Here is a 230,686-nt window from a genome sequence, read left to right as displayed (position 1 = left end):
CTTTCGAAGACCTCCCCGATATGAAAAGCGACCCTGAATTGCTTGAGATCGCGGAACTGATCATTGCCAAAAAGAAGGGCAGTTTCGATGCCAGCACCTTCGATGACCGTTACGAGGCCGCAGTGGCCGAATTGGTGACAGCGAAAATTGAAGGTCGGTCCCTTCCGAAGAAGAGGGCGGAACCGGAGTCGAAGGTTGTCGATCTGATGCAGGCGTTGCGCGAGAGTGCAGGCATGGACAGCAAATCGAAGTCGAAGCAGAAGTCCGCCAAAGCCGGCAGCGCGAAGACCAAAAAGACGGCTGCTAAAGCGAAGCCCAAAGCAGCGCCCACCCGCCGCGCCGGTTAAGAGGAGACCACAATGGCTGTTCGTCCCTATTGGAAAGGCTACTTGAAGCTCTCGCTCGTCAACTGTGCGGTTCAACTCACACCTGCGACATCGGAAAGTGAGAAGGTGCGGTTTCACACGCTCAACCGTGCGACGAACAACCGTGTGGTGAGCCATTACGTGGATTCTGTGACAGGTAAGGACGTCAAAGAAGAAAACGAGGTAAAGGGTTACCCGCGCGGCGAGGATGATTATGTCATCCTTGAAAATGAGGAACTCGAAAATGTTGCGCTCGACAGCACCCGGACCATCGATATCTCGACCTTTACCAAACGCGATACCATCGAATGGATTTGGCTGGATACGCCTTACTATCTCTCGCCGAATGAGAAGGTCGCCCAGGAAGCTTTTTCGGTGATCCGTGACGCCATGGCCTCGCAGGACATGGTCGGGATTTCGAGGCTTGTCATTTCTAGACGCGAACGCGCCGTCATGCTGGAGCCACGCGGTAAGGGCATCGTTTTGTGGACTTTGCGCTACGGTGATGAGGTGAGGGACGAGGACGACTATTTTGACAGCATTGGCGATGAGAAACCCGACAGCGACCTGATGGCGCTCGTCCAGAAACTCATCAAAAAACAGACCCAGCCGTGGGATGCCAAGATGGTTGTCGACCCTGTGCAAGACCGCTTGCTCGATATCATCAAGACGAAGAAGAAGGCTCAAACAAAGCAGGCGAAGAGCAAAACGAAAAAGCCTTCCTCGTCGCTGGGTCCGAGTAATGTCATCAACATCATGGACGCGCTGAAAAAGTCTGTCGCGAAGGAAACGCGCAGCCGGAAATGAGGGCTGTCAAGAGGAGGCTTTCCTGACTTTGTTCAAGCGCTTGATAGCCTGCTCCAGCGGTCTTTGGCCCTCACAATAGTCCTCCCACGCCGTGCTCTTCTTTAAGAGATTGGGAACGGTTCTGACGTTGAAGCGCGTTGGATCGAGATCGGCTTTAACCTGTGTCCAGTTAAGCGGCATCGAGACGGTTGCGCCGGGTCTTGCGCGCGGCGACAGGGGGGCGACTGCCGTTGCCATCCGGTCGTTTCGCAAATAATCGAGAAAAATCCGCCCCTCGCGCTGATTCTTGGCCATTTTGATCAAATAGAGATCTGGATTGTCTCGCGCCATCTCTTCGCAGACGTCATGTGCGAAAGCCTTGGCTTCGTCCCAACTCACTTTTTTGTTTTTTGGAACGGCGAGAGGGGTAACGACGTGCAGGCCTTTGCCTCCAGTCGTCTTGCAGAAGCTGACGAGACCCAATTCCTCGAGGCGGTCACGGATTTCGCGGGCAGCCTCAACGACAGTTGAAAATTCCACATCCGGACCTGGGTCTAGGTCGAAAACCAGTCGGCCGGGCACTTCGGGCTCGCCGGGTTCGCAGTTCCAGGGATGAAGCTCGATACCGCCGATCTGGGCGATGGCGACGAGAGCCTCGACGCGGTCGATCTGGAGATAGGACTTTTTATCGCCAGAAACTTTTACGAGTTCGAGAAGGTTGGAGGCTCCGGGCATCGCGTGGCGCTGAAAGAACTGCGTGCCGCCGATGCCATCCGGGCTTCTTATGATCGAGCATGGGCGACCTTTGATATGATCGATCAGCCAGTCGCCAACGGCTTCGTGATAACGGGCGAGATCTGCCTTGGTGACGGGTTTTCCGTCACCCGCGTCCGGCCAGAGCGCCTTTTCAGGGCTGGAGATCATGACGCCCATGACCTCTTCCTTCGCGCCTTTGCGGAGGCGTTTGGCGGGTGGCTTCTTGGTTTCGGGGTCAGGAACATCTGCGTCTTGAGGCGATACCGGCTCTTCGGCTTCCACTTCCGAGGCAGGCTTGTCTTCGCGCAGACCTTTGAATGCTCCCTGCCGAACTTGCCCATCGGCAGTCCACCCTGCGAACTCTATTTCGGCCACGAGTTCGGGCTTCAACCAGACGATATCGTCCGTCTTCTTTGGCGCGCCTATGCCGGTAAACGGAGATTTGGACGTTTCCATCTCCTGAAGCTTTGGCAGCAGTTTTGCGACTGTTGTTGCGCTGTAACCCGTCCCCACTCGCCCCACATGGACGAAATGCTTGCCGCTGAAAACACCGACAAGAAGTGAGCGGAATTTGCCATTGGTTTTGGCATAGGCCCCGATCACCACCTCATGGCCGGAACGGCATTTGGATTTGGCCCAGGTGTCGCTCCGACCTGACCGATAGGGCGCATCTGCCTCCTTGGAAACGATGCCCTCCAGCGACAAGCGGCATGCCGATTTCAGGACGGCATCACCGCCCGTCTCGAAATGCTCCACGAACCTCACGCGAGGGTCCTCACCCGCATCCGACAACAGGGCCTGCAAGCGATCCTTGCGGTCCGTCACGGCCAGTTCTCTCAGGTCGTCGTCACCATCGAACAGAAGATCGAATGCGAAATAGACAAGATCATCGGTTTCACCTTCCGATAACGCGGCCTGTAGTGCGGCAAAATCTGGCGCGCCCTGTTCATCCAGCGCACAAATCTCACCGTCGATGATGCAATCCGGCAGCGCCGAGGCTGCCTTCGCGATAGCAGGCCATTTCGACGTCCAGTCCAGTCCTTTTCGGGTCTTTAGCGTTACCTTGCCTCCCGACACGCGCATTTGGACCCGGTAGCCGTCGAATTTGATCTCGTGGATCCAGCCTTTGCCTGCCGGAGGACGCGTCAGGCTCTGGCAGAGTTGCGGCGCGACAAAGCTTGGCATCGCCGACTTCAAGGCTGTGGATTTGGTTGGCTTCGTTCGCGTGGTCTTCGCCTTCGCGGACGTTTTCGTGCCAGCCTTGCGCTCCTCGGCAGCCAGACCTTCACTGCTGTCCCATACCGCATCAGCTTCGACCCTCCCGCTTCGGGTCATGAACGGCTTCGGCTTTTTTCCCTTGCCAGCGGCGATGGCATCCATGGTTCGGCCAGACGCGACGGATATCGTGTTATCGTCCAACACGGCTGCGCCATTTTTATCGACGGCATCGTCGTCGCGGTGTTTGATCAGCAGCCAGTTCGTCCGTTTGCCGCCATCACGGTCATTGCGCATCCGCACCAGAACAAAGCTTCCATGCAGTCGGTCACCGTCCAGCTTGAACTTGAAATCACCCTTCGCCAATGCCTCCTCGGGCGTCTTATCGCCTTCGGGTTCCCAATAGCCGCGATCCCACAGCATCACAGTGCCACCGCCATATTGACCCTTAGGTATCGTGCCTTCGAAATCGCCGTAATCAAGCGGGTGGTCTTCAACCTCGACGGCGAGCCGCTTGTCGTTGGGGTCGAGAGACGGGCCTCTGGTCACGGCCCAGGATTTGAACACGCCATCGAGTTCCAGCCGCAGATCGTAGTGCAACCGCGTTGCGTCATGCTTCTGGATGACGAAGCGGCGGCGGTTGGACACTTGTGATTTTTTCAGGCCACTGGGCTCTTCGGTCAGCCGGAAATTGCGTTTTTTCTTATAGGTAGAGAGTTTATCTGCATCAGCGACCATGCCTATCCACCCCTCTCATCTTACGCCAATTTTTACGCACACAGAAGAAGACGTATGAGTGGCGTCTTATGTTCCGCTTACCGCATGCTCAAAGCAATACGAGCGACCGTGGCTCAGGCATTGATCGGCAAGCTGCGATGAAACGCAGAATCGTCCACGTTACGCAGAACGCTCGGGAACTTACTGCACCTTGTCCGGTTCGGCAGGTACAACCCACCAACTGAGGACATCACCATGGCTGATAAAACACTCGACGATCTGTTTCTTGATACACTCAAGGATATCTATTTTGCTGAAAAGCAAGTGCTGAAGGCACTGCCGAAGATGGCACGCGCTGCCCAGTCCGAAGAGGGCAAGGCTGCTTTCCTCCAGCATAAGGAAGAAACGGAAGGACAGATCGAACGCCTTCAGCAGATTTTCGAATTGTTGGGTAAACCTGCTCGCGGCAAGACCTGCGAAGCCATTCAGGGCATCCTTGCTGAAGGTGAAGAGATCATCGAAGAATACAAGGGCAGCGCTGCCCTCGATGCTGGTCTTATCTCGTCTGCTCAAGCAGTCGAACACTATGAAATTGCCCGTTACGGCACGCTGAAAAGCTGGGCCGAGCAGCTTGGCCACACAGAAGCCGCGAAATTGCTGGAAGCAACCCTTCAGGAAGAAATTGCGACCGACGCAAAGCTGACACAGCTCGGCGAAGGCTCAGCAAACACCAAGGCGTCAAAGAAGAAAGCTTCGTAAAGCCCCATTCTAACGACAAAAAAGCCCGCATCTGCGGGCTTTTTTGTGCGTGCTATTTTACGCTGAAACAGTGAAAGCGTGCTGCACAGCTTCTAGCGGTATGTCTACGACCTGGTGAATGCCTTCACCGGCTCCTCCTTGGCCACATCATCCATCTCGTTGTCGTTGACGATTGCCCTAGCAAGCTGTCTGAAGCTCACTGTGCCCACAATATTACCGTTCAAATCAATGACGGCTGCGTCGTCTTCTCCGCTTCGCGACAGCATGCGCATCGCCCCTTCAACACTGGTTCCGACCAATATCTTTGGACCGCCGGGACGCAGGTTGGAATTGATGGGAGACATCACCGCTTCGACGTTGATGACACGGCCTCGGTTCACCTCCTTGACGAAATTGGCGATGTAGTCGTCTGCCGGGCGCAGGACGATGTCCTGGCTGGTACCTTGCTGGATGACTTCTCCGTCTCTGAGGATAGCAATCTGATCTCCCAGCCGCAGCGCCTCATCGAGATCGTGGGTAATGAAGACGATCGTCTTTTTGATTTCCTTTTGAATATCCAGAAGCACGCTTTGCATATCGGTGCGGATCAATGGATCGAGTGCGGAATAGGCTTCGTCCATCAGCAGAACCGTGGCGTCGTTGGACAGGGCCCGCGCCAGACCCACGCGTTGTTGCATGCCGCCGGAAAGCTGGTTGGGAAAGCGCGTTTCGAAACCTTTGAGGCCGACGCGCTCCAGCCAACGCATCGCAATATCGACGCTTTGCGCGCGCGCCATGCCCTGCACCTCGAGGCCGTAGAGTGTGTTGTCCAGCACGTTTCGATGCGGCAGCAGGGCAAATTTCTGGAACACCATTGCCGTTTGGTGGCGGCGGAAGGTGCGTAAATCCTGCGTGTTCATCTTCACGACGTCGACGCCGTCCACAAGCACCTCACCGGCTGTCGGGTCGATCAGCCGGTTGATATGCCGTATCAGCGTGGACTTGCCGGAGCCGGACAAGCCCATGATGACCTGAATGCAGCCGGAGGGAATGTCGATGTTGATATCCCGCAGGCCCAGAACATGCCCATGTCGCTCGTTCAGCTCAGTCTTCGATAGGCCGCCTTTGACGGCATCGACATAGGCGTGCGGGTTGACGCCGAATATTTTGTAGAGATTGCTGATTTTAATGCCGCCAAAGGTATCAGCCATGCGCAATCTCCTGATGTTTCTGGAGCCGCTTGCCGTAGGCCTGGCTGATGCGGTCGAAGATGATGGCAATGCCGACGATGGCCATGCCATTGAAAATTCCCAGCGTGAAATACTGGTTGGCGATAGCTTTCAGCACCGGTTGTCCCAGCCCTTGCACCCCGATCATGGAAGCGATGACCACCATGGCAAGTGCCATCATGATCGTCTGGTTGATTCCGGCCATGATCGTTGGCAGCGCCAGGGGCAATTGCACCTTAAACAGCTTTTGCCAATTGGAGGAGCCGAAAGCATCTGCTGCCTCCAGCACATCGCGGTCCACCAGACGGATGCCGAGATTGGTGAGGCGGATCATGGGTGGAATGGCGTAGATGACGACGGCGATCAGTCCCGGCACGCGACCGATGCCCAGCAGCATCACGACGGGAATGAGGTAGACGAAACTCGGCATCGTCTGCATGACGTCAAGGACCGGGTTGATGATGCGCTGGAAACGGTTCGAGTAGGACATGGCGATGCCGATGGGCAGCCCGATTGCGATGGACAAAACGGTGCACACGAAGATCATCGAGATCGTGCGCATTGTGTCCATCCACATGTCGAAATAGCCGATGGCAAGCAGCGTCAGCAGACAGCCGACGACGATCTTGAGGCTGCGGCTGGCAAACCACGCGATGGCCAGGATGATCAGGATGATGATCGGCCAGGGCGTTTGCGTCGTGAAGCGTTCTGCGGCCAGCAGAAACTGTTGCAATGGCGAGAAGAAGCCTTCGATCGTGCCGCCCCAGGCACGCGTAAAGCCTCGAAAGCCGTCGTCGATCATCTTCTTGAGATTGCGAAGCGTATCGTCGTTCATGTGTGGAAACGAGTAAAACCAGTCCATGCGTCATCCCCTACGGCGCTGTCGTCTCGCAGAGGTCATCGGGCCGTCGATAGCCCGTCGCGACATGCTGGTCGATGCTGGCGCAATATCGTTTGGTGACGGCATGCGGGGGAGCTTCCAGCCGCATGCCGCCTTCGCATTGTGCCTGACCACGTGTCAGGCCAGTGGTTGGTGTCAGAGCGAAGCCTTGACCTTGGTTGCCGCGTCGGCAGAAACCCACTTGGTCCAGATATCTGGGTTTTCCTTGAGGAAGTGCTTGGCGCCGTCCTCACCGCTTGCCTGATTGTCTGTCATCCAAGCCATCAGCTTGCCGATGACCTCGTTGCTCCACGAGCGTTTTTCCAGATAGGACATGACGTCAGGTCCGGCCTTTTCAGAAAATGGCTTAGCAACGAGAGTGACGATGGTGTCGACAGGCCAGGCGTTCGGCTTCGGATCAGGGCAATCGGCAACGGTGTTGCAGCGCTTCCATTCGGCTGCATCATTCGCCACACCGGCTTCTAATTTCACCATCGGATATTTTCCGAGCAGCGCCGTCGGGGCCCAGTAATAGGTTACGAAGTTTGCTTTTTGCTCGTAGGCCTTTGCGATAGCGCCGTCGAGGCCAGCGGCAGAGCCTGTATCGGTGAGCGTGAAGTTCGCCTTCTCACCGCCATAGGCTTTGAACAGCTGCGTCGTAACGACCGTGCCACCCCAACCTTGCGGGCCGTTCAGGATTGCGCCTTTGCTCGGATCGTCAGTGGAGGGAAACAGTTCGGGGTGCTTGAGAAGGTCGGGTATCGTCTTGATGTCAGGATGTGCGTCGGCCACATATTTCGGAATCCACCAGCCCTGATTTCCGCCATCGGGCAGAGGTGATCCAACCTTTATGATGCGGCCTTCCTTCGTTCCGGTCGCGACGACATCGGGCAGAAGATCGACCCAGGCTTCGGGTGCAATATCGGGCTGGCCCTTTTCAGACATAGACGTGATGGTCGGCACCGTGTCGCCGACGGTGATTTCGGCCTGACAGCCATAGCCTTCGTTCAGAATCAACTTGTCCAGATTGGAGATGACTTCGGCGCTTTGCCAATTCATGCTCGCAATGGTGACGGTGCCGCAGTCGGCGGCTGCCGAGGAGGCGCCGGCGAACAATCCCATTAATATGCAGGTCGAAGCCAATAGCTTATTCATTTCGCTGTTCCCTTTTTTTAGCGGCTAGACGTCAAAAGCGGGTTGCCGCGTATGCCCACTCAAGGATTCTGAAGCGGATCTCCCAGTTTTGCCGCAGCTTTTGATGCCGCGGTCAATCCGTTGGCAATCGCGGCATCGAAGCCACCATCGCGCATAACAGTTATCGCGGCGGCGGTGGTGCCGCGATATTCAAGAAACGTCTGTGTCGTCTCTGATGGCGACACGTCGCGTTTCTCCAGCAAACGTCCAGCGCCGATCAACAGGGTGTTCACGGCCCGTTGAGCGATGTCCGCTGGAATGCCCTGCGAGATCGCGTCTTGCATCATGGCGCTGGCAAGAAGTGCAGGAAATGCCGGGCCGGAGCCAGAAAGGCCGGTGAAATAGTCGATATAGCTTTCCTCGAAAACCTCATCCTGCGCACCGCAGGCTTCAAACAATTCCGTGACGACCGAACGGTCTTCGTCACTGACTGCGCTTGAGGCGATCCATGGCGTATAGGACCGGTGGACTTCGGCAGCGGCATTTGGCAATGCGCGAACGACGCGATCTGTCTCGTGGCGTTCACTCAGGGCATCTGACGTAATCCCGGCCATCACGGAAATGAGGAGCTTGCCTTTGAGATCGACTTTGATCGTGGGCCAGTCGGCGGGCCGCACGCAAAGGAGAACAACGTCGGAGCGGTCCGCGACGGACTGATTGTGGGTTGTCCAGTAGGCGCCCGAAAGCCGGTCGGGTCGGTGACTGCGGAAAGAAAGCGAGAGGTGTTCCGGCTTGACGATGCCTGCTTGCAGCGCGGCATCAATGATGGCGCCGCCTAGCCAACCCGCGCCGCCTATCACGCCAATCCTCATGCCTTGGTCCGCTTCCACCTTTCCTACCCCTCCCTGAAGTCGTGCCGCGCATGGAAGCGGTCGAGTTCTCTCTGTTGCGGGAATTGGCCAGTGTAAATGGCAATATATTCAGGAATTCTCTTCATGCGCAACGCGACATCCTCCGTGGATTGCATCGAAATATAACCGATCTGCACGAGGTAAGTGGTTCTGGCACGGACATCCGCAGCCGTTTCGTCAAACCCGAAGCGGACGAACATCCGGGTCAGGGCCTCCATTCTGGCCTTATCCGCCTGATGGACTTCGGTCTGAATGTCTGGCGACTGCAAGGCCCAGCTGCGAACTGCAAACTCGAACTGGGAGTCAAAAAGATCCTTGTTCAGCCAGCAATCGAAAACGTTCAGCATGGCCTCTGCCAGGGACTCTGCGTAGGCTTCGGACTGCTTCACGAGGTTGCCGGTGTTCTTCTCTCTCCATCGTGAGATCAGGAGGTCCAGCAATTCCTCGCGGTCCTTGAAGAACCAGTAGAAGCTGGTGCGCGAGAGGCCGAGCTTCTTGGCAAGCGGGAGTATTTTGACGGAATCGACGCCGGATTCCAGCAGGGCGTCGTAGGCTGCTTCAAGCCAGCCATCTTGAGATCCACGCCAACCACTGTCAATGACTGCCTGTTCCATAATAAATTGCTAACGAAGTTTTACCCGCACATCAAGCAAAATGTACATTTATGTCCATTACAAGTCCTGCCATGTTTTCTGAATTGACACTTATGTACATTTATCGATAGCGTCTCGATGTGCAGCGTTCAATCGGAGCCAGTCGCATGTCGAACGATCCCCTTCTTCAGCCTTACACACTCAAGCATCTGACACTTCGCAACCGGATCATGGTGACCTCGCATGAGCCTGCTTACCCCGAAGATGGCATGCCGAAGAAACGCTATCGTGCCTACACGGTCGAGCGCGCGAGAGGTGGGGTCGCGTTGACCATGACGGCGGGATCGGCGGCTGTTTCCCGCGACAGCCCGCCTGTCTTCAACAATCTACTCGCCTATAAAGACGAGATCGTTCCCTGGGTCCGGCAAATGACCGATGCCGTGCACGAAGAGGGCGCCGCGATCATGATCCAGTTGACCCATTTGGGTCGACGTACCCGCTGGGATAAAGGCGACTGGCTACCGGTCATCGCACCCTCGTATCAGAGGGAAGCTGCGCATCGCGCCTTTCCCAAGAAAATGGAAGATTGGGACATAGAGCGCGTCATCAAGGATTTCGCCGACGCTACCGAGCGGATGAAAGAGGGCGGCATGGATGGGGTCGAGCTGGAGGCTTACGGCCACTTGATCGACCAGTTCACGTCGCCCCTGACGAATGAGCTGGATGGCCCCTATGGCGGCTCTCTTGATAATCGCATGCGCTTCTGTTTTGACGTGTTCAAAGCAATGCGCAAACGGGTCGGCAATGATTTCATTCTCGGCGTGCGTTACACCGCCGATGAATGTCTGGATGGGGGAACGGGCAAAGCCGATGGCATCGAAATATCCCGCCGCCTTCGCGACAGTGGCCTGATCGATTATTTGAACGTCATTCGTGGTCACATCGATACGGACCCGGGACTAACAGATGTCATTCCCATCCAAGGCATGGCCAACTCTCCGCACCTTGATTTTGCCGGAGAAATCCGCGCTGCAACCCAGTTTCCGGTGTTCCATGCGGCAAAAATTCCCGACGTCGCAACTGCGCGACACGCCATCGCAACAGGGAAGGTCGATATGGTGGGGATGACACGGGCCCACATGACGGACCCGCATATCGTTCGCAAGATTACTGAAAAGCGCGAAGACGACATCCGCCCGTGTGTCGGGGCCAATTACTGTCTCGACCGCATCTATCAAGGGGGAATGGCCTTCTGTATCCACAACGCCGCTACCGGTCGTGAGGAAACCATGCCGCATGCCATCCCCAAAGCGGACATCCGCAAGAAGGTGGTGATCGTCGGTGCCGGGCCAGCGGGTCTCGAGGCGGCGAGGGTTGCTGGCGAGCGCGGCCACGACGTCGTGGTTTTCGAGGCGGCGAACAAACCCGGTGGGCAAATCCGCCTGACTGCGCAGAGCGAGCGCCGACGTGAAATGATCAGCATCATCGAGTGGCGCATGAGCCAGTGCGAGAAACTCGGCGTCACCTTCCATTTCGACAGCTGGGCGGATGCTCAGATGATTGGTGCGCAGGAACCGGATGTGGTGATCATCGCAACCGGTGGCCTGCCGCACACGGAGGTTTTGTCCAAGGGCAACGATCTGGTCGTGTCGTCCTGGGACATCATATCGGGCGATGTAAAGCCGGGTACCAACGTGTTGATTTTCGATGATGCCGGTGATCATGCCGCCTTGCAGGCTGCGGAGTTCATTGCCCGAAGCGGCGCTAAGGTCGAGATCATGACGCCTGATCGCTCGTTTGCCCCGGAGGTCATGGCGATGAACCTCGTGCCCTATATGCGCTCATTACAGAAACTGGACGTCACCTTCACGGTCACCTACCGTCTTCAGGCTGCGGAGAAAAGCGGCAATCAGATCATCGCCCATGTCGGCAGCGATTATGGCGGCGTTGCAAAACAGCGGACGGTGGACCAGATCGTCGTCAATCATGGCACCATTCCGCTGGATGAGCTCTATTTCGAGTTGAAGCCGCAGTCTAAAAATCTGGGGGAGGTCGACTACGATCAGTTGCTGTCGGGGCATCCGCAAATCGTCGAGACAAACCCTGCTGGAACCTATCAATTGTTCAGGATCGGTGATGCGGTCGCCGCCCGCAACACGCATGCGGCTATCTATGACGCCCTGCGGCTGACCAAGGATATTTGACGGCAGAGCACTGATAACGCTTCGAGCACACAAAATTACTTTACCACCGGTGCGTTCATTCCGTCTTGTTAATTCGGCGTGCGGTGATAGCCTGCTCTCCAGGTCCTCACCCTTGGAGGAGGATGGGGGCCTGGAGAACAGGGATCTTTCCAGGGAGGTGGAAAGTGACTGCATGTGCCGGACCAAACATTGATATTGGCATTTTCGCTTTCCGTCTGGAGGTGAGATGCTGCTGAGCGATTTGCAGACGCAGATCAGGGACATGGCGCGCGCTTTTGCGCAGGAGCAGCTGCTGCCTGGTGCCGCGCAACGTGATCGAGACAGCCGCTTTCCCCGTGAAGAATTGAGCGCCATGGGCGAACTCGGCTTTCTCGGCATGCTGGTTCCCGAGGGCTATAGCGGTTCCGATACCGGCGCTGTGGCCTATGCGTTGGCGATCGAGGAAATCGCGGCTGGCGATGGTGCCTGTTCAACCATCATGAGCGTTCACAATTCCGTCGGCTGTGTCCCGATCCTGACATTCGGGACTGAAAAGCAGAAGCAACGCTTCCTGCCGAAACTCAGCAGCGGCGAATGGATCGGCGGGTTTGCGTTGACCGAACCGCAGGCCGGTTCCGATGCCTCCAATCTCAAGACCCGCGCGCGGCGTGATGGCGACAGCTACATCATAGACGGCACCAAGCAATTCATCACCTCCGGCAAGAACGGCAATGTCATCATCGTCTTTGCGGTAACGGACCCAGATGCCGGCAAGAAGGGCATCACCGCCTTCATCGTGCCAACGGATACGCCGGGCTATGATGTCATCCGGGTGGAGGAGAAGCTGGGCCTTCATTCCTCCGACACCTGCCAGATTGCGTTTACGGAAATGCGTCTCTCGGCCGATCTGAGGCTCGGGCAGGAGGGCGAGGGCTACCGCATCGCGCTCGCCAATCTGGAAGGGGGCCGGATCGGTATCGCCGCACAGGCCGTCGGCATGGCGAGGGCGGCGTTCGATGCGGCGAAGGCCTATGCAGGCGAGCGGATGTCTTTTGGAAAGCCTATCGGTGAACATCAGGCCGTCGCTTTTCGGCTCGCCGATATGGCCACGCAAATCGAGGCGGCGCGTCAGCTTGTTCTGCATGCTGCAGCGCTGAAGGAAGCGGGAGAGCCGTGCCTCACCGAGGCATCGATGGCAAAGCTCTTCGCGTCCGAAATGGCCGAACGGGTCTGCTCCGATGCGATCCAGATACACGGCGGCTACGGTTATATGGCCGATTATCCGGTGGAGCGGATTTATCGGGATGTCCGCATCTGCCAGATTTACGAGGGAACGAGCGACGTGCAGCGCATGGTGATAGCGCGCAATTTGTAAGACACACCTGCCGCTTGAGGAGGCGGTATTTTTGCGGAGGAGCGGATAGCGATGACGGAAACCACGCCTTTGAGCCTGCATGTGCCGGAGCCTGCCGTTCGCCCCGGCGGACAGCCGGACTTTTCCAACGTCAACATACCGGCGGCGGGTGCCGTTCCCAGACCGGATGTGGATGCGGCACCGGAAACCATCCGCGATCTGGCTTACTCCATCATCCGCGTTCTCAACCGGCATGGCGAGGCTGTTGGACCATGGGCGGGAAGTCTGTCAGACGAAGAACTGCTGATCGGGCTTCGCAACATGATGCGGCTGCGCGCCTTCGATGCGCGCATGATGATGGCGCAGCGTCAGGGAAAAACCTCGTTCTACATGCAGCACCTTGGCGAAGAGGCAGTGAGTTGCGCCTTTCGCAAAGCGCTGTCGAAGGGCGACATGAATTTTCCGACCTATCGACAGGCCGGTCTGCTGATTGCAGACGATTATCCACTCGTCACGATGATGAACCAGATTTTCTCCAACGAAATGGACCCCTTGCATGGGCGGCAGATGCCGGTGCTTCAATCCTCTCGAGAGCACGGCTTCTTCACTATTTCAGGCAATCTGGCCACGCAATATGTGCAGGCTGTGGGCTGGGCGATGGCCTCTGCCATCAAGGGCGACACGAAGATTGCGGCCGCATGGATCGGTGACGGCGCAACCGCCGAATCCGATTTTCATTCTGCATTGGTCTTCGCCTCGACCTACAAGGCACCGATCGTCCTCAACATTGTCAACAATCAGTGGGCCATTTCCACCTTCCAGGGCATTGCGCGTGGCGGGTCCGGCACTTTTGCCGCGCGTGGGCTTGGTTTCGGCATTCCGGCCCTTCGTGTCGATGGCAACGACTATCTGGCCGTTCACGCTGTTGGACAATGGGCGGTGGAGCGCGCCCGCCGCAATCTCGGGCCGACACTGGTGGAGTATGTCACGTACCGTGCAGGTGCCCATTCGACGTCGGATGATCCGAGCGCCTATCGCCCCAAGGCGGAGTCGGAGGCATGGCCGCTTGGCGATCCTGTTTTGCGGTTGAAAAACCACTTGATCCTTCGCGAGGTCTGGTCCGACGAACGCCATGAGCAGGCGCAGGCCGAGATTATGGACGAGGTTATCGAAGCGCAGCGCGAAGCTGAGAGCTACGGCACGTTGCAGGCAGGCGGCAAGCCTTCGGTTCGCGACATCTTTGAAGGTGTCTACGCAGAAATGCCGCCGCATATTCGCCGCCAGCGCGAAAAGGCAGGATATTGATATGGCCAGAATGACGATGATCGAGGCGGTCCGCAGTGCCATGGATATCTCGATGGCACGCAGTGAGGATGTCGTCGTGTTCGGCGAGGATGTGGGTTACTTCGGCGGCGTGTTTCGCGCGACGCAGGGTTTACAGGCTAAATATGGACGGACACGCTGCTTCGATGCGCCGATCAGCGAGTCGGGCATTGTCGGGACAGCCATCGGCATGGCGGCCTATGGCCTGCGCCCCTGCATCGAAATCCAGTTTGCGGACTATATGTACCCGGCTTACGATCAGATCACGCAAGAGGCGGCGCGTATCCGTTACCGCTCCAACGGCGATTTCACCTGCCCCATCGTGATCAGAATGCCGACGGGCGGTGGCATATTCGGCGGACAGACGCATAGCCAGAGCCCGGAGGCGCTGTTTACCCATGTCTGCGGCCTGAAAGTGGTGGTGCCGTCCAACCCCTATGATGCCAAGGGCTTGCTGATTTCTGCCATCGAAGACCCTGATCCTGTGATGTTTCTGGAGCCGAAGCGGCTCTATAACGGCCCTTTCGACGGGCACCATGATCGCCCGGTGACGCCGTGGTCGAAGCACGTTCTGGGAGAAGTGCCGGACGACCATTACGCCATTCCCATCGGTAAGGCTGCCATCCGCCGCGCTGGTGCAGCCGTCACCGTCATCGCCTATGGAACCATGGTCCATGTCGCGCTGGCCGCTGCCGAAGAAACGGGGATCGATGCCGAGGTGATAGACCTGCGCAGTCTCTTGCCACTCGATCTGGATACAATCGTAAAGTCGGTTTCGAAGACGGGGCGTTGCCTGATGGTGCATGAGGCGACGCTGACCTCCGGTTTTGGCGCGGAGGTCGTTTCGCTGGTGCAGGAGCATTGCTTCTATCATCTCGAAGCGCCGATCACCCGCGTCGCCGGTTGGGACACGCCCTATCCGCATGCGCAGGAGTGGGACTATTTCCCCGGCCCCGCCCGTGTCGGGCGCGCAATGACCGAACTGATGGAGGTGTGACCCATGGCAGATTATGTGCTGACGATGCCGGATGTCGGCGAAGGCGTTGCCGAGGCAGAGGTCGTGGAATGGCACGTAAAGCCCGGCGACATCGTGCGTGAGGATATGATCCTAGCTGCCGTTATGACCGACAAGGCAACGATTGAAATACCATCGCCGGTTTCGGGAACGGTGACATGGATGGCAGTCGAGGTGGGCAATACCGTTGCCGTCAAGGCGCCGTTGGTTCGTATCGCGCTGGAGGGGAGCGATGCAGCCGATGTTGCGGTAGCTCCGGCAGCGGATGAACTTGTCCCCGAAGAGCCGGAAGTCGAGGTAACCGAGCCACTTTCAATTGCCAAAGATGACACGCCATCGCCCAACAAGCCATTGGCCTCGCCCGCCGTTCGTCATCGGGCGACGGAGGCGGGTATCGACCTGCGTCAGGTCTCTGGCACAGGCTCTGCCGGACAGATCACGCACGAGGACCTTGATACCTTCTCAGCCGCAAGCAAACCCGCAGGCTCTGTTGAGAAAGCGGGGGTCGAAGAGATCAAGATCAGCGGTCTGAGGCGTAAGATCGCCGAGAAAATGGCGCTGTCCGTGTCTCGCATTCCGCACATCACATACATCGAAGAGGTGGATGTGACAGACCTTGAGGACTTACGGAGTAAGATGAATCAGGGTCGCAGAGCGGATCAACTCAGGCTGACGATCCTGCCGTTTCTGATGCGTGCTTTGGTGAGGACGATTGCCGAACAGCCTGGAATGAATGCGACATTCGATGATGTCAATGGAACGATCAGCCGTTACGCTGCCGTCCATATCGGCATTGCCACACAGACGCCATCGGGGCTCACCGTGCCGGTGGTGAGGCATGCGGAGAGACGTACCATTTGGGATGCCGCCACTGAGCTTTCCCGTGTTGCCGATGCGGCGCGTGGTGGCAGCGCCAAGCGTGACGAGCTGTCCGGTTCTACCATCACCATCAGTTCGCTCGGCGCTCTGGGCGGAATCGCTTCCACGCCCGTCATCAATCACCCGGAGGTGGCGATCATCGGTGTGAACAAGATCGCGACGCGCCCGGTCTGGGACGGCAGCCAGTTCGTGCCACGGAAAATGATGAACCTCTCCTCCAGCTTCGATCATCGGATTGTCGATGGCTGGGATGCGGCGCGGTTCATCCAGCAGATCAAGGCGTTTCTTGAAACACCGGCGCTGATCTTTATCGAAAGCTAAGGCGATCATGGACGACATCAACAGCAAACATCTGACAATGGGCTTTATCGGGCTGGGCCACATGGGCGGCCCCATGGCCGCAAATCTCGTAAAAGCGGGCCACGTTGTGCGTGGCTTCGATCTGATGCCGGACCTGCTTCAGGCCGCGACGGGCGCGGGCGTGACGCCGTGTCGCTCCGTAGTTGAGGCTGTCGAAGGCTGCGGTGTCGTCATCACCATGCTGCCTGCGGGCAAACATGTCATCTCGGTCTGGACCGATCTGATGACGGCGGTATCAGAGAGAACGCTTTTGATAGACTGCTCCACCATCGATATCGAGAGCTCCCGACATGTGCATGGGATGGCGAAAGCACGCGGGTGCCTGTCTCTCGATGCGCCGGTTTCGGGCGGGACATCCGGAGCGATGGCAGGAACCTTGACCTTTATGGTTGGCGGAGAAAGCGAAGCATTTACAGCGGCTGAGCCGATCTTGCGGGCAATGGGTCAGAAAATCATTCATTGCGGCGGTGCCGCGATGGGGCAGGCGGCCAAGATTTGCAACAATATGATCCTCGGCATCTCCATGATTGCCGTCTCGGAAGCCTTTGTGCTGGCAGAAAAGCTCGGCCTCTCACAGCAATCTTTGTACGATGTCGCCTCGGTGTCGTCAGGCCAGTGCTGGTCGTTGACGACATACTGTCCGGTGCCGGGTCCGGTTCCCGCATCCCCGGCAAATCGCGATTACCAGCCCGGCTTTGTCACGGCCCTGATGTTGAAAGACCTGATGCTCTCGCAAGACGCCGCCGCGTTGACCGGCGCCAAGACCCAGCTTGGTCATGAGGCTGCTGCGCTCTATCAGCGCTTCAGTGATGCGGGAGGAACGGCAAAAGACTTTTCGGCCATCATTGAGATGATCCGCAGTGAAACGTGAAAACGCCAGGATGAGAGAGGCTCCCATCCTGGCGTTGGAAATTGTTTGGACCGTCTAACGGATCAGCAGTGGCCAGCGCGCACGGATGCGAGATTGACGATGTCGGCGTTGGTCATGTTGATCTCGATTTCACTCTGCAAGGCCGATTGCAAGGCTTGCTTGGCGACATCGATGTACCAGCTGGCGGAAGGCGCACCCAATGTTTCGGCCATGCCTTCTGCATAGGTTAGCATGTTGATGAGGGTGAGAAAATCTTCCTGGCGTTCATTCGTTTCTGCGTCAGTTTTGAAGGATGTCATCATAAGGCTCATCTGGAGGGGTTGCGGTGATTCACAATAGTCAGAGACGAGCCGTCGTGCGCGTTGCAAAACCGTTGCACACGCATTGCTTGATTTTGAGTTTTGAATATTCAGCTTATACGAAAATCACATATACATGCTGCGAAACAGCGGCGTTGCCTGAAACTGCCAGTCTGATGGTTGGCATTTCGGCAAATCGGTGTTGAACGCTTCGAGAAGAGCCATGGCGTCGAGTTTCTTCTGATCGACCCAACCGAGTTTGAGCGCGCTTGCAAGCATCGCGAATTCGACACCTGCCAGCTCAGCGATTGTTTTCCAGTCTCGGCGTTTGAAGAAGAGTTGGCTGGCTGCGCTGCGAAGTTTGTCGCAGTGGACTTCCTCCATCAGCCCAAGCTGGGCCATGTTGGCAATGGTTGCCTCTGCGTTCACCAGGGGAATGCTGAGGGGCGGGTAGCCGAGTTCGGCGGGGCCATAGATCAATGCCACGTCGGCGTCATCGACCCGCGCGCCGGAGGCATAGTCTTCGAATATTCTGCCGATGCCGGTCATGCCATAGGCTGTGCATTCTGCCGCCCGCAACGCACCCATGCTGGCTGCGCCATAGACAGGAATATCCTTGGAGAGCGCAAACAGCAGTTCCTTATGCCAGACGGGCGCCGCAGTCGCGAACTGGCCATCGATAAGCCCTATCGTTGTTGCTCCGTCCACCACGGCCTGCATGACGTCCCCCTGACAGGCAGGCGGACGGATATCGATGCCTTCAGCCGCTACGTCGCGTGCGTTTGGCAGGCTTGGACCGACGAAGACGGTCTTCATCACAATGCCCTCGAAAGCGCGCGCGGACCAAAGCGCCTGTGGCGCTCGCCATCAGGGTTTTCGAGTTGGGGCGCAAAGACTTTCACGACAGCGGCGGGGAGCCATTCCGGGGCCATATCAACCGCATAAAGCTTGTCGATCCCGGCAGTTTGCAGTCGGTCGAGAACGGTTTTGAGTGAATGTTCTGTGGACGTGGCATCTAGGGCCGGGAGGTCGCTGAGCGCCTTGGAGGGCTGCACATCCATCGCTTGCAGCATGAACGTATCGACGCTTTGCGAAAAAATGCCGGGTAAAAGATCGTCGCGCGCGCCCGCGATGAACGTCATGCGCGATTGAGCGGCCTCGGTTATCGCACGCATGGCCGCCACTGCCGGTGTCGTTGCCGCTCCCGCCCCATAGGTCAGGTCTACATGTCGAACAGTGCTGGCCATCTTTCGGTCTTGGGGTCCGAGAAGCGCGACGACGCATGGTATCGCGAGATCGGTCGTAATGTCGAACAGTGCGATCTCAAGGCCCGCTTGCGCAATCCGGCCCAAGGCGTCTTGAAGCGCAGGTTGGGTGATTGAAGCCGTATCGATTGCCGCCCTGTAACGCTTCGCGACTGGGGTCATCTGCCACAGAGTGAGTGCGTCACGCTCCACCCGTTCCAGCAACGCATGAAGAAGCGCTTCATCGCGGGTATTGCCAGAGGCGAGGCCATCGGAAGACTGCCAGTAACGCGGTGATGCGAGAGTGCGATCCAGGTGAACAGCGTCAAAGGGGAGCCAAATCGGTTTGCCCGTCAATAGGTTACCTGAGCGCACCCAGTCAATTTCTTCGGTGGTTGTGATGGGTGGTGCGTGGGGAGAGAGAAGAATGGTGAGCGTGTCGACAGCTTCTCCCGCATTCTCCACTGTCTGACGGGTGGTCATTCGGTGATGACAGCTCGGATTTGTGGCTATGGAGCGTTCTATCGCTTCCATGGCCGCCGATGTTCTGGCGGCTTCGTCATCGATGCCCTTGCCTTGAGCGATAACGATAGCCTTGGCATTGGGTGCAAACGCACACCACACAGTAATACCAATGTCATCCAGTCCCGTCTGCCGCGCCAGTCTGGTGATGCCGAGCCGGGCGAGAAAAGGCGAAACCCTTGTCAGGGTTTCGCCGGGAGAACAGGCTCGATAATTATCGAGCTGCAAGATCAGTGGGCACCTTCGTGAACGCTGCCAGCACCGACCTGTGTTGCGGAAACGGCAATCGCGAAGTCGACACCCTTCGTCGGTGTGACGCCGGATGCGCGCAAGGAAACGGCCTTCGCCAGTTCGTCGGAGAGCGGCTCTTCAATGGCTGTGATGGTTTTGGATTGCATATCGGCGAGCCAGAGGCCTTTTTCGCCGCTAATTCCAAGAATGACTGCTTTTGACATGGGGAAGATCCTGACTAAAAACCGGCCCTCTTCAGGCCTTCGCGATACATTTCGGTCTGCCATGGCTCCTTGTGAGGAATGACAGCCAACCAACGCTCCAAATCGAAACTTGGGTTGTCTTCAAATACTTTTACACGCAATGAGCGCGCTTTGTCAATATCCCCCATCATGCCGCAGCAGGCCGCAGCCAGGCGTGCTGCCGGGCGCTTGTTGCTCATCTGGCCGATGTAATCCAAAGCCTGTTGATATTGATGCAGGAAGTAGCTGGCGCCGGCGGCCGTCCAGAGATACATGTCCGGCACGATGGGGTTGAGAGAGATCGCCTGACGGATTTTGATCATGGCGCTGGCCGGATCGCTGCTGTGAATAAGGCTGTCGGCGTGGCTGCACAACACATCCGCATATTGCGGACTGAGGTTCTCCGCTTGCGACAACGCGTCAAGGCTCTCATCGATTCTGCCCATGAACAGGCGGCTGACGCCCAGTTCCTTGAAGCCGCTGGCCGAGACCTCACTATGTTTGATGGCGTCGCTTGCGAATTCCTCTGCCTTGGCAAGAAGATCGTCGTCACCACGCGCCGTCAATATCCATTCCATGCTAAGCGTGCGGGACATCCCTGCCTGCGCTTCGGCGAAATTCGTCCCGTGCTCCAGGGCTTCCTTGAAATATTTCCGGGCGCGCCGGATTGATGGCAGGCTGATGCTGGAGAGGGATTGCAGGCCCTTGAGATAGAGGAAATAGGCTTCCGGTCTGCTGGAAAAGTCACCGACCGCGCTCTGGTGCAGGCCGATCCGCGACATCAGAGCCCGCTGTACGGCAGTCCCGATTTCAACACGTTGTGCAGCGACCGATATGGGCGACAATTCGAACCGTTCCGCCCAGATGATTTCCTCGGTTGGCGTGAAAATCAGTTGCAGGAAAAGATGGGTGTCGGTTCTGCGGCTATCGAGAGCATAGACGACATTGTGCTTCTCCAGCACAGCGGCCTTATCTTTCGAGGCCTGGATACGTTCCGCAGTATAAGGCGCCACGACGGACAAGGTGCGGCTGCTGCAAAGACCAATCGTCAAATCTTCGATCAGTGCATTGGCAATCGAGCCGTCACGGTTTGCTTCCTTCGAGGTTAGTGGTGGCAGAAGGGCAATGCGAGGATGCGCTGACGATTTTTCCGGCAGGGCAAGCGGCCTTTGGAGGGCGCTGTCTGATTGCGTGGCGGGAAACGCGGCTACTGGTGGAGCCTTCTCAGAAGTAAGCCCCGCCGCCAGATGCCGTCGCACCTCGTGATCGTGCGGGTCTGCTTCCAGAAGAAGAACGGCGGCGCGTTTCAAATCCGCATTGCCCTGGGATTGCAGTTCGCGGGAGGCAAGCACGTCCATGAACTGGCTTCGCAAGATGCCGACCAGCCGCAGCCTGACATCACGCACCCAGGTATCGAATGCGGTCTTTCCATCGCCACAGGCCGGGAGGAACTGCATGGCCACCGCACCGCATGCCGCCCGCAGGCGCTCAAGCGGGGTGTGCAGGGCAAGGATGTCGAAATCGCATGTGACGACCGAGCGGTTCAGCGTGATACTGGTGGCGTCGATGGTCATGAGGGGCGCCGACGCCTGTGCCGTCGCAAGCGTAAACCGCCGCAGCGTCGAGCGCAGATTGGTCGACGCAATCTCCGTATTGCCGGGCCACAGGAGGTTGGCGACATCGCGACGCTGGACCGGTCTGTCCATGTCGAACAGATAGGCAGCCAGAAGAAGAGATTGAGCCGGAACGTTGATGACGTTGCCAACCTCATCTTCCAGATTGCATCGGCCTAATGTCGCAAGTCTGAAGACCATCTCGCTCAGTGTGCTGTTGTGGCAGACGTCTCTGTCGTCTTTTGCGTTTCAGCCGTGCTGGAGGTGCTGAGCGACTGAACGAGTTCAAGGACGCGGCGACGCACGCGGCTGTCTTCGATGCCACAGAAAGCCTTGGCAAGCGAAACGCCTTCCTTGGAATTCATGAACTGTGACAACAGGCTTGGAGCGGCCAGAGCACGGTCCTCGGTCGTTTCTGCTGCTCCCTCGAAAAAGTAGGAAATGTGCACGTCCAGCAATTCGGAAATATGCTGCAGGCGACTGGCGCCAACGCGGTTCGTGCCTTTTTCGTATTTCTGAACCTGCTGGAAGGTGATGCCGAGCCCATCGCCCAGCTTTTCCTGGCTCAGACCGAGCATGACACGGCGCAAACGAATGCGCGATCCTACATGTATGTCGGTTGCGTTCGGGGACTTTTTCATGGGATGTAGAACTCCAAATCGTAATACTTTTAATGAGAGTGCCGGAAACTTCACCTGATCGCAACGGGCGCACAGCGTAAATCCGGCATGTGTTGCATGCAGGTGGTGTATGAACTGGAAGATTACGGGCCAGACTGATTGGGAAGGCCCGGTATGCTGAGAGACAGGCCGCCATCGGCGGCCCTTTCTCACTGTGTTCTGGCAGGCGGCATGGGCTTGAGCGTATTCATCAGGGCGCCGTAAGGCAGCAGCATGATGATACCTACAGACACCTTTACTGAGAGATCACCCAGTGCCCATGAGACCCAACGCGGCGCTTCATAGCCGAGGATGCCGAGAACGGGCGCCTGCTCGATCGCGAACGCATCATTAGGTCCGACGAAGGCGAAGGAGGCGGCAAAGGCTATCGAGAAGAACAGAGCGGTATCCAGCACCGAGCCCAGCATGGACCCGGCGAGCGGAGCGCGCCACCAGCTTTGGCGACGTAGCCGATTGAAGACCGAAATATCCAGCAACTGACCAATGAGGTATGCCGTACCAGATGCAATCGCGATGCGCGGGATCGATGTCCAGAAGGACAGGGTGACGCCAACGACAAATCCCGCCAGAACGACGCGCCGTGCGACGGAAGGTCCAAACTGGCGATTGGTGAGATCGGTTATCAGAAACGCGATGGGGTAGGTGAATGCACCCCAGGTCAGCAGATCGGCAAGGTTGATGCCGAAGAGTGTGCCGGAGAGCGGATACTGAACGAGTATGTTCGATGCGACGACGATCAGTGTCATCAGTAGAACGTAGATGATGGTAGAGCGCAGGTAGGGCATTTTTTTATCCTGGGTGATGCCACCAGTTGGAGCCAATATGAAACGAACAAAAGGCTTGAGCGGCATAAGCCAGTCAAGCCTTTCGAGGGTCTGTGATGTTGAAGCCGCTATTAAGCAGCAGCAGCTTCGACAGTCTTCTTCGCGATCTGACGACGCAGCAGACGGGCGCGCATCGAGAGATCGTCTTCGCTAGCCTTCAGAAGGAACGCATCCAGACCGCCGCGGTGCTCAACAGAGCGCAGGGCAGCTGCGGAAACGCGCAAACGGAAGCGCTGACCAAGAGAATCAGAAATCAACGTAACCTGGCAGAGGTTCGGAAGGAACCGACGCTTGGTTCTGTTGTTGGCGTGGCTGACGTTATTGCCCGTCTGGACGCCCTTGCCGGTCAATTCGCATACACGGGACATGGGTACACCTATTTGTTATCGTCTGTTTCACCAACGGGCTGCTATCCGGCAAACTCCGGTAAGCAATCCAACTGGCAATGATTGGAAAGTTGCGGTTCTATAGTCAGGCACGAACTTCCAGTCAAGCCGCTCGCTCTTTTTTGTGAGCGATTTCACCGCATTTCCACGCGACTCTGCTTTTTTATTGCCATAACTGCGCGTATATCATCGCCATAGAGCGCGACTTTCCGGCTCGTCGAGGTATTACCTGAATGAATGTCCATGCACAAAGGGTTTTCGCAGCCGCAGCCATTGCGCTGGTGAGTCTCTCGCCGGCCAAGGCCGCAGAAACGAAGCACGACAGCGAATACAGCATCGCTCTGGGTGTCCTGCCGATTGCGCGGGCCAATTTCTCGACGCGCATGGATGGCTCGACCTATTCCATTTCCGGCTCGTTCAGCTCGGCGGGCATTGCCAGCGTGTTGAAGGACATTTCCGGGCGTACCGTCGTGTCAGGCGCCAAGCGCGGAAACCGGATGCAGGCGAACGAATATTCACTGGTCTACAAGGACGGCAAGCGCACGCGCACCTATGATGTGCAGTACCGCAATGGTAATGTGACCTCCACGACGGTCAAGCCGGAGCCCAAGGCGCGGCCGGACAACTGGGTCGATGTGAAGGACCGCGACCTCCGTTCGGTACTCGACCCCATATCGGGACTGATTTTCCCCGTGGGAGGCCGTATTTGCCCCGGTCGTCTGCCGATCTATGACGGTGAGTCGCGGCTGGATCTCGTCCTGAGCTCGGGCGGCACCAAGCCTTTTGCGACCAATGGCTTCAGCGGCGATGCAATCGTCTGCAATGCCCGTTACGTTCCCAAATCCGGTTTCCGCAAGGGACGAAAGGACATCGAGTATCTGAAGTCCATCTCCATGGAAATCTGGTTTGCCAAGGCAAGCAACATGGACGTTTACGCACCGGTCTATGCGCGTATACCCACCAAGGTCGGGCAGGTTTACATTACTGCGACCAAATACGGCGGCTAAAGTTCAACCCGGCGTCCAGCCGGGTTCCGCCATGACGAAGCTTTCGAAGGTAAAGCCGGGCGAGACCGTGCAGCCGACGAGCGTAAATTCTCCAAGGCTTTCAGCCGATTGCCAACCATTGACGGGAACGATGGCCTGCGGTCTCTCGCCGTTCAGAACCGATGGCCCCAGCCGAACGGTTTCGATAGTCTTGCCGTCCAAGCTCAGATGCAGCAACAGCGGTGCGCCCGCATAATAATGCCAGACTTCGGACGCATCCGTCACGCGGTGCCAATGCGAGCGTTGGCCTTTTTCCAGCAAGTAATAGATAGCGGTGGAGGCGCCGCGTTCGCTTGCATCACCATCTTTGAATGTCTGACGATAAAATCCGCCCTCCGGGTGCGGCTCAAGCTGCAATTCGCGGATAATGGCCGATGCCGAGACTGCGCCGTCGGCCATTAGACGTTGTCCTTGCGGGTTCTGATCTCCGCAAAGACTTCAGCATCGTTAGCGTCCTTCATGCCGAGATGCGCGCGAAGGGCTTCATCGGCAACCCGCATATAGGGGTTTGTCTGCTTCTCCGCACCAATCGTGGTCGGAATGGTGAATTTTCCATCGTTGCGCAGCGCCTCAACTTCGCTCGCGCGTTGCGCCAGTGCCGCGTTCTGCGGATCGACCGTCACGGCGAAACGAGCGTTGGACAGCGTATATTCATGGCCGAAATAGACTGTGACATTATCGGGCAGGGCCATCAATTTCTGGAAGGAGTGCCACATATCCGCAGCCGGACGTTCGAACAAGCGTCCGCAACCCATGGCAAACAACGTGTCGGCGGCAAAGAGCAGGGCGTCATCTGGAAAATAGTAGCAGATGTGTCCAGCTGTGTGACCGGGCGTCGATATGACCTGAACGCGATGACCGGCGAACTCGAACTCGTCCCCATCGGCAGCAGAGCGGTCCAGTCCGGGAATGGCGATGGCTTCATCGTGGGGCCCGCGAATCTCGCAGCCGTATTTTTCCTTGAGCGCCAGATTGGCCTCGACATGGTCCTGATGATGGTGAGTCGTGAAGATATCGGTGAGCGTCCATCCGCGCCGGTTGAGGGCATCGATGATGGGCGCTTCTTCCGGCGCATCGATCGAAACGGTGGCTCCGGTCTCGCTATCATGCAACAGAACCCCGAAATTATCGCTACGGCACAGAAAGACCTCTATTTCCAACGGCTTCATCTTTTCTCTCCATCTTTTCGGCGTGCACACCTTCTGGTTTTCCAATGTAGGCTACCATGCCTTGAAGTCCAACCGGGGACTGCTACATTCTGACGATGAACACCGATATTGTCGATCTGCGCGAATTCTACCATTCACCGCTCGGGCGGTCTGCCGAGCAGGCCATCACCATGGCGCTATCGACGCTATGGCCGCCTTTGCCGGATGAACGGCTGGTGGGTGTCGGCTACGCGGTGCCGTTCCTCGACCGCTTTCGCCACGATACGGAGCGGACATTTGCCTTCATGCCGCCTGGGCAGGGGGCGGTGAATTGGCCAGCGGGTGAACTATCATCAACAGCACTTGTTTTCGACGAGGAATTGCCGTTGCCGGATTCGTCGATAGACCGGGTTCTCATGGTGCATTCGCTGGAATTTGCGGAGAACCCGCGCGAAACGCTGAAAGAACTCTGGCGCGTTCTGGCGCCCGGCGGCAGGCTGGTGATTGTGGTGCCGAACCGTCGCGGCGTCTGGGCGCGTGTGGAGCACACGCCCTTCGGATCCGGTCGCCCCTACTCGCGCGGACAATTGACGGCGCTTCTGCGCGAAACGAATTTCACGCCGGGAGCCACGGCGGAAGCCTTGTTTTTTCCACCAACGAAGGTTCGATCCATCTTGCGGTTTCGTCGGTATCTGGAAAGCACCGGGCGCAAGCTCTGGCCGGTCTTTTCCGGTGTCATCATCGTAGAGGCACAGAAGCGGCTTTATCAGGGTCTGCCTGTCAGCCAGCGGGCTTCGCGGCGGGTTTTCGTCCCCGTCCTTGCGCCGCAGGGCATGCCAACGACCCGAACGTCGCCACCACCGCGAAAGCCAAGCTGACCCTCGACAAACCGCCTGTTCCGGTCTAATGCCTGCGGCATTGTCTTGCCGGTTACCCGGCGCTTTTCAAAGGTCGATGAAATGAGTGCAGAGCTTAACCAACCTGTTCCACGTCCGGGTATTCTGGATATCGCTGCCTATGTTCCCGGCAAGGAACATGCCGACGGCGTTGCGAAGGTCTATAAGCTCTCCTCCAACGAGACGCCGCTTGGCGCAAGCCCGAAAGCCATCGAGGCATTCAGGGCAGCGGCGGAAAATTTGCAGATATACCCGGATGGGCAGGCGATGGCCTTGCGTCAGGCAATTGCCGATGTGCACGGGCTGAACCCCGCCAATATCATGTGCGGAAACGGCTCCGACGAGTTGCTGGGTCTCCTGTGCCATGTCTACCTTGGTACGGGTGACGAGGCGATCATTACCGAGCATGGATTTCTGGTCTACAGGATTCAGATCATGGGCGCAGGTGCCGTTCCTGTCACCGTGAAGGAAAAGGATTGCACCGTCGATGTCGATGCGATCCTCGCTGCCGTTACGCCGAAAACCAAGATGGTCTTCATCGCCAATCCCGGCAATCCGACCGGCACCTATGTCCCGGTCTCGGAAATTCGCCGTCTTCAGACCGGCCTGCCGAAACATGTGGTGCTGGTGCTGGATGCTGCCTATGCGGAATATGTGCGCAAGAACGACTACGAAGCAGGGCTGGAGCTTGTTTCCGGCAACAGCAACGTGGTGATGACCCGTACCTTCTCCAAGGTCTATGGTTTGGCTGCGCTGCGTGTCGGCTGGATGTACGGACCCGCTGCCGTGATCGATGCCCTGAACCGGGTGCGTGGTCCATTCAACATGAACGCGCCAGCCATTGCAGCCGGTGCCGCCGCCATCCGCGATCAGGCCTTCATGCAGCAGGCCGTCACGCACAATCTCGAATGGATGGAAAAACTGACGCAGGCTTTCGGTCAGCTTGGTCTTGAAGTGACGCCGTCCGTTGCCAATTTCGTTCTCATCCACTTCCCCGATGCGGATGGCAAACGTGCAGCCGATGCCGATGAGTTCCTGACGCGACGGGGCTATATCCTGCGCGCCGTTCGCGGCTATGGGTTCCCTAATGCTCTGCGCATGACGGTGGGATCGGAAGAGGCCAATCTCGGCGTTATCGCGGCCCTGACAGACTTTATGGGGCAGGCGAAATGAGCGACATCCTGTTTGACCGCATAGCCCTGATCGGTATCGGCCTGATCGGCTCTTCCATTGCCCGTGATATTCGCGAGCTTGGTCTTGCTCGCGAAGTGGTGATTTCCACGCGCAGTGAAGTCACGTTGAAGCGCGCAGAAGAGCTGGAACTGGGAACCTCCTACACTATTTCTGCCGCAGAGGCAGTCAAGGATGCCGATCTGGTCATCGTCTCGGTGCCTGTCGGAGCGTCCGAAGCCGTTGCACAGCAGATCGCTGGGCACCTGAAGGCCGGTTCCATCGTGACGGATGTGGGTTCCACCAAGGCGTCGGTCATTGCACAAATGGCTCCGCATATGCCCGACAACGTTCATTTTATTCCCGGGCACCCATTGGCAGGGACGGAAAAATCAGGCCCGGATGCCGGTTTTGAAGGTCTGTTTCATGACCGTTGGTGCATCTTTACGCCGCTGCCGGGAACCGATGCGGTAGCGCTCAGCAAGCTCAAAGCGTTTTGGGAAAAGCTTGGTTCGCGTGTCGATGAAATGGAGCCGGAGCACCATGACAAGGTCCTGGCTATCGTTTCGCACCTGCCGCATATTATTGCCTACAATATCGTCGGCACCGCCGATGACCTTGGGACGGTAACGGAATCGGAAGTCATCAAATATTCTGCCTCAGGCTTCCGTGATTTCACCCGATTGGCCGCATCCGATCCGACCATGTGGCGAGATATCTGCCTGCACAACAAGGACGCCATTCTGGAAATGCTAGCCCGTTTTTCCGAGGATTTGGCGTACCTCCAGCGTGCGATACGCTGGGGTGAAGGTGAAAAACTGTTCGAGCTTTTCAGCCGAACCCGCACCATCCGCCGCTCCATCGTGCAGGCCGGGCAGGACGTCGATGCGCCTGACTTCGGACGCCACGCGATGGACCAGAAGAAGTAACGACATCAATGAAAGACCGAAGCCATCACCTGGCTTCGGTCTTTATATCTCGTGTCAGATTGGCGGAATTTTACCCAAGGGAATAAAACCGCTGACAGTGGCGCGGCCACGATCGACCACGAGATCGACCGACGCCTTGTCGCCGCCGCCTGCCAAGGCGCCCAGCAGTTTGCGGGCCGTGTCGATGGTCGATTGCAGTTGCGGAAATGCCTGCTTGGCATTGTTGGCCCAATCGCCGAGTTTTTCGATTTCAAGCTTGAACTGGCCGGTCAGATAGCCCTGATCGTCAAAGGAAAATGGTCCGCTGATGCGCATGGTGCGGCCATCGCCGATATCCAGCATCACCCGGCGCAATTCGCCGCTGGCACCGTAAAGCCCGGTGCGGTCACTGCCGTCGATCATGCCAGCCTTGCCCGCAAGGGTTACGTCGGCGATGGCGTTCAGGCGCGGCAGAACCTGCGGCCAGTCCTTGATGACAGTGGAGGCATCGGTCAGCGTGATGGCGCCATCGAGATCGGCTCCGTTCTGGCGAAGATGAACTTCGGTTTTTGCCGCATCGAAATCGATCGTCTGTGTCGTAACCGACGATACTGCGTTCGCTTTCAGGCCTTCGATGACCAGAGAGGTGCGATCGATCCCCTTCAGCTTTTTCACCAGACTGGATTGGAGGCTGGACCATTGCGCGGAGATGCTGAGCCCATGTGCGGTCTCGATCTTTGCTGGCGAATCCAGTTCCCAGACAACATGGCCGGGCGCGTAGATCTGGGCTGCGGAGCGCAAAGCCCCGAAAGAGCCTGAGACGCCATTGCGCGTATCCGTTACATCCACCTTCGAGCAGAACAGGCCAATGCGAAACGGATAACCCTTGAATGCCATATCTGCACATTCGGCGCTGACAGGTGCGGTGCCACCTGGAGACATGACCCGGATAACGGTTTCCTGAAGCCGGTTTGCGGCGTAGAACCAGCCAGCGGTGTAGATGGCAACGAAAACTATTATCCCAAGGCCAAGAAAAAGGAATTTTCTGCTGCTTCGGGATTGGCTTGACGCTGCCATGATGGTCTCCAATGGTAGACACAGGTGATTTGATTTGGCTTGCGATATGGACGATTTTTGGGTCTTTGGCTACGGTTCGTTGATGTGGAACCCCGGCTTCCCGTTTGAGGAACGCCAGCAGGCGCGTCTACACGGCTATCGACGCGCGCTCTGCATTCGCTCGAATGTGTACCGGGGGACGGATGAAAACCCCGGCTTGGTGCTGGGGCTAGAACGTGGCGGGTCGTGTCACGGCGTGGCATTTCGTGTTGCCAATGCCAACCGTGACGCGGTTCTCGATTATTTGCGTGAACGTGAACTCGTCAGCAACGTCTACAAGGAGCGGGTTATTCTGGTTGGTCTTGCCGATGGCAGACGGCAACCGGCGCTGACCTATGTGGCAGACCCACAGCATGCGCAATATGTCGGGGGTCTCGCGCTGGATGAGGCGGCAAAGATCGTCTGCCAAGCCTCTGGTCAGTCAGGACCGAATGTCGACTACGTCTTCAACACGGTCCGGCATCTTCAGGAGATGGGAATAAGAGACGTCGTGCTGGAGCGCGTCGCTGCCAATGTCGAGGCTCAGTCTGCTGCCTTGTTTTGAAGTTCGGCTAGCCGCTTGACAGCTGTCGGAGGTAGGGGGAGCGACGGATTGTTGCGCGCGGTTTCCAGCAGAAGCTCGTCGCTGGCCTTTTCCGTAACTTCAATCAACTGCTTGAAAAACACGTCCGGGTCCAGACCCGGCTGGATCGGCGGCAGAATGCGCACCTTGAAATGTCCAGGGTAACGCATGGTCGATCTGCGCGGCCAGAACAGGCCGGGATGCATGGCGACTGGCACCACAGGCACTTTCAGATCACGGTACAGGCGGGCAATGCCGTAACGATATTCCGGCTCGGCCCCCGGCGCGCGGCGCGTGCCTTCCGGGTAGATGATCAACTCACGACCATTTGCCATTTCTTCCTTTGCCCGCTCCATAACCTGCAGCATGGCTTTGCCACGCGCGGCTCGGTTGACCGGGATCATTCTCTGCTTGGCAACATACCAGCCGAAAAGCGGTATCCACGTCAGTTCGCGCTTGAGAATATAGACGGGGTCCTTGAGGTTCGGCAGCAGCGCATAGGTGTCCCAGAAAGATTGGTGCTTCGGCGCAAAAATGCAGCCGGATTCGGGAATGTTTTCCAGCCCCTCGATTTCGAACGTCGTGCCGACGATCTTTTCCATCAGCCAATGGTTCGAGCGCGCCCATGCCTTGGGAATTTCATAAGCCAGCTTTCGCGGTACGATGAAATAGATCGGCGTCAGCACGATCATCCGCAAGATGAGGTTCATATAGAAGGCTGTGTTGAACAGAATGGAACGCAGTCTGAGCATGAAAAAAGCTTCTCCAGGCGCGTCCGTATCGATAAAAGGAAGCAATCTTCGATGTCATCGCGCAGGGCTGAACGCCTACACGAAAACAGGGTATGTCAGCAAGACCCCAGGCAACAGCCGCCGGGACGGAATCAGGCGGCAGATGCGCCATTGCGCAGGCCGTTGCCTTTTCCAAGCCCGGTCAGATCACGGACGGCGACGGCGACGAATTTGATATATTCGTAAATCATGGTGCGGACCACGTCGGGGTTCGAAAACCAGTTGGTGCGCGCCAGATCGGAGTTGATGACGGGGTAAGCGATGAAATTCGTATCGGGGCTGGAGCTTCTCAACTCGTGGAGGCTGCGGTGCATATGGTAATTGTTGGTAACGACGACGACAGAGGCATAACCCTTGTCCCTGATCCACTTCGCCGCTTCATTCGCATTGCCGATCGTGTCGACGGCTTGATACCCCATATCCACACAGCAGGCGAAAAGATCCGACGAACTCTGCGTCATCTTGCGGATCTGCGCGCGGGTAGTGGCGGGATTGACGCCGGAAATCAGCAGCCGCTTGCCAACACCATCGCGCAAAAGGCCCACCGCCTGATCGATTCTAAGGTAACCGCCGGTCAGGACGATGATGGCGTCTGCCCTAGTGCCCGAGGGCGGGCGCATGGAGGCAACCGAATCCGCAAACCACAGGAAACCGCCGAAGACTGCGCCTAGCACCACAAGGCACATCAGCAGCGTCGCCCGCACGAACCGGCGCAAACGACCACGCCGCGAAAGCAGACCGTTGCGCGGCGTCTCTGTCGGTTGATCATCCGGGTCAGTGCGACTCATTATCATCAGTTATCGATAAGCTTGGATTAAGGCAAGGAACGGGCGGCTCCAACCGCGTGAGGGTGGAGAAAAACCGTCAAACGCCCTCGCTTTTTGAAGGATCGGACCGCACCCGATCAATGTCGTCAATGGTGCGAATGACGGTCAGTCGCGCGGTGATTGTCGTCAGCAATGCGATCACCATCATCGTTGCGAAAATGCCGAGATAGCCATCGACCCCAACGGAAAACGACCCGAACAGGGCGCTGGCCTGATCGCTCTGCGGTGTGGCGAGCGACCGGGATTGCCAGAAGCCTGCGGCAAGGAACACGCCTGCGGCCAAAGCACTTCCGGCCCCGGAGCCCTTGAGGCTTATTTTGAGAAAGTGTTTCTGGAATTCACGCGCGACGAAACTGCTTTCAGCGCCGACGAAGTGCAGGACTTCGACGATATGGCGATTGCCCGACAAAGCGCCGCGGGTGGCAAACACAACCGTCAGCACCATTGCGCTAAAGACGAGGATCAGGACGCCAAGACCGATCATGACGGTGGTGTGGGCCATGGACACCAGACGGTCGACCCAGGTGCGGTGGTCATCGAGAAACGCCTGCGGAATTTCAGCTTTCAGCATGGTGCGCATCGCCTCGAAATCAGGCGGGTTGCTCTCATCGATGGTGATGATCACAAGACGGGGAACGGGCAGCTCCGAGAGGTCGAGACCGGCACCGAGCCATGGTTCGAGCAGCCGCGCTGTGGCCGCATCGTCCATGATTGTGCCTTCTCTGGTGCCGACAAAGCTGAGTGCCAGATTGCGTGCCTTGTTGAGCGCGGCGTTCATGTCCAGACCCTCTTCAGGCTTTATCTGGATGGTGATTTCGCGGGAAATCTGGCTTTGCCATGTGGATGCGGTGGCCCGCACCATGCTGACGGCACCGAGCGTCAGGCAGGCCAGAAAGGCCATGATGGCGATGACCACGATCAAGGCGTTGCCCTGAATGTTCGACGGCGGCAGGATGGGCGCCATCGGGCGGATGCGCATCTGCGGCAACTTGGCCTGCTTCTGCTCCGGCTTGAGGGGCTTGCGGTTCATCTCATTCATAAACGTCGAGCCGCCCTTCCGTCAGGATCATGCGGCGCGCGTCCACCTGATCCATCAATCCGAAATCATGGGTCGCGATAACGACGGCGGTGCCCAGCCGGTTCAGTTCCAGAAACAGATTGAGCAAGCGCTTGGCCATCGGCGGATCGACGTTACCGGTGGGTTCGTCTGCCAGCAATATTTCTGGCTGGTCCATCAGCGCCCGCGCAATAGCGGCACGCTGTTTCTCACCGCCAGAGAGGATCGGTGGCAGCACATTGATCCGTTCGCCCAGACCCACCCACTTCAAAAGCTCGATCACATCGTTGCGATAGGCGCTTTCGTCCTTTCCGCGCACACGCAAGGGCAGGGCCACGTTCTCATAGGTCGTCAGATGGTCCAGCAGCCGGAAGTCCTGAAACACGATGCCGACGCGCCGGCGCAGCAGCGGTAATTCGCTGCGCGGAATGCGCGAGACATCACGGCTGAACATGCGGATATTGCCGCGCGTGGGCTGGAGCGACATCAAAAGCAGGCGCAGCAGCGTGGTTTTGCCTGCGCCTGATGGTCCGGTCAGAAACTGGAAAGAGCCCTTGGGAATGTCGAAGGTCATATCCCGCAAGATTTCCGGGCCCATGCCGTATCGCAACCCGACATTTTCGAAATGGATCAACGAACTTCCAGTCTTTTGTTTCTCATTGCGAATAGCGATTGCCATTTCTTAACATCGGGTGCCCGGTAAAATGCCCGTGGGCCGCGCTCATCCGGCGATCTTTGCGAAGCATTAACCAATTAAATTTACGACTAGGCAGGATTTCATTCAATGCCCAAGTTTTTTGGGGGCGTAACACCGAGGGAACTTCATGGGTATGTTCCGTTCATCCCGCCGTCACGCGACACCTGATTTGGACCTTTTGATGCCCGAAGCGCCTCTCCGCCAAACGTGGAGAACGCGCAATGGTGATGACATTCTAGATGCCGAGTTTGTCACGATAAAGGAAACGCCCTTTCGTGACTACGGCAACGACAATAGGCACGACGCTTTTCAACAGCCTAGGTCGCAGCCCGTATCGGCGCTGGCAGCACTGCGGTCGCTGATCGACTGGGTGGACAGAAAGCTGTCTGGCCTTTCCGTCGATGGCTACTCCGCCATTGTCGCGGCGGCAGTTGTCGGAGTTTTCTTCATTTCCGGCGGTTTCACGATGTTGCTGCACCAGAATACGGCCAGTGCTGCGCCGGTCGATCCGCTTGTCATTACACATATTTCCGTCACCCCGCAGGATGCCGGTGGTATGGATGTGCTTGTCATCAACGGCATCGTTGAGAACAATGGCAACGAACCGCAAACCGTTCCGGCCATCCGCGCCGATCTGTTCGCCGCCAAGGGTGAGAAGGTTGCCAGCATGCTGATCGAGCCGCCGGTGGCTGAAATGCAGCCCGGCGTGAGCCGCGGTTTCTCGGCGAAACTGTGCCATCCCGGTGGAAAAACGCCGGATATCAAGCTTTCTTTTGCCGGAGCGGGTGTTTCGCAGCGTTGATTGTGCTACCGGACGCCCTTTGTTTCGTTCTGGATGATTGTCTCACCTAGGCTGTTGTTCAGGAAAGCGCAGGAGAGATCATGCCCGTCGTTCGTGGAAAAAATATCGAGCCGCTCTACACCGCCGAGCAGATTGCCGAGAGAAATCGCGATCTCGCCAAGCGCATCGCCACGGGTCCGACCAACGACCTGCTTGTGATTGCGGTGCTGAAAGGCTCGTTCATTTTTGCCGCCGATCTCATCCGCGCATTGCATGACAGCGGTCTGGCGCCGGAAGTGGAGTTCATCACGCTTTCCAGTTACGGCACGGGCACGGTGTCCCAAGGCGTGCGGATCGTGAAGGATATCGATAGTGACGTGAAGGATCGCGACGTCCTGCTGATCGACGATATTCTCGAATCCGGTCGCACGCTTCTTTTCGCCAAGGAATTGCTCTATGAGCGCGGCGCCCGCAATGTTTCGATTGCTGTTCTGCTCGACAAGAAGGTCAAGCGCAAGGAGAAGCTGGAAGCCGATTATGTTGGCTTCGAGTGCCCCGATTACTTCGTCGTCGGCTATGGAATGGACGTCGCCTATGCGTTCCGCGAACTGCCATTTGTCGGCGTCGTCACGGGTGATGCGTAGTAAATTCCAACTGTCCCAATGTGGTACTTGTAGCAGAGATGCAAGCATGGATTGTTAACCATGCCACCGGGATGGCAGGTTTCATTTACTTCTTGCAAAGGGAAATCGCCGAGTTTGTTGCTCGCTGGAATGAATACCAGGAGCGATGGAAAATGGCAAAAATACTGATCACCGAAGACGAAGATGCGTTGCGCACATTTGTGGCGCGCGCCTTGCGCCTGGATGGACATGAGACCTATGAAGCCGCAGACGGCGAACAGGGGTTCGAGAAACTGAGCGAACACAAGTTCGACCTGCTGCTCTCGGATATCCGCATGCCCGTCATGGACGGAATTGAGCTCGCGCACCGCGCGTCATCGCACTTTCCCAACCTCAAAATTCTTTTGATGACGGGCTACGCTGAACAGCGCGAGCGCGCTGACGACCTGATGGAAAAGATCATCGACGTCGTTCCAAAGCCCTTCGCGCTGCCGGATATCCGCAAAGCCGTCGCCCGGGCGCTGGCTGCCGTGCCAGCCTAAGTCTAAGACCGTTTTGCGCGGCACTTTCTTCTTGATGATGTTTAGCGTGTTTTGAGGGATGGCAAGGGCCACCCTCACATTACCGTGGTCGCATCATTGGCTGGTTTTCGAAAGCGCATTCAGCCGTGTAACAATCGAAGAAAAGTCGTAGGGTTTTGAAAAGAACTCTGCTGAGGCGGGCAGGTCGATGTCATCCGGGGTCAGGCGGCCAGATGCGACGATGATCCCGGCTTTTGGAAAGCGTTCGGCAACGACGTGGGCGAGGTCGATACCCGTCAGTTCGCCCGGCATCTGAATGTCGGTGAAAAGAAGATGCACCGTATGCTCGGATATCAGGTCCATGGCTTCGTCGGCTGTTTCTGCCTCGATGACCTTGAAACCTGCATCTTCTAAAGCATCGATCAGGGTGAGCCTTATCAAAGGCTCGTCTTCCACCACAAGAACCGTAAGCACACGCCACCTCCATTGATGTAACGTGCGGAAACCCGTGGATCTGGAATGAGTTCCACAGTGTTCGTCAACATCTGGGGTGGTGGCGAGATTGCACTGGCAAGTGCAAGCTGCGCGCGAACGAGGCGTTGCCGCTTCAGCGCGGCGCGACGTTCATCCTGAGGGGATTATCGGGTCGCAAAGTCACCTTCATGAGAGGCTTCGGCGCCTGTTCCGAGACTGCCGAAAGCCTCAGTTTCTGCAAGAGAACGGCCAGGATGGCGACCGCCTCCATCACTGCGAACGCATTGCCGATGCAGACACGGGGTCCGGCACCAAACGGCATATAGGCGTAGCGATGCCGGGATTTGGTGGCGTCAGCGTTGAAACGGTCTGGGTCGAAGCGCTCTGCATCCGGCCAGATCGAAGCATGGCGATGGACGGCGTAGATCGGTATCAGCATGACGGTGCCTGCGGGGATCAGGTAGTCCCCAAGGCGGAAATCTTTCAGGGCCGTGCGGGTGATAACAGGTGCGGGCGGATAAAGGCGCATCGCTTCCGAAAAAACCTGACGTGTGTAGGTAAGTTGCGACACGTGTTCCGAGGTTACATTGCTACCGCCTGTCACCACATCGATCTCTGCCAACACCTTCGCTTCGATGTCGGGATGCCGTGCCAGGAGATCGAAGGTCCATGCGAGCCCAAGCGCCGTCGTTTCATGGCCAGCCGTGATGAAGGTCATCAGGTTGTCGACGATCTCGGCATCCGTCATCGTTCGGCCCGTCTCCGGGTCGGCTGCGGCCATCAGCATCGTGACCAGATCCTGCCGATCCTCTGGCGCTTTACGTCGTGTCTCGACAACCTGCATCAGACTGGACCGCAAAAAATCGACAGCAGCCGTTGCCTTGCCCCTACCGGGATAGGGTATCCATTCCGGTGCTTTTAAGAGGCCGAGTGCAAAGCTCCAGCCTGTCGGCTTTAGAAAATCGGAGATGCTTTGTTCCACGCGGTTCACGTCTATCCCGTGCCCGCCCGACATCATGGTTTCGACGATGATGTCGAACGTTGTGTGCATCATTTCGTGACCGATATCGATTGTTGAACCTGGTTTTGCGAGCCATTTGTCCCGTGTGCGCTCTGCGGCGGCAATCATCGTCGGCTGCAATTCAAGAAGCTTGTCGTGCCGGAAGGCACCGGCGACGGATTGGCGCTGCCACTTCCAGTGGGCACCGTCAGCCGTCAAGAGCCCTTCACCAAGCGCTGAACCCAACGCGCGACGAACCTGTTCGCCTTTTCCCAGGGCATCCGCATTTTTCACGAGTGCTTCGTGGATCAGTACGGGGTCTGCAATGTGAACGGTGATCTGCCGTGCCGTCTTGGAAAAGACCAGAGGTTCCGTAAAGACGGCTGGTGGAATGGCCAACAGCGGATTTCGGACGATGGCGACGAGAGCCTTGATCGTGGATTGAGGCGTAACGGGAAATGCCTTTTCGCCTTTTGCGTCCCGGTCGATTGTCGTGTCCATGGCATTCATCCTTGCTTCCACACGTTGATGGCGCTAGCTATTAAGGCAATCACCTTAGTCAAAATTAAGGTGGTGACCTTAACTTTACAAGAGCGTTTGATATGAATGAGATGCGGGGCGATAAAACGAGCGGGAAGAGAGTGTCCACGAAAGATCGAATTCTCGATGCAAGCCTCGTTCTCCTAAATGAAAAGGGTCCCGACCGGGTGACGACGGCGGAAATCGCACGCTGCGTCGGCATCAACGAAGGCAATCTTTATTATCACTTCAAAACCAAGGAAGCGCTTCTGGTCGCACTGTTCTCAAGGCTTGAGGCGGATGCGGCGACATTCATGCTGGATGTCGGTAGCAACGGGGCGAGGGAAGCGGGCGCCTATGCGACGTTCATGCGGCGTTGGTTTTTAATTGTCTGGGAGCACCGCTATATCTTCCGCGATTTGCCGGGATTGCTGGCAACGGCACCCTCGCTTGCAGAACCGATTGGCATCTTGAGCAAGGCCATGCGCCTCGCCGTGGAGGCAACATTGCAGCAAATGGCCGAGGCAGGGCTGATTAATGTTCCCGAGAGCGAAGCTTCGCAGTTGCTCGCCAATGTCTGGATCGTCTCGACCTACTGGGCCGTCTACCTCAACCTGCAAGAAGGCGTGGAGAACTTGCAGCCGCAGCATCTTGATTGGGGCCTCAATCAAGTAACGAGTCTGTTTCGGCCCTATCTTTCTGCCGAGGCGACCGCTGCTCTGCAAGACATGCTTGCGCATCCCTTTGCGCAAGCCGGGACACCGTGAGGTGTCAATGTCATCTGTCGTCTTACTTGAACACGCTCGGCAGCCACAGCGAGAGCGCCGGAATGTAGGTGACGAGGCCAAGCACGACGATACCTGCACCGTAGAAGGGCCAGATGGAGCGCATCGCTTCCCAGACGGTAATCTTGCCCACCGCGCAGGCAACGAACTGCACACCTCCCACCGGCGGTGTGTTGAGCCCGATGCCGTAATTCAGGATCATGATCACGCCGAAATGAACCGGATCGACACCATAGGCCGTGGCGATCGGCAGGAAGATGGGCGTCGTGATGATGATCGTCGGGCCCATGTCCATGAATGTGCCGAGCAACAACATGATGACGTTCAGCAGCAGAAGGATCATGATGGGGTTATCGGACAGCGTCTGCATCCACATCACCAGCGTTGCAGGAACCCTCAAAAACGCCATCAGCCATGAGAACGCGGCAGCGCAACCGATGATCAGAAGAACCATCGCGGTCGTGCGAACGGCACCCATGGTCGCATGGACGAAGTCTCTCCAGCTCAGTTGGCGGTAGATCAGCACCGTGACGAGAAGAGCGTAGATCACCGCGATGCAGGAGCTTTCGGTTGCCGTGAAGATGCCTGAGCGGACGCCACCGAAAATGATGGCGATGAGCAACAGGCCGGGAATGGCAACGGCGAAGAGATGCAGCGCAACCATGACGCCGGGAAACGGCTCTGTCGGATAACCGCGACGACTAGCGACGATATAGGCCGTCACCATCAGCACGGCTGCAAACAGCAGGCCGGGAATGACCCCAGCGGTAAACAGATCCGCAATAGAAATCTTGCCGCCAGCGGAAATCGAATAGATGATCATGTTGTGCGAAGGCGGTAGCAACAGTGCGATCAGGGCAGCCATCGAGGTCACGTTGACGGCATAGTCTGCACCGTAACCCCGGGCCTTCATCTGCGGAATCATCAAGCCACCGACCGCAGCAGCTTCTGCGACTGCCGAGCCCGAAATGCCGCCGAACAGCGTGGAGGTGACGATGTTGACCTGTCCCAGCCCGCCACGCAAATGCCCGACGATGGAGGCAGCAAAGGCGACGATACGCCCCGCAATACCGCCGCGCACCATGAGGTCGCCGGAATAGATGAAGAAGGGAATGGCAAGCATGGAAAACACGCTCATGCCGGAATTCATACGCTGAAAAACGACGAGCGGCGGCAGACCCATGTAGATGACCGTCGCCAGGCTGGAAATGCCCAGACAAAAGGCGATGGGCGTGCCGATCAACATCAGCAGCGTGAAGCTGCCGAACAGAATCCAGAGTTCCATCGTGTTATTCCCCCTTCACGATGTTGGATGGGCTTTTGGTGTTCAGGCTGGCCGCGTCCCGGCGGACATCCTCGATATTCTCAAGCTCGACGGCGATTTCAGTAGGTGCCATGTCATCCAGAGCGTCATCGATGGGCGCGCCTAGCGCGCGTGCGATGATGCGCTCTAGAGCAAAGAGCGTGATCAGAATGCCGCCTCCGACCAGCGGCACGTAATCCCAGGCGCCGGATATGCCCAGTGCCGGCATCGTCGTATTCGCCGTCAAGCCCACCAGATTGGTGCCGTACCAGATCATGCCGATCCCGAAGACGAAAATGACGAGATCGGAAATCATCCGCAGCCATTTCTTGCCGGATGGAGGCAGCACGTAAAGAAGGACGTCGAAGCCCATGTGGTTGTTTTCACGCACGCCGACGGCGGCACCCAGAAAGATGAACCAGCTCATCAAAATGACGGCGCCCGGCTCGGTCCAGCTGGGAGAGTCGTTGAGGATGTAGCGACAAAAGACCTGCCAGGCGACGATCGCCGTCATGGCCACGAGACCGACCCCGGCCACGTAGAGGACCGCCGTGTTGAGTTTCGTGAGAATAGGCAGACCCGTTTTCATTGGGATCGACATGGATTTTCGCCTCCTGACCTTCGACAAGCGGAAGGTCGGACCTAGAGCCTATGGTGTGGTTGAATGAAACGAAAACACCCCTCGGCTTTGCGAGCCGAGGGGTGGGGTAATTGCGATTATTGCGTGGCCTGCACGTCGGCAACGAGCTTTTTCAAGACCTCGTCTTTGATGTGCTTGTCGTAAACAGGTTTCATCGCGTCGATGAAGCCCTGCTTTTCGACCTCGTTGATGGTGGCCCCGGCCTTTTCGACAGCCGCACGTGACTGCGAGGTTCTGGCCGACCACAATTCGCGCTGCTTGGCGACGCTATCCTTGGCTGCCTGACGGAAAATCGCCTGATCTTCCGGGGTCAGCTTATCAAAGGCGACCTTGTTCATCACGAAGACTTCGGGAAGGATCGTGTGCTCGTCCAGCGAGTAATACTTGGCGACCTCGAAATGCTTGGCCGTATCGTAGCTTGGAAAGTTGTTTTCCGCGCCATCGATAACACCCGTCTCGACGGACGAGTAAACCTCACCGTAAGGCATCGGTGTCGCGTTCGCGCCCAGTGCGGAGGTCATGTCGACGAAAATATCCGACTGGATCACGCGAAATTTCATGCCCTTGATATCGGCGACCGTCTTGATCGGCTTTTTGGAATTGTAGAAGGAGCGCGAGCCAGCATCATAAAACGCGAGGGCTACGAGACCGGCAGGTTCGAACGCGGCCTTGATCTGATCTCCAATCGGACCGTCCATGACCTTATGCATGTGGTCTTCGGAACGGAAAATATAGGGCAAGGCGGGTATGACCGTTTCCTTGACGGTGCCATTGAACGGCGCCATGGAAACGCGGTTGAGTTCGATCACGCCGGAGCGAACCTGCTCAATGGTGTCTTTCTCTTCGCCCAATTGCGCCGAATGATAGATTTCGACGGCGTACCGACCAGCCGTGCGTTCCTTGACCAGTTCGCCGAAGTATTTGACACCCTCGACAGTCGGATATCCGTCTGGATGGGTGTCGGATGATTTGAGCACGGTCTGTGCCGATACAGCACCCACCGTCAGCATCGTGACGAAGGCGGCACCCGCCCATAATTTTGTGAGATACGACATGATTCTTCTCCCCAGAACGCGGATGTCCATCCGCTGTCGTTGCAACAGTCCAATAGGCGACGTCTCCACGGCGATCTCGCCGGAAGCGTTACTGTGATTGTGTAAAGATCAGCCGATCCTCCTTCGGCTAGATACTATTGGTATGGGCGAAATCAGCCTATGTCAACATATCTTAAAGTATAAGATGTATGATAACATCGGATTGTGTGGGCTGAACTCGGAAGGGTGGAAAAGTCCCGCGCATGTCTCTTTTCAGACCTATGCGCCTGTCGCATGGCGGCCCTGACGCCTTGTGTCTTATCGTCAAAGGACCTGTGCGCTATATATCAACCATCGAAACGACGTTGGAACCGAAGCAAGGTTGCTGGCGTCAAGAGACCTCACGAAAGGGGATCATCATGAACGTAGCACGCTCTTTCAACAATTGGCGCAAGTATCGTCAGACCGTAACCGAACTGGGTCGTATGAGCTCTCGCGAGTTGCAGGACCTCGGCATCTCCCGCTCTGAAATCCACACTGTCGCCCGCGCATCTGTCGGTCGCTAATCGCCCTATCTGACTGATTGACTTGTTTTACGCCCGCTGATGAAGCAGGCGTTTTCGTTTCTGCCTCTTTGATACGGTTGGTAATGCAGTGATATAACGTTTTTGCATGGCTGCGCTGCAATGTCGTCTGTTTATTGGGCGGTAAAAAAAGGTACATTGAACTCATCGAAGCGATGCACCTCCTCCCGCAGAGCTTCGAATTCAGACGGCCCACTCCTCCTCCCAGGGACGTCTGTCGGAACAGCAGCACTCCTCCTCCCAGCTGCTGTTCGGTTCTTTTCGAAAAGCCTGCCGCACCTCCTCCCGCGGCAGGCTTTTTCGTTTCTGGAGCCATAGCCAGGGGCGTTTAAGCCGTACCTAAGCTTCAAAGACGCGCTCGCCGCCAATCCATGTGCTTTTCATTTGAAAATCAGTATCGAGAACGACGAAGTCGGCGTCATATCCCGATGTCAGCAGGCCTTTGCGGCTTGCAATTCCCACTGCCTGCGCAGGGTAGAGGCTTGCCATCCTCACGGCCTCCTCGAAATCGAGTCTAAGTGTTCTGTGAACGAAAAGTACCGACGACAACATGTCGATATCGGCACCGGCAAGCGTACCGTCAGCCAGCGTCAGACGTCCGTCCTTACGGTAAATCTGCCTCCCGTTTAGCGTCAAGCCGTCCAGATCGGTTCCGATGGTCGACATGGCATCGGTGACGATGAAAATCCGGCCCGGTCCACGCTTGGCGCGGATGGCAGCGCCCATGGATGCGGGATGGACGTGAAAACCGTCCGCAATAATGCCGCTCGAGAGCTGGCCGAGATCAAGCGCTGTGCCAACCAGTCCGGGTGAGCGGTTTTCCAGCGGGCTCATGGCATTGAACAGGTGTGTGACGACCTTAGCGCCCGCCTCGGCATAGGCTCTTGCCGTTTCATAGGGCGCATCGGTATGGCCCAGGCTGACGACAAAGCCAGCCTCGGCAAGTGCTTTCACCTGTTCCAGCGTCGCGTTTTCGGGTGCAACCGTGATCATCAGCGTTTCGAACCGGTTGGCGACGGCGAGAAGTCGTTCAAGATCCACATTTTCCATGGGTCGGATCAACGCTGGATGGTGCGTGCCTTTGCGGGCGAGCGAGAGGTGAGGTCCTTCCAGATGCAGGCCGAGGAAGCCGGGAACGCGTGCCTGCTGCGCTTCAAGACCGGCTTCGATGGCGGCAGCGGTGATCTCCGGCGTATCGGTGATCAGCGTCGGCAACAAGCCTGTCGTGCCGAACCTGGCATGGGCTGCGCAAATCCTGGCGATGCCATCGACAGACCTGTCATCATTGAGCATGACCCCGCCGCCGCCATTTACTTGGAGATCGATGAAACCGGGGACGATGATCGCATTGGCGCAATCGACCAACTCTGTGCCGGGCGCGACGTCGTCTTTCGCCACGATGCCAGCAACCTTGGAGCCATCGATCAGCAGGGCGTTGTTGTCATGCCAGCGCTCGCCGTCGAATATTCTGGCATGGGTCAGTGCTGTCACCATTGTCAGTGTGTCTCCGTCACTTTCTTGAGGGCTGCGGGCGCATCCGGGTTGAAGCCTTTTGCACGCGACCAGCTCTCGACGAAACCATAGAAGGGGATGATCAGGGCAAGCGCATCGGTAAAGGGATGGCCGGTTTCCACGAAGGGCAGGCGGCGCGCATGGGCACCACCATCTGCCGTGATGAAAGCAAGCGCGCCCTGTTCGGCTAGACTGTCAGCCGTCGCAAGGACGGATGAGAGTGCTGCATCGCGTGCCGCGAAGGTAATGATGGGGAAGCGACGGTCCACCAGCGCAACGGGTCCGTGATGCACCTCGGCGCTGGAGTATGCTTCCGCGTGCATTTCCGATGTTTCCTTGAATTTCAGAGCAGCCTCGCTTGCTATGGCAAGCGACGGCCCGCGCCCCAGCATATAGAGCGATTCCGCCTCGCCAAGTTCCGACGCCAGATCGCTCCAATCGAGCGCAACCGCCTTCGTCAGCGTTTCCGGCAATTGCTGGATGGAGCGCTGCAAGCTCTCATCCGCCGTCCATTCGGCCAGAATGGCAAGGCCGGCGAGCACGGAGTTGAAGAAGGATTTCGTGGCAGCGACGGCCAGTTCAGGACCCGCATTGATATCGATAGCATAAGCGGATGCCCCAGAAAGCGGTGATGGCTGCGTGTTGGTGAGCGAAATCGTCAATGCCCCGGCGCTGGCGGCAGACTGCGCAAGCGCGACGATGTCAGGGCTTTTGCCAGACTGCGAAATCGAAATCGCGGCGGCTTGATCCAGCTTCAGCGTCTTGCCATAGATCGAGGCCAGCGACGGCCCGATCGAGGCGACGGCCCGGCCCGCCTGTTGCTCGATGGCATATTTGAGAAAATGCGCCGCGTGATCGGAAGAGCCGCGCGCGATGGTGATGAGAAACGCCGGGTCGCGCTCCCGCAGTGCTTTGCCCGCGGCTTTCAGCGATGCGTCCGATCTGCTGAGCAGTCGCGCAGCGGCCTCGGGAATTTCATCTATTTCTTGGCGCATATGCGTCGGCATGGCATTCTCTTTCAATGTCGTGTCAGGCGGCACATCAGCCACCCGTCAGGGTCATTTCAGCTACAAAATCATAGGCATCGCCGCGATAAAGCGAGCGCGTCAGTTCCACCACGCGCCCGGAAGCGAGATAGGAAATCCGCTCTATGGCCAGCCCTGCCGATCCCTCCGGGACCGCAAGCAGAGCGGCATCTTCGCGGGCAACATTACAGGCAGAGATACGCTGTACGGCGCGAACGGGCTTGAACCCCGTGCGGTGAAGTTCGGCGTAGAGCGAAGCGTCGACGGCATGTGGATCGGGCAGAATGTCGGAGGCGAGGCTGGCGCGTTCGATGGCGAGCGGTAATTCGTTGGCGATACGCAGCCGCTCCAGCCGCGCCACCATCATGTCCACCTTCAGGCCCAGCATCATCATCTCATCGGAGGACGGATGGAAAAGGCCGCGACCCAACCACTCGGAGCGCGTGACATAACCGCGACGGACCATATCTTCCGTAAACGAGGTCAGCCTGGACAGCGGTTGCTGAAGCTTCGACACCGGTTTCATGACGAATGTGCCGGAGCCATGACGACGGGACAACAACCCGTCTTTGACGAGATCATCCACCGCCTTGCGCACGGTGACGCGGCTGACATTGGCGAACTCTGCCAGATCGCGCTCCGGCGGCAGCGCTTGCCCGTGCCCCAGCTTACCGGAGAGAATGGCATCTTCCAGCGATTGACGCAGTCTGAGATAGAGCGGTCCTGATCCGCTTGTTTGCAGATCATCAGGGGACAGGAATTCCGAAAGTGCCGCTATCATGCTGCACCTCGCTGATGGTCGGCGAAGGCACTCTTTGCCAGTGCTATCGCACCTGACAGTGCGTCACTTGCGGGCGCGACCAAACGTTGCCGGTGCCGGGGGGAAAGATAGGTAGTATAGAGACCGGACAGGCCACCCAGCAGACAAAGCCTTCCGCCACCGGTTATCTCTGCCACGCGATCCAGCGCCACATCGATGGAGGCAGCGGATTGATGCAGTATCGAAAGTGCGGCCTCGTCACCATTTGTGGCAAATTCGAAGACGCGAGGCGCGTAACGACCGAAATCGCCCGGCTTCGCGGCCTGCGAGAATGCCACCATCTTTTGTGGGACGCCGTCGAACTCATCGAGAAGGGCGCGAGTCATCGGTGTGCTGGGACTAATACCATCATAAGCTAGCAGGCTGTGTTGCAAGGCCAATTGGCCCAACCGCGCGCCGCTTCCCAGATCGCCCAGATGATAACCCCAGCCGCCGATGGAGCGGATTTCCGTGCCCGTGCGGGCAATATAAATTGTTCCGGTGCCGAGGATGGCGATCGCGCCGTTGCCATCGCCAAGTGCGCCCTGAAGCGCAATCAGTCCGTCGGATTCGATGGTCGACTGTGCAAATGGCAGGCGTGGCAGGACATAAGCGACGGTGTTTTCGACATTGTTGCCGGCAAGGCCAAGATAGGCGGATGCATATCTCAAATGGTGTGGATCAAGGCCAGCGTCCACAAAGGCAGCCTGTGTCGCCTCGGTGATGTTGAGGATCGCCTGATCGGGCGCGCTCATGATGTTGGACGCACCGCTTTTGCCACGGCCCAGTATTTGGCCGTTCACATCTGCAACAGCTGCCCTGCAACTCGTGCCGCCGCCATCGACTCCCACCAGATATCGCTGCATGAAACTGTCTCCTGGAAAGAAGATACCAAAAAAATACCAATTTCCAAGGGGCAAAGTGAAAATTCAAAACCATTAAAAATTATCGAGCAAATTCATTGCATTGACGACGAGAAAGTGAATTTCAGCTGCCAGAAATAAACCTCTTGTTAAAAGTTGCTGGACAATTGGTATTTTTTTGGCATTAAATTCGCCCGAGGGAGTTTTTGAATGAACGCAGGCGGCACCGAAGGTTTGCATGAGAAGGCGAAGGGCCTCGACACGATGGTGCCGAGTGATGTCCTGGCGCTCCTCAGTGCCGGTCAGCAGGATGCCGCCAGGGCGGTCGATGCTTCGCTTGAGGCCATTGCCGTAGCTTCAAAGATCGCCGCCGATGCCATCGCTAGTGGACACCGTCTCGTCTATGCAGGCGCTGGAAGCTCCGGTCTGATGGCGATGGCTGATGCTCTCGAGTTGCCGGGAACCTACGGCATCGGGCGTAATCAGATCGCAATCCTATTTGCGGGTGGAACGAGCAATTTGTCCGATATGCCCGGCGGACCCGAAGACGATGTCGAGCAGGCGAGGCTCGACGCCGAATCTTCCATCGGTGAAGGCGATTGCGTCGTGGCCATCTCTGCCAGCGGCTCCACGCCCTATGCTTTGGCTGTTGCCGACGTCGCGCGGGCAAGGGGGGCCAAGGTCGTGGCCATCGCCAACAATCCGCAGGCGAAACTCTTTAACGGTGCAGATGTTTCGATCCTGCTGCAAACGCCGCCGGAATTTGTGTCCGGTTCAACACGCATGGGTGCCGGAACGGCGCAGAAGATCGCGCTCAACATGTTCTCGACTTTGATGGCTATCCACCTCGGGCATGTTCATGATGGCTATATGGTCAATCTGCGTGCCGATAATATCAAGCTCGTTGCGCGCGCGGCCCGTATCGTGTCCGGCATCGCCGGGATCAAGGTCGAAGAGGCCGGACGTTTGGTGGAAAAGGCGTCCGGTTCGGTCAAGGTCGCGATCCTGCTCGCCGCAGGTGCAAAAGACAAGAATTCAGCTGAAAGCATATTGAAGGAAAGCGGCCACAACGTCAGGCGCGCGCTTCAATCGATCGGCGGATAAACTGGGAAAATCACAAGTAATGCACGTCGTTGCGGCGTGACACCAAGAGGGAGAATAAGAAAATGACCCGTAATCTCACCAAGGCGCTGCTGCTGGGCGCAAGTCTTGTAAGCTATTCCGGCATCGCATCCGCCGCAGACGTGACGCTGACCATCGAAAGCTGGCGTAACGACGATCTGGCGATCTGGAAAGACAAGCTCATTCCGGCATTCGAAGCCAAGAACCCCGGCATCAAGCTGAACTTCCAGCCTATGGCGCCAACGGAGTATAATGCTGCGCTCAATGCCAAGCTGGAATCCGGTTCCGCTGGCGATCTCATCACTTGCCGCCCGTTCGACGCCTCGCTTGAGCTGTTCAAGAAGGGTTATCTCGGTGATCTGACCAAGAACCCCGGCATGGAAAACTTTTCGGATGTCGCGAAATCCGCATGGTCCACGGACGATGGCGCATCCACATTCTGCGTGCCGATGGCTTCGGTCATCCACGGCTTCATTTACAATAAGGACGCTTTCGACGCTCTGAAGATTGAGGTTCCGAAGACACAGGCCGAGTTCTTTGCCGCGCTCGACAAGATCAAGGCGGACGGCACCTATGTGCCGATGGCCATGGGCACCAAAGACCTCTGGGAAGCCGCCACCATGGGCTACCAGAACATCGGTCCCAACTATTGGAAGGGTGAAGAAGGCCGCTTGGCTCTGATCAAGGGCGAGCAGAAGCTGACGGATGCCGACTGGGTCAAGCCTTACGAAGTGCTGGCGAAGTGGAAGGACTACCTTGGCGACGGTTTTGAAGCGCAGACCTATCCTGATAGCCAGAACCTGTTCACGCTTGGTCGCGCTGCGATCTATCCGGCAGGTTCCTGGGAAATATCCGGCTTCAACACGCAGGCTCAGTTCAAGATGGGCGCTTTCCCGCCTCCGGTCGAAAAGGAAGGCGATGCTTGCTACATCTCCGACCACACCGACATCGGCATGGGCGTAAACGCGAAATCGAAACACGCCGCAGAAGCCGCCAAATTCCTGACATGGGTTTCGTCGGCAGAATTTGCCGATCTCTACGCCAACGCATTGCCGGGCTTCTTCAGCCTGAACAAGACGGCGGTAAAGATGGCCGATCCGCTTGCACAGGAATTCGTGTCGTGGCGCGAAAAGTGCAAACCGACGATCCGCTCGACCTACCAGATCCTGTCGCGCGGCACGCCCAATCTTGAAAACGATACCTGGGTCGAATCCGCAAACGTGATCAACGGAACGGACACGCCCAAAGTGGCAGCTGAAAAGCTGCAAAAGGGTCTCGACGGCTGGTACAAGCCTGCGAAGTAACGCATCGCGTAGAGCATGGCGGTCTAAACACCGCCATGCCACGCCTTGCGGACGTTTGCTATCTGACACGTGCGGCGTACCGTTTGCGCAGATCAGCGATCTTGTTTTTCCCAACACCCCGGACCGACCCCATGAACCCCGATGTGACTTCAAGCGACCAAAGATCGATCCGGCGGCCGTTTCGGTGGCACATCATCGTCTTCATGCTACCGGCGTTTCTGGTCTATACCGCCGTCATGATCCTGCCACTGGGCAGCACCCTGTGGCTCTCCTTCTTCCGCGAAATCGACGGACAGCGCGTTTTCGTCGGTCTCGATAATTTCAGGGCGTTGTTTCTGGAGGATCGATGGTCCGTCAGTTTCTGGAATGCGCTGGTCAACAACATCTACTTTTTCATCATCCATATGCTCGTGCAAAACCCGATCGGCGTTGCGCTGGCGGCGCTCTTGTCTTTGCCCAAGCTTCGTTTTTCGGCGTTTTACCGCACCGCCATCTTCCTGCCGACGCTGCTGTCCTTCGTTATCGTTGGCTTCATCTGGAAGCTGATCCTGTCGCCTCTGTGGGGCATCGCGCCGACGCTGCTCGATATGGTGCATCTCAAGTTTCTGTTTGCGCCGTGGCTGGGACGACCGAATTCCGCGTTGATTGCAGTGTCGCTGATTTCCGTGTGGCAATATGTCGGCATCCCGATGATGCTGATCTACGCAGCACTTCTCAACATTCCTGACGAGGTGATCGAGGCTGCCGAGATGGATGGCATCACCGGCTGGAGCCAGTTCTGGAAAATCAAACTTCCGCTGATCCTGCCCGCAATCGGCATCATCTCCATTCTGACATTCGTCGGCAATTTCAACGCCTTCGATTTGATCTACACCGTGCAAGGGGCACTCGCCGGGCCCGATGGCTCCACCGATATTTTGGGCACGCTGCTCTATCGCACCTTCTTCGGTTTCCAGCTCCAACTCGGTGATCGATCCATGGGGGCGGCCATCGCGGCCGTGATGTTCCTCATCATTCTGGCCGGTGTCAGCTTCTATCTCTTCACCATTCAGCGCCGTATGCGCCGTTATCAGTTCTGAGGAGAAAGAGATGTCGAACGCACGTTCCTCACTGGTCCGCACAGCGTCCGCGCACGCGGTCCTTCTGGCCTACACCGCAATTTCGCTGTTTCCGGTCGTGCTGACCATCATGAATTCGTTCAAGTCGCGAAATGCGATTTTCCGCGATCCGATGCAGCCGCCATTGCCCTCAACATTCGATGTTGTCGGCTATGTCACGGTTCTCGGGCAAAGCGATTTCGTGCACTACATGCAGAATTCGCTGATCGTGACGATCGTTTCCATTGCGCTGGTGTTGCTGTTCGGGGCAATGGCGGCATTTGCCTTGTCCGAATACCGCTTCAGGGGCAACACGCTGCTGGGGCTTTACATGGCGCTCGGCATCATGATCCCCATTCGCCTCGGCACGATCGGCATTCTCCAGGGCATGGTGGCGACGGGGCTCGTCAATACAAGGACTGCGCTGATACTGGTCTACACCGCGCAGGGCCTGCCGCTCGCGATTTTCATTCTGTCGGAATTCATGCGCACCGTGTCCGATGACCTCAAGAACGCCGGGCGTATCGATGGTCTCTCAGAATACAAGATATTCTTCCGGCTGGTTCTCCCGCTCATCCGTCCCTCCATGGCGACGGTAGCGGTTTTCACCATGATCCCGATCTGGAATGACCTGTGGTTTCCGCTCATTCTTGCACCCAGCGAAGCGACGAAAACCATCACGTTGGGCGCACAGATATTCATCGGCCAGTTCGTGACGAATTGGAACGCGGTGCTGGCGGCGCTTTCGCTGGCCATCGCTCCGGTGCTTGTTCTTTACACGATCTTCTCGCGACAATTGATCCGTGGCATCACGGCAGGAGCCGTCAAATGAGTGCGCCCCCCCTCAAGGTTCTGGTCGCCGGTCTGGGCAATATGGGGTTGAGCCATGCGCTGGCCTATGCCGCAAATCCGGGCTTCGAGATCGTCGGTCTCGTCAACCGCTCGACCCCTGACCTGCCAGCACCGCTTTCGAACCACAGCGTTTTGCCATCTTTCGATGACGCTCTGGCAGAGTTGAGGCCTGATCTCTGCTCGATCAATACCTATTCCGACAGCCATGCGGCCTTTGCGATCAAGGCTATGGAGGCCGGTTGCCATGTCTTTGTGGAAAAGCCGCTGGCAACGACGGTGGCAGATGCCGAACGCGTGGTGGCCTGCGCCCGCGCCAATGGCCGCAAGCTGGTCGTCGGCTATATCCTGCGCCATCATCCCTCATGGATGAAGCTGATCTCGCTTGCCCGTGAGCTGGGCGGTCCCTACGTCTTTCGCATGAACCTCAATCAGCAGTCTTCCGGCAAGACATGGGCAACGCACAAGGCGCTGATGCAAACCACGCCGCCGATTGTCGATTGCGGCGTCCATTACGTCGATGTCATGTGCCAGATCACCGATGCCAAGCCGGTGTCGGTCCGCGGCATGGGCCTGCGCCTGTCGGATGAGATCGCACCGGATATGTATAATTACGGTCATCTGCAGGTCATGTTCGACGATGGCTCCATCGGCTGGTACGAGGCCGGGTGGGGACCGATGATTTCGGAGACAGCGTTCTTCGTGAAGGATGTGATGTCACCCAAAGGCAGCGTCTCCATCGTCATGGACCCGAACGCGAAATCCGACGACATCGACACGCACACCAAGACCTCGACGATCCGTCTGCACAAGGCGCAGACGGGCGCGGATGGCCAGTTCCTCGAGCCGGACCAGTTTCTGCAAATGGCCGGTGAGCCCGGTCATCAGGAGCTGTGCGACCGTGAGCAGGCCTATGTGCTCAAAGCCATTCTTGAAGACATCGACCTCGACCGACACATGACCGATGCCGTGCAGTCCCTGCGCATTTGCCTTGCGGCAGACGAGAGTGCACGCACTGGCCGCATGGTCGATCTTTGATATTGGAGACTTCGTTTGGGTAATCTGACACTGAAATCCGTCGCTAAATCCTTCGGGACCGTCGATGTGCTGAAAGGCATCAATCTGGAGGTCAAGGACGGCGAGTTCGTGATTTTCGTTGGCCCTTCCGGCTGCGGAAAGTCAACGCTTCTGCGCACCATAGCCGGGCTTGAGGATATCAGCTCCGGCGAAATCATCATCGACGGTCGTGAAGTGTCGGCTGTCCCGCCCGCCAAGCGCGGCATCGCGATGGTGTTTCAGTCCTATGCGCTCTATCCGCATTTGACGGTCAAGGACAATATGGGGCTTGGCCTGAAGCAGGCAGGGACGCCCAAAGCTGAAATCGACACGCGGGTTGCGAAGGCCTCTTCGCTGCTGTCGCTCGAGCCCTACCTGCAACGCCGCCCGGCTGAGCTTTCCGGCGGTCAGCGCCAGCGCGTCGCCATCGGGCGTGCCATCGTTCGGGAACCAACCCTGTTCCTGTTCGATGAACCGCTATCCAATCTCGATGCGGCCCTTCGGGTGCAGACCCGCCTTGAAATCGCCCGGCTGCATCGCCGCCTGAAGGCGACGATGATCTACGTCACGCATGATCAGGTCGAAGCGATGACGCTGGCAGACAAGATCGTGGTTCTCAACGCAGGCCGTATCGAGCAGGTCGGCTCGCCGATGGAGCTTTACAACAAGCCGGCCAATCTGTTCGTCGCAGGTTTCATAGGCTCGCCGCAGATGAACTTCATCGATGCGGATCGCCTTGGTGAGAGCGGATACAAGACACTCGGCATCCGTCCCGAACATATTTCGCTGTCCCGCGACACCGGCACATGGGCGGGCAAGGTCGTGCATGTTGAGCATCTTGGCGCCGATACCATCGTTTATCTCGAAAGCGATACGGTCGGGCTTCTGACTGTGCGGTTGTTCGGCGAACATGCCTATGCGCCCGACGATGTCGTCTTTGCTTCTCACACTGGAACTGCCACGCACCGTTTCGACGCAGGCGGCAACGTTATCAAATGAGCCGTGCGGACATCTTGCTGGAAGTGTGTGTCGATGATGTCGAGGGCCTTCAGGCTGCCATTGAAGGCGGCGCTGATCGCATAGAACTGTGCAGCGCGCTCGCCGTTGGCGGCCTGACGCCGTCTCCCGGCCTGATGACCCTCGCGGGACGGTCTTCCGTTCCCTGCTATGCCATGATCAGGCCACGCGTCGGAGACTTCGTTTATAGTGCAGACGAACTTGCCGTCATGGAAGACGACATCCTCTTTGCCGCCTCCTGCGGTCTGTCAGGCGTCGTGTTCGGCGTAAGTCGGCCTGATGGGCAACTGGATGCCGAGGCTATGACGCGGTTGTCAGACGCTGTGGGTTCTGTGCCGAGAACCCTGCACCGCGCCTTCGATCTCGTGCCCGATCTGTCCGAAGCCATCGAGGTTGCCGTGGCCTGTGGTTTCGAGCGTATCTTGACATCGGGACGTGCGCGTTCTGCAATCGATGGCCTGGCCGACCTCAAGGCGTCGGTGAAAGTCGCGGCTGGGCGTATTTCCATCATGCCCGGGTCCGGCGTCAATCTCGATACGATCGATGCATTGCTGGCGCAGCTGGATGTGGGAGAGATTCACTCCTCCTGCTCCATCGGCATTCCAGACGGAAATACGGCTGTTAAGGACTACGGGTTTTCGATCTCGGGGATGAAGCGGACCAGCGTCGATATTGTTCTAGCCATGAAAGCCCGCCTGAATGGCTCAAACGGTTGATCTGCAAAACGCTCATTCTGTTTGACGAACAAATAAGGCCGCGAGATAGCTCGCGGCCTTATTTTTGGCAAGTTGCGGCTTGGGTTAGACTGCCTTTTCCATCTTGTAGTCTGTATTCGCAGGCTCTTCCTTGTGCTGGATCAACGGACGATTGCCGGAGAGTTTGCGCACCAGCACGTAGAACACCGGCGTCATGAAGATGCCGAAGATGGTGACACCAATCATGCCGGAGAACACTGCCACACCCATGGCCGAGCGCATTTCTGCACCTGCGCCGGTGGAGATCACCAGCGGCACCACGCCCATGATGAAGGCGAGCGATGTCATCAGGATCGGGCGCAGACGCAGACGGCTGGCTTCGATGGCGGCGGCAACGGGCGTTCGTCCCTCGAACTCCAACTCTCGGGCAAATTCCACGATCAGGATCGCGTTCTTCGCCGAGAGACCCACAAGGACGATGAGGCCGATCTGGGTGAAGATGTTGTTGTCACCTCCTGTCAACCAGACACCGGTCATGGCAGCCAGAACGCCCATCGGAACGATCATGATGATGGCAAGCGGAAGTGTCAGACTTTCATATTGCGCAGCCAGCACCAGATAGACCAGCAGCAAGGCCAGCGGGAAGACGAGGAAACCGGAGCTTCCAGCCAGGATTTGCTGATAGGTCAAATCCGTCCACTCGTAAGCAATGCCCGATGGTAGGGTTTCCGCCGCGATCCGTTCGATGGCGGCCTGTGCCTCGCCGGACGAGAAGCCCGGAGCCGGACCGCCATTGATATCGGCTGCTAAGAAGCCGTTGTAACGCGTGGTGCGCTCCGGGCCCGTCGTGGCATCCACCTTCAGAAGTGCCGAAAGCGGTATCATCTGGCCGTTCGCCGAGCGCACCTTCAACTGACCGATATCGTCTGCCTGCGAACGGAACTTCGCGTCCGCCTGCACTCGCACACTGTAGGTACGACCGAAGGCGTTGAAGTCATTGACGTAAAGAGAGCCGAGATAGATTTGTAGCGTCTCGAAGACATCAGTGACGGAAACACCGAGCTGTTCAGCCTTGGCGCGATCCAGATCGGCGTAGAGCTGCGGCACGTTGATCTGGAAGCTGGAGAACAGGCCCGCCAGTTCAGGCGTCTGATAGGCCTTTGCCAGGAAGGCCTTGGTCACTTCGTCCAGCTGTTGATAACCGAAACCAGCACGGTCTTCGATCTGCATCTTGAAGCCGCCCGTTGTGCCGAGACCGTTGACCGGTGGTGGCGGGAACATGGCGATGAAGGCATCCTGAACCGCACCGAATTTCTGGTTGAGCGCCATGGCAATGGCGCCGCCAGAGAGTTCGGGCGTCGTGCGTTCCTCGAACGGGCTGAGGCCAACGAAGACCACACCGGCGTTAGAACTGTTGGTGAAACCGTTGATGGACAGGCCCGGAAACGCAATCGCGTGTTCGACGCCGGGCTGCTTCATGGCAATATCGCTCATGCGCTTGATGACGTCTTCCGTGCGGTCAAGGCTGGCGGCATCCGGCAACTGCGCAAAGCCGATCAGGTACTGCTTGTCCTGTGCGGGCACGAAACCACCCGGTACGGAATTGAACATGCCGTAGGTCGCACCTGCGAGAACCACATAGACGATCATGACGATGCTCTTGCGGTTCAGCAATCCGCCGACACTTTTGCCATAACCGTTCGACGCTGCACCAAAAGCGCGGTTGAAGCCACGGAAGAAGCCGCCGAAAACCTTATCCATACCACGCGTCAGCCAATCCTTCGGCGCGTCATGGCCTTTCAGCAGCAGTGCTGCCAAGGCTGGAGACAGGGTCAACGAGTTGATGGCCGAGATGACCGTCGAGATGGCAATCGTCAGCGCGAACTGGCGGTAGAACTGGCCGGATAGTCCAGAGATGAAGGCAAGCGGCACGAACACGGCGACCAGCACCAGCGCGATGGCGATGATTGGGCCGGACACTTCCTTCATGGCGCGGTAGGTCGCATCACGCGGAGACAGTCCGTTTTCGATGTTTCTCTCGACGTTTTCCACCACCACGATGGCGTCATCCACGACGATACCGATGGCCAGCACCAGTCCGAAGAGGCTGAGCGCGTTGATCGAAAAGCCGAAAACATACATGACCGCGAATGTACCGATGATCGATACCGGAACGGCAATCAGCGGGATGATCGAGGCGCGCCATGTCTGAAGGAACAGGATGACGACGATGACGACAAGCGCGATGGCTTCCAGCAGCGTGTCGATGACCTTGTCGATGGAGGCACGCACGAACTGCGTCGTGTCATAGACGATTTCGTATTTCACGCCCTGCGGCATCGCCTTCTGCAAGTCCTGCATGGTGGCAGAAACCTGGTCGGAAATGGTGATGGCGTTTGATCCGGGGGCCTGGAAGACAGGAATGGCGACGGCAGATTCACCGTCCAGCAATGAGCGCAGCGCGTAATCCGCAGCACCGAGTTCGACGCGAGCAACGTCCCGCAGGCGTGTGATTTCGCCGTTCGAACCGCTCTTGACGATGATGTTGCCGAATTCCTCCGGTGTTGAGAGGCGGCCCTGGGCATTGACGTTGAGCTGAAGATCGACGCCCGTCAGGCTTGGCGAGGCGCCGATGGTGCCGGCTGCGGCCTGCACGTTCTGTTCACGGATGGCATTGCTGATATCGCTGGCCGCCAGATTGTGTTCGGCGGCTTTCTGCGGATCGATCCAGACGCGCATGGAGTAATCGCCCGCGCCGAAGATTTGCACCTGTCCCACGCCTTCGATGCGCGCCAGCCGGTCCTTGATGTTGAGGACGGCGTAATTGCGCAGGTATGTCAGGTCATATTGATTGCCGGGCGAAACCAGATGCACGACCATCATCAGGTCGGGCGAGCTTTTGACGGTTGAAACGCCAAGGCTTCTGACTTCTGCTGGCAAACGCGGCTCGGCCTGTGACACGCGGTTCTGCACCAATTGCTGGGCCTTGTCCGGGTCCGTGCCCAGCTTGAAGGTCACCGTCAGCGTCATGACGCCATCGGATGTTGCCTGACTGGACATATAAAGCATGTCTTCGACGCCGTTGATCTGCTCTTCCAGCGGTGTTGCCACCGTTTCGGCGATGACCTTGGGGTTCGCGCCGGGATAGGTGGCGCGAACGACGATGGATGGTGGCACGACGTCGGGATATTCCGAAATCGGCAGTGCGCGCATGCCGATGAGACCAGCGACGACGATAAGGACCGATAGCACGCCAGCAAAGACTGGCCGGTCCACAAAAAATCTGGAGATGTTCATGAGGTAAGCCCTCTCCGCGTGGAATTTGGATGCAGAAAACCGCTCCGGTGGCATTGGCCACCGGCAGTCGGGTTTTCCTGTTCTGATCATTGGAGTCGGCGGGCCTTAAGCGGTCCGCCGAGATACTTACTGAGAAGTCGCAACCTTGTCTTCGGTCTGCGGCGCAACGATTGCACCGGGGCGGATGCGCTGAAGGCCGTTGACGACGATCTTGTCTCCGGCGGCAAGTCCGCTTTCAACGATGCGCAGGCCATCGGTCGCAGAACCCGGCTTGATCTGCCGGTAGTTCACCTTGTTCTCACCATCGACGATGAAGACGAATTTCTTGTCCTGATCTGTGCCGATGGCGCGGTCACTGATGACGATCCGGTTTTCAGACTTCGGCTCACCCATGCGAACCCGCACGAACTGACCGGGGATCAAATGCCCATCCGTATTGGCAAAGACGGCGCGGACACCGATCGTGCCGCTTGCGCTATCGACCTGATTGTCGATCAGATGCAGCGTGCCTTTGATCGGCGTTCCCTCGTCAGCCAAGGTGCCGACTTCGACCGGTATTTGCTCCAGCGCCTGAAGCGCGCCGTCCGAGACCGGAAGCTGCGACAGTGCCTTTGCGACCATTTCTTCGCTGGCATTGAAGCTGGCATAGATCGGATCGACGGACACCAGTGTCGTCAGTGCAGGCGATGTCGAGCCTGCAGCCACGAGATTGCCGACGGTGATGTCCAGCTTGCCAACGCGGCCAGCAACCGGCGCACGCAGCACCGTGTAACCAAGATCGAGCTGTGCTGTTGTCAGCGAGGCACGTGCTGCCCGCAATTGTGCTTCGGCATCCGCCACAGTACTTTGGCGCTGGTCGAGATCGCTTTGCGAAATGGTGCGGTTATCGGACAATCTGCGTCCGCGCTCCAGTTCCGTTCGAGCAAGACCGACCTTGGCTTCGGCAGAAGCGACCTGCGCTTCCGCACCCGATACGATTGCCTGGTAGGGCGCTGGATCAATGGTGAAAAGCGCGTCTCCGGCCTTCACCAGCGCACCTTCACGGAAGTGAACAGACTGGATCTGACCCGCAACACGCGAGCGGATCTGTACCCGCTCGACCGCTTCCAATCGCCCGGAAAACTGCTCCCAATGGGTCACGTCACGGCTTTCCACGACGGCGACCGTGACCGGAATGGCAGGTGTTTCCGCAGGACCCGATGCCGCGACGGCACCTGTTGTCATGGGAAGATCGAACAGAAATGCTGCCGCAGCAACGGACACAGCAAGGCCTATACCGGCGCCCGCAAGGGCCCGGCGCTTTTTGTTCAGCGTCATGGGTTTCTCTCCTGGCTCTGATCAGAGCCGATTTTGGGCTTTAGGTCTTGAACAAAACCCGCAAACTCGGCGCAAACAGCTGACAGCCATTTGCCACCCTCGCCGCGATAAAGCCCTGTCCAGCCGGAACCGGCAGGGAAAACATGCTGCCGAACCTTCACCCCTGCGTCATTCAGACGACCGGCATAATTGACGGTCTCGTCGCGCAGAGGATCGTCCTCGGCAGTGAATATCAACGCCGGTGCCACAAGGTTGAGCCGTGTGCACAGGCAGGGCGCAGCGTAGGGGTGGGCGAACCCGCAGGCCTTTGCCAGATAATGGCTCCAGCCCTCCGCCCAGCGCTGGCGCATGCCGATCTTGTCTGCATCCCGGAAGGACGTGGACGCCATCAGCGGGTCGATCATCGGCGAGAGCAAGATTTGCCCCGCCAGTTTTCCCGGCATCCGGTCCCGTGCTTTCAGCGCCAGACCGGCGGCGACATTGCCACCTGCTTCTTCACCGGCCACAAACAGCAGCGATTTGGCGCCACCATAGTGTTTGCGGCTACGGCTCAGACAGTCCAGCGCTTCGAACGCACAATCGATGACGGCCGGAAACTCGTTGCAGGACGACGTGCTATAATCCGCTTCAATCACGACTGCGCCGCTGTCTGCCAACGCTTGCGCAACCGGCAATTCTGGGCACTCACCGCCCTGTTCCAGAAACGAGCCACCACGTAAGTAGAGCACAAGAGGCGGTGTCCGGTCTTCGCTTTCCTTCTTATAAACGCGCACCGAAAGCGGAGGGCGCGTTGCGCCGCTACATTCGATCGTGTGCCATTGGCTGGTCATCTCGTTTCCTTTGATGACCATTGATAGCCACCCCTTGCGGTGATTTCTAATGTAGATATTATTGTTCGGGATAGATTACACAAGTTGCTAAAATCGAAAACACTGTTCCAAAAATACGGACAATGACTCAAGAGGAGCCATGATGGACCAACTGGCTGCAATGCGCGTGTTTGCACGCGTGGTGGAAACGGGAAATTTCACGCGTGCTGCCAACGCGTTGGAAATGCCGAAGACCACCGTAACCAATATGGTGCAGGGGTTGGAAGCGCATTTGCGCACGACCCTGCTCAACCGTACGACACGCCGGGTCATGCTGACAACGGATGGCGCGCTCTATTACGAACGCGCCGTGCAGATACTATCGGAGATCGATGAGTTGGACGGCAGCCTGTCCAACACCAACACGCAGCCCTCGGGAAAATTGCGTGTGGAAATGGCCGGGGCGTTTGCCGATAATATCATCATCCCCAATCTCTGCGAATTCTATCAGCAATATCCGCAAATCCGTCTCGATCTCGGTGTCGGCGACCGGCTGGTGGACTACATCGTTGAGAACGTCGATTGCGCCCTGCGCGTCGGTACGCCGCGTGACCAGTCGCTCATCGCGCGCAAGGTTGCCGATCTGGAGTTCATCACCTGTGCGTCCCCTGAGTACATTGCGCGTTTCGGAATGCCGCAGCAGCCGGAAGATCTGGAAAAAGATCATTTTGCCGTTGGATATCTCAACGCCACGTCCGGCCAGATCATGACGATGCCTTTCGATAATGGCTTACGTTCGGTCGAGGTTGCGCCGCGCTACATCGTCTCCGCCAATGACAGCCGGACCTTTCAGAATGCGGCACTGGCTGGCATGGGCATCGCGCAGCTTGCACCCTTCATGATCAGGGAAGAAATGGCGAGGGGCGAGCTTGTGCGTGTGTTGCCGGAATGGAACCGCGAGCCGATGCCGGTCTACATCGTCTATCCGCAAACGAGGCACGTTACAAACAAGGTCCGCGTTTTCGTGGACTGGCTTGCCAAACTTCTACACAGGAGCGCGCTCGGAAAGCTGGAACTGCCGGTACGGACCGACGTGCCGCAGCGTCAGGAGGTCGCGTAGTCGTTTGAGTGTCGTAGCGGAGTTTGTGGAACGTTGCTCTGTCCCCACCGTTTGCTGCACACAACACAGGAGACGACGAATGGCCGATACGAACAACGATATTACCAAGGTGTGGGAACTTGCCGAGAAAATCGGGTTTTGCATGCTGACCACGCAAACGGGTGCAGATTTGCGCGCCCGCCCCATGTCGGCCTATGCCGAGCAGCTCGAAAACGCGTTTTATTTCCTCACCGATGTGGCAAGCCATAAGGATGAAGAGGTCTCGCGATACCCCAATGTCTGCCTCGCCTTTGCCGATTCAAAGGGCCAGAAATACGTATCGATATCAGGCGTTGCCGAAGTTCAAAACGACCGCGAAAAAATTCGCGATCTTTGGGCGACGCCTGCGAAAGCATGGTGGGATGATGCCGACGATCCGTCTATCCGCATCCTGAAGGTGACGCCGTCCTTTGCCGAATACTGGGATAGCCCCGGCACCGTCATCAGCTACATCAAGATGGCCGCTGCCGCCGTCAGCAACACCCGCCCGGACATGGGTGAGAATGCCAAGGTCGAGATGTGACGCCACGACGATCTAATGGTGAAACGAAGGGGAGCGCACGACATCCATCGTGCGCTCCCGTTTCTTATTTCATGCTGCGCAGCTGAAGGCGGGATACGCCAGCGGCGACGTTGAGGCCAGTACCGGCTTCAGCACTCAATGGCTGAAGGCCGAAATTCTTGGAGTTGCCGCCCACAAGAGCGTTTGCCCCGAGACCGATGCCAACCGAAGCGCCAGCGGAAGCGCCGACATAGGTGCCTGCGAGGCTACCTTCACCGACGGTCGTTGGCGCCGTATTGACCACGATCCAGCTGAGATACGACTTGCCGGTGATGCCAACGTCGATGCCGAGCTTGCCGATGGTGCCGGTGTAGCGTTCGACCTTGCCGGTGCGCTGCTTGAACTGGCAGGTCACAGCCTTGCTGGAGCCGATCAGCAGTCCGATGCCGCCTGCGACCTCACAGGACAGAGTTCCCAACCGTTCTTTCGGCTGAGTAGCGACCTGTTCTGGCGCGCGCTTTTTGCTGTGGTTTGCAGCAGAGGCGGCGGAAGTGAGCGCAAGGGTGCTGGCGATTGCGAGAATAAGCGTCTTTTTCATCTTGAATTCCTAACGTGTGTATTTCAACTCGATTGTCAGTTGCTCTCTCAAGAGCCTGACAAGGGGTCCATGATCACTTTGGTGCTTTAACCTGAATGCAGGAGTGCACCGGTCTCGATGTGAAGTCCGCGACAATATTCACCGCCGTCCTGACCGCCGCCTTGGAAGGTGCGCGGCCCGTGAGGATCACGCCGCAGTCTGAAAACTCGGCACTGATCCGGCAATCCTCAAGGCCAACGCCATAAGCGAGAAGGCACCTTAAAGTGGCATCGGTCGCACAGTGTGTGGGAGAAGCGACCGCAGGGGTGGATTGAAGCGAAAAGAACATCGTGGTTTTACCTTCGATGGGCTCTGGCCCGCGCTACCGCGAGCCCGAGCGCTGGGATCAAAGCTTATTTCAGGGCATCCCTGACGGCATCCTTGCCCTTGCCAACCGCGCTCTGGGTATTGCCCGCGACCTTGTCGGCCTTGCCTTCTGCTTCCAGCTTGCCGTTGCCTGTCAACTTGCCGGCGGCTTCCTTGATTGTGCCCTTGAGTTCCTTAGCGGCACCTTCGATCCGGTTCTTATCCATGATAAATCCTTTCGATACAAAGCGTTTGCTACGATGACGCCAGCGGATGCCAGTGTCATGTCATAGGAAATACGCCGTTTCGAGAAGCATTTGCAGATTGGGAAATACTAGTCAGCCTAGTAGGAAATAACCTTTTTCGCGCTTTTATGATTATTTCTTCGTTTTTGTGCGGCTTTTGGACTTGGCATCGTTGACGCCCGTGAAACCACGCTCTCGCGCCCAGATCACCGCCGCTGCTCGGCGATTGACACCGATTTTGCCATAGAGAGAAGCGATATGGTTTCGGATGGTGTTTTTGGACAGGTGCAATGTCTCGCCCATATCGGCATCGCTTTGGCCGTTGCAGATGAGCCCGAGGATTTCCCGTTCCCGGTCGCTTAATTCCATCAGTTGCGCGGTGGGTGCCGCAGTCGATGTCTGTTTCAGTGTGGCCAACCGGTCAACGATGGAGCGGCTGAACCAGGAGGTGTCGGCCATGACGCTTTCGATGGCCTCCACCAGCTGTGCCTCGCTGCGCTTGCGCTCCGTCACATCCTGCAGCGCCCAGATGACGCATAGCTCGTCGTTGATTTCCACACGCTCTGCGGAAACGAGGCAGTCGGCCATTCCCCCATCCTTCTGCTTCATCCGCATGGACTCGTTGCGGATGAACGTATTGTCACGCAGCTTTTGCTCCAGGGCACGGCGTGCCGGGATATCGTCCCACAAACGGAGGTCGCTCGCGGTCCTGCCGATGACTTCCGTCGATGCATATCCGGAAATCTGCAAAAACGCGTCGTTGGCTTCCGTGAAGACGAAGTCATCAAGGCGGGAAACGGCAGCGGGCGCAGGCGACAGCCGGAAGGATTTGGAGAAGCGTTCCTCACTCTGGCGCAGCGCATTTTGCGCTTTCCGGCGTGCATCGAGATCGGCAAATGTGAACAGCATGCAGGGCTCTTCCACGACCGAAATCGGTTCGCCCGCCACGATCACCAGCCGGTCTCCACCATCGGGCAGCGGAACCAGAGCTTCGCGGTGCCTGATAACCCGGCCATCCCCAAGCTTCAGCAAGGCATCCTCACCGGTGTCGCAGTTGGAAAACAGCCCCACGGCCTCGACGCTCTTTCCTATGATGTCCTCTTTCATGAAGCCGGTCATTTCCAGAAAGCCCTGATTGACGCGGATGAAGCGCTGGTCGTCTATCCGGCAAATCAGGCCCGGCGCCGGGTTGGCATTGAAGGAGCGCTCGAAGCGTTCTTCAGCCTCGAAACGGGGCGTCTCGTCCCGCAAAATAAGCGCCAGGACATCCGCCTTGTCGCTCGCATCCGAAATAATCATGCTGCGTACCGTGTGCACCCAGACGAGATCGAGATCATCGGCAGGCGATATCTCAACGGTGACATCGTCAATCGTCTCGCCCGCAAGCAGACGCTCTATCGGATATTGGCCTTCTTCGAGGGGATGGTTGTTGCGATAGCGGAGGGTGAAACCGCGCCGATATCCCTTTGCATCGCCACCCAGATCATCGACGCTGGATATACGATGCATGTCGAGGGCCGACTGGTTGGCCCAGGCAATGCTGCCGTTCTGCGCCACCAAAATGATGCCGTCGCTCAAGCCGCCGATCAGTTCTTGAAGACTACCGCGATTGATTTTCGGAGGCTGAGGCGCATCTGTCATGTCATTCTCTCTCATTCGATGACACGAACGTCGCATGCTTCCTTATGCTTTGAAAGAGGTCCTGATGTGGGCCAACACCTGAAAAGAGGAGGCACGGCGCCTATAGAACGTGCCCCCGGTGGTTACGCTATTGCGTCAGATCATGATCTCGCCGCCCGTCACCGGAACAACGGCGCCGGTCATGTAGCTGCCCAGATCGGAGGCGAGCAGGACATAGGCTCCTGCCAGCTCTGCCGGTTGTCCGGCACGCCCAATCAATGTGCCCTCGCCGAATTTCGCTGCCTTTTCTGCGGGCATGGTAGAGGGAATCAGCGGTGTCCAGATGGGGCCGGGCGCCACCGCATTCACGCGAATGCCCTTGTCGGCAACCATTTCTGCCAGACCCGCCGTGAAGTTGGAGATGGCACCCTTGGTGGACGCATATGCCAGCAAGGCGGGCGAAGGCTGTCTCGACTGGATCGATGTCGTGTTGATAATCGCGCTGCCGGGCTTCATCAACGGCACGGCAGCCTTGGACAGGAAAAACGGTGCGTAGATATTGGTGCGGAACGTCTCGTCCCACTCCTCTGCGCTGATGTCCTCGATCGCCGCATAGGTTCGCTGGAACGCAGCGTTGTTCACCAGAATATCGATGGCACCCAGCTTCTCAACGGTTTGGGACACGAGCGATTTGCAATGCGCCTCAGACTTGATGTCGCCGGGAACGAGAATTGCCTTGCGACCGGCTTCCTCGACCCACTTAGCCGTGTCCTGCGCATCCTCGTCTTCATTGAGATAGGAGATGAGAATGTTGGCGCCTTCGCGCGCAAAGGCGATGGCAACTGCCTTGCCGATGCCGGAGTCGGCACCGGTGATCAGCGCAACCTTGCCTTCCAGCCTGCCGTTTCCGCGATAGGATGTCTCCCCGTGGTCCGGTACCGGGCGCATCTGCGCGGTCTTACCCGGTGGCTCCTGCTGCTGTTCGGCGAAGGGTGGCATAGGGTGCTGTGTGTCGGACATGGTGGTTCCAATCGTGTTGAGGGCGGGGAATGGCTCCCCCCGCTAACAAGCGATCGTCCGATCAGTTCCCCTCGGCATCGAAGGTAAAGTGCCAGTGGGGCACCATGTCGTGCGCCTCAGACAGCCAGAAATCCGCCATCGACCGGCAGCACCGCGCCTGAAATCATCCGGCTGTCGTCGGACAGAAGAAGCGCAATGCTCTGGGCGACGTCCTCGGCTTCGGCAAAGCGATTGAGGGGATGGCGAACCATCATCGGCGCGCTTTTTTCAGCGTCACTCCACGCTTCGGCGGCAAGTTCTGTGAGCGTGATCGTAGGCGCGACGGCGTTGACGCGAATGCCGTGAGGGCCTAGCTCCTTGGCCAAAACACGGGTCGCTCCCTCAAGACCGGCCTTGGATGCCGCATAGCAGAGATGATCCTGAAATCCGCGATGACCGGCGATGGATGTGATGTTGACGATGGCGCCACCACCACCTGCGGCAATACGGGCGCGGGCAAATTCCAGGGAGGTAATCAGGGCTGCGCGGAGGTTAATGCCCATAACGGTTTCATAGCCGTCTTCCGTCATATCCAGCACGCTTTCAAGCACGTTCGTGCCAGCGCTGTTGATCAGAAAATCACAGGTGCCTGCCTCGCGCATCGCGGCGCGCGCATTGGCGGAATCCGAGAGGTCCACCCGGATCGAACGTCCACCGATTTCGGCTTTCAATGCATCGAGATCGGACTGGGTGCGGCTGAGCGCGATAACCTCAGCGCCGCGTTTCGCCATCAGAAGCGCGCAGGCGCGCCCGATGCCTTTGCCCGCACCGGTAATGATGACGGATTTTCCTGAGAACTGCATGATGACCTCGAAACTTTGGCACACCGGCCAGAAATGGAATGATGGTAGGTGACAGACGACGACTAGTGACGGGGCTGGTGCAAGACGTCGTCCATCGATTTGCGGATGTCACGGGCCGTGTTCTGCAAGGCGATAAAGGCGGCGTATCTTGTGTCGTGCAGCGCGCTCACCGCCCCATCAGGGTCGCAGCGCATCTCCACGCGCGACATGGTCGCCATGGCGCCTTGCAGGTTATCGTGCAGTTTCGCCGCAACGGCGCCCAGAATGGCAGAGCCGAGCAGAACCGGTTCTTCGCATTCCGTGACTTCGACGGGATAGCCCGTCGTATCTGCCAGCAACTGACGCGTCAGCGGATGCGCTCCGGCGCCACCACTGACGCTGATCGTTGAAATTGGCGCTCCGTGCTTGGCCTGCGTTTCGATGATCTGCCGCAGGCCGTAGCCAAGACTGCAAATCCCTGCGACATAGAGGGCGACGAGCGAGTCCGCTCCGCTCTCCATGCCCTGTCCCATGACGACTGCCCGGGCGTGCGGATCGGCAAATGGCGCGCGATTTCCGAGAAATTCCGGCACGACGTGAAGCTGGTCTGCGAGGCGAACGGCCTGTGCCGGTGTTCCGGCAAGTTCCAGTGCCCTGTTGGCCAGCCATTGCGGCAGGGATTTGCCGCTGCTGTCTGCAAGCTGGCTAACCTGTGCAGTGGATGGATGCAGTTGCACCAGCTGGTCTATGGCCGCACCGGCTGCCGATTGGCCGCCTTCGTTCAGCCATGCGCCCGGAACCATCGCCGAATAATATGGCCCCCAGACACCCGGCACGAAGACGGGCTTTTTCGTCGTGGTCATGGTGCAGGACGAGGTGCCGAAGACGTAACCGAGGCAGTTGCGCGCATCGCCCCCGGCGGCAACGGTGCCGACACCGCCTGCATGGGCATCGATGAGGCCTGCGGCAACGGCAATTCCCGCTGGCAGCCCCATGGCCTGTGCCGCCGCAGCGGTCAGACCGTTACCAAGCGAGGTTCCGGGCTCCACCACACTCTGGCCGATACGAGCAAAGCCCTGGTCGGCGAGGTCGCCAAGGCCGATCTGGCGGAAATAGTCGGCGTCCCATCGTGCTTCATGGGCAAGATAAGTCCATTTGCACGTCACCGTGCAGCTTGAGCGGTCCAGTGCGCCGCTTGCTTTCCATGTCAGGAAATCCGCCAGATCGAAGAAATGCTCGGCCTTCGCATAGGTTTCGGGCCTATTTTCCTTCAGCCAAAGTAATTTCGGGGTCTGCATTTCCGGTGAGATACGGCCACCGACATATTTCAGGACGTCGTGGTTTCCGGTATTGATGCGCTCGGCCTGTTCGACGGCGCGGTGGTCCATCCACACGATGATGTCCCGTTCGGGGTGGGCAGCGTCGCTCACCGCCAGCGTTTCATCGCCAGAACCGCGAACGACGAGGGAGCATGTCGCGTCAAAGCCGATGCCAGCGACCTCAGCGGGATCGATCTTCGCCTTTTCAACGCTTTCCTTCACCGCCTCGCATACTGCCTGCCAGACCTGCTCGCTCGACTGCTCGACGATGCCGCCGTCTTCGCGGTGAAGGGTTATCGCGCGTTTCGCAGTGGCCAAAAGCCCGCCCGACGTGTCGAAGACACCCGCCCGCGCAGAGCCGGTTCCTACGTCGACGCCGATCAGATATTTGGCCATTGCGATGATCTCCTGTTTGGCTGATTTAAACGCGGTCGAAGCTGGTCGGCAAGACCAGCATGTCGCGGATCGTGACCGTGCGCTTGCGGGTCAGCATATAGACGATGGCGTCAGCCACTTCGCTCGGGTCGATCAATGCGCCCGCTTCCTTGGCCTTGCGCAGGTTTTCCTCGGGCCAATCGGCCAGAAGTGCGGAGACGACCGGGCCAGGAGAAACCTGACCGACGCGCACGCCGTGCGGGATCATCTGGCGGCGCATGGTCTGCACGAAGCACGTCACGGCCCATTTCGAAGCGGCATAGACTGGCTCCCAGTAGGTCGGGTAATGGCCAGCAATGGAGCAGGTAACGATGATGTCGCCGGTTTTGCGTTCGCTCATATGCGGCACGACGGAGTGGACGTTCTTCATCACGGCGTTGACGTTGAGGTTCAGCATCTTGTCGATGGCCTCGGGCGTCGTTTCCGTCAGGTCGCCTCCGATATAGGTACCGGCGTTGCAGTAGAGAATGTCGATATGATCGACCTTTTGCAGGATTTCCGGCACCATTGCGTTGCAGCTGTCTGCATCCAAAAGGTTGGTGACCTGCGGTATCGCCTTGTCGCCCAGCTTTCCGGCAAGCTCGTTCAGAGCCTTCTCGTTCCAGTCCACCATGACGACGGTGGCACCCTGTTCCAGCAATGCTTCTGTCGTGGCGAGACCAATTCCTGAGGCCGCTCCGGTGATGACAGCGATTTTGCCTTGCAGTGATAAAGACATGATATTCTCCTGTTTCGAAAAGAGGTCGGGCCGGCTCAGCGCCATTCACGCCCGATATAGATGGCCAGCAGAATGATCGCGCCTTTGATCACATCCTGCAGATACGGATTGATGCCCATGAGGTTGAGGCCGTTGTTGAGGATGCCAAGCAGGATCGCTCCGATCAGCGTGCCCAGAATGAGGCCTCTGCCACCGGCGATGGCGGTGCCGCCGAGGACCACGGCGGCGATGGCATCCAGTTCGAAGCCGACACCGGCATTGGGCTGGCCACTCATCAACCGGCCAATCAGGATCACAGCCGCCAAGGCCGAGGTGAAACCGGCGATGCCGTAGACGGCAAGCTTCACCCGCTGCGTCTTGACACCGGAAAGGCGTGCCGCCGTCTCGTTTCCGCCGAGGGCATAGACGTGGCGCCCGAAGGCTGTGCGCTGAAGAAGAACCCAGGCAAGCGCGTAGGTGACGATCGTGATAATGACGGGGACCGGCACGAAGCCTAAGCGACCAACGCCGAACCAGGAAATCCAGCTCGGAATGCCGCTGATCGGGTAGCCGCCCGAATAGATAAGCCCGAGACCGCGCGCCATGCCCATGGTTGCCAGCGTGACGATGATGGCGGGCATCTTGCCCCAGGCCACCAGGGCGCCGTTCAACAGCCCGATGCCTATGCCGATGAAGAGGCCTATCCCAAGTGCGGCCACTGCGGGAATGCCCATCTTCACCATCATGCCCGCGCACAACGTGCCGACCAGTGCCATGACCGCGCCAACCGAAAGATCGATACCGCCCGTCAGGATCACGAAGGTCATGCCGACGGCCAGAATGCCGACGATGGACACCTGACGCAGCACATTCATGATGTTGTTCAAGGTGAAGAAATTGTCGCTCGCAAGGCCCATGATGATGGACACGACGATGAGGCCCACCAGCGGCAATGCCAGCGGTGTTTGCAGCAACCGGCCAAGGTTCAGGCCGTTGGATCTCGTTGCTGTGTCCGTGTTTGCATCAGGCAACATGTTCAACTCTCCCGGTGGTCGCGTGGGTCATTATTGTTTCGGAATTCACAAGGTCGCCTTCGACGGTCGCAACGATACCGCCGGAGCGGAAGACGCAGACCCGGTCGGACATGCCGATGACCTCGGGCAGTTCGGATGAAATCATGATGATCGAGTAGCCCTGCTCGGTGAACTGGCGCATCAAGGCGTAGATTTCCGCCTTGGCACCGACGTCGATGCCACGGGTGGGCTCATCGAATATCAGCACGCGCATATCGTGGTTCAGCCAACGGGCAATCACCACTTTCTGTTGGTTGCCGCCCGACAGCGTGTCGACACGGGCATGCGGTCCCGGCGCTTTCACGCGCACCTGATCCATCGCTTTCTGCGTGTGGGCAAGCTCTTTCTTGAGATCGATGAACCAGTGGTTCTTGCGATATTTGCGGTAATTGTTGAGAGACACGTTCTGCAAAATCGAGAAACTGGTGATCAGACCTTCGTCCTTGCGGCTTTCCGGCAGCAAACCAACGCCATTGATCAGTCCGTCATCCGGCCCGGAAAAACGTTTCTCGACGCCGTCCATTCTCACCTTGCGTCGGGCGGCTGGATGCGCGCCCAGCATGGCCAGAACGGTCTCCGTGCGGCCAGACCCGACCAGTCCGGCAAAGCCCAGTATCTCGCCTTTTCTAAGGGAGAAGCGTGAGATCGGTCCGCTCTTCTTGAGTTGCAGTTCATCCACCTCGATGACGAGCGGTGCGGCGCTATCAGGGGTTTTCTTGGGTGGAAAATTGTTTTCGATCCGGCGTCCGACCATCATCTCGACGAGCCGATCATTATCGACTTCGGAGACAAGGCAGGATGCGATGAACTCACCGTCCCGCAGAACGGTGATGCGGTCGCAAATCTCGAAGATTTCTTCCAGATGGTGCGAAATGAAGATGATCGCCACACCTTGCTTGCGCAACTGCCGCATGACGTTGAACAGATGCTCCGTCTCTGACGGGGTCAACGTCGCGGTCGGTTCATCCAGAACCAGAATACGGGCATTCAGCGACAGGGCCTTGGCAATTTCCACAAACTGCTGTTCGGCAACCGACAGCCGGTGAACCGGGACATCAAGCGGCACGTCGATGGCCAGCTGGCGCATGATCTCTGCGGCACGAAGGCGCATGGTCTTCCTGTTCAGTAGCCCGAAAGATCCGCGTATCTCTCTGGCCAGAAACATGTTCTCGACGGCATCGAGGTAGGGTATCAGGCTGAATTCTTGGAAAACGATGCCGATACCGGCGGCGATGGCCTCATCGTAATTGGCAAAGCGATGTTCTTTTCCATCGATCAGGATTTCCCCATCCGTCGGCTTGATGATGCCGCACAGGATTTTCATCAGGGTCGACTTGCCTGCACCATTTTCCCCCAGGAGCGCGTGAACCTCTCCCGGGCGCGCTTGCAGATCGACGCCTTGCAGGACTTCGATCTGGCCAAAGCTCTTTCTGATCTTTTTCAGCTCAAGCATCTTGCCCTCCTTTTAAGGTTGGAAAGGTCCCACACCCACATTGCTGTGGGCGCGGGCTTGGGAGGTGTGGATTACCAGCTAAAGTCAGCGGCGTTCTTGCTGTCGACGACACGCACGTCGATCGGAACTTCCTTCGGCACGACAACGGCGCCCCACTTCTGGGCAAGGGCCATCGCAAGACCGACGCGAACCTGATCGCGCGGGAACTGCGCTGTCGTTTCGATGAAGTTGGTGCCGTCGGCAATCGCCTTCACCGCTTCCGGTGCACCATCGACGGACGTCAGCTTGATGTCGCGGCCCGAACCCTGAATGGCAGCGAGTGCTCCCATCGCACCGCCGTCATTGACAGAGAAGATGCCCGCTAGGTTGGGGTGCGACTGGATCATGTTTTCAACGACACCCAGCGCCACGGAGCGGTCCTGACGACCATTCTGCGTGTCGACGAGTTTGATCTCGGAGAATTCACCGAGGGCAGCCTTGCAACCTTCGACACGTTGCAGGATCGGAACGACAGGAATGCCGTCGAGAATGGCGACTTCACCCTTGCCGCCCAGCGCATCGCCCAGGTGTTTGCAGGACTGGTAACCGGCATCCCGGTTCTTGGAGCCGACGAACGTATCGACCGGGCCATTGGCATTGGCGTCGATGGCAACGACGATGACGCCAGCCGCTTTCGCTGCATGTACGGCAGCTTCGATACCGGCGGAGTCGGTCGGGTTCAGAAGCAGAATATCGATCTTCTGCTGCAACATGTCCTCGACGTCGGAAACCTGCTTTGCGACGTCATGCGCAGCATCGGTCACGATCACTTCTGCACCGATGGAGGCTGCGGCTTCTTTCAAAGCTTCCTGCATGGACACGAAGTAGGGATTGTTCAGTTCCTGAAACGTCATGCCGATCTTGAGCTTTTCCTGCGCAAGTGCTGGCGTGACGAACAGAGCGAGTGCGGCGGTGGCCGAAAGAAGCATCTTTTTCATCTAGGTTCCTCCCTTATGGATGAATGCAGGCAATACCTGCTCGTTTCCGGACAGCATCTCGCCGCCCGAATGGGGTTGATTTCGTCTGGTAGGCTCGATCAGTCCGCCATCATGAACGCCTTCTGCGCCGTGAATTTCGAGCGGAACTGGGATGGAGACATTCCCTTAAGCTTAAGGAAATGCCGGTTGAAATTGGACAGGTTCGAAAAGCCGACGTCGTAGCAAACTTCTGCGACATTGACCTCCAGATCGGCCAGCAGCATCTTGCAGGCAAGGTCGATGCGCAGCTGGTTGCGGTAACGAACAAGCGTCGTGCCCGTGTGTCGTTTGAATGCACGTGAGAACGCGCTCGGGCTCTGACCCACCATCGCAGCCAGTTCGCTCTCTTCGACCTGATCGGTCAGGTTCTCACGCAGATGAGACAGGGCGCGATTGATGCCGCTATCCTCGGTGCCACTCAGGTCGAGTTGGAAGCTGAGGCTGGCCAGCACCTCGTAATCGGCATCCACGAGAAGGGCGAGAATGTCCCAGAACAGTGCCAGTCTCTTAAGACCCTGCGCTTCGAGTAGTTTTTCGATGAGCGGTCGCACCGCCATACTCGTCGCGTCATCGAAGAGCAGCCCGCGACGGCTGCGGTCCAGCAGGGGACGCACGGCATCCATTTCCGGCATGGACGCGCTGGCATCCTCGATGAAGGCTTCGGGAAACTGGATGACGAGCGAGCGGGCCGGAACGATCTCACCGACCTCGATATCGCTGATCCAGTTCTGCGGGAGGTTCGGTCCCGTCATGATCAACTGACCGGGGCTGAACGTACCGACAAAGTCGCCGAGGTAAAATGTGCCAGAGGTCGCGACGACGAGATGAATTTCATATTCGGGATGATAATGCCAGCGGACCGTACGGAAAGGGTAGCCATGCGTCCACGCTGCGAACGATTCGCCCTTGCGGATATGGACCAGTTCCAGATCGGGTTGCATGAATATCCTCTCCCTGACGCGACAGCCATTTGATGGCTCGCAATTGGCTCCTCCCAACTGCCTGCGCGTCGGAGGAAGCATCGGGACTTCAGCAGTTGCATTCCACATCACGGCGGAGAAATTGCTGATACTTTTTTGACCATACCACTGATGGAAAGGTGTCAGTGCCACTTTGTTTCATCAGCAAGCGGGCGTTGGAGGCACGAGATTTATCCTGCAATGCAGCAAAACAATGCAAATTCTGCTGCATTGCATTGAGATCGGCTGTAACTGACACAAACGTGCTGAGCCATATCTGGCGTTCAGTATTATACTTTTCCGGCGCTTCGATGCGGTTTTGGTATCGGTCACATTGTGTTGATTGTCATCGTCAAGGAGTATTGGAAAACACCAGCTCCATGCGATCTGCAAGAAAACGGGTCACGATGCTCTGGATCGGATTGAGCTCGACATCAGTGTCGATTGCCTTGCTGACCAGAACGATGCTGTCGGGTGCGCAATTCAGCAGTTCCGTATCGCGAGAGGACACCCGTTCCGCCGTCAGCCGCGTTTCTTTACGGCGATAATCTTCCAGACCCTCGCGTTGCAATGCCCTAGTGATGGACCCGGTGTCGGCATAGGCCGTGATGATGCCGGGAAAGCGGGTGGCGGAAAACAGCGAGACGGAGCGTGAGACGGGGACGCCATCAGCCACTGCCAGATGTTCCAGCCTGTGCAGGGGCGAGCCCGTTGCGCAGGACAAAAGCTTTGCTTGCGACGTGTCGGCGGCCACGATTTCCGCGTGAATGAGACGCCCGGATGGTTCGAGAGACTGGCGGGCGATGTTTTCGGAAAACCGTGCACGCGCGCCGATGGGGTACACAATCCGTGTCTGAACCGCATTGACGAAAGTGCCGCGACCACGCTCCGCGCGCAGTAACCCATCAGCGGAGAGCACTGAGATCGCGCGTCTTACCGTGTGTCTGTTGACTCCGAATTCCACTGCCAACTCGGTTTCTGGGGGCAAGCGATCAGTGATCGCGCCCTCTGCGATGGCGCTTCGGATACCATCTGCCACTCGCCGCCACAGGGAAATCCCGTCCTCATGTGCATTCATTTTTTGCCCTGTCGTCCCATTGTCATTCTAGCGTCACTTATTCCGGTGTATAAGTCAGATAAGAACGGTTGTCTATACAAGTAGACAAATAACGAAGCGAAGACGATATGACGACTTACACATTCGACAGGAAGCAGGCGCTGGACATTCTGAGTGGCGCTCCAGCAGAGTTTCTGACGCAGCATTACTCCACGATCAGTCAGAGCGCGGCCCCCGCCACACCCGTTCGCGGCCCGGAGATCGGCACCGTCATGGTCCGGGGAAGGGTGGGTGGCGGCGGTGGCGCCTTCAATCTCGGCGAAGCCAGCGTTACCCGCGCAACGGTGAAACTGGACACAGGGGAGGTCGGGCACTCCGTCGTTCTGGGGCGCGACAAGCAAAAAGCCAGCATCGTCGCGCATCTTGATGCCCTGCGCCAGCAACCGGACTGGGCTGCCCGCATCGATGCCGACATCGTCGGTCCCGCACTCGTTTTGAAGGAGGCTGAAAGACGCCGCCTCGCCGAGGAAACGGAAGCAACGAAGGTCGACTTCTTTACCGTTGCGAGAGGAGAAGATTGATGAGCGCAGTCAATTTCGACGGTGGCTTTGCCGATCCGGTCTTTGCATCGCAGGATGTTTTCCATGCGATCATGCACGCTTTCTCGACGCCCGGCACCGTGGCGAATCTGGGTGAGCGGGCAAGCGGCCCAGCTCCCCTTTGCGCCGCCGCCTCGTCCATCCTTCTGACGCTGTGCGATTACGACACGCCGGTGTGTTTCGAAGCTGCTGAAGACATGCGCCCGGCTGCGACATGGCTGACCTTTCACAGCGGCGCGCCGATCTGCGAAAAGCCGGAGACGGCCACTTTCCTCGTGCTTTCCGAAACGACCGAGACTGCGCAATGGCAAGCCTTCGCACGTGGCACATCGGAATATCCCGATCGTTCTGCCACGCTCATCTTGACGGTTGCATCGCTCACCGGTGGGGCCCCGCTTGAGCTGACCGGACCGGGTATCGAGACAACCTGCACTGTGTGCCCCACAGGTCTGCCGGACGGATTTGCCGCTGCAATGCAGGCCAATACCGCGACCTATCCGCTCGGCTTCGATGTCATTCTCGTCTGTGCCAGCGAGGCGATTGCCTTGCCACGCACGACCCGTATCAGGGAGATGTAACCCATGTATGTTGCGGTAAAAGGTGGCGAAGCGGCTATCGACAAGGCACACAAGCTGTTGGCAGACCGGCGGCGTGGAGATCGCGATGTTCCTGCGCTGACATTGGACCAGATTGCCGGTCAATTGTCGCTCGCTGTCGACAGGGTCATGGCGGAAGGGTCGCTTTACGATCCGCAACTGGCGGCGATGTGCGTGCGCCAGTCTCGCGGCGACCTCATCGAAGCGATATTCCTGCTGCGCGCCTACAGAACGACATTGCCGCGTTTTGGATATTCGAGACCGGTTGCCACCGACGTGATGCAGGTGGAGCGGCGTGTTTCGGCCACCTATAAGGATATTCCCGGCGGCCAGTTGCTGGGTCCGACATTCGATTATACCCACAGGCTGATCGACCCCGACATGGCCGGTGATGCGCCTGTGGAGCCACCCGCCCGACGCCCGATTGATGGCAACAGTGTCTTCCCGAGAGTGACCGATATTCTCGATGACGAGGGCCTGATCGAGCCTGACTGCCCCTCGGACAAGGAACCCGGTGATCTGACGCGAGACCCGACGGCGTTTCCTGTCGAGCGGGATCGCAGATTGCAGGCGCTGGCGCGCGGCGATGAGGGATTTCTGCTGTCGCTGGCCTATTCCACCCAGCGTGGTTATGGCCGAACCCACCCCTTCGTTGGCGAAGTCCGCATCGGCATGGTGGAGCTGGAAATCGATATCCCGGAACTTGGTTTTGCCGTCTCGGTCGGCTCCATCAGGGTCACCGAATGCCAGATGGTGTCGCAGTTTAAGGGCCAGGGCGAGGACGGTCCACGGTTTACGCGCGGCTACGGACTGGTGTTCGGGCAGTCCGAACGAAAGGCGATGGCGATGAGCCTTGTCGACCGTGCACTGCGCGCCGATGAATTTCAAGAGCAGCGCAATGCGCCCGCGCAGGACGAGGAATTCGTGCTCGCACACTGCGACAACGTCGAGGCGACCGGCTTCGTCGAGCACCTGAAACTACCGCATTATGTGGACTTCCAGGCCGAACTCGGTCTGCTGCGCATGCTTCGCCGTGAAAACGAAGACGCCATGCAAAACAAGGAGGCTGCGGAATGAACCTGCCAGCTTACAATTTTGCCTATCTGGACGAACAGACCAAGCGCATGATCCGCCGTGCCATTCTCAAGGCGATCTGCATTCCCGGTTATCAGGTGCCTTTCGCCTCGCGTGAAATGCCGATGCCCTATGGCTGGGGCACCGGGGGTGTGCAGGTCACTGCCGCCATTCTGGGGCCAGACGATGTGCTGAAGGTTATCGATCAGGGCGCCGACGACACCACCAATGCCGTGTCCATTCGCGCCTTCTTCGCAAAGACGGCGGGTGTTGCCACCACGACGAAGACGACGGAAGCGACGGTCATCCAAACCCGTCACCGCATTCCCGAAACACCGCTGAAGGCCGGGCAGACTATTGTCTATCAGGTCCCTATTCCAGAGCCGCTGCGGTTTCTGGAGCCGCGGGAAACGGAAACGCGGGTGATGCACGGGCTGGAGGAATATGGCCTCATTCACGTGAAGCTGTATGAAGACATCGCCCAGCACGGGCATATCGCCACCACCTATGCTTATCCGGTCAAGGTCGAGGGTCGCTATGTCATGGACCCATCGCCCATTCCCAAATTCGATAATCCCAAGATGAACAACTCTCCCGCGCTGCAACTCTTCGGTGCCGGTCGCGAAAAGCGCATTTATGCCCTGCCGCCGTTCACCGAAGTCGTCAGTCTGGACTTCGAGGATCATCCTTTCGCTGTTCAGAGGTTCACCTCGTCCTGCGCGCTCTGCAATGCCAAGGGCGTCTATCTGGACGAAGTCGTGACGGATGATCGCGGCGGGCGGATGTTTGTCTGCTCCGATACTGACCATTGTGAAACGCGCCAGATGGACGGCCATCGCGGTCCAGGCGTGCCCCAGGTGGCTTCGGGAGATCATCCATGACAGACCCGATCCTTTCCATCCGCGATCTCGAGCGGCGTTACGGCAATTTCATTGGCTGCACGGACATTTCCTTCGATGTCTGGCCGGGCGAAGTCGTTGCGATCGTCGGCGAATCCGGCTCCGGTAAAACCACGTTGCTGAACTGCATTTCGGCCAGATTGGAACGCTCCTCCGGCAGCATCCGGTACCGCATGCGTGACGGGCGCTTTCCCGATCTGCAAGACCTGTCCGAGGCCGAACGTCGTTTTCTGGCACGGACCGATTGGGGCTTTGTCCATCAGAACCCAGCCGATGGCCTGCGGATGCGGGTGTCAGCAGGCGCCAATGTCGGTGAACGGCTGATGGCAGTGGGTGAGCGCCACTACGGCGATATTCGCCGCACCGCCACCGAGTGGCTGTCACGCGTCGAAATCGCCGCAGACCGCATCGACGACCAGCCGGTGGCGTTTTCCGGCGGCATGCGTCAGCGCCTGCAGATCGCCCGCAATCTGGTCACCCATCCCCGGCTGATTTTCATGGACGAACCGACGGGCGGTCTGGATGTTTCCGTTCAGGCCCGCGTGCTGGATCTTCTGCGCGGTCTCGTCAACGACCTCGGACTTTCGGTCGTTATCGTCACCCACGATCTGGCGGTCGCCCGGCTGCTGTCGCAACGCATGATCGTCATGAAGAGCGGTCGCATCGTGGAGCAGGGACTGACGGACCGGGTTCTGGACGATCCGCAACATGCCTACACCCAGCTTCTTGTCGCATCGATCCCGGAGAGCTGACATGACATCTCATCACGCAACCGCAACACAGGTGCAAGACGTCGTTCTGTCTGTTGGCAACGTCGCCAAATCCTTCACCATGCACCTGCGCGATGGCATCTTGCTGCCTGTCGTGCGCAATGTGAATTTCGAGCTTCAGCGCGGCGAATGTGTCGTGCTTGGCGGCCCCTCGGGGGTCGGTAAATCGTCTATCTTGCGGATGGTCTACGGAAATTATGCCATCGACCAGGGCCACATTCTGGTTCGCGAACGGTCCACCGGCACGATGCAGGATTTGGGTAGCGGCGATCCCCGGCTGGTGCTGGAACTGCGCCGCACCAGCATTGGTTATGTCAGCCAGTTTCTGCGGGCCGTCCCGCGTGTATCCGCTCTGGAAATCGTCGCTGAACCGCTGACGGCGCGGGGTGTTACGCGGGAAGAGGCGATTGAACGGGCCAGGGCGCTGCTTTCCCGTCTCAATCTGCCGCAGACCTTGTTCGGTCTGCCACCGGCTACTTTTTCTGGCGGCGAGAAGCAGCGCGTCAACATCGCTCGTGGCTTCATTACCGATCATCCAATCCTTCTGCTGGACGAGCCGACAGCATCTCTCGACGCAGAGAACCGCGATGTGGTCGTTTCCATGATCCAGGAAAAACTCGCGGGCGGCACGGCAATTCTTGGCATTTTCCACGATCTGCCGGTGCGGGATGCGGTGGCGACACGCATTCTCGATGTCTCGGACTTTTCAGCACGAAGGGCGGCAGCATGACCAAACTGTCTTTGGCGCCACTCATCGATCCAACTGCGCAGGTCAAGGACTGCGTGCTGGGCCGCTACACGGAAATCGCTGCGGGCTGCCATATCTCTGAGACAGAGATGGGCGATTATTCCTACATCGAGCGCGGCGGGCAGGTGTGGTGCACGACCATCGGCAAGTTTGCGAATATCGCGGCCAGCGTGCGCATCAACGCCACCAACCACCCCATGGACCGCGCCAGCATGCACCACTTCACCTACCGCGCCGGTGACTATTGGGAAGGTGTTGAAGATGAGGCCGAATTTTTCGCGGCCCGTCGCGCCCGCCGTGTCGTGATCGGGCACGATGTCTGGATCGGCCACGGTGCAACGCTGCTGCCGGGTGTGCAGGTTGGCAACGGCGCTGTCATCGGTGCCGGTGCCGTGGTCTCTCGTGATGTCGCGCCCTACACGGTTGTCGGTGGTGTGCCTGCGCGCCTCATTCGGCAACGTTTTGAAGGCTCCATCGGTGAGCGCATGGATAGGCTTGCCTGGTGGGATTGGTCGCATGACGCGCTGTTTGAAGCACTTCACGACTTCCGCGCACTCTCTGCCGCAGATTTTCTCGGTCGCTACGGCGGCTGACATAAAAACTTCATGCAACTGTCACCGTACGATCATCGAAAGCCGTCCAATGTCCTTCGAAATGACCGGCACAAGGAGCAAGCAATGACTGCGATCACCGTGTCAAATCTGTCGAAAAAATACGGCAATACACGCGCACTCGACAATGTGAGCATGACGCTCGAGCGCGGCGAGATGGTGGCGCTGATCGGCGCATCAGGCTCCGGCAAGAGCACGCTGATCCGCCACATTGCGGGCCTTGAGACCGGCGACGGGCAGAACGGACGGGTCGAAATTCTTGATACCGTCTCGCAAAAAGGCGGTCGCCTCACCGGTTACGTAAAGCGCGGGGCGGTCTCCGTGCTGTTCCAGCAGTTCAACCTCGTCGGTCGTCTGTCTGTTTTGACCAATGTCCTGATCGGGCTTCTCGGTCGTGTGCCCCGCTGGCGTGGAACGCTTGGTCTGTTCAATGCAGGCGAAAAGGCTGCAGCGCGGGCTGCCCTTGCGCGTGTCGGCATTCCGCAGGTCGCGGTGCAGCGCTCCTCCACGCTATCGGGTGGCCAGCAGCAGCGCGCTGCCATTGCCCGCACGCTGGTTCAGGGCGCTGAAATACTGATCGCGGACGAGCCCATTTCTGCGCTCGACCCATCGTCTGCGCGCCGGGTGATGGATGTGCTGGCCGATATCAATGCGCAGGACAGGATCACTGTTCTCGTCTCGCTGCATCAGGTCGAATACGCCCGTCGCTACTGCAAGCGCACCATTGCGATGCGCAACGGTGCCATCGTCTTCGATGGCCCTTCGACATCGCTCTCCAACGCATTCCTCGCCGAGCTCTATGGCTCTGCATCGGAAGAACTGGTCCTGCCGGATGCCCCGGCGGAGCAATCTGGTCCCGTGGTGACCACGGGACTGCCCAACCGTCAGCCGGTCCTCACGACCGCCTGACTTCCCCTTTGATATCGGAGACTTCCATGAACGCGATACTGAAAAGCATGGCGGCGATGTCTGTCGCCTTGACGATGACGACTGCCGCACTGGCACAGGACACACTGAACTTCGGCATCATTTCCACAGAGTCCCAGCAGAACCTGAAGACCAACTGGGAACCGCTTTTGGCCGACATGACGAAAAAGACAGGTCTGGATGTGAAGGCGTTCTTCGCGTCCGATTATGCCGGCATCATCGAAGGCATGCGCTTCAACAAGGTGCAGCTTGCCTGGTACGGCAACAAATCAGCCATGGAAGCCGTCGATCGTGCCGATGGCGAAGTCTTCGTGCAGAGCGTGCCTGTTGCTGGCGAGCCGGGCTACTGGTCCGTCATCATCGTCCCCAAGGACTCGCCGATCCAGACCGTCGATGACGTTCTGAAGTGCGACAAGTCGATCAACTTCGGCCTCGGTGATCCGAATTCCACATCCGGCTATCTCGTGCCGATGACATTCGTGTTCGGTGCCCGTGGTATCGATCCGAAGACCTGCTTCAAGAACGTTACCAACGCCAACCATGAGACCAATGCCATGGGCGTGGCGAACAAGCAGCTCGATGCTGCCGCCAACAACACCGAGAACATGGCGCTGATCAAGCAGAACAAGCCCGATGCCTTCGCCAACATCCGTGAAGTCTGGCGTTCGCCGCTCATTCCGTCCGACCCTATCGTCTGGCGAAAGGATTTGCCGGATGCGACGAAAGAGAAGCTGCGCGAATTCTTCCTGACCTACGGCACAGACAAGTCCACGGGTGATATCGCAGCAGAAAAGAAAATCCTTGCCGGTCTGAAATGGGCACCGTTCCGTGCATCGACCGACAAGCAGCTTCTGCCGATCCGGGTCATGGAACTGTCGAAGTCCATCGCGCAGGCGCAGGCGGATACCAAGCTGTCCGCTGAAGAAAAGACCGCCAAGATCAAGGATTTGACCGAGCAGAAGAGCAAGTTCGAAGCCGAACTCGCAACCGCTTCCAAGACCTGATCCTCACCTGCAATCTCTCTGGGGGTGGGCCCTGTCGGCCCACCTGCTTCAGCACGGAACGATGACCATGAGCGACACATCTCTGCACCATAAGGCGATCCCGCCCGCCGCTTTCAAACGGCCCGGCGGTTTGCGCAACGGCCTGCTTCTGCTCGCCCTTCTGCGCTTGCCGTCAGTTGGGGACCTGCGGAGATGGAACGCTGGACCTATCTGTTCAGCGACAGTGGCAACATGGCCACCTACGCCAAGGATTTCCTGAAGCCCGATTTCACCACGTGGCAATATTATCTCGAAGAGATGGTCGTCACGGTGCAGATCGCGGTCTGGGGCACCTTTCTCTCTGTTCTTCTGTCGATCCCGTTCGGCATTTTGTCGGCGCATAACATGGCGCCATGGTGGGTCAATCAGCCGGTGCGTCGACTGATGGACATGTTTCGCGCCATCCATGAAGTCGTCTTTGCGGTGCTGTTCGTCGTTGCCGTTGGGCTAGGCCCTTTTGCGGGTGTGATGGCGCTGTTCATCCACACCACGGGCATTCTGGCCAAGTTGTTTTCCGAAGCCGTGGAAGCTATCGATCCGCGTCCCGTCGAGGCCATCAAAACCACCGGCGCATCGCGCATACAGCAGGTCGTGTTCGGCGTCATACCGCAGGTCCTGCCGCTGTGGATTTCATTCTCGCTCTACCGGTTGGAATCGAACGTTCGCTCGGCCACGGTGCTTGGATTGATCGGCGCTGGCGGTATCGGTCAGGTTCTGTTCGAAACGATCCGCGGCTTTTATTACCCGCAGGCGTCGGCCATCATCATCATCATCGTTCTCACGGTTACAGTTATGGACCTTATTTCCCAGCAATTGCGCCGGATCGTGATCTGACGCGCGACGCTTAAATTTCTCCCAAGTTTTCACGCGCGCCAGCGCACCAGCCCGAATGAAATCGCCATGCAAAAAGAACTCGTTTTCACCAATTGCGCCATCGTAACAGCTGATGAGATCATCCACGGCACATTGCTTGTCCGTGACGGCAAGATTGTCGATATCTCACGGGGACACTCGCCATCCGGCGCTGATCTCGACGGCGATTATGTCATTCCCGGCTGTGTCGAGTTGCACACGGACCATTTGGAAACGCATGTGCAGCCGCGCCCGAAAGTGCGCTGGAACCTCGATGCCGCTCTTCAGGCGCATGACGGACAGATTGCCACCGCAGGCATCACCACCGTTTTCGATGCTCTTCGCGTCGGCATGGATGGCGATACCGAACTCGGCTCCGATGACATGTCGGCGATGGCGCAGACCATTTCTGCGGCAACGGAGGCAAACAGATTGAGGGCCGAACATTTCATCCACCTGCGTTGTGAAGTTTCCATGCCCGATGCCGTGGAGCATTTCGACCAGATGAAGGGCAATGACCGTGTACGCTTGGCATCGCTGATGGACCACGCGCCCGGCCAGCGTCAGTTTGTCAGCCTTGAGGCATATCGCATCTATTATCAGGGCAAGAAGAAGCTGTCCGACGCGGATTTTGCCGCTTTTAGCGAAAGACGCATAGCGCAATCGGATGCCTATTCGGCAAAGCATCGCCGGGAGATCGCGCAGCGCTGCCACGACGCCAACATATCCATCGCATCCCATGACGATGCCACGGCAGAGCATGTTGCGGAAGGCCTGGAACTTGGAATTTCGCTGGCTGAGTTCCCAACGACCGTATCGGCAGCCCAGCTCTCGCGCGATGCCGGATTGCAGGTGCTGATGGGTGCGCCGAATGTGGTGCGTGGGGGTTCTCATTCCGGCAATGTTTCGGCGCTCGAACTGCTGGAAAAGGGTGCGCTGGATATCCTGTCATCCGACTACGTGCCGTTCAGCCTCGTTCAGGCAGCGTTTCTGTTGTGGGAGAAGCAAATCATCGATCTGCCCCACGCGATCAGGCTGATCTCCGCCAACCCTGCGGATGCTGCTAAGCTTTCCGACCGGGGCCGCATCGAAGTGGGGCGGCGGGCGGATATCGTCAGAGTGCGGGCAACGGCGGGATTGCCGCCCTTTATCGCGGGCGTCTGGCGCGAGGGTATGCGCGTGGCGTGAGGCTACAGTCGTGCTCTCGTTGAGCGTGACGTGGACAGAAGCAGACTGGTTTCGCTGCCGGTGATGCCCGGAACCAGCCGGATGCGGCGCAGGATGGAATCGAAATCGCTCAGCGTCGCGGCGCTGAGTTCGACGATTAGGTCCCATCGACCGTTGGTGGAATGGACCTCCGATATCTCGGGAAAGCCGCCCAGTGTCCTGATGACCCTGTCGGTCACATGGCCCTCGATCTCGATCATCATGATCCCCCGCACCGCTTCCTCGACCGCGTCGGCGCGCAGGATCACCGTATAGCCGATGATAGTGCCGGTGGCCTCCAGCCGCTCGATGCGCGCACGCACGGTAGCGCGAGAGGTCTCTGTTTCCAGCGCAAGGTCGGAAATGCTTCGCCGCCCATTGTGGCGCAGCAGCGTCACCAGCTTTTTGTCAAGATTATCCATATCGACCACTTTGCTTATCGTATCAGCCAAAATGGTAGAATGTTTCGCCTATATTGCCAATATATATCGTTCATTTCGCCATCGTCAGATGTTTGAATTTCCTTAAATCGAAGGGAGATTTGGATGGAATGCAGGCTGATCGGAGTTCCGCTGCAAATAGGTGCCGGGCAACTGGGATGTGAAATGGGGCCGAGTGCCCTGCGCGTTGCCGGGTTAAAGACCTCGCTTGAGGATTTGGGGCATGTCGTCGTCGATATCGGCAATGTGACGCCAGCCCCCATGCGCGAATTTTCTCACCCCAATCATGCCGTCCATCACCTTTCGGAAACTGTCGCCTGGACGGAAGCGCTGGCAGACGTAGCCTATCGCGAGAGCGAGAATGCGATGCCGATCTTTCTGGGTGGAGACCATGCTATTTCAGCGGGCAGCGTGACCGGTGTGGCAAGGCGCGCCGCGGAACGCAACCGGCCCCTTTTCGTCCTTTGGCTGGATGCGCACACCGATTATCACACGCTAGACACGACGCGCAGCGGCAATCTGCACGGCACGCCGGTGGCTTATTATAGTGGACGGCAGGGCTTCGATGGCTATTTCCCACCAGTGACGAACCCGGTCGATCCTGCCAATATCTGCATGATCGGCATCCGCAGTGTCGATCCCGCAGAAAGCGCCGCCTTGAGCGAGACCGGCGTCACCATCTACGACATGCGAATGATAGATGAACATGGCGTCGGCGTTTTGCTGCGCGCCTTTCTGGAGAGGGTCGTTGCCGCCAACGGGCTGCTGCATGTCAGCCTTGATGTTGATTTCCTCGATCCGGCCATTGCGCCCGCTGTCGGCACCACGGTCCCGGGCGGGGCCACCTTCCGTGAAGCGCATCTCGTGATGGAAATGCTCTGCGATAGCGGCCTCGTTTCCAGCCTCGATCTCGTTGAACTCAACCCGTTTCTCGATGAACGCGGAAAAACCGCACGCCTGATGGTGGACCTCACTGCAAGCCTGATGGGCAAGCGCGTGTTGGACAGACCGACGAGAGCCGGTTGAGGGAGGATGCCGATGACAGCAATACCCAATCTAAACATCGTCCCCTTCATCAGTGTCGACAATATGATGAAGCTCGTTCTCAACGTCGGCATCGACACGTTTCTGCGGGAGCTTGCCCAAACAATCGAGGACGACTTTCGGCGCTGGGAACATTTCGACAAGACGCCGCGCATCGCTTCTCACTCGCTGGACGGTGTGATCGAATTGATGCCCACGAGTGATGGGCAACTCTACGGCTTCAAATATGTGAATGGTCATCCAAAAAACACCAGAGAGGGGCGCCAGACCGTCACGGCATTTGGCGTTCTGTCGGATGTCGGCAATGGCTATCCGATGTTGCTCTCGGAGATGACGATCCTTACCGCGCTCAGAACCGCTGCGACATCGGCACTCGCGGCGAAATACCTCGCGCGCCCAAATGCAAAATCCATGGCCATCATTGGCAATGGCGCGCAAAGCGAATTTCAGGCGCGCGCCTTCAAGGCCATTCTCGCCGTCGATCATGTGCGGCTCTATGATGTGGACAGAAGTGCCAGCCTGAAGTGCCAGCGAAATCTCGAAGGCCTCGGCTTCACGATCACTGTTTGCAACACGGCGGAAGATGCGATCGAGGGCGCGGATATCATCACCACCGTGACCGCCGACAAGCAATATGCGACCATCCTGAGTGACAACATGGTCGGCCCCGGCGTTCACGTCAACGCCATCGGCGGGGATTGCCCCGGCAAGACGGAATTGCACAAGGACATCCTGCTGCGCTCCGATATCTTCGTGGAATATCCGCCGCAGACCCGCATCGAAGGTGAGATCCAGCAGTTGCCCGCAGATCATCCGGTGACTGAACTCTGGGAGGTGATCGCGGGTCACGCCGTGGGGCGCAAAGACGAGCGGCAGATCACGCTGTTCGATAGCGTTGGTTTTGCCATCGAGGACTTTTCCGCGCTCCGCTATGTCCGGTCCAAATTGGCTTCCACCGGTCTCTATGCAGAACTCGATCTGCTGGCGGACCCCGACGAGCCGCGCGATCTCTATGGCATGCTGTTGCGCTCGGCAGCACAGTCCAAGATCGAGACTGTTACGGCGTAGAGAGCCTCTCCTTGCGGGCGGCCCTCCGCTCACGCCAGATCGTGAAGAGACCGGCTGCAATGACGATGGCAGCACCGACGACCATGTGCACGCTCAACACCTCTCCGTAGATCGTGACGCCGACTATGGAGACCAGAACCAGCTGGTAATAGGAAAATGGCTGCACGGAGGCCGCATCCGCAAGCTCGAAGGCGCGTATCAACAGGTAGTGGCCGCTCATGCCAGTGATGCACAGAGCCAACATCCAGCCCCAGTCGGCAGGCGCCATATTCACCCAGTAAAACGGGCCTATGAGCGTCAAAACCACTGCGCCGGGAACGCCGGTGTAGAAGAAGCTGGTCATGGCTGGGTCGGTCCGACTGGCAAGTCGCGTCATCACACTATAAATCGCCGATAGGAGTGCCGCGGCGAATGTGATTATCAGCGTCATGTCAAAGCCGCTGTCATCGGGCTTGAGAATGATCAGCACGCCTACGAAGCCTACGAGAATGGCGGACCAGCGTCGCCATCCTACCTGTTCTCCGAGGATCGGAACGGACAGTGCCGCAACCAGCAGCGGTGCCGAGGCGAAAATGGAATGCGTGTGCGCAAGGCCGACAATGGAAAAGGAGATGATCGACATAACGATCTGAACGGCGAGAAGCGCGCCTCGGCCTGCCTGGAGAAAGAAGCGGCGCGTCGAGGCGGCCTGCCGGATGCCGCCCTGCGATCTCATCGCCAGAATGATGACGAAAATCGCGAAAGCCCAATAGCGCACCATCGCCACGAAGACGGGTGGATAGGCCGAGCCCAGATGCTTGGAAATGCCGTCCTGCGCCGCAAAAATGGTGAAGGCCGCTAACGCGTAGAGATAACCGACAGATTGGGGAGGCATGGGAAGGCTCTGTGTTCGCGCAGATCGCTGCTGGGGATTGTGCGTCTTTTCTAAACGATTGACGCCGGATACAAAACCGCAGAAATCCCAATTCGATCCTTTTGACGAATATAAATGCCGAAGTCTGGCTGGCGTGCTTAAAACAACATGTCATACATGTTTGACAATAATGGAGATATCTGTCTAATAGGATGCATTACAGATTGTTGGCCGCCGGGCTGCTTGGGAGGACATATGATTATTACCGACGTCGATGTGCGGGTGTTCAAGACGACGACGCGCCGCCACTCCGACAGTGCCGGACACGCTCACCCAGGCCCGGCGCATCAGGTCGAGCAGGCCATTTTGACGATCCGCACCGAAGACGGAAAAGAGGGGCATTCCTTTACGGCACCGGAGATCGTGCGTCCCCATGTCATCGAGAAATTCGTCAAGAAGGTTCTGATAGGGCAGGACCACCGCGACCGCGAACGCCTGTGGCAGGATCTGGCCCATTGGCAGCGGGGCTCTGCGGCGCAATTGACCGACCGCACACTTGCAGTCGTTGACTGTGCGCTGTGGGATCTGGCCGGACGGACGCTCAACCAACCTGTATACAAGTTGATTGGTGGTTACCGTGACAAGGTGTTGGCCTATGGCTCCATCATGTGCGGTGACGAGCTGGAAAACGGCCTCGCGACCCCTGACGACTACGGACGTTTTGCGCAAACGCTGGTAAAGCGCGGTTACAAGGGTATCAAGCTCCATACGTGGATGCCGCCTGTCAGTTGGGCGCCTGACGTCAAGATGGACCTTAAGGCCTGCGCGGCGGTGCGCGAAGCTGTCGGTCCCGATATTCATCTGATGATCGATGCATTCCACTGGTATTCCCGCACGGACGCGCTTGCGCTCGGTCGCGGCCTCGAAAAGCTCGATTTTGACTGGATCGAAGAGCCGATGGACGAGCAATCCATGTCCTCCTACAAGTGGCTGGCGGATAACCTCGATATTCCGGTCGTCGGTCCCGAAAGTGCTGCGGGCAAGCACTGGCATCGCGCCGAATGGCTGAAGGCTGGCGCCTGCGATATTCTCAGAACCGGGGTCAATGATGTCGGCGGCATAACCCCCGCGCTGAAGACGATGCATCTGGCCGAAGCGTTCGGTGTGGAATGTGAAGTCCATGGCAACACGGCCATGAACCTGCATGTCGTGGCCGCCACCAAGAATTGCCGCTGGTACGAACGCGGCCTGTTGCATCCATTCCTAGAATATGATGACGGCTTCGATTACCTGAAGTCGCTTTCCGACCCGATGGACGCGGATGGTTTTGTGCATGTTCCCGATCGTCCGGGTCTGGGTGAGGACATCGACTTCACCTTCATCGACAACAACCGCGTAAGATGAGGCGGCAATGAAGACGATCCTCGCTTTCGGCGACAGCCTCACCTGGGGTGCCGATCCTGCCACCGGGTTGCGCCATCCCGCGCAGTTTCGCTGGCCGGATGTGCTGAAGGCCGGTCTGGGCGGCAAGGTCGAGGTCATCGCCGAGGGTCTCGGCGGTCGCACCACGTGCTATGACGACCACGCCGGTCCCGCCTGCCGCAACGGTGCGAAAGCGCTGGAGGTGGCGCTGGCCAGCCACATGCCGCTCGATCTCGTCATCATCATGCTGGGGACCAACGATCTCAAGCCGGTTCACGGTGGGCAAGCGGAAACAGCAGTGTCCGGCATGAAGCGTCTTGCACAAATCGTGGAGACCTTCCCCTACAAACCACGCTCTGCACAGCCGAAACTGCTGATCGTGGCCCCGCCGTCCTGTGTGGCCGGGCCTGCGGGCGCGCCTGCAGCCGGGCGCAGGATCGCCGAGTCACAACGTCTCGCGCCCCTCTATGAGAAGGTTGCGCGCGAAGCCGATGTTGCATTTTTCGACGCGGGCACGGTCGCCACGGCATCGCCGGTCGATGGTGTTCATCTGGAGGCCGAGGCGACAGCGCAGATCGGGCGGGCACTCGTTGCGCCCGTTCACAGACTTCTTTTCTGACAAGCGCCGCGCAGAGGAGCGCGGCCTAGTCTCAAATTAAATGCCGCGATGCATGAGCGGCTCATGGGAGGAAAACATGAAACAGTTCTTTGCAACAGTGGCGCTCGGCGCTTTGCTGATCGGCGCCGTGCCGCTTAACGCTTTTGCCGAAACGCCGAAAGACCAATTGGTCGTCGCAACGACCATGAGCAACATTCTGACGCTCGACCCCGCAGCCATCACGGGCCGCGAGACGGTGCAGGTGCTGAACAATGTCTACGACACACTGGTCGTCCTGTCCGATAAGGACCGCAGCATCCAGCCGCGTCTGGCCGAGCGCTGGGAAGTCTCGCAAGACCGTAATTCGATCACCTTCTTCCTGCGCACGGATGCAAAATTCGCCTCCGGCAACGTGGTTACGGCAAATGATGTCGTGTGGAGCCTGAAGCGTGTTCTGTCTCGCAACCTTGCTCAGTCATCTTTCCTCAAGACCCGTGGTTACAAGGTCGAGGATGCCGACAAGCTGTTCGTTGCCAAGGACGAGTATACCTTCGTTATCAACCTACCAAAGCCCGATGACACGAACCTGCTTTTGATGATCCTCGGGCAAAACGGTCCGGGCTCGATCATCGACAGCAAGACGGCGCTTGAGCATGAGAAGGATGGCGACCTCGGCGCCGCGTGGCTGACGCTGAATTCGGCGGGATCAGGCCCCTTCAAGCTTGGTCAGTGGAAGTCCAACGAATTCATCATTCTGACCCGCAATGACGATTACTGGGGCGAAAAGCCTGCCATGAAGCGCGTGCTCATGCGTCACCTGCCGGAATCGCAGTCGCAGCGGCTGATGCTGGAAAAGGGCGATATCGATGTCGCCTATTCCCTGCAGGCGCCCGATCTGAAATCGCTGGAGGCAGACAAGGAAATCACTATCGAGTCGACGCCCGGCTCCGGTTTCTATTACCTCGGCGTATCGATGAAGGACGAGCGCTTCGCCAACAGGAAAGTTCGCGAAGCCCTGCGTTACCTGATCGATTACGAGGGTCTGGACAAGGCTGTGATGCCTTATTACGGCAAGCTGCACCAGCGCCCGCTCAGCACCGGTGTCCTCGGCTCCCTTCCGGATCAGGGTTTCAAGCTCGATGTTTCCAAGGCTAAGGCGCTTTTGGCGGAAGCCGGTTACCCGGATGGGTTCAAGACAACATTGCGCGTGCTGTCCGAAGACCCGTTCATGAAAGCGGCGACCGCGATCCAGAACACGCTGGCGCAGGCCGGTATTCAGGCCGAACTGATCAGTGGTTCCGGTGACCAGATTTACGGTGCGATGCGCGAACGCAAGTTCGAACTCCTCGTCGGTCGCGGCGGCGGTGGCCAGCAGCCACACCCGGACAACAACCTGCGCGCGATGGCCTATAATCCCAACAATGCGGACGAAGCGAAGCTCACCAATTATCAGGGCTGGCGCACGAGTTTCTTCGATGAAAAGCTCAACAAGATGATCGAGGATGCGCTGGTCGAGCGTGATGCCGCCAAGCAGGCAAAGGCCTATGAGGATATTCAGGCCTATATGGATGAGATCGTTCTATCGATCCAGCCCTTCTCCGAAGTTGTCGACACAGCCGCATTCCGCAGTGACGTCAAGGGCATGATCGTCAGCCCTTGGTATTCGCGCTTCGACGTGGTGACCAAGGAGCGGTAATCGTTCGACTGGCAGTCCAAAAACACAAAGGGCGCGTCGAGTACGCGCCCTTTGCATTTGAACCGTGTGGTCAAGCATTGAGCATTTTATAGCGCTCCACGACCGTTGAGAGCACCTCATCGATGGGCCGTCCATTCCAGTCATGGGAAAAAATCTCCACTTCCTGCGGCCCAAAGAAACCTGCCTTTTCGATCATCCGGCGGAAGCCTTTCAGGTCAATAACGCCGTCGCCCATCATGCCGCGATCATTGAGTGGGTCCTTCGTCGGCACCAGCCAGTCGCAAATGTGATGCGCCAGAATCTGGCCGTTTCGCCCAGCCCTTGCAACCTGCTCTTCCAGGTCCGGGTCCCACCACACATGGTAGACGTCGATGGCGACACCAGTGCCTGCACCAAGCCTGTCGCACAGGTCGAGCGATTGTTTCAGCGTGTTGAAGCAGGCACGATCTGCCGCGTAAAAAGGGTGGAGTGGTTCAATCGCCAGTGGCACGCCCATCTGCCGCGCATAGGGCAGCAGTTCGGCCATGCCGTCCTCCACCATCTGCCGCGCACCAGCTATGTCTTTCGAGCCAGCCGGCAAGCCACCCACAACTAGTACCAGACAATCGGCCCTCATGGCGGCTGCTTCATCTACCGCACGCTTGTTGTCTTCGATAGCGTTGCGGCGCCCCTGTTCATCGCTTGCCGGGAAGAAGCCGCCACGGCAATGACCACTCAGGCGTATGCCGTTCTGCTCGACAATGCGCGCTGCTTCGGACAGGCCGACACCATGCACCTGGTCGCGCCAGGGAGAGATCGTCGTGATGCCGTGAGCAAGACAGGCGTCCACCAGCGTTGCAAACGATCCACCCTGTTTGATGGTGGCGAAATTGATCGAGAGACCGTCAAGGCTCATGTCTTCTCCCCTTGTCGAAGTGTCTGAAACGTGGCGCGCGCTGCGCTTTCTTCAACCCCCAATCCTTTGGCGGCGAGAACGGTGAGCAGCGACAATTGACCATTCTTGATACTCAGGCGGGCACGACCCTGATGGTTGGCATAGAGATCGCCGTGGGTGGACATCCACTCGGCATTCTCAGGCCCTGATGCGCCGTGCATGCCGTCCACATAGTGGTGGCCGTTGCGCTCGATGTGATCGAGACCGAGAATGGCGGCGAGTGCGAGATCCTGTTGCAAGGCAATACCAGCCTGCGTCGTCAAATCTTCGGCAGACATGAAGTAACCGCCGCTGAAATGATTATTCCATTTTTCAACACGCATTCTATTCAGTACGGATCGATAGAACCCTTTGCAGGATTTGGATGAAACGCCCAGATATCCCTGCTCTTTCGCCCGCAAGAAGGCATCCTGCGTGCCATCGGACTCATCAATTTCGAGCGCGATACGCTTTGCCAGTCTGTTGACGGGTTTCGACAGCGCCACGGTGCGAGTGATCGGCTGTTCCACAAAAAGCAGCTTCTGCCGCAGGCGTGTGAGGGATGGATCGGTTTCAATACGGTCCATCAGATCGACGACCGCATCCTCGTCGGCAAATTGCTCGTTGCCATCCAGCGTCACCCGGTAATCCGGCAGGGGCGAAATGACAGCCGCAATCTGCGTCAGCCGATGGGCATCTTCCTGCGGCCTGCCGGAGAGTTTCAGCTTGAAATGGCGGATGCCGTATGCCTGAATTTCCTCACTCAGGCATTCCGGCAAGCCGTCATCCCGGCGCGGCCCCTTTATCTCGTCAGGGGTCAAGGGATCGATGTAACCGACCGTATGGCGCAGATGAATGGTCGGCTGCGGCTTCAGGTCACGCAGAAAGCCTGTGATATCGAAGCCATCGAGATCCCGCGTGGTGGAGGCATCGATTGCGGGAAGATTGGCATTGACGGCTTGGGTGATGGTCAGGTCGTGCAATCGACACAGTGCATCCAGAATAGCGCGATCCACCAGCGCCAGACCGAAGGAGGCGATCAGCCCGTTCAAGCCATCGCTGGCTGCCTGCGCATGGTGTTGCGGCTCCAGTGTGGCGTGCAGACCAAACGCCGTCGCGGGCTTGGCCTGTCTGGCAAGTGCAGCCGCCATATGGATCGAGCGGCGCAACTGATCCTCGTTGTCAGCATTGCTGAGCGCCGGGTTCTTGTCGAACCATTTCGGTACCATCAGTTCGGCGGCATAGCCATCGGCGGTTCGTCCTTGGGTATCCTCGATCACCAGATGGACGAAGATTTGCGAGGCTTCCGTGACGGTCGCTGCACCGAAGCGAAACGGCATGCGCATGGACAAGCGGCGCTCGAATATAGCGGCGTCTTTCACGCTCACAATGGGCGCGCCTGTCATGTCAGTGCACGCCTCTGACGCTGAGAAACGCCTTCATGCGCCGGGTGGCGTCATCCGGGTTTGCAAGCACATTCGCCTTGTCTGCAAGCCGGAACAGCTCTGCGAAATGCAGAGTCGAGCGCGTGCTTTCCTGTCCGCCGACCATCGTAAAATGGTCCTGTAAGCCGTTGAGATAGGCAAGGAAGACCACGCCGGTCTTGTAAAAGCGCGTGGGTGCTTTGAAGATATGGCGGGAAAGCGCAACGGTCGGCTCAAGAATATCGAAGAATTCGGTATTGCGACCCTGTTTCAAGCTGTCCAGCGCTTTGGAGGCGGCTGGTGCGATTGCGTCGAAGATGCCAAGCAGGGCATCGGAATGACCGTGTTCGTCACCAGCAATCAGCTCCGCATAGTTGAAGTCGTCACCCGTATACATGCGCACACCTGGCGGAAGGCAGCGACGCATCGCGATTTCCTTTTCTTTCGACAAAAGAGAAATCTTGATGCCGTCGATCTTGTCGGCATTCCCGGCAATCATCTCCAGGCAGGTGTCCATCGCCGCCATATGGTCGCGCGCGCCCCAATACCCCTCCAGTGCGGGATCGAACATTTCGCCCAGCCAGTGGATGACCACTTTTTGATCGGCCTGCGACAGTACGCGGGCATAGGTTTCAAGATAATCATCCGGTGACCTGGCGCTTGCCGCCAAAGCACGACTGGCCATTAAAATGACCCGCCCACCCTGACCCTGCACGAAATCCAATTGTTCCTGATAGGCATCGACGATTTGCTCGAGACTATAGCCGGTGCAGGTTAGATGATCCGTGCCGACGCCGCAGGCGATCAGCGCATCCTTTCGGGTCGCCGCTTCTTTCAAGGCCCTCGTGATCAGTTCCTGCGCTTGCGGCCAGCCCAGCCCCATGCCGCGCTGTGCCGTATCCATCGCCTCGGCGACACCCAGACCCAAATCCCATAGACGGTGTCGGAAGCGAAGGGTGCCGTCCCAGTCGATAGCAGGTGTCAGCCACGGGTCATTGTCGGCGAAAGGATCGGCTACCACATGGGCTGCGGCAAAGGCTATGCGGTTGAAATCGCTCGCTGCCCGCTTCTCCAATGGAATGGGTGTTCCAATCAATGTGTAGCGTTCCATCGAGCGGTCAGCGCCGGGCAGGTGGAGTTCGGTCATTCCAGCCTCCTCAGACGATGGCGGGAACGTCGAGCCAGCGGCGCTCCTTCCACGATTGCAGACCGAGCTCTGCCAGTTGCACGCCCTTTACGCCCTCCATCAACCCATAGGGCCATGGCTCGTCGTTGGCGAGGTGCCGGACGAACATTTCCCACTGCGCCTTGAAGCCATTGTCGTAGACGACATTGTCTGGCACTTCCTGCCAGGTCTTGTAGAAATCGATGGTCTGCGGCTGGTCAGGGTTCCACACGGGCTTTGGCGTGTTGGTGCGGTGTTGCGTGAAGCATTTCGTCAGGCCGGCGACGGCAGACCCGTGGGTGCCATCCACCTGAAACGTCACCAGATCGTCGCGACGAACACGCACCGCCCAGGATGAGTTGATGTGCGCGATGACGCCGTCTGCAAGCTCAAATGTCGCATAAGCGGCGTCATCGGCGTCGGCCTCATAGGGCTCGCCCTGTTCGTCGAACCGTTTGGGAATATGCGTTGTGCCGAGGCAGCTGACCGCTTTGACCTCACCGAACAGATTGTCGAGAACATAGCGCCAGTGGCAGAGCATATCGAGAATGATGCCGCCGCCGTCTTTGTGGCGGTAGTTCCAAGACGGGCGCTGCGCCGCCTGCCAGTCACCCTCGAACACCCAGTAGCCGAACTCGCCACGCACAGAGAGAATCTTGCCGAAAAAGCCGCTGTCGCGCAGCATGGCAAGCTTGCGAAGACCGGGCAAGAATAGCTTGTCCTGCACCACGCCATGTTTGACTCCTGAACTTTCCGCAAGCCGCGCGACCGCAAGGGCCTCTTCCATGTTGTCGGAAATCGGCTTTTCGCAATAGACGTTCTTCCCGGCCTTGATGGCCTTGGTCAGAAGGCTACCGCGCATCTGCGTGGTGCCGGCGTCGAAAAACAGCGTGTCATCGGGGTTTGCCAGAGCAGCATCGATATCGGTGGTCCAGCGCTCCACGTTGTGTTTACGGGCAATTTCTTCGATTTTTGCGCCGTTTCGGCCAACCAGAATGGGGTCGAGCATGACCTTTTCGCCCGTCTTGAGGGTCACGCCGCCTTGATCGCGAATGGCCAGAACAGAGCGCATAAGGTGCTGGTTGTATCCCATGCGGCCAGTGATGCCGTGCATGATGACGCCGATGCGTTGCATGAAACTTCCTCCCACAGGCGCCCGACTCCCGGCAGACGCAATCCTCCAGCTACAAAATTTGTAACCGTTTGGTTATTTGTGAAGTCGAAGCGCGGTTTCTGTCAAGAAGTTTTTGATCTCAGAAATCGCTGGCTAATTCACGGCAAGGCATCTGTGTGAGCAATGATAGCGCGTTTACATTTCCGTTCTTTCGCATATGCGAAGACGCGCAGGATTGATCTTGTTCAGCAAATTGGATCAGGCGTTCAAAATGGCCGCAATGCAGCAATCACCGTGTTGACGATATGCTGGCCCCAACGTTCCAATTCAGCCGGTGCCGCAAGGTCGCGCTGAAAGATCGTCGATAGCGTGAAACGGTTTGAGAGATAGAAGAAGCCGAGCGAGGCGATCGTCAGATAAACGTCCACGGGATCGAGCCCAGCGCGAAAGTCACCCGTAGCTTCGCCGCGCTTCAGCACATCCTTCAGCTCTGAAATGAAATTGGAATGCATTTCAGGAATGCTGGTGGATTGACGCAAGTATCTGGCTTGATTGATATTTTCTGTTGCGAGGATGCTGAGAAATTCAGGATGGTCGAGAAAATAGTGCCACGTGAACAGCGCCAGTTCCCGCAGTCCCTCGACCGGTGGTTTACGGGTCAGGTCCAGCCGGTGTTCGGCTTGGCGAATATGACGATAGGCATCTTCCAGCACCGCGAGGTAGAGCGCATCCTTGTCGCCGAAGTAGTGATAGATCATGCGCTTGTTGGTGCCCGCGCGTCTTGCCACGACATCGATACGCGCACCGGCCAGACCCTTGGCCGCGACCTCGCGACGGGCGGCTTCCAGAATCGCGGCGCGGGTTCGCTCCGGGTTGCGAGACTGGCTCGCAGGTTTCCTGACGGTCCGCTTGGTCTTTTTTTCGGCCGTATCGTCCGTTTTATCGGAAACGGTTTTGCCGGTGTCATCCATCGTTATTGGCCGCTTGACAATAGTGTTGATCAGTGTTCCCATGTAACCAGATAGTTATAAAACAGCAAGCGCTGTTCACTACATCATTCAATTTGGCATTCAATTAGGGAGGAGTTGCCAATGTCCATGATGCTTCAGAGACGTGCCGTGCTTTCGGCAGGTCTGGCGGCTTTATCTTTGGCGACAGTGGGTGGAGGACCCGCTTTCGCACAGGCAGCACGCATTCGCCTGCTCTGGTGGGGTTCGCAGGAAAGAGCGGATCGTACCAATAAGGCCATTGCGGCTTTCAAACAGGTCAAGCCTGATCTCGATATTGCCGGGGAATTTGCCGGCTGGTCGGATTACTGGCCGCGTCTGGCAACGCAGGTCGCGGGCCGCAATGCCCCTGATCTCATCCAGATGGATTATCGCTACATCTTTGAATATGCCCGCCGCGGCGCTCTGGCGCCATTGGACGATTATCTCGGAAAATCATTGAAAATCGATGATTTCGGCACGCCGAATATCGACTCCGGTCGAGTGGACGGTAAACTTTACGGTATCAATCTCGGCGTGAATTCCAGTGCCGTGTTTTACGACGCCAAGGCTTGGGAAAAAACCGGCGCCAAGGCGCCATCGGCGGGCCAGAGCTGGGAAGAGTTCGCCAAGAACGCAGCCGAGTTTGGCAAGAACAAGCCAAAGCCCGGTTACTATGCAACAGCCGATGCCAGCGGTGTCGAGCCGAGCTTTGAGAACTGGCTGCGCCAGAAGAACAAATCGCTGTTCGCCGAAGGCGGCGGCCTCGGTTATGACGCCAAGGATGCGGGTGAGTGGTTTGCCATGTGGGCGGCCATGCGCGAGGCCGGGGCCTGTGTGCCCGCCGACGTTCAAGCTCTCGATCAGCTCAATATTGAAAGCAACGCGCTAACTACGGGCAAGGCCGCGACCGCATTTGCCCACTCCAATCAGTTCGTCGGCTATCAGGCCATCAACAAAGCCAAACTTTCGATCACGTCCTATCCGAAGGTGTCGGCAGACAGTCCGTCCGGTCATTATCTCAAGCCATCCATGCTTATGAGTGTGGCCAATGGCAGCGCGGGCATCGAGGCGGCGGTGGATTTCATCAACTTCCTCGTGGCCGTGCCTGAAGGCGTTGACATTCTGGGCGTCGAGCGCGGCGTTCCGGCGTCTGAATCGATGCGCGATCAACTCAGCCCCAAGCTCAACGAGGTCAGCAAGGCGATGGTCGATTACATCGCCGAAATCACGCCCAAGGTTGGTGCGTTGCCGCCGTCGCCACCGCCAGGTGCTGGCGAGTTTGCCTTCGTGCTCAAGCGGACCTCGGAAGAGGTTGGTTTCGGCAGGATGACGCCGGAGCAGGGTGGCAAGCAGTTGGTGACCGAAGCGGAAACAGTTATCAAGCGGAAGTAACGAACCATGGCGTTTCGATCCGACACGATGACGGGGGAGGGCCGCTCGGCGGCTCCTCCTCCGCAGGGTGCACTGCGCAAGATGTTCGACCGGAACGTCCACGCCTATGTCTTTCTTCTGCCCTGGCTGATCGGCTTTTTCGGGCTGACGCTCGGTCCTGCCCTGGCATCGCTCTATCTATCCTTCACCAATTACGATTTGCTGCAATCACCAGACTGGGTCGGCGCATCCAACTATGTCCGCATCGCCACTGCTGATCCCAAGTTTGCAGCGGCGATGAAGGTGACGTTTACCTATGTCATCCTGTCCGTGCCGCTGAAGCTGATCTTTGCGCTGATGGTAGCGATGGCGTTCAATCGCGGTATCAAGGGGCTGACGCTCTACCGCGCGGTGTTTTACCTTCCGTCGCTGCTTGGATCGAGCGTCGCCATCGCCGTTCTGTGGCGCCAGCTATTCGCCTCGGATGGTCTCGTCAACATGGTGCTCTGGCAGGCCTTCGGCTATGAAGGGCCGAGCTGGATTTCGAACCCGAACTATTCCATCTACACGTTGGTCATCCTGTCCGTCTGGCAGTTCGGCTCGCCGATGATCATCTTCCTTGCCGGTCTGCGACAGATCCCGCAGGACATGTATGAGGCAGCCGAAATGGACGGCGCTGGCAAGATGCGGCAGTTCTTCCGCATCACCCTACCGCTGCTGACACCGGTCATTTTCTTCAATGCCGTCATTCAGACCATCGATGCCTTCAAGGCTTTCACGCCTGCCTTCATTATCTCGGAAGGCTCCGGTGGGCCGATCAACTCGACACTGTTCTACACGCTCTACCTCTATCAGGAGGCGTTCGGCTTCTTCCGCATGGGATATGCCTCGGCGCTGGCGTGGATACTGGTCGTCATCATCTCGCTATTCACGGCCTTTTCCTTCCTGAGCGCACGCTATTGGGTGCATTACGATGACTAACGCCGTCACCTCACTTCGCCCCAGTCAGGCCGTTCAGCGCCCTCTATGGAAATCCATCCTGCTGCATGCGGCGCTAATCGCTGCCTCCATCGCCATGATGTATCCGATCCTCTGGATGATCTCCGGCTCCTTCAGGCCGCAGGACGAGTTGTTCGGTTCATCGTCTCTCATCCCCTCGTCGGTCGATCTTGGCGGCTATATCAGAGGCTGGACGGGGCTTCAGGTCTCGTTTGGAAAGTTCTTCTGGAACTCGTTCTTCATCGCGGTTCTCGCAACCATCGGCAATGTGGTCGGGTGTTCGCTGGCAGCATTTGCCTTTGCACGGCTTCGCTTCGGGGGTCGCAATTTCTGGTTCGCGCTGATGCTGGGCACCTTGATGCTGCCCTACCATGTGGTGCTGATCCCACAATATATCCTGTTTCTGGAGCTGGGCTGGGTGAACACCTCGCTGCCGCTCATCGTGCCCAAATATCTGGCCACCGACGCGTTCTTCATCTTCCTGATGGTGCAGTTCTTCCGTGGCATTCCCCGCGAACTGGATGAGGCGGCGGTGATGGACGGGTGCAGCCCCTTCCGCATTTACTGGAAAATCATGCTGCCGTTGTCATCGCCGGTGCTGGCGACGGCTGCGATTTTCTCCTTCATCTGGACTTGGGACGATTTCTTCGGGCCGCTGATTTACCTCAACGATATCAACACCTACACCGTGCAGCTGGGTCTCCGCTCTTTCGTGGACAGTACCGGCAGCTCGGACTGGACGGCGCTGTTTGCCATGTCCAACCTGTCCCTCATTCCCGTTTTTCTTTTCTTCCTCTTCTTCCAGCGTCTTCTCATCGAAGGCATCGCCACCACAGGCATGAAGCGCTGAAACATCAAGGCATGGATATGACACCCGTTCGCTTCGCAACAATCGGTATCAACCACAATCACATCTACGGACAGACGACCTGCCTTTTGAATGCGGGCGCAGAGTTCGTCGGTTTCCATGCGGTGGAGGATGATCTCTCCAAAGCCTATGGCGAGACATTCCCCTCTGCCCCGCGTGTGGATGACAAGCGCCGCTTTCTGGAAGACGACAGCATCGATCTCATTATCACCGCGGCTGTCCCCGGAGATCGTTCAGCCATTGCAATCGAGGCAATGCGCGCCGGAAAAGACGTCATGACCGACAAGCCGGGCGTGATCAGCCTTGAACAGCTTGCCGAAGTAAAGCAGGTGCAGGCCGAGACAGGCCGCATTTTCTCTATCATGTATTCGGAGCATTTCGAGACCCGATCCACCGTCAAGGCGGGAGAACTCATTGCGGCAGGCGCTATCGGAACAGTGGTGTCAACGGTGGGTCTCGGACCGCATCGCCTGCGCGCGCCGACACGGGCCGAGTGGTTCTTCAAACGTGAGCGATACGGCGGCATTCTCACGGATATTGCTTCGCATCAATGCGAACAGTTCCTGTTCTTCACCGGGGCGGAGGAGGCAACGATCCGTTCTGCCACCGTGTCCAATCGCGCGCATCCTCAATGGCCCGGCCTACAGGACAGTGGCGATATTCACCTCTCCACCCAGAATGCGGATGGTTACATCCGCGTCGACTGGTTCACGCCGGATGGCCTGCCCACCTGGGGCGACGGACGCTTGTTCATCACCGGCACGGAAGGCACGATAGAGCTTCGGAAATACGTCGATATCGCAGGCCGCGAAGGGAAAGATCATCTGTTCCTGACCGATAAGACCGGTGTGCACTATATTGATTGCACCGATGTCACGCTGCCCTATGGACCGCAGCTTCTGGACGATATCCGCAACCGCACCGAGACGGCCATGCCGCAGGCGCGCTGCTTTGCGGCCATGGAGATTGCACTGAAAGCCCAACAGTTTGCGGAGGGTCACCGGCATGGCTAAACGCTACAGGGTCGGCCTCATCGGTTGCGGCATCGGCAGCTCGCATATCTCAGAAGGCTATGCGATGCATCCAGACAAATACGAGGTCGTGGCCCTTTGCGATCTTGATGAGGCGCGGCTAAAGGCGGTGGCGGATGAGTTCAACGTCGAGCGGCGTCTAACCTCAACTGACGAGCTGATGGCGATGGAGGATATCGACATCATCGATATCTGCACGCCACCCGCCATTCACACCAGACTCATTCTTCAGGGGCTAGCGACCGGCAAGCATGTGGTCTGCGAAAAGCCGCTGACGGGTTCGCTGTCGGAGCTTGACGAGGTGGTCGCAGCCGAAAAGGTCGCCAAGGGCAAATTGATGCCGATCTACCAGTACCGCTACGGCGATGGTGTTCAAAAGGCGCGCCGCATCATCGAAAGTGGTCTGGCTGGCAAGCCTTACGTGGCGACCGCAGAGACGCTCTGGAAGCGCGATGCGGTTTATTATGACAATCCGTGGCGCGGTCGTTGGGCAACCGAGCTCGGCGGTGTGCTGATGACCCATGCGATCCATCTGCACGACATGCTGACCTATCTGATGGGACCGATCGACCGCGTCTTTGCTCGTACCGCAACGCGCGTGAACCCTATCGAGGTGGAAGACTGCGTCTCGGCTAGTCTTCTGATGAAGAACGGCGCGCTGGTCGCGGTATCGACGACGCTGGGGTCTCAGGAGGAGATCAGCCGTCTGCGGCTGTCGTTCGAAAATGTGACGATGGAGAGCAACCATTCGGCCTATTCACCGGGTGATGGCCCCTGGCGTTTCATTCCCGCCAGCGAGGAGATCGGCAGGAAGATCGACGCGCTGCTGGGCGATATGCCAACTGTTGGCCGCAGGTTTAACGGGCAGATGGAGGCGTTCTACCACGCATTGGAGAACGGCGATGCGCCACCGGTGACCACGGCCGATGCGCGGGGTTCGCTGGAGCTTCTCGCGGCAATCTATCATTCCAACGATATCAATGCGGACGTTGCCCTGCCGATCACCCAGGGGCATCCGAAATATATCAGCTGGCGTCCCTGAGACCGTCGGAGGAACCTATGGCAAGCAGCATTACCCTTCAAAAGATCGTCAAGCGTTTCGGCGCCTTTCCCGTGGTTCACGGTATCGACTTGCAGATAGAGCCGGGCGAATTCACCGTCTTCGTCGGCCCCTCCGGCTGTGGCAAATCCACCCTGCTGCGGATGATTGCCGGGCTGGAAGAAATATCGGATGGTGATCTGATTATCGATGGCGCGCGCGTCAATGAAATGGCGGCTTCCAAGCGCGGCATCGCCATGGTGTTCCAGTCCTACGCATTGTATCCGCATATGAGCGTCTACAAGAACCTCGCATTTGGGCTGGAAACGGCAGGCTACAAGAAGTCGGAAATAGAGACGCGTGTGGCCAAAGCCGCCGATGTGCTGCAAATCGGCCCGCTTCTGCAACGCAAGCCGAAGGCGTTGTCGGGCGGGCAGCGTCAGCGCGTGGCCATCGGGCGTGCCATCGTTCGCGAGCCGAAAATCTTCCTGTTCGATGAGCCGCTATCCAACCTCGATGCCGAGCTGCGTGTCCAGATGCGCGTGGAAATCGCCAAGCTTCATCAGACACTTGGCAGCACCATGATCTATGTTACGCATGATCAAGTGGAAGCCATGACCATGGCCGACAAGATCGTCGTGCTGCGCGAAGGTCGCATCATGCAGGTTGGTCGTCCGCTCGATCTGTACAACCACCCTGCCAACCAGTTCGTCGCCGGGTTCATCGGCTCACCGAAAATGAATTTTCTGGCAGCAAAACTCGTGGTGTCCGACACGTCCCGCCGCACCATCGAGATTGCCGGACAGCAGATCGTTCTCGAAAGGCCGCTGGAGGCCGAGAATGGTGAGGCGCTGACCTTCGGCATTCGCCCCGAGCATATTCAGCCGCATGTGCAATCCGCCAGCCTGGGGGAGGGCAATATCCAGCTGGTGGAACATCTTGGTGGATCGACGGTCATCTACACCAATACAGCCGACGGCCAACCCGTGACCGTCGTGCTGGAAGGGCAGAAACAGTTGCGCATGGGCGAAAAGGTGTCGCTGTCCTTCGATCTGGCCAACGCGCATATTTTCGGCGCGGATGGCCGTCGTGTCTGAGATTGAAGAGTCGCTCCACCGGCCGTCCGTATCAGGATAATCCGGCTATGCCGAGATCTCTAAACTCGCCGCTATCGATGAACGTTTCGAGCATGGCACGATAGGGCGCGATGTCGATGCCGTTCTTGGCCAGCCAGTCGGGATTGTAATAGGTTGCGGCGTAACGGTCTCCGCTGTCGCAGATCAGCGAGACCAGAGAGCCCTCTTTGCCCTCCTTCATCATCGCCGCGGCAATCCAGCATAGGCCGAAGAAATTCGTGCCGGTCGATCCGCCGACGCGGCGAAACAGTCTTTCGGAGAGAACGTGCATCGCCGCGATGGAGGCTGCGTCCGGTATCTTGATCATGTGGTCGATGACGCCGGGAATGAAGGATGGCTCCACCCGTGGTCGTCCAACACCTTCGATGCGCGATGGTGTCGGGCAGGTCACGTTGCGGTCGCCGGACATATAGGACGCGTAAAAGGCGGAATGTTCTACATCCACGACGCACAGTCGTGTGCGCAGGTTTCTGTACCGGATGAAGCGGCCAATGGTGGCGGAGGTGCCGCCGGTGCCGGCATTCATCACCACCCATTCGGGTTCGGGATGTTCTTCGCTCTTCATCTGCTCGAAGATGGAATCGGCGATATTGTTGTTGCCGCGCCAGTCTGTTGCGCGTTCGGCATAGGTGAACTGATCGAGATAATGACCGCCAGCTTCCGCCGCCAGCCGTTCCGCCACGGTGTAGACCTCTGAAGGCTTGTCCACGAAATGGCATTTTCCACCAAAGCGTTCGATAGCCTCCACCTTCTGCGGGCTGGTGGAATGCGGCATGACCGCAATGAACGGCAGATCGAGAAGATGGGCGAAGTAGGCCTCGCTGACGGCGGTCGAGCCGGACGATGCCTCGACCAGGGTCGTGCCCTGGGCAATCTTGCCGTTGCAAATCCCGTACAAAAACAGGGAGCGCGCCAGCCTGTGCTTGAGGCTGCCGGTAGGATGTGTCGACTCGTCCTTCAGATAGATCGAGATGCCACGCAGGCCTTTGAACACCGGTTTGACCAGATGTGTGTCCGCCGACCTGCGTCCATCGCCTTGGAGAATACCGATTGCGCGCCTTGCCCAGTCACGGTTTGTGCATTCCGGCAGGGGTGTCAGCGGTGGGGTAGCGAGACATTCCGACGTCATACCACGCTCCTCCTGATCACAAGCGAAGTCCACAGGGGTCTGTAACAGATGTGACTAAAGCGGATCACGACGTTTTATCTCTTTCTGGGCGACTTGATGGAATATCCTTCTATAATTTTGTCATATATTGGAAAGTATTGGTCGCCAAGTCAAATTTTCTTCGAAAATCTGTTTCTACAGCTGGCCGCCTAGTTCATCTTCGATATGCGCCTGAATGATCTCATCGAAGGATGTCTCGGCGGTGAAGCCTAGCGCCTTAGCGCGTGTCGCTTCAAAGCCGGGTGCCCAGCCAGCCACCATGTTCATGATCATCTCATCCGGCTCCCTGCGGATCAGGGCTACGGCCTTTTCGCCTCCTACGCGGCGCAATGCTTCGATTTGCTCGCCCACAGTGGCGCTGAGGCCCGGCATGGAAAGCGCCCGGCGTGGTCCGACCCTGTCGAGATCGATGGTCGCGCCGTGCAGCAAAAAGCCGACGGCGGAGCGTGGCGATGTGTGCCAATGGCGCACGTCTTCAGACACGGGCAGAACGGCTTCCTGACCGACCAGAGGTTCACGCAAAATGTTGGAGAAGAAACCGGAGGCGGCCTTGTTCGGCTTGCCGGGGCGGATGCAGATGGTTGGCAGGCGGATGGCGATGCCATCGAAAAAGCCGCGACGGCTGTAGTCGGATAGAAGCAGTTCGCAGATGGCCTTTTGCGTCCCGTAACTGGTCAGCGGTGTCGTGTGGTAATCGTCCGCGATGGGATAGGGCAGCGGCGCACCGAAGACGGCAATGGAAGAGGTGAAGACGACGCGGGGCTTGTAGCCATCCTCACCATGGGCAAGGCGAATGGCGTCGAACAGGTAGCGGGTGCCATCCAGATTGATGCGGTAACCCTTGTCGAAATCCTGCTCCGCTTCGCCCGAGACGATGGCCGCCAGATGAAAGATAACGTCGGGCCGTGTCGCAATCAGCGCTTCGGCCTCGCCCGGTGCGGAAAGATCGGCCTCTCTTGCATCGACAGCGCCTGTGAAACCCTGCGGTCCCTCTGGCGCAACGACGTCAACCAGTGTCATCCGCTCAACGGCTTTGCCGCCCAGTTGCCCGTCGCTGGAGAGCTTCGCCGCCAGTTTTCTGCCGACCATACCCGCCGCACCAATGATGAGAATATTCATCGCGTTTTCTCCTCCGCACCATAGCCGTGACGCGCTTATAGGCATCGCCACCCGGCTTAAAATTGCTATTGTAAGGTTGTCTGATAACCTTATATTGGCATTTTGAAAACAGGGATTTGATCCATCAAGGCAAAAAATGAGCCGGTGGATTGCGCGAAAGGCGGGACGATGAGTGCTGGTGTCATGGATAAAACGGCGCATTTGCAAACATCTCTCATCGCAGCTCTCGGCAACGATGTCGTTTTGACCGATCCGGCACACATGGAGCGTTTCTGCCGTGACTGGCATGGCGATGTGACGAGCAATGCCCTTGCCGTTCTGCGCCCACGCTCGACTCAGGGTGTCAGTGATGCCATCCGCACCTGCGGGGCGCTGGGGCTTTCGATCATTCCGCAGGGCGGCAATACCGGCCTCGTGCTGGGCGCTATTCCCGATCAACCCGAAATGCAAATCGTGCTTAGCCTTGAGCGTATGAACACGATCAGAAATATCGATGCCGACGATTTTTCGGCGGTGGTCGAGGCGGGCTGCGTCCTCTCCGAGGTCAAGGACCGGATTGCTGAAATGGGCATGTTCTTCCCGCTGGCTCTCGGTGCACAAGGGTCGTGCCGTATCGGCGGCAACGTCGCCACCAATGCTGGCGGCATCAATGTTCTGCGCTACGGCATGACACGGGAGCTGGTGCTGGGTCTGGAAGTCGTTTTGCCGGATGGGACGATTTTCAATGGCCTCTCCACGCTGCGAAAAGACAATCGCGGCATCGATTTGAAGCAAATCTTCATCGGCTCCGAGGGTACGCTGGGCATCATCACGGCAGTCTCGATCAAGCTGACGCCGTTGCCGGATCAGGTCGAAACGGCTCTTTTGGGCTTAAACTCGCTCGATGATGTCATCAAGCTTTACCGCCGCGCCCGGCGCGATTGCTGCGACCTGATGTCGGCGTTTGAATTCATGCCACCGGTTGCGCTGACGCTTGCGAAGGAAGCCCTGCCCGATCTGCCCATGCCGATGGCTGGTGACTATCCCGCCTATGTGCTGATGGAGATATCCGGTTCCGGGCTGGTCGATATCCCGGATTTGATGCAAAGGTTCCTGACCGGCGTCATGGAGGACGGGCTGGTGGTGGATGGCGTGATTGCCGCCTCGCAGGCGCAGGCTCGCAACCTCTGGCTCATTCGTGAAGGCATGAACGAGGGTCAGGCGAAGCGCGGACCACATATGCGCACGGACATTTCCGTACCGCTGTCGCGTCTTGCCGATTTCGTAGCGGATGCCGAGCGGGCCGTGTCAGAGGCTTTGCCGCAGTGTCTCAGCGTGTCCTATGGTCACGTGGGGGATGGCAATGTGCATCTGAACGTGCTGCCGCCCAGTGGCATTGGCAGACAGGAGACCGACGCGATAATCTATGAGGCCAAGACGGTGGTGAACGCGGTTGTCGATCGTTACAGCGGCAGCATCAGCGCCGAACACGGCATTGGTCGTCTCAAGCGTGCGGATTTCGAGGCGCGGCTGGCACCCGCCCACCGCGCAATTCTGGTCGCGCTGAAACAGGCCATTGATCCCGCCATGGTGATGAACCCCGGCTGCCAATTGAATTTCACCCGCAGTTCATAGAATAGTCTGGCAACATCAAAGGACGGACCGATTGCATGACGGCGGATTTTGGCCAGTTAAAACGTAGCGAACATCTTCCGGCGCGCATTGCCGGTCATATCGGCAAGGAAATTGCCGAGGGCCGCATCGTGCCCGGAGACAGACTGCCGACCGAACATATCCTTGCCAAGACGTTCGGCGTCAGCCGCTCTGTTGTGCGTGAAGCCATTGCCGAGTTACGCAATGAGGGATTGGTCGAGACCCGGCAGGGCATCGGCGCCTTCGTGACCGAGGCCACGGGGCGTGGCTCCATCCGCATCGAGCAAACCGCGCTATATGACCGCGAGAGCTTTCGTAGTCTGTTCCAGCTGCGCATGCCGCTGGAGATCGAGGCCGCAGGCCTCGCCGCCGTCCACCATGACGCTGGTGATCTGAAAAAGCTGGATGAGGCTCTGGCGCTGATGACCGGTGCTGCGAAGTGGACGGGTGAGGGCATCGTCGCCGATCTCGCCTTCCACCGCGCCCTGGCGGCGGCCACGCATAATGAATATTTTCCGCTGTTCATCGGCTTTATCGCAGAGCGCATCAGTCTGGCAATCAATGCCGCGCGCGCCGCTGCCATTCTCGAAGAGATCGTGGAAATCACCATTGCGGAACATGTGGCGATCCGAGATGCGGTCGTGACGCGCGATCCGGTCAAGGCGCGCCTGGCCATGCGCCACCACCTGATGGGCGCTGCCGGGCGGGTCGATCTGACGATGGAAGTTTACTGACGCGGGACTTTTCCACAGCCTGCGTACGGTTTTACTGAGTTTTGCACGCTGGACATGATGGAAAAGTCATATTAGAGATTTTTAGGGAGCATTGTCAGACATCCTGACAATAGGGCAAGCACTGCTGGAGGGCGGGCCTGTCTGGAAATGTGGAGGACGACCCTGTGAATTCCGAACGTGTACTGCGCGCAGAATCCATTCTGCCCGAAGATGCCGCCAATGCTCTTCTGGTCGGGCGCGTCTGGTCCAACGCCAGTAATGGCCCATGCCCGGTGCTGATTTCCGGTGGGCGCGTTCTGGACCTGACAGGCGTTGCTGCCACCATGTCCGCCCTTCTGGAAATCGAAAATCTCGGCTCCCTCTTGAAGCAGACACAAGGGCTTGCGGACCTTGGTGATGTGCAAAGCTTCCTCTCCGGGGAAGCAGGAAGAATTCTGGCGCCGATCGATTTGCAGGCCGTGAAGGCCGCAGGCGTAACCTTTGCAGACAGCATGCTGGAACGCGTGATCGAGGAGCAGGCAAAAGGCGATCCACGCCGCGCGCAGGACATCCGCGCCAAGCTCGCTCCAGTTCTGGGTGACAGTCTGCGTGGTCTGGTTGCCGGTTCCGAGCAGGCCGCGTCTGTGAAAAAGCTTTTGCAGGATATGGGCCTCTGGTCGCAATATCTCGAAGTGGGCATCGGTCCCGATGCGGAAATTTTCACGAAGGCGCAGCCGATGTCGTCGGTCGGATGCGGCGATCTGGTCGGCATCCATCCCATTTCACAATGGAACAATCCTGAGCCGGAGGTCGTGCTCGTCCTGCGTTCCGATGGCACTGTCGTTGGTGCGAGCCTCGGCAATGACGTGAATTTGCGCGATGTCGAGGGGCGTTCAGCACTGCTGTTGGGCAAGGCCAAGGACAACAACGCGTCCTGCTCCATCGGCCCCTTTATCCGCCTTTTCGACGAAGGTTTCACGATGGACGATCTGCGCCGCGTCCGCGTGGCACTTCGCGTCAATGGCGAAGATGGTTTTGAAATGACCGGCGAAAGCCCGATGGAGGCCATCAGCCGTTCTCCCGAGAGCCTTGCCGCCCAACTGCGCAACCGCAATCACCAATATCCCGACGGTGCCGTCCTGTTTCTCGGCACCATGTTCGCCCCGGTCAAGGATCGTCGCGGTGCGGGCGAGGGTTTCACCCACGAGGTCGGTGACCGGGTGGAAATCTCCACGGCCAAACTGGGTCGGCTGGTCAACTGGGTCGAGCGAACGGATGCCTGCCCGGAATGGACGTTTGGCGTCGGTTCGCTGATCCGCAACCTTGCCGGTCGCGGCCTTTTGGGAAAGATCTGAGCCATGCAAAGAGCGATCGATCTGTTTTACCGCTTCCTCGAACTTCTGCTGATCCTGCTGCTATCTGGCATGGCGATCATGGTTTTCGTCAACGTCGTTATGCGCTACGGCTTCAACTCCGGCCTCAATGTCTCTGAGGAAATGTCGCGCTATTTCTTCGTCTGGCTGACCTTTATCGGCGCCGTCGTCGCTTTCCGCGAACACAGCCATCTCGGCATCGAAACGCTGGTCATGTTTCTATCGCGACGTGGCCGCATCATCTGCATGGTCCTGTCCAATCTGGTGATCATCACCTGTTCTGCCATTTTCTTCTGGGGAACGTGGAAGCAGTTTCCGATCAATGCCAGCATGGCGGCTCCCGTCACCGGCATGTCGATGATCTGGGTCTATGGCATCGGCTTGTTTACCGGCGCGGGCATGGTGCTGATTGCACTAGAACGTCTGATCCGCCTGGTCACAGGACGCGTGACCGATGAGGAAATATCCGCCTTTGCAGGTGAAAACTTGACCCTTGAGCAGTTGGCGGAGCGGACCTGATGACACTTCTTGTCTTTATCGCATCGCTGCTGGGCGCAATGGTCATCGGCGTGCCCGTCGCCTTCGCGTTGATGTTCTGCGGCGTCATTCTCATGTGGTTCATGGGCATGTTCAATACGCAGATCATCGCGCAGAACATGATTGCCGGTGCCGATACATTTACGCTTCTGGCCATTCCCTTCTTCATTCTCGCAGGCGAACTGATGAATTCCGGCGGCCTGTCGCGCCGCATCATCGATTTCGCCATTGCCTGCGTCGGGCACATCAGGGGCGGCCTCGGCATCGTTGCCATTCTTGCGGCCATCATCATGGCCAGCATCTCCGGCTCCGCTGCCGCCGATACGGCAGCGCTTGCCGCCATCCTGCTGCCGATGATGGCGAAGGCCGGATATAACGTGCCGCGCGCCGGTGGTCTGATTGCCGCCGGTGGCATCATCGCTCCGGTCATTCCGCCGTCCATGGCCTTCATCGTTTTCGGCGTGGCGGCCAATGTGTCGATCACCCAGCTCTTCATGGCCGGTATCGTGCCCGGCATTCTGATGGGCCTGTCGCTGGTCGTTGCGTGGTTGATCGTCGTTCGCAAGGACAATGTGCAGCCATTGCCGAAGGCGCCGATGTCGGAACGTCTCAACGCGACCGGTCGTGCCGCTTGGGCTCTGGGCATGCCTGTCATCATTCTCGGTGGCATCAAGGCGGGTGTCGTCACGCCAACGGAAGCTGCGGTCATTGCTGCCGCCTATGCCATGTTCGTCGGCATGGTCATCTACCGCGAGCTCAAGCCTCGCGACCTGCCGCGTGTCATTTTGCAGGCGGCCAAGACCACCTCGGTCATCATGTTCCTGGTGTGCGCTGCGCTTGTCTCCGCATGGCTTATCACCGCCGCTAATATTCCCGCAGAGATCGCAGGTTATATCGAGCCGCTGATCGACCGGCCCATGCTGCTGATGTTCGTGATCATGATCCTCGTTCTGGTTGTCGGCACGGCGCTGGATCTGACGCCGACGATCCTTATTCTGACGCCGGTGCTGATGCCGATCATTAAGCAGGCTGGCATCGACCCCGTCTATTTCGGTGTCATGTTCATCATGAACAATTGTATCGGCTTGATCACGCCACCCGTCGGCGTGGTGCTGAATGTCGTCAGCGGCGTCGGGCGCATTCCGCTCGGCAAGGTCACGATCGGGGTTTGGCCGTTCCTTCTGGCGCAAACCATCGTGCTGTTTCTGCTGGTCATATTCCCCGACATCGTACTCGTGCCTGCCCGCTGGCTGCGATAGCAGCCGGCACTTAACCGTCGTTTTCAATCATCCTGGGAGGATAAAATGAGAAAACTGCTTCTAGCCACTACGGCATTCGCCTTTGGCCTATCCGCTGCCATGCCAGCTTTCGCCGAATTCAACGCCCGCAACATTCGAGTTTCCAACGGCATCAATGCCGACCACCCGGTTGGCAACGGCATCAAGGCCATGCAGGCCTGCCTGGATGAAAAGTCGGGGGGAAAACTGAAGATCACCGCATTCTGGGGCGGCGCACTGGGCGGCGACCTTCAGGCAACCCAGGCGCTACGGTCCGGCGTTCAGGAAGGTGTCGTCACCTCGTCTTCGCCGCTGGTCGGCATCATTCCGGCACTCGGCGTCTTCGACCTGCCGTTCCTGTTCGCCACCCCGCAGGAAGCTTACAAGGTCCTCGACGGCAAGTTCGGCGACATGATGAACGAGAAGTTGGAAGCAGCCGGGCTCGTCAATCTCGCTTACTGGGAAAACGGCTTCCGCAACCTGTCCAACTCGGTGCGTCCCGTGACCAAATGGGAAGACTTTTCTGGCATGAAGGTCCGCGTCATGCAGAACAATATCTTCCTCGACACCTTCCAGAATCTTGGCGCGAACCCGACGCCTATGGCCTTCGGTGAAGTCTTCTCGGCATTGGAAACAAATGCCATCGATGCGCAGGAGAATCCCTACGTTACCATCGATACGTCAAAATTCTTCGAGGTGCAGAAGTACATCACCGAGACCAATCACGCCTACACGCCGTTTCTGCTGCTCTTCTCGAAAGCGATTTTCGACAGCTACACACCGGAGGAGCAGGCCGCCCTTCGCGAATGTGCCGTGGTCGGACGCGACGAGGAGCGCAAGGTTATTCAAGAGCTGAACAAGACCTCGCTCGAAAAGATCAGGGAAGCCGGTTTGAAGGTCAACACGCTGTCTCCTGAAGAACAGACACGTATTCGCGAAAAATCGATGATCGTCTACGAAAAACACAAGGAGCAGATCGGCCCCGATGTCGTCGACGCTATTGTCAAGGAACTGTCGGAAATCCGTAAGTAATTGTTTCCAGAAAAACGATGTTTGGAGGTCGGGCAGTGCCCGGCCTCTTTTCGTTTTCAGATCTATGCTGTCAGTCAGGATATCGCTGAATTGCAAACCACGTCTTCAAGATTGACGCCCCGGGCATGCTCTCTACTTGCTCACTGACGGGCGATCTGGCTCGCCAGTTTGAACGGGCTTGCGACGGCGGCACCGGCGGCATCGAAGACGAAGGCGCCGATATTGTTGCCGTTGGTGCGCATCCGCGCATCCGCTTTCAACATCTCCCCGGAGAACCGGGCAAGCGAGGCGTAGCGGTCGTGCCCCAACCCATCGGATGATTGCAGCGAAGAAATATCGATGACCGTAAGTCGTTCCTGCTTTGCAGCCTGTTGGATCAGCGGGTCCTCGATATTGAGCAGGCCCACGCGTGGTCGCTCACCGCCAATGAAGCTCGATACGCTCAAGGCATTGTCGCTTTTGGAAACCAGGAGAACGATCGGGTTGGGAAGACGACCGATGTCGCGCAACTGTGACTGGAACACGTCGACATCGATATCCGGTGCGGCAAGAACGATCTGAAGTTTTGCCAGAACGTCATCACGTCGCTGAAGTTTCAACTGCCGTGCCACTTCCATCGACAGGAAGCCGCCCATGCTATGGCCGAACAATACGATGCGCTTGATCTTCGGCGCCTTGGCCATCGCCTGTATCAGCGCATCCAGTTGTGAGCGGGAATAGAGCACGGCATCCTTGTCCGTAACATAACCCGTAACGCTGGCAGCCGATGGCCAGGAGAACATGACAGGCGGGCTCATGGAGTTGGCGTCGGCGGACATCTGGGCGGTTCGGAACAGGGCCTCCTGGTAGGAATAATTGTATCCGTGCACGAAAATCGAAGCCGTCCCATCGAATCGATCGGCCCGCGTTGCATCCTCAACCAGCGCGTCCAGGGACAGTTTTTCGCGCTTCGTTACGATGAATTGCCGTTTGGGATCGGGCTTTGCCGAGGGGTAGGTGATCGCTGCACCTTCCCGGTTCGTTGGAACGGAAAACACGAAGCGATCGTAATGAACATCCGTTGCCCATCGGTTTCCGAACGAGTGATCTTTGCTGTCGGACGTACGGTTCGTCACCGCGAGAATGCTGACCTGTTCGCCCGCGCCCTGACGCAACGTTACCGGTTGCAGAACGGTCGTGGTCGGGCGTGACACGCAGCCGGACAGTGCCATCACAATCGCTGCGACGGTCAAAACGCAGCGCGAACGGCTGGCAATAGAGGAGGAAAAAAGAACCACTGTGTTGCTCTGCTCTATGGGTGAAAGTGGAGAGGGCGTTCGCGACGCCCTCTCGATATCAAACCGTTGCCGGCTCCTGCGCTGGCTTTGTATCGTCTTCACGCGGAATTCGGAACCATGCGACGTAGAGCGCTGGAAGGAAAAGCAACGTCAAGATCGTGCCGACCACGATGCCACCCATCATGGCATAGGCCATGGGTCCCCAGAACACCTCACGCGAGATGGGAATGAGCGCAAGCGTCGCCGCAGCGGCTGTCAGCATGATGGGTCGCATGCGGTGCTCGGTCGCTTCGATGACCGCGCGCCATGCGCTGACACCTTCCTCCCGCAGATGCTCGATCTGGACCACAAGGATCACAGAGTTTCTGATCAGAATGCCGATCAACGCCAGCACACCCAGAATGGCGACGAAGCCCATGGGCGCATTGCTGAGCAGCAGTGCTGCAACGACACCGATGAGGGCCAGTGGCGCAACCGCAAAGACCAGGAATAGGCGGCTGAAGCTTTGCAACTGGAACATCAGGATCGTTGCCATGGCAAGTAGCATCATAGGCGCCACGGCAGCGATCGGGCCTTGCGCGTCGGCACTCGATTCCACCGAACCGCCGATGACCACCTTGTAGCCGGAAGGTATTGAAGCGTTGAACTTCTCGACCTGTGGCTTCAGCTCCTCGACGATCGTCGCTGGCTGGGTTGGTCCGTCGACGGCCGCTTTCACGATGATCGTCGGCATGCGATCCCGGCGACCGATCAACGGTTGTTCGAGCTCGTATCTGAACTTGGCGACAGCCGATAGTGGAACAGATTTTCCATTCGCGGCCGCAAGCTGGAGGTTGCGAAGCGTGTCTATCGAACCCCGCTCGATGTCTTCGGCACGACCGACGACATCGATCAGATAGATGTCGTCGCGAACCTGTGTGACCGTGGTCCCTTCGACGATATCGTTCAGAGCCGTCGCGATATCCTGCGACGAGACGCCAAGCTGCCGTGCCTTATCCTGAAGCACATCCACCTTTACGACGCGGGACGGCTCGTTCCAGTCATAGGTCATGTTGGAAAGCAGCGGATTGCCATTGATGATGGTTCCGAACTGCTGCGCGAGCTTGCGCACCTCTTGCACATCAGGTCCGCTGATGCGGTACTGAACGGGTTTGCCGACGGGTGGCCCGATATCGAGCAGCTTCACGAAGGCATCGGTGCCCGGGTAGGTCTTGGATAGATGGGCTTGGAGGTCGCTGCGCAGCCTGTTTCGTGCCTCAAGATCCTTGGCAACGATCACGATCTGACCAAACCATGGCGCCGGGCTCTGGACGTCGTAAGATAGAATGAAGCGGGGCGCGCCTTCGCCGACATAGGTCGACCAATGGTCGATATCGGCGTTGCCGACCAGCTTGTCTTTTTCGAACTCGGCCATCTGCTTGTTGGTTTCAGCAATCGTGCTGTTCTGCGGCAGGCTCCAGTCGACAATCAGTTCGACGCGGTCGGATGCCGGGAAGAATTGTTGCTGTACCAGTCCAAGACCACCGATCGACAGGCCGAATATGATGATCGTCGAGGCGATGGTAACCCACCGCCAACGCATGGCAAGAAGCAGCAGCCACGCAAAACCGCTGGCAAAGCGACCCTTCTCCCCATGATGCTGCTTCATCGTCTTGGGCAGAATGACCACGCCGAGCAATGGCGTGAACACCACGGCAACGATCCATGACACGACCAGCGAGACGGCGATGACGACGAACAGCGTGAAGGTAAACTCACCCGCCGCACTGCTGTTCAGGCCGATCGGTATGAAGCCTGCCACGGTGACGAGAGTACCCGTCAACATCGGAAAGGCAGTCGATGTGTAGACGTAGGTCGCGGCCTTTCGCAGGTCGTCGCCCGCTTCGAGCCTGGACACCATCATTTCCACGGCAATCATGGCGTCATCGACCAGAAGGCCGAGCGCGATGATGAGCGCGCCAAGCGAAATACGCTGGAGCGAAATGCCGGAATATTCCATGAAGACGAAGGTAATGGCGAGCACGAGCGGAATGGAAATGGCGACCACAAGGCCTGCGCGAACGCCCAAACTGATGAAGCTGATGGCCAGAACGATGACGATGGCTTCGAACAGTGCCGTCGTGAAGCCGGAAACGGCATCTTCCACCACGGCGGGCTGGTCGGACACGCGGTCCACAGTGACACCGATGGGAAGATCGGCCACCACGCGCTTCATTTCAGCGTCGAGGTTCTCACCGAAGGTCAACAGGTTGGCACCCGGTGTCATGCCGATGGAAAGACCGATTGCGGGCTGCCCCTTGAAACGGAACAGCGATGATGCGGGATCGACATAGCCGCGCTTGATAGTGGCAATATCCGTCAGCGGGAAATAACGGTCATTGACCCGCAGATTGATGGACTTCAGGCTTTCTTCCGAGAGAAACGCCCCACCGACGCGCAGCGCAACGCTTTCAGGCCCTGCTTCCACAAAACCGGACTGCGTCACGGCATTCTGCGCCTGCAGGGTGTCGATGATGGCCTGACGGTCTATGCCCATTGCGGCGATCTTGCGGGTGGAGAATTCGAGGTAGATGACCTCGTCCTGCGCGCCGACCACATCGATCTTGCCAGCATTCGGCACTGTCAGCAGCTTTTCACGCGCGCTTTCGACAAGGTCGCGCAATTGCCGCTGGGACAGGCCGTCGGAGGTGAAGGCGTAAATATTGCCATAGACATCGCCAAACGTGTCGTTGAAGAACGGCCCGACGACACCGCTGGGAAGGTCTCCCTTGATGTCATTGACCATGTTACGGACACGAATCCAGTTCGTGTTCACGTCCTTGGCTTTGGTCGTGGGCAGAAGCTCTACATAGATGGTTGTTTGGCCCGCGCGCGTTTCGCTGCGGGTATAGTCCAGCGCGTCAAGCTCCTGAAGCTTCTTCTCGATGCGGTCGGTGACCTGCTTCGTCACCTCCTCGGCAGAGGCACCCGGCCATTGCGCATTGATGATCATCGTCTTGATCGTGAATGCGGGATCTTCTTCGCGGCCGAGATTGATGTAGGAGAACGTGCCCGCGATGATGAAGATGATCATGAAGTACCAGACGAGCGAACGGTGATCGAGCGCCCAGTCGGAGAGATTGAACGATTTCACTGGGCATTCTCCTGCTCGATACGTACGGCCTGGCCGTCCTGAAGTTGGTTGACGCCGGCCACGACGACACGGTCACCGGGATTGAGGCCCGAGGATATGACGATCGTACCACCGGGGACAGAGCCCGCCTCGGGTGTGACGTCACGCGCCGAAACCTTGCCGGCCTTTTCGTCGACGATCCAGACAGATGTCTTGCCACCCTCGCGCTTGATAGCGGATGAAGGCAGACGGATGACGGGGTGGGCGTCCGCGGTGGCCGTTGCCGTGATCACGGCACCGAGGCGTAGTGCGTCGGGCGGATTCACCAGCGCCAGCTTCGTGCGCAGCGTGCGGGTCGCATCGTCCGCTTCAGGTGCAACTTCGCGCACCAGACCCTGCGCGTGGTATGTCGGATCGAGTTGCAAGGCGACGTCGAAGGCGGTGCCGGGTTTCAAAAGTGAGCCTGCCGCTTCCGGCACATCGATCACCGCGTCACGCTCTTCCGGGCGGGCAACGGTGACGACGCTCTGGCCAGCCGAAACGACCTGCCCGACTTCGGCGGATGTGCTGGTTACGACACCATCGAACTCCGTTAGCAGGCGCGAATAGCCGAGCTGCTCATTGGCTTTGTCCAGATTGGCCTGCGCCTTGTTCAGGTTCGCCTCGGCAGTCACGCGCTCCTGTTGCGCGCTCTCGAACGTTGCCTTCGCGGCAGACTGGCGCTCGAACAATGTCTGTTGGCGCTGTTCGTTCGTTTGCGCGTTTGCAAGCTGAGCCTGCGCGTTGGACAGGTCCGACTGCGAGCTTCTGACGGCAAGTTCCAGAGAAAGCGGGTCGATTGCGGCAAGCACATCGCCCTTTTTTACGATATCGCCGACCTGCACATTGCGCGCGACGATACGACCGAGAACGCGAAAGCCGAATTCGGTTTCGATGCGCGCATTGACTGTGCCGGGCAGCGTCAATGTCGCGGCAGGGGCTGGCTGCACGACGATGGAGAGGACGGGGCGGGGCTTTTCAGGCACTTCCTCTTCCTTTTGGCAGGATGCGAGAAAGGTGGAGGCGAGCGCAAGCGCGACGAAGGCTACGGAAATTCTCATCGAACGGCTCCTTCATAGGCCACGGTCTCGCCGATGGCGAGAAATTTGGTGCCATTGACGACGACCGTTTCGCCCTCGGAAAGGCCTGATTTTACAGAAAAATGCCCATTTGCATATTTCGCAACTTCGATTTTACGCAGAACGACCGCATTGGTTTTGGGATCGACGACCCACACGGCAGGCTGGCCGGAATCGGATGCAATGGCCGACCATGGGAGCTGCATGGTCTTGACCGGCTTGTAATGCGCCGTTGCGACAATGGGGCTGCCGAGCCGCACATTGGCTGTCGCATCCAGCGCCAGCTTGACACGGATCGTGGCAGTGGTGGTGTCGAGGGCTGGCGACAATTCCCGCAATGTGGCCTTGATCGGCGCACCGCCCGACAGCATTCTGACGACGACATCGTTCTCGATTTCACCGCCCAGTAGGGTCGTTTCATCGGCATTGATCACAGCGTCACGCGGACCATTATGAGCCAGCGTGAACACCAGTTGCGCTGCCTGCGCGACTTGGCCGACTTCAGCGCTGCGTGCAGTGATGATACCATCGGCATCGGCCTTCAGTTCGGTCTGCTCCAGCGCGTCGCGGGCAGTATCGACCTGTGCTTGTGAGGACTGCACGGTGCCTTGACCGGTCAGCAGGGTTTCCTGCGCCTGGTCCAGTGCAGCGCGCGTGGTCACGCCGGTGTTGAAAAGGCTCTGTTGCCGGTCAAAGGCCTGCTGTGCCTGCGTCTGCTGGGCCTGTGCCGATTGCAACGTGGCCAGCGCGACCTGAAGATCGGCCTTCTGTTCCTGCGGGTCTATTCGTGCCAGAACCTGGCCCGCGGTAACATGGTCTCCCACATCCACAAACCGTTCCACGATTTGACCGCTGACACGGAACGAGAGGTCGGATTGAACGCGCGCGCTGATTTCGCCTGTGGTCGAGACCGCGTCAGACACATCCACTGATTTGACCTGCACCACCTCTACATGGCGGGGTGCTTTTTCCTGTGCCTGTTTTTCGGGCGAACAGGCGGTCAGCCCGGGCAGTGCTGCCGCCAAAAAGGCGATTGTTGCATACCGTCTCATATATTGCCTCTTGAACCGTGATGAAGACGTGATACATTTGACTTACCGGACAGTCAATGAAATTATTGTGTCCTCGAATTGATCGGGCGCAGATGGTTAAGGATCACTATGAAACGGCTGACACGCGCCGAACAGAAGGCACTTCGGCCCACGCAAATTCTGGAAGCAGCATTTGAAGAGTTCGTGGAACACGGGTTCACGGCGGCACGAGTGGAAGACATTGCAGAACGCGTCGGCGTCACCAAAGGCACCGTCTATGTCTACTTTCCCACCAAGGAAGAACTTTTTGCGGAAATGATACGCCATATCGCTTCGCCGCTCGAAACCTTTCTCACCGATTTGGGAGAGTTGAGCGGCAACAGCGAGGAGCGGCTGAAGAACTTCATACTCCAGCTTTATGACCGGCTGCTGACGGAACGACGGTTGCGGCAAATGCTGCGCTTCGTCATCTCAGAGGGAACACGGTTTCCGCATGTCATCGATACGCATACAGAAGAACTGATAGAGCCGATTCTCGGGCGTTTGCAGGAATTGCTAGACGAAGGCGTCAAAAAGGGCGAGTTCGTTCCGGGCCCCAGAGCGAGTTCGCGGATCGTCTTCGCACCGATCGTCGGAATAGCGGTGGAGACCCTGATCCACGGTGACCGCCGCGATCCGGAACTCCCGTCCTTTATCGAGTCACACCTCGATCTCATCATGGGCGCGCTGCTGACGCGGCCTCAAGGCTAAAATCGATAAGGCCCGTCGCGTCCGGTTGGTCTCAGAAGGCCGGGCGCGGAATGGGGATCGGCACATTGGCCGCATCTGCGCCCTTGCTCGCCGTGCTGGCACTGTTGGCGACCACCGTCTCGCTGCCCGGAATAAGGCCCGCGTAGGAGTAGACCGGCGGGCGGGTCATTTCCTGCACATAGGGAGATTTGATGATCATGCGGCCTGCTTCGTCGCGGCTTTCGCTGCGAACCTTTGCGGCCTTCGGGTTGCAGATATCGGCGCTGATATCGTTGACATCGGCTGTCTCGCCATAAGGTGCCAGCGATGCGAGAGAGACGCCCTGTCCACTTGAGGATGTCAGAGCCATCTGTAGTAGGTCTGCGGATTGGTCGGTGCGGCCCGCAAGGCTATCGGCGCCCAGCACCACGCTGATGACCTGACGGCCATTGCGCGAGGCCGAGGACACCTGGTTGAAGCCGGAGGCGCAGATAAAGCCGGTCTTCATGCCATCAGCCCCCTGGAAGCGACCGACCAACATATTGTAATTGGCATAGTTCTTCTTGCCGGTGCTGACGCCTTCCAGCGAGAAATAGCCAGCATATTCAGGAAATTCGCGCTTCAGGAGCAGCGCTAGAACGGCAAGATCGCGCGCTGTCGTGTACTGACCCTTGCCGGGCAGGCCGTTGGGGTTGACGTAGCGGGTAGACGTCATGCCCAGACGCGCTGCCTGCGCATTCATCTGCGCCACGAAATTTTCCGTCGTTCCGCCCACCGTTTCGGCAATGGCGACGGCAACATCGTTTGCGGATTTGATCAGCAGCAGCTTCAGAGCGCTGTCCAGCGTCAGCTTCGAGCCGGGCTTGAAATACATCTTGCTGGCAGGCTGATCCGCGGCCTTCTTGCTCATCACCACTTCGGTCTGCGGGCTGAGCTTGCCGGATTTCATCGCGCTGAACGCCAGATATGCCGTCATTAGTTTGGTCAACGACGCGGGATACCACTTACGAAATGCTTCCTGATGCGAGATCACCTTGCCGGTTCTGACATCGATCACCATCTTAGGGTTGGCGTTGGTCACAGACGTCATCGTCAGGACACCGGCCAGAATTGCAGCAGTGGTTTTTACCAGCCGCCCTGCGGCGCGGCCATGTCTGGAAGTAGATTGCAAGGCGGATCCTCGAATTCCCGTCATCGTTACGGGATTTGCAATATTCACAATATATGGCCTAGCAATGGCAAAGTACATTGATTGCGTCAATTATGCGGCGCAATATCCACCGTGGGGAAAGCGCATTTCGCCATGCCGAGAATGGAATATCAGGAATAAATGAATGCCAGTATTGAACAGAGCCGCGGAATTGCAGGTGCAGGCCAGCGAGTGGCGACGTCATCTCCATGAAAATCCCGAGCTGCTCTACGACGTGCACGACACTGCTGCATTCGTCGCTGAGAAACTGCAATCCTTCGGCGTCGACGAAATCGTGACCGGCATCGGTCGCACCGGCGTCGTCGGCATCATCCATGGCCAGCGTGGCAAGGGCCGCACCATCGGTCTGCGCTCCGACATGGATGCGCTGCCGATCGTCGAGGAAACCGGCAAGCCCTGGACATCGAAAGTCGATGGCAAGATGCATGCCTGTGGGCATGATGGCCATATGGCCATGTTGCTGGGTGCTGCCAAATATCTGGCGGAAACACGCAATTTCGCAGGTTCCGTCGCGCTGATCTTCCAGCCTGCGGAAGAGGGCGGAGCGGGGGCGCTTGCGATGGTGCAGGATGGCCTGATGGACAGGTTCAAGATCGATGAAGTCTATGGCATGCACAATATGCCGGGCATTCCGCTGGGCTCTTTCGCCATCCGCAAAGGCGGCATCATGGCAGCCCCAGACAAGTTCTCTATCGTAGTGAAAGGGCAGGGCGGCCATGCCGCGCAGCCACATCGCACGGTGGACCCCATAGCCATCGGCGCGCAGATCGTCACCAATCTCCAGATGATCGCGTCGCGCAATGCCGATCCCATACGCTCGGTCGTGGTCTCCGTCACCCGTTTTCAAGCGGGCTCCAGTCACAATATCATCCCCAACGAGGCGGTGATTGCAGGAACGGTCCGCACGTTGGACGAAAACGTGCGGGATATGGCCGAAGCGCGGATCAAGCAGATGGCGGAAGGCATCGCGCAGGCCAATGGTGCGGAGGCCGAAGCCGTCTATGAGCGTTATTGCCCCGTCACCGTCAACCACGGCAATGAAACCGAACATGCCATCCGCATCGCCCGAGATGTTGTGGGCGACAAGAACGTTGATCCCGACGTCGATCCGTCCATGGCGGGGGAGGATTTTTCCTACATGCTGAACGAGCGGCCTGGCGCATTTATCTTTCTGGGCAATGGCGACAGTGCAGGCCTCCACAATCCCAGCTACGACTTTAATGATGAAGCCCTGGCCTACGGCATTTCCTACTGGGTGAAACTCGCTGAGCAGCGACTGGCTGAATAATTATGTGACTCAGGCGATCACGACCGCGCCATTCGTGCGGTCGTCACGTCTCCGCGTTTCCACAACAATAATGGACGTGAAATATAATCACGTCGCCCAAGACTATGAAGCGTTTCACAAGGCGGCAGAGGATGATTGAAGTGCAAAGAGAAAAGTCCATGTATCTGGATTTTCTGTTTCAATTTACTCATTTAGAGGAAATTGGAGCGGGCGAAGGGATTTGAACCCTCGACCCCAACCTTGGCAAGGTTGTGCTCTACCCCTGAGCTACACCCGCTCAAAATCCGTGGTTCGGGGTAGATCGCTGAACCGCGGGTCGCTGCGTTGCGGCGACGAGGGCTATATCGCTCAACCGCTTTTTAAATGCAACAGGGAAATGACAAAAAGGGTAAGAAATTTTGGAAAAAGCTCTCAACTAACGGAAAACGTTATATTATTTCGATATCGAAATCCCCTGGGCGATTGCAAAAGCTGTTTTGAGGGCTTAATGACAGTTTCAGAGAAAACCGAATCCGACGGTATAAGAAGGCGATGATGACAGAGCAAACCCCGAAAACCGCGCAGGACCTTTTCGCTTTGCTGGATAGCCTCGGCATCCATCACAAGACGGTGCAGCACGAGCCGGTTTTCACAGTTGCCGAGTCCGAATCTCTGCGTGACAGGATTCCCGGCGGTCACACCAAGAACCTTTTTGTGAAGGACAAGAAGGACAGATACTTCGTGCTGACCGTGGAGGAGAATGCGGTGGTGGACCTGAAAACGGTTCATAAGACCATCGATGCTTCGAGTCGCGTTTCGTTCGGTCGCCCTGAAAAGATGCTGGAGTATCTGGGCGTCGTTCCCGGCTCCGTCACCGTCTTCGGCGCCATCAACGATCTGGGTAACGATGTGACCTTCGTTCTCGACAGTGAGTTGATGAAGCACGATCTGATCAACGGCCACCCGCTTTCCAACGATGCGACCACCACGATTGGCCGCGATGACCTCATTCGGTTTCTGGAGGCGACAGGGCACACGCCGCTCGTCTTGAAAGTCACCGAATAAAGTACGATCTTTGCGCTGCGACATGAACGGAGACTTTATATGAGCGATAATCCCTACGGAACGTCCAACAGCGGACATATGACTGGCTCCGTCAATTATGGCAACGCGCCGCAGGCCGCGGCTGCGGCCTCGCATATCAAGGATACGACGACGGCGAATTTCTCCAAGGACGTCATAGAGGAATCCCGCCGCCAGCCGGTGTTGGTGGATTTCTGGGCCCCATGGTGCGGCCCTTGCAAGCAATTGACACCGGTGCTGGAAAAGGTCGTCAACGAGGCTGGCGGTCGCGTTAAGCTCGTCAAGCTCAACATCGATGATCACCCTTCCATTCCCGGCCAGCTAGGCATTCAGTCCATTCCGGCTATCGTCGCCTTTCAGGATGGTCGCCCTGTGGATGGTTTCATGGGTGCCGTGCCTGAAAGCCAGATCAGAGAATTCATAGACAAGATTGCGGGCCCTGCTGGAAACGATCCACAGGCGGAAATCGATGCTGCCCTAGCCGAGGCCAAGCAGCTTTTTGCCGATGGCGACCATCAGGGTGCGGCCCAGCTTTTCGGCTTCGTCATGCAGGTGGACCCTGATAATGCCACTGCAATTGCCGGTATTGCCGAATGCATGATTGCCGTTGGTGAATATCAGCGCGCCAGCGATCTCCTTGCCTCCGTTCCCGCGGAACTGCTGGCCGATCCGGCCATTCAGGCGGCATCCAAAAAGCTGGCGCAATATGAAGAAGCCCGTCAACTGGGCGATCCGGCAGCGCTGGAACGCGAACTTTCAGCCGATCCCGACAACCACGATGCCCGCATGAAGCTTGCCAAAATCCTCAATGCGCAGGGCCGTCGCGATGAAGCGGCAGACCAGTTGCTGACGGTGATGCGCAAGGATCGTACGTATGAGGACGACGGTGCTCGCAAGCAGCTTGTCGAGTTTCTGGAAAGCTGGGGCTTCAAGGATCCGGCATCGGTATTGGCGCGCAGAAAGCTGTCATCGATACTGTTTTCCTGACCCGCGCCTTGCGATGTCAGGTCGCAGACCACACTTATAGGGTTGTGGCGCCTTGAACGGAGCAAGGCGGCACGGCCTAGTCTCGAAGCGAGGACCCTTCCCATGCACGTCGGAAATGCACGATATCTCAAGAGCACCGATCTGCCGGACGTCGTCCCTGTGTTTCCGTTGTCGGGCGCCCTTCTTCTGCCGGAGGGGCAACTACCTCTTAATATCTTCGAGCCGCGCTATCTTGCCATGTTTGATGCGGCTCTATCAGGGGATCGTATGATCGGCATGGTGCAGCCATCCTTGCAGGGTCTGGACACCGGGAAGGGTGATGGTCCGCTCAGTCAGGTCGGCTGTCTGGGGCGCGTCACGTCCTTTTCGGAAACGGGAGACGGGCGATATCTCGTCTCTCTCAGCGGTGTGTGCCGTTTCCGTCTGCTGGATGAAGTGGCGACCAGCGCACCGTATCGTACCTTCAAGCACGCCCCGTTCCTGTCCGACCTCACGGGCGAATATGACGAAGATGCCGTTGACCGTGAAAACCTGCTGCGGGTCTTTCGATCCTTCCTCGATGCCAATCAGCTGGAAGCGGACTGGGAAAGCGTGGAGCGAGCCGGAAACCGCGTGCTCGTCAACTCGCTTTCCATGATGTCGCCGTTTGGCCCCGCCGAAAAGCAGGCACTTCTGGAAGCGCCTGATCTCAAGTCACGCGCCGATACGCTGATCGCCATCACGGAAATCGTTCTTGCTCAAGGCAGCAGCGAACCCGGCACCCTGTTGCAGTAAGGGCCTGAAATGGACGAAAAACTCAGCAACGTCGATCCTAAATTGCTCGATCTCCTGGTCTGCCCATTGACCAAGGGACGTCTGTCCTATGACAGGGAAAAACGAGAGCTGATTTCTGAGAGTGCACGGCTTGCATATCCGATCCGCGATGGCGTGCCGATCATGCTGGTTTCGGAAGCGCGGACGATAGAAGACTAGCGTCTAGTTTCGCGCAGTTCATCTCAGTCGTCATCGTGAAATAGGGGCCAGCCTGATGGGCCGACCCGATCTATTTTAAAGAAATTCAGCCCTGTGGGGGGTGAATGTATCGATCAGGCGACCTTTCGCGAGCGCTTTCACGCCGTGCACGAGGTCAGGCTTGACGATGAATGTTCCGCCAACGCCAAGCTCTTGCGTCACACCATCGATCGTCACTTCGAAGCGGCCTTCGGCAACATAGCTGGCCTGAATGTGCGGGTGAGAGTGGAGGGAGCCGACGGCACCCTCTTCAAAGACGACCTCGACCATCATCATTTCCGGCAGATAAGCCATGATGCGGCGCGAAACGCCCGGTTCGGTCGGCGTCCACAAGCCGTCCTCGGCGTTTACGAATGCTTTGCTTTCACTCATCTGCGCGGTCCTTATTTCAGGTCGTCCATGGTGACGGGGTCGACATCGGTATAGTCGACATTATCTCCGGCCATGGCCCAGATGAAGGAGTAATTCGCTGTTCCGGCACCCGAATGGATCGACCAGCCCGGTGAAAGGGCGGCTTCTTCATTCTTCATCACCAGATGGCGTGTTTCGCCCGGCTCACCGAGAAAATGGAAGACGCGCGCCGTTTCCGGCAGATCGAAATAGAGATAGGCTTCCATACGGCGGTCGTGAATGTGGCACGGCATCGTGTTCCAGACGGAGCCCGGCGCAAGGCTGGTCATGCCCACCACCAACTGGCAAGTCTTCACGCCTTCCGGGTGGATGAATTGGAAGATCGAGCGCTCGTTGCTGGTCGCCTGCGAACCGAGATCGACGCGCTTTGCATCGTTGATGCTGATATGTTTTGCCGGATAGGCTGCGTGCGCAGGTGCGCTCAGCAGATAAAATTTGGCAGGCGTGCCAGAGTCGGTGGACGCGAAGGAAACTTTCGCACCAAGGCCTGCATAGACCATGTCGCGCGTGCCGGTTTCAAACGCCGTGCCATCCACAGTCACTGTGCCCTTGCCGCCAATATTGACGACGATCAGTTCGCGTCGGTCGAGAAAGGACTTCGTGCCCGTTGGCTTGATGGCCTCGAGTTCAAGCGAAACGGACGCGGGCACGGCGCCACCCACAATCATACGATCGTAATTGGTGTAGTGCAGTTGAACCGTGTCGTTAACGAACAAAGGCGGCAGCAGGAAGTTCTCACGAAGCTCTTCTGTGCCAAATTTCGCAGCGGTCTTTGGGTCGATGGCGAAGCGGTTCGTATATTCAGTCTGGCCCACGGCTCTTCCTATCATATCTCGTGAAAAGTCATCATACATATATGCGATGAGAATCCGATGTCAACAACAGCTCGTCTCTCGATAACAGCGATTGGTTGCTCACAGGTGCGATAAATGAGGCATTTTAACTTGTAAGGCAGGTAACCCACCTAGCTGATGGAAAAGTCCCCTCAGCCGTCCGTCTGCACAACGCCGCCTGTTTGCGGGGCGTCGCTCTCACATTGACTTTTCTTCATGAATGCGAGCAAAGTCAGCGCAGTCAGACGGACCGGGGGAGAGACTGATGTCCATGCGCGCTGCTTTGAAAAGCCTGTTGTTGGTCGTGGCAACCTTTGCGTTCCAGTCCGTGTCTGCCCAGGAGACGACGCGAAAAATCGTCACTACGCAGAACGGTGACTATTTCGGTTTCGATCTGCGCACGGAACAGAACGTCTCCCAGCCGCAATGCGAAACCATCTGCATCAACGACGCATCCTGCAAGGCCTTCACCTATAATCCCAAGGTGAAGTGGTGCTTCCTCAAGTCGGATTTCAACCAGCTCAATGCGTTCCCCGGCGCTGTCGCGGGGAAGGTGGTCGAGGTCGCCAGCGAACCGGATATCGGCGCGCCGCAAAAACTCTCCTTTGTGGATGACAGCCTTTATCAGCAGGCCCGCCGCCTGACACTAGACCTTCCCGCAGCTGGTGACGGCCAGCAGGTGGATGATCTTCTTGCCGCTGCCCGCCAGCAATCTGCCGTTGGAAATGACGCTCTGGCCGTGGATGGTTACAAGGCGGCGCTGGCGCTTGCACCTGACGACGGCGCTGTCTGGGCAGAACTTTCTCGCTCCGCAGCAAAGGTCAAGAACAATTACCAGATCAGCGGACAGGCGGCGTCCGCTGCCCTTAATGCCTATTCGCTGAGCCGCACCCTGTCTGCCCGTACCGATGCGCTGAACACGTTGGCGCAGGCATTCGAAAAGACGCAGAGCTACCGTGCCGCGCTCGATGCCTATAAGGCGAGCCTTGCGCTCTCCGATGTTCCGCAAACCCGTGCCATCTATGCTGACCTGAGAACCCGCCAGGGCTTCCGCGTCATCGGCAACACTGTCGATACCGATAGCGTCAGCCCGCGTGCCTGCATCCAGTTTTCCGAACCGCTGGTGAAAAACGGCGTCGATTACACGTCCTTCGTCACACTGGATGGCGCAGCGCCAAAGGCCATCGAAGCAAAGGGCAGCGAGATTTGCGTGGAGGCGCTGACCCATGGCCAACGCTACAAGATCGCCCTGCGCGCAGGTCTGCCCTCCTCGGTCGAGGAGCCGCTCGAAAAACAGGTCGATCTGGACATCTACGTTCGTGACCGTTCCGGCTCGGTGCGTTTTACCGGCGAAAATTTCGTCCTTCCCGGCACCGCCCGGCGCGGCATTCCTCTCGTTTCCGTCAATATCGACCACGCCGATCTCAAGCTTTACCGTGTCGGCGACCGCAATATCACCGCACTGCTGTCCAATTCGCAGTTCCTGACGCAGATGGATGGTTATGGTGCAGAGCGCATCGAGACGGAAATAGGCGAGCTCGTCTGGCAGGGCGCCATAGATATCAAGAGCGAGCTGAACAAGGACGTCGCCACCAGTTTCCCGGTGGATGAGGCGTTGCCGGAGCGCAAGCCGGGCATCTACATGCTGACCGCCGTTCCCCCAGGCACTGCTGCCGAGAGCTGGGATTCGCGCGCAACACAGTGGTTCCTCGTGTCCGATACCGGCATCACCACCTACGCCGGGACTGATGGCCTCAATGTCTTCGTTCGTGCGCTCAGCAGTGCGAAACCGCTCAAAGGCGTCTCGCTTCAGCTCCTTGCCAAGAACAACGAAATTCTCGGCACCGCCACCACGGACGGTGAAGGCCGCGCCACGTTTTCGGCAGGCCTCATGCGCGGGACGGCAGGGCAGGCGCCTGCCATCATCACTGCGCGCAATGGTGAGAAGGATTACGTTTTCCTCGATATGACCCGCGCCGGTTTCGACCTCTCCGACCGTGGTGTGACGGGTCGCGCCGCGCCCGGTGCCATCGATGTGTTCAGTTGGACGGAACGTGGCATTTACCGTGCCGGTGAAACCGTGCATGCGGCAGCACTGGCGCGGGATATCGAAGGCAATGCGGTGGAGAACCTGCCGCTGACCTTCATCTTCTCCCGGCCCGATGGCGTGGAGGACCGACGTTTTGTCAGCGACGGCAAGGCGCTCGGCGGTCATGCGGTGGAACTACCGTTGCAGGAAAACGCCATGCGCGGCACCTGGACGCTGCGAATTCACACTGATCCGAAAACCGCTGCTATCAGCGAAAAATCCTTCCTCGTGGATGATTTCGTACCTGACAGAACCGAATTCGATCTGACCAGCAAAGCGAAGGAGATCGATCCTGCCGGTGAAACGGCAATCGATGTCGATGGTCGTTATCTCTACGGTGCACCCGCTGCCGGGTTGGAACTCGAAGGCGAAATCGCGCTGAAGCCGACCCGGACCCATCCCGGCTTCGAAGGCTACATGTTCGGCTTGGCGGATGAGGAAACTGAAGAGGAAAGCCGTACGACGCTGGATGCCCTGCCGGTGCTGGATGAAGACGGCAAGGCCACGTTCAATGTCACGCTGGCCGATCTACCGTCCACCACGCAGTTCCTGTCTGCCGACATCACCCTTCGTATGCGTGAGGCGGGCGGTCGTGCCGTTGAGCGATCGCTCACGTTGCCGGTCAAATCCGATAGCGCGATGATCGGCATCAAGCCGCAGTTCTCCGGTGATCTCGCGGAAAACTCCATCGGTCGCTTTCACGTTATCGGGCTAGGCGCCGATGGCGCGAAAAAGGCCATGAGCGGGCTGACATGGAAGCTCATCAAGGTCGAGCGTAATTACCAGTGGTACCGTCAGGGCAGTTCCTGGCGCTACGAACCTGTTGTCTACACCAAGCAAGTGGAGACCGGCACCATATCGGTCGATGCCAATGGCGGCGAGATTTCCGTACCCGCCTCCTGGGGTCGCTACCGTCTGGAAGTGGAATCGCCTGAAAATAACGGTCCGGTCTCCAGCGTCGAATTCGATGCTGGCTGGTACGTGTCGGCAAGCTCCACCGAAACGCCCGATGCGCTGGAAATCGCGCTCGACAAGCAGAGCTACAAGATCGGTGACACCGCCAAATTGCAGGTCACCTCTCGTTTCTCCGGGCAATTGATGGTCGCGTCCGGTTCGGAAAAGCTGATCGCGGTTCAGAATATCGAGATCGGCGATAAGGGTGGCGAGATTGATATTCCCGTCACCAAGGATTGGGGTGCTGGCTCCTACGTCACCGCCACGTTGTTCCGCCCCGGCGATGCACAGGAAAGCCGCATGCCCATGCGCGCCATCGGTATCAAGTGGCTAGCGGTCGATCCGGGCGAGCGCAAGCTTGGCATCGCACTCGATCTGCCAAAGCAGACCTTGCCGCGTCAGCCGTTGGAAATCCCCATCCATGTCTCCGGTGCCGGTGTCGGTGAAAAAGCCTATGTCACCATTGCCGCTGTGGATGTCGGTATTCTCAACCTCACCCGTTATGAGCCACCCAAGCCGGATGAATGGTATTTCGGCCAGCGCCGTCTGGGTCTGGAAATCCGCGATATCTACGGTCGCCTGATCGATGGTTCGCTGGGTGCCACAGGCCGTCTCAGAACTGGTGGCGATGGTGGGCAGACAGCACTTCAGGGCAGTCCTCCCACTGAAAAGCTCGTCGCTTTCTTCGAAGGACCGGTGGAGCTGGACGCAGATGGCAAGGCCACCGTGCGTTTCGATATCCCGCAATTCAACGGCACGGCCCGTGTAATGGCGGTTGCGTGGACGAAGACGGGCGTCGGTCATGCCGTGTCGGATGTCGTCATTCGTGATCCCGTCGTCATCACGGCCAGCGCGCCGAAATTCCTCAGCCCCGGCGATGTGTCGCAAATGCGCATCGATATCGCCAACACCGATGGCGAGGCGGGCGATTACACGCTTGCTGTTGCCAGCAACATGGCGATCACGGTGGATGAGGGCGAGCTATCGCAGACCCTGTTGCTGCAAAAAGGCGGTAAAACCTCGCTCACCGTACCGCTGACGGGCGAAAACCTTGGCAATGGCGCTATTTCCATCAAGCTTTCTAATGCCAGCGGGCTTTCGCTGGAGCAGGCGTTGAATATTCCGGTGCGTCCCGCTGTGCTGCCGGTCACGACCCGCCGCAACATCAAGATCGCACCCAACAGCACGCTGACGGTGGACGGAAACCTGCTGGCGGAAAGCATGCTGCTCGGCTCGTCGGTTGCCGTCAACGTCACCCGTTCCCCGGCTTTCGATGTGCCCGCACTGGTCATGATGCTGGACAAGTATCCCTATGGATGCGCCGAACAGACCACTAGCCGTGCACTGCCCTTGCTCTATGTTTCGGAACTGATGAAGCAGCGTGGCGGCGCCGACGATCCCGATATTCGCAAGCGCGTGCAGGAGGCAATCTATCGTGTGCTGTCCTTCCAGTCCTCGTCTGGAAGCTTCGGTCTCTGGGGGCCGGGCGAGGGTGATCTCTGGCTGGATTCCTACATCACCGACTTCCTGACCCGGGCGCGAGAACAGTCTTACGATGTTCCTGAGACTGCTATGGTGCAGGCGTTGACCAACCTGCAAAACGGTCTCGCATATGACACCAATGTAAGGGATCGCGGCAACGAGATCGCATACTCGCTCTACGTTCTCGCCCGCAATCGTAAGGCTGCCATCAACGATCTGCGCTACTACGCCGACACGGCATTGAACGATTTCCCAACACCGCTGGCCAAGGCGCAACTGGCATCGGCACTTTCGCTATATGGCGATGCTGCCAGGTCGAAATCCGTCTTCGGTGCGTCGCTCAGCATGGCCTCGGCCAACACGAAAGTTAGTTTCGCACGTGCCGATTACGGCTCGGCGCTGCGTGATGGTGCGGCCTCGTTGGCGCTTGCCGCGGAAAGCCGCCCGGTTCCGGCTGTCGTGCCGCAACTGGCCAGCGCCGTTGCCAAGGCATGGGATGCGAAGTCCTATACCAGCACGCAGGAACAGGCCTGGATGCTGCTTGCGGCGCGCGCCCTTCAAGGCGAGGACAAGGATGTGCGGCTCGATGTCAACGGTGTGTTGGTCGAAGGCGGCTACAGCAAGACGCTGACCGGCGACGATCTGCTGCAATCGCCCATCAAGCTTACCAATGCGTCCGCAGATGCGGTGACTGCAGTCGTCACGACCGTTGCGCCACCGGCCCAGCCGCTGCCTGCGGGCGGCGATGGCTTCGATATTCAAAAAACCTATTATTCGCTTGCTGGAGAAGAGGTAAATATCAGCGAAACGCAGCAGAACGAACGCTATGTCGTCGTCATTAACGTGACGCCGAAGCACGACTGGCAATCGCGCGTCATGCTGACCGACCTTTTGCCCTCGGGCTTCGAGATCGACAATCCAAGCCTCGTCAACAGTGCGGCCCTTACCAATTTCGATTGGTTGCCAGAAACGGAAACGGCCCATACCGAATTCCGCTATGACCGCTTCGTGGCAGCATTCGATCGTACCGCCGGAGATGCCTCGGAAATCACGCTCGCCTATGTCGTGCGTGCGGTCACTCCCGGCACCTACGATAATCCGGCGGCGACTGTTGAAGATATGTACCGTCCGCAGTTCTCGGCCCGCACCGCAACCGGGCGCATGGAGGTTCGCGCAGCGCAGAAATGATCAGGTGGCGCGCGTTCATAGGCGGTTTCGTGGTGTCAGCGGTGCTAACTGGCGCTGCCGTCTGTGGGCTCGACCGACTGGACCGCGCCTATCCGCCGCCGCTGCACAATGCCGCTATCGCCTCGCAGGAAGTGCTGGATGCGGATGGCAAACTGCTGCGCGCCTTCGCCACGTCGGATGGCCGCTGGCGGCTGAAAACCACGGCTGCGGATGTTGACCCGCAGTTCGTGCGCATGCTGGTCGCCTATGAGGACCAGCGCTTTTTCGATCACGGTGGCGTCGATTTTCAGGCGCTTGCACGGGCTGCCGGGCAGTTGCTGACCAATGGCCGCATCGTTTCTGGGGCATCGACGCTCTCCATGCAGGTCGCACGCCTGATTGAGCCGCGCGCGGATCGTTCCTTCAGCGCCAAACTTCTGCAAATGGTTCGCGCATGGCAGATCGAGCGGCGATTGACCAAGGCCGAGATCATCGATCTCTACCTCAACATCGCGCCCTATGGCGGAAATCTCGAAGGTATCAGGGCCGCAAGCCTCGCATGGTTCGGCAAGGAGCCGAAGCGGCTGGATACAGGGGAGGCGGCCCTTCTGGTGTCCCTGCCACAATTGCCGGAAAAGCGCCGCCCGGACCGTTTCCCCGAGGCAGCCCGCATGGCCCGCGAGCGCGTATTGCAGCGTCTGGCCGTCGCCCGCGTGGTGGGTGAGGGGGAGGCGAGCCGTGCGGCAATTGCGACGGTGCCCTCGAAGCGTCGGGACCTCCCGTCCTTTGCGCCGCACATGGCGGAGGCGGCACGTGCCAGATTTCCCAAATCGGAAAAGATACGCTCCACTTTGCGCGTCTCCATTCAAAGCGAACTGGAAGAGCTTGCCCGTCGGTCCGCCCAGAAACTCGGAGACAAGGTCTCGGTCGCCATCGTCATGGCGGATAGCACCACCGGTGACATCATGGCCGAAGTCGGCTCGTCCGATTTCCTCGATACCAACCGTCGTGGCTGGGTGGAAATGACGCGCGCCGTGCGGTCTCCTGGCTCGACACTCAAGCCGTTCATCTATGGCCTCGCCTTCGAAAATGGCCTCATCGCGCAGGAAAGCATCATCGAAGACCGCCCGGCCGATTTTTCCGGTTATCGCCCGCGTAATTTCGACATGCAGTATCAGGGCGATGTCAGCATTCGCCAGGCCTTGCAACTCTCACTCAATGTGCCCGCTGTACGCCTGCTGGATGCCGTCAGTCCCGCAGCGCTGATGGTTCGCTTCCGCCGCGCATCGGTGCAGATGGTGCTCCCAAAAGCCGAAGCGCCGGGGCTTGCCATCGCGCTCGGTGGCGCGGGTCTATCGCTGGTCGATCTAGTCCAGCTTTACGCTGCACTCGCCAATGGCGGTCAGCCGGTGAAGCTTGGTGATGGCGTGCGTGGAGCGCCGCAGGTGCTGGATGCCGATCCGCTGTTTTCGAAAGCGGCTGTCTGGAACATCACCGATGTGCTGTCCGGCGTCCTGCCGCCGCTCGGCATGAAACAACGCGGCATAGCCTATAAAACCGGCACGTCCTATGGCTATCGCGACGCATGGTCGGTGGGTTTCGATGGACGTTACGTGATTGGCGTCTGGGCCGGGCGCGCCGATAATGGCTCCGTGCCCGGTCTTGCGGGTTATGTCTCTGCTGCCCCCATTCTGTTTGAGGCGTTCACCAAGTCGGGCGTTGCCATTACCCCGTTCGCACCTCCGCCGTCGGGCGCATCGCGCCTTGCCTACAAGGACCTGCCCGCCAACCAGCGACGCTTCAGCGTCACCCCGTCCGGTCTTCTCTCGGCATCCCGCCGCGAAGCCTCTCCGCAAATCGTTTATCCACCCGAAGGTGCACGCATCGAGCTCACCGGCCAGACCGGCAACCTTTCGCCGCTCGTGCTGAAGCTGCAAGGGGGCCGGGCGCCCTTTCACTGGCTCGCCAATGGCAAACCTTTGCCAGAGCCCTCCCGCCGCCGCAGCAGCGAATGGGTGCCGGAAGGTCAGGGCTTTTCCACCCTCACCGTCATCGACGCCGATGGCCGCGCATCGAGCGTGCGGATCTTCGTGGAATAAGCGGTCCTATACCGGACATTACTTTTTAGAGTGTCGCCAGCAATCGGTTGCTTAGCATTCCCGCAGACGCCTGTTGCATCGCCACCTTCTTCTCGATGGATTCGATAATGGTGTCGGTGAAATCGACTTTGGCAAGATCGCGAATATGCGCCAGTCCACCAGGCGAGAACACGTTGACCTCCAGAATTTTGTCACCGACGATGTCGAGGCCGACAAGGAACATGCCATCTTCCACCAGCTTCGGGCGCATCATTTCCGCCAGAGCGATGACGTCATCCGTCACCTCAACGGTCTCAGCCGTGCCGCTGGCATGAATGTTGGAGCGCAGATCGCCCTTGGCGGGAACGCGCCGCAGCGCCGCATATTGTCCATCACGCATCAACGGTTCTCCATTCATCATGAAGAACCTGATATCGCCACCCTTCGCCGCCGGCAGATAGGCTTGAGCGATCAGGTAACCCTCGATGCTGACAGCCTCAAAAATCTGGTTGAGATTGGTTTCCTTGCTGGACTCGATCTTGAACACGTTCTTGCCGCCAGAACCCTGTAGCGGCTTTACGATGACGCCTTTGGGGTGCGAATCCGCAAAGGCACGGATTTCTTCGACGTTGCGCGAAATCAGGGTCGTAGGGCGCACGATTTCCGGAAAACTCTGGAAGTACAGCTTGTTCTGCGCCAGTGCCAATCCCTCCGGGTCATTCAACACGACCACGCCACGCTGCTCCGCCAACCGCCCGAACAGGATGCCGGAATGCACAGCCCAAGGCCGCACGGTCTGATCAAGCGATGGATCGTTGCGCAGCATGAGAGCATCGATTTCCTCGATATCGATCGTCTGTCGCTCCAGTTTCTTTTCCTGAAGCACTGAGTGGAAGGTCTCGATCTTCTTGTATTTCTGGCGCGGCAAGATCAACGCGTGGACGACCAGCGTATCGTCTGCACGCAGGGTAAAGTCGCCGGGTGTCAGATAGACAACCTCGTGACCGCGGTTCAGCGCGGCCATCGCCATCAACCCTGTTGCAAAGGTGGGTTGCTCGCCCTCGATTGAATTGACGAAAAATGCAAGACGCATAGGTCCCTCCCTTATAAAGTTGCCATTTCGGCTATCGATAAACCGGATCGTATTTTCTCAAGGCGCTCGCTTGCTTTCGCCGGCGCCAAAAATGCCGGGCGAATGCCGGGCGGATGTAGCAGGCCGCGCAACGCCAGCTCCTGCATGACAGGAAAATGCGCGGCGGAAATCTTGCCCATCCAGAACGGATCGAGCGCGCCGCCCTTGCGCAGGTGCTCCAGTATTTCGCTGAGGCCGCGCAGATAGATCGCGTCTTTCGAAAGCCCGCCACCTCGGTAAATCCGCAGAACCATATTGAAGGCGCTGGCTTCGTCGAAACCGTGCTCCCGAGTCATCATGCGGAAGGTCTCAACGAAATCGGCACCCTCCAGCATCGCGGCGCATCCAACGACACGCGCTGCAATCAGCCGCAACCTCTCGCGCGTCATGCCTCCAGCGAGGTATTCGGCCATGACCGCCAGGCCTTCCTGAACGCCCTCGTAGCCCGATAGCCCTGTTCGAAACAGCCGCAACCCTTGGGCCGAACCGTTGAAATAGGTCAGCAGGTGAACACCGATTTCGTGGTGGAGTAGTGCTTCCAAACGGCGCCGCTCCATCACAGTGTGGCGTGATATCAGCAGCTTTTCACCTGTTACCATCAGTCCGGGGGGCAGGTCGTCGCGTATCTCGACGCGCGCTTTGAAAAGCGGATTTTCGGCATGGTAGGCATCAACCATCTGCCGTGCGCTCTTCACCACCTCGTAGCAATCGACCATGGCGATATCTTCGGCATCGCCGGGGCGAGGGCAGCGCTTCAAGACGTCTTGCGCCAAGGACAGCAGGGGAGGTTCAACAGAACCATACAGCGCCCGGCTGAAATCCGTGAACTGGCGTCGGTGCAGGTGCGCCAGCATGCTGAGCTGAAGGTCGATCTCCTGCTGCTTCTCACGGTAAAGGTTATAGAGAACGGGGTCTTCGAGGTGATCGAAGGCCACTGAATAAAGCTTGCGTTTTTGCTCTTCGACATCGACGCTCAACGGGCGATACAGAAAATGCGGGGCGTATTCAAACCCGTTCTCACGGAAATCCTTGAGGGCCTGTCGCGCGTTGATGGGTGTGACAGACAGCAGAAAATCGAAGGAAGCGGCGATGTCATCGATTGAACGATCCGCCCGGCGCACCGCATCCACGAACGCCTTGCGCCCCAATGCCCGGTGCGAGGGAATGTTGAGCGCCTGGGTCTTCGTAGAAAATGCTGCGAAAGCTCGCAGACCTGCATCGAAAAGATCGGCAATCATTGTCTCACGAAGGCCCGGATAATCCGCTCCCGATTCTGGTTGACGGTAGATCGGCGCAAAACGCACGCTGATGACAGGGTAATCCAACCCTGCATTCTTAAATGCGGCGATAGGGTCATGCTCGTCATCGGGTCGGGTGATGTGTGGGGTGCGAAAACGAATTTCAGCGTCACAAACAGCCTTGATGAAAACGCGCTTCGCATCCAGCGTTACCGGCTCTTCCGTCGAGGAAACCGCGACCTCATAATGCGGCAAGAACGGCGAATCATCCGCTAGCAGGATGTCGTGTTCCAATTCGCCCACATCCAGAACCATGAAGGTCCCAAAGCGTTTCTCCATTTCCGCCCCAACGACCGTCAGGATTGGCATCGCCTCGGCCAGGCTGGACGCAATAAGATAGGACGCATGGGCCGACGCGATATCTCTAGCCGCCAGATTTTTGGTCCCGGCAGTCAGGTGCAGGCAAAGGAAGGGCAGAGGCCTGTCCATGTGCAGACGCCCGTCGGTGCCGATATCCGTGCGGATGGCTTTTCCTGCATTAAGACACGCTACGACCTCGTCCTGAATGTTGGACGTATTGACCCGCTGTCTTGCCCCAGCCGCGCTCACGCTCGCGCCCTCAGCAAATCCTCCAGCTTCGCCTCAAGCGCGGTCATCGCGTTGCTGATGTCGCGTATGATCTTCTGGTTAGGCTGTCCCGTCCACTCGTCCATGAATATCTTCTTGAATTCGATCGCGATGGCGCAGCCGTTTTGCGGGAAATTCTCGTGAACGAAACGGGTCTGTTCACCCTTTCCCTGAAAGGCAATGTTTTCTCGAACATCCAACTGACGTCCGCCAATCTTCGCGGCGCTGAAATGATCGACCACAGTATTGACCACATCGGCCCAACGCGCCCGGTCCATGGAGATGGTGCCGATATTGATATCGGGAGCATCGTGGGGGTTCGTTGGCTTCGCATCCGCACCGCCGCGCCTGTGATTGTAGCTGTGAACATCCAGCACAACGAACGCGCCATGGCGTTTTTCGACAACCTCAAGCATCTGTTGCAGCATGGCATAATAATCATCATGAAACGCAAGCGACTGCTCAATCGAACCATCTGTCGGCTTTTCGCGCCAAACCTTCAGCCCCCATGCCTGCTCCGGCGTCAGATAAATGGCCTGATCTCGCGCCCTATTAAGATCAAGCTCGAACCGGGAGCGATGCACGACAACCCGGTTGGTTAGCTCAGAAATCATGTCAGCCGTAAAGGGATCTTCTTCCCTCAGCCTCTCATCGGAAGATAAACCCATGATCGGAAGCAGGTCATCGCGCACACCGTGCCCCTCATGGATCGCCGTGCCAACCACGGGGCTCAATCCACATTCGACCGACCAGAAGCGCCTCACACTCCGCTCAAAACCCTCTCCCGACAAACCCATCTCGCCCTCACATTGAACAGCATTGAAACCGCACGACGAGAAGTTTTGTTCCGAATTCATTTAACGTGACAGGCGAACATCGCCTATCAGAACACCCCATTCACAAATCCATCAAAAACTTGACCCACCGCCGCCATAGCAAGCATTTAGCCCTTGCACACATCCAGATTGCTGGTTATGAGAACGCCCGCACGACCCTAAAAAATCGTGCCCGCGGAGAGGTGGCAGAGTGGTCGAATGCACCGCACTCGAAATGCGGCATACCTGCAAGGGTATCGTGGGTTCAAATCCCACCCTCTCCGCCATGATTGTCTCAGAAATGCAGAAGATACTGTGTGTCTGCCCTATCAATTTAGGGCCATGCCGTTAATCGCGGCTGATTAGGCGATAAGAGTGCAATCACAATCTATCCTAAATCTGTGAGATTAAACCTTCCGCTGGTCACGAGGGGCCTCTAAATCGAGGCTGCAGTGAATCAAAACTAGGGCGATTGTAGACCAGATTTATAAGCTCGAAACCGAGCGAACTCATCTGAGAAGGGCGTGGGCGACTATGGGTTCGCCGATGATGGCATTGCTTCGCAAGCATCGCGCGGCTGTAAATTTCGACTGCTTTACATCCGCTTCGATAAATTGAAGATATTGCTGCTCATGGTGAGCCGAAAACGCAGTTGGTGTCGTTGATGACTCCGTGCGATATTCATTTGGCGACAACGGACCAATGTGGTGGCTTGGTGGATGCGAAGAGATTCAGGCGGGTATGGGTTGAGCGAGCCACGAAATGAGTGAATTGTCCTGGAGTTCGTTGCGTCAGAGGTATCTTACGGTTCCTACTTTGTTGCGATCGATCCCTATCGGGGTCGTGATCGCGTCAGGCGTACTGGCCACGACATGGACCCACACCCTTTTGAGCGATCATCAGGATATGGTTGTTCACACCTATGAGGCGATCGACACGACGAAGGATGTTCTCATAGCGCTCGATGATGCGGAAACGGGCCAGAGGGGATATCTCGTCAGTGGTGACCGTCGATATCTCGCGCCTTATGAAAAAGCGATGGAACGGCTGCATATCCTCCAAAATGATTTATCAACGAGGATTTCCGACAATAGTGCGCAGGTCGCGCGTGTCGCAACTCTAAAGAGTTTGGTCGATCAGAAGTTGGCCGAGTTGAGCCACTCGATATCGCTGCACGACAACCAGAGTGCAGAAGCCGCGCGTGCGAATGAGATATCTTATATGGCGGTCGGAACGATGGATCGTATCCGCGTTATCATCGGCAATATTACGGTCAGCGAACGCGATCTGTTGGAAACGCGTCAGGCAGAGGTCGAGACTGATGAACTGCGTATCCGTATTGTGGCGATCATCGTAGGGCTGGCTTCTTTTTTGACGCGGGCAGGGGTTGAAATGTACCTGACGAGAAAGCGCTTGGTATCGTAATGCAGGTTTTTTCATAAGTCCGGTCATTCTCCACTCGCGGACCGGGTTTGGAAGATTATTTGCAGATCATCGAAGACTTTGACGTGTCTTCATTTGCGCTGATCACCATAATGCCAGGAAGGATGAGTTCATTCTGAAAATGCCACCATTTAAAATGGTTTTGGAACTATGGGCGGTCGAGATCGTCTGCGTTGTGGGACATCCGAAACAGGAGACGCTTCAATGGCTGATGACAGCACCACCACGATACGCGCTATTTTCAATACAAGGGCTTCGGCAGATCTTGCAGTCGAACATATGGTCCAGCAGCACGGCATCGCGCGGCCGGACATTTTCGTTCAGTCGGCTACTGCTGAAAACACAGTGGGTTCTCAGCCTTCCGGTGGCGATGTAACGAAGGGCGAGGGCGCGCGGGATGATGCGCCGCTTGAGGGTGAAATCGAAGTGTCGGCGGATATAGCCGCGGAGGATGTTGCCGCCGTTCAGCGCAGCCTTGGCGAGGCCGGTGCCATCAGGGTTTCCGGCGGCTGATGACTGTTTCAGAGGTGCCGTGAACAACGAGGGCTTGAATGGAGCCCGCGGCATACCCATTCCTTTATTCCATATGATTTCTCTTTTCGGGTTGGAGTCTCCGATGGCTGCAAGAACGTGGAATGCAAGTGGGGCGAGCCCCTGAACGTCTGATGAATTCCTCGACAGCGCGGAGCGCATGCGTCGATTGCGCCGCCTGTCCGGCATTGCTCGGCTGATGGATACGGCGATCGGTATTCCCGGCACACGACTGCGCTTCGGTGCCGATTCTATTATGGGTCTTGTGCCATTGGTGGGTGATGGTGCAGGTGCGCTGGTGGGGCTTTACATCGTCAACGAAGCCCGTCGCATGGGTGTGCCGCGTGAGAAGCTGGCGCGAATGATCGGCAACATCGGCATGGATGCCGTGGTCGGCAGCGTGCCGCTGGTCGGCGATTTGTTCGACGTTTACTTCAAGTCCCATCGCCGCAACGTCAACATGATCATCGATCATTTCGGCATACACGACGATCAGCTAGGCCGTAAAAGGTAGGCTTGAACTGCGGGCTTTCACGCTTGCGGGGAGAGTGAGAACGGCCCGCAGCCCGTTGGGTGAATTGCTCTCCAAGGACAGCGAGCCGCCGTGGAGTTCGGCGAGTTCGTTAGCAATGGTAAGGCCGAAGCCGGAACCGGCGATCCGTTCGTCTTCTCGAACGCCCGGTAGCAGAACGGCCTCCATACGAGAGGCCGGAATGCCCGGGCCGTCATCCGCAATACTGATACGCAGGTTCGCGCCATCCTTGATGGCGCTGATGCTGACCTGAGACGATGCCCATTTGAAAGCGTTGTCGATCAGGTTGCCCAGCATTTCCTCCAGATCGTTCTCGTCGCAGGCGACCCGCGCGGCGTCTTTGATATTATTTTCAAAGCTGATGCCTCTGTCGGCGTGAATGGAGCTGATTGCAAGATGCAGGTTAGACACCACCGATCCGATATCGGCACCAGCCAAGGCGTTACCTGCGGCCATGACTTGTCGCGTTGCGCTGAGGTGGTGCTTGATCCGATGGTCGATGCGTCTGCCCAGATCTCGCAACGTACCGTCGGGATCATTGCTGTCGGTCAGCGCTAGAAGCAGACTGGCGACGGGCGTCTTCAGGCCGTGAGCGAGATTGGCAAACTGCATGCGTGTTGCGATCAACCGCTCCTCATTTGCCGTCAGTAAAGCGTTGGTCTTTGCAGAAAGTGGCGCAAGTTCGCTCGATGGCTGCGGCGGCAGTCGGTCGAGTTCACCATTGTTGATGGCGTCGATATCTTTAGCCATCGACGCGAGCGGTCGCAGACCGAAGCGTATTTGCCAGAGCGTTCCGCCCAAAAGGACGGTGCCGAGAACCAGCATGCAGGGCACCAGCCAGAACAAGGCTCTCAATGCGGGTTTGATCAGCGCTGTGGAGGGCGCACTCGCGGTGATGATCATTACTGTGCCGCCGATGTCGCGGGAGATTTGACGCGTATAGAGCATCTGGCCGTTGCTGTCCCTGCTTTCACCGGGCGAGGCCATGCCCGTCAGCATGTGTTTTAGGCTTTGGCGCGGCGGAGGGGCTTCCAGTGTGCTTTGCATCAGCGAGCGGGATGTCAGGTGTTGATCGCCTGCATCAATCTGCCAGTACCAGCCGGAGCCGCCACGGTCGAAGGGTGGCGCATCCAAGGGTGTGGAGAGTGAGAGCCTGCCGTCCGGCCCTTGCCTGACAGCACCGGCAAGCGCGCTGATTTGCGTGTCCAGCCGCTGATCGATCTGCTCGCGCACCACCGTTTTCAGAGCGAGCCATAGGATAACCGAGGCGACCACCAGTGCCGCGGTGACGAAAATGCCCGAGAACAGCAACAGCCGCCCGGCGATAGACTTTGGAGAATTCAGCGGAAAGATCGTCAACTTGCCACCGCTGCCGTCAGCATGTAGCCGCGACCCCTGACAGTTTCGATGCGTTCCGCACCGACTTTCTTGCGCAGTCTGGCAATGATGACCTCTATCGAATTCGAGTCCACTTCCGCATCCCCGTCGTAGACGCGCTCGTTCAGTTCACGGCGGTCGACGATGGTTTCCTTGCGCAGGATGAGGCAGGACAGGACACGCCATTCGAGCGCCGTGAGTTTCAAGGGAAGGCCATCGAGTTCGAAGGTGCTAAGCTGCGCGTCGAAGACCAGCGGTCCGCAATTCAGCCGGGCGGAAGCGTAACCGGCAGCCCGGCGCACCAGCGCTCGCAGCCGTAGCACCAGCTCCTCCACCTTGAAGGGCTTTGGCAGAAAGTCGTCTGCCCCGGCCTTGAAGCTTGCTACTTTGTCCGGCCAGCCATCGCGGGCGGTAAGGACAAGAACGGGGAGATTGCGTTCGCTTTCGCGCCAGCCTTTCAGCACCGAGATGCCATCGATCTTGGGCAGGCCCAGGTCGAGAATGGCGACGTCGAAGAGTTCCGTCAGCCCTGCGTGAAGCGCATCTTCGCCATTGCGGGCGACATCGACGACGAAGTTTTCAAGCCGCAGTGCACTTGCGATCCTGCCGCCGAGATCTGCGTCGTCTTCCACGAGCAATACGCGCATGAGTGAACTTTCCAATGAGAGAAGGCCGGAAATCTAGATCTGGCAGCTTAACTCAAACTGAACAGGAAGGTTCAGGCAGCTGTGTGGGAGGTTGGGCTAGATTGCAGTTGTCATTCACAAGGAGCAACGCAAATGGAAAACGAAAATCACACAGCAGACCATATCGGCCCCACACCAGCGCCGGATCATCCAAACCATAAACGCCGCAGCCGACTGGCACTACCAGCCATCGCCGCAGTCGTTGCCCTAGCACTGGGTGCTGCGGGCGGTGCAGGCGCCATGAAACTGGTGCGGCCAACGGCTGAAATGGCACCCATGACGCCGGTCGAAATCTCGACCATGCCAGCATCGAGCCTTGTCACCATCAAGGGCACGGTTGCCGAAATCTACGGCAATAAATTCGTGTTGCAGGATGGTAGCGGCAAGGCGCTGATCGAAACGGGTCCCGGCTGGGAAGATGGCGATCTGGTCAAGCAGAACGAGGCCGTGACCGTGCAAGGCCGTTTCGACGATGGCTTCGTACATGCCAGCTATCTGGTGCGCGAAGACGGAAAGACGGAAGCGCTTGGTCCGCAGAAGGGCCCACCACCGCACAAGCGTCTGGAAGATATGGTCCGCGGACCGGCACCTGAAGCGCCAAGGCCCTGAGACACTTTAAATGATACAGCCCCCGGTGGTCGCGAGACCGCCGGGTTTTTGCCGTTGAAGATCAGGCTGCGGAAGAGTAGCGCGCGACTGACTGGACTGGCAAAAGCCGCATGACTTCATCGGCAAATGCACAGGCGTTCTGCATAGCCTTATCCAGATTGCTGACCTGTGCAGGGTTCATCATATGCAGGTAGCCGCCGAAATCGAACATGTCGCGAAAGGCGGCGCGCTCGATGATCGGGGTATCAAGCACATGTACATTGCGCTTTGCGAGCAGCGCTTTTGCGGCGAGAAGCGCGCGGGTCGTGACCATCGAATTGACGCGCGACAGCACGACGGAATGTGGAATCTTGATCGACGCGCGATCATCGAGATAGCGCAGCAGTTCGAGAACCTGCGCGCCACCCTGCGCATCCATGGTGCTGCCCTGCACGGGGATCAACACATGGTTGGACAGTCCGACGGCGGTCGCCAGAAGAGGTGACTGGGCACCGGGAAGATCGATGATGACATGATCGAATTTCCGACGGTTTTCGAGAACGTGGTTTTGAAGGCTGGAGGCGGAAACATAGGTGATGACGGAGAGATCGACGCGATGGTCAGCCGATTCCCGCCACTTGGAGAGCCAGCGCTGCGGATCTGTATCGACAACGCAAATCCGCAAGCCGCGGCGTGCCAGTTCCGACGCCAGCAGCAGAACCGCCGTCGTCTTGCCTGCGCCACCTTTGGTATTTGCGAATGTAATGACCGCCATGGAAAGATCCGATAAAAGCTGAGACGGTCATCGCCTGTTTCGATGCGCCGAAATCATGGCGCCAGCCGATCATTGAACATTATGGTTAACGATTTCTAAATAAGATGAGCGAAATTAGTGACGGCGGTCTTCGGCCAGGATTTCTCTGAAAATCTGGTCCAGCGGCACGATCTTGTCCACCCCACCATGGGCGATGGCTTCCTTCGGCATGCCGAAAACGACGGAGGAGGCCTCGTCTTGAGCAACCGTATATGCGCCTGCCTGATGCATTTCCAACATGCCACGCGCCCCGTCATCCCCCATGCCGGTCATGATGACGCCCATGGCGTTTGACCCTGCCGACCGCGCGGCGGAGCGGAAAAGCACATCCACCGACGGGCGATGGCGGGTAACGAGAGGGCCATTGCGAACCGACACATAGTAGCGCGCGCCTTGTCTTTCCAGCAGCATATGCTTGTCACCCGGGGCAATCAGCACATGGCCACGCAGGACCGGATCACCATCTGATGCTTCCTTGATCTCTACCTCGCAAAGCGTGTTCAGGCGGCGCGCGAAAGCGGCGGTAAATTTTTCCGGCATGTGCTGGACGATGACCATGCCCGGCGCGTTTGCGGGCAATTTTTCCAGCATTTCCCGCAATGCCTCGGTGCCGCCAGTGGATGCGCCGACGCAGACGACCATTTCGGTGGTGCGGGCCATGGCCTTGCCAGATGGTGGCGGCAGCACGGCATCGGCAGTCAGTTTCGCCTGCGGATCGCTGGCGGCAGACCGGCGGGCAACCGCCTTGGCGCCCTTGACGCGGGCATGCGCGGCACTCTTGACCACTTCACATATGCGCTGTGCCGATTCAGCCAGATGATCGGCGGCACCGATGCGTGGCTTGACGATGATATCCACCGCGCCGGCTTCCAGCGCCTGAAGAAGCGTTTCGGAACCGGCTTCGGTCAGCGATGAACACATGACGACCGGGATTGGGTGCTGGGACATGATCTTGCGCAGGAAGGTAATGCCGTCCATGCGCGGCATTTCCACGTCCAGTGTGATCACATCCGGCATATCTTCCTGTATCTTCTTCGCCGCCATGAAGGGGTCGGACGCTGCGCCGATCACTTCGATTGCAGGGTCGGACTGAAGAACCGCCGTCAGCGTCTGCCGGACGCTGGCGGAATCATCGACGATAAGGACGCGGGTTTTTTTGATCATGCTACTTTATTGTTTCATGAAGACGGTGTTGGCAACCTGCTTTATCGGAAGATCGATACCGGTCACGGTCTCCGAATGGCCGATGAGGAGATAGCCACCCGGTGCGATGCATTTGCAAAGCTCGGTCAAGACATGGGTCTGCGTCTTCTTGTCGAAATAGATCAGGACGTTGCGGCAAAACAGGATGTGAACAGGATCGCCGATTTCATATTTCGGGTTCATCAGGTTCATGCGCGCAAAGCCGATCTTGGAGCGAAGCTTTGCAGCAATTCGCACGTCGTTGCGGTCGCGCTCCTTGGCCTGCATCACATATTTGCGCTTCATTTCCGGCGGCACGGGATCGACCAGATCACGGCTGTAGATGCCGCTATGGGCTTTTTGCAGCACGTCTGTGGACAGATCGGTGGCGAGGATGTTGTAATCCGAGATTACGTTCCGTTCCACGGCTTCAGCCATGACCATGGCCATGGTGTAGGGCTCGGCACCTGTCGAGCAGGCCGAACTCCAGGCGCGCACGCGTCCGATCCCTCTCTTTGCCAATGCAGGCAGCGCGACTTTTTCCATAAAGTCGAAATGGTTCGGTTCGCGGAAAAAGTCTGTCTTGTTCGTGGTGACGACGTCGATCAGGAAGATCGATTCCGCTTCCATTCCACCGTGGCGAAACAGATAGTCGCAATAGTCGCTGAAGTTGGCATAACCCGTGGCGCGCAAGCGTTTGCGCAGGCGACCCTCCAGCATGGAGCGCTTGGTCTCCGGCATTTTGATGCCGCAATATTCATAAATGAAGCTCGAGAGTTCGCGAAAGTCGCGGGTGCTCAGGCTGTCGTCGAAATTTACGCTGACGGCGGTACTCAACTCTCAAATTCCTTTCACGCAGCGCGCATGGGTCCGGCATTGATCTTTGCCAGATCGCCAGCTTCGCTTGAAAACAACTGTGCAAGATCGATGATGACGACGAAATCACCTTCGCGGCGCACCACGCCGGCGATGTAGCTGGAGTTCCAGCGAATGCCGATATCCGGCGCAGTCTCGATCTGGTCGAGAAGGAACGGCGTGACTTCGAAGACCTTGTCGGCCACCAAGCCCAGCGCCAGCAACTTGTCGCCGAAGGGGATGTCGAGAACGAGGATACGGGTGTGCGGCGTTTTCACCGTACGTGTCATGCCCAGACGCAGGCGCAGATCGATGACGGGAACGCCCTGACCGCGCACGTCGCGCAGGCCCAGCAGATAATCCGGCCCATGGGGGATTTTGAACGCCTCCTCATGGTCGAGAATTTCTCGGACGACATCCACAGGAACGGCGAAGACTTCCTCGCCGAGACTGAACGTCACGTACTGGGTATGAGATGATGGGCTCGCCATTTTACGTCTTCTCCAAAGTCATGGTTTCGTCAGTCGAGGTCGTCTGCGTCTGATCTCGGTATTCGGCATTGACGCGGCGGAGGGCAATGTCCGCCGCGCCAATGTGTCATCAAGCGGACTGGCGGAAGTCCTGGTCGGCCGCGTCGGGGCCGCCCATCGACATATCCAGTGAAAAGCCCTTGGCGCGTGCCTGCTGAGCGCCAATCGAGTTGTCGTTCGGTCTGCGTGCAGCGGCCTTTGGCGCACTCTGAGTTGCGCGGATGGAGCCGTGGAACTGCGGTTGCGCGCGGTTGGCTGCCGCTGCGTTTGCACGCTCGACCTTGAAGAACGCGATGCTTGCCTGAAGCTCTTCGGCCTGGGCTGCAAGCTCTTCGGAGGTTGCCGACATTTCTTCCGATGCGCTGGTGTTCTGCTGCGTCACCCGGTCGAGCTGCTGGATCGCCTCGTTGATCTGGTTGGCGCCGATGTCCTGCTCGCGACAGGCGGCAGAGATTTCGGCAACCAGTTCAGCCGTCTTGCGGATATCGGGAACCAGACGGTTCAGCATCTCGCCTGCATCGGCAGCGGCAGTCACTGTTTCGCTGGACATGGCGCTGATTTCGGCGGCGGCAGACTGGCTACGCTCTGCCAGCTTGCGGACTTCCGAGGCAACGACGGCAAAGCCCTTACCATGCTCACCTGCACGGGCCGCTTCCACGGCTGCGTTCAAGGCGAGAAGGTCGGTCTGGCGGGCGATTTCCTGAACGATGGAAATCTTCTCGGCAATGGTGCGCATGGCAACGACAGCGCGACCGACAGCGGCACCGCTGGCTTCGGCATCGGTGGAGGACTGGCGAGCGATCTTTTCCGTCTGAGCCGCATTTTCGGCGTTCTGGCGAATGTTGGCAGCCATCTGCTCCATGGATGCGGATGCTTCTTCTGTGGAAGAGGCCTGTTCTGTTGCGCCCTGCGAGACCTGCTCGGAGCTGGATGAAAGCTCCTGACTGCCGGTTGAAACATTGTCTGCGGCAGACAGGGAGTCGGAGACGACGCCGCGCAGACGTTCGATCATGGTGTTGACGTGTTCAAGCAACTGACCGATTTCATCACGGGTCGTGACAGCCGCCAATTTCGTGAGATCACCCTCTGAGACGTCGCGAACCGCAGCGATGGCCTTCGTCAGGCCACGGCTGATGCCGAGGGCAATCATGAAAGCAATAATGACGGAGAAGATAACGAGCGCGATCGATGCACCAATGAGAATGTTTCGTGCCGACTCATATTGTTCGTTGGTTGCTTCGTCGGTTTTCTTCAGGTCGGAGTTAATCGTCGAGGACAGTGCCGTCAGGGTCGTGAGCAATCGATCCGTTGCCATCGCTCCATCAGTCATCGACAACTGACCAGCGCGCTCATTGCTTTCTGCTGTGTTTTCAGTTGCCAGGGCAAAAACCTGGTCCTGTATTTTCATCCAGTCGGTGTAAATCGAACGGAAGGACGTCGTAGCCGTTTTTATTTCTGGAGACGTATCCAGTTCGATCTTGCCAATACTTGTCTCGATAACCTTACGGCGCTCCGTGGCATCGCGCCGGTACTCATTGATTTGTTGCATATCGGTGGACATGACAGCATTTTTTTCGGCGCGAATGGCACCAGAGATGCTTTCCGAAAGTGCGTTCAGGCTTTGCAGATTTTCCGCCGGGCCATCGATGATTTCCGTAATGGAATCGTTAAGGGATGCGAGATTGAAAATAGCCATGGTCGCCATGCCCCCGGCCATCAGAATGATGAGCGTGAACGCTAGAGCCAGTTTTAGTTTAATCGTGAAGCGCATAATAACCTCGGGTTCAAAATGGGAGAGGGTTGCAAAAAAGGTTGTGTTCTGCCCTCAAAAACCATTTGAAGGCGGCGGAAATCTCACTGGCGACAAAGCTTGCGATGGTCGTTGGGCCCGGAGTTATTCTCCCCGAGCCCTTTGGTGGTCGACTTATGCGCTTTCGCGGAAATCGGCGTCGCTGGCATCCGGGCCGCCCATGGACATGTCCAGTGCGAAGCCCTTGGCGCGCGCTTGCTGAGCGCCAATCGAGTTGTCGTTCGGTTTGCGTGCAAAGCTTTTCGATGCCGGTGCTGGATTATGAGTTACGCGGACGGTACCGTGGGATTGCGTTGACGGGCGGTTTGCTGCCGCGGCGTTCGCACGCTCGACCTTGAAGAAGGCGATGCTGGCCTGAAGTTCTTCGGCCTGGGCTGCAAGCTCTTCCGAAGTCGCCGACATTTCTTCCGATGCGCTGGTGTTCTGCTGCGTCACCCGGTCGAGCTGCTGGATCGCTTCGTTGATCTGGTTGGCGCCAATGTCCTGCTCGCGGCAAGCCGCAGAGATTTCGGCAACGAGTTCTGCCGTCTTGCGGATATCGGGAACCAGACGGTTCAGCATTTCGCCTGCATCGGCAGCGGCAGTCACGGTTTGAGTGGACATGGCGCTGATTTCAGCGGCGGCAGACTGGCTACGCTCTGCCAGCTTGCGGACTTCCGAGGCAACGACGGCAAAGCCCTTGCCATGCTCGCCTGCACGGGCCGCTTCCACGGCGGCGTTCAGAGCCAGAAGGTCGGTCTGGCGGGCAATTTCCTGAACGATGGAAATTTTCTCGGCAATGGTGCGCATGGCAACGACAGCGCGACCGACAGCGGCACCGCTGGCTTCGGCATCAGTGAACGACTGGCGAGCGATCTTTTCCGTCTGAGCCGCATTTTCGGCGTTCTGGCGAATGTTGGCAGCCATCTGCTCCATGGATGCGGATGCTTCTTCTGTGGAAGAGGCCTGTTCTGTTGCGCCCTGCGAGACCTGCTCGGAGCTGGCGGACAGTTCCTGGCTACCAGTCGAGACGTTGTCTGCGGCAGAGAGGGAGTCGGAGACGACACCACGCAGACGTTCGATCATGACATTGACCTGCTCCAGAAGCTTGCCGATTTCATCGCGCGACGTGATTTCGCTCAAGGTTGTCAGGTCGCCATCGGCAACTTTCTGGACGGCTGCCGATGCCCTGCTGAGGCCCTTGACGATACCAAGTGCGATCAGGAATGCCGCAGCAAGAGCAATCACGATTGCTGTTGAGGAAATGCCGGTGATCATCGTCCATGTGGTGTCGTAAAGCGAATCCGTATCCGCGTCGGCCTGGCGCATCTGGGTTTTGCTTGCCTCTACGCGCTGGTCGATAATATCGCCGATCTTGTCGGTGGCCGTGCGGCTTTCAGTCTTCGTCTTGATCAGAGCAGTCTGAAGATCGCCAGATCTCACGGATTTGCGGATGTCGTCGTCAATGTGAAACAGTTCTGCGCCCAATTCTCCAACGAGACGCCATTGCGTACGACCCGCATCTGTGGTCGCATTCTTCTGAAGCCAATCGACTTTTTCATTGAACTGGCTGCGGTAGGTGTCACTGTCCTGAATGGATTTTTCGGCAGCTGCGGCATTATCCGCAGTGGACATGTTCATCTGCGAACGGGTGAAGCGCAGCTGGATGCGGCCAAGTTCTTGAGCGGCCTCAAGGCGGGCGGCAGGACCGGCTATCAGGTTGCTGATGGCAGTGTTAAGGCTGTTGAGGCTGTTGATGGAGTAGACGGATGTACCCGCCATCATCAAAATGATGAGGCCAAAGGCAAGCGCTAGCTTAAGTTTAATGGTGAGGTGCATGATACTTGTCCCTTATAAATCTTGAACGCAAGCCAGGTCATCTCAGGCCCCAGATCGATTGAATGGAATGCTTCATTCTCTAATTTTGTAGTCCCCGCTTCGTCATTAAAATCGAACGAAGCGGGGGTGTTGCTTTGATTTACGCGCTTTCGCGGAAGTCGGCGTCGCTGGCATCTGGGCCGCCCATGGACATATCAAGTGCAAAGCCCTTGGCGCGGGCCTGTTGGCCGTGGATGGACTGGTCCTGTGTCGGGCGGCGTGCCGGTGCGGCAGGCTTTGCGGCCTGACGCGGTGCCGGTGCGGAAGGCCGTGCCTGCGTCTTCTGGGCGTAGCCGGAATTGCCGCGCTCTACCTTGAAGAAGGCAATGCTGGCCTGTAGCTCTTCGGCCTGTGCTGCCAGCTCTTCCGAGGTGGCGGACATTTCTTCAGACGCGCCGGAGTTCTGCTGGGTGACGAGATCGAGCTGCTGGATCGCTTCATTGATCTGGCTGGCACCGATATCCTGCTCGCGGCAGGCCGCAGAAATTTCCGAGACCAGTTCGGCGGTCTTGCGGATATCCGGCACCAGGCGGTTCAGCATATCGCCGGCTTCGGTCGCGACCTGTACGGTCTCGCCCGACAGCGAAGAGATTTCGGCAGCAGCGGCCTGGCTGCGTTCGGCCAGCTTGCGGACTTCCGAGGCAACGACGGCAAAGCCCTTGCCATGTTCGCCAGCACGGGCTGCTTCAACGGCGGCGTTCAGCGCGAGAAGGTCCGTCTGACGAGCGATTTCCTGAACAATGGAAATCTTTTCCGCGATGGTGCGCATGGCAGAGACGGCACGGCCCACGGCCTCGCCACTGGCTTCCGCATCCTTGGAAGACTGACGGGCGATCTTTTCGGTCTGGGCCGCGTTGTCGGCATTCTGCTTGATGTTGGCAGCCATCTGTTCCATCGAAGCAGATGCTTCTTCGGCAGACGATGCCTGTTCCGTCGCACCCTGTGAGAGCTGCTCGGAGCTTGCCGACAGTTCCTGGCTACCGGACGAGACGTTGTCGGCAGCGGTCAACGCATCCGAAACCACGCCACGGAGGCGCTCGACCATGCGCTGAAGAGAAATACCAAGCGTGTCCTTGTCAGAAAGCGGTCTTGGCGTGACTGTCAGGTTACCGTCTGCAATTTCGTTAGCGACGCTTGCGGTGTTGCGCAGATTGCCGGTCATGACGTTGATGCGGTTAACCAGATCCTTGATCTCATCGTTGGTCTTGATCTCAACTTCCTGATCAAGATCGCCAACCGACACGGCTTCTGCCACGGTCATGATCTTACGAAGGCCGCTGCTGATACCCAAGGCAATCCAAAGTGCTGTCATCACCGCAATAACAACGGCTGCAATCGATGCGGCAATCAGCATCATGCGTGTCTGCTCGTACTCGGAAGCGGCAGACTGTTTGGCTTCGTTGAGGCGTGTCCGGTTCATCTGCACGCCTTCATCGAGTTTCTGGGTCAGTGCGCTTGCAGCCACACGGCCTTCACCCGAAGAGTAAGTCGATGCGGCTGAGACATTGCCTTCGGCCACATATTCGCGAACGCGTTCGTCGCTCGTCTCGAATGCCTTGGTGATTGTCTGCAGGTCGGTCCAGTAGCCGCGCGTTTCGGCGCTCGCCGTTGCTGCCATGTCAGCAATCATCTTGTCCATCTCACCGCGGATTTCGTTGCTGGTCGCGATGTGTTTTTGTGCTTCCTGCGGCGATGTCGCCAGAATCAGGTTCTTCTGCGCACGGACCATGGAAAGCGACAGGGCGTTGATCTGGTGTGTCTTGTCGAGACGAACGACGGTGCCGTCAACGACGTCATCCATCGCGCCCTTTGCGACGCCAAGGCTGAAAATGCCGTATCCGGCTGTTCCTGCGAGCATCAAGATCAGGAATCCGAATGCGACAGCTAGCTTCATCTTAATGGTAAATCGCATTCTAGAATTCCTTAGAGAGTTCGATGACGTTGTTGCGGGAGGTGCCCTTGGCGGATGCGTCAGGCTGTGAGGTAAAAATCGCATTCAGGTTGGGAAGAATGACGAATTCGCTGCCCCGTTTGATGAGGCAATTGATGTAGTCGGGACGCCACCGCATGCCCACGCTCGGCGGCTGCTCGCTCGCCGTTTTGGAGAATGTGGTGACTTCGTAGACCTTGTCGGTGCGAAGACCGATCAGCGTGCGCTCGCCTTCCATAGGAAGTTCGATGACGACGATGCGGCTGTCGATGGTCTTTTCCGCAGCGCCCATGCCGAATGCCAACCGGATATCCGCAAGCGGAATGACCTTGCCGCGGAAGTTGATGACGCTGGCGACGAAAGGCTTGCTGCCAGGGACTGCTGTTTCAGGCAGCAGGTCGAGAATTTCCTGAACAAGAACTGCTTCGATGGCGAATGTCTCGCCTTCGATGCTGAAGGTCAGAACTTCCAGGTCTTCGCGGCTTGCCCACATGTCTTCTGGCTGTTTCAAAAGAGGCTGGTTCATCCGGCAATACGCATATGCGCCTCCTGCTGCTGGCCTGCAATGACCAGGTGTCCGACATCGAGAATGAGGGCGACGCTGCCGTCTCCCAGAATGGTCGCGCCCGAGAAGGTCGCGACGTCATGGTGAAGTTTCGACATGGCCTTGATAACGGTCTGGTGGTCGCCGATGATCTGGTCCACGACGAGACCGACACGCTCGGACCCCGTGGAAATGACGACGACTTTCTGGAACTGGTCAGGGCTGGTGCCGGTCTGGAACAGTTCGCGCAGACGGATGAAGGGTACAAGGCTTTCACGCAGCGATATGAAGGAACGGCCACGCGATTTGACGTCGTTTTCCGGGGAAAGCTCCAGGCATTCCTCCACCGCAGAAAGCGGAATGACGTAGCACCCGTTGCCGACCCGCACGAGCAGACCATCAATGATGGCCAGCGTCAGCGGAATGGCGAGGGTGATTTCGGAACCGACGCCTGCGGTGCTGGAGACGTTGATGGTCCCGCGCAGCGCTTCGATTGTTTTTTTCACGACATCCATGCCGACGCCGCGACCCGACAGATTGGTGACGGCGGCGGCGGTGGAAAAGCCGGGCTCAAAGATCATCTGAAGGAGTTCCTGATCGGACAGGTTCGCACCTGCGGCGATGAGGCCCGACGATTCCGCTTTGGCCCGGACGCGCTGGCGGTCGATGCCGCGACCATCGTCCTTGATGGTGATCGTCACGTCGCCACCGGTCTGGCGGGCAACGAGGGTGACCTGTCCCGCAGGCTTTTTGCCAGCGGCAATGCGTTCTTCCGGCGTTTCAAGACCATGGTCGCAGGAGTTGCGAACGAGATGCACCAACGGATCGGCAAGACGCTCGATGACGACCTTGTCCACCTCGGTGGACTCGCCCTCGGTCACAAGCTCGATCTGCTTGCCGGTTTCGCGGGCCAGATCGTGTGTCAGACGGCGGAAGCGGCTGAAAAGCTGCGCGATGGGCACCATGCGCAGCACCATCATCGTGTCGCGCAGTTCACCGGAGAGACGCTCCACATCTTCCGATACGGAGCGAAGCTGGATATCGACGCTTGTGTTTGCCAACTGCGACAAGCGCGACTGGGCAATGACGAGTTCGCCGACGCGGTCCATCAGTTCATCGAGGCGCTCGGCAGGAACGCGGACGTTTTCCGCGCCCTTGTTTTGCTTGCCATCGGCGGCTGCCTGTGCTGCTGCCGGATTTGCCTTTGCGGCCTCTTCAACAGGTGCCAGAGGTGGCACGATTTCGGCGGATGGGGCGGGTTCGTCGGAAAGCTTTTTGACGTCGATCTCCATCTCATCCATGACGAAAATGAAGACGTCGTCGATAGCCGAGCGTGGCTTGTCCGTCGTGAGTGTCACTTTCCACGAGAGATAGAGATTGGTCGGGTCGATGCTGTCGATAGCCGGAATGGCGCTGGTATTGGCGGCAATCGTGCAGTCACCCAGTTCTGCCAGCTCATCCAGAAGGCCAAGGGGATTGGTGCCGTTGGCCATCGCATTGGAGGGCAGGCTGAAATCGATCTGCCACGTTGCAACAGAAGGTGCGTCTGCCTTCTTCGGCGCTGCTGGCTGGACATGATGGACCGCGCCCATCGCGTCGGTGCCGACTGCAGCCTGCAATTTGGCCAGAAGACGGTCGCCGGTCTCGGGCAACGCACGGGATGGATTGTCGACCAGGCAACGCATGTGATCTTGCGCTTCCAGAACGGCTGCGATCAGTTCACTGCTTGCAGGGACTTCGCCCTTGCGAACGCGGTCGAATGCGGTTTCACAATGGTGGGTGAAGGCTGCCAAGGCTTCGAAGCCGAACATGGCACCGGACCCCTTGAGGGTATGCAGGCCGCGAAAAACGGCATCGATCTGTCCCTGATTGGACAGATCATGCAACAGGTCGAGCAGACCGCTTTCGATCTGCTCGAAAAGCTCTGCCGCTTCTGTTCTGAAAACCTGAATGGGGTCCAGTATATTCATCTACCAAGAACCTTTTTAGCAATTTTTACGAGATTTTCCGGGTCGAACGGCTTCGTGACCCAGCCCGTGGCACCGGCGGCTTTCGCGCGGGCCTTCATGTCTGCGTCCGATTCCGTGGTCAGAAAGATGATGGGAATGCCTGTATGCGCAGGCGACTGGCGCAGCGCTTCGATCATTTCCAGGCCGTTCATGTTGGGCATGTTCAGATCGGTGACGATGAGGTCGAACGTGCCAGCCTTGGCTTTGGTAAGGCCATCTGCGCCATCAACCGCCTCTGTTACCTGATAACCTGCATTCGTCAGGGCAATTTTGGTGGTCATTCTGATGCTTGCAGAGTCATCGACGGTGAGAATGTTGGCGCTCATTGTATTTCCTTTCCATGCAGCCAGAAGAGGCGAGAGGCCTCGTCCATGTCGGTCAGAAAACCGCCCCGCCGCAGGGTATCGACGATTGCTGGCGAAGCCGGTTTCGTAAGTGTGATGTATTTGCCTTCGGCGCGCGCATAGAGCCGCGATGCTTCGATAAGCTGGATGAAGCTGAGGTCCGCGTGGGCATCTGCCGGGATTTCGACCGTGACGGCCTTGTTCATCTGCAACGCCTCGAAAAGCGTTTCATGAATGGCAGAGATGCCTCGTATGGAAAGCGAAGGAGGCAGATTGAGTATTTCTGGTGTCATCAGTTTTCCTAAACGTCCCCTGTTGCTTTCGCTCTGGCCAGCGAAGAAGTATGATCCGCACCCAGCAACGATCAGGCACGCGTATTGGTACGCATGTCGGCGTTGACAGTTTGTTTTGAGGATTTGCATCGGGCATGCGCCAAGCGCTAGACACAGCCATGACCGCACCATCCAGCCGAACCTGGACAGCGTTTCAAATCGATACATTGTTGAAATCGGGTCGGCTTCATGCAACCCGTTATAGCGGTGCACAACTGCTGCGATGCGCCGCTATCTGTTGGTTCCGCTTGTTATATTAGCCATATTCATATGCGCGGACTAGTTAATGCGTCGTTAAGCCAGGTTGCGATTAGTCGCATTCCTTAAGATGTATGGTTGCGCTGCCTTAATTCAAAATGCCTGTCGGCAATATATTAGATTTACTACCGAAGATATACGGTACTCAAACACCGTTACGTTACATAAAGTTGATAAGAGTATCGTCGTCGTTACTCGATAACGTTCCTGTGAAGCGCAGGTACAGGTGCCTCATATCCGTGGTTACGACCTCTCATGCTCCGTGATCGTCACAGCCAAAGAAGTTATCAGCCATTTTTCACAGGCCGCTGTAAATCGCGTCTAGACGCACGAAAATCTGCCCGAAGAAATAGTTCAAAGCATTGATATAAATAAGTAATTATCAGTCTTAATTTTTTATGACCGGTGCTGTTGCAGAAGGGGAATGATTCGAATACGTTTTTACGGCAACGTTTCAGTGAGGGAGGAGACTCATGCGCATTCGTTTTATTTTGGCCGCTCTGTCGGCTGGTGTGATGCTTCCGGCAAGTATTGCCGCAGCGACAGACCTGGAAGTAACGCACTGGTGGACATCGGGTAGTGAGGCCGCAGCGGTGGGAGAGCTCGCCAAGGCTTTCGATGCAACCGGCAATAAGTGGGTCGATGGTGCCATTGCCGGATCGGGCGGTACGGCGAGACCAATCATGATCAGCCGCATCACCGGCGGCGATCCGATGGGCGCAACCCAGTTCAACCATGGTCGCCAGGCAGAAGAATTGGCGCAGTCCGGTTTGATGCGCGATCTGACCGACGTAGCTGAAAAGGGCAACTGGAAAGAGATTATCAAGCCAGCCAGCCTGCTCGAAAGCTGCACCATCGACGGCAAGATTTATTGCGCGCCCGTCAACATTCACTCGTGGCAGTGGCTATGGCTTTCCAATGCAGCTTTCAAGAAGGCTGGCGTAGAGGTTCCCAAGAACTGGACGGAATTCATCGCCGCAGCGCCTGCTTTGCAAAAGGCCGGAATTCAGCCGCTCGCGCTGGGTGGTCAGGCTTGGCAGGCCAACGGTCTGTTCGATACGCTGTTGATTGCGATGGGAGGCAAGGACCTTTACGAAAAGGTCTACAAGGATAAGGACGCCGAGGTTGCCGCCGGACCGGACATGCAGAAGATTTTCGCTGCTGCCGACGAAGCCCGCAAGCTGACAAAGGGTTCCAACGTTCAAGACTGGAACCAGGCAACGAACATGGTCATCACCGGCAAAGCTGGCGGCCAGATCATGGGTGACTGGGCGCAAGGTGAGTTCCAACTAGCCAATATGAAAGCGGGAACCGATTACACCTGCCTTCCAGGCCTTGGTCTCAATGAATATCTGACAGCCAATGGCGACGCTTTCTATTTTCCTTTGTTGAAAGACGAAGCGAAGTCCAAGGCGCAGGAGGTTCTGGCAGAAGTGATCGTCGATCCCAAGACACAGTTGGCCTTCAACCTGAAGAAGGGCTCGCTTCCCATCCGCTCGGACGTTGACCTCGGTGTCGCGAACGACTGCATGAAAAAGGGTCTGGATATCTTGGCGAAGGGCAATGTGCTGGCAAGCACGGATCAGTTGATCTCCGCCGATACGCAAAAGCAAAAAGAGGACTTGATGTCCGAGTTTTTTGCCAATGCGTCCCTCACTGCCGAGGCTGCACAAAAGCGTTTTGCTGACATCATTGCCTCAGCAGACTGATCTTCTTCGTCTGTCACCGGCAAACGCTTACGTTTGCCGGTGACAGACGCCTCCTTACCCGACGCCCTTGATTTTGCGTCTGGAAAATCGTGCCGCGGGATATGCTGAAGCTACCCGCCGCGCAATCAACCTTTATGATTGATGAGGAGTGGTACATGGCGGTTAAAAGCCATTCTGGTCGTCCCAACCAGCTATTCCGCAATCTGAATTCAAAGATTGCATCTATCCCCATGATCCTGACCGCGATGGTCATCTTCATGGGCGGAACGATCTGGACAGTCGTTTATTCCTTTACGAATTCAAAATTGCTACCTCGCGCGACATTCATTGGTTTTGAACAATATGAACGCCTCTGGGCGGCGCCCCGTTGGCTGATATCGATCCAGAACCTAGCCATATACGGCATTCTTTCGCTGATTTTCAGCCTTGTCATCGGCTTCGTGCTGGCGGCGCTGATGGATCAGAAAATCAGGTTCGAGAATACCTTTAGAACAATCTTTCTCTATCCCTTCGCCCTGTCCTTTATCGTCACCGGCCTTGTCTGGCAGTGGCTGTTGAACCCGGAGTTCGGCATTCAGGCCGTTGTGCGGTCTCTCGGCTGGGAAAGTTTCACCTTCGATCCGCTCTATAATTCGGATTTCGTGATCTATGGCATCTTGATTGCGGCACTCTGGCAAGGCACCGGCCTCGTCATGTGCCTCATGCTGGCGGGTCTGCGCGGGATCGATGAGGACATCTGGAAGGCCTCTCGTGTGGACGGTATTCCCATGTGGAAGACCTATATCCTCATCGTCATCCCGATGATGCGCCCGGTTTTCATCACTACCTTGGTCATCATCGCTAGCGGCATCGTCAAAGTGTACGACCTCGTGGTGGCACAAACCAGCGGCGGCCCCGGCATCGCATCGGAAGTGCCTGCCAAGTACGTCTACGATTATATGTTCCAGGCGCAAAACCTGGGGCAGGGCTTCGCCGCATCGACCATGATGCTGCTGACGGTCGCCATCATTGTTGTTCCATGGGCCTATCTCGAGTTCGGAGGGCGCAAGCGTGGCTAATATCTCGACACTGAATACGGTCGCGGCAGGCGTCGATCCCGTCTCGGCCCAACTCGATGGTCCACGCGGGCGCAAGCCTAAGAAGCGGCTGTCCCGGCGCAACATCATCCTCTATGGCAGCCTGACCATTGCTGCGCTCTATTATCTGTTACCTCTTTACGTGATGGTCGTGACATCGCTTAAAGGCATGCCTGAAATCCGCATGGGCAACATCTTTGCTCCGCCGCTCGAAATTACTTTTGAGCCGTGGGTCAAGGCATGGTCCAATGCCTGTACCGGTCTCAATTGCGATGGCCTGTCACGTGGCTTCTGGAACTCCGTGCTCATCACGCTCCCATCCACCATCGTATCGATTGTGATTGCATCGGTCAGTGGATACGCATTGGCGAACTGGAAGTTCAAAGGCTCGGAGTTTTTCTTCTCCATCCTCATCATCGGTGCGTTCATTCCCTATCAGGTGATGATCTATCCGATCGTGATTGTCCTGCGTGAAATGGGCGTTTATGGCACGTTGACCGGCCTCGTTATCGTGCACACGATTTTCGGAATGCCGATCCTCACCCTGTTGTTTCGCAACTACTTCGCGGGTCTGCCGGAAGAGTTGTTCAAGGCAGCGCGCATCGATGGTGCGAATTTCTGGCAAATCTATTTTCGCATCATGGCCCCCATGTCGCTGCCGATTTTCGTGGTGGCCATGATCTTGCAGGTGACCGGCATCTGGAACGACTTCCTGTTCGGCGTCGTCTTCACCAGACCGGAATATTACCCGATGACGGTTCAGCTCAACAACATCGTCAACTCGGTTCAAGGCGTGAAGGAATACAACGTCAATATGGCGGCGACCCTTCTGACCGGTGCCGTTCCGCTGTTCGTCTATTTCGTTTCAGGCAGACTTTTTGTCCGCGGCATCGCCGCAGGCGCAGTCAAAGGTTAAGCTTCATGAATAAAAGCGTCTCCATTCGCGACCTGTCCTTGTCCTTCGGTGCAGTCAACGTACTCTCGGATCTCAATCTCGATATTTACGAAGGTGAATTTCTCGTCCTTCTCGGCTCGTCCGGCTGCGGAAAATCCACATTGCTCAATTGCATTGCTGGACTTCTGGAGCCGACGGAAGGGCAAATCTTCATCAAGGACCGAAACGTCACCTGGGAAGAGCCGAAGGACCGAGGAATCGGCATGGTGTTCCAGTCTTACGCGCTTTACCCGCAGATGACGGTCGAAAAGAACCTGTCCTTTGGTTTGCAGGTTGCCAAGATACCAAAAGAGGAAATCGACAAGCGCGTGAAGCGCGCCGCCGGCATTCTCCAGATCGAGCCACTGCTGAAACGCAAACCGGCAGAACTTTCGGGCGGTCAGCGTCAACGTGTGGCCATCGGACGCGCGCTGGTGCGCGATGTGGATGTGTTCCTGTTCGATGAGCCGCTGTCCAACCTCGATGCGAAGCTACGCTCGGAACTGCGTGTGGAAATCAAACGGCTTCACCAGTCGCTGAAAAACACGATGATTTACGTCACGCATGACCAGATCGAGGCGCTGACATTGGCAGACCGCATAGCGATTATGAAAAGCGGCGTCATTCAGCAGTTGGACGATCCGATTTCGATCTACAACAAGCCGAAGAACCTGTTCGTGGCAGGCTTCATCGGCTCTCCGTCGATGAACTTTCTGCGCGGTGAACTTGCGGAAAAGGACGGCAAGGTCGTGTTCGCCACCAATGGTGTCAGCTTCACGCTGGATGGTTATGACGCGTCTTCGGCACTGAGGCCAGGAGCGACAGCTGTGCTCGGCGTTCGGCCAGAGCATGTGCGTGTCGACAACGACATTACCGGTGGTGAAATCCATGACGCCGTTGTCGATATCGAAGAGCCGATGGGGGCGGACAATCTCATCTGGCTCAAGCTTGCCGGTCACACCATGTCCGTGCGGGTCGGCGGCCACCGCCGCTTCGCGCCGGGCACGAAGGTGAAGCTCGCCTTCGATATGTCCATGGCCTCCCTTTTCGATGCGACGACGGAAGACCGCATCTGAACCCATATCCCACCCTTCCACCGGACACAGTCCCAATGTCAGGAGAGACAGATGACGAAACTCGGCTTTCAACTTTACAGCGCGCGTAATTTCCCGCCGCTTTCAGATACCCTCAAGAAACTCTCAGCGGCAGGTTACGCCCATGTCGAAGGGTTCGGCGGCATTTACGGCACGATGGACGACGCGGCCTTGAAAGAGCTACGCAGCGATCTCGACGCCAATAATCTGACCATGCCGACCGGCCATTTCGGTCTGGATTTGCTGGAGAGCGAGCCACAGAAAGCACTGAACATCGCGAAAATCCTCGGGGTTGAGACGATTTACTGCCCTTATCTTCTGCCCGACCAGCGCCCAAGCGATGCCGCTGGTTGGCTGGCCTTCGGCAAGCGTCTTCAGGAAGCTGCCAAGCCTTACCGTGATGCAGGTCTCGCCTTTGGCTGGCACAACCACGACTTTGAATTTGTGAAACTGGAAGACGGCACCACGCCGCAGGAGCAAATTTTTGCAGGCGGTCCTGAACTGGAGTGGGAAGCGGACATTGCCTGGATCATTCGCGGCAAAGCCGATCCGTTTGAGTGGATCGAGCGTTACGCAAGCCGTATCACCGCGGTGCATGTGAAGGACATCGCGCCATCAGGCGAAAATACGGACGAAGACGGCTGGGCGGATGTTGGCCACGGCACCGTGGACTGGAAAGGCCTTGTCGATGTGCTGAAGAAAACCGCCGTCAAATATTACGTGGTCGAACATGACAATCCTAGCGATGCCGACCGTCTGATCACCAGATCGATCGCATCCTTCAACAGCTACTAATCCAAATTTGGAGTGACATTCATGGCCAAGGAACTTGGCGTCGGCATCATTGGATGCGGCAATATCTCAACCACCTATTTCTCGCTATCGCCCCTGTTCAAGGGCTTGAAAGTTCTGGCCTGCGCCGACCTCAACCGCAGTGCCGCCGAACTGAGAGCCGAAGAATACGGGGTCAAGGCGCAGTCCATCGAGGAGCTGCTCCAGAACGACGAAATTGACGTGGTGGTGAACCTCACCATCCCCGCAGCGCATTTCGGGGTGTCGAAAGCCATTCTGGAGGCTGGTAAGCACGTCTATTCCGAAAAACCGCTCGTTCTAACGTTGGAAGAAGGCGAGGAGCTGCGGCGTCTGGCGACAGAAAAGAACCTCGCTGTCGGTTGTGCGCCCGATACGTTTCTGGGCGGTGCGCACCAGTTGGCGCGTAAATATATCGATGAGGGCGGTGTCGGTCGCATCACCTCGGGTACATGCCATGTCATGAGTCCCGGCATGGAAATGTGGCACCCCAACCCCGGCTTCTTCTTCCTCGAAGGCGGCGGCCCGATCCTCGATCTCGGCCCCTATTACATCGCCAATCTCATCAACCTCATCGGCCCGGTCAAACGTGTCGGTGCCCTGACGTCGATGGCGAACCCGACGCGGACGGTGACCAGCCAGCCTCTGAACGGTCAGGTCATTCCTGTGGAAACCCCCACCAATATCCACGCCCTCCTGGAGTTCGTGAATGGTGCGACGATCACCCTGTCGGCCAGCTGGGATGTGTGGTCGCACCGCCATGCCAATATGGAGCTATACGGCACGGAAGGCTCGGTCTACGTGCCCGATCCGAACTTCTTCGGCGGCGTGGTCGAGGCCAGCGGTCGCGACAAGGACATCAAGCCGCTGGAAAACTGGGAGCATCCTTTCGGGATTGCCAATCAGGAAAGCCCGCAGGGTGCACGCGCCAACTACCGCACGGCAGGGCTGGCCGATATGGCGCTGGCCTTGATCGAAGGACGCGATGCACGCTGCTCGCTGGAACGGTCCCTTCACGGCATCGACGTGATGACATCGATCCTGAAGTCCGGCGAGGAAGGTCGGTTCATTGAGTTGACCACCACCTGCACGCAGCCGGCGGCATTGGGTATCGAAGAAGCCAAGGCATTGCTCCGATAAAACTGACAAGGCGGGTGCGCAGGCCGCATCCGCCTTTTCTGCTCTTCAACCGACGAGAATATCCGTGCAGATTGCCGCCTTGAGCGGCAGATGGTCGGATGCGACCCGCGACAACGCGCTGTCATGCGCCGTTACATTTTCGATCAGGCCTTCTTGGTTGGAAATGATCCGGTCGAGTGCCAGCACCGGCAATCCCGATGGGAAGCTGGGAACTGCTGGCGGCAGGCTGCCGAAGGCATCGCGGAACGTATTGAGCGATGAGCCATTTCCCAGCCGCCATTCGTTGAGATCACCGAGCAGAATTGTTGGCTGCTCGTCGCGCATGTTGAGAAGATCGACAAGCGCTTTGGCCTGCTGCGCGCGTGAGCGGCGCAACAGCCCGAAATGGGCAGCGATGATGCGCAATGTCCCACCCTGTTTCAATTCTAACTCCACGACAAGCGCACCACGCGGTTCCAGACCTGGAAGCCTAAGCGGATGAACATCACGAACGGAGCCTTCTCGGAACAGAACGACGTTGCCGTGCCAGCCATGGGCCTTGGCGCTCGCGCTGATCGGCACCGGCGTCAGCCCGCACTCGCGCTCCAGCCTGCCGAGGTCGAGCAAGCCGGTGCGCTCTCCGAACCGGCTGTCGGCCTCCTGTAGCGCAATGATATCGGCACCAATTTCCTTGATGACATGGCAGATGCGGTCCGGGTCGAATTTACGGTCGCGCCCCACACATTTGTGAACGTTGTAGGATGCGATAATGGGCTGTCCCTCCTCTCCGCAACCGTTGCTCTCCGTCTGGCGTTTCTTGCGATTGCGCAGGGATGTCATCAGAACGGAGGACAGGCTGTCGGGTTTGGTTCGTTTCAATTTCATATCTCGCATCAACGATTTCATTCCCAACACTCAAAGGTGTCGCCCTTAAAGATAGGGCGATGCCAGCCACAAAATCCGCTCGAAAAGCCGGACAGGAAACGGGCGAGCCCGTAAGGCTTCGAGGTTCACAGCCACTGCCGTCTCCATCGCGTCGGTGATGCGCGCGGAGACTGCTTCGGCGAAACCCTCATCCATAACTTCTATGTCCACCTCAAAGTTCAATCGCAACGATCTTGGATCGAGATTGGACGAGCCGACATAGGACCAACGGTCATCGATGACGAGCAGTTTGGAATGGTTGAACGGGCCGGTCGCGCGCCAGATGCGACAATAGCTTTTCAGCATCTGATCGAACTGTGCCGTCATGGCATGGTCGACCAATGTCAGATTGTTGTTCGCAGGAATGATGATATCGACCTGCACGCCACGCCGGGCTGCCGTCGTCAGTGCGGAGATCAATTCGCGATCCGGCAGGAAATAGGGCGACATGATGCGGATGGACGAGCGGGCAACGGAAAAAGCGCCCATCAGCATCTTGTGACTGGTCTCGATGCTGTTATCCGGCCCCGAAGCGACCACGCGTGCCAATACCGGCTGACCCGGCTCGCCCTCGGGAAGCGTGACATCCCAGACCGGGCCATCCAAAAGCTCGCCCGTAGTAAAGCGCCAGTCTTCGGCGGCAACGGTGAACAGATCGGCGACCAGCGGCCCTCTCACCTTGAAATGGGTGTCGTGAGAATGGTGTTCTCTAGCAAACTCCGCCGTGAAACCTTCGCGAATATTCATGCCGCCGGTAAAGGCGATGCGGCCATCCACCACCAGAATTTTCCGGTGCGTTCTGAGATTGGCGTAGGGAAGGCGAAGACCCATGATGACATTACCGTTGAAAACCGCAGCCCGGATGGCGGCTTTTCGAAGGGCAGGCAAAATGCTTGGAACAGAATAGCGGGCACCCACCGCATCCACCAGTACCCTGACCTCGACACCACGATCGCAGGCATCGGCCAGCGCTTCGACGATACGGATGCCGATACGGTCCTGATCGAAAATGTAGGTTTCGAGAATGATGGACCGTTTGGCGTTCGCGATGGCATCCAGCATATCGGTATAGGCGATATCGCCGGAGTTCAGCGGCTCGATGACATTGCCGGTCGTCAGCGCCGTGCGCGTAACGCGGTCACCAACCGTTTTCATGGAGGCGAAACGTCGTCCGAACCGCTCGACGACAAGACTATCGTCGGCATCGAAACGCGCGACCCGGTCCATGATGGTGCCATGCATCAAAGAGCGCTGCTGGCCGAGTGCCGTGCGCCTGATGCGGTTGATGCCAGCGATGGCGTAGATGGCGGCGCCGACGAAAGGTGAGAGCAGGATGACGCCGACCCAGCCAAGTGCCGTGCGGACTTCCTGTTTCGTCATGGTAGCGTGGATGGCAGCGGCTGCACCCATGATTGCGGAGAGGGTTGCGAGGATGTGCGGCCAGTAGGCGGTCATGAGGTCGATCATATCGGGAATATAGATGAGTTCGGCCCTGCCGCAAGCGACATCGCCTGCCAGCTGTGTAGCGATGTGTTAAGACTCTGTAAGCTATATTCCACCAACGGATTCAACAACGCCGATGAGATCATGAGAGCCGATCAGCAGCCCTTTGCCGGAAATAGACCGGCGATCACAAGTTCGCGGACTTGTATTCAAATCCGAAATATTTTACCACCTTTGCACATCCTGAAAATTGGTGGAACGCCATGCGTTTGAGACATATTGCGCTTTTCGCCTGCACCGCTCTCATGCTTGCAGGCTGCAACGAAACGCTCGAGACCGTCGAGCGTGATGTTTCCCATGTGAAAAACAAGGTCGATTACCCGCTAGCTCCATCCATTCTTGCCGAAATGGACAAGAAGAACATGGATCGCAACGCGCCGATCATGATCCGTATTTTCAAGGAAGAGGGTAAGCTTGAGATTTGGAAGGCCCGTCGCGACAACCGCTTTGAGGTCATCGCCTCCTACGACATCTGCGCATGGTCTGGAAAGCTCGGCCCCAAGGTCAGGGAAGGCGACCGGCAGGCGCCCGAAGGTTTTTACAATCTGACGCCGGGACACCTTAACCCCAACTCCAATTACTATCTGGCGATCAATACCGGTTTTCCCAATCGGTATGATCAGGCAAACGGGCGCAACGGCACCAACCTGATGATCCACGGCGCATGTTCGTCGTCGGGCTGCTACTCCATGACGGATGCACAGGTTCTGGAAATTTACGGCTTTGCGCGCGACGCCTTCAAGGGTGGCCAGAAGACGGTGCAGTTGCAGGCCCTGCCATTCCGCATGACGGCGGAAAACATGGCACGCCACCGCAAGAGCGAGCATTTTGAATTCTGGAAGATGCTGAAGGTCGGTTACGACAACTTCGAAGTGACCAAGCGTCCGCCTGAAGTCAATGTCTGCGAAAAGAAGTACGTGTTCAATCAGCAGATCGAAGGTGGGCAGTTCAATGCTTCCGCTGCTTGCCCCAAGATGAGCACCCCGCCAGCCCTTGCCAGTGCGCTGACGAACTATGACAAGACCTACCAGCTTGCCTATGCCAAGGCGACCAACAAGCTTGACGGCATGGTCTGGTATGATCCCAGCGAAGCCGAGCGCAAGGCACTGGTTGCCGAAAAGCGTAAGGGTCGCGAGCCCGCCTATGCTCCAACCGGCTCGGCGCTCAAGGCAGGCAAGCTGATGAAGGAAACCGAATTTGCCGCGCTGATGGAAAAGAAGGCGGCCAAGGGCATTTCCGGCCAGGCTGCAACAGCCATGGCTTCGGCAGCAAATCCGGGTGCAACGACTGCGGCGACGGTCGTGACACGGCAGCCGGCAGCCACCCCAGCGGCGGCACCGACGATGGTTGCTTCCGCTGCGCCGGTGGCAGCGCAACCGCAGGCAGGCGCGCCGCAAAGCGTTCCGGTGCCCACGGTCAACCCGCTAGCCTTCAGCGCACCACCGTCACCCGACGATGCGCAGAAGAAGCCGTTCTGGAAGTTCTGGGCCAAGCAATGACCGCTAGTCATGCCGAAATCTACGATCTAAGGGGGCTGAAATGCCCCCTTCCTGTTTTAAGGTGCCGCAAGAAGCTGTCGCGGATGCGGGCTGGTGACGAGCTCAGCGTCGAAACCAGCGATCCGCTTGCCATCATCGACATTCCCCATATGTGTCGTGAAGACGGACATACCCTGCTGGAGGCCACGCCCACGGAAGCAGGCCACAGGTTCCATATCCGTAAGACTTAGGATCTCAGACGCCGCGCTTGTTGCCCCACAGCAGCACATGCAGTTGCGGCAGCACGCGGACGTCGAACCAGCGGTCGTCACTGACTTTGTCCACCAGCCAGATCATCCGATCCATCACGCCATTGATATCGACCACGGCGCAATCGTCCTCCGGTGGCGGCGGGGTGTGGTTGCCGGGCTGGAGGTAGACGGGCAGATGGGGATAGCGTGCGCTGGCGTCCTTGGCGTATTGGTAATCGGCATCATCGAAAATCACGAATTTCAGCGCCACGTGCGGACGGTCTCCCGCCGCTGCAAGACAGTTTTCAAAGGCTGACCAATCCGTCTGCATGCCGCTGGAAGGTGGTTTGGGGCTGATCACTAGATAATCGAGGCTTGCGAACCAATCTTTCGCAATGCTGCCCTGCGTCTCCAGTGCAAAGCGGTAACCTTCACCATGGCCTTTGTCGATGAGCGGTCCGAGCGGTTGAATCGCAGGATTGCCGCCGGACAGGGAAACGGTCAGTGGCTTGCCGCCGGATAGACGCAAGACCTCCTGCCAGATCGCATCGGCAGACATGGGCTTCCAGTCATCGCGGTACTCGCTGTCCACCGCATGCAGCGTATCGCACCACGAACATCGATAATCGCAGCCGCCCGTGCGCACGAACACCGTGGGAACACCGATCAGCACGCCTTCACCCTGGATCGTCGGTCCGAAGATTTCGCTGATACGGATCGGGCTTTCCTTGGCCGCGCTCATGGCTGGGGACGGGGGCGATATTCTGCCCAGGTCTTGGCGGTCTCGCTGACGCGCACGGCGCTCGTTTCCGGCAGACGCGCTTTGCACCAGTCGTAAAAATGCCGGGCGAGGCGCTCGGTCGTGACCATGTCGTGCCCCAAGACGTCGTTGAGGTGACGGTGATCGAAGCTGTCGTCGATGTATTGCTTCAAAGGCGCAAGCTCGTGGTAATCGCGCACGAAGCCGTGTTCGTTCAGGTCATCTGCGGAAAGCTCGACTTCAACGATGTAATTATGACCGTGCAGACGTGCGCACTGGTGGTCATCGGGCAGGCCCTTGAGTTGGTGCGATGCGGAGAAATGAAATTCCTTGGTGATACGAAACATCATTTCACCTCCTGCGCCGCGTAGGCACTGGTGGCCGCTACCCAGAAATCCGGGTCTTCGTAATCGGTGGGATCGTTGACGCCTGCCAGATGGAAGGCTTCACGTCGCTCCACGCAGGTGCCGCAGCGCCCACAATGGCGCATGCCGCCCTTGTAGCAGGACCAGGTCTGCGCAAACGGGGTGTCATGCTTTGATCCGTCCGTCACGATATCGGCCTTGGACCCGTTGACGTAGGGCGCAACCAGCTTGACGTTGGCGTAGCCATCCAGCGCGTGACGTTGCATCTCGTTGAAGCCGTCGATGAAACCGGGGCGGCAATCGGGATAGATGAAGTGGTCGCCGCCATGCACGGCAATGGCAACGGCATCCGCCTGCTGCGCTGCGGCCAGTCCGAAAGCGATGGTCAGCATGATGGCATTGCGGTTGGGCACCACGGTGGAGCGCATCGTTTCCTCCGCATAGTGACCATCCGGTACAGCTATATCGTCGGTTAGCGCCGAACCTGTCAGATGTGCGCCAATGGGGCGGATATCGATGACATGATGCGGCACGCCGAGCCTGTAGGCGCAGGCCGCCGCATAGTCCAGCTCCTTTTTATGGCGCTGACCATAATCGAAGGAGACGAGGGCGAGAAGTTCGTTTTCCGCTGCTATTCTGTGCGCAAGCGAAACGGAGTCCAATCCGCCGGAGCAGATGACGATAGTTTTCATGGTTCGGGATCCCTTGTTTTGACCGGGTGGGCTGCGACCGGATTACGGTGCGGCTTCTAGTGCAACTCGGGACCGTTGTGAAGGGGCGCAGCGATTTTTGCGCCTCTTCAATCGTGTGGACGTGACGTTATTCGACGATGACCGATACGGAATTGCCGGTGTAGACTGGCCGAATCTTGACCGATCCGGCGTCGATGGTGGCGAATGTTCCATGGAGCGCGTTGGCTGACAGCACCGGGAATCGCGTCCTGGCAATGGGCGCGGTTTGCCCGAAAGCAAGATGGAGAGCTGCACCCTCGATGCTGGCCTGCCCCTTGATTTGTAAAGGGCCGTTCGCAGCATCGAGCGCGAGCGTACCGCCGGTCTGGCTGTAATCGCCCGTGATCCCGACAGCCTCTGAACCAAGCGCCAGGGTTCCACCGCTGACGTTCACGCTGCCAGTGCCGAGCGCGGTTCTGGAGCCAACCGTCAGCGTGCCATCTTCCAAAACGGTGCCGCCGGAGTAGCTGTTGTTGCCGGTGAGTGCGAGTGCACCATCACCCGATTTCACGAGACGACCAGGGCCGGAAATGTCGTTCGTCCAACGGTCCTGTGCGTTGAAACCGCCAGCGGCCGCGTTCATCGTCACGCTGACATCGCCATCGAACGCGCCATAGCCGGATGCGGCGGCCACAAGGTTGATGCGGCCCCAGCCATTGCTGTCATCGAGCAGCGGATAGCCGGATTCGATGCCGGTGGAGAACAGCACGGCGCGGCGTTGTGCAGCGTCCAGATAGGGCAGGCGGGTTTCCAACAGGACTTCCGCACCCTCGGGCACCACCATGGCAAGGCGCGGCGCAGACATTTCGCGGCTGAAGGAATAGGTCATGCGCTTGCGGAAATCAGCCTTATTCTTGGCTTCATCCGTGTAAGGATCGGTCGTGATATCAGCGCTGTGCGCGAAGCTTTGCAGGGTTTGTCCCTGTGGCAAGCGTTTGGTCAGATAGGCCTGCACTTCGTCATGCGCCAGCTTCTTGGCATCTGCGGATTTCGCATCTTGCAGAACCGCTGCGGCAATGGCCGTTGCCGTGATCCTTCCACCGATGACGTCTAGCGGCGAATGCATGCCCGCCTCGATGCGGGTTTCGCCCAGTTCGGAGGCCTTGGTCAGAAGTTCGGAAAAACGTTCGGGCACCGCATAGGCATAGGCAATTGCCGCGAGATAGGCGGCGTTGGTGTGACCGCTCGGGAAACCGCCATCTTTCGCGCGACCGCGGTTTTCCCGGGCATAGCGCAAGGCGGGGACGGTGACGTCAGGCTCGGTTTCGTAGCGCTCGAATGTCTTGTCGCCGATGGTTTCGGTGCCGGTTTCGATCACCTCACCCTTGGCGTTCATGCGCCATGGGCGCGGGCTGGAATAGAAATATTTGGAGGGAGACGTCGTGCCTTCCGGGCCGCGCATCAGCTTCATGAAGGCGACGAAGTCCTTAAGGTCCGATGTGTCCGTTCCCGCTTCCGCGCCCTTGTCGTCTTCTCGTCTGGTGATCACCTCATTGACGTTGAAATCGCTGAGTGTGTGGTTGATGGTGGTCGTCGCGCCGGACCCTTCGCGGTACCATGGAGCAAAAGGCCCAAGACCTTCTATAACGCTGTAACCCTGGGAGCGGCGGTCGTTCAAATAGGCGTTAAGCGCCTGCGCATCGGTGCGGTTCTTGCCGGTGACGGACAGGACATAGCGCATGTTCTCGGCCCATATATCGGCGTCGAGGATTTTGGCCTTGCTGTAATCCTTGGGGCCATCGCCATTGGCGCCACCATTGGCCCAGGCATCGTCGCCCAATGTCCAGATGCGATTAAAGCCGGATAGTATGTTGATGACCGGGTTTTGCTTGTCATCATAGGCATTGACGGCCTCGCCCTTGGCGTTCTTGCCGGTCTGGTTATGGTAATTCTCAGCAACAGGCAGTGGATAGGCAACGGATGGCGTTGGAACAACGACGCTGTAGCCAGCGCCTGATGGCGTCTTTCCATCGAATGCCAATGCGTGAGATGTGATGCTGAGTGCGGCAATGGATGCAAGCAAGCTGGAGCGGATAAAAAAGGAATACGCGCGCGTTGTGGCCAAAACAGCCTCCTGATGATGTCAATCAATTCGTCTGGAATCGGTCGTCGGCAAAATGCCCGTGGACCATGACATTTTGTTTACAGTGAATGACGAATTCGGCGCCTGCGTGGCGCTGGTGATCAGTTCGGTTCTTCAAGAGACGCATTGGTCATGCGGTGGCGGCCAATGGGCAGCATCATCGGGCGGCCCGATGTGGGGTCGATGATCACGCGGCTTTCAAGGCCGAAAACCTCACGGATATGATCCTGCGTCAGCACGTCTTGCGGGGTGCCGGTGATGTGCAGGCGGCCCTCGGCCATCGCCACCAGATGGTCGGCGTAACGGGCTGCGAGATTAAGGTCGTGCAGCACCATGACGATGGTCGTGCCTCTGCTATGGTTGAGGTCGACAAGCAGATCGAGAACCTCAATCTGGTGGCTGATATCGAGGAAGGTGGTGGGTTCGTCCAGCAGCAGAATGTCCGTTTGCTGCGCAAGCGCCATGGCAATCCACACCCGCTGCCTCTGCCCGCCGGACAGCTCGTCCACCGGGCGTTCCGCAAGATCGAAGGTCTTGGTCGCTTCCAGTGCCGTGGCCACCGCGTTATTATCCGCATCGCTCCAGCGCGATAAAATGCCCTGATGTGGGTGGCGCCCCCGGCTGACGAGGTCTGCGACCGTAATGCCCTCGGGCGCGATGGGAGACTGCGGCAAAAGCCCCAGCGTTCTTGCCAGCTTTTTCGGCGGCATGCTGTGGATGGACTTTCCGTCCAGCAGCACATGGCCACGGCGCGGAGACAAAAGTCGCGACATGGTGCGCAGCAGTGTCGATTTTCCGCAGGCATTGGCACCCACGATCACCGTGATCTTGCCTTCGGGAACAACAAGATCGAGGTCTTCCAGAATAAGGTTTTCGCCATATCCGGCGGATAGGTTGGTAGCGGTGAGGGCGTGATTGGTCAAAGCGAGCCTCCGGTCCGGTTGACACGGATAATCAGAAAAATCAGATAGGGGGCGCCCAGCGCACCGGTGATGACGCCAACCGGGTATCGGCTGGGTAACAGAAACTGTCCGGCATAATCCCCCGCCAACACCAGCAGCGCGCCGATGAGAGCTGCGGGCAGCAGCAGCGAGCCGTTGGCGCCGACGATGCGCGCCGCAATCGGTCCCGACAGAAATGCCACGAAAGCGATGGGTCCGGTGATGGCGGTGGCAATGGCGATCATGCCGACGGCAGCGATGATGACGAGAATGCGGGTCTCGCCGACGCGAACACCGAGGGCAGCGGCAGTATCGTCCCCCATCCGCAATGCCTCCAGATCGCGCTGGCGGCTAAGAAGCAGGGTTCCGAAGACTGCGAGCCCGATCAGAAGTGGCAGAACTTGAGAAAGCTGTGCGCCATTGACGCTTCCCGTCAGCCAGCGCATTGCCTCTTGCAGGCTCCAGGCTGGCGCGGTGGAGAGGATATAGGCGATAACGCTTTCCAGCATGGCCGAAACACCGATGCCGACGAGAATGAGTCGCGTGCCTGCCACCCCATTGCGGGAGGAAAGCGCATAGACGGACAGTGCCACGCCAAGCCCTGCCGCGACAGCAAACACCGAAACAATTGGCCCCTTCAGTGACAGCACGACAATCGCAAAGACGGCGGCGGCGCTGGCGCCTGAACTGATGCCGATGATATCCGGGCTGGCGAGGGGATTGCGTAGCATGATCTGAAACGCCACGCCGCTGAGACCGAAGCTCAGACCGGCAAGAACGCACAGCACGGCTCGGGGCAGACGCAATTGCCCCACGGTAAAGCCTGCGCCTGGCACATCTTGGCCCAGCAGAACCCGAATGACATCCATCGGCGGGGTGAAGGACTGGCCAAGCACGAGCGTGAGCGAGAAAATCACGATAATTAAAACAACGAGCGCCGCAATCACGCGCATGCGTTTTCGTGCCTGCTGGGTACGGTTGCGCGTGAGGGAGGTGGTGATCGTCGAATGTATGGTCATAGGTCACGTACCCGCTGCCGTCTAACGATCCATATGAAGAAGGGTGCGCCGATCAGCGCCGTAACGATGCCCACATCCAGCTCGGCAGGTCGCGAGACGATGCGACCGATGATATCTGCTGCAAGCAGCAGGCTCGCCCCGCAAAGCGCCGAAAACGGTAAAAGCCAGCGGTGATCGACGCCGACGAGCAAGCGACAGATATGCGGCACGACGAGGCCGAGAAAGCCGATGGGTCCGCAGACGGCGGTCGTAGCCCCGCAAAGCAGGATCGCCCCGAGTGCGGAAAAGGCGCGAGCGATGGCCACACGCTCGCCAAGTCCTGCGGCTAACTCATCTCCGAGCGCTAGCGAGTTCAGCTTGCGTGCCGATAACAGGCTGATGACGAAGCCGACGGCGAGAAAAGGCAGGACATGGGAGATGCGGTCGAAGGTCGCGCCACCGACGCCACCGATCTGCCACGACCGGATGCCGCCCGCAATATCGTTTCGCGGCAGAACGACCGCGATGACCAGCGAGGAAAAGGCGACTGATGTTGCAGCACCTGCCAGCGCCAGTTTGAGCGGGGTTGCCCCGCCCCGACCAAGCGAGCCGATGGTGTAGACGAACACGGCGGAACAGCTTGCGCCCAGAATAGCCGCCCAGATAAAGGCGTTGGCGGACGCGATGTTGAACCATGCCACGCCGATGACAACCGCAAGAGAGGCACCCATGTTGACGCCCAGAATGCCCGGGTCTGCCAAGGGATTGCGCGTGACGCCCTGCATGACAGCCCCGGCCAACCCCAGAGCTGCCCCGGCAGCAAGCGCAAGGACGGTGCGCGGAATCCGCACCGCAACTGCGGCCTGACCGATGTTCTCTGCCCGGCCACCAAGTGCCGCCACGATATCGACCCAGGCGACATCCCGCGTGCCGATGGCCACGGACAGAATGCAAAGCAGTGCCAGAACGCCAAGCAGGATCATCAGCCAGAGCGATCTGACGCCGTTTGAGCGCTTGATGACGGCGCTGCGGGCCGGTTGCCGGGCGTATCTGAAGGTCATCAAGGCTTTCCGGCAGACTTTTCCGCAGCCTGCGCCAGCAGGGCCGCATAATCTTTCAACACCCATGAAATCGACAGCGGCGTAGGGTTTGCCGCTGTGCCCAGCGGGTTGCGACCGAGCATGACGATGGAATTGTGCTCGACGGCGGGCATTCTGGACAGAAGCGGATCGGCCTTCACGGCATCGAACAGCGCCTGACCGCCATAGGTCACGAGGATATCGACATCGTCGAAGGCATCGACACGCTCTGCGCTGACACCGGAAGCGAACTGGCCAGGCTTGGTCGCATCCTTCACGCTTTTCGGCAATGTGAGGCCCAAATCTGCAAAGAATTTCACGCGTGTATCATTGGCCGTATAGAAATTAACAGTGCTGAGGTTGGTCGTATCGAGGTGGGTGACGAACATGGCCGTCTTGTTCTTGAGCTGAGGAAAACCCGCCACGACGTCGGCAATCTCCGCGTCGATCCGCTTGATCAGGGCCTCGCCCTCCTGAGCCATGCCGAGCCCGAGGCTGTTGAAGCGGATCATCTCACGCCAGTCCGTCGCCCATGGTGATTGCGGATAGGCGATGACGGGCGCGATCTGGCTCAGCGTATCGTAGTCGGCCTGACTGAGACCGGAATAGGCCGCGAGGATCACATCCGGCTTGGTGGCCGCAACCGCTTCGAAATCGATGCCATCGCCCTCATCGAACAGCACAGGCTTTTCCGCGCCGAGAGCTTTCAGCTTCTCCGCCACCCATGGCAACAGCCCGTCACCATCGTCATCTCCAAAATTGGCCGCAGCGAACCCGACGGGCACGATGCCGAGCGCCAGAGGCACTTCATGGTTGGCCCAGGCAACGGTAGCGACGCGCTGCGGCTTTTTCTCTATCGTTGTGGTGCCCAAGGCGTGTTTGATGACGAGAGGATAGGATGTGCCCTCGGCCTGGGCAGCGCTCGCTGAAAAGAAGAGGTGTAGGCACAGGGCCATGAAGGGCGCGAGAGCGCGGATGAAGCGCAGCATGGGCAAACTTTCTTCCGTATTGAAACTTGACTTGAAGTCTCAGCTTCACGATGGAAGGTCAAGACCGATCTGACAAGCTGTTGCGATGGCCAAGGAAGTTTCCGTGGTTTTTTACAAAACCGTGGAATTGTACAATACCAGACTAATGGCCTCAAGTTATCAGGCGATACAGGGCGCGCCGGGTTTTCCACCGAGGTTGCCAGAATCAGCACTCGACATCTGGAATTTGATCATGAGCATTGAAACCACCAGCGCAAACCATGGCCACGCGCGTCGCCCGTACCGTCAGGCGTTTCTACTGGGTTGCACGGCCTTTGTCGCGCTGGCACCAGTCAGGCTGCTTGCTCAGGAGGCCGATGCACAGGGTTCCGGCACAGTGCTTGAGACGATCGTGGTCCAGGGTGCGGGTGGTGATAGCGATGCCAAGACCATCGTGGCGAACAAGACCACCGCTACCGGTAAAATGCCAAGCGATGTTCTCACGACCGCAGCATCGGTTTCCGTCATCACCGAAAAGGAAATCAAAGACCGCGCCGCCACCACCGTCGAACAGGTGGTGCAATATACTGCGGGCGTCGTCACGGATTACTACGGCTCGGATGACCGCTATGACTACTTCAAGATCAGAGGTTTCAGCCCGTTCACCTATCGCGATGGATTGCCGATCGGAAGAAGCTGGGGCGGTCTTCGTGAGGAGCCTTACGCCTATGAACGCGTCGAGGTACTGAAGGGTGCCAGCTCTACTGGCTTCGGCGTCTCGGACCCGGGCGGTGCGGTGAATTACGTTACCAAAACCCCGAAAAGCGAGCGTTTCGGCGAGGCTTATACCACCGGCGGCACGTCGGCACACAAGGAAGCTGGCTTCGATTTCGGCGACAATATCACCGAGGACGACACTCTTTCCTATCGCCTCACCGGGAAATTCCAACGGGCGAACGGTGAGTATGATTACTCTCAGGATGACGAGAATTTCATCATGGGCGGCCTGACCTGGCGTCCCACGGACCTGACGACGATCTCGTTTGTTTTCGACCATCTCGACAAGGATGGAACCCCGAGTGGCGGCGGCCACCCAAGATTTACGGACCTGGACAGAAGCCGTTTCTTTGGCAAGCCGGATTACAATTACGACAAAACCAACAGAAACACCTACAGTGTTCAGCTTAATCACGACTTCGAAAATGGTCTCACGTTCAACTCGAATGCGCGCTACAGCAAGGCTTCCAATAGCTTTGGCTATGCCTATATCTACGACAGCATTGGTGCGAGCGACCCGGCTGATTCATCGATAGATCGCATCTTCTTTGGCGGAGACGGTTCAGACGAGCAGTTCGTCATCGATGCGCATTTCCTCTATGAAGCCAATTTCGACAATATCGAGAGCCGATCACTGGTGGGTGTCGACCACAACAAGATCGACTCGACGAGCAATAGTTATCTCCTCTATCCGGCGATCTGGGGAGGCACCGCGCCTCCGATCAACTGGCAAAATCCCGTCTATTCCGGCGTTCCCTCTTCCATTCCGCTGAGTGAAAGCACGACGAAAGATCAGACGACAAAGGCGATCTATCTTCAGCAAGATTTGGTTTTCTATGATAAGCTCACGGTCAGCCTCGGTTTGCGCAACGACTGGCTCGATCTGGATGAAACGAAACGCGTCGCTGGAACGGTGACGTCAGGCAAATATAGCGAATTCAGCAAGCGTCTCGGGGTGAGCTACAAGATTACCGATGAGTTGGCAGCCTATGCCAGTTATGCTGAATCGGTTGCTCCTCCAACAACAGGTATCGAGCCTACGACCGGCCAACAGTACGAGGCAGGTATCAAGTACCGGCCAGAGGCATTTCCGGCTCTGATCACCGCGTCCATTTACGATCTGACGATGGAGAATATTTCGACTCGCGAAGCTCCGGTCTATCTCGAATCGACCGTTGAAAAAATCAGGCATCGCGGTTTCGATCTCGAAGCCAAGGTCGAGTTGCCGCAGAACGTTAATCTGATCGCATCCTATGGCTTCATCGACTCTGAAATCATCGAGCCGGGTAATGCTAATGGCTATAATGGCAAGAGTTTTGCGCAGGTCCCGAAACATTCTGCCGCACTCTGGGGTACGTATACGTGGGAAGGTGAGGGCGCGCGTGGTGATATGACGTTCGGTCTAGGTGCCCGCTACATCGGCGCGTATTACTTCGATAATGCGAACACCCGAAAGTCCGATGATGCGATCGTATTCGACGCTGCGTTCACTTACAAAATTCAGGAAAACACGACATTCCAACTGAACGCCAGCAACATCTTCGATGAGAAGCATATCGCCAATGATGATGGCGGCGCTTACTACTACAATCCTGGGCGCACAATTTTGGCGACGCTTCGCCAGACTTGGTAATGGCTCCACTAACTCCGCCGCATACGACGCCATGCGGCGGGCGTTTCGCCTGCGACTTGCCGAAATGTTTTCGTCAGATGGGCCTGATCTGAAAAGCCGAGCTGTGCCGCAATCGCTGCCACGCTGAGATCACTGTCGGTCAGCATGGTCCGGGCAAGGTCGATGCGCCTGCTCAACTGCCACTGTAAGGGTGTTTTGCCTGTGGTCAGCTTGAAGACATTGGCGAACCAGCTTTCCGAGAGGCCGACGATCTCAGCCATTTCGCAGACGGTCATGCGGCGGTCGGCGCGGGTATTGACGACGGAGATGAGCTTGTTCATCTGCGCCTGTGTCAGTCGTGCATTGGTGTTGTCTTCTGGCTGCCCTTCACGCAAATCCAGAAGACCGGCAATGATGCTGCCGACGAGGCTTTCAGCGTAGACTGCGTGTTTGGCGGGGTGAATCAGTTCGTCGACCAAAAGGCTGGCTAGCACTTCGACTGCCCGTGTGTCCTGAATCTCGACCGGCCTGCGCAGCGCGCTGGCGGCGACGGAGCTTCCGACTGATGGCAGCAGATATTTCAACATCCGGTCTTTGTGCAGGTGAATGTCGACGTGGGAGAAGCGGTGAAACGATGTGAAGCTGGTCCACAACGGCACCCCGGCGGGCACATAGATTGCCTTCTTCATTGGCCTGTAAGCATCGGCAGTTTTACCGTCGCGGTTGCTCATGAGAATGTGCGAGGAGACATCGTTGAAGAAGATAACGATGCGCGGATCTGGTGACAGGTAGTAGCCGGTTGCTCCAGCATGCGCCTCGGCGTCCCAGAATACGCTGATCAGCCCATCGAGACCACGCCATCTGGCAGGTCCTAGCGCACGGATGCCGTCCGTGAAAGATGTCATTGAGTGCAGATACGTCACAATTTCAAACCAGTCTCATGCGCTTGAAAATCGGCGCGCCAAGCAAAACTTCGCCATTACCCGCTTTATGCGCAGACATGGGCCAAGGCGTTTCCGACATGAATGTCATTAGATGACTAGAAATATCATGTTTATAACATATAGCAAGTTAGGCTCGAAAACGGGTCTTCTCGAAACCTATCCCCTGATATCTGTGGGAAACGTTTGACCTCTTGTTATGAACCGCAGCGCACTGAGCGCCCTCATCTGTCAAAAGGTGATAATGACATCCTTGCTACACTATCGGTTTGCTGCATGAACCGTCGATAGAACGAATGGAACAAAACACCCGCCTCTTGTGTTGAAGAGCCACAAAAGCTCAGTATATTCAGGAGATTGTTGATGGAACGGGTTGCCATTGGTGCCGCCGTGGGCGCCGTATTTTGTTTTGTAACCGCCGCCGTAGCGCAGGACATTGAGGTGAGCAGCCTCGATATCAAACAGTCGGCTGTGAGCATCGAAACGAAACGACCCGTAAAGGCACAGGCCGGATACATCGTCGATGTCAGCGGTCGTCAGGTCCGGCTTGTAGGTCCACGCTTCTTCCCGGATAATTCAAAAGAGGTCGCGCTTTTCGGTCGCGCAGACGCATTAGTGCGTGAAGAAGCCCGTTCGCAGATGGCTTCAAACTGATATTCAAGCTTTTGGATTTTTGAGGAACAGAACATTTATGGGGCAGACCATGGAGACTTCGAGCATGAAAACTGGCTCGAAGTGGCGGCTTATCCGGCAGGCCGATGCAGAAGCTGCAAAGCCGACTTTTCCTGAATTGTTTTTCGATCTCGTCTTCGTGTTTGCGATGATCCAGCTCTCTCATACCCTCGCCAAGGATTTCGGCTCTACCGCTTTGCTGGAAGCGGCCATCATCATTCTGGCTTTGTGGTGGCTGTGGGTGCAGATCACCTGGCTGACCAACATGTTGAATACGGAGGCCGGACTTGTCCGGCTGTTTCTGTTTTCGATGATGTTTGCAGGTGTGCTGCTTGCAATCGCTCTGCCCAAAGCTTTCGACGATCAAAGTTTTACCTTTGCCCTGATCTACAGCGGCATGCAGGTGATGCGATCGCTTTTCGCCCTTTACGTCTTCAAAGGCGTCGATCACGAAAACTCGCTGACCTTTACACGAATGGCCATATGGCTGGGCGTCTCCAGCATTTTCTGGCTGTGCGGTGGCTTTGCCGAAAGTCTGGAATGGCAGATCGGTCTCTGGGCCGTTGCCATCGGTATTGAATATGCAGGCCCTGCGGTAAAATATTATTTCCCCGGGCTTAAAACCGGAGAACACGAGAAGCTGCATCTTTCGGGGGAGCATCTGGCAGAAAGATGCGCTCTCTTCGTGCTCATTTGTCTCGGTGAGACGATTCTGACGACCGGGCAGACCGCGACCGACCACATGAACTCAAGCCTCAGCTTCGTCGTTTTTTGCGCGGCCTTCACCAGCACGGTGTTGATGTGGTGGATTTATTTCCACCACGGCCAGGAAAAAGCATCTGAAAAAGCCGAGGAGTCTCCCGAGCCCGAGAAGATTGCGCAGACGCTGTTCAATTATGGCCATCTGCCTATCGTCGCAGGCATCATTCTGACGGCTGTTGGCGAAGACTTCAGCTTATCGCACAGTTACGAGCACTCCACTTGGCGCGAGTCGCTTGCCATCGTTGGCGGGCCAATCCTGTTTCTGGCGGGAAACATCGGGGTGAAAATTGCGGCGTCATATGTCCGCCCGATCTCGCACTTCGTTGGGATCGGCGTGCTCATCGTTCTCTTACTGCTACAGGGAATGCCGCTTTACGCGTTGCAGATTGCTGCCGTGACGGTTCTGCTGCTGGTGGCGATTTGGGAATATGTGGCGCTGAAGAAGCAGGCACCCGACATGGCCTGACGGCCTTGGGCAAGAAGCCGTAGCAATGGCATGAGAGCGATTGCTACGGAGATTTGTCAGAACGGGTAGTGCTGCCCGGCATCCTCGATTGTTATCCAGCGAAGGTCGGTGAATTCGGCGATGGCAGCCTTGCCACCGAAGCGGCCGTAACCGGATGCCTTGACGCCACCGAACGGCATTTGCGGTTCATCCGACACGGTTGGGCCGTTAATGTGGCAAATGCCGGATTGGATTTGGTCGGCCACGCGCATGGCACGTCCGACGTCGCGGCTGAACACCGCGGCAGACAGACCATATTCCGTATCATTGGCAACGCTGATGGCTTCTGCCTCGTCCTTCACACGAATGACAGGCTTGACAGGACCAAAAGATTCTTCCGCGTAAATTTTCATGCCAGGCGCGGCGTGATCGATGATGGTAGCCGTAACAATCGTATTTTTACGGGTGCCACCTGCAACGACCTTGCCACCCTTGGCCGTAGCGTCGGCGATAATGGCGTCCATTTTTTCCGCAGCTTCTGGCGTCACCAGAGAGCCCAGAACGACTTTTTCACGTGGGTTTCCGGCGGGAAGAGCGTTTGCGCGGGCAGCGAGTTTGGCGACGAAGTCATCGGCGATGGATTGATCGACGATGATCCGCTCCGTAGACATGCAAATCTGGCCCTGATTCATGAAAGCGCCAAAGATCGCTGCATTCACTGCACCGTCGATGTCGGCATCATCGAGAACCACCAGCGGGGCCTTGCCACCGAGTTCCAGCAGCGCAGGCTTGAGATTTTCTCCCGCCAGTCGCCCGATGATCCGTCCGACTTTCGAAGAGCCGGTAAAATTGACATGGCGCACGCGCGGGTCTGCGATCAGCGCCTCGACAAGTGATGCTGCGTCCTGCGGCGCGTTGCTGATGACGTTGAGAACGCCAGCCGGGAAACCTGCTTCCGTAAAGCAATCACCGATGAGACGGTGGGTTGCAGGGCAAAGTTCGGAAGATTTGAGAACGACCGTATTGCCACAGGCGATTGCCATGGCGACAGCGCGCGTGCCCAAGATGACCGGCGCATTCCAAGGTGCAATGGCAAGGCAGACGCCTTTGGGTTTCAAGACGCCCATCGCCAGCGTGTTGGGCTTGTCTGCCGGAATGACCTCACCGCCAAGCTGTGTGACCATTGCTGCTGCTTCGCGGATGACACCGGCTGCAAGCTTGACGTTGAAGCCCGCCCAAAGGCCGGTCGCGCCAGTCTCCGAAATCATGGCTTCCACGAAGGACGCAACCTTGCTGTCCATCACGTCGGCTGCTTTCATCAACAGGGCGCGGCGATGGTTGGGGCCTGTCTTCGACCATGTCTCGAACGCCTTTGCGGCGGAAGCAACGGCACGTTCGGCATCCGCAGTGCTTGCAGCGGCGGCCTGTGCGGCCATGGTTCCCGTCACCGGGTCAAGGCGGTCAAAAGTGCGCCCGCCCTCGGCCTTCTGGTCTTTTCCATCGATAAGCAACGCGACGATCATATGTCATTCCTCCCAATACCGACTGCGCCAATCACTAGGCCGCCATCATCCGATATCAGCACACAACCGTGGGACGGCACAAGCCGCCCGCCGTTGACATTTGCGAGTACGCAGATTCAGCTTTGCCCGGTATCAGAACTTGACCCGCGCTGTCAGCGTCGCATTGAACGGTTCGCCGATCTGGTTGCCGAAAGCTGTGCCGCCGATCGATGACGTGTAGTAGGTACGGTCGAAAATATTCTTCAAATTCAGCTGAAGCGTAATCGGGCGTTCCAGCTCGAACGTGTAGGCGGCAAAGGCATCCACGACCGCATAGCCGGGCAGGAAATAGCCATTGCTGTTGATGCCGGCGCGCTCACCGACCGCCCTGATACCGCCACCGACTTTCAGGCTGTTGCCGGATGCTCCGAATTCGCCGACGTCGTAGGCGAGATAGAGCGAGGCGGTGTGGCGTGCGACGTTGACCGGGCGCTTGCCCGCATTCTCGCCTTCCAAAACCTTGGCGTCGGTGTAGGCGTAGCTTGCGATGAAATCGAGGTCCGAGGTCAATGCGCCTGCGACATCCACTTCCAAGCCACGTGCCCTGACGAGACCCGCCGTCTTTACGACCAATCCGTCGGTATAGGCCACATTCTCCTTGTCGGAGGTGTAGAGCGCGACATTTGCGGTCAAGCCGGACGGGAGCTCGAACTTGGAGCCGACTTCATAGGACACGCCTTCCTCCGGCTTCAGATTGCCATACAGGCTTGCGATGGAGGACTGAGGGCGGAATGTCTTGGCGGCATTGGCGTAGAGCGAGATATCCGGTGTCACCTTATAGACGATACCGGCGTTCGGCACGAGCGCATCTCCGAAGCTATCTGTGTTGCTGATGAGAGGTCTGCCTTTGCCTGCCAGCAGATCGTAATATTGATAACGCAGTCCGCCGACGACGATCCATTGTTCATTCAGATGAATGGAGTCTTGTACATAGACGGATGCGGTGGATAGCTCTTCAGTCTGGTCGCTGTCGAAATTGGAAACGTTCGTGCAGGCAGGCATGTTGCCATAGACCGGGTTATAAATGTTGAAATTGAACGCGGAGCCGCAGCGGATCATGTTGGTGCGAAGTGTGTCGCTGTAGTCGTAGGAGGCACCGATCAACAGATCGTGTTGCAAACCGCCGATCTCCACCTCTCCCGTCAAATCGGCACGGAGAGCGTGATTGTAGATCGTCGAATAATCGGTTGCATCCGCGCGGCGGCTGACGGCGCCTGTAGAGGGCGTATAGCCCATGACACGTGCCTGATTGTCGGAATATTCATTGCGGCTGTAGCTGTAGTCGACACCAAGCTTCCAGTTATCGGAGAGTTCGTGATCGATCTCGATCTGGAAGAGGTCTGATTTGCCGTCCGTGATGTTGTAGGGCTCGTCGAACCGGATTTTGCGGTCGACATTGACGGCGCGTCCTGTCGTGGTGTCGAAGATGGTGCCACGGTCGAATGGCACGCTGTAGTCTTCGTGCATATAGGTGGCGGTGATCTCCGTGTCTTCGCCGGTCCATGTCAGAGACGGAGAGAGGAGCCACTTCTTGGTATCGCCGAAATTGCGCCAGTAGTCGGTGTTTTCGTACTCGCCGATGAGGCGATAGGAGAAGTCGGTCCCTTCGATTGGACCGGTGAAATCAAGGCCGGTCTTGCCACCGCCAAAGCTCGATGCGCTGCCGTAGACGTCGCCCGAGAACGTGTCCTTCGGCTTCTTCGTGACGACATTGACCATGCCGCCGGGATCTAGAATGCCGTAGAGCGTAGAGGACGGTCCCTTGAGGACTTCGATACGGTCGGTCATGGCATTGAACGAACGGGGCAGGGCCGTCTTCAGGCCGTTTGTCAAAATCGAGCCGTCGCGATTATCCCCGAAACCGCGACGAATGACGGAGTCCTGCGTGCCACCCAGCGTGTTCGTCTGCGTGACCCCGCTGATATTGCCTAGCGCTTCGTCCAGATTCGTTGCGTTCTGGTCCTCGATGACCTCATGGCTGACCACATTGACCGCTTGTGGAATATCGATCAACGGCGTGTCGGTACGGGTCGCGGTGCTGGTCGATTTCGGCTGGTAGCCGTCGGTCTGCCCGGCACCGTCGACGATGATCGGCTGGAGGACTGTGCTCGTCTGCGCGGTATCGACCTTGCGCTGCGATTTTTTGATGTCGGCACTGTCTTGCGCCCTCACAGGCGACATGACGGCGATACCTGCCACGGTCAGCAGAACGATTGCCGTCTGCATCTCAAATCTCTTACCCAGCTTCATGCTTCAGTCCCCACCGAACAGATCACGTCATTTCACCCGCCTTCTGTATTTCATGACTGTAGTAGTCAACTTTGAAGTGGCGATTTCGATGCCTGCGGGCGAAATTTTTGAAGAAAAAATGGGGGTTTCACCCGCATATTTTAGCCCTTCGTTACCGAGAATGCGTGTCGGGCAGGAATTTTCAGCGGTTTAATTGTTGACTACTACATTCATAAAATACAAATGACGCAGGAATTTCACGAAGGAAGATGGTTTATCGATGCGGGCGGATGGGAATGATGCGGCGTTGCGCGCGCAACATCTGAGCGCGGGTTACGGCCAGGTGGATGTTCTGAAAAGCGTGTCGCTTCTCGTGCCGCGTGGCAAGTTCACGGCGCTTGCAGGGCCAAACGGCTCGGGCAAATCAACCCTGTTGGCAGCACTCTCGCGTGTCCTCAAGCCAACCGGCGGTACGGCCTTCATCGATGGGCGTGACATTGCCACCATGCCGACCCGCGACGTTGCCCGCAAACTCGCACTACTCCCGCAGGCACCTGTCACGCCGGAAGGTCTCAGCATTTACGATCTGGTGTCGCGTGGACGATACCCCCATCGTGGTGTGTTCAAATCCTGGACACAGGCGGATGAAGAGGCAGTCGAGCAGGCGTTGGTCATAACCGGCCTCAGCGATCTCGCCGACCGTTCGGTGGACAGTCTTTCCGGTGGGCAGCGCCAGCGGCGTTTCATCGCGCTGACCATCGCTCAGGACACGCAGACGCTGCTGTTCGATGAGCCGACGACCTTTCTCGATCTGCGATATCAGGTCGAGGTCATGGAACTGCTCTCCAAACTGAGCCGCACGGAAAATCGCACTGTCGTCGCTGTCCTGCACGATCTGAACGCGGCGTTGCAATATGCAGACCGCATCGTTTTTCTGAAAGACGGGGCCGTTCATCACATCGCTGAAACGACGGCCGAATGTTCGGCGGCGGATATCGAAAAAGTGTTCGACACCAAGGTCATCGCCGTGACGCACCCCACGACCGGCAGGCCAGCATTTCTACCCGATCAGGGCTCTGGGAACACTTCGCCGTGACGTCTCCAAGCAAAACGGCGTCGTCTGCCGTCTGGCTGTGGATACCTTGCGCGGTCGTAACCGTCTTGCTGCTCGGCGTCGTCCATCTGGGTGTCGGTGCTCGGCCAGTGTCGGCCCGACTGGTCATAGATGCCCTGATGGCGCGCGATCATGCTAATTTCGAGCAGCAGATATTGTTGAAACTGCGCCTGCCAAGATTGCTCGCCGCCATGTTGTGCGGAGCGGCACTCGGGATTTCGGGCAGGCTGTTGCAATCCATCCTGCGCAATCCCTTGGGGGAACCCCATATTCTGGGTCTGAACGCCGGGGCTAGCCTTGCCATCGTGCTGACGATAGCGCTTCCATCCGCCTTCATCCCATTCGCCCTGACGCGACCTCTCATTGCCGCCTTAGGTGGCGGATTGCTGTTTTCAGCTGTTCTGGCGCTCTCCTGTGCTGGGCGAACGGGCTTGACGATGACCAAGCTGACCTTTTGCGGCATAGCCCTTTCCGCACTTGCATCGGCTTGCGTGTCCGCGATCCTCATTCTTGATCAGGAGACGCTGGAGCAGATGCGCTTCTGGCTCGCTGGCGATCTCTCCGGCATTTCTGTGTCCGATATACAGGCGGTCATCCCCATCGTTATCGCTGCAGCCACCACGACCGCTTTCATCGTGACGCGGCTGGATATCATGGCGTTGGGAGACACGCTTGCAGCGGGCCTCGGTGTGCCGGTCCGTCAGACGCGGATGCTCGGAATGGTCGCGGCAGCCCTGTTTTGTGGGGCTTCCGTTTCACTCTGCGGGCCCATCGGCTTCGTCGGTTTGATCGTCGGGGGCATGTCGCATCGGCTGGCGGGCGGACGGCACAGTCTCTCCGTCCCGCTTTCGGCGCTGCTGGGGGCATGCCTGCTTGTTGCTGCAGACATCGCCGCACGCACGATTGCCGCTCCGCGTGAACTGGCAACCGGCATTCTGACGGCGTTCATCGGGGCTCCCGTTTTCATCCTCGTTGTTGCCCGGAGGCTGAAATGACGGTGCGAAAGTTGAACGGGTCCTATCGCCTCATCGCGCTCGGGAGCATCAGCGCCAAAGTCCACCCCGTGCGGCTGGCGTTGTTGCTGGCCCTCATGGCGGGTCTCTTCTTACTCTTCGTCTGGGCACTTGCGTCGGGAAGCGGCAAAGCGGGGTTCTCCGAATTTCTCGCCTTCGCGACAGGCTCGGCAACGCCGGGAAGCTTGTCCGTTGTTGGTGATCTGAGGCTGCCACGAACCGTCATGGCCTTGTGCTGCGGCGGCATGCTCGGCCTTTCTGGTGCCGCTATCCAGTCCCTGACGCGCAATGGTCTGGCTGATCCGGGCCTTCTGGGCGTACGGGAAGGTGCGGCGCTGGCAATCGTTACCGTCATCATCATTTTCCCGCAGACGCCGCTGGTTTTCCGCCCATTCGTCGGCATTGCCGGAGGGCTGACAGTCGCTTTTGCGGTCGCGATGATTGCAGGTTCGTTCTCGCGTCTACGCTTCGTGCTGATCGGCATCGGCTTTTCGTGGTTTTTGTCCGCTGCCATCGCCTTGCTGCTGACGATATCCGACATCGACCGTATCCAGATCGCCCTGACCTGGATGGCGGGAAGTCTGGCCACCGTCACGCCCGACATGGTGCCCCTTGCCGTTGCCGGGCTGCTGATCGGCGCGGGACTGCTGTTTTCGACAGCCCGTGCCGCAGACGTGGCCGGGCTTGGGGATCATTTCTCCTTCGGGCTGGGTGTGCGACGCAATCTTCTCGCCGTCATCTGGCTGGTGAGCCCTATTGTGATGACGGCCACCGCCGTGTCCTGCGTCGGCAGTATCGGCTTCGTCGGGCTGATCGCGCCCCACACGGCGCGGCTGGCAATTGGTGGCGGGCAGCGGTCACTTCTCGCTGGAAGCATGTTGATTGGGGCAGGGCTGGTGGTGATGGCGGATACGCTTGGCCGAACGCTGTTCGCTCCCTTGCAAATCCCCGCCGGTATCGTCATCGCGCTTGTCGGCGTGCCTGTTCTTCTCGCTCTTTTGTGGCGCCGTCGCGACCAATTGTGAAAGGTTTTATGATGCGTATCCTTGCCTTGCTGTTTTTGGCCCTTCTCGCCACCGGTGCAAGCGCGGCTGATGCCACGCATGAATTTCAGGACGACGCGGGACGAAGTGTCATAGTGCCGACAAAGCCGCTTAGGATCGCCTCGCTGCACGACATCGATGTCACCATTCCGCTGATCGAACTCGGCGTAACGCCCATCGCCAGCCACGGACGCATCGGTGCCGACGCAAAGCCTTATCTTCGCTCCAGCGCGATACTGACTGGCGTTGATTTCGACAATTCCGGCATGGCCTTTCTGGGTGCTGTCGATATCGATCTCGAAGCGCTTGCGGAGCAGAAGCCCAACCTCATCATCACCGCTGCAGGCAGGCCAACTCCCATAGCGACGCTGGAAAAAATTGCGCCGACCGTTGTGATCGATCCCACCCGCTTCGGCACTGCGCACGCCTATCAAAAGCTTGCGGAACTGACCGGGACAGAAGCGAAGCTCGCGATACTCGACCGTCGATACCGTGCCGGTATCGAGGAACTGAAAACTGCTGTCGATACCAAATCGATCACGGTATCGGTCATTCAACCGCTCAACGGCAAGATCAGCATCTATCACACCTACAGGGCGCTTGGTCAGGTGTTGAGAGATGCAGGTTTTCGCTTTCCCGATATCATCAACGGCATTGCCGAGGGAGGGCGTGTCGAAGTCAGCGGCGAACGTTTGCCGGATGTCGATGCTGACTTCATCTTCGATCCCTACCGGTCAGACACCGGCGGCACGTCGAAGGAAGACATCGACGCCATGGAAAAAGTCGTGCCGGATTTCTGCAGCTTCCTGAAGGCCTGCGTGGGAGGCCGATACGTCATGGTCTCGCGGGAAGAGGCGATCTCGAACAGCTACGCTGCCATGGCGCTGATGACGGCCATCGTGAAATCGACCACGGCTCAGCGCCCGGCGAAATAGTGGTTGCTGCTTTAAAAATGAAGACGTCTCAGGCACTGTGTATCTATACACGCTTTTGAAGTGACCACGATGGTATCGATGCGCAGTCCTGTTCTGAAGAAACGCCACATAGACCGCTTTGGCGAGCGATTGAAGAAGAAGCGGGATGTGCTGTCTCCCGGTCTGTTGGCCGTTGCGGAATATATCGACAGGCACCGGCACGCAGTGTTGGCCAAATCCGCGCTGGAAATCGGTCGTGAAATCGGCACGTCTGACGCGACGGTCATCAGGGCCATTCAGGCGCTCGGCTTCGAAGGTCTGGTTGATCTGAAAGATACGCTGGAAGCGCATCTCGGTGAAACGGACTCGCCATCCGAAAAGATGGCGGCAACGACAAACGATCTCCTCAATGATACCAATTCCGCCATCGACTTCGTGGTGGCAGACATGGGCTATGCGATGGCTGCGCTGTCATCGCCTGACAATCGGCAAGCCATGACCACGGCGGTAAAGGTGCTATCCGCCGCCACGAAAATCGGCGTCTTCGGCATTGGCGCATCTGGTGTCGTCGCACTTTATGCCTCGCGTAATTTCATCCGCTCCGGGTTTCCGTCCTACGCGCTTGATAGGACCGGGATCATGCTGGCAGAGCAGTTGCTGCAAATGGAGACCGGCGATGTCCTCCTCGTTCTTGCGCAGGGGCGCCCGCACCGCGAGGTCATGACGACGATCACCGAGGCGCAGCGCCTCTCGATACCCATTATCGCCATTGTCGGAAAAGAAGACAGCGCACTCGCCCAACACGCCTGCGCGACCCTCGTTCTGCCACGCGCGAAAAACGAAAAAGTGGCCATGCACGGCGCTTCGCTCGTTTGCATCGAAGCCCTGACACTGGCTCTCGCCGGTAAAAACCGGGACAGAACCCTCGCGACACTGGACCGGTTGGTGGAACTGCGCAACCAGATCAGGCCGAACAAGCGGTGACAGCTTCCGCTGACGTTTCGGCAACGGCGATGGGCCGACTAGAACAAGTCACTCCACAAAATTCGCATAGGTTTAGACACGTGAACCTCATAACGCAGGGTTGACACTGCTACTTTCCCGCCTAAAGTTGCAATTGGTAAGACCATTTTACCAGATGGGATCTCGGGAGGATTTCATGTTTGTGGCTTTGGAGCCGCGCCGCTTGCACAGGCAGGTTGCGGACCAGATACGTGCGTTGATAGAGGCGGGGGAGCTTGGGCATGGTGCCAAGTTGCCTGCCGAGCGTGACCTTGCGGAACGCTTCGCGGTTTCGCGTCCCACCATTCGTGAAGCCCTGATCGTTCTGGAGGTAGAGGGCTACATCCAGATCCGCATGGGGTCCGGTATTTATGTCAGCCAGCGGCCGAGCCATCCGGCTCAGGTGCTGCCGGTTGACGACAATGACAGCCCATTCGAAATCCTTCAGGCGCGCAGCATCATTGAAAGTGCGATTGCCGAGGAAGCCGCCCGGGTGGCGACTGCCGATGGTGTTGCGCGTCTCGACGCGTGCCTTCAGCAAATGGAAAACGCGATTGGCGATCCGGTCGATATGCTGGTTCAGGACCGCGCTTTTCACACTGCCATCACGGATATCATCGGCAATGCCACGCTGCACCGTTTTACCGGGCAGATTTTCGATCGTCGCATGACGCCCTACTTCGAGCGGCTGGCCAGCCATTTCGAGGGACCGAAAACATGGCGTCTGGCGCTGGAAGAACACAGGGTCATCAGAGATGCCATTGCCAGAAATGACACAGCCGCCGCGCGCGATGCGATGCGTCGCCATCTGACACAATCGCAGAAGAGATTTTCCGAAAGCTTCGGGGAGGAGCCGTAGGGGAGGCGTGGTTCCGCAGGGAGAGAGCGGGATCATGAAAACAGCAGTCTGACATCAATCCGGGAGGGAAACCAATGACATCAAGATTCATCACATTGCTTGGCGCAACGGCCATCGTCGCCGTCTCCGCCTTTACCGCACAGGCGCAGACCGCGCTCAAATGGGCGCATGTTTACGAGACGACCGAGCCATTCCACACGGAATCCGTCTGGGCCGCCAAGGAAATCGAAAAGCGCACGGAAGGCCGCTACAAGATCGATGTCTTTCCGGCATCGCAACTTGGCAAGGAAGTCGATATCAACCAGGGGCTGAAGCTGGGAACCGTCGATATGGTCATCTCAGGCTCAAGCTTTGCCGCACGTGATTACAAGCCCATCGGCGTGACCTACTTCCCCTACATCTTCCGCAGCCCCGAACATCTGATCGCCTATACCAAGAGCGACGTCTTCAAGCGATTGGCCAAGGGCTATCAGGACAAGACCGGTAACGTGATTGCGGCGGTGAGCTACTATGGTACGCGCCACACGACGGCCAACAAGCCGATTTCGACTTGCGCAGACTTGTCTGGCGTGAAGATGCGCGTGCCTGACGTTCCAGCCTACCTTGCCATGCCGCGCGCCTGCGGTGCCAACACCACTCCGATTGCCTTCGCTGAGGTCTATCTGGCGCTTCAGAATGGGACCGTGGATGCGCAGGAAAACCCGCTGACAACCATCGAGGCGAAGAAGTTTTTCGAGGTGCAGAAGAACATTGTCCTGACCGGTCACATTGTCGATCACCTGAATACGGTGATTTCGAAGAGCCGTTGGGCCAGCCTGTCGGACGAGGACAAGAAAATCTTCGTTGACGTCATGCAGGAAGCTGCGACCAAAACAACCAAGATCATCGAGGAACGTGAAAACAAGCTGGTTGATGACTTTAAGGCACGTGGCTTGACCGTCACGGAAGTCGACAAGGCCGATTTCGAAAAGAACGTGCTTGAGAAGGTGAAGTTCGAGGACTTCGGTTACGACAAGGCCGATTGGGAAGCCATTCGCGCCATTCAGTAAGTCCGTGTCCGGCGCGGTTTTATGGGCCGCGCCGCCTTCTCGTTTTCTCCAGCGTCTGGCGATCTGAAACGGTCAGACGCTCCAGCCGGGACAATTCAATGTCGCAGGAAACTCACACTCAGGTGACACCTGAGGAACTTGCCCAAACCTTCGATGAAGCGCCGCCGAATGTTGATCTGTCGGTCTATTCCTTCGAAGATTGGCTTACCCTTGCCCTCTTCTGGGTCATGACAGGCTGCGTGTTCTTGCAGTTCTTCACCCGCTACGTTCTCAATGACAGTTACGCATGGACGGAAGAAATTGCCGTCAACTGCCTGATCGGCGTCGTTTTTCTCGGCTCTGTCATGTGCGTGCGCATGTCGCGTCACATCCAGGTGGATGTTCTCTACCACTACCTGCCGTCGAACGTGACGCGCGTCATGTCGCTGGCCGTCGATGTGCTGCGCATCGGCTTTTTCGCCTATACGTCATGGCTGATGTGGCGATATCTCGAAATCGTGGCGGATGAAGAGATGGTGACCGTGGCCCTGCCGCGCAGCATCGTTTTCTACACGGTCTTCGCAGCTTTCGTGCTGATGTTCCTCCGGTCGATCCAGGTTTTCGTTGCCAACCTTCAACGTGGTTATTCCGTGCTCGAAAGACCGGAAGAATTCCAGAGCGTGGAGGAGGTGTGACATGCTGGTTCTGATTGGATCGTTTCTGCTTCTGATGCTGATCGGCTTGCCGGTTGCCATTTCCATGGCCACATCGTCGCTGCTCTACATTCTGGCCTACAATGTCGCGCCGGATATCATCGCGGCGCAGCGCATGATTGCCGGTGTCGAAAGCTTTCCGCTTCTGGCCGTACCGTTCTTCATTCTGGCTGGCAACCTGATGAACGTGGCAGGTGTCACGGGCCGTATCTATTCCTTCGCCGTCGCTCTTGTCGGCTGGATGAAGGGTGGGTTGGCGCAGGTCAATATCATCGGCTCGGTTATTTTCTCCGGCATGTCCGGCACCGCTCTTGCGGATGCAGCCGGTATCGGTACCATCGAAATCAAGGCGATGAAGGACCACGGCTATCCCGTCGAGGCGGCTGTCGGCGTCACCGCTGCATCGGCCACACTGGGGCCGATCTTCCCGCCATCCCTGCCTTTCGTGATCTACGGCATGATGGCAAATGTCTCCATCGGCGCGCTGTTCATGGCGGGCATCTTGCCCGGTGTGGTCATGACGTTGCTGATGATGATCACCGTCGCCGTCTTTGCCTATATCAAGAACTGGGGTTCCGACACGCCGTTCAGCCTGCGCACGATCTTCGGCGCATCGCTGGAAGTCTTGGTCGTCATGCTGGTGCCGATCAGCGTCTATGTGCTGACGATGTTCGGCTTGTCGCTCAACCTTGCTATTTTCATCGTGCTTGCGGTGTTGATCGCCTGTGACTGGTATTTCGATTTTTCCGCAGTCATGGCCTTGATGACACCGGTTATTCTGATCGGCGGCATGACCATGGGCTGGTTTACGCCAACGGAAGCAGCCGTCGCCGCGGTCTTGTGGTCGCTGTTCCTCGGCCTCGTGCGTTACCGGACGATGACCTTTAAAACGCTGGCGAAGGCAACGTTCGACACCATCGAGACGACGGCCTCGGTTCTTTTCATCGTGGCGGCGGCCTCCGTCTTTGCGTGGTTGCTGACCGTCAGCCAGGCGGCACAAGTGCTATCGGGTGCCATTCTGACATTGACCGACAGCAAGTGGATATTCCTCGTGCTGGTCAACCTGCTGATGCTGTTCGTCGGTTGCTTCCTGGATACGATTGCGGCGATCACCATTCTCGTCCCGATCCTTCTGCCGCTGGTGTTGCAGTTCGATATCGACCCGGTGCATTTCGGTTTGATCATGACACTCAACCTGATGATCGGGCTGCTGCATCCGCCGCTCGGCATGGTCCTGTTCGTGCTCTCACGCGTGGCGAGGCTTTCGGTGGAGCGGACGACGATGGCCATTCTGCCATGGCTGGTGCCGCTGTTCATCGCTCTCATTCTCATCACCTTCATTCCAGCCATCACCCTTTGGCTACCGACGGAAATGGGATTGATCCGATAACAAATACCCGCGCGGCTATCCGCGCGGGTTTTCCTCCAATCATTGGGACGAAAGCACATATCATGTCGACCCGCGTCGCGCGTCTTTACGGAAAACAGAACCTCAAGGTCGAAACGCAGGAGTTCCAGCCGCCCGGTCCCGGCCAAGTGCTGCTGCGCATGGCGGCAGGCGGCATTTGTGGGTCCGACCTTCATTATTATCAGGACGGTGGTTTCGGCCCCATTCAGGTGCGCGAACCGATCATATCGGGCCATGAGGCATCCGGTTATATCGAGGCACTGGGTGAAGGCGTATCGCACCTGACGGTAGGCTCACTCGTTGCGGTAAACCCATCTCAGCCCTGTGGTAAGTGTCATTATTGCCAGATTGGGCAACCGATCCATTGTCTCGACATGCGCTTCATGGGCAGCGCAATGCGCCTGCCGCATGAGCAGGGGATGTTTCGGGATTGGCTGGTGGTCGAAGCAAAGCAATGCCTGGCTTTCGGCGGCGAGACGACGCCCGGTGAGGCTGCGTGTGCCGAACCGCTCGCCGTCTGCCTGCATGCGGTGGCTCAGGCCGGTGATCTCGAAGACAAGCGGGTGCTCGTCACCGGCGCAGGTCCCATCGGGCTGCTGACTGTCGCCGTTGCAAAGCATGCCGGTGCCGCGGAGATCGTGGTGACGGATATTGCCGATGCAGCGCTGGCAAGGGCACCTTCCATGGGTGCCGACCGCACCGTCAATGTCTTGACGGATCAGGACGGCTTAACGCCCTATCAAGCGAACAAGGGCGTGTTCGACGTCGTTTTCGATTGCTCGGCTGCCGGTCCTGCCTTGCGCTCCGCTTTTGCGGTCGTCAAACCCCGCGGCACCATCGTCCAAGTGGGCGTGACGGGAGACATGACGATTCCGCTCAATGCGCTGGTGGGCAAGGAAATCGTCTGGCGTGGTTCCCAGCGGTTTGATCAGGAGTTCGCGCAGTCCGCAGCGCTCATATCGGCACGCGCCATCGACGTGCGCCCTATTATTTCGCATGCGTTTCCGTTGCAAGATGCCGTCGCCGCATTCGAGCAGGCGGGCGACCGATCCGTTGCTTGCAAGGTTCAAATCACATTCGGCTGATGCCATTGATATCTGAGGGATAGACAAGATGAAGCATACATGGCGCTGGTTTGGGCCTGTGGATAAGGTTTCCGTGCGGGATGCCGCGCAGGCAGGCGCTGACGGCATCGTCAGCGCGCTGCATCACATCGAAACGGGCGCAGTTTGGCCGGTTGACGAGATTGCGAAAAGGCATGACGAGATCAAGGCGGGCGGTCTCTATTGGGACGTTGTGGAAAGCGTGCCTGTGTCGGAAGACATCAAGACGCAGAGCGGTGACTGGAAAGCGCATATCGCCCATTGGCAGGAGACGCTAAGACGCCTGTCCGCGACGGGTATTCGCACCGTCTGCTACAATTTCATGCCAATACTGGACTGGACGCGCACCGATCTGCGGTGGGATACGCGCCATGGTGCAAAGGCGATGCGCTTCGACCTGACGGATTTCGTAGCCTTCGATATCCACATTCTGAAGCGCCCGGATGCGCGTGCCGATTATCCCGACTGGCTTACCGAAGAAGCCGCGCGGCGGTTTTCGGAGATGCCCGATACCAAGGTCATCGCGCTCAGCGTCAATATCGGTGCGGGCCTGCCGGGGTCTGCGGATGGCTACACGCTGGATCAACTTCTTGAAAAACTGCGCTCCTATCAGGGTGTCGACCGGCTACGGCTTCAGGCAAATCTGGTGGATTTTCTGTCGCAGGTGGTCCCGGTTGCCGAAGAGGTCGGTATCAACATCTGCGCCCACGGTGACGATCCGCCATGGCCTCTGCTGGGCCTGCCGCGCATCCTGTCCACAGAATCCGACTACGCGCATATGCTCGGTCAGGTCGATAGTCGTGCAAATGGCGTCACGCTATGCACCGGTTCACTGGGTGCGCGGGCGGACAATGATCTGCCCATGATCGCCCGGCGGTTTGCAGATCGCATTCACTTCGTGCACCTTCGCAATGTGACCCGGGATACGGACACGGTGCCGTGCTCTTTTTTTGAAGACGAGCATCTGGAAGGGTCAACGGATATGGTCGCTGTTATCGCTGCCCTGCTGGACGAAGAAAAACGCCGCCGTGCCGAAGGGCGGGAGGATCATCGCATCGCCATGCGCCCTGACCATGGGCAGGAAATTCTCGATGACCTCCAGCGCGGCGCACAGCCGGGTTATCCTGCCATCGGGCGTCTCAAGGGTCTGGCGGAACTGCGCGGCATAGAGCGTGCGTTTCTCCACCCGCAATTCGGAAGGAACTGACCCTTATGACGACGCTGTCCAATTCAACCCATTTGAAGCCTAACGTGACGAAGCCCGCCTTTGACCGCGCGGCATTGAAACCCGGTATCGTCCATATCGGTCTTGGCGCCTTTCACCGCGCGCATCAGGCCGTCTTCACGCAAAAAGCAATCGAGAAGAACTTCGGCCATTGGGGCATCGTTGCCGTCAACCTGCGCTCACCAGAACCGGTGCGCGCGCTTGAGCAACAGGACGGCCTCTATTCCATCATCGTGCGTGGTGCAGATGGTGACGATGCGCAGATCATCGGCGTAACGGTAGATTGGCTTTGTGCGGCAGAAGGGGCTGATGACGTGCTGGACTATCTTGCCAGCCCCGATACCCGTATCGTGACCCTGACGGTCAGTGAAAAAGCCTACGGACTCGATCCCGTTACTGGCGGTTTGGATATGGCCCACCCCGCCATCGCGGCGGATAAGGCCAGCCCCCGTTCACCCACGGGCGTGATAGGTTTCATCGTCGAAGGTCTTGCGCGGCGCAGGGAGAAGGGGTTGCTGCCTTATACTGTTCTTTGCTGCGATAACCTGCCGTCCAACGGTCACGTCGTGCGTCGTCTGGTGCTGGAAATGGCAACGTTTCGTGACCCGGAACTGGCGCAGTGGATTTCGCAGGAAGGCAAATTCCCATGCAGCATGGTGGACCGCATCGTTCCCGCAGCGACGGATGAAACGCGGGCCCGCGCAGCATCGTTGCTGGGCGTTGATGACAAGCTTGCGATCGAAACAGAACCGTTCATGCAGTGGGTCATCGAGGACGATTTCGTCTTGGGACGCCCGGCCTGGGAAGATGCAGGCGCGGTGTTTGCACAGTCTGTGGTGCCGTATGAAGACATGAAACTGCGATTGCTGAACGGGTCGCACACGCTGATTGCGCATCTTGGGATTCTGCATGATCTGGAATTCGTAAGAGACGTAATGGCCGTGCCCGAATTCGTGGCTAAGGTGGAGCGGCATATGGAAGCCGCGACTGCAACGCTGGATGCGGTGCCGGGCATCGATCTGCCATTCTACCGAAACCAGTTGCTGGAGCGTTTTGCCAACCCGACCATTGCGCATCGCAATGAGCAGATTGCTATGGACACCAGCCAAAAGCTGCCGCAGCGCATTCTGGCTGCGGCGGTGGAGACGTTGGAGGCTGGCGGGGACGGTGCGGAATTCGCCTATGTCGTGGCGCTCTGGATTGCGTCTATCCACAAACGCGGTGATCTCAACGACCCTAGACGCGACGACATTTTGGATGCCGTACGAAATATCGACGCCAACGACCCCTCGGCGTTTCTCTTCTCGGTCAAGGGACTGTTTCCCAAGTCGCTGGTCGAAAACCTTGCATGGCGCGATCTCGTCAACGGTGAGCTGGCCGCCTTGAACAGCTGACGGGAATTGCTATCAGGACATTGAAAAACCCGGCAATCGACTTGCCGGGTTTCTTGGTTCAGCGGGTACGATCAATCCATCTTGTGGATGTCGCGATCCTTGGTTTCCGGCAAGAACAGCAGGCCGATGACCAGTGTGATGCCTGCGAAAATGATCGGATACCAGAGGCCGTAATAGATATCGCCCTTTGCGGCACTCATGGCGAATGCCGTTGCAGGCAGCAAGCCACCGAACCAGCCGTTACCGATGTGGTAGGGCAGGGACATGCCAGTGTAGCGAATACGGGTCGGGAAGAGTTCGACCAGAAGCGCTGCAATCGGGCCGTAGACCATCGTCACATAGATGACGAGTACGGTCAGAACCGCGATGATGGCGATCCAGTTGACGGCAGCAGGATCGGCGACCATCGTAAACGTACCGCCACCGGCCACCGTGTAGACAGCCATTTCTGTCGCGCCGTTGAGCTCAGCAGGTGTCAGCAACTTGTCCGCAACCAGCTTGTCCGCCGGTACGGTCTTTGCCGGTGTTGCGCGAACCGTGTCGGCGTTGAGGCCAAGTTCCGGGTTGGCAGCGACGAAGGCATCCAGCTTTGCAGCCGGGACCTGAGCGGCACCGCGAACCAGCGGATAACCACCATCGTGAAGCGCGATATTGATCTGCTTCTGGAATGCGCGATCATTTGCAGCGGCGTTGGCACCTGCGGCAACAGCATCATAGCTCGTGATGGTCTGCTCACCGATCTTGACGGTTGCAGGCTGGCCAGCAGGACCGGCAACGACATCGTAAGGTACCGAGTTTCTGGTGAGGAACGAGGTTGCGATATCGCAAGAGGTGGTGAATTTCGCCGTACCCGTCGGGTTGAACTGGAAACGGCAATCGCCGGGGGCAGCCGTCACCGTCGCGCGAACCGAAGCCTGCGCCTGCGCCAGGGCAGGGTTACCGGCCCAGGTCAGTGCCTTGAACAGCGGGAAATAGGTCAGCATGGCCAGAACAAGGCCTGCCATGATAATGGGCTTGCGGCCGATCTTGTCGGAGAGCCATCCGAACAGAACGAAGAAGCCCGTTCCGAGGATGAGAGCGCAGGCAACCATGATATTGGCCGACTGACCATCCACCTTCAGAATGCTTTGCAGGAAGAACAGCGCGTAGAACTGGCCCGTGTACCAGACGACAGCCTGACCGATGACGGCGCCGACGAGTGCGATGATCGCGATCTTCGCGTTTTTCCATTGGCCGAAGGCTTCGCTGAGCGGCGCCTTGGAGGTCTTGCCCTCTTCCTTCATCTTTTTGAAGGCAGGAGATTCACTCATTTTCAGGCGAATCCAGACGGAGACGCCGAGCAGGATAACGGAGAGCAGGAACGGAATGCGCCAGCCCCAATCCGCAAAGGCTTCACGTCCCAAAGCAAATTGCACGCCCAGAATGACCACGAGCGACAGGAAGAGACCAAGGGTCGCTGTCGTTTGAATCCAGGACGTGTAGTAGCCGCGACGGCCATTCGGGGCATGTTCGGCGACGTAGGTTGCCGCACCGCCATATTCACCACCCAAAGCAAGACCCTGCAACATGCGCAGAACGATCAGGATAATCGGAGCCGCAATGCCGATCTGCGATGCGTTTGGCAGAACGCCGACGAGAAACGTCGAGAAGCCCATGATCAGAATGGTGACGAGGAAGGTGTATTTACGACCGACGAGATCGCCCAGCCGTCCAAACACCAGCGCACCGAAAGGGCGAACGAGAAAGCCTGCCGCAAAGGCGAGAAGAGCGAAAATGTTGCGCGTCGTTTCAGGATACTGGCTGAAGAAGTTCGCGCCGATATAGATGGCCAGCGAGCCGTAAAGATAAAAGTCGTACCACTCGAACACTGTTCCCAGAGAAGAGGCGAAAATCACCTTCTTCTCTTCCCCCGTCATTGGACGGGCTTTCTCCGCTGTCGCGGTTGCTACATTCGCCATTGTCTGTCCTCCACAGATATATGAATGACACATCGCAGCAGCCCGTTTCTCCCCCGGACTGCCCTTTCGGCACGATGCACCTTGCAACAGCTTGACAGAAAATTAACAAAAGGAAGAGCGATGCTTTCGGCTTATGACTTTAGTCTAATTTCGCAGGGCCGCGTTGCAGCCACAGATCACCGAATTGCTTCCGCCGAAGACCAAATTGCCGTGCGTTTGCGCTTGACAGAAAATACAAACACCATAATAGCTTTGCCTCGAAAAGGAGCGCGAACTTGATCGAACACATGCACAACATAGTTGTCATGCAAAACCCGGCACAGCCTGTCGGTGATCACTCGTGCTTTTCTGTTTCCATCCGAATTACGGCCAAAACGACGATTAAAACCGTCTAACGTCTCTGGCCCGCCGCTCTCTCCCCGGTTTGGTCGGGGAAGAAGGAACCCGCCGATTTGCGGGGTCCCCTCACCAAAAAAGAGGAGAGGCAGAAAGAGAGCTTGATCATGGGTTTCAAAGTTGCAATCGCAGGCGCTACCGGCAATGTCGGTCGTGAAATGCTCAATATTCTTGCCGAGCGCGGGTTTCCGGCTGATGAAGTCGTGGCGCTGGCATCCGCTCGCAGCCAGGGCACGGAAGTCTCCTATGGCGACCGCACGCTGAAGGTCTCCAACATGGAGAATTACGATTTCTCCGATACCGACATCTGCCTGATGTCGGCTGGCGGCGATGTATCCAAGAAGTGGTCTCCGAAAATCGGCGCGCAGGGCTGCGTCGTCATCGATAACTCTTCCGCTTGGCGCTACGATCAGGACGTTCCGTTGATCGTTCCCGAGGTCAACGCCGATGCCATCGAAGGTTTCCGCAAGCGTAATATCATTGCCAACCCCAATTGCTCCACGGCACAGCTCGTCGTTGCGTTGAAGCCTTTGCATGATGCGGCAACGATCAAGCGCGTCGTCGTCTCCACCTACCAGTCGGTGTCCGGTGCCGGCAAGGAAGGCATGGACGAACTGTTCCAGCAGACACGCGCCGTCTTCGTCGCCGATCCTGTCGAGACCAAGAAGTTCACCAAGCGCATCGCCTTCAACGTCATTCCGCACATCGATGTGTTCATGGAAGACGGTTACACGAAGGAAGAGTGGAAAGTTCTGGCAGAAACCAAAAAGATGCTGGACCCCAAGATCAAGGTGACCTGCACTGCCGTGCGCGTTCCGGTCTTCATCGGCCATTCGGAATCCGTTAACATCGAGTTCGAAAACGAAATCACTGCCGATCAGGCGCGCGATATCCTGCGCGAAGCCCCAGGCTGCCTCGTTATCGACAAGCATGAAAACGGCGGCTACATCACCCCGGTCGAATGCGCTGGCGAAGACGCGACCTATATTTCGCGTATCCGCGAAGATGCAACGGTCGAAAATGGCCTGAACATCTGGGTTGTTTCGGATAACCTGCGCAAGGGTGCAGCGCTGAACGCGATACAGATTGCCGAACTTCTGGTTAATCGCGGCCTTATCAAGCCACGTAAGGTCGCTGCCTGATACGGTTTTTTAACAACTATTAACTATAACCCGTCCATTCCATGAGTGAAATGGGCGGGTTTTTAGTTTGTTCTTTATCACGGGCAGTTTATTTGCTGGTTATGATTATGGCGGGCAATTTAAAATCCTGTGATTTCTCTCTGGTCTCACAACAGCGCTGGGCATGATCCCAAACGAATTTGAAGGCAAAATCTGATGCGGGCAATGAAGGCTTTTTCCGTTGGCGTGGTAATGGTCGCAGCACTGGCGGCAACGCCCGTTCTGGCGGCGCAGTGCGGTAATACGTCGGCGGGCTTCGATGCCTGGGTGGGCGCGTTCAAACAGGAGGCCGCAGGCCGTGGTATCAGCGGTTCGGTTCTCGACCGCGCATTCTCCGGCGTGTCCTACAATCAGGCTACGATCCGTGCGGATCGCGGCCAACACAGCTTCAAACTGTCCTTCGACCAGTTCATGCAAAAGCGTGGCGGACAGGCCATTATTTCTCGCGGCAAGGCGATGAAGAAGAACAACGCAGCTCTGTTTGCGAATATCGAACGCGCTTACGGCGTTCCAGCAGGCCCGCTTCTGGCGATCTGGGGCATGGAAACAGGCTTCGGCGGCTTTATGGGCAACCAGCACACGCTGTCTGCTGTCGCAACCCTGTCCTATGACTGCCGTCGTTCGGACTACTTTACCGAACAGCTCTATGCTGCTCTGAAACTGGTTGCCAACGGTAATCTGAGTGTGACGGCAAAGGGCGCGGCCCACGGCGAAATCGGCCAGACGCAGTTCCTGCCGCTCAATGTTCTTCGCTACGGTGTGGACTTCGATCGCAACGGTCGTATCGATCTCGTCGGTTCGCGCGCCGATGCTCTGGCCTCAACGGCAAACTTCCTTGTTGGCCATGGCTGGCAGCGCGGTGCAGGATATCAGCAGGGTCAGACGAATTTTTCTGCCATCCAAGGATGGAACGCCGCAAGCGTCTATCAGCAGTCCATCGCCTATATCGGCAAGGCTATCGACGGCCAATAAGCTGGCCGCCGAAACTTATAGTGCGATCACACTTCCGGGCGGCGAAAGTCGCCCGTTTTGCTGTCCATCACCCACAGCTCGCCAGTCGAGATGTCGAACCATGCGCCGTGTAGCTTGACCTTTCCGGCAACTTCCTGCGCCTTTACGAAGGGGAAGCCGCGCAGATTGTTGATGGAGTTGCGGATAGAAACGCGCTCCAGAGCGGTCTGCCTCTCCGAGGATGTCATCACATCGTTGCTCTGGATTTGTTCGGCTGCGGATTTGACCATGTTCATCCATTTGCCGATGAAGTCGCCCGGAGACAGCGACTCGAAATTGGGGTCGAGCGCGGCCTGAATACCGCCGCAGCGGCCATGTCCCATGACGACGATGTCCTTGACCTTCAAGACCTGCACCGCATATTCGATGGCGGCAGACGTTGCGTGGAACTGGCCGTCCGGTTCGAATGGCGGCACCATATTGGCGACGTTTCTCATCACGAAGAGTTCGCCCGGTCCACAGTCGAAAATCGTTTCCGGCGCAGATCGGGAGTCACAACAGGCGATGAAAAGGGTCTGCGGCTTCTGGCCTGTTTCCGCCAATGCGCGATATCTCTCGCGCTCATCGACGTAACGGCCACTCATGAAGTTCTTGTAGCCGTTGAGTAGGTATTCTGGAAAATCTTTCATGATATCGCAGGACCGTTGTCTTGAGGCCGGGATCGATAATGGAGCCCGGCGCGTTAAAAACCCGTTTTTCGTGTCGCTATTTGCGCTTGCTTCGTGAAGGATGCAAGAGATGACGCATCTGCACCATGGCCATGGGTGTGGAAAGGCTGGAAGCGTCGGTCTCCAGCGTCAGCTCGTTCAGCCCGCGCTTCATTGTCCGCGCCAGCACCTCGAACACACTTGCGGTGGCCAGTTGCAGCGCTTTTTCATCATCCATGCCCTGCAATAGTCGCGCTAGAAACAGCGCGGCTAGAAGGTCGCCCAGCCCGTTTGGCACATTTTCGATCGAGCGATGCTCGGCCAGAAGTGCGTGTCGTCCGCTGAGGAAAAGATTGCCGATACCGCCTGCCATCATCGGTACGGCAGAGGTAACAAGCATTTTCGGCGGACCCAAGGCCAGAGCCGCATCCATGATTTCATTGTTGGTTTCGAGGTCCGCGCCGCTCATCCAGGCCAGTTCATAGCGGTTGGGTGTGGACACAGTGGCCAACGGAACCAGTTCATCGCGAATGGCTTGAGCGGTTTCCAGCGGCACATAGAGCCCGCCCTTGTCGCCCATGACGGGGTCGCAGACATAGATGATATCGGGGTTACGCTCTTTCATCGTGCGGATGAGCTTTGCCACGGAACGCACCTGAGCGGCGCTGCCGAAATAACCGGTCAGGATGGCGCGCACTTCGCCCGCCCATTTCGACCCCGCCAAATCCTGCATGGCCTTGTCGAACTCGCCATTGTCGAAACGCAACCTCGTGGACGGTCCGTGTCCGGGGTGCCAGGGCATGACGATTGTGGGCACGGCCCAGACGGGAAAGCCCAGCGTTTCCAGTCCGAATACGGCAGCCCTGTTGCCGACGGAGCCGCGCATGACGTGGCTGGAAATGACGATGACGGACCCGTTGGTATTATCCTGCATGGCACACTCGTTCAACTTGGCAACCGGAAGCGCTCAGACGCGCTCCCTCGGACGCATTGTCAAAACCTCATGGCATATCGACACGGGGCTTTCCACTGCAATGTTATTTCGCCGCCCGCTCCAGCGCTTTCAAAACCGTGCGTTCGGAAAGGTCGAGGTAGCGCTCCATCTGTACTGCCGCCTCGCCGACAAGACCCTGCTCCACGAGGCCCAGAATCTGGTCGTTCATATCCACAAACGGTGAATGCAGTTGTTCGGGATCGTTCAGCAGTCCGAAACTGAGACGAAGCTCGGCGGCCACGCGCTCGTAAAAATCGCTCAGTCTGCTGCTGTCGGAGAGATCGACCACTGCGGCATGAAATTTCATGTTGGCGCTGCCGACGTCGCGCCATTCTCCGAGATCACGCGTCCGTTTCGCCTCTTCCACCGCCCTACGCATGACTGCGGTGGCGGGATGCTTTGGCCATGCCTGTCGCAGGGCGCCGCATTCCAGCATGCGCCGGACACGATAGATGTCGATGATGGAGTCGGTACTGGGCACGGAGACGAAGACGCCGCGATTGGCCTCATGCCGCAAAAGACCGTCCTTGGTCAAAAGCCGGAAGGCCTCGCGGAGCGAATTGCGGGACACGTCAAGCCGTTCGCTGAAAGCAGCTTCGGACAAACGCTGGCCGGGGGAAAGGACACCGGTGATCAGAAGCTCACGAATGTCCTTGGCCACGCGGTCGGCCAGCGGCAAAGCTTCAGTCATAAGGTTTCCTTCTATCCCGATCTGCAACCGTATGAGTCAGGTTGAGCAACGACTATCGCGCTTGCAGTATCATAAATTTTGCACAGCTGGCGTAAAAATCATGCTCATTTTGCGCGCAAACGTCCCAAATATTGCGCAGAATGAAAGAACGATATATTTTTATTGTTCAACAATATTGACAATTTTGTAGATGACGCCAAGATCACCTCAATGCATCCGCGAGGGGCGGAGCAATACGGAGAAAATCCATGGAAAAAGGTGTGCCGCAAGCGGCCGTGGAAACGGCTGCGCAAAAATCAAAAAAACAGCGTTATGCGCTGTTATCGGCAATGTTCCTGATGTCGATGTCCGCAGTTGGACCGGGCTTCATCACGCAGACAGCGAACTTTACGGTCAAGCTCGGCGCGGCCTTCGCTTTCGCCATTGTCATTTCCATTCTCATTGATTTCGTGGTGCAGGCCAACGTTTGGCGCATCATCACCGTGACCCGGATGCGCGCTCCGGCCATTGCTAATGCTGCTATCCCGGGTTCTGGTTACTTGCTTGCCATCCTCGTTATTATCGGCGGCTTGTTTTTTAATATCGGCAACATCGGCGGTGCAGGCCTGGGCCTGAACGCGATGATCGACCTTGATCCGAAAATTGGTGGAGCCATTGCCGCACTGGTGGCGATCGGTATCTTCCTGTCGCGCCGTGCTGGCGTCGCTATGGATCGCGTCGTTTACGTCGCAGCTTTTGTCAAACTCGCTCTCATTCTCTACGCGGTATTTGTTTCCGGCCCACCGGTTGCCGATGCATTCCGTCAAACCTTCCTGCCGGACACCATCGATTTCGTAACGATCACGACGATTGTCGGTGGTACCGTTGGCGGTTACATCACCTACGCTGGCGCACACCGCCTGCTGGACAAGGGAACGGTCGGTGTTGAAAACATCGGCGCCGTCAACCGCGCAGCCTTGAGCGGCATCGCGATCACCGGTGTCCTTCGTTACATCCTGTTTTTGGCGATTCTTGGCGTTGTCGCATCCGGCGTCGTCATCGACCTTTCCGGCAAGGGTGCCAATCCGGCGGGCCAGGCATTCCGCGCTGCGTCTGGTGATATCGGTTATCGCCTGTTCGGTGCCGTGTTCCTGGCGTCGGCTATGACCAGCATCATCGGCGCTGCCTACACGTCCGTGTCGTTCCTCACCGCCTTCAAACCGGCTATGAGCGAACGTCAGCGCAACCTTGCAACGGTCATCTTCATCGCTATCTCGCTGATTGCCTATATCATTATGACGACACCACCTGCGGCAATGCTTGTGTTCGTCGGTGGTCTCAACGGTCTCGTGCTGCCCATCGGTCTCTCCATCCTGCTGTTTGCAGCATGGAAGCGTTCCGATCTCATGCACGGTTATCATTATCCACGTTGGCTGCTGGTTCTGGGTGCGCTCACCTGCTGCCTGACATGGTATATGGCCTACAAGTCTGCCGGTGCGATCTTCGCATTGCTCGGCTACTAAAAAGGGAGAGATAAACATGGCTTCCATTGATCTGAACAGTGACCTCGGCGAAAGCTATGGTGCATGGAGCATGGGTGACGACGGCGCGATGCTGTCGGTCGTTTCCAGCGCCAACATCGCCTGCGGTTTTCATGCAGGCGACCCGGCGGGCATCTATCGCACCGTTAAGGCTGCGGCAGAAAAGGGTGTCGTCATTGGAGCCCATGTCTCCTACCCGGACCGCGTCGGCTTTGGCCGTCGCGATCTGGATGTCACCTCGGAAGAACTGATTGCCGATGTCATCTATCAGATCGGCGCGCTGAAGGGCCTAGCGGCGGCGGCGGGCACGGCAGTGCGTTACGTCAAACCGCATGGCGCGCTCTATAACCGCATCGCCAATGATGCAAAGCAGGGACAGGCGGTCATTGATGGCATCAAGTCCATCGATCCGTCGCTGGTGCTGATGGGGCTTGCCAACGCGCCGATCCTCGATCTAGCTCGCAAATCTGGTCTCTCGGTGGTGGCGGAAGCCTTCGCCGACCGGGCCTACACCCCGCAAGGGCAACTGGTTTCCCGCCGTGAGGCCGGTGCCGTGCTGCACGATGCAGAAAAAATTGCAGCCCGCATGGTTCAGCTTGCCCGTGAAGGCACGCTCGAAGCTATCGATGGCAGCATCATCAAAATCGAGGCGCAATCAATCTGCGTCCATGGCGATAGCCCCGGTGCGGTCGCTATTGCGCAGCAAATCCGCCAGCGTTTCGAGGCCGAAGGCATCGACATCAACTCTTTCGCTTCCAGCACATAAGGAGCGTCCATGACGATCCCGACATCCTATCTCGATCACACGGATGCGACCGCTGCCCGCAAAGCGCGCGACGATTACCGCAACGGTCTGGTTTCACCGACATCCGGCATCGCTCCCGGCTTCACGCAGGCCAACATGATCGTGCTACCGCGCGATTGGGCTTTTGATTTTCTGCTATACGCGCAGCGCAACCCGAAGCCTTGCCCGGTGCTTGACGTGTCCGACCCAGGTGTGCCGACGACCTTACTCGCTCCCGGTGCTGATCTTCGCACCGATCTGCCGCTCTACCGCATTTGGCGGGATGGAAAGCTGGTCGAGGAGACGGCGGATGCCACAAGTGCATGGGCCGAACGCGATGATCTCGTCGCTTTCCTCATCGGCTGCAGCTTCACGTTTGAGACGCCGATGGTGGAAGCGGGCATCGAAATCCGCCACATGACGGACAAGTGCAATGTGCCGATGTATCTGACCAACCAGCCCTGCCGTCCGGCAGGCCGTCTGAAAGGCAATATGGTCGTCTCCATGCGCCCCATTCCCGCCTCGCGCGTGGCGGATGCGGCAACCATTTCCGGGCGCTTTCCTGCTGTCCACGGGGCACCCGTTCATGTCGGCTCCCCCGCAGAGATCGGCATTGCCGATCTTGCCCAGCCGGATTTTGGCGATGCGGTGCGGATCGAACCCGGCGAAGTGCCGGTGTTCTGGGCGTGTGGAGTAACGCCGCAAGCGGCGGTCATGGCATCGGGCGTGCCCTTTGCGATCACCCATTCTCCCGGCCATATGTTTATCACCGACATTCCCGATTCTGCCTACCATGCTTGAGGACAAGATGCGCTTCTTACCCGTCAGCCTCACGACCATTCTGGTGGAACTCGCTGATCTCGATCAGACTCTCGCCCTGTTTGCCTCGCTTGAGGCAGACCCAATCGACGGTGTGGAAGAGACCGTTCCGGCGGCCCGCACGTTGATGATCCGTTTCCGCCCGGAAACGATCACGGCGCAAGCGCTCGCAGCGAACATCTCCACGCGCGATCTCTCCGCAAAAATCGCCCCATCCGACAAGCTGGTCGAAATCCCCGTTCAATATAACGGCGAAGATTTGGCCGATGTCGCCGAGCTGACGGGTTTGACCGTCGATGAGGTTATCCAGCGGCATACGAACAGCGAATTCACCGTCGCCTTTTGCGGCTTTGCACCGGGCTTCGGCTATCTCGTGGGTGGCGACCGAGCCCTGCACGTGCCGCGCCGTCAAAGCCCACGCACGCGAATACCCGCTGGTTCAGTAGCGCTCGCTGGTGCGTTCAGTGGCGTCTATCCGCAAAACAGTCCCGGTGGCTGGCAGATCATCGGCACCACCCCGCTGAAAATGTGGGATATCGAGCGCGAGCCTGGCGCACTGTTCCAGCCCGGTTACCGCGTCCGCTTCGTGGATATGGCGAAGGCCGCAATCGACGTTCACACACCGCAACAAACCTCAGCTGCCACCAAACGCGTGCCCAGCAGGGATGATGCGCATTTTGAGGTTTTGGCAGCACCAATGCCCGCCCTGTTTCAGGATTTGGGACGGTTCGGCCAGACCGGCCAAGGTGTATCAGCCTCCGGCGCGCTGGATCGATCGGCATTTAATACGGCCAATCGCATAGTCGGCAATCCGTCCAATACGCCCTGCCTCGAAATCACACTGGGCGGCTTTTCCTTCAAAAGCGCCAGCCGTGCGGTTATCGGTGTTGCGGGTGCGAACTGCGTGATTACGATCCAATCAGGGGAACAGAGCTTCGAAGCAAGCCCTTATGCGCCGATCTCTCTGGAGCCGGGCGACGTGGTTTCCTTCGCCAATCCAACCAACGGCATGCGCTCCTATCTGGCCGTGCGCGGTGGGTTCAAGGTTGCCCCGGTTCTGGGCAGCGCGGCGACAGATACGCTGGCGGTGGTCGGCCCTGATGTCGTCGTCGCAGGAACCATCCTCGCGCTGAGACACCAGAAAGAAAGCCTTGCGAGCGTCTCCATCGACGAAGTTCCGGCCTTTGATCTGCCGAAGGCAGGCGATGTCGTGACCCTCGACGTTGTCCTTGGGCCGCGTACGGACTGGTTCACGCAAAAGGGTATCGACACCCTGACGAGCCAGCACTGGCAGGTCACGCCGCAGTCCAGCCGCGTCGGCATTCGTCTTGCCGGTGAGGTGCCGGTGGAGCGCAAGGACAGTGCGGAACTGCCGAGCGAAGGCACGGCAACCGGCGCAATCCAGATACCACACAGCGGTCAGCCGGTGCTGTTTCTGGCCGATCACCCGCTGACGGGTGGATATCCGGTCATTGGTGCGGTGGCGGAATATCACCTCGATCTGGCGGGCCAGATACCCGTCAACGCCAAAATCCAGTTTCGCCCGCTTGGGCCATTCGCCGAGATCGCGGCGAGCAAAACCGCAGAGTTTTCGGGAGAAGAACGATGAAAAAAGTACTGATTGCCAATCGCGGCGAGATCGCCGTGCGTATCGTTCGCGCCTGTCGTGATTACGGTATCGGTTCCGTAGCCGTCTATGCCGATCCCGATCAGGATGCGCTTTTTGTGCGTCAGGCCGACGAAGCCTATGGCCTTGACGGCGTTCGCCCGGCAGAAACCTATCTCAACATCGAAAAGCTGATTGCCATTGCCAAGCGCTCCGGCGCAGATGCTGTGCACCCCGGTTACGGCTTCCTGTCTGAGCGGGCCGAATTCGCGCAAGCCGTCATAGATGCCGGGCTGATCTGGATCGGGCCTGACCCGGATGTCATTAAGGTTCTCGGCGATAAAGTGGAAGCGCGGCGCATCGCGACCAGCGTTGGCGCTCCTCTGGTTGCAGGCAGCGATGGTCCGGTTGCGACCGCAGCGGAAGTCACCGCCTTTGCCCAGCAGCATGGCCTGCCGGTCGCCATCAAGGCCGCCCATGGTGGTGGCGGACGTGGCATCAAGGTCGCCTGGAAAATGGAAGAGATTGCCGATCTCTACGATTCGGCCGTGCGTGAAGCCACGGTCGCATTCGGTCGCGGTGAATGCTTTCTCGAACGCTTCCTCGATCGTCCCCGCCACATCGAGGCGCAGGTCATTGCGGACAAGCATGGCAATGTCGTCGTACTGGGCACGCGCGACTGCTCGCTCCAGCGTCGCAATCAGAAACTGATCGAAGAGGCGCCTGCTCCGTTTCTGGAGCCGCAGCAACGCCAGAAAATCCACGAATCCGCCAAGGCCATCTGTGCGGCAGCTGGCTATTCCGGTGCTGGTACGGTTGAGTTTCTGCTTGGCGTCGATGGCACGATCTCGTTCCTTGAGGTCAATACCCGCCTTCAGGTGGAGCATCCCGTCACCGAAGAAACCACCGGCATCGATCTGGTTATCGAGCAGTTCAGGATTGCCGAGGGGCATCCCTTGCGTGTTCTCGAAACCCCTGAGCCGCGGGGTCACTCTATGGAATTCCGCATCAATGCCGAAGATCCGGGCCGGGGCTTTCTGCCGACGCCCGGTGCCATCACGCGCTTCGATCCGCCATCCGGCCCCGGCGTGCGTCTGGATAGCGGCGTCGTCACCGGTTCGGCGATACCCGGCGTATACGATTCCCTGATGGCGAAACTGATTGTCACCGGTGCCGACCGCGAGCAGGTTCTGCGTCGCGCCCGTCGCGCTCTGAAGGAATTCCAGATCGACGGCGTTGCGACCGTTCTGTCATTTCACCGCGCCGCGCTGGAAACCGCCGATTTTATCGGTGAGGACGGTTTCAAGGTTCATACCCGCTGGATCGAGACCGATTTCGCCGAAATGCCTGATGCCATGGAGCGTCCAGCTCCCGCCGATGACGGGTCGATGACCCGAACATGGCTCGAAATCGACGGCAAACGTGTTTCGGTCGGGTTGCCGCATATTCTGCTTACGGGTCTTGGGTCTGCTGGTAGCCCGGCACATGCAAAAGCCGAGGCATCGCCCAAGAATGAAGGCATTCTCGCGCCGGTATCCGGCACCTTGCAGTCGTTCAAGGTCGAAGACGGCGCGTCCGTATCGGAAGGCGATCTGGTCGCTGTAATGGAAGCTATGAAGATGGAAACCCAGATCACAGCGCCGAAATCCGGCAAAATCCGGCTGCGCGTCGAGGAGGGTGATTACCTTCAGGCGGGAGATACTGTGGTCGTTTTCGAATAGGCCTTTTTCAATCGTGCTGGCTGGCTTGCTCTTGGAGGGTAATGGCAGCCAGCGCAAGAATGAGCGATTGGGTGATGGCAGACGTGACTGAAGGCAATTATCTGGCCGTATTCTAAGACAGATGCCGGGAGCAACGGGTGCAACGCAGCAACCCTCATCCATCATCCTGAGCCTGTCGAAGGAGAGGTGCGGAGGCAAAGCCGGAGCTTCAAAGGACGAGGGTTGCGGGCTTGAGGCAGGAGTGCGCGGCGGATGCTTCGAGGGTCGCTTCGCTCCCACCTCAGCATGAGGTTGGAGGGTGCGGCTGCCCACCCTGCTAGAAACGAAGGAGGAATGGTGAAACGGAGTTGGATGAGTGCTATTAAATTGCCAGAATCTTTCGGCTAGAATTGCGTTATTGCAAAGAAAAGCTGGATAGCATTTTGGATACCGAAAGCCATTTATTCGACGCGCAAGCCATTTCAGTCGCTCGTTCCATCCCTGACGATATCGAAGACATCCAATACCGGACGTTCGAGTATTTCTGGCTTGGCAGCCACCCCGTATCCGGCTTGGCGCGGGATCGCCTGCGCTCCGATGGAACTGTTATCAACGAAATCACCTCCGTGTCCGGCACGGGCTTCGCGTTCATGGCCATCATCGTGGGTGCGGAGCGCCACTGGATATCGCGCGATCAGGCGCTGGAGCGCGTTACGACAATGGTCGGCGCGCTGCACAAGGCCAAACGCTTTCATGGCGCATTCGCGCATTTTCTTCACGGTGAGACCTGCGAGGTCATACCCTTCGGCCCGAAGGACGATGGCGGTGACCTCGTGGAAACGGCCTTGCTGTTACAGGGTTTGATCTGCGCCCGGCAATACTTCTCGCGCTCCAGCCTCGCCGAAACAAGGTTCCGCGCGCTTGCCCAGGAACTGGTGACGGGCGTCGAGTGGGACTGGTACACGCGCGGAAAGGAAGGTCCCCTCTGGTGGCACTGGAGCCCGAAGCACAGATGGTGCTTCAACATTCCCGTCAGCGGCTGGAACGAGGCGCTTGTCTGCTACGTGCTGGCGGCAGGCGCAAAAACGCATTTCATCGAACCCGTGCATTATCATGAGGGATGGGCACGGTCGGGTGAGATGGTGAACGGCAATACCTATCTCGGCACTGTCTTGCCACTGGGCGAGCCTTATGGTGGGCCGCTCTTTCTCTCGCAATATTCCTTTTGCGGGCTCGATCCACGTGGATTGTCCGACCGATACTGCGATTACTGGCAGCAGATCGATGCCCATACCCGGATCAACCACAGCTACTGCCAATCCAAATATCCGGGCTCTGACATCTGGGGCCTGACGGCAAGCGATGGGCCGAAGGGCTACCGCGTCAATTCGCCGACGCAGGACATCGATGTCATCTCGCCGACAGCTGCTCTTTCCAGTTTTGCGGTTTTGCCGGATGAGGCGATCAAGGCGGCGCGCGCATTTGCAAAATTCGAGGGCGGAAAGCTGATGGGCCGGTACGGCTTCGTCGATGCGTTTTCACCTGTTACCGGCTGGGTTGCGGATACGCATCTGGCCATAGACCAGGGCCCAGTCATCGCCATGATGGAGAATTACCGATCCGGGCTTCTATGGGCCTTGTTCATGAGTGCGCCGGAGGTCCAGCGCGGTCTCGACCGTCTCGGTTTCCAGATCGACGGCAAGTCGGGCGCCGAACACGTTGCCTGAGACCTAATCGCGTGGCATGCCTTCCGGGCGCAGCAATCGGCGTTGCGCGCCTATGCGGAACGGGGCATTCATCGCGCCATATCCGGTGTATTGACCACGTCGCTCCACGATTTCGAAGAAGAACCCTTCTCCGAAGGTCTGGCTGTAAATCTGGAAGTATTCACCATTTTCATCGCGGTCATAGAGAATACTGGAGGCACGTAGCGCATCCGACAATTCCGGCTCCAAACCGAAGCGTGCTTCGAGATCGTCGTAATAGTTGCGGGAGATGGGCAGTGCCTGAAAACCACGAGCCTGGAGTTCGCGCGCGGTTTCGAAGATGTCGTCCGTGGAAAAGGCGATGTGCTGGATGCTGGTGCCGAAACCTTCTGCCAGAAACTTTCCGGCGAATGTCTTGCGATTGTCCGCCCCGTTCATTGTCAGACGAAAATCCGGTTTTGGCAGGCTCTCGATTGCCTGACTGCGCACAAGGCCGCCCGGCTCCACCACATCGACCATGGGTGTGCGGCGCATGGAAAAGATTGACGTGTAGAACAAAAGCCACGTCAACATTTCGTCGTAGCGGGTCGTCTGGGCCAGATGGTCGATGCGGGTCAATCCGGCACTGCCCTCGGTCTCAGGTGCGAGAGGGAGAAATTCCTGATCCCAGATCGATGAAAGGGCAGGGGAGCCATCAAGGAAATAGATGACGCCATTACCCACGCCCTGAATAGCCGGAATGGATGCCTCTCCGCTCTTGCGGGGTTCAAAGAATGTCGGTGCGCCCAGCGCGGCAGCGCGTTCGAGTGCGGCCGCCGCGTTTTCCACCTTTAGGCCAAAGGCGTAGGCGTTGGTCCCATGCACAGAATAGGACGCGCCTGCAAAACTATCACCTGTGCTATCCGTATTGATGACGATGCGGATGTCACCTTGTGTGTAAAGATCGACTTCGCGATTGCAGTGGCGTGCAGATTTGGCGAAACCAAGCGTCAAGAGCAGCCGTTCCAGATCGGCTTTTTCGTTTTGCCCGGTGGTAAATTCCACGAATTCGACGCCGGTCGTTTCGACCGGGCTTGGCATGTCTGTCACGCCAATGTTGATGTCCGGCTCCAGCCTGTGAACCTTATCCATCAGGTTGACCAGCGAGCGGTGGCCATCTTCGGCCAGCAGGCGTGCTGAGCCGCCACGGAACTGGTCGTTGAAAATCTCAAGGGACAAGGGACCGGAATAGCCGGTTGCCGCCACGGCGCGCATGAAATCCACGACCGGCAGATCGCCTTCGCCGGGCATGTTGCGGAAATGTCGGCTCCAGTAGAGCAGGTCCATGTCGAACAGGGGCGCGTCCGCAAGCTGGACGATGAAAATCTTGTCGCCAGGAATGGAGCGGATGGAGTTGGGGTCGATCTTGCGCGACAGCGTATGAAAACTGTCGAGAATGATGCCGACATTGCTGTGGTCGGCGCGGCGCACGACTTCCCAGGCGTCGCGGTGGTCACTGATGTGGCGGCCCCACGCCAGCGCCTCGTAGCCCACGCGCAAGCCATGCTTTGCGGCCCGCTCGCCCAGTTCGTTGAAATCGTTGGCGGCGCGATCGACGCCGCCGAGGGAAATCGGCGACACGTTGGAGCATATCAGCATAAGATCGGTGCCAAGCTCGCCCATGATGTCGAACTTGCGTTCAGCGCGCTCGAAAGCACGCTGCCGGTGATGATCCGGCATGCCTTCGAAGTCACGGAACGGCTGGAACAGGGTGATTTCAAGCCCATGGTCGCGCACCATGGCGCGGACCTCACGGGGAGAGGCGTCGTAGGTCAGGAAGTCGTTCTCGAAAATTTCCACGCCGGAGAACCCGGCCTTGGCGATGGCGGCGAGCTTTTCGGGAAATTCTCCGCTGATGGAAACGGTTGCGATGGATGTCCGCATCGGCAGCTTTTGCTGTGTCGTGCCAGAGATGACCATATTGCCTTCCTTTCCGAGATTATGTACTAATTAGTTAATAATAAGCCGGGCGACCGGCAATGGGTGGACGATGACCAAAGCCGAAACTTCGAGCAAGACCAGCACTGTGCGACAGTCCAAACGCGATCCCGAAGGGGTGCGGCGCGATATTCTGTCGGTCGCCATGGACGAGTTTTCCCAAAACGGCCTGTCTGGTGCGCGGATCGATGAGATTGCGGCCCGCACGCGCACGTCCAAGCGCATGATTTACTATTATTACGGCGACAAGGAGGGGCTTTACCAGCAAGCGCTTGAGGAGGCTTATGCCAAGGTGCGTGGCGGAGAAAGCGACCTCGAGCTCGATGGCATGGAGCCGCGCGCGGCGTTGGAAAAGCTCTGTCGTTTCACCTTCGATCACCACCGCCGGAATCCGGCTTTCATTCGCATGGTCATGATCGAGAATGTCCACCATGGGCGACACATGCAGGCATCCGAAACCATCCGCCAGCTCAACCGTCCGGCGATCGGCGCGCTTGAAAACGTGCTGGCGCGCGGCCAAAGTCAGGGCATTTTTCGTGAGGGCGTTGAAGCGCTCGAGCTGCATTGGCAGATCAGCGCGCTGTCGTTCTTCAACGTTTCGAACGCAGCCACGTTTTCTTTCATTTTCGGGGACAGCCTGTTTACCGACAACGGTCAGGAAGCTCTCTCGAAGCATGTCGCTGAGATGGTGCTGCGCTATGTGCTTCGGGTCGATCATATCGGCGCTACCGAACAAACCGGGTTGTGACGCAGCGCGCCGAAGAGCCGCTTTCGTAGGTGCTGCAAGCCGAGTTCATACCGCAGCCTCGTTCATGCACAATTCGTTGAAATGCGCGCTCATGCGTTCGGGATCGGGCTCTTTTCCCGAAAAAAGCCGGAAGGCATCCACGGCCTGAAACACGGCCATGCCGCCGCCGGGTAGAACCTTGCAGCCTTTTCGCGTGGCTTGCGCCAGCAACTCCGTCACCAACGGCATATAGACGATATCGGCCACCCAATGACGCGCTTCTATCAATGAAGCGGGAACCGGTATGCCGGGATGCGCTGGCATGCCTGTCGGTGTCGCATGGATCAAACCGTCAGCGTGGGGGAGGGAGCTTTCCGCGCTCTCGACCGCAAACGCACGTGGCGTGCCAAACCGGGCATTCAACTGGTCCGCAAGCTGTCTCGCCCGGCTGATATCCTGATCGAGAATGTCGAGGTGGCCAATCTCCAGCTTCAAGGCCGCATGGGCAACCGCCACACCTGCGCCACCTGCACCGATCAGCAAAACGCGGTCACGTTTTGCATCCGGCAGTCCGCGCTTGAAGCTTTCATAAAAGCCGTACCAGTCCGTGTTGTGGCCCGTCCGCTTTCCATCGCGAAACACCACCGTGTTGACGGCACCCAGCATACGGGCGTCTTCCGACAGGTCATGAAGAAGCCCGATGACCCGCTGCTTGAACGGATGCGTGATGTTGACGCCTGCAAATCCTCTGGATTCGGCTTCATCGAGAAGGTCTGGCAAAGCGCTTTCGGGCACATGCCGCGTGTTGATATCGATCAGCTCGTAATCATAGGCGATGCCGTGCGCAGCGCCTTCGCGCATATGCATGGCCGGCGTTTTGGAAAGCTGGATATCGGCACCGATCAGGCCGACTTTCAGGGATGTTTTCTCTGTCATAGCAGGCATTCTCATCGGGAGAGGTCAAGAGAAACGAGCACGCGGGTCAATGATGGGCGAGAATTTCGCCGAGGAACGTGCGTGTTCGCTGATGTCGGGGATTGCGGAAAAACTCCTCCGGTGGAGCTTCTTCGATGATTTCGCCGGATGCCATGAACACCACGCGGTCGGCGACCTGACGAGCAAATCCCATCTCGTGTGTCACGCAAATCATCGTCATGCCATCGCGGGCAAGGCCGATCATGGTATCGAGCACTTCCTTGACCATTTCCGGGTCAAGCGCGGATGTCGGTTCATCGAAAAGCATGGCCTTCGGTTCCATGCACAGTGCGCGGGCAATGGCTGCGCGCTGCTGCTGGCCGCCGGAAAGCTGGGCGGGGTACTTATCGGCCTGATCCAGAATGCGCACGCGCTCCAGATATTTCCGGGCTGTCTTTTCGGCCTCGGCCTTGGAAAGACCTTTTACCCGCATGGGCGCAAGGGTGCAATTCTCAAGGATCGTCTTGTGCGGAAACAGATTGAAATTCTGAAACACCATTCCGACTTCGCGCCTGACGGTATCGATAGCGCTTGTCGAGGATGTCAGTTTCGTACCTTCGACAGTGATCGTGCCAGTCTGGATTTCCTCCAGATGATTGATACAGCGGATCAGCGTTGATTTGCCGGAACCGGACGGCCCGCAAAGGACGATTTTTTCACCCTTGCGAACCGTCAGATTGATGTTTTTCAGTGCGTGAAAGGCTCCATACCACTTTTCCACCGCTTCAAGAGCGATCAGCGGAACCTGAGTGTCGGCGGTCGGTAGCATGGGAGCCTCCATATTACTTTACGGTGAACGGAATCTCAGGCAGGGATTCCGGGAAGGCCGGAACTTCGCGCTTCATCCACTTGGTGTAGATTTTCGCAAGTTCGCCATCACCCTTGATCTTCACCAGGAATGCGTTGATGGATTCGTTCCAGTCCTTTTCACCGGGGCGCGTGCCTGCACCGTTATACAGCGTGGTCAGGTCGAACTTGGGTTCGTACTTGCCAGCAGCTGCAGCATTCAGGCGGTCACCGTAAAACTGGTTGCCACCGACGACTTCCACCTGTCCCGAAATCAGAGCCTGAATATTGGCGGCATCGTCATCGAAGCGAAGGATGTTGGCCTTGGTACCAGCACCTGCGGTGATGGATGTGTCCATGGCGCTGGACTTTGGAACGCCGACAGATACGCCCGTCAGGTCGTCATAACCGGCAATCTTCTTATCCTTCGGTCCGTAGACCGACAGCACGTTACCGGCGTATGGCTGGGAATACTGGATCGTCTTTGCACGTTCCGCCGTCATACCCATGGTGGCGAAGAGGACGTCGACTTTGCCCGTCATCAAGGCCGGGATGCGGTTGGCAACGGCGAGCGGTACGAACTCGACCTTCACGCCGAGATAATCCGCGAATGCCTTGCCGATATCGGCGTCGAGACCGTCCTGAACGCCGCTGGAGTTTACGAAGCCCCAAGGCGAGTTGTCGCCCTGAATGCCGATGACGACTTTGCCCTTGGCTTTCGCTTCTTCGAGCGTTCCGGCAACGGCGCTGACCGGTGCTACGAACGGCAGGGCGACGGTTGCTGCGGCAAGCGCAAGCAGCACACGGCGATTCATTTTCAAGCTGTTGAGTTTCATCTTTTGCTCCTCCTTACAAAGCTGATGGCATGGTTAGCGTGAGGCGGTCTGAAGCCGCTTTTCGACACCGGCGCCCCAAAGGGAGAGCGGCCAGCAAATGAGAAAATAAATCAAACCGACGATGGCAAAAACGGTCAGCGGCTTGAATGTCTGGTTGGAAACGATCTGCCCGGCGCGTGATAGCTCCACGAAGCCGACGATGGCGGCAAGCGATGTGCCCTTGATGAGCTGCACGAGAAAACCGATGGTCGCGGGCAGGGAAATCTTCAGCGCCTGCGGCAGCACGACATCTTTCATGCGCGAGACATAGTGCAGACCAAGCGCTTTTGCGGCTTCCGTCTGTCCCTTCGGAACAGCCTGAATGCCGCCACGCCAGATCTCGCCAAGAAAGGCGCTTGCATGCAGCGTAAAGGCAACGGCCACGGCAAGCCACGCGTCGATATCCAGACCCACAAGCGCAACGCCGTAATAGACGACAAATAGCTGCATCAATAGCGGCGTGCCCTGGAACACGGCGATGTAACCGGCTGTCACGCGCTGGCCGATCTTGTTTTCAGCTGTTCTGGCGAGCGCAACGCAGAGGCCAAAGACGCCGCCGCCGATAAAGCCGATCAGTGTCAAGGCAAGCGTCCACTTGAGACCCTGCATCAGGAAAAACAATTCATTGGTGCCGATAGGTGTCATTGTTTTTGCCTCACTTGACCGGGTAGCTGAATGACAGGCGCGAAATCAAAGCGAAAACGGCCATCATGAGCGAGGAAATGACGAGGTAGAGAAGTGTGATGGAGAAATAGACCTCGAAGGAGCGGAACGTTTCTGCCTCGATCCGTTGCGCAACAGATGTCAGTTCATAGGCTGCAATGGATGTGCAAACGGATGTCGTCAGTGTCAGCATGATGAACTGGCTGGTGAGCGACGGATAAACGGCGCGCAGGGCCGGTTTCAAAATGATGTGACGGAAAATCTGGGAGCGACGCAGACCGAGCGCGAGCCCTGCTTCCACCTGCCCCTTGGGAACAGCATCCACGCCGCCGCGAATGATCTCGATGGCGTAGGCGCCACCGTTCAATGCGAGCGCGACGATGGCTGTCGTCGTGGGGTTGAGCCGCAGACCCATTTGTGGAAGGGCAAAAAAGATGAAGAAAATCTGGACCAGAAACGGCGTGTTGCGGATGACTTCGACAAAAGCGATGACGAGCGCGCGCAGTGGCTTGAACGATGACCCGCGGGCGATAACGCCGAGAACACCGATAATGGTCGCGAGAAACATGCCTGCGAGAGCAAGGCCAATCGTTGCAAGGCAGGCAAGCAACAGTTCAGGCAGGCGGTCGAAAACTGCCGAGAAATCCAGCGTGTATGACATCGATCCTCCCCTCTCCAGCAAAGCGCGGATTGCCCTGCTCACTATTCTTGCCCGTAGCCTCTAAAGCTACCGGATTTTTAATGTGCCGACATCAGCGCCTCCCGCGCATCCATTCATCGTCGACACAATGTTTGTACCAGTTAGTTCATACTTGTCAAGCGTGGGTTAACGCGGTTGTTTTCCTATGTATTGTCGCAGCAAATATGGCTGTAAAAAACCGTGTCTGCGAGCAGGATATATTTATCCTCTGCCTCATCCACCAGCGTGCCTCCCTCGTTATATGTCGGTAACATAAGGATGCTTCTGCCATGGCGCGCTGCCGGAACCTCGTCTTTATACTCGGTGACCAACTCTCGATGAGCATATCGAGCCTGAGCGGCATAGATCGCGAGCGTGACGTTGTTCTTCTATGCGAGGTCGCGGAAGAAACGACCTATGTCCGGCATCACCGCAAGAAGATCATCTTCATTCTGTCGGCCATGCGCCATTTTGCCAAAGAACTATCCGCTGAAGGCTACAAGGTCCGTTACATCAAACTGGATGATGCCGACAATACTGGCTCGTTCACGTCCGAACTGAAGCGGGCCGTCGAGGATTTGCGGCCTGACAGCATCGTCGTTACCGAACCCGGTGAATGGCGCGTTCTGGAACAGATGCGCGGTTGGCATGCAGATATCGGCTTGCTTGTCGATATCCGCCCCGATGGGCGCTACCTCTGCTCGCATGACGAGTTCAAGACCTGGGCGCAAGGCCGCCGTCAGTTGACGATGGAGTTCTTTTACCGCGAGATGCGCCGCAAGACCGGGCTGTTGATGGAAGGCGATGCACCGGCGGGAGGGCGCTGGAATTTCGATAGCGAGAACCGGTCACCCGCCAAGCAGGACCTGTTTCGTCCTCGCCACCCACGCTTCGCACCCGACGAGACGACGCGGGACGTGATGAAACTCGTCGATCTCAGGTTTGGCGATCACATGGGGTCCGCAGAGGGCTTTGCCTTTGCCGTCACGCGAAAAGATGCAGAACAGGCAGCGGATGTGTTCATCGTAGACTTCCTGCCGAAATTCGGCGAGACGCAGGATGCTATGATTTCGGGCGATCCCTTCGTCAATCACTCGCTGCTGTCATTCTATATCAATATCGGCTTTCTCGATGCGCTCTCGCTCTGTCAGGCGGCTGAGCGGGCCTATCTCGAAGGCAAGGCACCGATCAATGCGGTCGAAGGCTTCATCCGCCAGATCATCGGCTGGCGGGAATATATGCGGGGCATCTATTGGCTCTTCATGCCGGACTACGCACAGCGCAATTTCTTCGAGGCGGCCCGTCCCCTGCCGGATTTCTTCTGGACGGCGGAGACTCAGATGGCATGTCTGTCCACGGTTATCGGCGAGACCATTGAGAATGCCTACGCGCACCACATTCAGCGCCTGATGATCACAGGCAATTTCGCCATGCTGGCAGGGCTCGATCCCCATGCGCTTCATGAATGGTATCTCGAAGTCTATGCCGATGCCTATGAGTGGGTAGAGCTTCCGAATGTCATCGGCATGAGCCAGTTTGCCGATGGTGGGCTTTTGGGCTCAAAGCCCTATGCAGCAAGCGGCGCCTATATTTCCCGTATGTCGGATTACTGCGAAAACTGTCGCTATGATGTGCGTAAAAAAACAGGCGAGGGCGCCTGTCCTTTCAATGCTCTCTACTGGGATTTTCTGGCGCGAAACGCGGAGAAATTATCTGCCAACCGCAGGCTCGCCCAGCCCTACGCGACATGGCGCAGAATGAGCGAGGCGCAGCAGAAGACCTACCTCGATAGTGCGCGCGCGTTCCTGCAAAAGCTGGATGACGGCGTTCCCGTCTGAGGAAGCGGCCAGCGTCTTTATCTTTTCCTTATGTCATCAGCCCATCTTCCCAATCGAACCCTGACGCGCACCAGGATTAGGGTGTTCTCCTGATCATATGGAGAAACCTATGTCCGATCTTGTTTTTGTCCTTCTTGGAAGTGCTGTGCTGCTGGGCTTTGCGCTCTATGCACGTGCGCTCAACCGTCTCTAAGGGTGACGTAATGGAGCCTTTGATTGCCCTCGTCGTCGCGGGCGGCCTTGCCGTCTATCTCGTCGTGACGCTGCTGCGTCCTGAACGCTTCTGATCTCGGAGAATTCCCATGACTATTCTCGGGTGGCTGCAAATCAGCCTCCTCATTCTCGCCGTGCTTGCCGTCGTCAAGCCGGTCGGTCTTTACATGGCCAAGGTGTTTTCCGGCGAAAGAACGTTTCTGTCTCCCGTTCTCATTCCCGTCGAAAACGTCATCTATCTGGCCGCAGGCACCAGCCCTAAAAAAGAACAGGGATGGCTGGCCTATACGCTTTCCATGCTCGCGTTTTCTATAGCCTGCTTCCTAGCACTTTATGCCATATTGCGATTGCAGGCCTATCTGCCGCTCAATCCGCAGGGCTTTGCCAATGTGCCGCCGGATCTGGCGTTCAACACCGCTGTCAGCTTCGTCACCAACACTAACTGGCAGAACTATGCCGGTGAAGCGACCATGAGCAATTTCAGCCAGATGGCCGGATTGTCGGTACAGAACTTCCTATCCGGTGCCGTCGGCATTGCGCTGGCCGTGGCCTTCACACGGGCTTTCGCGCGCTCGCAATCCATCACGCTTGGCAATTTCTGGGTCGATATGACGAGAGCCACGCTCTACGTGTTGCTGCCGCTCGCTATCGTCGTTGCCCTTGCCTTCGTCGCTATGGGCGTACCCCAGACGCTGGACGGCACCGTAACAGCGACCACCCTAGAAGGTGCCCAGCAGGTCATCTCCGTCGGACCTGTCGCGAGCCAAGAAGCCATCAAGCAACTGGGCACCAACGGTGGCGGTTTCTTCAACGCCAATGCCGCCCATCCGTTTGAAAATCCAACGGCGTTCTCCAATTATCTCAACATTTTTGCGATGCTGGCCATCTCGGCAGCTCTTGTTTACACCTTCGGCCAAATGGTTGGTAACCGCCGCCAGGGCTGGGTTCTGCTTGCCACCATGGGCGCCCTTCTTTTCGCGGGTGTTGCCATGATCTACTGGGCGGAATCATCAGGCAATACGATCCTGACGGCGCTGGGCGTCGATGCTTTGCAAGGCAATATGGAGGGCAAGGAAGTCCGCTTTGGCCAAGCTATGAACGCTCTATATGCCGCTGTGACAACCGGTGTATCGAATGGTGGCGTCAATGGCATGCATGGCTCCTTCACCGGCCTCGGTGGACTGGTTCCCATGTTCCTTATCCAGCTTGGCGAAATTCTGCCGGGCGGCGTGGGTTCCGGCCTCTACGGCATGCTCGTCTTCTCGCTTCTTGCGGTTTTCGTTGCAGGTCTGATGGTCGGTCGTACCCCGGAGTTTCTGGGCAAGAAGATCGAAGGACGGGAAATGAAATGCGCCATGCTGGCCGTTCTCATCCTGCCCGTCGCTATTCTCGGTTTCTCTGCGGTGTCGGCACTTCTTCCTTCGGCCCTCGCAAGCATCGGTACGGCAGGCCCGCACGGTCTTTCGGAAATCCTCTATGCCTACACCTCGGCTGCGGGCAATAACGGTTCTGCCTTTGGTGGTCTCTCTGGAAATACGACTTGGTATAACACCACGCTCGGCATCGCCATGCTTTTGGGACGCTTTGCCTATGTCGTTCCCGTGATGGCCATTGCCGGTTCGCTGGCGGCAAAAATCCGGGTTCCAGCATCCACCGGCACGTTCCCGACAGATGGCCCGCTCTTCGTAGGCCTGCTCATCGGCATCATCCTCATTCTTGGCGGGCTGCAATACTTCCCGGCCCTGGCGCTCGGCCCCATTGTCGAACATTTCGCAATGCTCGCTGGCCAAACGTTCTAAAGGACAAAGTTCATGTCACAAAAGCCAGCAAAACCTGGTCTTTTCGATCCTGCAATCATCTTGCCTGCGGCCAGGCAGGCCTTCATCAAACTCGATCCGAGGCAATTGGTCCGGGCACCGGTGATCTTCGTCACCGAAGTCGTCGCAGCACTGGTCTCGGTCCTGTTCCTGCGTGACCTTATCAAAGCCAGCGAAACAGCCATCTTTTCCGGCCAGATCGCCGCATGGCTCTGGTTCACGGTGCTGTTCGCCACCTTTGCCGAAGCGGTGGCGGAGGGCAGGGGCCGGGCACAGGCGGAAAGCCTAAAGCGCGGACGCTCCGACCTCACCGCACGCCGGGTCGTCTCCAACGGTACTGAGGAAGCCATTCCGGCAACCATGCTCGCTGTTGGCGATGTCGTCATTGTCGATGCAGGCGAACTCATTCCGGGTGACGGAGAGGTGATCGAAGGCGTCGCATCCGTCAATGAAAGCGCAATCACTGGCGAATCCGCACCCGTCATTCGCGAATCCGGTGGCGATCGGTCGGCGGTGACAGGCGGGACGCAGGTCCTGTCGGACCGCTTGACCATACGCATCACCACACCACCCGGTGCCAGCTTCGTCGACCGCATGATCGCGTTGATCGAAGGCGCGGAACGCCAGAAAACACCAAACGAAATTGCACTCTCGATCCTGCTGTCGGGTCTGACGCTGGTGTTTCTCATAGTGGTCGTCACGATCTGGGGTCTTGCGGGCTATTCCGGCACGGTGCTGTCGGTCACGGTGCTAGCCGCCTTGCTCGTAACTCTTATTCCGACGACCATTGGCGGTCTTCTCTCGGCCATCGGCATCGCCGGTATGGACAGGCTAGTGCGCTTCAACGTTATCGCCACCTCCGGTCGCGCAGTGGAAGCGGCTGGTGATGTCGATACGCTGCTTCTGGACAAGACCGGCACGATCACCTTCGGCAACCGCATGGCGGCAGATTTCATCGCCGCACCAGGCGTCAGCCAGCAGCAACTGGCAGAGGCCGCACTTCTGGCAAGCCTTTCCGATGAAACACCGGAGGGTCGCTCGATTGCAGCACTCGCCATGGGTGATTTCGGCATCGCAGCGCCCAAGGCCGTAGCCGACAACACCATCGCGTTCAGTGCGCAGACCCGCCTGTCCGGTATCGACATGGGCCCGCATCGTCTGCGCAAGGGCGCCATCGATGCCGTGCTGAAATTCACTGGTATGTCGGACAAGGATGCGCCTGCCGAATTTCTTCAGGCGGTGGAAAGTGTGGCACGCTCAGGCGGCACTCCGCTCGGTGTGGCCGATGGAAACCGTCTGTTGGGTGTCATTCATCTGAAAGACGTGGTGAAGCCCGGCATCAAGGAACGTTTTGCGGCGCTGCGCGCGATGGGTATCCGCACGGTCATGGTCACGGGCGACAATCCCGTCACCGCCGCAGCCATCGCTTCGGAAGCAGGGGTCGATGACTTCCTGGCCGAAGCAACGCCCGAAGACAAGCTGGCCTATATTCGCCGGGAGCAACAGGGCGGCAGACTAATCGCCATGTGCGGCGATGGTACCAACGATGCGCCAGCGCTGGCGCAGGCCGATGTCGGCGTGGCCATGCAGACCGGCACCCAGGCCGCTCGCGAGGCCGCCAATATGGTCGATCTCGATTCCAGCCCGACCAAGCTCATCGAAATCGTGGAGATCGGCAAACAGCTTCTAATGACACGCGGTTCGCTGACGACATTCTCCATCGCAAACGACGTCGCCAAATACTTCGCGATCATCCCCGCGCTGTTCGTCGCCACCTATCCCGCACTCGGCGCCTTCAACATCATGGGACTTTCGACGCCACAGTCGGCCATTCTGTCGGCCGTCATTTTCAACGCGCTGATCATCATCGCGCTGATACCGCTGGCGCTGAAGGGCATCGCCTATCGTCCTTCCAGCGCGGCCTCACTTCTGCGTAGAAACCTGTTCATCTACGGCGTTGGCGGTCTTTTACTGCCCTTTGCCGGTATCAAGATTATCGATTTGGCCGTTTCGGCCCTGCACCTGGTGTAACCATGTTCAAACTTATCAGACCCGCCCTCGTTTTTCTCGGTCTTTTGACCTTGCTGACCGGCGTTGCCTATCCGCTTGCGGTCACCGGCATCGCCCAGACACTCATGCCGCAACAGGCAAATGGTTCGCTGATCCGCCGTGGTGACGCCGTGGTTGGTTCTGCGCTGATCGGCCAGAACTTCACGACCGATCGCTATTTCTGGCCAAGGCCATCGGCCACATCACCGGACGCCTACAATGCGTCCGCCTCATCCGGCTCTAACCTCGGCACCACATCGGCAAAGCTGCGCGACCGTGTGGCAGCCGATGTGGAAAAGTTGAAATCCGGTGGTCTGGCCGCCCCTGTCCCGGCAGATGCCGTCACGACTTCAGGTTCTGGCCTCGATCCACATATTTCGCCTGAATTCGCCGATGCGCAGGTGGCACGGGTGGCCAGTGCGCGGCAGCTGTCACCGGAGCAGGTGAGGGCGCTCGTTCAAACCCATAAGGAGACCAGAACGTTGGGAGTTGTAGGCGAGCCGCGTGTGAATGTGCTAGAGCTCAATCTTGCGCTCGATGCGCTGAAGAGTTGATACGGATGCCGGCAAACGAGCCATACGAGACGAACCGTCCCGACCCCGATGCATTGCTTGCCCTGGCGGAGAAAGACCGCCGGGGCAAGCTCACTATTTTTCTAGGCGCGGCCCCCGGTGTCGGCAAAACCTATGCCATGCTGAACCGCGCCCAGCGACTGCGCAAAGAGGGTACGGAAATACTGGCCGGGCTTGTGGAAACGCACGGACGTACAGAAACCTCGGCTCTGCTGGACGGGCTGGAAATCCTGCCGCGCCTGCCGGTCGCCTATCACGGCAAGGAACTGCTGGAATTCGATCTGGATGCGGCGCTGGCGCGCAAACCGGCCACCATCATTGTCGATGAACTGGCCCATTCCAACCCGGATGGTTTCCGGCATCCCAAGCGTTATCAGGATATCGAAGAGCTGATCAATGCGGGCATCGACGTGTGGACGGCGCTCAACATTCAGCATCTCGAAAGTCTGTCGGATCTGGTCGAGCAGATCACCGGCGTCAATGTGCGTGAAAGGGTGCCGGATACGGTTTTAAAAAAGGCCGACGAAGTCCTTCTGGTCGATCTGCCGCCCGCCGAACTGATCACGCGTTTGCAGGATGGCAAGGTCTATCTTCCTGCCAGTGCCCGTCGCGCAGCGGACCGTTTCTTTCGCCTCGGCAATCTCACCGCCTTGCGGGAACTGGCGCTGCGGCGAACCGCAGACCGGGTGGATGATCAGATGATCGATTATCTGCGCCAGAACGCCATCGAAGGCCCGTGGGCAACAGGGGAGCGGCTTCTGGTTTGCATCGGCGCTGATGCCCTGTCGGAGAAAGTCGTGCGTGTGGCAAGCCGTCTGGCATCCGGTCTGAACGCGCCGTGGCTGGTGGTGAGTGTTGCCCGCTACGACCGGGAAACCATGGATGACGAAGACCTTCGCCGCATAGACGATACGTTTCGGCTGGCAGAAAAGCTCGGTGCTGAAACAGGCAGAGTGACAGGCAGTGACTTCGTTGCCGAAATTCTGAAACTGGCCAAGCGAGAACACGCAACGCAGGTCGTCATCGGTTCGCAACGCCGCCGATGGCCGGGTTTTGCCCTGCGCAACAGCCTCGCAGATGCGCTGACGCGCGAGATGAGCGGCATCGGACTTCATATCGTCACATCTGACGATAAGCTGAAACGTCCTGCAAAAAGACCCTCGCCCTGGCCGCGCTTTCCAGCTCTCACCCGGCCTTTCGCCGTTGCATTGATCTCCGTTTTGCCGGCGACGGTCGTCGGCGTGCTGATCGACCGCATCATCTACCTGCCGAATATCTCGCTGCTGTTTTTACTGGCGGTTCTTGCGTCCGCTACCTATGCCGGGTTTGCGGCGGCGTTGATGTCTGCCCTGTTGTCGGCGCTCGCCTACAATTTCTTCTTCATCCCGCCGCTTTACAATTTCACCATCGCATCTCCGCACGAGGTTTTTGCGCTGTGCATCTTTATCGTCGCAGCGGTTCTTGCGGGTAGTCTCGGCTCGCGTATACGGGAGCAGGCACAGACGGCGCGTTCACGTGCCACTGCCATGCAGGCGCTCTATGACTTCGCGCGCAAGCTTTCGGGCACCGCAGATGTCGACGAGGTGCTGTGGGCCTCCGTCACGCAATTGCATGCTGGCCTCAACCGCAACATCGTTCTGCTGCGCCCCAATGGCGATCTGCTGGAAACCGCTGCCGCATGGCCACCGGACACCGAACTTGGGGTCGCCGAAGTCGCTGCGGCGCGATGGGCCAATACGAAGAAAGAGGCAGCAGGTGCCGGAACCGGCACGCTGCCCAATTGCCGTTTTCAGTTCAGGCCGTTGACCAGCCCGCACGGCGTGGTTGGAGTGTGTGGCTATGAAGTCGCCGGTGAGCCACTGGATTCCAATGCGGAACGTATGTTTTCCGCCATCATCGATCAGACCGCCACGGCTATCGACCGCGCAAGACTGTCATCCGAAAGCGCCCAGCAGGCGTTGCGGCTGGAAAGCGAACGCTACCGCGAGGCTCTGCTATCCTCCATCTCCCACGATCTGCGCACGCCGCTTGCAACAATCACCGGCGCCGTCACCAGTCTTCGGGAATTGGGAGAGCGGATGACGCCGGAAAGCCGCGATGATCTGTTGGAATCCATCGAGGAAGAGGGCGCGCGGTTGAGCCGCTTCGTCGCCAATCTTCTCGACATGACGCGGATATCGGCGGGAACGCTGAGAGCGCGGCGGGACTGGGTCGATCTGGGTGATGTGGTGCGTGCGGCAACCGACCGCGCCCGCAAATATTTCCCCGCACAGGTTTTCGAGACCGGGATAGCGACGGACCTGCCGCTTATGCGTGGTGACAGCGTGTTGCTGGAGCAGGTTCTGTTCAACCTTCTGGACAATGCCGCCAAATACGGGGGCGGTGAACCCGTCAACATCTACGTCCGCCGGGATGGCAAGGATGTTGCGATCTCGGTGACCGATCTGGGCAAGGGCATCCCGGCTGCCGATCTCGACCGCATCTTCGAGAAGTTCTACCGCCGCTCGAAATCCGATGGACGATCCCCCGGCACGGGGCTTGGCCTGTCGATCGCCCGTGGTTTCGTCGAGGCACTGGGCGGGCGCATCCATGCGGAAAGTCCGGCGGTCAGGAAGAGAGGCACTCGTATTGTCATGCGTTTCCCGGTAGAGGAAAAAGACCGAACCGCAGGATCACCATGACACTTGCCCGCATTCTTGTCGTCGATGACGAACCGCAGATCAGGCGTTTTCTCCGGCCAGCACTGGCCGCTGCCGGGTATGAGGTGATCGAGGCCGAAAACGGCGCGGATGCGCTCAAGGCCGTTGCTACCGCTGCACCTGAATTGGTGATCCTCGATCTCGGTCTGCCGGATATGGACGGCAAGGATGTCATCGCCAGCCTGCGCGGCTGGTCGGAAATACCGATCATCATCCTGTCGGCCCGCGACCGCGAAACGGAGAAAATCGCAGCACTCGATCTCGGCGCCGATGACTACATTGAAAAGCCCTTCACCATAGGCGAACTGACCGCCCGCATCAGAACCGCCATGCGCCATCGCGGCACGGCCAGCAAGGCTCCATCCGTGGTGACGACTGATGGTCTGACCATCGATATGATACAGCGCATCGTTCTGCGAGACGGCAAATCCATTCGGCTGACACCGAAGGAATACGATCTTTTGACCCTGCTTGCCCATCACGCCGGGCGCGTGGTGACGCATCGCACACTCCTGACCTCGGTCTGGGGCCCGGCCCATGAAGAAGACCTGCATTATCTGCGCGTCTTCATCGGCCAGCTTCGACAAAAGATCGAACGGGACCCAGCCCAGCCCAAAATCGTTCAGACCGAGCCGGGTGTCGGTTATCGCCTTTTGAGCGATTGAGCCATCAATTCGATGCGAGCACTTTGGATATCTCGCTTGCTAGCTGATCCTGCGTATAGGGTTTCCCCAGCCGCGTGATCTCAAGATCGGTACCCTCGGGAAGATCGGCATAACCCGTCGCAATCAGGATCGGGAGGCCCGGTATGAGCTCGCGCGCCCTGCGCGACAGTTCCGCACCGTTCATGCCGGGCATCGAGAAGTCCGTCACCAACAGATCGAACTGCCCCTGGTTCGCGAGAATTTCCAGTGCCTGACGGCCAGAGCTTGCTTCAACGACCTCGTGACCGAGATCTTCGAGCATATCGACCGAACTCATGGCGATCAGCGCATCGTCATCGACCATTAGAATTCTGAGGTTCCTGTTGTTGACCGATGGATTTGCAGCGACCGTTTCGGAAAGATGCGTCTCGACCGATCCGCCGACATGCTCTTCACTGACGGGTATCCATAGCTCGGCGGTCGTTCCCTGTCCTTTGACGCTTTTCAAAACGAGGGCGCCTTTGAGCTGCAAGGCCAGTCCATGAATCATGGAAAGTCCGAGACCGGTGCCCTTGCCCAATTCCTTGGTCGAGAAGAAGGGATCGATAGCCTTTTTCAGTGTTTCGGCGTCCATGCCGACGCCGGTATCGGTTACGGACAAGACGACATAATCACCGGCTGCAAGCTCCGGCGAGCCACGCAAAACACTGTCTTCTCGAAGGCCAATGATAATCGTGCCACGTTCCGGCGTTGCGTCTCGCGCGTTGACAACCAGATTGAGGAGAGCAAGTTCGATCTGGTTTGCGTCGCCAAGTCCGAAGCGCAAATCCTTCTCCACCGCCCATTGCAGGACAATGCTGGAACCAACGGATTTACGCAGGAGATCGTCCATGTCTTCAATAAGCTTCGACATATCGACCGGCTTGACCTGAAGGTCCTGCCTACGGGCAAAGGCCAGCAGTCTCTGCGTGAGCGATGCGCCGCGTTTTGCCCCTTTCAGGGCACCATCGATCAGCCGCATGCCGCGCTCATCGCCAGAAACATGCTTTGCCAGCAGTTCGAGATTGCCCATGACGGCCATCAACAGGTTGTTGAAGTCGTGCGCGACGCCGCCTGTCAATTGGCCAATGGCTTCCATCTTGAGCGCTTGCCGCAACTGCTCTTCGGCCTTCTGTCGCTGATCCACTTCAGCCATGACGGTTTCATGCGCCTGCAAAAGCTCCGCCGTGCGCTCCGCAACCCGCAGTTCCAGCGTTTCATTCACCAGCCGCTGCCGCTCTGCCACTTCCTTGCGTTCCGTGATATCTGCGGAAACACCGACCAGCTTGGTGGGCACACCGCGCCTGTCGCGGTAAAGCTGTGCTTTGATTTCAGCCCAGTGGACTGAACCATCGGGCCAGACAACACGGTATTCGATCGAATATTCCGTACCGTTCTCAAGCGTATCTCGAACCGCCGCCTGCATGCGTTGGCGGTCATCCGGGTGCACACCTGCCAGCAGGTTCTCATAACCGAAGCTCGCTGTTCTCGGATATCCGAAAATCGCTTTGCACGTGCCCGAGCAGTCGAGCGTCATCGACGCCAGTTCCAACTGCCACGATCCAAGGCGGCCTGCACTCAACGCGGTCTGCAACCAGAGTTCACCGTCTGCGAGCGCCTCGATCTTGGACCGGGCGTCGAACTGGCGAAGCCGGTTCCGGTAGGCCGTGCGCGAAACACTGATGAAGGTGGTTGCGTGGAATGGACGCTCCAGAAAGCTCACATTGCCTAGAATTTCCGATAGTCTCAGCGCAAACGGGTTACGGTCCTGACCGCCGCCCCGGTGTGTGAGAACGATGAATGGCAAGTCTGACCAGGCTGGCTGCGCCATGATCCAGTCAGACAAAGGCTTGAGGTCTGCCGAGCGCAATGTCTCCTCGGTAACGACGACGAATGCAGCGTCGTCGCCGAGTTCAGACACGATAGCCCGGACCGTCGACACAGCTTTCGATGCGATTCCTGCCTCGGTGAGCAGGGTTGTCGCGATCTGGGCGTCTCTGCCGTTAGGGGCATAAATGAGGGCGAAATGTCCGGGCTCAGAAATTTTCCGAACTCCCATCCGCCGGCGTTAATCCGGCATTTTCAGACATCAAGAACGGGACGCCGCGCAGCACGCCTTGGAAGGCATAAAGCGGTTCACCGAGGATGAGGCCTTCATTGGTAATGGTGTATTCCCGGATCGTATCCTCGTGGGTACCCGTGCGCTTCTTGATCACGGAAACAGCGCGCCGAACGCGACCGGATGCCTCGAAGTAACGAAGCAGAATAACGGTGTCTGCAAGATAGGTCACATCCACGGGTGACTTCATATCGCCCACCAACCCGTGCTGGGCAACGGTCAGAAACGTGTTGGCGCCCTGCCTGTTCAGGAACTGAAGCAATTCGTGCATGTGAAGGATCAGTGCGTTTTCTTCGGGCATCGCTGCCTGATAGCCGTTGATGCTGTCGATCAGCACCGTCTTGGCATCGTATTTCGCGACCTGCTGACGCACCCGTTGCGCAAACTCGCCCGGAGAAAGCTCAGCCGCATCCAATTGTTCGATGTAGAGATGACCGGAATCACGCAGCTTTTCGAGGTCGATGTCAAGATGCTTCATCCGGTCGAAGAGCAGCCCAAGCTCCTCATCGAAAATGAACATCGCGGCCTTTTCACCACGTTTGATCGCAGCATCGATGAACTGAATACCAAAAATGCTCTTACCCGTACCGGCTGGTCCAATCAGCAGGGTACTGGAACCACGGTTGACGCCACCACCGAGCAGGCCGTCGAGACGCTTGATGCCGCTGCTCAGAACGTCGCGGGTGAACGACGTCTTGTGTTCAATAGCGCGTAGCCGCGGGAACACCGCCACGCCGCCTGTGCGGATGACGAAATCGTGGTAGCCACCTCTATAGGCCTGACCACGATACTTCAAAATGCGCACCCGGCGCCGCTCTGGACCGTAATTCGGTGACAACTCCTCAAGATGGATGACGCCGTGGACAACGCTGTGAACGGTCTTGTCGAGAACATCGGCGGTCAGATCGTCCAGCAAAAGCACGGTTGCGCCTGACTTCGAAAAGTAATGCTTCATGGCCAGAATCTGGCGACGGTACCGCAGGGAGCTCTGCGCCAGCAGGCGAATTTCCGACAAGCTATCGATAACGACGCGATCCGGTTTCAGACGCTCGAACGCGCCGAATATCAACTTGGTGGTTTCACCCAACTCCAGATCGGACGAATAAAGCAAGCTCTGCTGCTGGTCTGCATCCAACAAGCTTTCGGGCGGCACCAATTCGAAGATGTCGATATTCTCGTCAAGGAACATGTTGTGGGACGCAGCGCTGTCGCGAAGTTCCTCTTCGGATTCCGACAGGCTGATATAGAGGCAGCGTTCGCCATTGGCCGCGCCTTCGATCAGAAACTGAAGCGCAATCGTGGTCTTGCCGGTGCCCGGAGAGCCTTCAAGCAAGAACACGTGACGCCGGGAAAGGCCTCCAGATAAAATGTCATCCAGTCCTTCGACGCCCGTAATTGCTTTGCTATCCGTATCTCTCATAATCATTCCTGTTTTATGGCCGTCATCCGCGACCGTATCATTAGCTAGTAAGCGAAAGAACTTATATTATTCCTGTATAAAATGACTTTTGGGCACCTTCTGTTCCCTGCGCCTGCGTTTTGATCCGCGCAACCCCCGAAATTAACCTCCTGTTAGCCATGCCGTTAAAGTTTTAGTCAAATTTGAATGGAATTTCGGAACGGGTCTTATCTTTGTGCCATTTTTAGACAAAACGACGGACAGACGCGCAGTCATGGATGCGTTTTGGAAATTGAGTGGCCTGGTGGGTCGTCTCGCTTGGAAAATGTTTGGAGTAGCCTATGTCGAAGACACTGAAATCTGTTGCAGCTGCAGCGCTTGTTTCCTTTGCCGCATCCCCCGTATGGGCGGCTGATCTATCCTCTTACGAGAACCCGCCAGCCTACAATGAGGCACCAGCCTCCACCTCATGGACAGGTGCCTATGTCGGCGGTCACATCGGCGCTGCAATGCCAAGCGCTAACCCGTTTAAGGGTGGCAAGGGCTTGGCGCTGGGCGCACAGGCAGGCTACGACTACGATCTGGGCTCTGCTGTCATCGGCGGTGAAGTCGAAGCGACCCATCTGGGCGATGCGAAGGCTAAGGTTCCGAACGGCAATCTGAAAGAACGCTGGCGCGCTGCCGTAAAGGCAAAGGCAGGCGTCAAGCTTGATGATACGCTGGTTTACGGTACGGCCGGTGTCACAGTTACCAGCCTGCGCGATGGCGGCGGCGTAACAGGTCCTGACGGCATGAAGGAAGGTTACCTTCTCGGCGCAGGTGCTGAACACCGCTTTACGCCGCAGATTTCTGCCAAGGTCGAATATAACTACGTAGCGACCGATGATGTGCGCACATTCTCTAACAACGTCGTGTCGCACACCGACCTCAGCGACCACGTCGTCAAGGGCGGCGTCAACTACCGTTTCTAATTGCTGATAGCGGCGGGATGAATCTCCCGCCGCTATTTTCATCGAGCTTGCCATAAGTTCGATCTATCCGGGTTAGCACAGTGCCCCGTCGATAAACGCCCTTTTCAAAATTCATTCCTGATCGCTCAACGACGCTACAAGGCTCGCTATGTCGTGATGTTGGAAGTGGCTACGTAAGCACCAGATAAGTGCTTAAACGGTTCCGTGTTCGCACTGGAACGTCAGCAGATCATCAAACGCCATCAGCACAGCATGACGCCTCACGAGTGATCACGACCATGCTGGGTAAAATCGTATGGGGAACTGACCTGTGCCGGGTGTGTTTTGGTTTGAAAACGCCGAGACTTCAAAATTACTATTGAATTACAATATCTTATAATTTTCTTTTTGAATTTGAAAATTGCCCTGTTGACTTGTTTCGTGAGTGTCCTCTATAAGTCCGCTCACTGACGAGGGCGGC

At 57.8% G+C, this 230,686-nt stretch carries 209 protein-coding genes, 2 tRNA genes and 2 pseudogenes (1 of these 213 cut by a window edge); 109 read left to right on the top strand and 104 right to left on the bottom strand.

The features are described from left to right. Together ku (QRN55_RS04230) and ku (QRN55_RS04225) are read left to right on the top strand one after the other, a co-directional pair. On the top strand, positions 1–347 hold the 3' end of the coding sequence (ku, locus tag QRN55_RS04230; RefSeq protein WP_284775100.1) for a non-homologous end joining protein Ku. 535 nt of this gene lie to the left of the window's left edge; 347 of the gene's 882 nt are visible here — the last part of the coding sequence; its start codon lies off the left edge, out of view; it ends in the stop codon at positions 345–347. Positions 348–359: 12 nt separating this feature from the next. Further along, on the top strand, positions 360–1,172 hold the full coding sequence (gene ku, locus QRN55_RS04225) for a non-homologous end joining protein Ku (RefSeq protein ID WP_284775098.1): 813 nt from the start codon (positions 360–362) through the stop codon (positions 1,170–1,172). Between the two features lie 6 nt (positions 1,173–1,178). Here ku (QRN55_RS04225) and ligD read toward each other — a convergent pair whose 3' ends face one another. Beyond that, positions 1,179–3,860 carry a DNA ligase D gene (gene ligD, locus QRN55_RS04220; protein ID WP_284775096.1) on the bottom strand — a complete coding sequence of 894 codons (2,682 nt, stop codon included), beginning with the start codon at positions 3,858–3,860 and terminating at the stop codon, positions 1,179–1,181. 234 nt (positions 3,861–4,094) lie between these two features. On the opposite strand from ligD, the gene QRN55_RS04215 reads away from it, so the two are divergent. Further along, complete coding sequence (locus QRN55_RS04215) at positions 4,095–4,598, top strand: YciE/YciF ferroxidase family protein (RefSeq protein ID WP_111838805.1); 504 nt, start codon at positions 4,095–4,097, stop codon at positions 4,596–4,598. Between the two features lie 104 nt (positions 4,599–4,702). On the opposite strand, the gene QRN55_RS04210 is transcribed toward QRN55_RS04215, so the two are convergent. The 5 genes from QRN55_RS04210 to QRN55_RS04190 all read right to left on the bottom strand — a co-directional run bounded on the left by QRN55_RS04210 (position 4,703) and on the right by QRN55_RS04190 (position 9,345). Then, complete coding sequence (locus QRN55_RS04210) at positions 4,703–5,788, bottom strand: quaternary amine ABC transporter ATP-binding protein (protein WP_284775094.1); 1,086 nt, start codon at positions 5,786–5,788, stop codon at positions 4,703–4,705. Continuing rightward, positions 5,781–6,668 (bottom strand): ABC transporter permease, encoded by an 888-nt coding sequence (locus QRN55_RS04205; RefSeq protein WP_112498084.1) that lies wholly within the window; start codon positions 6,666–6,668, stop codon positions 5,781–5,783. Before QRN55_RS04205 ends, QRN55_RS04210 begins: the two co-directional genes overlap by 8 nt. Before the next feature lie 174 nt (positions 6,669–6,842). After that, positions 6,843–7,841: an ABC transporter substrate-binding protein gene (locus QRN55_RS04200; protein WP_284775092.1), complete on the bottom strand. Its 999-nt coding sequence runs from the start codon at positions 7,839–7,841 to the stop codon at positions 6,843–6,845. Between the two features lie 59 nt (positions 7,842–7,900). After that, positions 7,901–8,692: a pyrroline-5-carboxylate reductase family protein gene (locus QRN55_RS04195; RefSeq protein WP_284775450.1), complete on the bottom strand. Its 792-nt coding sequence runs from the start codon at positions 8,690–8,692 to the stop codon at positions 7,901–7,903. Between the two features lie 23 nt (positions 8,693–8,715). Continuing rightward, positions 8,716–9,345 carry a TetR/AcrR family transcriptional regulator gene (locus tag QRN55_RS04190; RefSeq protein ID WP_284775090.1) on the bottom strand — a complete coding sequence of 210 codons (630 nt, stop codon included), beginning with the start codon at positions 9,343–9,345 and terminating at the stop codon, positions 8,716–8,718. Between the two features lie 146 nt (positions 9,346–9,491). On the opposite strand from QRN55_RS04190, the gene QRN55_RS04185 reads away from it, so the two are divergent. From QRN55_RS04185 to mmsB, 6 genes are all read left to right on the top strand, one after another. Next, positions 9,492–11,528, top strand: coding sequence for an NADH:flavin oxidoreductase (locus QRN55_RS04185; protein ID WP_284775088.1), 2,037 nt, complete (start codon positions 9,492–9,494; stop codon positions 11,526–11,528). Between the two features lie 226 nt (positions 11,529–11,754). Beyond that, on the top strand, positions 11,755–12,882 hold the full coding sequence (locus QRN55_RS04180) for an acyl-CoA dehydrogenase family protein (protein ID WP_284775086.1): 1,128 nt from the start codon (positions 11,755–11,757) through the stop codon (positions 12,880–12,882). 51 nt (positions 12,883–12,933) lie between these two features. Then, complete coding sequence (locus QRN55_RS04175; protein ID WP_284775084.1) at positions 12,934–14,166, top strand: 3-methyl-2-oxobutanoate dehydrogenase (2-methylpropanoyl-transferring) subunit alpha; 1,233 nt, start codon at positions 12,934–12,936, stop codon at positions 14,164–14,166. 1 nt (position 14,167) lies between these two features. Continuing rightward, positions 14,168–15,181: an alpha-ketoacid dehydrogenase subunit beta gene (locus QRN55_RS04170; RefSeq protein WP_284775082.1), complete on the top strand. Its 1,014-nt coding sequence runs from the start codon at positions 14,168–14,170 to the stop codon at positions 15,179–15,181. A 3-nt stretch (positions 15,182–15,184) separates the two neighbouring features. Next, on the top strand, positions 15,185–16,399 hold the full coding sequence (locus QRN55_RS04165) for a dihydrolipoamide acetyltransferase family protein (RefSeq protein ID WP_284775081.1): 1,215 nt from the start codon (positions 15,185–15,187) through the stop codon (positions 16,397–16,399). Positions 16,400–16,406: 7 nt separating this feature from the next. Then, positions 16,407–17,309 carry a 3-hydroxyisobutyrate dehydrogenase gene (gene mmsB, locus QRN55_RS04160; RefSeq protein ID WP_284775078.1) on the top strand — a complete coding sequence of 301 codons (903 nt, stop codon included), beginning with the start codon at positions 16,407–16,409 and terminating at the stop codon, positions 17,307–17,309. A 62-nt stretch (positions 17,310–17,371) separates the two neighbouring features. Here the strand turns inward: mmsB and QRN55_RS04155 are convergent, their stop codons facing one another. The 8 genes from QRN55_RS04155 to rpmB form a co-directional block, all read right to left on the bottom strand. Then, a complete protein-coding gene (locus tag QRN55_RS04155; protein WP_111838816.1) occupies positions 17,372–17,608 on the bottom strand; it encodes a hypothetical protein in 237 nt (78 codons plus the stop codon). 126 nt (positions 17,609–17,734) lie between these two features. After that, entirely contained in the window at positions 17,735–18,424 is a 690-nt protein-coding gene (locus tag QRN55_RS04150) for a TfuA-like protein (RefSeq protein ID WP_284775075.1), read from the bottom strand. Beyond that, entirely contained in the window at positions 18,424–19,602 is a 1,179-nt protein-coding gene (locus QRN55_RS04145) for a YcaO-like family protein (RefSeq protein WP_284775073.1), read from the bottom strand. Before QRN55_RS04145 ends, QRN55_RS04150 begins: the two co-directional genes overlap by 1 nt. Before the next feature lie 2 nt (positions 19,603–19,604). Continuing rightward, positions 19,605–19,829, bottom strand: a complete 225-nt coding sequence (locus tag QRN55_RS04140; protein WP_284775071.1) for a hypothetical protein — start codon at positions 19,827–19,829, stop codon at positions 19,605–19,607. Positions 19,830–19,843: 14 nt separating this feature from the next. After that, entirely contained in the window at positions 19,844–21,661 is a 1,818-nt protein-coding gene (locus QRN55_RS04135; protein ID WP_284775068.1) for a hypothetical protein, read from the bottom strand. Between the two features lie 5 nt (positions 21,662–21,666). Further along, entirely contained in the window at positions 21,667–22,101 is a 435-nt protein-coding gene (locus tag QRN55_RS04130; protein ID WP_112498096.1) for a helix-turn-helix domain-containing protein, read from the bottom strand. 188 nt (positions 22,102–22,289) lie between these two features. After that, a complete protein-coding gene (locus QRN55_RS04125; protein WP_233124324.1) occupies positions 22,290–22,925 on the bottom strand; it encodes a queuosine precursor transporter in 636 nt (211 codons plus the stop codon). Positions 22,926–23,035: 110 nt separating this feature from the next. Then, complete coding sequence (gene rpmB, locus QRN55_RS04120) at positions 23,036–23,332, bottom strand: 50S ribosomal protein L28 (protein WP_111838822.1); 297 nt, start codon at positions 23,330–23,332, stop codon at positions 23,036–23,038. Between the two features lie 251 nt (positions 23,333–23,583). Here rpmB and QRN55_RS04115 point away from each other — a divergent pair, with 251 nt between their 5' ends. Further along, positions 23,584–24,357: a DUF3108 domain-containing protein gene (locus QRN55_RS04115; protein ID WP_284775063.1), complete on the top strand. Its 774-nt coding sequence runs from the start codon at positions 23,584–23,586 to the stop codon at positions 24,355–24,357. Positions 24,358–24,360: 3 nt separating this feature from the next. Here QRN55_RS04115 and QRN55_RS04110 read toward each other — a convergent pair whose 3' ends face one another. Further along, positions 24,361–24,795 (bottom strand): cupin domain-containing protein, encoded by a 435-nt coding sequence (locus tag QRN55_RS04110; protein WP_284775061.1) that lies wholly within the window; start codon positions 24,793–24,795, stop codon positions 24,361–24,363. Continuing rightward, complete coding sequence (gloB, locus tag QRN55_RS04105) at positions 24,795–25,565, bottom strand: hydroxyacylglutathione hydrolase (protein WP_284775059.1); 771 nt, start codon at positions 25,563–25,565, stop codon at positions 24,795–24,797. The genes QRN55_RS04110 and gloB overlap by 1 nt, the downstream gene beginning before the upstream one ends. A gap of 95 nt (positions 25,566–25,660) precedes the next feature. On the opposite strand from gloB, the gene QRN55_RS04100 reads away from it, so the two are divergent. The 3 genes from QRN55_RS04100 to QRN55_RS04090 all read left to right on the top strand — a co-directional run bounded on the left by QRN55_RS04100 (position 25,661) and on the right by QRN55_RS04090 (position 28,539). Further along, positions 25,661–26,422 carry a class I SAM-dependent methyltransferase gene (locus QRN55_RS04100; RefSeq protein ID WP_111838826.1) on the top strand — a complete coding sequence of 254 codons (762 nt, stop codon included), beginning with the start codon at positions 25,661–25,663 and terminating at the stop codon, positions 26,420–26,422. Between the two features lie 81 nt (positions 26,423–26,503). After that, positions 26,504–27,613: a histidinol-phosphate transaminase gene (gene hisC, locus QRN55_RS04095; protein ID WP_284775056.1), complete on the top strand. Its 1,110-nt coding sequence runs from the start codon at positions 26,504–26,506 to the stop codon at positions 27,611–27,613. Then, complete coding sequence (locus QRN55_RS04090; protein ID WP_284775055.1) at positions 27,610–28,539, top strand: prephenate/arogenate dehydrogenase family protein; 930 nt, start codon at positions 27,610–27,612, stop codon at positions 28,537–28,539. Before hisC ends, QRN55_RS04090 begins: the two co-directional genes overlap by 4 nt. A 54-nt stretch (positions 28,540–28,593) precedes the next feature. Here the strand turns inward: QRN55_RS04090 and QRN55_RS04085 are convergent, their stop codons facing one another. Next, positions 28,594–29,595, bottom strand: coding sequence for a DUF2125 domain-containing protein (locus QRN55_RS04085; RefSeq protein ID WP_284775053.1), 1,002 nt, complete (start codon positions 29,593–29,595; stop codon positions 28,594–28,596). A gap of 46 nt (positions 29,596–29,641) precedes the next feature. On the opposite strand from QRN55_RS04085, the gene QRN55_RS04080 reads away from it, so the two are divergent. After that, the gene (locus tag QRN55_RS04080; RefSeq protein ID WP_284775051.1) at positions 29,642–30,178 is read left to right on the top strand and encodes a gamma-glutamylcyclotransferase; all 537 of its coding nucleotides are present in this window, start codon (positions 29,642–29,644) and stop codon (positions 30,176–30,178) included. Here the strand turns inward: QRN55_RS04080 and QRN55_RS04075 are convergent. The 4 genes from QRN55_RS04075 to ftsE all read right to left on the bottom strand — a co-directional run bounded on the left by QRN55_RS04075 (position 30,157) and on the right by ftsE (position 33,505). After that, on the bottom strand, positions 30,157–30,948 hold the full coding sequence (locus QRN55_RS04075) for a lysophospholipid acyltransferase family protein (RefSeq protein WP_112498103.1): 792 nt from the start codon (positions 30,946–30,948) through the stop codon (positions 30,157–30,159). The two genes, QRN55_RS04080 and QRN55_RS04075, sit on opposite strands and share 22 nt — an antisense overlap. Before the next feature lie 131 nt (positions 30,949–31,079). After that, positions 31,080–31,781 (bottom strand): YdcF family protein, encoded by a 702-nt coding sequence (locus QRN55_RS04070; protein WP_502871284.1) that lies wholly within the window; start codon positions 31,779–31,781, stop codon positions 31,080–31,082. Positions 31,782–31,851: 70 nt separating this feature from the next. After that, positions 31,852–32,853, bottom strand: coding sequence for a cell division protein FtsX (locus QRN55_RS04065; protein ID WP_111838833.1), 1,002 nt, complete (start codon positions 32,851–32,853; stop codon positions 31,852–31,854). Next, a complete protein-coding gene (ftsE, locus tag QRN55_RS04060; RefSeq protein ID WP_111838834.1) occupies positions 32,846–33,505 on the bottom strand; it encodes a cell division ATP-binding protein FtsE in 660 nt (219 codons plus the stop codon). Before ftsE ends, QRN55_RS04065 begins: the two co-directional genes overlap by 8 nt. A 196-nt stretch (positions 33,506–33,701) precedes the next feature. On the opposite strand from ftsE, the gene QRN55_RS04055 reads away from it, so the two are divergent. The 3 genes from QRN55_RS04055 to QRN55_RS04045 all read left to right on the top strand — a co-directional run bounded on the left by QRN55_RS04055 (position 33,702) and on the right by QRN55_RS04045 (position 35,514). Then, positions 33,702–34,370, top strand: coding sequence for a DUF3426 domain-containing protein (locus QRN55_RS04055; RefSeq protein WP_284775449.1), 669 nt, complete (start codon positions 33,702–33,704; stop codon positions 34,368–34,370). Between the two features lie 80 nt (positions 34,371–34,450). Further along, positions 34,451–34,993, top strand: coding sequence for a hypoxanthine phosphoribosyltransferase (hpt, locus tag QRN55_RS04050; protein ID WP_284775044.1), 543 nt, complete (start codon positions 34,451–34,453; stop codon positions 34,991–34,993). 152 nt (positions 34,994–35,145) lie between these two features. Further along, positions 35,146–35,514 carry a response regulator gene (locus QRN55_RS04045; RefSeq protein ID WP_233124311.1) on the top strand — a complete coding sequence of 123 codons (369 nt, stop codon included), beginning with the start codon at positions 35,146–35,148 and terminating at the stop codon, positions 35,512–35,514. A 93-nt stretch (positions 35,515–35,607) separates the two neighbouring features. On the opposite strand, the gene QRN55_RS04040 is transcribed toward QRN55_RS04045, so the two are convergent. Then, positions 35,608–35,967 (bottom strand): response regulator, encoded by a 360-nt coding sequence (locus QRN55_RS04040; RefSeq protein WP_111838836.1) that lies wholly within the window; start codon positions 35,965–35,967, stop codon positions 35,608–35,610. A gap of 133 nt (positions 35,968–36,100) precedes the next feature. Then, the gene (locus tag QRN55_RS04035; protein ID WP_284775041.1) at positions 36,101–37,468 is read right to left on the bottom strand and encodes a cytochrome P450; all 1,368 of its coding nucleotides are present in this window, start codon (positions 37,466–37,468) and stop codon (positions 36,101–36,103) included. 101 nt (positions 37,469–37,569) lie between these two features. On the opposite strand from QRN55_RS04035, the gene QRN55_RS04030 reads away from it, so the two are divergent. Further along, entirely contained in the window at positions 37,570–38,253 is a 684-nt protein-coding gene (locus QRN55_RS04030; protein ID WP_284775039.1) for a TetR/AcrR family transcriptional regulator, read from the top strand. A gap of 22 nt (positions 38,254–38,275) precedes the next feature. Here the strand turns inward: QRN55_RS04030 and QRN55_RS04025 are convergent, their stop codons facing one another. The 3 genes from QRN55_RS04025 to QRN55_RS04015 form a co-directional block, all read right to left on the bottom strand. Then, positions 38,276–39,556, bottom strand: a complete 1,281-nt coding sequence (locus QRN55_RS04025; protein WP_111838838.1) for a TRAP transporter large permease — start codon at positions 39,554–39,556, stop codon at positions 38,276–38,278. Positions 39,557–39,560: 4 nt separating this feature from the next. Further along, a complete protein-coding gene (locus QRN55_RS04020; protein ID WP_431355721.1) occupies positions 39,561–40,163 on the bottom strand; it encodes a TRAP transporter small permease in 603 nt (200 codons plus the stop codon). 128 nt (positions 40,164–40,291) lie between these two features. Then, complete coding sequence (locus QRN55_RS04015; protein ID WP_111838840.1) at positions 40,292–41,269, bottom strand: TRAP transporter substrate-binding protein; 978 nt, start codon at positions 41,267–41,269, stop codon at positions 40,292–40,294. 398 nt (positions 41,270–41,667) lie between these two features. On the opposite strand from QRN55_RS04015, the gene QRN55_RS04010 reads away from it, so the two are divergent. Then, entirely contained in the window at positions 41,668–41,814 is a 147-nt protein-coding gene (locus QRN55_RS04010) for a DUF1127 domain-containing protein (protein ID WP_284775035.1), read from the top strand. Between the two features lie 357 nt (positions 41,815–42,171). Here QRN55_RS04010 and nagA read toward each other — a convergent pair whose 3' ends face one another. From nagA to QRN55_RS03990, 4 genes are read right to left on the bottom strand one after another with little or no spacing between them, the layout of a single operon-like run. Then, complete coding sequence (gene nagA, locus QRN55_RS04005; protein WP_502871291.1) at positions 42,172–43,332, bottom strand: N-acetylglucosamine-6-phosphate deacetylase; 1,161 nt, start codon at positions 43,330–43,332, stop codon at positions 42,172–42,174. Beyond that, complete coding sequence (locus tag QRN55_RS04000; RefSeq protein WP_284775031.1) at positions 43,329–44,351, bottom strand: SIS domain-containing protein; 1,023 nt, start codon at positions 44,349–44,351, stop codon at positions 43,329–43,331. The genes nagA and QRN55_RS04000 overlap by 4 nt, the downstream gene beginning before the upstream one ends. Before the next feature lie 34 nt (positions 44,352–44,385). Beyond that, on the bottom strand, positions 44,386–45,150 hold the full coding sequence (locus tag QRN55_RS03995; RefSeq protein ID WP_284775029.1) for a GntR family transcriptional regulator: 765 nt from the start codon (positions 45,148–45,150) through the stop codon (positions 44,386–44,388). Continuing rightward, on the bottom strand, positions 45,147–46,034 hold the full coding sequence (locus QRN55_RS03990) for a glucosamine kinase nucleotide-binding domain-containing protein (protein WP_284775027.1): 888 nt from the start codon (positions 46,032–46,034) through the stop codon (positions 45,147–45,149). The genes QRN55_RS03995 and QRN55_RS03990 overlap by 4 nt, the downstream gene beginning before the upstream one ends. Before the next feature lie 207 nt (positions 46,035–46,241). Between QRN55_RS03990 and QRN55_RS03985 the strand changes: the two genes are divergently transcribed. The 7 genes from QRN55_RS03985 (at position 46,242) to QRN55_RS03955 (ending at position 53,192) form a co-directional block, all read left to right on the top strand. Next, positions 46,242–47,135: an N-acetylmuramic acid 6-phosphate etherase gene (locus tag QRN55_RS03985; RefSeq protein WP_284775025.1), complete on the top strand. Its 894-nt coding sequence runs from the start codon at positions 46,242–46,244 to the stop codon at positions 47,133–47,135. A gap of 62 nt (positions 47,136–47,197) precedes the next feature. After that, positions 47,198–48,457 carry an ABC transporter substrate-binding protein gene (locus QRN55_RS03980; protein ID WP_284775023.1) on the top strand — a complete coding sequence of 420 codons (1,260 nt, stop codon included), beginning with the start codon at positions 47,198–47,200 and terminating at the stop codon, positions 48,455–48,457. A gap of 131 nt (positions 48,458–48,588) precedes the next feature. Further along, positions 48,589–49,536, top strand: a complete 948-nt coding sequence (locus QRN55_RS03975; protein WP_284775021.1) for a carbohydrate ABC transporter permease — start codon at positions 48,589–48,591, stop codon at positions 49,534–49,536. A gap of 10 nt (positions 49,537–49,546) precedes the next feature. After that, entirely contained in the window at positions 49,547–50,386 is an 840-nt protein-coding gene (locus QRN55_RS03970) for a carbohydrate ABC transporter permease (protein WP_284775019.1), read from the top strand. After that, positions 50,383–51,441, top strand: coding sequence for a Gfo/Idh/MocA family protein (locus QRN55_RS03965; RefSeq protein ID WP_284775017.1), 1,059 nt, complete (start codon positions 50,383–50,385; stop codon positions 51,439–51,441). The genes QRN55_RS03970 and QRN55_RS03965 overlap by 4 nt, the downstream gene beginning before the upstream one ends. A gap of 15 nt (positions 51,442–51,456) precedes the next feature. Further along, positions 51,457–52,458 carry an ABC transporter ATP-binding protein gene (locus QRN55_RS03960; RefSeq protein ID WP_284775016.1) on the top strand — a complete coding sequence of 334 codons (1,002 nt, stop codon included), beginning with the start codon at positions 51,457–51,459 and terminating at the stop codon, positions 52,456–52,458. Then, positions 52,455–53,192, top strand: coding sequence for a copper homeostasis protein CutC (locus tag QRN55_RS03955; RefSeq protein WP_284775015.1), 738 nt, complete (start codon positions 52,455–52,457; stop codon positions 53,190–53,192). The genes QRN55_RS03960 and QRN55_RS03955 overlap by 4 nt, the downstream gene beginning before the upstream one ends. Positions 53,193–53,276: 84 nt before the next feature. Here the strand turns inward: QRN55_RS03955 and QRN55_RS03950 are convergent, their stop codons facing one another. The 3 genes from QRN55_RS03950 to QRN55_RS03940 form a co-directional block, all read right to left on the bottom strand. Then, positions 53,277–56,468 carry an efflux RND transporter permease subunit gene (locus QRN55_RS03950; RefSeq protein WP_284775013.1) on the bottom strand — a complete coding sequence of 1,064 codons (3,192 nt, stop codon included), beginning with the start codon at positions 56,466–56,468 and terminating at the stop codon, positions 53,277–53,279. A gap of 126 nt (positions 56,469–56,594) precedes the next feature. Continuing rightward, positions 56,595–57,785 (bottom strand): efflux RND transporter periplasmic adaptor subunit, encoded by a 1,191-nt coding sequence (locus QRN55_RS03945; protein ID WP_284775010.1) that lies wholly within the window; start codon positions 57,783–57,785, stop codon positions 56,595–56,597. Then, positions 57,782–58,615 (bottom strand): alpha/beta hydrolase fold domain-containing protein, encoded by an 834-nt coding sequence (locus QRN55_RS03940; RefSeq protein WP_284775008.1) that lies wholly within the window; start codon positions 58,613–58,615, stop codon positions 57,782–57,784. The genes QRN55_RS03945 and QRN55_RS03940 overlap by 4 nt, the downstream gene beginning before the upstream one ends. A gap of 142 nt (positions 58,616–58,757) precedes the next feature. On the opposite strand from QRN55_RS03940, the gene QRN55_RS03935 reads away from it, so the two are divergent. After that, the gene (locus QRN55_RS03935) at positions 58,758–59,714 is read left to right on the top strand and encodes a LysR family transcriptional regulator (RefSeq protein ID WP_284775006.1); all 957 of its coding nucleotides are present in this window, start codon (positions 58,758–58,760) and stop codon (positions 59,712–59,714) included. A 79-nt stretch (positions 59,715–59,793) separates the two neighbouring features. Continuing rightward, a complete protein-coding gene (locus QRN55_RS03930; protein WP_233137424.1) occupies positions 59,794–60,276 on the top strand; it encodes a pyridoxamine 5'-phosphate oxidase family protein in 483 nt (160 codons plus the stop codon). A gap of 64 nt (positions 60,277–60,340) precedes the next feature. Here the strand turns inward: QRN55_RS03930 and QRN55_RS03925 are convergent, their stop codons facing one another. From QRN55_RS03925 to phnF, 12 genes are all read right to left on the bottom strand, one after another. After that, on the bottom strand, positions 60,341–60,853 hold the full coding sequence (locus tag QRN55_RS03925) for a DUF992 domain-containing protein (protein WP_112498125.1): 513 nt from the start codon (positions 60,851–60,853) through the stop codon (positions 60,341–60,343). 392 nt (positions 60,854–61,245) lie between these two features. After that, positions 61,246–61,425, bottom strand: coding sequence for a CsbD family protein (locus tag QRN55_RS03920; RefSeq protein WP_112498126.1), 180 nt, complete (start codon positions 61,423–61,425; stop codon positions 61,246–61,248). Positions 61,426–61,575: 150 nt separating this feature from the next. Beyond that, positions 61,576–63,084, bottom strand: a complete 1,509-nt coding sequence (locus tag QRN55_RS03915; RefSeq protein WP_284775003.1) for a helix-turn-helix transcriptional regulator — start codon at positions 63,082–63,084, stop codon at positions 61,576–61,578. A 135-nt stretch (positions 63,085–63,219) separates the two neighbouring features. Further along, positions 63,220–64,083: an SDR family oxidoreductase gene (locus QRN55_RS03910; RefSeq protein ID WP_233124280.1), complete on the bottom strand. Its 864-nt coding sequence runs from the start codon at positions 64,081–64,083 to the stop codon at positions 63,220–63,222. A 116-nt stretch (positions 64,084–64,199) separates the two neighbouring features. Then, a complete protein-coding gene (locus QRN55_RS03905; RefSeq protein ID WP_284775001.1) occupies positions 64,200–64,925 on the bottom strand; it encodes an SDR family oxidoreductase in 726 nt (241 codons plus the stop codon). Positions 64,926–64,987: 62 nt separating this feature from the next. Then, on the bottom strand, positions 64,988–66,619 hold the full coding sequence (locus tag QRN55_RS03900; RefSeq protein ID WP_284774998.1) for an FGGY-family carbohydrate kinase: 1,632 nt from the start codon (positions 66,617–66,619) through the stop codon (positions 64,988–64,990). Positions 66,620–66,644: 25 nt separating this feature from the next. Further along, on the bottom strand, positions 66,645–67,376 hold the full coding sequence (locus tag QRN55_RS03895; protein ID WP_233124275.1) for an SDR family oxidoreductase: 732 nt from the start codon (positions 67,374–67,376) through the stop codon (positions 66,645–66,647). Positions 67,377–67,411: 35 nt separating this feature from the next. Continuing rightward, positions 67,412–68,389 carry an ABC transporter permease gene (locus QRN55_RS03890; RefSeq protein WP_284774997.1) on the bottom strand — a complete coding sequence of 326 codons (978 nt, stop codon included), beginning with the start codon at positions 68,387–68,389 and terminating at the stop codon, positions 67,412–67,414. After that, positions 68,379–69,881 (bottom strand): sugar ABC transporter ATP-binding protein, encoded by a 1,503-nt coding sequence (locus QRN55_RS03885; protein WP_284774995.1) that lies wholly within the window; start codon positions 69,879–69,881, stop codon positions 68,379–68,381. The genes QRN55_RS03890 and QRN55_RS03885 overlap by 11 nt, the downstream gene beginning before the upstream one ends. A gap of 71 nt (positions 69,882–69,952) precedes the next feature. Then, positions 69,953–70,858 (bottom strand): ABC transporter substrate-binding protein, encoded by a 906-nt coding sequence (locus QRN55_RS03880; protein WP_284774993.1) that lies wholly within the window; start codon positions 70,856–70,858, stop codon positions 69,953–69,955. Between the two features lie 98 nt (positions 70,859–70,956). Next, entirely contained in the window at positions 70,957–71,838 is an 882-nt protein-coding gene (locus QRN55_RS03875; protein WP_284774992.1) for an AraC family transcriptional regulator, read from the bottom strand. 370 nt (positions 71,839–72,208) lie between these two features. Next, positions 72,209–72,934, bottom strand: coding sequence for a phosphonate metabolism transcriptional regulator PhnF (gene phnF, locus QRN55_RS03870; RefSeq protein ID WP_284774988.1), 726 nt, complete (start codon positions 72,932–72,934; stop codon positions 72,209–72,211). A gap of 107 nt (positions 72,935–73,041) precedes the next feature. Here phnF and phnG point away from each other — a divergent pair, with 107 nt between their 5' ends. The 11 genes from phnG to QRN55_RS03815 all read left to right on the top strand — a co-directional run bounded on the left by phnG (position 73,042) and on the right by QRN55_RS03815 (position 82,220). Beyond that, complete coding sequence (gene phnG / locus QRN55_RS03865; RefSeq protein ID WP_284774985.1) at positions 73,042–73,494, top strand: phosphonate C-P lyase system protein PhnG; 453 nt, start codon at positions 73,042–73,044, stop codon at positions 73,492–73,494. Further along, entirely contained in the window at positions 73,494–74,090 is a 597-nt protein-coding gene (gene phnH, locus QRN55_RS03860; protein WP_284774983.1) for a phosphonate C-P lyase system protein PhnH, read from the top strand. Before phnG ends, phnH begins: the two co-directional genes overlap by 1 nt. A gap of 3 nt (positions 74,091–74,093) precedes the next feature. Then, positions 74,094–75,185 (top strand): carbon-phosphorus lyase complex subunit, encoded by a 1,092-nt coding sequence (locus QRN55_RS03855; RefSeq protein ID WP_284774981.1) that lies wholly within the window; start codon positions 74,094–74,096, stop codon positions 75,183–75,185. Continuing rightward, positions 75,182–76,063, top strand: a complete 882-nt coding sequence (locus QRN55_RS03850) for an alpha-D-ribose 1-methylphosphonate 5-phosphate C-P-lyase PhnJ (RefSeq protein ID WP_284774979.1) — start codon at positions 75,182–75,184, stop codon at positions 76,061–76,063. Before QRN55_RS03855 ends, QRN55_RS03850 begins: the two co-directional genes overlap by 4 nt. Then, complete coding sequence (gene phnK, locus QRN55_RS03845) at positions 76,060–76,833, top strand: phosphonate C-P lyase system protein PhnK (protein WP_284774976.1); 774 nt, start codon at positions 76,060–76,062, stop codon at positions 76,831–76,833. Before QRN55_RS03850 ends, phnK begins: the two co-directional genes overlap by 4 nt. Before the next feature lies 1 nt (position 76,834). Then, positions 76,835–77,581, top strand: a complete 747-nt coding sequence (gene phnL / locus QRN55_RS03840; protein ID WP_277880519.1) for a phosphonate C-P lyase system protein PhnL — start codon at positions 76,835–76,837, stop codon at positions 77,579–77,581. After that, positions 77,578–78,192 (top strand): DapH/DapD/GlmU-related protein, encoded by a 615-nt coding sequence (locus QRN55_RS03835; RefSeq protein ID WP_284774970.1) that lies wholly within the window; start codon positions 77,578–77,580, stop codon positions 78,190–78,192. Before phnL ends, QRN55_RS03835 begins: the two co-directional genes overlap by 4 nt. An 84-nt stretch (positions 78,193–78,276) precedes the next feature. Further along, a complete protein-coding gene (gene phnC, locus QRN55_RS03830) occupies positions 78,277–79,119 on the top strand; it encodes a phosphonate ABC transporter ATP-binding protein (protein WP_111841783.1) in 843 nt (280 codons plus the stop codon). A gap of 26 nt (positions 79,120–79,145) precedes the next feature. Next, on the top strand, positions 79,146–80,141 hold the full coding sequence (gene phnD / locus QRN55_RS03825; RefSeq protein WP_233124253.1) for a phosphonate ABC transporter substrate-binding protein: 996 nt from the start codon (positions 79,146–79,148) through the stop codon (positions 80,139–80,141). Positions 80,142–80,333: 192 nt separating this feature from the next. Then, positions 80,334–81,014: a phosphonate ABC transporter, permease protein PhnE gene (gene phnE / locus QRN55_RS03820; RefSeq protein WP_284774965.1), complete on the top strand. Its 681-nt coding sequence runs from the start codon at positions 80,334–80,336 to the stop codon at positions 81,012–81,014. A gap of 66 nt (positions 81,015–81,080) precedes the next feature. Further along, a complete protein-coding gene (locus QRN55_RS03815; protein WP_284774963.1) occupies positions 81,081–82,220 on the top strand; it encodes an alpha-D-ribose 1-methylphosphonate 5-triphosphate diphosphatase in 1,140 nt (379 codons plus the stop codon). A 2-nt stretch (positions 82,221–82,222) separates the two neighbouring features. On the opposite strand, the gene QRN55_RS03810 is transcribed toward QRN55_RS03815, so the two are convergent. After that, a complete protein-coding gene (locus QRN55_RS03810; RefSeq protein WP_284774962.1) occupies positions 82,223–82,660 on the bottom strand; it encodes an Lrp/AsnC family transcriptional regulator in 438 nt (145 codons plus the stop codon). Between the two features lie 123 nt (positions 82,661–82,783). Between QRN55_RS03810 and rocF the strand changes: the two genes are divergently transcribed. Continuing rightward, positions 82,784–83,704, top strand: a complete 921-nt coding sequence (gene rocF, locus QRN55_RS03805) for an arginase (protein ID WP_284774960.1) — start codon at positions 82,784–82,786, stop codon at positions 83,702–83,704. 12 nt (positions 83,705–83,716) lie between these two features. Further along, on the top strand, positions 83,717–84,790 hold the full coding sequence (gene ocd / locus QRN55_RS03800; protein ID WP_284774958.1) for an ornithine cyclodeaminase: 1,074 nt from the start codon (positions 83,717–83,719) through the stop codon (positions 84,788–84,790). Here ocd and QRN55_RS03795 read toward each other — a convergent pair. Then, positions 84,780–85,664: a DMT family transporter gene (locus QRN55_RS03795; RefSeq protein ID WP_284774957.1), complete on the bottom strand. Its 885-nt coding sequence runs from the start codon at positions 85,662–85,664 to the stop codon at positions 84,780–84,782. The genes ocd and QRN55_RS03795 overlap by 11 nt on opposite strands. Before the next feature lie 234 nt (positions 85,665–85,898). Between QRN55_RS03795 and QRN55_RS03790 the strand changes: the two genes are divergently transcribed. The 3 genes from QRN55_RS03790 (at position 85,899) to QRN55_RS03780 (ending at position 89,359) form a co-directional block, all read left to right on the top strand. Beyond that, the gene (locus QRN55_RS03790) at positions 85,899–87,047 is read left to right on the top strand and encodes a mandelate racemase family protein (protein ID WP_111841882.1); all 1,149 of its coding nucleotides are present in this window, start codon (positions 85,899–85,901) and stop codon (positions 87,045–87,047) included. A gap of 7 nt (positions 87,048–87,054) precedes the next feature. Next, on the top strand, positions 87,055–87,684 hold the full coding sequence (locus QRN55_RS03785; protein ID WP_233137445.1) for an SGNH/GDSL hydrolase family protein: 630 nt from the start codon (positions 87,055–87,057) through the stop codon (positions 87,682–87,684). A gap of 76 nt (positions 87,685–87,760) precedes the next feature. Next, positions 87,761–89,359, top strand: a complete 1,599-nt coding sequence (locus QRN55_RS03780) for an ABC transporter substrate-binding protein (protein WP_284774954.1) — start codon at positions 87,761–87,763, stop codon at positions 89,357–89,359. 70 nt (positions 89,360–89,429) lie between these two features. On the opposite strand, the gene QRN55_RS03775 is transcribed toward QRN55_RS03780, so the two are convergent. The 5 genes from QRN55_RS03775 to QRN55_RS03755 all read right to left on the bottom strand — a co-directional run bounded on the left by QRN55_RS03775 (position 89,430) and on the right by QRN55_RS03755 (position 94,946). After that, positions 89,430–90,254 carry a sugar phosphate isomerase/epimerase family protein gene (locus QRN55_RS03775; protein WP_284774952.1) on the bottom strand — a complete coding sequence of 275 codons (825 nt, stop codon included), beginning with the start codon at positions 90,252–90,254 and terminating at the stop codon, positions 89,430–89,432. After that, complete coding sequence (locus QRN55_RS03770; RefSeq protein WP_111841864.1) at positions 90,251–91,678, bottom strand: mandelate racemase; 1,428 nt, start codon at positions 91,676–91,678, stop codon at positions 90,251–90,253. The genes QRN55_RS03775 and QRN55_RS03770 overlap by 4 nt, the downstream gene beginning before the upstream one ends. A 1-nt stretch (position 91,679) precedes the next feature. Continuing rightward, positions 91,680–92,843, bottom strand: a complete 1,164-nt coding sequence (locus QRN55_RS03765) for a dihydrodipicolinate synthase family protein (protein ID WP_284774949.1) — start codon at positions 92,841–92,843, stop codon at positions 91,680–91,682. A gap of 10 nt (positions 92,844–92,853) precedes the next feature. After that, positions 92,854–93,996, bottom strand: coding sequence for a Gfo/Idh/MocA family protein (locus QRN55_RS03760; RefSeq protein WP_162694713.1), 1,143 nt, complete (start codon positions 93,994–93,996; stop codon positions 92,854–92,856). A gap of 245 nt (positions 93,997–94,241) precedes the next feature. Further along, a complete protein-coding gene (locus tag QRN55_RS03755) occupies positions 94,242–94,946 on the bottom strand; it encodes a TetR/AcrR family transcriptional regulator (protein WP_284774947.1) in 705 nt (234 codons plus the stop codon). 120 nt (positions 94,947–95,066) lie between these two features. Between QRN55_RS03755 and QRN55_RS03750 the strand changes: the two genes are divergently transcribed. The 6 genes from QRN55_RS03750 to QRN55_RS03725 all read left to right on the top strand — a co-directional run bounded on the left by QRN55_RS03750 (position 95,067) and on the right by QRN55_RS03725 (position 101,369). Continuing rightward, positions 95,067–96,356, top strand: coding sequence for an ABC transporter substrate-binding protein (locus tag QRN55_RS03750; RefSeq protein WP_284774945.1), 1,290 nt, complete (start codon positions 95,067–95,069; stop codon positions 96,354–96,356). A gap of 81 nt (positions 96,357–96,437) precedes the next feature. Continuing rightward, positions 96,438–97,316, top strand: a complete 879-nt coding sequence (locus QRN55_RS03745) for a carbohydrate ABC transporter permease (RefSeq protein WP_502871290.1) — start codon at positions 96,438–96,440, stop codon at positions 97,314–97,316. Further along, complete coding sequence (locus tag QRN55_RS03740) at positions 97,309–98,184, top strand: carbohydrate ABC transporter permease (RefSeq protein WP_284774941.1); 876 nt, start codon at positions 97,309–97,311, stop codon at positions 98,182–98,184. The genes QRN55_RS03745 and QRN55_RS03740 overlap by 8 nt, the downstream gene beginning before the upstream one ends. Positions 98,185–98,201: 17 nt before the next feature. Further along, positions 98,202–99,215 (top strand): Gfo/Idh/MocA family protein, encoded by a 1,014-nt coding sequence (locus tag QRN55_RS03735; protein ID WP_284775445.1) that lies wholly within the window; start codon positions 98,202–98,204, stop codon positions 99,213–99,215. Continuing rightward, on the top strand, positions 99,208–100,275 hold the full coding sequence (locus tag QRN55_RS03730; protein ID WP_284774939.1) for a Gfo/Idh/MocA family protein: 1,068 nt from the start codon (positions 99,208–99,210) through the stop codon (positions 100,273–100,275). The genes QRN55_RS03735 and QRN55_RS03730 overlap by 8 nt, the downstream gene beginning before the upstream one ends. Before the next feature lie 17 nt (positions 100,276–100,292). After that, entirely contained in the window at positions 100,293–101,369 is a 1,077-nt protein-coding gene (locus QRN55_RS03725; RefSeq protein WP_284774937.1) for an ABC transporter ATP-binding protein, read from the top strand. A 31-nt stretch (positions 101,370–101,400) separates the two neighbouring features. Here QRN55_RS03725 and QRN55_RS03720 read toward each other — a convergent pair whose 3' ends face one another. Beyond that, positions 101,401–102,537 carry a PLP-dependent cysteine synthase family protein gene (locus QRN55_RS03720; protein WP_284774935.1) on the bottom strand — a complete coding sequence of 379 codons (1,137 nt, stop codon included), beginning with the start codon at positions 102,535–102,537 and terminating at the stop codon, positions 101,401–101,403. Between the two features lie 174 nt (positions 102,538–102,711). Then, a complete protein-coding gene (denD, locus tag QRN55_RS03715) occupies positions 102,712–103,695 on the bottom strand; it encodes a D-erythronate dehydrogenase (RefSeq protein ID WP_284774933.1) in 984 nt (327 codons plus the stop codon). Positions 103,696–103,863: 168 nt separating this feature from the next. Between denD and QRN55_RS03710 the strand changes: the two genes are divergently transcribed. From QRN55_RS03710 to QRN55_RS03685, 6 genes are all read left to right on the top strand, one after another. Continuing rightward, entirely contained in the window at positions 103,864–105,309 is a 1,446-nt protein-coding gene (locus QRN55_RS03710) for an FAD-binding oxidoreductase (RefSeq protein WP_284774931.1), read from the top strand. A gap of 35 nt (positions 105,310–105,344) precedes the next feature. Then, complete coding sequence (locus QRN55_RS03705; RefSeq protein WP_284774929.1) at positions 105,345–106,061, top strand: FadR/GntR family transcriptional regulator; 717 nt, start codon at positions 105,345–105,347, stop codon at positions 106,059–106,061. A gap of 164 nt (positions 106,062–106,225) precedes the next feature. Continuing rightward, positions 106,226–107,395, top strand: coding sequence for a fumarylacetoacetate hydrolase family protein (locus tag QRN55_RS03700; protein WP_284774927.1), 1,170 nt, complete (start codon positions 106,226–106,228; stop codon positions 107,393–107,395). Between the two features lie 3 nt (positions 107,396–107,398). Further along, positions 107,399–107,932, top strand: coding sequence for a TRAP transporter small permease (locus QRN55_RS03695; RefSeq protein ID WP_112498162.1), 534 nt, complete (start codon positions 107,399–107,401; stop codon positions 107,930–107,932). Next, complete coding sequence (locus tag QRN55_RS03690) at positions 107,932–109,209, top strand: TRAP transporter large permease (RefSeq protein ID WP_111841128.1); 1,278 nt, start codon at positions 107,932–107,934, stop codon at positions 109,207–109,209. The genes QRN55_RS03695 and QRN55_RS03690 overlap by 1 nt, the downstream gene beginning before the upstream one ends. A gap of 45 nt (positions 109,210–109,254) precedes the next feature. Continuing rightward, positions 109,255–110,259 (top strand): TRAP transporter substrate-binding protein, encoded by a 1,005-nt coding sequence (locus QRN55_RS03685; RefSeq protein ID WP_284774922.1) that lies wholly within the window; start codon positions 109,255–109,257, stop codon positions 110,257–110,259. Positions 110,260–110,399: 140 nt separating this feature from the next. Here the strand turns inward: QRN55_RS03685 and QRN55_RS03680 are convergent, their stop codons facing one another. The 4 genes from QRN55_RS03680 to QRN55_RS03665 all read right to left on the bottom strand — a co-directional run bounded on the left by QRN55_RS03680 (position 110,400) and on the right by QRN55_RS03665 (position 116,818). After that, complete coding sequence (locus tag QRN55_RS03680) at positions 110,400–111,470, bottom strand: alpha/beta hydrolase (protein ID WP_284775444.1); 1,071 nt, start codon at positions 111,468–111,470, stop codon at positions 110,400–110,402. Between the two features lie 124 nt (positions 111,471–111,594). Continuing rightward, positions 111,595–114,669, bottom strand: coding sequence for an efflux RND transporter permease subunit (locus QRN55_RS03675; protein WP_284774920.1), 3,075 nt, complete (start codon positions 114,667–114,669; stop codon positions 111,595–111,597). Further along, entirely contained in the window at positions 114,666–115,748 is a 1,083-nt protein-coding gene (locus tag QRN55_RS03670; protein WP_284774918.1) for an efflux RND transporter periplasmic adaptor subunit, read from the bottom strand. Before QRN55_RS03670 ends, QRN55_RS03675 begins: the two co-directional genes overlap by 4 nt. Then, on the bottom strand, positions 115,745–116,818 hold the full coding sequence (locus QRN55_RS03665) for an efflux RND transporter periplasmic adaptor subunit (RefSeq protein ID WP_284774916.1): 1,074 nt from the start codon (positions 116,816–116,818) through the stop codon (positions 115,745–115,747). The genes QRN55_RS03670 and QRN55_RS03665 overlap by 4 nt, the downstream gene beginning before the upstream one ends. A 108-nt stretch (positions 116,819–116,926) precedes the next feature. Between QRN55_RS03665 and QRN55_RS03660 the strand changes: the two genes are divergently transcribed. After that, a complete protein-coding gene (locus QRN55_RS03660; protein WP_284774914.1) occupies positions 116,927–117,547 on the top strand; it encodes a TetR/AcrR family transcriptional regulator in 621 nt (206 codons plus the stop codon). 31 nt (positions 117,548–117,578) lie between these two features. Here the strand turns inward: QRN55_RS03660 and QRN55_RS03655 are convergent, their stop codons facing one another. Continuing rightward, a complete protein-coding gene (locus QRN55_RS03655) occupies positions 117,579–118,616 on the bottom strand; it encodes a D-alanyl-D-alanine carboxypeptidase family protein (RefSeq protein WP_284775442.1) in 1,038 nt (345 codons plus the stop codon). Positions 118,617–118,860: 244 nt separating this feature from the next. On the opposite strand from QRN55_RS03655, the gene QRN55_RS03650 reads away from it, so the two are divergent. Further along, a complete protein-coding gene (locus tag QRN55_RS03650) occupies positions 118,861–120,024 on the top strand; it encodes a M20 aminoacylase family protein (RefSeq protein ID WP_233137462.1) in 1,164 nt (387 codons plus the stop codon). 202 nt (positions 120,025–120,226) lie between these two features. Here the strand turns inward: QRN55_RS03650 and QRN55_RS03645 are convergent. Further along, positions 120,227–120,301 (bottom strand) — tRNA-Gly (locus QRN55_RS03645). Positions 120,302–120,558: 257 nt separating this feature from the next. On the opposite strand from QRN55_RS03645, the gene QRN55_RS03640 reads away from it, so the two are divergent. The 4 genes from QRN55_RS03640 to QRN55_RS03625 all read left to right on the top strand — a co-directional run bounded on the left by QRN55_RS03640 (position 120,559) and on the right by QRN55_RS03625 (position 123,045). Further along, on the top strand, positions 120,559–121,068 hold the full coding sequence (locus QRN55_RS03640; RefSeq protein WP_284774908.1) for a prolyl-tRNA synthetase associated domain-containing protein: 510 nt from the start codon (positions 120,559–120,561) through the stop codon (positions 121,066–121,068). 39 nt (positions 121,069–121,107) lie between these two features. Continuing rightward, the gene (trxA, locus tag QRN55_RS03635) at positions 121,108–122,073 is read left to right on the top strand and encodes a thioredoxin (RefSeq protein WP_284774907.1); all 966 of its coding nucleotides are present in this window, start codon (positions 121,108–121,110) and stop codon (positions 122,071–122,073) included. Positions 122,074–122,175: 102 nt separating this feature from the next. Further along, complete coding sequence (locus QRN55_RS03630) at positions 122,176–122,847, top strand: LON peptidase substrate-binding domain-containing protein (protein ID WP_284774905.1); 672 nt, start codon at positions 122,176–122,178, stop codon at positions 122,845–122,847. A gap of 9 nt (positions 122,848–122,856) precedes the next feature. Further along, positions 122,857–123,045, top strand: coding sequence for a Trm112 family protein (locus tag QRN55_RS03625; RefSeq protein WP_111841137.1), 189 nt, complete (start codon positions 122,857–122,859; stop codon positions 123,043–123,045). A gap of 75 nt (positions 123,046–123,120) precedes the next feature. Here the strand turns inward: QRN55_RS03625 and QRN55_RS03620 are convergent, their stop codons facing one another. Further along, complete coding sequence (locus QRN55_RS03620) at positions 123,121–123,456, bottom strand: cupin domain-containing protein (protein WP_284774902.1); 336 nt, start codon at positions 123,454–123,456, stop codon at positions 123,121–123,123. An 11-nt stretch (positions 123,457–123,467) separates the two neighbouring features. Then, positions 123,468–124,325, bottom strand: coding sequence for a 5-dehydro-4-deoxy-D-glucuronate isomerase (gene kduI, locus QRN55_RS03615; protein ID WP_502871283.1), 858 nt, complete (start codon positions 124,323–124,325; stop codon positions 123,468–123,470). A gap of 268 nt (positions 124,326–124,593) precedes the next feature. Between kduI and QRN55_RS03610 the strand changes: the two genes are divergently transcribed. Both QRN55_RS03610 and pbpC read left to right on the top strand, forming a co-directional pair. Beyond that, positions 124,594–130,041 carry an alpha-2-macroglobulin family protein gene (locus QRN55_RS03610; RefSeq protein WP_284774898.1) on the top strand — a complete coding sequence of 1,816 codons (5,448 nt, stop codon included), beginning with the start codon at positions 124,594–124,596 and terminating at the stop codon, positions 130,039–130,041. Beyond that, positions 130,038–132,119 carry a penicillin-binding protein 1C gene (pbpC, locus tag QRN55_RS03605; RefSeq protein ID WP_284774896.1) on the top strand — a complete coding sequence of 694 codons (2,082 nt, stop codon included), beginning with the start codon at positions 130,038–130,040 and terminating at the stop codon, positions 132,117–132,119. The genes QRN55_RS03610 and pbpC overlap by 4 nt, the downstream gene beginning before the upstream one ends. Positions 132,120–132,144: 25 nt before the next feature. On the opposite strand, the gene QRN55_RS03600 is transcribed toward pbpC, so the two are convergent. The 3 genes from QRN55_RS03600 to QRN55_RS03590 are packed head-to-tail and all read right to left on the bottom strand — an operon-like array spanning position 132,145 to position 135,892. Further along, the gene (locus QRN55_RS03600; RefSeq protein WP_111841142.1) at positions 132,145–133,191 is read right to left on the bottom strand and encodes a glutathione synthase; all 1,047 of its coding nucleotides are present in this window, start codon (positions 133,189–133,191) and stop codon (positions 132,145–132,147) included. An 11-nt stretch (positions 133,192–133,202) separates the two neighbouring features. Then, a complete protein-coding gene (locus QRN55_RS03595; RefSeq protein WP_284774894.1) occupies positions 133,203–135,077 on the bottom strand; it encodes a flavohemoglobin expression-modulating QEGLA motif protein in 1,875 nt (624 codons plus the stop codon). Further along, positions 135,074–135,892: an N-formylglutamate amidohydrolase gene (locus QRN55_RS03590; RefSeq protein ID WP_284774891.1), complete on the bottom strand. Its 819-nt coding sequence runs from the start codon at positions 135,890–135,892 to the stop codon at positions 135,074–135,076. The genes QRN55_RS03595 and QRN55_RS03590 overlap by 4 nt, the downstream gene beginning before the upstream one ends. Positions 135,893–136,107: 215 nt before the next feature. Between QRN55_RS03590 and QRN55_RS03585 the strand changes: the two genes are divergently transcribed. The 4 genes from QRN55_RS03585 to QRN55_RS03570 all read left to right on the top strand — a co-directional run bounded on the left by QRN55_RS03585 (position 136,108) and on the right by QRN55_RS03570 (position 138,398). Next, a tRNA-Ser gene (locus tag QRN55_RS03585) sits at positions 136,108–136,197 on the top strand. 475 nt (positions 136,198–136,672) lie between these two features. Then, a complete protein-coding gene (locus QRN55_RS03580; protein WP_284774889.1) occupies positions 136,673–137,335 on the top strand; it encodes a CHASE3 domain-containing protein in 663 nt (220 codons plus the stop codon). A gap of 222 nt (positions 137,336–137,557) precedes the next feature. After that, complete coding sequence (locus QRN55_RS03575) at positions 137,558–137,866, top strand: hypothetical protein (protein ID WP_284774887.1); 309 nt, start codon at positions 137,558–137,560, stop codon at positions 137,864–137,866. Between the two features lie 178 nt (positions 137,867–138,044). Next, complete coding sequence (locus tag QRN55_RS03570) at positions 138,045–138,398, top strand: DUF4112 domain-containing protein (protein WP_284774884.1); 354 nt, start codon at positions 138,045–138,047, stop codon at positions 138,396–138,398. Here QRN55_RS03570 and QRN55_RS03565 read toward each other — a convergent pair. Both QRN55_RS03565 and QRN55_RS03560 read right to left on the bottom strand, forming a co-directional pair. Next, positions 138,381–139,775, bottom strand: a complete 1,395-nt coding sequence (locus tag QRN55_RS03565) for a sensor histidine kinase (RefSeq protein ID WP_284774883.1) — start codon at positions 139,773–139,775, stop codon at positions 138,381–138,383. The genes QRN55_RS03570 and QRN55_RS03565 overlap by 18 nt on opposite strands. After that, a complete protein-coding gene (locus tag QRN55_RS03560; protein WP_284774881.1) occupies positions 139,772–140,440 on the bottom strand; it encodes a response regulator transcription factor in 669 nt (222 codons plus the stop codon). Before QRN55_RS03560 ends, QRN55_RS03565 begins: the two co-directional genes overlap by 4 nt. Before the next feature lie 132 nt (positions 140,441–140,572). Between QRN55_RS03560 and QRN55_RS03555 the strand changes: the two genes are divergently transcribed. After that, positions 140,573–141,088 (top strand): hypothetical protein, encoded by a 516-nt coding sequence (locus QRN55_RS03555; protein ID WP_284774879.1) that lies wholly within the window; start codon positions 140,573–140,575, stop codon positions 141,086–141,088. A 61-nt stretch (positions 141,089–141,149) separates the two neighbouring features. On the opposite strand, the gene QRN55_RS03550 is transcribed toward QRN55_RS03555, so the two are convergent. The 12 genes and pseudogenes from QRN55_RS03550 to QRN55_RS03500 form a co-directional block, all read right to left on the bottom strand. Beyond that, positions 141,150–141,842, bottom strand: coding sequence for a ParA family protein (locus tag QRN55_RS03550; protein WP_111841150.1), 693 nt, complete (start codon positions 141,840–141,842; stop codon positions 141,150–141,152). A gap of 114 nt (positions 141,843–141,956) precedes the next feature. After that, positions 141,957–143,045, bottom strand: a complete 1,089-nt coding sequence (locus tag QRN55_RS03545; RefSeq protein ID WP_111841151.1) for a protein-glutamate methylesterase/protein-glutamine glutaminase — start codon at positions 143,043–143,045, stop codon at positions 141,957–141,959. Between the two features lie 6 nt (positions 143,046–143,051). Beyond that, a complete protein-coding gene (locus QRN55_RS03540) occupies positions 143,052–143,900 on the bottom strand; it encodes a CheR family methyltransferase (protein ID WP_284774876.1) in 849 nt (282 codons plus the stop codon). A 14-nt stretch (positions 143,901–143,914) separates the two neighbouring features. Then, on the bottom strand, positions 143,915–144,409 hold the full coding sequence (locus tag QRN55_RS03535; protein ID WP_284774875.1) for a chemotaxis protein CheW: 495 nt from the start codon (positions 144,407–144,409) through the stop codon (positions 143,915–143,917). 109 nt (positions 144,410–144,518) lie between these two features. Then, positions 144,519–146,219 carry a methyl-accepting chemotaxis protein gene (locus tag QRN55_RS03530; RefSeq protein ID WP_284774873.1) on the bottom strand — a complete coding sequence of 567 codons (1,701 nt, stop codon included), beginning with the start codon at positions 146,217–146,219 and terminating at the stop codon, positions 144,519–144,521. A 153-nt stretch (positions 146,220–146,372) separates the two neighbouring features. Further along, a pseudogene (locus QRN55_RS24500) lies at positions 146,373–147,434 on the bottom strand (methyl-accepting chemotaxis protein); the annotation flags it as partial. Between the two features lie 156 nt (positions 147,435–147,590). After that, a pseudogene (locus QRN55_RS24495) lies at positions 147,591–148,019 on the bottom strand (methyl-accepting chemotaxis protein); the annotation flags it as partial. A gap of 196 nt (positions 148,020–148,215) precedes the next feature. After that, positions 148,216–150,027, bottom strand: coding sequence for a methyl-accepting chemotaxis protein (locus tag QRN55_RS03520; RefSeq protein WP_284774869.1), 1,812 nt, complete (start codon positions 150,025–150,027; stop codon positions 148,216–148,218). A gap of 1 nt (position 150,028) precedes the next feature. Beyond that, entirely contained in the window at positions 150,029–150,571 is a 543-nt protein-coding gene (locus tag QRN55_RS03515; protein WP_111841157.1) for a chemotaxis protein CheW, read from the bottom strand. After that, on the bottom strand, positions 150,568–152,559 hold the full coding sequence (locus QRN55_RS03510) for a chemotaxis protein CheA (RefSeq protein ID WP_284774866.1): 1,992 nt from the start codon (positions 152,557–152,559) through the stop codon (positions 150,568–150,570). Before QRN55_RS03510 ends, QRN55_RS03515 begins: the two co-directional genes overlap by 4 nt. After that, positions 152,556–152,924, bottom strand: coding sequence for a response regulator (locus tag QRN55_RS03505; RefSeq protein WP_111841159.1), 369 nt, complete (start codon positions 152,922–152,924; stop codon positions 152,556–152,558). Before QRN55_RS03505 ends, QRN55_RS03510 begins: the two co-directional genes overlap by 4 nt. After that, positions 152,921–153,235 carry an STAS domain-containing protein gene (locus QRN55_RS03500; RefSeq protein WP_111841160.1) on the bottom strand — a complete coding sequence of 105 codons (315 nt, stop codon included), beginning with the start codon at positions 153,233–153,235 and terminating at the stop codon, positions 152,921–152,923. The genes QRN55_RS03505 and QRN55_RS03500 overlap by 4 nt, the downstream gene beginning before the upstream one ends. 770 nt (positions 153,236–154,005) lie before the next feature. Between QRN55_RS03500 and QRN55_RS03495 the strand changes: the two genes are divergently transcribed. The 6 genes from QRN55_RS03495 to QRN55_RS03470 all read left to right on the top strand — a co-directional run bounded on the left by QRN55_RS03495 (position 154,006) and on the right by QRN55_RS03470 (position 160,295). After that, on the top strand, positions 154,006–155,241 hold the full coding sequence (locus QRN55_RS03495) for an ABC transporter substrate-binding protein (protein WP_284774864.1): 1,236 nt from the start codon (positions 154,006–154,008) through the stop codon (positions 155,239–155,241). Positions 155,242–155,396: 155 nt separating this feature from the next. Further along, positions 155,397–156,299, top strand: a complete 903-nt coding sequence (locus QRN55_RS03490; RefSeq protein ID WP_111841162.1) for a carbohydrate ABC transporter permease — start codon at positions 155,397–155,399, stop codon at positions 156,297–156,299. Further along, positions 156,292–157,233 (top strand): carbohydrate ABC transporter permease, encoded by a 942-nt coding sequence (locus QRN55_RS03485; protein ID WP_284774860.1) that lies wholly within the window; start codon positions 156,292–156,294, stop codon positions 157,231–157,233. The genes QRN55_RS03490 and QRN55_RS03485 overlap by 8 nt, the downstream gene beginning before the upstream one ends. A 5-nt stretch (positions 157,234–157,238) precedes the next feature. Next, entirely contained in the window at positions 157,239–158,327 is a 1,089-nt protein-coding gene (locus QRN55_RS03480; protein WP_284774857.1) for an ABC transporter ATP-binding protein, read from the top strand. A gap of 51 nt (positions 158,328–158,378) precedes the next feature. After that, on the top strand, positions 158,379–159,140 hold the full coding sequence (locus tag QRN55_RS03475; RefSeq protein WP_284774855.1) for a sugar phosphate isomerase/epimerase family protein: 762 nt from the start codon (positions 158,379–158,381) through the stop codon (positions 159,138–159,140). A gap of 21 nt (positions 159,141–159,161) precedes the next feature. After that, a complete protein-coding gene (locus tag QRN55_RS03470) occupies positions 159,162–160,295 on the top strand; it encodes a Gfo/Idh/MocA family protein (protein ID WP_284774853.1) in 1,134 nt (377 codons plus the stop codon). 45 nt (positions 160,296–160,340) lie between these two features. On the opposite strand, the gene QRN55_RS03465 is transcribed toward QRN55_RS03470, so the two are convergent. Beyond that, entirely contained in the window at positions 160,341–161,159 is an 819-nt protein-coding gene (locus QRN55_RS03465) for an endonuclease/exonuclease/phosphatase family protein (RefSeq protein WP_284774852.1), read from the bottom strand. 45 nt (positions 161,160–161,204) lie between these two features. Then, positions 161,205–162,665: a phospholipase D-like domain-containing protein gene (locus QRN55_RS03460; RefSeq protein WP_284774850.1), complete on the bottom strand. Its 1,461-nt coding sequence runs from the start codon at positions 162,663–162,665 to the stop codon at positions 161,205–161,207. 239 nt (positions 162,666–162,904) lie between these two features. On the opposite strand from QRN55_RS03460, the gene QRN55_RS03455 reads away from it, so the two are divergent. Both QRN55_RS03455 and QRN55_RS03450 read left to right on the top strand, forming a co-directional pair. Continuing rightward, complete coding sequence (locus QRN55_RS03455) at positions 162,905–164,200, top strand: L,D-transpeptidase family protein (RefSeq protein ID WP_284774848.1); 1,296 nt, start codon at positions 162,905–162,907, stop codon at positions 164,198–164,200. Then, positions 164,197–164,430, top strand: coding sequence for a sulfurtransferase TusA family protein (locus QRN55_RS03450; protein ID WP_284774847.1), 234 nt, complete (start codon positions 164,197–164,199; stop codon positions 164,428–164,430). The genes QRN55_RS03455 and QRN55_RS03450 overlap by 4 nt, the downstream gene beginning before the upstream one ends. 4 nt (positions 164,431–164,434) lie before the next feature. Here the strand turns inward: QRN55_RS03450 and queE are convergent, their stop codons facing one another. The 8 genes from queE to QRN55_RS03410 all read right to left on the bottom strand — a co-directional run bounded on the left by queE (position 164,435) and on the right by QRN55_RS03410 (position 172,376). Then, positions 164,435–165,172 (bottom strand): 7-carboxy-7-deazaguanine synthase QueE, encoded by a 738-nt coding sequence (gene queE / locus QRN55_RS03445; RefSeq protein WP_284774845.1) that lies wholly within the window; start codon positions 165,170–165,172, stop codon positions 164,435–164,437. Beyond that, positions 165,169–165,537, bottom strand: coding sequence for a 6-carboxytetrahydropterin synthase QueD (gene queD / locus QRN55_RS03440; protein WP_284775439.1), 369 nt, complete (start codon positions 165,535–165,537; stop codon positions 165,169–165,171). The genes queE and queD overlap by 4 nt, the downstream gene beginning before the upstream one ends. Further along, positions 165,537–166,247 (bottom strand): 7-cyano-7-deazaguanine synthase QueC, encoded by a 711-nt coding sequence (queC, locus tag QRN55_RS03435; protein ID WP_284774843.1) that lies wholly within the window; start codon positions 166,245–166,247, stop codon positions 165,537–165,539. Before queC ends, queD begins: the two co-directional genes overlap by 1 nt. Before the next feature lie 127 nt (positions 166,248–166,374). Next, on the bottom strand, positions 166,375–168,351 hold the full coding sequence (locus tag QRN55_RS03430; protein WP_284774841.1) for a phosphatase PAP2 family protein: 1,977 nt from the start codon (positions 168,349–168,351) through the stop codon (positions 166,375–166,377). A 119-nt stretch (positions 168,352–168,470) separates the two neighbouring features. Beyond that, positions 168,471–169,292, bottom strand: a complete 822-nt coding sequence (locus QRN55_RS03425; RefSeq protein ID WP_284774839.1) for an ABC transporter ATP-binding protein — start codon at positions 169,290–169,292, stop codon at positions 168,471–168,473. Then, a complete protein-coding gene (locus QRN55_RS03420) occupies positions 169,289–170,329 on the bottom strand; it encodes a FecCD family ABC transporter permease (RefSeq protein ID WP_284774837.1) in 1,041 nt (346 codons plus the stop codon). The genes QRN55_RS03425 and QRN55_RS03420 overlap by 4 nt, the downstream gene beginning before the upstream one ends. Beyond that, positions 170,326–171,369 carry a FecCD family ABC transporter permease gene (locus QRN55_RS03415; protein ID WP_284774834.1) on the bottom strand — a complete coding sequence of 348 codons (1,044 nt, stop codon included), beginning with the start codon at positions 171,367–171,369 and terminating at the stop codon, positions 170,326–170,328. The genes QRN55_RS03420 and QRN55_RS03415 overlap by 4 nt, the downstream gene beginning before the upstream one ends. Beyond that, positions 171,369–172,376, bottom strand: coding sequence for an iron-siderophore ABC transporter substrate-binding protein (locus QRN55_RS03410; protein ID WP_502871282.1), 1,008 nt, complete (start codon positions 172,374–172,376; stop codon positions 171,369–171,371). The genes QRN55_RS03415 and QRN55_RS03410 overlap by 1 nt, the downstream gene beginning before the upstream one ends. A gap of 232 nt (positions 172,377–172,608) precedes the next feature. Between QRN55_RS03410 and QRN55_RS03405 the strand changes: the two genes are divergently transcribed. Further along, the gene (locus tag QRN55_RS03405) at positions 172,609–174,765 is read left to right on the top strand and encodes a TonB-dependent siderophore receptor (RefSeq protein ID WP_284774832.1); all 2,157 of its coding nucleotides are present in this window, start codon (positions 172,609–172,611) and stop codon (positions 174,763–174,765) included. A gap of 8 nt (positions 174,766–174,773) precedes the next feature. Here the strand turns inward: QRN55_RS03405 and QRN55_RS03400 are convergent, their stop codons facing one another. Further along, positions 174,774–175,667 (bottom strand): helix-turn-helix domain-containing protein, encoded by an 894-nt coding sequence (locus QRN55_RS03400; RefSeq protein WP_284774830.1) that lies wholly within the window; start codon positions 175,665–175,667, stop codon positions 174,774–174,776. A 381-nt stretch (positions 175,668–176,048) separates the two neighbouring features. Here QRN55_RS03400 and QRN55_RS03395 point away from each other — a divergent pair, with 381 nt between their 5' ends. Both QRN55_RS03395 and QRN55_RS03390 read left to right on the top strand, forming a co-directional pair. Then, positions 176,049–176,339 carry a hypothetical protein gene (locus QRN55_RS03395; protein ID WP_233124098.1) on the top strand — a complete coding sequence of 97 codons (291 nt, stop codon included), beginning with the start codon at positions 176,049–176,051 and terminating at the stop codon, positions 176,337–176,339. A gap of 37 nt (positions 176,340–176,376) precedes the next feature. Further along, positions 176,377–177,585, top strand: coding sequence for a low temperature requirement protein A (locus tag QRN55_RS03390; protein ID WP_284774828.1), 1,209 nt, complete (start codon positions 176,377–176,379; stop codon positions 177,583–177,585). A gap of 56 nt (positions 177,586–177,641) precedes the next feature. Here the strand turns inward: QRN55_RS03390 and QRN55_RS03385 are convergent, their stop codons facing one another. Both QRN55_RS03385 and QRN55_RS03380 read right to left on the bottom strand, forming a co-directional pair. Continuing rightward, the gene (locus QRN55_RS03385; RefSeq protein ID WP_284774826.1) at positions 177,642–179,087 is read right to left on the bottom strand and encodes an aldehyde dehydrogenase; all 1,446 of its coding nucleotides are present in this window, start codon (positions 179,085–179,087) and stop codon (positions 177,642–177,644) included. Between the two features lie 132 nt (positions 179,088–179,219). Continuing rightward, positions 179,220–181,352, bottom strand: coding sequence for a TonB-dependent siderophore receptor (locus tag QRN55_RS03380; RefSeq protein ID WP_284774824.1), 2,133 nt, complete (start codon positions 181,350–181,352; stop codon positions 179,220–179,222). Positions 181,353–181,635: 283 nt separating this feature from the next. Between QRN55_RS03380 and QRN55_RS03375 the strand changes: the two genes are divergently transcribed. The 12 genes from QRN55_RS03375 to QRN55_RS03320 all read left to right on the top strand — a co-directional run bounded on the left by QRN55_RS03375 (position 181,636) and on the right by QRN55_RS03320 (position 194,171). After that, complete coding sequence (locus tag QRN55_RS03375; RefSeq protein WP_284774822.1) at positions 181,636–182,451, top strand: ABC transporter ATP-binding protein; 816 nt, start codon at positions 181,636–181,638, stop codon at positions 182,449–182,451. After that, the gene (locus QRN55_RS03370; protein ID WP_284774820.1) at positions 182,448–183,464 is read left to right on the top strand and encodes a FecCD family ABC transporter permease; all 1,017 of its coding nucleotides are present in this window, start codon (positions 182,448–182,450) and stop codon (positions 183,462–183,464) included. Before QRN55_RS03375 ends, QRN55_RS03370 begins: the two co-directional genes overlap by 4 nt. Next, positions 183,461–184,507, top strand: coding sequence for a FecCD family ABC transporter permease (locus tag QRN55_RS03365; protein ID WP_284774819.1), 1,047 nt, complete (start codon positions 183,461–183,463; stop codon positions 184,505–184,507). Before QRN55_RS03370 ends, QRN55_RS03365 begins: the two co-directional genes overlap by 4 nt. An 11-nt stretch (positions 184,508–184,518) precedes the next feature. Further along, positions 184,519–185,460 carry an ABC transporter substrate-binding protein gene (locus QRN55_RS03360; RefSeq protein ID WP_502871289.1) on the top strand — a complete coding sequence of 314 codons (942 nt, stop codon included), beginning with the start codon at positions 184,519–184,521 and terminating at the stop codon, positions 185,458–185,460. A gap of 69 nt (positions 185,461–185,529) precedes the next feature. Beyond that, entirely contained in the window at positions 185,530–186,423 is an 894-nt protein-coding gene (locus QRN55_RS03355; protein ID WP_502871281.1) for a MurR/RpiR family transcriptional regulator, read from the top strand. Between the two features lie 175 nt (positions 186,424–186,598). Then, positions 186,599–187,300 (top strand): FadR/GntR family transcriptional regulator, encoded by a 702-nt coding sequence (locus QRN55_RS03350; RefSeq protein ID WP_111841191.1) that lies wholly within the window; start codon positions 186,599–186,601, stop codon positions 187,298–187,300. A 74-nt stretch (positions 187,301–187,374) separates the two neighbouring features. After that, complete coding sequence (locus QRN55_RS03345) at positions 187,375–188,349, top strand: sialic acid TRAP transporter substrate-binding protein SiaP (RefSeq protein WP_111841192.1); 975 nt, start codon at positions 187,375–187,377, stop codon at positions 188,347–188,349. Positions 188,350–188,447: 98 nt separating this feature from the next. Beyond that, positions 188,448–189,023 (top strand): TRAP transporter small permease, encoded by a 576-nt coding sequence (locus QRN55_RS03340; protein ID WP_111841193.1) that lies wholly within the window; start codon positions 188,448–188,450, stop codon positions 189,021–189,023. 1 nt (position 189,024) lies between these two features. Beyond that, positions 189,025–190,431: a TRAP transporter large permease gene (locus QRN55_RS03335; protein WP_111841194.1), complete on the top strand. Its 1,407-nt coding sequence runs from the start codon at positions 189,025–189,027 to the stop codon at positions 190,429–190,431. A gap of 62 nt (positions 190,432–190,493) precedes the next feature. Beyond that, complete coding sequence (locus tag QRN55_RS03330; protein ID WP_284774811.1) at positions 190,494–191,534, top strand: L-idonate 5-dehydrogenase; 1,041 nt, start codon at positions 190,494–190,496, stop codon at positions 191,532–191,534. A 28-nt stretch (positions 191,535–191,562) separates the two neighbouring features. Further along, entirely contained in the window at positions 191,563–192,759 is a 1,197-nt protein-coding gene (gene uxuA / locus QRN55_RS03325) for a mannonate dehydratase (RefSeq protein WP_284774809.1), read from the top strand. A 5-nt stretch (positions 192,760–192,764) separates the two neighbouring features. Further along, complete coding sequence (locus tag QRN55_RS03320; RefSeq protein ID WP_284774807.1) at positions 192,765–194,171, top strand: mannitol dehydrogenase family protein; 1,407 nt, start codon at positions 192,765–192,767, stop codon at positions 194,169–194,171. A 71-nt stretch (positions 194,172–194,242) separates the two neighbouring features. Here the strand turns inward: QRN55_RS03320 and QRN55_RS03315 are convergent, their stop codons facing one another. Then, complete coding sequence (locus QRN55_RS03315) at positions 194,243–196,129, bottom strand: MFS transporter (RefSeq protein WP_284774806.1); 1,887 nt, start codon at positions 196,127–196,129, stop codon at positions 194,243–194,245. A 503-nt stretch (positions 196,130–196,632) separates the two neighbouring features. Between QRN55_RS03315 and QRN55_RS03310 the strand changes: the two genes are divergently transcribed. Together QRN55_RS03310 and QRN55_RS03305 are read left to right on the top strand one after the other, a co-directional pair. Then, positions 196,633–197,667 (top strand): aspartate-semialdehyde dehydrogenase, encoded by a 1,035-nt coding sequence (locus QRN55_RS03310; RefSeq protein WP_111841199.1) that lies wholly within the window; start codon positions 196,633–196,635, stop codon positions 197,665–197,667. A gap of 195 nt (positions 197,668–197,862) precedes the next feature. Further along, positions 197,863–198,678 (top strand): lytic murein transglycosylase, encoded by an 816-nt coding sequence (locus QRN55_RS03305; protein ID WP_112498261.1) that lies wholly within the window; start codon positions 197,863–197,865, stop codon positions 198,676–198,678. Positions 198,679–198,704: 26 nt separating this feature from the next. On the opposite strand, the gene QRN55_RS03300 is transcribed toward QRN55_RS03305, so the two are convergent. From QRN55_RS03300 to QRN55_RS03290, 3 genes are all read right to left on the bottom strand, one after another. Next, complete coding sequence (locus QRN55_RS03300; protein ID WP_112498260.1) at positions 198,705–199,346, bottom strand: carbonic anhydrase; 642 nt, start codon at positions 199,344–199,346, stop codon at positions 198,705–198,707. Between the two features lie 76 nt (positions 199,347–199,422). Next, a complete protein-coding gene (gene pdxY / locus QRN55_RS03295; protein ID WP_284774802.1) occupies positions 199,423–200,298 on the bottom strand; it encodes a pyridoxal kinase PdxY in 876 nt (291 codons plus the stop codon). A gap of 103 nt (positions 200,299–200,401) precedes the next feature. Then, positions 200,402–201,049, bottom strand: a complete 648-nt coding sequence (locus tag QRN55_RS03290) for a GntR family transcriptional regulator (protein WP_112498258.1) — start codon at positions 201,047–201,049, stop codon at positions 200,402–200,404. A 248-nt stretch (positions 201,050–201,297) separates the two neighbouring features. On the opposite strand from QRN55_RS03290, the gene QRN55_RS03285 reads away from it, so the two are divergent. The 6 genes from QRN55_RS03285 to QRN55_RS03260 all read left to right on the top strand — a co-directional run bounded on the left by QRN55_RS03285 (position 201,298) and on the right by QRN55_RS03260 (position 209,205). Continuing rightward, the gene (locus QRN55_RS03285; protein WP_284774799.1) at positions 201,298–202,551 is read left to right on the top strand and encodes an NRAMP family divalent metal transporter; all 1,254 of its coding nucleotides are present in this window, start codon (positions 201,298–201,300) and stop codon (positions 202,549–202,551) included. 16 nt (positions 202,552–202,567) lie between these two features. After that, on the top strand, positions 202,568–203,335 hold the full coding sequence (locus QRN55_RS03280) for a LamB/YcsF family protein (protein ID WP_284774797.1): 768 nt from the start codon (positions 202,568–202,570) through the stop codon (positions 203,333–203,335). 9 nt (positions 203,336–203,344) lie between these two features. Beyond that, a complete protein-coding gene (locus QRN55_RS03275) occupies positions 203,345–204,154 on the top strand; it encodes a putative hydro-lyase (protein ID WP_284774795.1) in 810 nt (269 codons plus the stop codon). 7 nt (positions 204,155–204,161) lie between these two features. Then, the gene (locus QRN55_RS03270; protein WP_284774793.1) at positions 204,162–205,781 is read left to right on the top strand and encodes a 5-oxoprolinase subunit B/C family protein; all 1,620 of its coding nucleotides are present in this window, start codon (positions 204,162–204,164) and stop codon (positions 205,779–205,781) included. Then, positions 205,778–207,499 (top strand): acetyl/propionyl/methylcrotonyl-CoA carboxylase subunit alpha, encoded by a 1,722-nt coding sequence (locus QRN55_RS03265; protein WP_284774791.1) that lies wholly within the window; start codon positions 205,778–205,780, stop codon positions 207,497–207,499. The genes QRN55_RS03270 and QRN55_RS03265 overlap by 4 nt, the downstream gene beginning before the upstream one ends. A 422-nt stretch (positions 207,500–207,921) precedes the next feature. Continuing rightward, positions 207,922–209,205 carry a glucoamylase family protein gene (locus QRN55_RS03260; RefSeq protein WP_284774789.1) on the top strand — a complete coding sequence of 428 codons (1,284 nt, stop codon included), beginning with the start codon at positions 207,922–207,924 and terminating at the stop codon, positions 209,203–209,205. Between the two features lie 3 nt (positions 209,206–209,208). Here the strand turns inward: QRN55_RS03260 and QRN55_RS03255 are convergent, their stop codons facing one another. Continuing rightward, positions 209,209–211,107 (bottom strand): bifunctional sugar phosphate isomerase/epimerase/4-hydroxyphenylpyruvate dioxygenase family protein, encoded by a 1,899-nt coding sequence (locus tag QRN55_RS03255; RefSeq protein ID WP_284775433.1) that lies wholly within the window; start codon positions 211,105–211,107, stop codon positions 209,209–209,211. A 106-nt stretch (positions 211,108–211,213) separates the two neighbouring features. On the opposite strand from QRN55_RS03255, the gene QRN55_RS03250 reads away from it, so the two are divergent. Next, a complete protein-coding gene (locus QRN55_RS03250; RefSeq protein WP_233124073.1) occupies positions 211,214–211,909 on the top strand; it encodes a TetR/AcrR family transcriptional regulator in 696 nt (231 codons plus the stop codon). 45 nt (positions 211,910–211,954) lie between these two features. Here QRN55_RS03250 and QRN55_RS03245 read toward each other — a convergent pair whose 3' ends face one another. Genes QRN55_RS03245 through QRN55_RS03225 form a run of 5 tightly spaced genes read right to left on the bottom strand, consistent with a single transcriptional unit; the run spans position 211,955 to position 215,848 of the window. Further along, the gene (locus QRN55_RS03245) at positions 211,955–212,824 is read right to left on the bottom strand and encodes a shikimate dehydrogenase (protein ID WP_284774787.1); all 870 of its coding nucleotides are present in this window, start codon (positions 212,822–212,824) and stop codon (positions 211,955–211,957) included. Between the two features lie 46 nt (positions 212,825–212,870). Next, positions 212,871–213,632 (bottom strand): amino acid ABC transporter ATP-binding protein, encoded by a 762-nt coding sequence (locus QRN55_RS03240; protein ID WP_284774785.1) that lies wholly within the window; start codon positions 213,630–213,632, stop codon positions 212,871–212,873. 13 nt (positions 213,633–213,645) lie between these two features. After that, entirely contained in the window at positions 213,646–214,485 is an 840-nt protein-coding gene (locus QRN55_RS03235) for a transporter substrate-binding domain-containing protein (RefSeq protein WP_111841212.1), read from the bottom strand. Positions 214,486–214,518: 33 nt separating this feature from the next. Further along, on the bottom strand, positions 214,519–215,169 hold the full coding sequence (locus tag QRN55_RS03230; RefSeq protein WP_111841213.1) for an amino acid ABC transporter permease: 651 nt from the start codon (positions 215,167–215,169) through the stop codon (positions 214,519–214,521). A gap of 10 nt (positions 215,170–215,179) precedes the next feature. Then, positions 215,180–215,848: an amino acid ABC transporter permease gene (locus tag QRN55_RS03225; RefSeq protein WP_112498250.1), complete on the bottom strand. Its 669-nt coding sequence runs from the start codon at positions 215,846–215,848 to the stop codon at positions 215,180–215,182. A gap of 308 nt (positions 215,849–216,156) precedes the next feature. Here QRN55_RS03225 and QRN55_RS03220 point away from each other — a divergent pair, with 308 nt between their 5' ends. From QRN55_RS03220 to QRN55_RS03190, 7 genes are all read left to right on the top strand, one after another. Further along, positions 216,157–217,704 carry a cryptochrome/photolyase family protein gene (locus QRN55_RS03220; RefSeq protein ID WP_284774782.1) on the top strand — a complete coding sequence of 516 codons (1,548 nt, stop codon included), beginning with the start codon at positions 216,157–216,159 and terminating at the stop codon, positions 217,702–217,704. Between the two features lie 167 nt (positions 217,705–217,871). Further along, positions 217,872–217,991 (top strand): K(+)-transporting ATPase subunit F, encoded by a 120-nt coding sequence (gene kdpF / locus QRN55_RS03215; RefSeq protein ID WP_111841216.1) that lies wholly within the window; start codon positions 217,872–217,874, stop codon positions 217,989–217,991. Between the two features lie 15 nt (positions 217,992–218,006). After that, positions 218,007–219,716, top strand: a complete 1,710-nt coding sequence (gene kdpA, locus QRN55_RS03210; protein WP_284774779.1) for a potassium-transporting ATPase subunit KdpA — start codon at positions 218,007–218,009, stop codon at positions 219,714–219,716. A gap of 12 nt (positions 219,717–219,728) precedes the next feature. Then, entirely contained in the window at positions 219,729–221,765 is a 2,037-nt protein-coding gene (kdpB, locus tag QRN55_RS03205; RefSeq protein WP_284774777.1) for a potassium-transporting ATPase subunit KdpB, read from the top strand. Positions 221,766–221,767: 2 nt separating this feature from the next. Continuing rightward, on the top strand, positions 221,768–222,337 hold the full coding sequence (gene kdpC, locus QRN55_RS03200; RefSeq protein ID WP_284774775.1) for a potassium-transporting ATPase subunit KdpC: 570 nt from the start codon (positions 221,768–221,770) through the stop codon (positions 222,335–222,337). A 5-nt stretch (positions 222,338–222,342) separates the two neighbouring features. Continuing rightward, a complete protein-coding gene (locus QRN55_RS03195) occupies positions 222,343–225,036 on the top strand; it encodes an ATP-binding protein (protein WP_284774773.1) in 2,694 nt (897 codons plus the stop codon). Then, positions 225,033–225,719, top strand: a complete 687-nt coding sequence (locus QRN55_RS03190; RefSeq protein WP_111841220.1) for a response regulator — start codon at positions 225,033–225,035, stop codon at positions 225,717–225,719. Before QRN55_RS03195 ends, QRN55_RS03190 begins: the two co-directional genes overlap by 4 nt. 4 nt (positions 225,720–225,723) lie before the next feature. Here the strand turns inward: QRN55_RS03190 and QRN55_RS03185 are convergent, their stop codons facing one another. After that, positions 225,724–227,796 carry a hybrid sensor histidine kinase/response regulator gene (locus tag QRN55_RS03185; RefSeq protein WP_284774770.1) on the bottom strand — a complete coding sequence of 691 codons (2,073 nt, stop codon included), beginning with the start codon at positions 227,794–227,796 and terminating at the stop codon, positions 225,724–225,726. Beyond that, a complete protein-coding gene (locus QRN55_RS03180; RefSeq protein WP_284774767.1) occupies positions 227,774–229,276 on the bottom strand; it encodes an ATPase domain-containing protein in 1,503 nt (500 codons plus the stop codon). The genes QRN55_RS03185 and QRN55_RS03180 overlap by 23 nt, the downstream gene beginning before the upstream one ends. A gap of 320 nt (positions 229,277–229,596) precedes the next feature. Between QRN55_RS03180 and QRN55_RS03175 the strand changes: the two genes are divergently transcribed. Further along, positions 229,597–230,226 (top strand): outer membrane protein, encoded by a 630-nt coding sequence (locus QRN55_RS03175; protein ID WP_112498241.1) that lies wholly within the window; start codon positions 229,597–229,599, stop codon positions 230,224–230,226. Positions 230,227–230,686: the final 460 nt, after the last annotated feature.

Source organism: Agrobacterium sp. lyk4-40-TYG-31, from assembly GCF_030209855.1.
Lineage (GTDB): Bacteria > Pseudomonadota > Alphaproteobacteria > Rhizobiales > Rhizobiaceae > Agrobacterium > Agrobacterium vaccinii.
The sequence above is the reverse complement of the archived record's forward strand: the minus strand, read 5'-3'. Positions and strand labels throughout refer to the sequence as shown.

Coding starts and splice junctions, on each gene's coding strand:
- ku (WP_284775098.1), top strand. CDS start 360: ATGGCTGTTCGTCCCTATTGGAAAGGCTACTTGAAGCTCTCGCTCGTC.
- ligD (WP_284775096.1), bottom strand. CDS start 3,860: ATGGTCGCTGATGCAGATAAACTCTCTACCTATAAGAAAAAACGCAAT.
- QRN55_RS04215 (WP_111838805.1), top strand. CDS start 4,095: ATGGCTGATAAAACACTCGACGATCTGTTTCTTGATACACTCAAGGAT.
- QRN55_RS04210 (WP_284775094.1), bottom strand. CDS start 5,788: ATGGCTGATACCTTTGGCGGCATTAAAATCAGCAATCTCTACAAAATA.
- QRN55_RS04205 (WP_112498084.1), bottom strand. CDS start 6,668: ATGGACTGGTTTTACTCGTTTCCACACATGAACGACGATACGCTTCGC.
- QRN55_RS04200 (WP_284775092.1), bottom strand. CDS start 7,841: ATGAATAAGCTATTGGCTTCGACCTGCATATTAATGGGATTGTTCGCC.
- QRN55_RS04195 (WP_284775450.1), bottom strand. CDS start 8,692: ATGAGGATTGGCGTGATAGGCGGCGCGGGTTGGCTAGGCGGCGCCATC.
- QRN55_RS04190 (WP_284775090.1), bottom strand. CDS start 9,345: ATGGAACAGGCAGTCATTGACAGTGGTTGGCGTGGATCTCAAGATGGC.
- QRN55_RS04185 (WP_284775088.1), top strand. CDS start 9,492: ATGTCGAACGATCCCCTTCTTCAGCCTTACACACTCAAGCATCTGACA.
- QRN55_RS04180 (WP_284775086.1), top strand. CDS start 11,755: ATGCTGCTGAGCGATTTGCAGACGCAGATCAGGGACATGGCGCGCGCT.
- QRN55_RS04175 (WP_284775084.1), top strand. CDS start 12,934: ATGACGGAAACCACGCCTTTGAGCCTGCATGTGCCGGAGCCTGCCGTT.
- QRN55_RS04170 (WP_284775082.1), top strand. CDS start 14,168: ATGGCCAGAATGACGATGATCGAGGCGGTCCGCAGTGCCATGGATATC.
- QRN55_RS04165 (WP_284775081.1), top strand. CDS start 15,185: ATGGCAGATTATGTGCTGACGATGCCGGATGTCGGCGAAGGCGTTGCC.
- mmsB (WP_284775078.1), top strand. CDS start 16,407: ATGGACGACATCAACAGCAAACATCTGACAATGGGCTTTATCGGGCTG.
- QRN55_RS04155 (WP_111838816.1), bottom strand. CDS start 17,608: ATGACATCCTTCAAAACTGACGCAGAAACGAATGAACGCCAGGAAGAT.
- QRN55_RS04150 (WP_284775075.1), bottom strand. CDS start 18,424: ATGAAGACCGTCTTCGTCGGTCCAAGCCTGCCAAACGCACGCGACGTA.
- QRN55_RS04140 (WP_284775071.1), bottom strand. CDS start 19,829: ATGTCAAAAGCAGTCATTCTTGGAATTAGCGGCGAAAAAGGCCTCTGG.
- QRN55_RS04135 (WP_284775068.1), bottom strand. CDS start 21,661: ATGGTCTTCAGACTTGCGACATTAGGCCGATGCAATCTGGAAGATGAG.
- QRN55_RS04130 (WP_112498096.1), bottom strand. CDS start 22,101: ATGAAAAAGTCCCCGAACGCAACCGACATACATGTAGGATCGCGCATT.
- QRN55_RS04125 (WP_233124324.1), bottom strand. CDS start 22,925: ATGCCCTACCTGCGCTCTACCATCATCTACGTTCTACTGATGACACTG.
- rpmB (WP_111838822.1), bottom strand. CDS start 23,332: ATGTCCCGTGTATGCGAATTGACCGGCAAGGGCGTCCAGACGGGCAAT.
- QRN55_RS04115 (WP_284775063.1), top strand. CDS start 23,584: ATGAATGTCCATGCACAAAGGGTTTTCGCAGCCGCAGCCATTGCGCTG.
- QRN55_RS04110 (WP_284775061.1), bottom strand. CDS start 24,795: ATGGCCGACGGCGCAGTCTCGGCATCGGCCATTATCCGCGAATTGCAG.
- gloB (WP_284775059.1), bottom strand. CDS start 25,565: ATGAAGCCGTTGGAAATAGAGGTCTTTCTGTGCCGTAGCGATAATTTC.
- QRN55_RS04100 (WP_111838826.1), top strand. CDS start 25,661: ATGAACACCGATATTGTCGATCTGCGCGAATTCTACCATTCACCGCTC.
- hisC (WP_284775056.1), top strand. CDS start 26,504: ATGAGTGCAGAGCTTAACCAACCTGTTCCACGTCCGGGTATTCTGGAT.
- QRN55_RS04090 (WP_284775055.1), top strand. CDS start 27,610: ATGAGCGACATCCTGTTTGACCGCATAGCCCTGATCGGTATCGGCCTG.
- QRN55_RS04085 (WP_284775053.1), bottom strand. CDS start 29,595: ATGGCAGCGTCAAGCCAATCCCGAAGCAGCAGAAAATTCCTTTTTCTT.
- QRN55_RS04080 (WP_284775051.1), top strand. CDS start 29,642: ATGGACGATTTTTGGGTCTTTGGCTACGGTTCGTTGATGTGGAACCCC.
- QRN55_RS04075 (WP_112498103.1), bottom strand. CDS start 30,948: ATGCTCAGACTGCGTTCCATTCTGTTCAACACAGCCTTCTATATGAAC.
- QRN55_RS04070 (WP_502871284.1), bottom strand. CDS start 31,781: ATGATAATGAGTCGCACTGACCCGGATGATCAACCGACAGAGACGCCG.
- QRN55_RS04065 (WP_111838833.1), bottom strand. CDS start 32,853: ATGAATGAGATGAACCGCAAGCCCCTCAAGCCGGAGCAGAAGCAGGCC.
- QRN55_RS04055 (WP_284775449.1), top strand. CDS start 33,702: ATGTTCCGTTCATCCCGCCGTCACGCGACACCTGATTTGGACCTTTTG.
- hpt (WP_284775044.1), top strand. CDS start 34,451: ATGCCCGTCGTTCGTGGAAAAAATATCGAGCCGCTCTACACCGCCGAG.
- QRN55_RS04045 (WP_233124311.1), top strand. CDS start 35,146: ATGGCAAAAATACTGATCACCGAAGACGAAGATGCGTTGCGCACATTT.
- QRN55_RS04035 (WP_284775041.1), bottom strand. CDS start 37,468: ATGGACACGACAATCGACCGGGACGCAAAAGGCGAAAAGGCATTTCCC.
- QRN55_RS04030 (WP_284775039.1), top strand. CDS start 37,570: ATGAATGAGATGCGGGGCGATAAAACGAGCGGGAAGAGAGTGTCCACG.
- QRN55_RS04025 (WP_111838838.1), bottom strand. CDS start 39,556: ATGGAACTCTGGATTCTGTTCGGCAGCTTCACGCTGCTGATGTTGATC.
- QRN55_RS04020 (WP_431355721.1), bottom strand. CDS start 40,163: ATGAAAACGGGTCTGCCTATTCTCACGAAACTCAACACGGCGGTCCTC.
- QRN55_RS04015 (WP_111838840.1), bottom strand. CDS start 41,269: ATGTCGTATCTCACAAAATTATGGGCGGGTGCCGCCTTCGTCACGATG.
- QRN55_RS04010 (WP_284775035.1), top strand. CDS start 41,668: ATGAACGTAGCACGCTCTTTCAACAATTGGCGCAAGTATCGTCAGACC.
- QRN55_RS04000 (WP_284775031.1), bottom strand. CDS start 44,351: ATGCCGACGCATATGCGCCAAGAAATAGATGAAATTCCCGAGGCCGCT.
- QRN55_RS03995 (WP_284775029.1), bottom strand. CDS start 45,150: ATGATAGCGGCACTTTCGGAATTCCTGTCCCCTGATGATCTGCAAACA.
- QRN55_RS03990 (WP_284775027.1), bottom strand. CDS start 46,034: ATGCAGCGATATCTGGTGGGAGTCGATGGCGGCGGCACGAGTTGCAGG.
- QRN55_RS03985 (WP_284775025.1), top strand. CDS start 46,242: ATGAACGCAGGCGGCACCGAAGGTTTGCATGAGAAGGCGAAGGGCCTC.
- QRN55_RS03980 (WP_284775023.1), top strand. CDS start 47,198: ATGACCCGTAATCTCACCAAGGCGCTGCTGCTGGGCGCAAGTCTTGTA.
- QRN55_RS03975 (WP_284775021.1), top strand. CDS start 48,589: ATGAACCCCGATGTGACTTCAAGCGACCAAAGATCGATCCGGCGGCCG.
- QRN55_RS03970 (WP_284775019.1), top strand. CDS start 49,547: ATGTCGAACGCACGTTCCTCACTGGTCCGCACAGCGTCCGCGCACGCG.
- QRN55_RS03965 (WP_284775017.1), top strand. CDS start 50,383: ATGAGTGCGCCCCCCCTCAAGGTTCTGGTCGCCGGTCTGGGCAATATG.
- QRN55_RS03955 (WP_284775015.1), top strand. CDS start 52,455: ATGAGCCGTGCGGACATCTTGCTGGAAGTGTGTGTCGATGATGTCGAG.
- QRN55_RS03950 (WP_284775013.1), bottom strand. CDS start 56,468: ATGAACATCTCCAGATTTTTTGTGGACCGGCCAGTCTTTGCTGGCGTG.
- QRN55_RS03945 (WP_284775010.1), bottom strand. CDS start 57,785: ATGACGCTGAACAAAAAGCGCCGGGCCCTTGCGGGCGCCGGTATAGGC.
- QRN55_RS03940 (WP_284775008.1), bottom strand. CDS start 58,615: ATGACCAGCCAATGGCACACGATCGAATGTAGCGGCGCAACGCGCCCT.
- QRN55_RS03935 (WP_284775006.1), top strand. CDS start 58,758: ATGGACCAACTGGCTGCAATGCGCGTGTTTGCACGCGTGGTGGAAACG.
- QRN55_RS03930 (WP_233137424.1), top strand. CDS start 59,794: ATGGCCGATACGAACAACGATATTACCAAGGTGTGGGAACTTGCCGAG.
- QRN55_RS03925 (WP_112498125.1), bottom strand. CDS start 60,853: ATGAAAAAGACGCTTATTCTCGCAATCGCCAGCACCCTTGCGCTCACT.
- QRN55_RS03920 (WP_112498126.1), bottom strand. CDS start 61,425: ATGGATAAGAACCGGATCGAAGGTGCCGCTAAGGAACTCAAGGGCACA.
- QRN55_RS03915 (WP_284775003.1), bottom strand. CDS start 63,084: ATGACAGATGCGCCTCAGCCTCCGAAAATCAATCGCGGTAGTCTTCAA.
- QRN55_RS03910 (WP_233124280.1), bottom strand. CDS start 64,083: ATGTCCGACACACAGCACCCTATGCCACCCTTCGCCGAACAGCAGCAG.
- QRN55_RS03905 (WP_284775001.1), bottom strand. CDS start 64,925: ATGCAGTTCTCAGGAAAATCCGTCATCATTACCGGTGCGGGCAAAGGC.
- QRN55_RS03900 (WP_284774998.1), bottom strand. CDS start 66,619: ATGGCCAAATATCTGATCGGCGTCGACGTAGGAACCGGCTCTGCGCGG.
- QRN55_RS03895 (WP_233124275.1), bottom strand. CDS start 67,376: ATGTCTTTATCACTGCAAGGCAAAATCGCTGTCATCACCGGAGCGGCC.
- QRN55_RS03890 (WP_284774997.1), bottom strand. CDS start 68,389: ATGTTGCCTGATGCAAACACGGACACAGCAACGAGATCCAACGGCCTG.
- QRN55_RS03885 (WP_284774995.1), bottom strand. CDS start 69,881: ATGCTTGAGCTGAAAAAGATCAGAAAGAGCTTTGGCCAGATCGAAGTC.
- QRN55_RS03880 (WP_284774993.1), bottom strand. CDS start 70,858: ATGAAAAAGATGCTTCTTTCGGCCACCGCCGCACTCGCTCTGTTCGTC.
- QRN55_RS03875 (WP_284774992.1), bottom strand. CDS start 71,838: ATGCAACCCGATCTGGAACTGGTCCATATCCGCAAGGGCGAATCGTTC.
- phnF (WP_284774988.1), bottom strand. CDS start 72,934: ATGAATGCACATGAGGACGGGATTTCCCTGTGGCGGCGAGTGGCAGAT.
- phnG (WP_284774985.1), top strand. CDS start 73,042: ATGACGACTTACACATTCGACAGGAAGCAGGCGCTGGACATTCTGAGT.
- phnH (WP_284774983.1), top strand. CDS start 73,494: ATGAGCGCAGTCAATTTCGACGGTGGCTTTGCCGATCCGGTCTTTGCA.
- QRN55_RS03855 (WP_284774981.1), top strand. CDS start 74,094: ATGTATGTTGCGGTAAAAGGTGGCGAAGCGGCTATCGACAAGGCACAC.
- QRN55_RS03850 (WP_284774979.1), top strand. CDS start 75,182: ATGAACCTGCCAGCTTACAATTTTGCCTATCTGGACGAACAGACCAAG.
- phnK (WP_284774976.1), top strand. CDS start 76,060: ATGACAGACCCGATCCTTTCCATCCGCGATCTCGAGCGGCGTTACGGC.
- phnL (WP_277880519.1), top strand. CDS start 76,835: ATGACATCTCATCACGCAACCGCAACACAGGTGCAAGACGTCGTTCTG.
- QRN55_RS03835 (WP_284774970.1), top strand. CDS start 77,578: ATGACCAAACTGTCTTTGGCGCCACTCATCGATCCAACTGCGCAGGTC.
- phnC (WP_111841783.1), top strand. CDS start 78,277: ATGACTGCGATCACCGTGTCAAATCTGTCGAAAAAATACGGCAATACA.
- phnD (WP_233124253.1), top strand. CDS start 79,146: ATGAACGCGATACTGAAAAGCATGGCGGCGATGTCTGTCGCCTTGACG.
- phnE (WP_284774965.1), top strand. CDS start 80,334: ATGGAACGCTGGACCTATCTGTTCAGCGACAGTGGCAACATGGCCACC.
- QRN55_RS03815 (WP_284774963.1), top strand. CDS start 81,081: ATGCAAAAAGAACTCGTTTTCACCAATTGCGCCATCGTAACAGCTGAT.
- QRN55_RS03810 (WP_284774962.1), bottom strand. CDS start 82,660: ATGGATAATCTTGACAAAAAGCTGGTGACGCTGCTGCGCCACAATGGG.
- rocF (WP_284774960.1), top strand. CDS start 82,784: ATGGAATGCAGGCTGATCGGAGTTCCGCTGCAAATAGGTGCCGGGCAA.
- ocd (WP_284774958.1), top strand. CDS start 83,717: ATGACAGCAATACCCAATCTAAACATCGTCCCCTTCATCAGTGTCGAC.
- QRN55_RS03795 (WP_284774957.1), bottom strand. CDS start 85,664: ATGCCTCCCCAATCTGTCGGTTATCTCTACGCGTTAGCGGCCTTCACC.
- QRN55_RS03790 (WP_111841882.1), top strand. CDS start 85,899: ATGATTATTACCGACGTCGATGTGCGGGTGTTCAAGACGACGACGCGC.
- QRN55_RS03785 (WP_233137445.1), top strand. CDS start 87,055: ATGAAGACGATCCTCGCTTTCGGCGACAGCCTCACCTGGGGTGCCGAT.
- QRN55_RS03780 (WP_284774954.1), top strand. CDS start 87,761: ATGAAACAGTTCTTTGCAACAGTGGCGCTCGGCGCTTTGCTGATCGGC.
- QRN55_RS03775 (WP_284774952.1), bottom strand. CDS start 90,254: ATGAGCCTTGACGGTCTCTCGATCAATTTCGCCACCATCAAACAGGGT.
- QRN55_RS03770 (WP_111841864.1), bottom strand. CDS start 91,678: ATGACAGGCGCGCCCATTGTGAGCGTGAAAGACGCCGCTATATTCGAG.
- QRN55_RS03765 (WP_284774949.1), bottom strand. CDS start 92,843: ATGACCGAACTCCACCTGCCCGGCGCTGACCGCTCGATGGAACGCTAC.
- QRN55_RS03760 (WP_162694713.1), bottom strand. CDS start 93,996: ATGCAACGCATCGGCGTCATCATGCACGGCATCACTGGCCGCATGGGA.
- QRN55_RS03755 (WP_284774947.1), bottom strand. CDS start 94,946: ATGGATGACACCGGCAAAACCGTTTCCGATAAAACGGACGATACGGCC.
- QRN55_RS03750 (WP_284774945.1), top strand. CDS start 95,067: ATGTCCATGATGCTTCAGAGACGTGCCGTGCTTTCGGCAGGTCTGGCG.
- QRN55_RS03745 (WP_502871290.1), top strand. CDS start 96,438: ATGTTCGACCGGAACGTCCACGCCTATGTCTTTCTTCTGCCCTGGCTG.
- QRN55_RS03740 (WP_284774941.1), top strand. CDS start 97,309: ATGACTAACGCCGTCACCTCACTTCGCCCCAGTCAGGCCGTTCAGCGC.
- QRN55_RS03735 (WP_284775445.1), top strand. CDS start 98,202: ATGACACCCGTTCGCTTCGCAACAATCGGTATCAACCACAATCACATC.
- QRN55_RS03730 (WP_284774939.1), top strand. CDS start 99,208: ATGGCTAAACGCTACAGGGTCGGCCTCATCGGTTGCGGCATCGGCAGC.
- QRN55_RS03725 (WP_284774937.1), top strand. CDS start 100,293: ATGGCAAGCAGCATTACCCTTCAAAAGATCGTCAAGCGTTTCGGCGCC.
- QRN55_RS03720 (WP_284774935.1), bottom strand. CDS start 102,537: ATGACGTCGGAATGTCTCGCTACCCCACCGCTGACACCCCTGCCGGAA.
- denD (WP_284774933.1), bottom strand. CDS start 103,695: ATGAATATTCTCATCATTGGTGCGGCGGGTATGGTCGGCAGAAAACTG.
- QRN55_RS03710 (WP_284774931.1), top strand. CDS start 103,864: ATGAGTGCTGGTGTCATGGATAAAACGGCGCATTTGCAAACATCTCTC.
- QRN55_RS03705 (WP_284774929.1), top strand. CDS start 105,345: ATGACGGCGGATTTTGGCCAGTTAAAACGTAGCGAACATCTTCCGGCG.
- QRN55_RS03695 (WP_112498162.1), top strand. CDS start 107,399: ATGCAAAGAGCGATCGATCTGTTTTACCGCTTCCTCGAACTTCTGCTG.
- QRN55_RS03690 (WP_111841128.1), top strand. CDS start 107,932: ATGACACTTCTTGTCTTTATCGCATCGCTGCTGGGCGCAATGGTCATC.
- QRN55_RS03685 (WP_284774922.1), top strand. CDS start 109,255: ATGAGAAAACTGCTTCTAGCCACTACGGCATTCGCCTTTGGCCTATCC.
- QRN55_RS03680 (WP_284775444.1), bottom strand. CDS start 111,470: ATGGCACTGTCCGGCTGCGTGTCACGCCCGACCACGACCGTTCTGCAA.
- QRN55_RS03670 (WP_284774918.1), bottom strand. CDS start 115,748: ATGAGAATTTCCGTAGCCTTCGTCGCGCTTGCGCTCGCCTCCACCTTT.
- QRN55_RS03665 (WP_284774916.1), bottom strand. CDS start 116,818: ATGAGACGGTATGCAACAATCGCCTTTTTGGCGGCAGCACTGCCCGGG.
- QRN55_RS03660 (WP_284774914.1), top strand. CDS start 116,927: ATGAAACGGCTGACACGCGCCGAACAGAAGGCACTTCGGCCCACGCAA.
- QRN55_RS03655 (WP_284775442.1), bottom strand. CDS start 118,616: ATGACGTCTGTGACCAACGCCAACCCTAAGATGGTGATCGATGTCAGA.
- QRN55_RS03650 (WP_233137462.1), top strand. CDS start 118,861: ATGCCAGTATTGAACAGAGCCGCGGAATTGCAGGTGCAGGCCAGCGAG.
- QRN55_RS03640 (WP_284774908.1), top strand. CDS start 120,559: ATGACAGAGCAAACCCCGAAAACCGCGCAGGACCTTTTCGCTTTGCTG.
- trxA (WP_284774907.1), top strand. CDS start 121,108: ATGAGCGATAATCCCTACGGAACGTCCAACAGCGGACATATGACTGGC.
- QRN55_RS03630 (WP_284774905.1), top strand. CDS start 122,176: ATGCACGTCGGAAATGCACGATATCTCAAGAGCACCGATCTGCCGGAC.
- QRN55_RS03625 (WP_111841137.1), top strand. CDS start 122,857: ATGGACGAAAAACTCAGCAACGTCGATCCTAAATTGCTCGATCTCCTG.
- QRN55_RS03620 (WP_284774902.1), bottom strand. CDS start 123,456: ATGAGTGAAAGCAAAGCATTCGTAAACGCCGAGGACGGCTTGTGGACG.
- kduI (WP_502871283.1), bottom strand. CDS start 124,325: ATGATAGGAAGAGCCGTGGGCCAGACTGAATATACGAACCGCTTCGCC.
- QRN55_RS03610 (WP_284774898.1), top strand. CDS start 124,594: ATGTCCATGCGCGCTGCTTTGAAAAGCCTGTTGTTGGTCGTGGCAACC.
- pbpC (WP_284774896.1), top strand. CDS start 130,038: ATGATCAGGTGGCGCGCGTTCATAGGCGGTTTCGTGGTGTCAGCGGTG.
- QRN55_RS03600 (WP_111841142.1), bottom strand. CDS start 133,191: ATGCGTCTTGCATTTTTCGTCAATTCAATCGAGGGCGAGCAACCCACC.
- QRN55_RS03590 (WP_284774891.1), bottom strand. CDS start 135,892: ATGGGTTTGTCGGGAGAGGGTTTTGAGCGGAGTGTGAGGCGCTTCTGG.
- QRN55_RS03580 (WP_284774889.1), top strand. CDS start 136,673: ATGAGTGAATTGTCCTGGAGTTCGTTGCGTCAGAGGTATCTTACGGTT.
- QRN55_RS03575 (WP_284774887.1), top strand. CDS start 137,558: ATGGCTGATGACAGCACCACCACGATACGCGCTATTTTCAATACAAGG.
- QRN55_RS03570 (WP_284774884.1), top strand. CDS start 138,045: ATGCGTCGATTGCGCCGCCTGTCCGGCATTGCTCGGCTGATGGATACG.
- QRN55_RS03560 (WP_284774881.1), bottom strand. CDS start 140,440: ATGCGCGTATTGCTCGTGGAAGACGACGCAGATCTCGGCGGCAGGATC.
- QRN55_RS03555 (WP_284774879.1), top strand. CDS start 140,573: ATGGAAAACGAAAATCACACAGCAGACCATATCGGCCCCACACCAGCG.
- QRN55_RS03550 (WP_111841150.1), bottom strand. CDS start 141,842: ATGGCGGTCATTACATTCGCAAATACCAAAGGTGGCGCAGGCAAGACG.
- QRN55_RS03545 (WP_111841151.1), bottom strand. CDS start 143,045: ATGATCAAAAAAACCCGCGTCCTTATCGTCGATGATTCCGCCAGCGTC.
- QRN55_RS03535 (WP_284774875.1), bottom strand. CDS start 144,409: ATGGCGAGCCCATCATCTCATACCCAGTACGTGACGTTCAGTCTCGGC.
- QRN55_RS03530 (WP_284774873.1), bottom strand. CDS start 146,219: ATGCGCTTCACGATTAAACTAAAACTGGCTCTAGCGTTCACGCTCATC.
- QRN55_RS03520 (WP_284774869.1), bottom strand. CDS start 150,027: ATGCGATTTACCATTAAGATGAAGCTAGCTGTCGCATTCGGATTCCTG.
- QRN55_RS03515 (WP_111841157.1), bottom strand. CDS start 150,571: ATGAACCAGCCTCTTTTGAAACAGCCAGAAGACATGTGGGCAAGCCGC.
- QRN55_RS03510 (WP_284774866.1), bottom strand. CDS start 152,559: ATGAATATACTGGACCCCATTCAGGTTTTCAGAACAGAAGCGGCAGAG.
- QRN55_RS03505 (WP_111841159.1), bottom strand. CDS start 152,924: ATGAGCGCCAACATTCTCACCGTCGATGACTCTGCAAGCATCAGAATG.
- QRN55_RS03500 (WP_111841160.1), bottom strand. CDS start 153,235: ATGACACCAGAAATACTCAATCTGCCTCCTTCGCTTTCCATACGAGGC.
- QRN55_RS03495 (WP_284774864.1), top strand. CDS start 154,006: ATGCGCATTCGTTTTATTTTGGCCGCTCTGTCGGCTGGTGTGATGCTT.
- QRN55_RS03490 (WP_111841162.1), top strand. CDS start 155,397: ATGGCGGTTAAAAGCCATTCTGGTCGTCCCAACCAGCTATTCCGCAAT.
- QRN55_RS03480 (WP_284774857.1), top strand. CDS start 157,239: ATGAATAAAAGCGTCTCCATTCGCGACCTGTCCTTGTCCTTCGGTGCA.
- QRN55_RS03475 (WP_284774855.1), top strand. CDS start 158,379: ATGACGAAACTCGGCTTTCAACTTTACAGCGCGCGTAATTTCCCGCCG.
- QRN55_RS03470 (WP_284774853.1), top strand. CDS start 159,162: ATGGCCAAGGAACTTGGCGTCGGCATCATTGGATGCGGCAATATCTCA.
- QRN55_RS03465 (WP_284774852.1), bottom strand. CDS start 161,159: ATGAAATTGAAACGAACCAAACCCGACAGCCTGTCCTCCGTTCTGATG.
- QRN55_RS03460 (WP_284774850.1), bottom strand. CDS start 162,665: ATGATCGACCTCATGACCGCCTACTGGCCGCACATCCTCGCAACCCTC.
- QRN55_RS03455 (WP_284774848.1), top strand. CDS start 162,905: ATGCGTTTGAGACATATTGCGCTTTTCGCCTGCACCGCTCTCATGCTT.
- QRN55_RS03450 (WP_284774847.1), top strand. CDS start 164,197: ATGACCGCTAGTCATGCCGAAATCTACGATCTAAGGGGGCTGAAATGC.
- queE (WP_284774845.1), bottom strand. CDS start 165,172: ATGAGCGCGGCCAAGGAAAGCCCGATCCGTATCAGCGAAATCTTCGGA.
- queD (WP_284775439.1), bottom strand. CDS start 165,537: ATGTTTCGTATCACCAAGGAATTTCATTTCTCCGCATCGCACCAACTC.
- queC (WP_284774843.1), bottom strand. CDS start 166,247: ATGAAAACTATCGTCATCTGCTCCGGCGGATTGGACTCCGTTTCGCTT.
- QRN55_RS03420 (WP_284774837.1), bottom strand. CDS start 170,329: ATGACCATACATTCGACGATCACCACCTCCCTCACGCGCAACCGTACC.
- QRN55_RS03415 (WP_284774834.1), bottom strand. CDS start 171,369: ATGACCTTCAGATACGCCCGGCAACCGGCCCGCAGCGCCGTCATCAAG.
- QRN55_RS03410 (WP_502871282.1), bottom strand. CDS start 172,376: ATGCTGCGCTTCATCCGCGCTCTCGCGCCCTTCATGGCCCTGTGCCTA.
- QRN55_RS03405 (WP_284774832.1), top strand. CDS start 172,609: ATGAGCATTGAAACCACCAGCGCAAACCATGGCCACGCGCGTCGCCCG.
- QRN55_RS03395 (WP_233124098.1), top strand. CDS start 176,049: ATGGAACGGGTTGCCATTGGTGCCGCCGTGGGCGCCGTATTTTGTTTT.
- QRN55_RS03390 (WP_284774828.1), top strand. CDS start 176,377: ATGGGGCAGACCATGGAGACTTCGAGCATGAAAACTGGCTCGAAGTGG.
- QRN55_RS03385 (WP_284774826.1), bottom strand. CDS start 179,087: ATGATCGTCGCGTTGCTTATCGATGGAAAAGACCAGAAGGCCGAGGGC.
- QRN55_RS03380 (WP_284774824.1), bottom strand. CDS start 181,352: ATGCAGACGGCAATCGTTCTGCTGACCGTGGCAGGTATCGCCGTCATG.
- QRN55_RS03375 (WP_284774822.1), top strand. CDS start 181,636: ATGCGGGCGGATGGGAATGATGCGGCGTTGCGCGCGCAACATCTGAGC.
- QRN55_RS03365 (WP_284774819.1), top strand. CDS start 183,461: ATGACGGTGCGAAAGTTGAACGGGTCCTATCGCCTCATCGCGCTCGGG.
- QRN55_RS03360 (WP_502871289.1), top strand. CDS start 184,519: ATGCGTATCCTTGCCTTGCTGTTTTTGGCCCTTCTCGCCACCGGTGCA.
- QRN55_RS03355 (WP_502871281.1), top strand. CDS start 185,530: ATGGTATCGATGCGCAGTCCTGTTCTGAAGAAACGCCACATAGACCGC.
- QRN55_RS03350 (WP_111841191.1), top strand. CDS start 186,599: ATGTTTGTGGCTTTGGAGCCGCGCCGCTTGCACAGGCAGGTTGCGGAC.
- QRN55_RS03345 (WP_111841192.1), top strand. CDS start 187,375: ATGACATCAAGATTCATCACATTGCTTGGCGCAACGGCCATCGTCGCC.
- QRN55_RS03340 (WP_111841193.1), top strand. CDS start 188,448: ATGTCGCAGGAAACTCACACTCAGGTGACACCTGAGGAACTTGCCCAA.
- QRN55_RS03335 (WP_111841194.1), top strand. CDS start 189,025: ATGCTGGTTCTGATTGGATCGTTTCTGCTTCTGATGCTGATCGGCTTG.
- QRN55_RS03330 (WP_284774811.1), top strand. CDS start 190,494: ATGTCGACCCGCGTCGCGCGTCTTTACGGAAAACAGAACCTCAAGGTC.
- uxuA (WP_284774809.1), top strand. CDS start 191,563: ATGAAGCATACATGGCGCTGGTTTGGGCCTGTGGATAAGGTTTCCGTG.
- QRN55_RS03320 (WP_284774807.1), top strand. CDS start 192,765: ATGACGACGCTGTCCAATTCAACCCATTTGAAGCCTAACGTGACGAAG.
- QRN55_RS03315 (WP_284774806.1), bottom strand. CDS start 196,129: ATGGCGAATGTAGCAACCGCGACAGCGGAGAAAGCCCGTCCAATGACG.
- QRN55_RS03310 (WP_111841199.1), top strand. CDS start 196,633: ATGGGTTTCAAAGTTGCAATCGCAGGCGCTACCGGCAATGTCGGTCGT.
- QRN55_RS03305 (WP_112498261.1), top strand. CDS start 197,863: ATGCGGGCAATGAAGGCTTTTTCCGTTGGCGTGGTAATGGTCGCAGCA.
- QRN55_RS03300 (WP_112498260.1), bottom strand. CDS start 199,346: ATGAAAGATTTTCCAGAATACCTACTCAACGGCTACAAGAACTTCATG.
- pdxY (WP_284774802.1), bottom strand. CDS start 200,298: ATGCAGGATAATACCAACGGGTCCGTCATCGTCATTTCCAGCCACGTC.
- QRN55_RS03290 (WP_112498258.1), bottom strand. CDS start 201,049: ATGACTGAAGCTTTGCCGCTGGCCGACCGCGTGGCCAAGGACATTCGT.
- QRN55_RS03285 (WP_284774799.1), top strand. CDS start 201,298: ATGGAAAAAGGTGTGCCGCAAGCGGCCGTGGAAACGGCTGCGCAAAAA.
- QRN55_RS03280 (WP_284774797.1), top strand. CDS start 202,568: ATGGCTTCCATTGATCTGAACAGTGACCTCGGCGAAAGCTATGGTGCA.
- QRN55_RS03275 (WP_284774795.1), top strand. CDS start 203,345: ATGACGATCCCGACATCCTATCTCGATCACACGGATGCGACCGCTGCC.
- QRN55_RS03270 (WP_284774793.1), top strand. CDS start 204,162: ATGCGCTTCTTACCCGTCAGCCTCACGACCATTCTGGTGGAACTCGCT.
- QRN55_RS03265 (WP_284774791.1), top strand. CDS start 205,778: ATGAAAAAAGTACTGATTGCCAATCGCGGCGAGATCGCCGTGCGTATC.
- QRN55_RS03255 (WP_284775433.1), bottom strand. CDS start 211,107: ATGCGGACATCCATCGCAACCGTTTCCATCAGCGGAGAATTTCCCGAA.
- QRN55_RS03250 (WP_233124073.1), top strand. CDS start 211,214: ATGACCAAAGCCGAAACTTCGAGCAAGACCAGCACTGTGCGACAGTCC.
- QRN55_RS03245 (WP_284774787.1), bottom strand. CDS start 212,824: ATGACAGAGAAAACATCCCTGAAAGTCGGCCTGATCGGTGCCGATATC.
- QRN55_RS03240 (WP_284774785.1), bottom strand. CDS start 213,632: ATGCTACCGACCGCCGACACTCAGGTTCCGCTGATCGCTCTTGAAGCG.
- QRN55_RS03235 (WP_111841212.1), bottom strand. CDS start 214,485: ATGAAACTCAACAGCTTGAAAATGAATCGCCGTGTGCTGCTTGCGCTT.
- QRN55_RS03230 (WP_111841213.1), bottom strand. CDS start 215,169: ATGACACCTATCGGCACCAATGAATTGTTTTTCCTGATGCAGGGTCTC.
- QRN55_RS03225 (WP_112498250.1), bottom strand. CDS start 215,848: ATGTCATACACGCTGGATTTCTCGGCAGTTTTCGACCGCCTGCCTGAA.
- QRN55_RS03220 (WP_284774782.1), top strand. CDS start 216,157: ATGGCGCGCTGCCGGAACCTCGTCTTTATACTCGGTGACCAACTCTCG.
- kdpF (WP_111841216.1), top strand. CDS start 217,872: ATGCACGTGCGCTCAACCGTCTCTAAGGGTGACGTAATGGAGCCTTTG.
- kdpA (WP_284774779.1), top strand. CDS start 218,007: ATGACTATTCTCGGGTGGCTGCAAATCAGCCTCCTCATTCTCGCCGTG.
- kdpB (WP_284774777.1), top strand. CDS start 219,729: ATGTCACAAAAGCCAGCAAAACCTGGTCTTTTCGATCCTGCAATCATC.
- kdpC (WP_284774775.1), top strand. CDS start 221,768: ATGTTCAAACTTATCAGACCCGCCCTCGTTTTTCTCGGTCTTTTGACC.
- QRN55_RS03195 (WP_284774773.1), top strand. CDS start 222,343: ATGCCGGCAAACGAGCCATACGAGACGAACCGTCCCGACCCCGATGCA.
- QRN55_RS03190 (WP_111841220.1), top strand. CDS start 225,033: ATGACACTTGCCCGCATTCTTGTCGTCGATGACGAACCGCAGATCAGG.
- QRN55_RS03185 (WP_284774770.1), bottom strand. CDS start 227,796: ATGGGAGTTCGGAAAATTTCTGAGCCCGGACATTTCGCCCTCATTTAT.
- QRN55_RS03180 (WP_284774767.1), bottom strand. CDS start 229,276: ATGAGAGATACGGATAGCAAAGCAATTACGGGCGTCGAAGGACTGGAT.
- QRN55_RS03175 (WP_112498241.1), top strand. CDS start 229,597: ATGTCGAAGACACTGAAATCTGTTGCAGCTGCAGCGCTTGTTTCCTTT.